Below are 224,494 nucleotides of genomic sequence, written 5' to 3' on the forward strand. Positions count from 1 at the left end.
TGGTGACGACACCCGCTCCTGGGGCCCGCCGTTCGTGGAGGATGGCACCGAGGGCGCCCGCTTCAGCGCCTATTTCCTCGGCTGCAATCGCAACAAGCGCTCCATCACCGTGGACATGGCCCAGCCCACCGGGGCCGATCTCATCCGCGCCCTGGCCCGCGACAGCGACGTGGTGCTGGAGAATTTCAAGGTGGGCGCCCTTGCCCGCTATGGGCTCGATTATGAGAGCCTGCGCGCCATCAACCCCCGGCTGGTCTATTGCTCCATCACCGGCTTCGGCCAGGATGGCCCGCTGGCGAAGCGGCCGGGCTATGATTTCGTGGTGCAGGGTATGAGCGGCCTCATGAGCATCACGGGCCAGCCGGAGGGCACGCCGGGGGCCGAGCCCATGAAGGTCGGCGTCGCCGTTTCCGATGTTTTCACTGGGCTTTACGCCACCATCTCCATTCTCGCGGCGCTGCGCCATCGCGATGCCACCGGCACCGGCCAGCATCTCGACTGCGCGCTGCTCGACACCCAGGTGGCAGTGCTCGCCAATCAGGCCATGAACTGGCTGGTGGGCGGCATGATCCCCAAGCCCATGGGCAATCTGCACCCCAATGTGGTGCCCTACCGCACCTTCCCCACCCGCGACGGCCACGCGATCATCGCCACCGGCAACGACCGCCAGTTCCGCGCCCTGTGCCGGCTTTTGAAGCTCGATGCCATGGCCGAGGATCCGCGCTATGGCGACAATGCCGCGCGCGTCGCCCGGCGCGACGAGGTGGAGGCGACCCTGGGGGCGGCCATCGCCCAATGGTCCACCGCCGATCTCATCCCCGCCATGGCGGAGGCCGGGGTGCCGGGCGGGCCCATCAACCGCATCGACCAGGTGTTCGCCGAGCCGCAGATCGCCGCCCGCGGCCTGGTGCAGCACATGACGCTGGAGGGCGGCACCACGGTTCCAGTGGTGGGCTTCCCGGTGAAGCTCTCCGCCACCCCCGCCCGCTATGACAGCGCGCCGCCGCAGCTGGGCGCGCAGACCGACGCGGTGCTGCACGAGCGGCTCGCCCTCGCGCCGGAGACCCTCGCCGATCTGCGCCGCGCCGGCGTCATCGGCTGAGGGCGACCGGCATCAGCGGGCGTCGGCAAGAACGAAGCCGGCGCCCTTCTCGGCGATCATGGCGGTGGGCGTGTTGGTGTTGCCGGAAGTGATGGTGGGCATCACCGACGCATCGATCACCCTGAGCCCGCCGATGCCGAACACCCGCAGCCGTTCATCCACCACCGCCTGCGGATCATCCGCCCGCCCCATCTTGGCGGTGCCGACCGGGTGGAAGATGGTGGTGCCGATGTCGCCCGCCGCCTTGGCGAGGGAGGCCGCATCATCCCCCACGCTCGGCCCCGGCAGATATTCCTGCGGCCGATAGGGCGCGAGGGCCTTCTGGCCCATGAGCCGCCGGGTGACGCGGATGGCATCCGCCGCCACCTGCCGGTCGGCCTCGGTGGTGAGATAATGGGGGGCGATCTGCGGCGGCGCGTCGAGATCCGCCGTGGTCACCCGCACCAGCCCACGGGAGGTGGGGCGCAGGTTGCAGGCCGCCACGGTGATGGCCGGGAAGCGGTGCAGCGGCTCGCCGAACTTGTCCAAGGACAAGGGCTGAACGTGGAACTGGATATTGGCCCGCTCCTGGCCCGGATCGGACCTCGTGAAGATGCCCAATTGGGAAGGCGCCATGGTCAGCGGTCCGCGCCGGCGCAGGGCATAGTCGATCCCCATCAGGGCCCGGCGCGGCAGCGAATAATAGGTCTCGTTGAGGGTGCGGATGCCATGCACCTTGTAGATGGCCCGCTGCTGCAGGTGATCCTGCAGGTTCCGCCCCACGCCGGGACGGTCGGCGACGACCTCCAGCCCCAGGGGCGCCAGCCATTCGCCGGGGCCGATGCCGGAACGGTGCAGCACCTGGATGGAGCCGATGGAGCCGGAGCACAGCAGCACCTCGCCGCGCGCCCGCGCCTCCATCAGCCGCCCGTTCTGGCGATAGCGCACCCCCACCGCCCGACCGGCCTCGACCAGCACACGATCGGCCACCACATCGGTTTCCAGCCGCAGGTTGGCGCGGCCGAGGGCCGGCTTCAGGAAGCCGCGGGCGGACGACCAGCGCCGGCCGCGCTTCTGGTTCACATGGAAATAGCCCACGCCCTCATTGTCGCCGGTGTTGAAATCCGGCACCCGGCGCACGCCCATCTCCTCCGCCGCGCGGCCCACCGCATCCAGCACGTCCCAGGAGAGGCGCGGCGCCTCGATGCGCCAGCCGCCGCCGGTGCCGTGCAGGGCGCTCGCCCCGAGGAAATGGTCCTCCAGCGCCTTGAAGGCGGGCAGCACATCATCCCAGCCCCAGCCGGTGAGGCCGAGCTGGCGCCAATGATCGTAATCGGCCGCCTGGCCCCGCATGGAGATCATGGCATTGATGGCGGACGAGCCGCCGATGACCTTGCCGCGCGGATAGTTCAGCGCCCGCCCGTTCAGCCCCGGCTCGGGATCGGTCTTGAACATCCAATCGGAGCGCGGATTGCCGATGGCGAACAGATAGCCCACCGGAATATGGAACCAGATCCAGTTGTCGCGCCCGCCGGCCTCCAGCAGCAGCACCCGTTTGGTGGGGTCCGCCGAGAGGCGGTTGGCGACGATGCAGCCGGCGGTGCCGGCGCCAACGACGATGTAATCATAATCGCCGTCGAGACGGCCCACGTCGTCGGTGCCCATGGCGCTCTCCCTGTTCCAGTGGCTCTTGGTGGCTTCTGGCTCTTGCGGTGATGGCACGCTGGATTTTCGCGCTCAAGGCCGATAGCGTCGCTTCACTTCCGCAAAAATGCAGAACAAAGCCATGGATTGGGATGATCTGCGCATCTTTCTGCAGCTTGCCCGCTCCGGCCGCATGACCAGCGCCGGCAAGGCCCTGGGGGTGGACGATTCCACCGTGGGCCGCCGCATCGCCCGGCTGGAAGCGGCGCTGGGCGCGCCTCTGGTGGAGCGGGCCGGCCGGCGCACCGTCATCACCGAGCAGGGCCAGAAGCTGGCGGAGGCGGTGGAGGAGATCGAATCCATCGTGCTGCGCAAGGTGGCCGGCCTTGGGGAAGACCAGATGGTGCTGGCCGGCCGGGTGCGGGTGGGGGCGCCGGAAGGGCTCGGCGTCGGCTATCTGGCGGCCCGGCTCGCCGCCCTCTCAGCCGAGCACCCGGGCCTGGAAACCGAGCTGGTGGCCCTGCCGCGCACCTATTCCCTGGCCAGCCGCGAGGTGGATCTCGCCATCACTTTGGAGCGGCCCGCCGCCGGGCGGGTGAGCGTGCGCAAGCTCACCGACTACAGCCTCGATCTTTATGGCACCCGCGCCTATTTCGACCGGCGCGGCGAACCGGCCAGCGTCGCCGCTCTGCCCGACCATGTGTTCGCCGGCTACATCCCCGAGCTGCTGTTCACCGCCGCCCTGGACTTCTCCCGGCTCGACGAGCGGGTGGAGCTTTCCCCCACCATCCGCAGCACCAGCGTCATCGCCCAGGTGGAGGCGGTGGCGAGCGGCGCGGCGCTGGGGGTGCTGCCCACCTTCCTCGCCGCCCGGAGGCCGGAACTGATCCGCCTCCTGCCCGACGCGGTGGGCCTCACCCGCAGCTATTGGCTCTCGGTCCATGACGACATGCGGCGGCTGCGCCGGGTGCAGGCGGTGCTCGCCGCCCTCACCAGCCGGGTGCGGGCCGACCGCGCCTTGTTCATGCGCAGATGAAGCGCGCCCGCGCCTCGCGGAAGCGGCGCGCCAGGACATCCCGCGCCACGGCGATGCGGCGCACCGCCTGCGTATCGGGATGGGCGAGGAGGTGATAGCTGCGGCGGAAGCGCACCTGCGGCAGGATCCGGGCCAGCCCGTCATGGGCGCCCACGGCGAAATCATGCAGCACGCCGATGCCGGTGCCGGCCTTCACCGCCTCCACCTGCCCCATCACGCTGGCGCAGCGGAAGCGCCGGCCGCCGTGGCGCTCCAGCACCTCAGCATAATCGAGGGCCGAGGCATAGGCGAGGTCCTCCACCCCGGTCACCACCGTGTGGTTGGCGAGATCCTCCACCGCCTGCGGCGTGCCCGCCGCTTCGAGATAGGCCTGCGCCGCATAGACGCCCAGGGTGTAATCGGTGAGGCGCGAGACCACCAGCCGGCCCTCCGCCGGCCGGTCCAGAACGATGGCGAGATCGGCCTCGCGACGGGACAAGGAGAAGGTCCGCGGCAGCGGCACCAGTTCCACGATCAGGTCGGGATAGGTGGCGGCGAGACGGCCCAATTCGGCCGCCAGGAAATAATTGCCAAGGCCGTCCGGCGCGCCGATGCGCACGGTGCCGGAGACCTCCGCCGCCTCCTCCCGCAGGCTCTCGGCCGCGCCCAGGATCTCCGCCTCGATGCGCTCCGCCGCCGGCAACAGCCGCTCGCCCGCCGCGGTCAGCACCGTGCCCGCCGGGCGGCGATCGAACAGGGGCGTCGCCAGCGCCGCCTCCAGCGCATCCAGCCGGCGCGCCACGGTGGCGTGGTTCAGCCCCAGCCGCCGCGCCGCCGCCAGCAACTGACCCTGCCGCGCCACCGCCAGGAAGACGCGCAAATGGTCCCAATCCATCATCACACTTCAAATTCCGCACAATGAGTTCTCGATCTTACTCATTGCTGTGCGCCTCTTGAAGCGGGAAGGAAGGAGCGTCGTCATTCCGGCGGGCCAGCCGCGCCCGCTGCCCGCGCAAGGACCTCAGCCATGGCCCAATCCATTCCCCATTACATCGCCGGCCGCCGCGTCGAGGGCACCAGCGGCCGCAGCGCCCCGGTGTTCAACCCGGCCACCGGCCTCCAGTCCGGCACCGTCGCTTTGGCAGCGCCGGAAGAGGTGCGCGCGGCGGTGGACGCCGCCAAGGCCGCCGCCCCCGGCTGGGCCGCCACCACGCCGCTGCGCCGTGCCCGCATCCTCAACGCCTTCCTGCGCATCATGGAAGAGCGGATCGACAGCCTCTCGGCCATCATCACCGCCGAACACGGCAAGGTGCTGTCCGACGCCAAGGGCGAAATCCAGCGCGGCATGGAGGTGGTGGAGTTCGCCACCGGTATTCCCCAGATGCTGAAGGGTGAGATCACCGAGGACGTGGGCACCAAGGTGGACAGCTACGGCGTGCGCCAGCCCCTGGGCATCGTCGCCGGCATCACCCCGTTCAACTTCCCCGCCATGGTGCCCATGTGGATGTTCCCGGTGGCGCTGGCCTGCGGCAATTGCTTCATCCTGAAGCCGTCCGAGCGCGATCCCTCCGCCGCTCTGGTGCTGGCCGAGTGGCTCAAGGAAGCCGGACTGCCCGACGGCGTGTTCAACGTGGTGAACGGCGACAAGGCCGCGGTGGACGCGCTGCTCAACGACCCGGACATCTCCGCCATCAGCTTCGTGGGCTCCACCCCCATCGCCAGATACATCTATGAGACCGCCGCCCGCACCGGCAAGCGCTGCCAGGCCCTGGGCGGTGCCAAGAACCACATGATCATCATGCCCGACGCCGACCTCGACCAGGCGGTGGATGCGCTGATGGGCGCCGCCTACGGCTCCGCCGGCGAGCGCTGCATGGCGGTGTCGGTGGCCGTGCCGGTGGGCGAGGAGACGGCCAACGCCCTGATGGCGAAGCTCGAACCCAAGGTGCGCGCGCTGAAGGTGGGCCCCGGCACCGATCCCGAGGCGGAGATGGGCCCCCTCGTCACCCGCCAGCACCTGGACAAGGTCTCCGGCTATGTGGATGCCGGCGTCGCCGAGGGCGCGACCCTGGTGGTGGACGGCCGCGGCCTGAAGCTGCAGGGCTATGAGGACGGCTATTTCATCGGCGGCACGCTGTTCGACAACGTGACGCCGGACATGCGCATCTACAAGGAAGAGATCTTCGGCCCGGTGCTGGCGGTGCTGCGCGCCGACAGCTTCGCCACCGCCGCCACCCTCATCAACGAGCACGAGTTCGGCAACGGCACCGCCATCTTCACCCGCGACGGCGACGCCGCCCGTGAGTTCGCACATGACATCAAGGTGGGCATGGTGGGCATCAACGTGCCGATCCCGGTGCCCATGGCGTTCCACTCCTTCGGCGGCTGGAAGGCCTCGCTGTTCGGCGACCACCACATGCACGGGCCGGAAGGCGTGCGCTTCTACACGCGGCTGAAGACCATCACCACCCGCTGGCCCACCGGCATCCGCGCCGGCGCCGAGTTCGTGATGCCCACCATGAAGTGACGCGGCGGGCCCCCGTCGCGGGGGCCCGTCCACCCCGGGTCAGAAGTTGGGATTGGCCGGCCGCTTCAGGCCCAGCAGATCACGCAGGGTGGCGCCCTCATAGGCGGTGCGGAACAGGCCGCGCTCCTGCAGGATCGGAATGACCAGATCGACGAAATCGTCGAACGCGCCGGGAAAGTAGGGCGGCATCACATTGAAGCCGTCTGCGGCGCCGGCCTCGAACCACTGCTGGAGCGTGTCGGCCACCTCTTCCGCCGCCCCGCACAGCACCCAGTGGCCACGGGCCGCCGCCACCAGATTGTAGAGATCCCGCAGGCTCATGCCGTCCCGCCGGGCCTTCGAGAGCAGCACCCCGGTGAACGACTTGTAGGTGTCGGCCTCCGGCAGATCGGGAATGGGACCGTCGAGCGCATAGGCGCTCATGTCGTGGCCGAAGCGCTCCGAGAGCATGCCGAGCGCATTGCTCGTATCGACGAACTGCATGAGATCGTTGAGCTTCTCCCGCGCCTCCTTGGCGGTGCGCCCCACCACCGGCATCACCCCCGGTAGAACGCACACCTCGTCGGGATGGCGGCCGAAGACCGGCAGGCGGGCCTTGAGGCTGTCGTAACCGGCCTTCGCCTCCGCCAGGTCCTGCACCACCGCGAATACGATGTCGGCGGTGCGGGCGGCGAGCATCTGCCCCGGCTCCGAACCGCCGGCCTGGGAGATGATGGGATGGCCCTGGGGCGAGCGCCCGATGTTGAGCGGCCCCTTCACCTTGAAGAAAGGGCCCTCGTGGTCGAGGGGGCGCACCTTGGCGGGATCGATATAGACGCCGCTCGCGCGGTCGGCGCAGATGGCGTCGTCGGCCCAGCAGTCCCACAGGCCCGTCACCACATCCACAAACTCACCCGCCCGCTCGTAGCGCCGGGCGTGGTCGGGATGCTGGGTGCCGAAATTGGCGGCGGCGGCCGGCGCCGAGGTGGTCACCGCGTTCCAGGCAGCCCGCCCGCCGCTGATGTGATCGAGCGAAGCGAACGCCCGGGCCACCGAAAAGGGATCCGCATAGGTGGTGGACACGGTGCCGCCGAGGCCGATGTGGCGGGTGGCGCCGGCGATGGCGGCGAGCAGGGTCATGGGCTCCAGCCGCGCCGTGTAGGAGGGGTGGCTGGCGGGATCGGCGTTCAGATTGTCGCCCATGAAGATGAGGTCGAACAGGCCGCGCTCGGCGGTGGCCGCGATCTGCCGCACCTTCTCGATGTCCTGGAAAGTATCCATGGCACCCGGCTGGCGCCAGCCCGCGATGTGGCTCCCCGTTCCCAGCAGGAACAGGCCGAAGTGCATCTGTCGTGACATGGTCGGGATCTCAGGTCCAGAAGATGAGGCGCCGCTCGCAGAAGCTCACGAGGCCGAAGAAGGCGAGGCTGAGGGCCGAGGCCACGAAGATGGCCGACCACACCCGCACGAAGTCCACTTGCAGAACCGCCTGGTAGATCACCCAGCCGATGCCGTCGTAGGCGCCCAGCATTTCGGTGACGATGGCGACGATGATGGCCCGCACGGTGGAGACCCGCATGCCGGCGGCGATCAGCGGCAGCGCTGTGGGCAGGCGCAGCCGCCACAGCACCGAGAGCCGGCCGGCGCCGAACGAGCGCATGAGATCGGCGGCGCGCCGGTCGACCCGGTCGAAGCCGGCCAGGGCGGAAAGGAACACGGTGAAGCTCACCGCCAGCGCCACCATCACCACCTTGGAGGCGATGCCGATGCCGAACCACAGCAGGATCAGCGGCGACCACGCCACCACCGGCACCGAATTGATGGCGGTCGCCACCGGCAGGATCGCCGCCCGGGCCCGGGGGACCAGGGTGATGAGCGCCGCCAGCGCGATGCCGATCAGCGAGCCCACCCCATAGCCGAGCAGGGACTCCGTCAAGGTGTAGCTGGCCGCCGGCGCCAGCACCGACCAGCTGTCGACAATATTGACCAGGATGGCGCTGACCGCCGGCAGGGTATAAGCGGGCAAGGCGAAGCCCCGCGCCACGCCTTCCCACACCGCCACCAGCAGCACCATGCCCAGCACGCCCCGCTGGACCGTACGCGAGCCGAGCACGCGCGGCAGGGCCGCGGCGAAATCCGCCGTCGCGCTCATTGTTCCGCTCCCCAGAAGACGAGCCACTTCTCGATCATGCTGACGGCGGCATAGAGGCCGGTGCCCAGCAGCGCGCAGACAGCGATGGCGGCCCAGATGGCGACCACGTTCTCGTTGTACATGCCCTGCAGCAGCAGCACGCCGAGCCCCACCGTATCGCCGAACCACTCACCCACCAGCGCACCCACCAGGGCCAGCGCCGAGGCGAGGCGCAGCGCGACGAAGATCTGCGGCAGCGCGCTGGGCAATTGCAGATGGGTCAGCAGCTTGAAGCGGCTGGCGCCGAACGAGCGCATCAGCGCCTCCTGGCGCGGATCGACCCCCTCGAGCCCCAGCAGGGTGTTCACGGTGACGGGAAAGAAGGTGAGATAGAAGGAGATGGCGGCCTTGGCCACCAGGGTGTTGCCGAACCACAGCACCACCAGCGCGCCGAAGGCGATGACCGGAATGGTCTGCGACACGATGAAGATGGGAAACACCAGTTCCCGCAGCGCCCGCGCCCGGAAGAACAGCACACCGATGCCGATGCCGAACACCGCCCCCGAGGCAAAGCCCAGCAGTGTTTCCGACAGGGTGCGCAGGAAGCCCTGCACATAGGGCGTTGGCGTCGCCAGGATGGCGCCGATGACCACGCTCGGCCGCGGCACGTAATAGGGCCGGACGCCAAACAGCACGATCAGCCCCTCGGCCACCGCCAGCACCACCGCCAGCCAGAACAGGCCACGGGCGAAGCGCCACAGCGGGGCGAGGAGGGCGAGGGACATCGTCTCCGGCCGTGAGGCCGGAGACGCAACGAGGGCGCCGCTCACGGGCGACGCTCCGCCAGCGGGATGGATTCCAGGAAGCTCACGTTGAAGGTGGCGGCCAGATCCACCGGCTTGGCGATCACCTTGGCGTCGAGGAACAGCTGCTCGGCGGTCTTCACGGCGCCCATGTCGATCCAGAACAGGCCGTTCTCCTTCACGGTGCCGGCCAGCATCAGCTTCTGGGCCTCGGCCAGCATGAATTCCTGGTGGGCCCGGTCGAGGGTGGGCGCGACCGCCATGATGGTGTCGACGGCGCCCTTGGGATCGGCGAAGGCATCCTGCCAGCCCTTGATGGAGGCCCGCAGGAACGCCTTCACCAGCTCCGGCTTCTCCTTGGCGGTGGTCTCCGACACGATCAGCGTGTCACGGGGGAAGGTAATGCCGAAGTCTTCGGCCACGAAGCTGCGCAGCGTCTCTTCGCCCATGCGGGTCTTGATGGTGTAATACTCGTTGTAGCGGGTGGCGGTGATGACATCCACCTGGCCATCCACGAACGGCGTCACGCTCACCTGCTGCGGCTGGATGTTGACCAGCGCCGGGTCCACGCCCGCCTTGGTCAGCATCGCCTTCAGCACGTGGTTGGCGCCGGTGAACCAGGTGGTGACCTTCTTGCCCTTGAAATCGTCGACGCTCTTGATGGGCCCATCGGCGCGGGTGACGAACACGAACGGTGTCATCTGGTGGGCGATGCCCACGCACACCACCGGCATGCCCTTGTCGCGGGCGGCGAACACGCTGTCGACGCCCCCCGACAGGCCGAACGTGTCGGCGCCGGTGGCCACCAGATTCTCGGTGAGAATGTTGGGACCGCCCGGGTTGATGGTGAGGTCGATGCCCTCGGCCTTGTAGTAGCCCTTGGCGACCGCCACGTAGAAGCCCGCGAACTGGGCTTGCGGCAGCCATTTCAGACGCAGGCTGGCCTTGGTGAGATCGGCAGCGGCGGCCGGTACGGCCGGCAGGGCCGCGGTGATGAACGCGGCGCCGGCCACCAGGGTGGCCAGCAGGCTTCGGCGGGTCGTCATGTCAGATCTCCGAGGATTGGAGGGCGCGAGAGTGGGGAGCGCCACATGGCCGGCGGCAATGCCGCGCCGGCTCACTGGCGAAAACTGGAATCGGTGCGATCGAGCTGGCGCAGCAGGCCCGGCCATTCCCGCTCGCCGGGAATGAGGATGTCGCCCTGCTGCTCCCAAAACTGGCGCGCGGCCTTCTCGCAGACCGCGTGCGGCGGCAGCATCAGCTCCACACCAGAAGCGCAGGCCGCCTGCATGGCCAGCTGGATGCGCGCGGCACGCTCGAAATAATAGAGCAGCATGAACGCCTCACCGACCGTGCGGCCAACGGTGAGGATGCCGTGGTGACGCATCAGCATCACCTTGTGGGTGCCGAGATCGGCCACCAGCCGCGCCTGCTCGTCGAGATCGATGGCCACCCCTTCATAGGCATGGAACCCCTGGCGCTGGTAGAAGCGCATGGCGAACTGGCTGAGCGGCAGCAGCCCCTCTTTCTGGCCGGAGATCGCGACGCTGGCATCGGAATGGGTATGCAGCACGCAGGCCGCATCGGACCCGGTCTTGTGCACGGCCGCGTGGATGACGAAGGCGGCGCGGTTCACCTCATAGGGCGAGTTGTCGAGCTTGCGGCCTTCGGTGTCGATCTTCACCAGGCTGGACGCGGTGATCTCTTCGAACAGCAGGCCGTAGGGGTTGATGAGGAACTCCCCCTCGCGCCCGGGCAGCCGCAGTGAGATGTGATTGTAGATGAGATCATCGAGGCCCAGCTTCGCCACCAGCCGGTAGCAGGCGGCGAGCTCCACCCGGGCCGCCCATTCCTGGGGATCGCACGGGCGGGGAACACGGGCGAGGGGAGCGCTCATCAGCGAGCCTCCGTTGTGGTGGCGCCGTCGGCGCCGGGGGCGAGGAACGACTTCATCGCCTCTTCCTCGATGGCTTCCAGGAGGGTGCGCTTGAGGCCGATGAACTCCGGCGAAATCACCACCTCGGCGGGACGCGGACGGGGCAGATCCACCTTCTGCTCCAGCTTCACGCGGCCGGGACGCGCGCTCATCACGATCACCCGATCCCCCAGGAACAGGGCTTCGTCCACATCGTGGGTGATGAACAATATGGTGCGCTTGTGGGTCTGCCACACATCGAGCAGCCACCGCTGCATCATGGTGCGCGTCAGGGCGTCGAGGGCGCCGAACGGCTCGTCGAGCAGCATCAGCTCGCGCTTGAACAGAAAGGTGCGCATCAGCGCCACCCGCTGGCGCATGCCGCCGGACAGCTGGCTCGGATACTGGTCGCCAAAGCCGGCGAGGCCGAATTCCGGCAGCATGGCGCGCGCCTGCTCCCGCGCCGCCTTGCGCGGCGCCCCCTCCACGTCCAGCGCGAGCACCGCATTGTCGATCACCGTGCGCCAGGGCAGCAGCAGATCGCGCTGGGGCATGAAGGAGACGCGGCCGAGCAGATCGGCGGCCATCACACTGGCGCCCTGGAAGCGCACCACGCCACCGGCGTCGGGCTCCTCGAGGCCCGAGACGATGTTGAACAAGGTGCTCTTGCCGCAGCCGCTGGGACCGACCACGGTGACGAACTCGCCGGGCTGGATGGTGGCGGTGAAATTCCCCAGGGCCTGCACGGCGCCAAACGTCTTGCTCAGCCCGCGCAGATCCAGCAGGGGCGGCACCGCGGCGGCCGGGCACTCCGGCGCCGCTGCGCCCGAGGCCGGTTCCGACGACCCTTTGTGATGTGTGGCCACGGGCAAAAGCACACCTTCCTTTATTGTATAATGCAGATGCCTCAGCGCATGCGCCGACGATCCATTTGTGGAGATTATCTAGCAATGCGCATGCCAATATCCGGAGATGGGGCGCAATCCGGGGGCAGCGCAACAGCACCATTGCATTTTGCCGCCAACGCCCTCTTATCCTAGGGACGACACGCATCGGCGGCGTGGATCAGCCCATGAAGCAAGGCGCGATCCCGCTCTTTATGTATACGTAAAGTGAGCTAAGAAACACATATGCAAGATGTTTGCGCACATGAGGCAGGCAGTTGCCCACCGAATGACCAGGAAACCCGTACCGGAACCCCCGGCGCCACCCTGGCGGATCGCATCCGCAAGGAGCTGGAGACGGCCATCTCAGCCGGACGCATCGAGCCCGGCAGCCGCCTGGACGAGCAGGAGATCGCCGACCGCTTCGGGGTCTCCCGCACGCCCGTGCGCGAGGCCTTTCGCCTGCTGGCGGCGAGCAATCTGGTGGAACTGCGCGGCCGCCAGGGCGCCATGGTCCGCAGCATCGGCGGCCATACGCTGGTGGAGATGTTCCAGGTAATGGCGGAGCTGGAAGGCCTGTGCGCGCGGCTTGCCGCCCGCCGCATCACCCCCGCGCAGATCGCCAGGATCGACGCCATTCACCTGCGCCTGGAAGGCCTTGCGACGCCGGATGAGGTCGACGCCTTCTATGACGTGAACCAGGAATTTCACGAGGCGATCTATGAAGCCTCCTGCAACGCCTTCCTGGCCGAGCAAACCCGCAGGCTGCGCAATCAGGTGGCCGCCTACCGGCGCCGCGTCACCCGCATGCCCACCCGCATCGCCGCCACCCTCAAGGAGCACGCCGCCGTCATCGAGGCCATCCGCGCTCACGACGCGGAGCGCGCCCACACCGCCATGCGCGACCACGTGAACCTGCTGGGCGACGACCTGCTGGACTTCCTCGCCGCCTATGGCTGATATTGGTATGCGTATTGCATGAGTTTGTATATCGGCAGCCCCTGCGGAGATACAAACTTGCAGCTCGATTTGACCAACAAGACCGCCCTCATCACCGGCGCCTCCAAGGGCATCGGCCTGGCCGTCGCCCAGACACTGGCCGCCGAGGGCTGCCACCTGCACCTGGCCGCCCGCAATGGCGAGGCGCTGGCGCAGGCCAAGGCGGACCTCGAGGCCACCTATGGCGTCACCGTGGCCATCTATCCGGTGGACCTGTCCAGCACCGCCGCCATGGAGAAGCTGGTGGACGATGTCGGCGCGGTGGACATCCTCGTCAACAATGCCGGCGACATCCCCGCCGGCGCCCTGGACGTGGTGGACGACGCCGCATGGCGGCGCGGCTTCGACCTCAAGGTGTTCGGCTACATCACCCTGTCGCGGGCCTATTATGCGCGCATGCGCGGCCGTGACGGCGTGATCATCAACGTCATCGGCAATTCCGGTGAGAATTGGGACGCCAGCTACATCGCCGGCTCCACCGGCAATGCCGCGCTCATGTCCTTCACCAAGGCGCTCGGTGGCGCCAGCCTCAACGACGGCGTGCGCGTGGTGGGCGTCAATCCGGGCCCGGTGGCCACCGACCGCATGCTGAAGATCATGAAGCGCAAGGCCATCGACATGCTCGGCGCCGAGGCGCGCTGGGAAGAGCTCTACGACAAATACCCCGGCAAGCGCCCCGCCACCGCCGAGGAAGTGGCGGACCTGGTGGCGTTCCTGGCCTCGCCCCGCGCCGGCTACATCACCGGCACCAATGTCACCATCGACGGTGGCATCTCGGCCCGCGGCTCGGTCATCTGAGCCGCGCCCCCACAGCCGCCCAATAATCCAGATCCTGCCCCGCCATCACGGCGGGGCGCCCAGGAACGCCCCGCATGTCCAACGCCCCTACATCCAGCGCGCGTCTGCGCAACCGCTATTTCGACGACCTGTTCTCCACCCCCGGGCTCATGTGGCTCGGCCAGAATACCAACCACATTCCCACCCACCCGGCGGTGGAAGAGGCGATGATCGCCTCGGTCCGCTCCCACGAGTTCAATGCCTATGCCCCGCCCCTGGGCTTCGAGGCCCTGCGCGCCGCCATCGTCGCGGACCTCGGCACACCCGGCGCCGAGGCCCTGTTGACCGAGGGTGGCGTTTCGGCGCTGGCCATGGTGTGCCGCGCCTTCTGCACGCCGGGCAGCACCTTCGTCACCACCGACCCGACCTGGAAATGGCCCTGCCTGTTCGCCCGCCAGCAGGGCGCCGAGGTCATCGAGATCCCCATCTACGACGCCGCCTGCGGCTATCGCCTCACCCCGGAGGCCCTGAAGGCGGCGGTGGATGACCGCACCGCCATCATCTATCTGGTGGCCCCCAACAATCCGCTGGGCATCCGCTACAGCCGCGCGGAGATCGAGGCGTTCGCCGCCATCGCCCGCGACTGCGGCGCCCTCTTGGTGCACGACTGCACCTATCGCGATTTCGCCGATGGTCATTACCCCGCGCTCCACGCCGCCCCGGCAGGCGCCCTGGTTTCGCTGAGCTTCTCCAAGTGGCTGGGCCTCGCCGGCCTGCGCATCGGCGCCCTGGTGGGCGCGCCCGAGTTGCTCGATCGCTGCACGGCGTGCACCACCGCCGTGCTCGGCGCCAGCGTCATCGCCCAGCGCGCGGCCATGGCCGGCCTTGCGGTGAAGCCCGAATGGATGCGCGAGGTCCGCCGCATCGACCGGGCCAACAAGGAGATGATCCGCGATGCCGCCCTCGCCATCGAGGGGCTGGACCTGCCGGTCTATCCCTCCCACGGCAACTTCCTGGTGATCGAGACGGTGGCCGCCGGCATCCGGCCCGAGGCGCTGGTGGAAGCCGCCCGGCGCGAGGGCATGATGATCCGCCAGGGCACCTATCACACCGCCCGCTTCGGCGATCGCTTCATCAAGGTGAGCACCTCGGTGCCCGGCCCCTGGGCCGAGAGGTTCGCCAGCCTGCTGCCGCGGCTGGTCGACAGCGCCCGCGCCCTCAACGACGTTCCCGCCCAGTTCTGACGAGGTCTGTCATGTCTCGTTCTGCCCTCACGACATCCCCCCTCACCGTCACCGCCAAGGACGGCGTGCGCCTGCATGTGGAAGAGGTGGGCACCGGCACCCCCATCCTGTTCGTGCACGAATTCGGCGGCAACCACATGAGCTGGGAACCGCAGATGCGGTTCTTCGCCCGCCGCCACCGCTGCATCACCTACGCCGCGCGCGGCTATGCGCCCTCGGACATTCCCACCGACATCGACAGCTATTCCCAGGCCATCGCCGCCGATGATGCGGTGGCGGTGCTCGACGGGCTCGGCATCGACACGGCACATATCGTCGGCCTGTCCATGGGCGGCTTCGCCACCGTGCATTTCGGCCTGCGCACCCCGGAACGCGCCCTGTCCCTCACCGTGGCCGGCGCCGGCTATGGGTGCGAGAAGGAATTCGAAGAGTATTTCCGCGGCGTCTCGCGGGATGTGGCCGATAATTTCGAGCGCCTCGGCGCCGAGGCCTTTTCCAAGATCTATGCCCTGGGCGCCAGCCGGGTGCAGTACCAGAACAAGGATCCGCGCGGCTGGCAGGACTTCGCCGCCCGGCTCGCCACCCATTCCGATATCGGCGCGGCCATGACCATGCGCGGGGTGCAGGCGCGCCGGCCCTCCTTCTGGGACCTGGAAGACGACCTCAAGGCCATGAGGGTGCCCACGCTGGTGATGGTGGGCGACGAGGACGACCATTGCCTGCAGCCGGGGATCTTCCTCAAGAAGACCATTCCCGCCTGTGGCCTGTCGGTGTTCCCCAAGACCGGGCACACGCTCAATCTCGAAGAGCCGTGTGCCTTCAACGCCCAGCTGGCGGAATTCATTGCCCAGGTGGAAGCCGGCCGCTGGCTGCCGCGCGATCCCCGGGCGCTGCCCGGCCAGATCATGCGGACCGCGTGAGATGCGCGCGGAGATGCGCGCGGAGATGCGCGCGGACTTGCCCGCCATCGATGCCGCCCGGCTGTGGCGCCGCACCCTGGCGCTGGCCGAGATCGGCGCCCTGCCGGCCGGCGGCGTCAACCGCCAGGCCTTGAGCGACGCGGACATCGCGGCCTGGCGGCAGATGCTGCAATGGGGCGCCGAGGCGGGGCTGGAGCCGGCCTGCGACCTCGCCGGCAATCTTTTCCTGACCCTGCCGGGGCGCGACCGGGCGGCGGCGCCGGTGCTGGCGGGCAGCCATCTCGACAGCCAGCCCACCGGCGGCAAGTTCGATGGCGCGGCCGGCGTGATGGCGGCGTTGGAGGCCGCCGCCACCCTGGCGGCGAGCCCCCTGCCCCGCGCGCGAGACCTGACGGTGGTGGCCTGGATGAACGAGGAGGGCTCCCGCTTCGCCCCCGGCATGATGGGCTCGGAAGCCTTTGCCGGCGTGCGGTCGCTGGCGACGATCCGCGCCGTGCGCGACGCCGCGGGCTGCAGCGTCGCCGATGCACTCGACCGGCTGCTGGCGACCTTTCCCGCGCTGCCGCGCCGGCCGCTGGGGCCACCCGCCGCCGCGTTCCTGGAACTGCATATCGAGCAGGGGCCGCTGCTGGAAGCGGCCGCGACGCAGATCGGCGTCGTCACCGGCATCCAGGGCAAATACACCTATGAGGTGGAGATCACCGGTGCCGAGGGCCATGCCGGCACCCTCGACATGGCGGAGCGGCGCGATGCCCTCGCCGCCTTCACCCGCATGGCGGCGCAGCTCTACGCGCAGGTGGGCGGCGCCGACGCCATCGTCAAATTCACCATCGGCCGGCTGCTGGTGGCCCCCAACGCCCCCTCGGTGGTGCCCGCGCGGGTGACCTTCCGCATCGACCTGCGCCACCCGGATGCCGCCACCCTGGCCCACCTCGGCGCCCGCTGCGAGGCGATCTGCACGGAGCAGGCCGCCCAGCAGCCCGCCCCCTGCGCCGTGGCGGTGACGCGCCTGGTGGACGCGCCGCCCAACGACTTCGATGTCGGCCTGCGGACGCGGATCGCCGCGGCGGCCGCCGGCCGCGGCCTGTCCTCCATGCCCATCCTCTCCGCCGCCGGCCACGATGCCCGCCACCTGGCCACAATGTGCCCGACGGCGATGATCTTCATTCCCTGCCGCGACGGCGTGAGCCACGCCGAGCACGAATACACCAGCCCCGAGCAGTTGGCCGACGGCACACAGGTACTCACCGACGTGCTCGCGCCCCTGCTCGCCACCACATCCCTGGAGGACCCCGCACCATGACATCTCCCGCTGCCGCGGCCTCCGCCCTTCCCGACATGGCCGACATGCCGGAGCAGCGCCCCGCCGCGCCCACCGGGCCAGCCCAGGCGCGGGCGCGCTTCTTCAACTCGGGCAACGCCTTCAACATCAAGCTGCCGCCGGTGCCTGGCGGGGTGTTCACCACACCGGCCGCGCAGGCCATGGCGGACGATGCCCCCACCGGGCTCATCACCTGCGATCAGTCGGCGGCCATGGGCCTTGCCTTTCCCGCCACCACGCCGCTGATGCTGGCCCGCTACGCCACCATCGCCCCCGGCGAGAGCCTGGACACGGATTTCATCGCCACCGGCTCCATCTGGTACGTGATCGCCGGCACCGGGACCGCCACCTGCCTCGGTGAGGACATCGCCTTCGGCACCGGCGACGTGCTGCTGCTGCCGGGCGCCCCGGCGCGCATCACCGCCCGCGAGCGGGTGGTGGCCTGGCTGGTGACCAACGAGCCGCAGCTCGCCTTCGACGGCGATTGCCCGCCCGACGACGCCCGCCGGCCCATCGCCCCGGTGCATTATCCGGCTGCGGAGATCGAGCGGCAGGTCGCCCTCATCTATGCCCATGTGCCCAACGAGCGCACCTCGGGCATCGCGCTGATCTTCTCCAACGACACCCAGTCGGCGGCGCGCAACATCATGCCCACCCTGACGCTGTCGCTGAACACCCTGCCCCCCGGCGCGCATCAGCGCAGCCACCGGCACAACTCCGCAGCGCTGACCCTGGTGGTGAACGGCACCGATTGCCACTCCATGGTGGACGAGCGGCCATGCGACTGGTCGCCCTGGGCCACTCTGGTGACCCCGCCGGCCGCGCCCCACTCCCATCACAATGGCGGCCCCACCCGGGCGCTGTTCCTCATCGTCCAGGACGGCGGGCTTTACTACCACGCCCGCACCATGGGCTTTTCCTTCCTGGAATGAGACTCAGACCCGGGTCCGGAAGGGCGTGAAATCGGTGTCGAGATCATAGACGTCGAGGCCTTCGGCCCGCTTCATGAAGCCGACGATCTGGTAGGTGAGCGGGGTCAAGAGCGCCTCCCAGCCCACTTTCACCAGGTAGTTTGTGACCATCACCGTCAGCACGAGGCCGGTGTCCCACACCCCGAGGAAGGCGAGCGGGTAGAAGATGAGGCTGTCCGCCGCCTGCCCCACCACCGTGGAGCCGATGGTGCGGGTCCACAGATGGCGCCCCTCGGTCCACACCTTCATGCGCGCCATGACGAAGGCATTGGCGAACTCGCCGGCCCAGAAGGCGAGGATGGAAGCGGCGAAGATGCGCGGCACCTGGCCGAGCACGCTGGCCAGCGCCCCCTGCCCGCCCCAGTCGGGCGCCGGTGGCACCGCCACCACGAACGCCGCCATGCCGGCCGCGAACACCGCCGCCACGAACCCCACCCACACCACGCGGCGGGCCCGGGCATAGCCATAGACCTCGGTCAGCACATCCCCCAGCACATAGGACAAAGGAAAGAACAGGATGCCGGCGCCGAAGGTCACCGCCCCGAACAGCGGCAGATCCACCACCGCCACCTTGGAGGCGCCGATGAGGTTGGAGCAGATGAGGATCACCGCAAAGGCGGCCATGCAGTAATCATAATAGTGCAGGCGCCTGCCCATCAGCGCTCCGGCCTCCACAGCGCGGATGCCGGGAGGCTCCTGGGGCGACAGACCGTGCAACACCGCTGGAATCTTCATGGGACGGGCTCCTCTTGGCGCGGGCTCCTCTTGGCGCGGGCTCCTCTTGGGGCGGGCCCCTCTTGGCGCCCAAGTTCAAGCAAGAGCCATGCCCCTCAGGCCCCGCGATGGACCGGCACATCGCCCGCCTCAGCCAGCTCTGCCGCCAGAGCCTCCTCCGCCAGCGCCGCCGTCGCGAAGGTCTCCCACACATAGCGATCACGCTGGATGCGCGTGCGCCGCTCCCGCTCCGGCGCGAAGGACGACAGCAGCAGCACCGGCCAGCCTTCCTCCGGCGGCGCATAAAGGGCGAGGAAGGCCGGCCCCTGTGAGCGGCCGGCGCAGGCGGCATCAGGACCCGCCTTGAAATTCAGCCGCCCCGGCTCCGGCTGGAGAATGAGCCGCGCCAGGGCCGCCTCCAGCGCCGCCCGTTCGTCCGCGCTCTCGACGATCCAACCCTTGAAGGCCCGCCCCACGGCGATGGAGACGGGCTCCGGCAGACGCCCCAGCACCACATCCGGCAGGCCGGGGCGAAAGCTCGCATAGGTGCGGGTGGGCAGCCACTCGAAGATGGGTCGGTTGAAATCAACAGGCATGGGCGACAGTCTCGGGCTGGGAGGAGCGGCGGGCGGCAAGGGGCCGCCGGCAGCATCCGATGCAAGCGCCGCGCCGGAGGGACGTCAGCAAATCTGCAACCTTGGGCCGGCACACTGACCGGCGATTTCACCGGAGGAACGCCCCATGGCCATGAGCGATCAGCAGAAGGCGGCTCGCGCCGCCCACGGCCTGCTGGCGGCTGCCGCTCCGGACGTGGCCGAGGCGGTCGCGGCCTGGCTCGCCCGGCTCGGCCATGAGCGGCGGCTGTCCCAGAAGACGCTGGAAGCCTATGCCCGTGATCTCTCGGTGGTGCTGCTGCGGCTCACCGCGCATCTGGGCGGCAAGCCGGACCTCGCGGCCCTGGCGGCACTGAAGCCCGCCGATGTGCGGGCGGTGCTGGCAGCGCGCCGGGCCGATGGGGTGGCGCCGCGCACTTTGGTGCGCCTGCTGGCCGCCGCCCGCTCCTTCGGCCGGCACCTGGAGCGCGAAGGCCAGGGCAAGGTGGGCGCGCTCACTGCCGTGCGGGCGCCCAAGGTGCCGAAAAGCCTGCCCAAGCCCGTCTCCGTGGACGCCGCCCGCGCCCTCGCCGATCCCGCGACCCGCGCCGGCGAGACCCGCGAGCCCTGGGTGCTGGCCCGCGATGCCGCGGTCATCGCCCTGCTCTATGGGGCGGGGCTGCGCATCTCCGAGGCCCTTGGCCTCACCGCCGGCATGGTGCCCCCGGGCTCCGACCAGCTCACCGTGACCGGCAAGGGCAACAAGACCCGCATGGTGCCGCTGATTCGCCCGGTGGCGCTGGCCATCGCCGAATATCGCAGCCTGTGCCCCTATGATCTCGCGTCGGACAAGCCGTTGTTCCGTGGCACCAAGGGCGGGCCGCTCTCGCCGCGCATCGTCCAATTGGCCGTCGCCCGCATGCGCGGCGCCCTCGGCCTGCCGGACACCGCGACACCCCACGCGCTGCGCCACTCCTTCGCCACCCACCTCCTGGCCCGCGGCGGCGACCTGCGCGCCATTCAGGAGCTGCTCGGCCACGCCTCCCTCTCCACCACCCAGATCTACACCCAGGTGGATGCCACGGCCCTGATGGCCGCCTACCGCGCCGCCCATCCCCGCGCCTGACGCCGAGCGCGCGGGACCAGGGCCGGGCGATGGCAACGACGCGCCCCGCGTGCTTCACTCCGCACCGAGGCGCCCCGTCCCCGTGAGGTCTCCGATGATCCCCGTCCGGCCCGTGATCGACCACATGTCCCTTGGCACCAACGATCTCGCGCGGGCGGTCGCCTTTTATGATGCGGTGCTGGCACCCCTGGGGCTGGTGCGAGTGGCGGATTATGCCGAGGTCGCCGGGCCTTCCGCCTGCTGGGGGCCGGTGGGCAGCCTGCCGGCGCCGGAAGGCATTCCAGGCACCGCCCCGTTCTGGGTGGAGCAGCGGCCCGGCCCCGTCCATTGCCCGCCGGGCTTTCACGTCTGCTTCCTGGCACCGGACCGGGCGGCGGTGCACGCCTTCCATGCCATCGGCCTCGCCCACGGCGGCACCGACAATGGCGGCCCGGGCCCCCGCCCCCATTACGGTGAAGGCTATTATGCCGCCTTCCTCATCGACCCCGACGGCTGGCGCATCGAAGCTGTGACCTACGCGCTATAGCAACCGAGCGTGGCGCCGCCTCCACGACCATGACGCGAACCGGCCGCGCGGGATTGCAACCTTTTGTTAGCCAGAATCACCGACAGTCCGCCCATCGATCGGCTTTGCCGAAAGACCCCTGACCTCCTCCAAGCCCCTCCGGACAGACCGTCCCGAGGGGTCTTTTTTTTGCGCCTGGACCAGCGGAAACACGAACGGGCCGGCGGAGATGCTCCCGCCGGCCCGTGTGCATGGGTGATGTGAAGGGGTCGCCGCAGCGACGGCCTCACATGTGGATAGCGCGCTTTTCCACCGCCATGGCCGCTTCCTTCACCGCTTCCGAGCGGGTGGGGTGGGCATGGCAGGTGCGGGCGAGATCCTCGGACGAGCCGCCGAACTCCATCAGCACCGCGCATTCGTGGATCATCTCGCCGGCCTCGGGGCCGATGATGTGGGCGCCGAGCACCTTGTCGGTGGCGGCATCCGCCAGGATCTTCACGAAGCCGTCGGTGGTGTTGTTCACCTTGGTGCGGCCGTTGGCGGTGAAGGGGAACTTGCCCACCTTGTAGGCCACGCCCGCCGCCTTCAGCTCGTCCTCGGTCTTGCCCACCGAAGCGACCTCCGGGAAGGTGTAGACCACGCCGGGGATGACGTCATAATTCACATGACCGGCCTTGCCGGCCAGCAGCTCGGCCAGGGCCACGCCCTCATCCTCGGCCTTGTGGGCCAGCATGGGGCCGACGATGGCGTCACCGATGGCATAGATGCCCGGCACGCTGGTGGCGAAATGACCGTCGGTGACCACGCGGCCGCGCGGATCCTTGGCCACACCCACCTCTTCGAGGCCGAGGCCGGTGGTGTAGGGCACGCGGCCGATGGCCACCAGCACCACATCCGCCTCCAGCACCTCGGCGGCGCCGCCGGAGGCCGGTTCCACCGACACCTTCAGGCTCTTGCCCTTGGTGTCGACGCCGGTGACCTTGGTGCCGAGCTTGAAGGCGAAGCCCTGCTTTTCCAGGATGCGCTGGAAGGAGCGGGCCACCTCGCTGTCCATGCCGGGCAGGATGCGGTCCAGGAATTCCACCACGGTGACCTGGGCGCCGAGGCGACGCCACACGGAGCCGAGCTCCAAGCCGATGACGCCGGCACCCACCACCACCAGCTTGCCCGGCACCTTGGGCAGGGCCAGCGCGCCGGTGGAGGAGACGATGCGCTCCTCGTCGATGGTCACACCCGGCAGCGGCGCCACGTCCGAGCCGGTGGCGATGACGATGGACTTGGTCTCCAGCGTCTCCACCTTGCCGTCGGCGTTGAGGGTGACTTCCACCTTGCCGGGAGCGAGGATCTTGCCGACGCCCATATAGACGTCGACCTTATTCTTCTTGAGCAGGAACTCGACGCCCTTCACGTTGCCGTCGACACCCTTGTCCTTGAACGCCAGCATGGCCTTCAGGTCGAGCTTGGGCGCGGGAACGCCGATGCCCATCTCGCCGAACTTGTGGCCGGCTTCCTCGAACAGCTCGGAGGCATACAGCAGCGCCTTGGAGGGGATGCAGCCCACGTTCAGGCAGGTGCCGCCATGGGTGCCGCGCTTCTCCACCACAGCCACCTTCAGGCCAAGCTGCGCCGCGCGGATGGCGCAGACATAACCGCCCGGGCCGGTGCCGATGATGGTGAGATCGTAGGACATGGGAATTCCCTTGAGATTGGAAGGCCGTGGCGCCGCTCAGGGCACCGTCGCGGCCTTCTGCAGAGCGATGCGGATGCCGAGGCCGATGAGCAGCGCGCCGGTGATGCGGTTGAAACCGCGCCCCAGACGCGCCAAGCCGTCGCGGACGGCCCGGCCGGTGAAGAACAAGGTCACGACCGCGAACCAGGACACCAGGAGAGCGGCCATGGAGAGGGCATAGAGGCCCTGAACGGCGAGCGGCGTGGCGGCGCTCACGAGGGTGCTGAACAGGGACAGGAAGAACAGCACCGCCTTCGGATTGAGCGCGTTGGTCAAAAAGCCGAGGGCGAAGCTGCGGCGGGCGGAGACCGGCGTGCGCGGCGCATCGAGCGGTTCCGCCTGCACCGCCGGCGCGCTCCAGGTCTTCAGCCCCACATAGACGAGATAGGCGCAGCCGGCCCACTTCAGCACGGTGAAGGCCAGAAGCGAGTGGGCCACAAGGAAACCGAGACCGGCCAGGGTGTAGCTGGCATGGAACAGCAGCGCCGTGCCCACCCCGAGGCTGGTGAACAGGCCGGCGCGGCGCCCGTGCACCACGCTCTGGCGCACCACCATGGCGAAATCCGGCCCCGGGGCCACGGCCGCCAGGCCGAACACCGCCATCAGCGTCAGATATTCGGACAGGTGGTTCACCATCCCGGCCCCCTCAAGGCACCCTGTCGCCCGGAGGCGCCGCGATGGGCGCCCCCGGGCGGCTCAGGTTCGCCGCAATCACAGGTCCAGCACGAGCCGCGCCGGATCCTCCAGGGTCTCCTTCACCCGCACCAGGAAGGTCACCGCCTCGCGGCCGTCGACGATCCGGTGATCGTAGGAGAGGGCGAGATACATCATCGGCTTGATGACGATCTGGCCCTTCACCACCACCGGGCGCTCCTCGATGCGGTGCATGCCGAGAATGCCCGACTGCGGCGCGTTGAGGATGGGGGTGGACATCAGCGAGCCATAGATGCCGCCGTTGGTGATGGTGAAGGTGCCGCCCTGCATGTCCTCGATGCCGAGCTTGCCGTCACGCGCCTTGCGGCCATAGCCGGCGATCTGCTTCTCGATGTCGGAGATGGAGAGCAGGTCCGCGTCGCGCACCACCGGAACCACGAGGCCCTTCTCGGTGCCGACGGCGATGCCGATGTTGTAGTAGTTCTTGTAGATGATGTCGGTGCCGTCGATCTCGGCGTTCACCGCCGGCAGGTCCTTCAGGGCCGCGATCACGGCCTTGGTGAAGAAGCCCATGAAGCCGAGCTTGGTGCCGTGCTTCTTCTCGAAGGCGTCCTTGTACTGGGCGCGCAGGCTCATCACGCCGGACATGTCCACGTCGTTGAACGTGGTGAGCATGGCGGCGGTGTTCTGGGCGTCCTTCAGGCGGCGGGCGATGGTCTGCCGCAGCTTGGTCATCTTCACCCGCTCCTCGCGGGCGGCATCCACCGGGGCCGAGGCGGCACGCGGGGCCGCCACCGGCGCGGCAGGCACGCCGGCAGCCACCGCCGCCAGCATGTCACCCTTGGTCACGCGGCCATCCTTGCCGGAGCCGGCGACCGCGGCCGGGTTGAGGCCGGTCTCGGCGGCGATGCGCGCCACCGCCGGGCCGTTGGAGCCGGCAGCCACGGCTGCGGCGGGCGCCGCTGCGGGAGCCGGGGCCGGAGCAGCGGCGGGGGCCGGGGCAGCGGCGGCGGGAGCCGCGGCGGCGGCGCCGGCACCCTCGCCGATGGAGCCGAGCAGCGCGCCCACCCCCACGGTGTCACCATCCTTGGCGATGATCTCGGCGAGCACGCCGGAGGTCGGCGCCGGCACCTCGACGGTGACCTTGTCGGTCTCCAGCTCCACCAGGGGCTCGTCCACCTTGACGGCGTCGCCGGGCTTCTTGAACCACTTGCCGATGGTCGCTTCCGTCACGGATTCGCCCAGGGTAGGTACGCGGATCTCGGTAGCCATGGGGGTCGTCTTCTTTCTTTAAAGTCGGATCATTGAAACGCGGGCGGGGCTCAGCCCAGGCATTCGTCGAGGAAGGCCTTGAGCTGGGCGAGGTGCTTGGACATGAGGCCGGTGGCGGTGGCGGCCGACGCCGGACGGCCGGCATAACGCGGCCGCTTGGCCACGCCGCCCACCTGCTCCAGCACCCATTCCAGGTACGGCTGCACGAAGGCCCAGGAACCCTGGTTCTTCGGCTCTTCCTGGCACCACACCACCTCGGCGTTCTTGAAGCGCGACAGCTCCTGCACCAGGGTCTTGAGCGGGAACGGATAGAGCTGCTCCACGCGCAGCAGGTAGACGTCGTTGACGCCCCGCTTCTCGCGCTCCTCCAGGAGGTCGTAATAGACCTTGCCGGCGGAGAGCACGACGCGGCGGATCTTCTCGTCCGGCACCAGGGTGACGCCGGCCACGTCCGGATGGGACTGGGCATCGTCCCACAGCACCCGGTGGAAGGTGCTGCCGGCCGCCATGTCCTCCAGGCGCGACACCGCCTTCTTGTGACGCAGCAGGGACTTGGGCGTCATCAGGATGAGCGGCTTGCGGAACTCGCGGTTCAGCTGCCGGCGCAGGATGTGGAAGTAATTGGCCGGGGTGGTGACATTGGCCACCTGCATGTTGTCCTCGGCGCACAGCTGGAGGTAGCGCTCCAGGCGGGCCGAGGAATGCTCGGGGCCCTGGCCCTCATAGCCGTGCGGCAGCAGGCACACGAGGCCGCTCATGCGCAGCCACTTGCGCTCGCCCGAGGAGATGAACTGGTCGAACACCACCTGGGCGCCGTTGGCGAAGTCGCCGAACTGCGCCTCCCACAGCACCAGCGTGTTGGGCTCGGACAGCGAGTAGCCATACTCGAAGCCCAGCACCGCCTCTTCCGAGAGCATCGAGTTGATGACCTCGTACTTGGCCTGGGTGTCGGTCAGGTGGTTGAACGGCTTGTAGCGCGCCTCGGTCTCCTGGTCGAGCAGCACCGAATGGCGCTGGGAGAAGGTGCCGCGCTCCACGTCCTGGCCGGAGAGGCGGACCGGGTGGCCCTCCTCCAGCAGCGAGCAGAACGCCAGCGCCTCGCCGGTCGCCCAATCGATGCCCTGCCCTTCGGCGATGGCCTTCTTGCGGTTGTCGAGGAAGCGCTGGATGGTGCGGTGGACCTTGAAGCCCTCCGGCACGGTGGTGATCTTCTCGCCGATGACCTTGAGCTGGTCCAGGGGCACGCCAGTGTTGCCACGGCGCGGATCATCATCGTCCCGCGCGGCCTTCAGGCCGGCCCAGCGGCCGTCCAGCCAGTCCGCCTTGTTGGGCTTGTAGGCCTGGCCGGCCTCATATTCGGCCTCCAGGCGCTCGCGCCAGGCGTTGCGCATGGTGTCCACCTCACCGGCAGTCACCACGCCCTCGGCCTCCAGCTTCTTGGTGTACAGCTCCAGCACCGTGGGGTGCTGGCGGATCACCTTGTACATCTTCGGCTGGGTGAAGGACGGCTCGTCGCCCTCGTTGTGGCCGAACCGGCGGTAGCAGAACATGTCGATGACCACCGGCTTGTGGAAGCGCTGGCGGAACTCGATGGCCACCTTGGCGCAGAACACCACGGATTCGGGGTCGTCGCCGTTGCAGTGCAGGATCGGCGCCTCGATCATCTTCGCCACATCCGACGGATAGGGCGAGGAGCGCGAATAGCGCGGATTGGTGGTGAAGCCGATCTGGTTGTTGATGATGAAATGCAGCGAGCCGCCGGTGCGGTGCCCCTTCAGGCCCGACAGACCAAGGCACTCGGCCACCACGCCCTGGCCAGCGAAGGCGGCATCGCCGTGCAGGATGAGCGGCAGCACCTTCACCCGCTCGGTGTCCTCGAACTGGTCCTGCTTGGCGCGCACCTTGCCGAGCACCACCGGATCCACGATCTCGAGATGCGAGGGGTTGGCGGTCAGCGACAGGTGGACCTTGTTGTTGTCGAACTCGCGGTCGGACGACGCACCCAGGTGGTACTTCACGTCACCCGAGCCTTCCACGTCGTCGGGGGCCCAGGAGCCGCCCTTGAACTCGTGGAACAGAGCCCGGTGCGGCTTGCCCATCACCTGGGTCAGCACGTTCAGACGGCCACGGTGGGCCATGCCGAACACGATCTCCTTGAGACCGAGATTGCCGCCGCGCTTGATGATCTGCTCCAGCGCCGGGATCAGGCTCTCGCCGCCGTCGAGGCCGAAGCGCTTGGTGCCGGTGTACTTCACATCGAGGAACTTCTCGAAGCCCTCGGCCTCCACCAGCTTGTTGAGGATGGCGCGCTTGCCCTCGCGGGTGAAGGTGACCTCCTTGTCCGGCCCCTCGATGCGCTCCTGGATCCAGGCCTTCTCCTCGGGCGAGGAGATGTGCATGAACTCGACGCCCACATCCGAGCAATAGGTGCGGCGCAGAATGGCCAGCATCTCGCGCACGGTGGCGAATTCCAGGCCCAGCACGTGGTCGATGAAGATCTTGCGGTCGAGATCGGCCTCATAGAAGCCGTAGGAGACCGGATCGAGCTCCGGCGCGTCCTTGGGCGGGGTCAAGCCCAGCGGATCGAGATTGGCATGCAGATGGCCGCGCATGCGATAGGCGCGGATCATCATGAGCGCCTTCACGGAATCGCGGCTGGCCTGCTGCACGTCGGCGGCGGGCAGCTCGACGCCGGCCTTCTGGGCCTTCGCCTTCACCTTGTCGGCGACAGCCTTCTCCACCTCGATCCACTGGCCATCCATGGCGGACACCAGCTCGCCATTGGCGTGCACCGGCCAGTTGGGCTTCTTCCAGGAGGCGCCGCGGGCGTTCTCCAGCACCTGGTTCGGATCATCCTTCAGGGCCGCGAAGAAGGCCTGCCACTCGGCATCCACCGAGCTCGGATCCTTCTCATAGCGGGCATAGAGATCCTCGATCCAGGCGGCATTGGCGCCATAGAGGAAGGAGGTGTTCAGGAAAAGGTCGTTCTGTTCCGCGCGCGACATGGGTGTCTTCCCGGATAACCTCGGGCCTCGCCCTCCTTGTGCGCCTTTCGCACAGAAAACCAAGCCCAAAGCCGTGTTGTCTGCCACAAACCGACGGAACGACCAAAGCCGAGCCGCCTTTTCACCCCAGCCCGGCTCGTGGCAGCCGTGGGCCGAGGCACTCGTGTGCCCTACATAGTCCCGTCAGGCCAACGGAAAAAGCCTGCCTGACGCGCGTCAATCGCATGGCCGCTCCGCCCTCGCCTGCGATCGCGGCGAAATCAGGACCGGCACCCACCTCGCTGCCACCGACCACGCGCCGTCCATCGAGGTCCAGCCTCAAGGTCCGCCCCCGCGCGCGGACCGAGACGGCCCCGCTGCGCCATTCGCGGGTCGGGCACGGCAGCGGCACATCGACCGCTCGGGGCCGGTGCGTCCAAAAGCTCTTGCCCGCTCTCCACAGCCGCCGCTGTGGCAGAACCCGGCGGCGCGGCGCCGCCGGGTTCGCTGGTGTCACGAAGGCGCGATCAGCCCTTCAGCACGTCCACCAGGGTCTTGCCGAGGCGCGCCGGCGAGGGCGACACGCGGATGCCCGCCGCCTCCATGGCCGCGATCTTGTCCTCGGCGCCGCCCTTGCCACCGGAGATGATGGCGCCAGCATGGCCCATGCGACGGCCGGGAGGGGCCGTGCGGCCGGCGATGAAGCCGACCATCGGCTTCTTGCGGCCCTTCTTCGCCTCGTCGGCGATGAACTGGGCAGCCTCTTCCTCGGCCGAGCCGCCGATTTCGCCGATCATGATGATCGACGTGGTCTTGGGATCGGCCAGGAACATCTCCAGGACGTCGATGAACTCGGTGCCCTTCACCGGGTCGCCGCCGATGCCCACCGCCGAGGTCTGGCCGAGGCCTTCCATGGTGGTCTGGAACACCGCTTCATAGGTCAGCGTGCCGGAGCGCGAGACCACGCCCACCGAGCCGGGCTTGAAGATGTTGGCCGGCATGATGCCGATCTTCGATTCGCCGGCGGTGACGATGCCCGGGCAGTTGGGGCCGATGAGGCGGCTCTTGGAGCCGGACAGCGCCCGCTTCACCTTCACCATGTCCATCACCGGAATACCCTCGGTGATGCAGACGATGAGGGGGATCTCGGCGTCGACCGCCTCCAGGATGGCGTCAGCGGCGCCGGGCGGCGGCACATAGATCACCGAGGCGTCGGCACCGGTCTTCTCCTTGGCTTCCAGCACGGTGTCGAACACCGGCAGGCCGAGGTGGGTGGAGCCCCCCTTGCCGGGCGAGGTGCCGCCGACCATCTTGGTGCCGTACATGATGGCCTGCTCGGCGTGGAACGTACCGTTCTTGCCGGTGAAGCCCTGGGTGATGACCTTGGTATTGGCGTCAATCAGCACGGACATCACGCAGCATCCTTCTTCACAGCGGCCACGATCTTCTGCGCGGCGTCGTCCAGGTCGTCGGCAGGGATCACGTTCAGGCCGCTCTCGCGGATGATCTTCTTGCCCTCTTCCACGTTGGTGCCTTCCAGGCGCACCACCAGCGGCACCTTGAGGCCCACCGCCTTCACCGCGGCCAGCACACCATTGGCGATCACGTCGCACTTCATGATGCCGCCGAAGATGTTCACCAGGATGCCCTTCACGTTCGGGTCCGCGGTGATGATCTTGAAGGCCGCCGTCACCTTCTCCTCGTTGGCGCCGCCGCCCACGTCCAGGAAGTTGGCGGGCTCTTCGCCATAGAGCTTGATGATGTCCAGGGTCGCCATGGCGAGGCCGGCGCCGTTCACCATGCAGCCGATGGTGCCGTCGAGGGCGATGTAGGCCAGGTCGTACTTGGAGGCCTCGATCTCCTTCTCGTCCTCTTCCGTCAGGTCGCGCAGCTCGGCGAGCTCGGGATGACGGAACATGGCGTTGGAGTCGAACGACACCTTGGCGTCGAGCACCTTCAGCTGGCCGTCCTTGGTGACGATCAGCGGGTTGATCTCGAGCATGGCCATGTCGGTTTCGGTGAAGGCGGTGTAGAGCACCTGCACCAGCTTGCCCGCCTGCTTGGCGAGATCCCCGGTGAGGCCGAGCGCCTGGGCCACCTTGCGGCCATGGAAGCCCTGCACGCCGGTGGCCGGATCCACCGAGAAGGTCAGGATCTTCTCAGGGCTCTTGTGAGCCACTTCCTCGATCTCCATGCCGCCCTCGGTGGAGACCACGAAAGCGACGCGGGAGGTGGCGCGGTCCACCAGCAGCGACAGGTAGAATTCCTTCTCGATGTCGGAGCCGTCCTCGATATAGAGGCGGTTCACCTGCTTGCCGGCGGGGCCGGTCTGCACGGTGACCAGCGTCTTGCCGAGCATCTGATCGACGAACTGCTTCACCTCGTCCACCGACTTGGCGAGGCGCACGCCGCCCTTCTCGCCGGCTTCCGGCTCCTTGAACTTGCCCTTGCCACGGCCACCGGCGTGGATCTGGGACTTGACGACCCAAAGCGGACCGCCCAGCTCCTTGGCCGCCGCTTCCGCGTCCTCGACCTTGAGCACGGGCACACCGCGCGACACCGGCGCGCCGAAGGTCTTCAGCAGCGCCTTGGCCTGGTACTCGTGAATATTCATCTCTTCGTCCCCTAAGGGTTGCGAAGTGCCCCTTCCCCCCTGAACCGGCTTCGACCGCTCCGAACCGAACCCGTGGCGGGAGCGGGCGCTGGCCGACCTCCGTGGCAGTGTGGGAGATGCCCCATCCGGGTGCGGCCCGGCCTGATGACACCCCCCGAGGAGGGGAACATTCGTCTCCTTCACCTCGCCGGCGCGACGACCGGCACGATGGCAGCCTTTCCGAGGAAACGCCGCCGTTCAGCGAGATCACTTCCCGAGATCGGGTGCGATCTTCACACAGGCCTCCACCAGCCCTTCGACCGATGCGACCGATTTTTCAAACATGGCGCGCTCCGCATGGTCGAGCTCCACCTCGACGATGCGTTCCACCCCCCGCGCCCCGATGATGACCGGGACCCCCACATAAATGTCTTTCAGGCCATATTCGCCCTCGAGATAGGCCGCCGCCGGCAGCAGCCGCTTCTTGTCCTTGAGATAGCTCTCGGCCATGGCGATGGCCGAGGCGGCCGGCGCGTAGAAGGCCGAGCCGGTCTTCAGCAGATCGACGATCTCGGCCCCGCCGTTGCGGGTGCGCTCGACGATCGCGGCAACGCGCTCGGCGCTGGTCCAGCCCATGCGGATGAGATCGGGAACCGGAATGCCGCCCACCGCCGAATAGCGCACCAGCGGCACCATGGTGTCGCCGTGGCCGCCCAGCACGAAGGCCGTGACATCCTCCACCGACACCGCGAACTCGTCGGCCAGGAAATAGCGGAAGCGGGCCGAATCCAGCACCCCGGCCATGCCCACCACCTTGGCCGGCGGCAGGCCGCTGGAGCGCTGCAGCGCCCACACCATGGCATCGAGCGGATTGGTGATGCAGATGACGAAGGCTTCCGGCGCGTACTTACGTATACCAGCACCCACCTGCTCCATCACCTTGAGGTTGATGGCGAGCAGGTCGTCCCGGCTCATGCCGGGCTTGCGCGGCACGCCGGCGGTGACGATCACCACATCGGCGCCGGCGATGGCGTCATAGGTATTGGTACCGGCGAAGGCGGCGTCGAAGCCTGCGACCGGGGCCAGTTCCGCCAGGTCGAGCGCCTTGCCCTGGGGCACGCCTTCGACCACGTCGAACAGGACCACGTCGCCCAAATCCTTCAGCCCGGCCAGAAGGGCGAGGGTTCCGCCGATCTGGCCGGCCCCGATCAGGGCAATCTTGTTGCGGGCCATGCCTGTTCCCCGGAAATGAGCCTGCCGTCGAGCAGGAGCCGAGCGGCGCTTGACTACTCCCATCCGGCAAGGGGTTCAAGCCGGCGCGCTTGCACAAATAGTGGGAGACCGGCGCTTTCGCCCGTTCCTTAGCCGGATCCTGCCCCCGGCGCGGCGCCGAAGACGGTGCGGAGACACCGGAATCGGCCCAGGCGGGCTATTTCCGGCGCTCGTTCATCGCCTCCAGAAGATCGATCTGCACCTCCTGAATCTGCGCCAGCCGTTCCCATTGCTGGCCGAGCAGGTGATCGAGCTTCTCATGCAGGTGGCGGATTTCCAGCTCCGCCTTCAGATTTACCTTGAAATCGTTTTCTGCCCGCAGCCGGTCCCGCACTTCCACCCGCTTCTGGCTCATCATGATCACCGGCGCCTGCACCGCCGCCAGGCAGGAGAGGGCCAGATTGAGCAGGATGAAGGGATAGGGATCGAACTGGGCCCGGCCCGCCGCGATGAGGTTGAACAGGATCCAGATGCCGAGCACGCCGGCGAAGATGCCGATGAAGCCCCAGCTGCCGCCGAACGTGGCGATGGCATCCGCCATGCGGTCGCCCAGGGTGCGCTGACGCTCGAAGCTCTTTTCCACGTCCTCCGCCAGGGTCTCGTTGGCGGCGAGACTTTCCACCACCTCACGCTCCAGATGGCTGAGCTCGCCACGCTCGCGCTCCAGCAGCCGGGCCACGAAGCCCGCCCGCAGCCGGCCGAGATCGGTCTTGCAGATGAAACCCTCGCTCGGCAGCTGCGGATGGCTCTCCGCGGCGAAGGCCGCCAGGGTGGGACGCAGCTCTGCCAGGGCCACGGTCTGGCCACGGGGGAACATCCGCCCGCACACCGCGCAGGCCACTTTCCGCCCACCATGCCCGGAACCCGCGCCGGTTGCGCTGCCGGCGACGCTCCCGGCGCCCGGCTTGCCCGCCTCTGATTCCCCGGAACCCTGAAGTCCCTGCGACCGGCCGGTCATCGGCTGCTCCTGTTGCCTTTCGGAGAGGGGCGACCCATGGGCCACCCATGCCGAACAACTGCGCGGAAGCGCCGCCGCAATCAAGGCCCCCAAGGGAAGGGGGCTCAAAGGAAGGGGCTCAAAGGAAGGGGCCCAAAGGAAGGGCCCTCAAGCGACCGCTCCGAGGGAAGGAGCGTAAGGGAGCAGCGCATCGGACACCTCCGGCACCGACCATGGGGGCGCCGACCATGGGGACGCCGACCATGGGGGCATCGGCGATGGGACACACGCCGCCACACGGCCACGGATCGAACGCACCAGAGGCAGCCCCCAAACGACCACAGCCGACGCGGTGCGGAAAATGCCACCACGTCGGCTGCTGTGCCGCTTCGGAAAATACCGTCCGCCCCCCGCTGCGTGGAACACGCAAGCGCCTCAAGCAAATCGGGGAACCCTGCACAATGCCATCTGAAATATGGAAAAGCGGAGGGCGGACGAGGGGCGGCAGCGCCGGAGCGCGGCCGCCGGGACGGCGTTCGCCCAGACCTAGCTGCCGGTGGTCAGCGAGGTCAGCGGCACGAACGCGGGCTTGGGGCCGGGCACCGGCTCACGGTTTGGATCGTGCTCCTTCAGCACCTTGAACACCCGTTCCGCCATGGGATTGGACTTGATGAAGTCCTGATAGGCCTGCGCCAGCATGGATTGCGCGGCGGTGAAGATCTCTTCGTCGCTCTGCCCCTCGAAATCCGCGGAGACCAGATACTGCCCCATCCGCCGCAGGATATGCAGGCGCAGAACCTGGAGCACCTCCGGCTGATAATCGACCTGCAGCGTGGAGAAAAACTCTTCCGCGCTGGAGAGTGACTTCAAGGTTTCGAGAACCGACATTTCAACCTCCACTCCACGTGTGTCCCATCCCCGTGCCCGGCGGCCCGCTCAGGCCGCCTCGTCGGCGGTGGCGTTGCGGCCGCGCTGCATTTCGCCCTGCAGGTGAGACAGGCGCGCCTCCAGAAATTCGATGCGGTCGAGCAGCGATACGATGGCTTCCCCCACCGGATCGGGCATCAGGTGATGCTCCAGATCGATCCGCCCATCGCCCAGCCGGCGGCGATCGGACAGGGGCTTCACCACCCGCCCGGGAATGCCCACCACCGTCATCGCCGGCGGCACATCGTCGATGACCACCGAATTGGCCCCCACCCGGCAGCCCGCGCCGATGGTGATGGGCCCGAGGATCTTCGCGCCGGCCCCCACCAGCACGCCATCGCGCAGGGTGGGATGGCGCTTGCCGGCGGTCCATGAGGTGCCGCCCAGGGTCACCCCGTGATACAGGGTCACGTCGTCGCCGATCTCGGCGGTTTCCCCCACCACCACGCCGGCGCCGTGATCGATGAAGAAGCGCCGGCCGATGGTGGCCCCGGGGTGGATGTCCACATTGGTCAGCAGCCGGCCGAGCCAGGACAGGAACCGGGCCGGGAACTTCACCCCACGGCGCCACAGCCGGCTCGCCAGCCGATGCCAGATCACCGCGTGGACGCCGGGATAGGTGAGGATGATCTCGAAGGTGTTGCGCGCGGCCGGATCCCGCGAGCGGACGCAGGCGACGTCCTCCCGGATCAGGCTCCACAGCGAAGGCCGGGTGGCGGGGGCCTCCGCGGGGCGCGCGGCCGCGGCCTCAGCTCTGCCCTTGGTGCCGGTGCGCAGGCGTCCCATGATCATCAGCAGGCTCCCATCACGCTCATATGCCGGCGACGCAGAGCGTCCTCAGCGAAGCTCTCGTCGTAGAACCGGCGCAGCGCGTCGGGCGGCACGTTCTGCTTGGTGCGGGTGGCGTAGTCCTTCACCCGCGCCAGGATCGCGCGGCCCCGCGCCTCGTCGACGCTGAGGCCCTGGTCGGACAACGCCTTGTTCACTGCGGCAAGGCCGGAATGCTTGCCCAGCACCAGCACGTGCTTGCGGCCCAGCAGGTCGGGATTGAGCGCCTCATAGGTGGCGCGGTCCTTGAGCAGGCCCGACACGTGGATGCCGGATTCGTGGGTGAACACGTCCTCGCCGACGATCGCCTTGGTGCGCGGCATCGGCCGGCCGGCCGCGTCCATCACCCGCTGCGCCAGAGGCCGCAGGGCCCGCAGGGCGATGCCGGTCTCGGCCCGAGCCGTCTGCATGAGGGCGATCGCCACCTCTTCCAGCGCTGCATTGCCGGCCCGCTCACCCAGCCCGGTGACGGTGACGCTGGCATGGCGCGCGCCGCCCATCACCGCCGCCAGGGTGTTGGCGGTGGCGAGGCCGAGGTCGTCATGGGCGTGGAACTCCACCTCCAGGTCGGTGGCATTGGCCACCCGGCGCACCAGGGCATAAGTGGAGAAGGGATCCAGAACCCCCAGCGTGTCGGCGAGGCGGATGCGGAAGGCGCCCACATCGCGGGCCGCTTCCGCCACCTGGCACAGGAAATCGGGATCGGCGCGCGAGGCGTCCTCGCACCCCACCGCGACGGTGAAGCCGATCTTGCGGGCCAGCGCCACCACGTGGCGCAGCGCCCCGAGCGCCCATTCGCGATCCTTGCCGAGCTTGCCCTGCAACTGCCGGTCGGACGTGGGAATGGACAGGTTCACGGCGGTGACCCCCGCCGCCACCGCGGCCAGAAGGTCCTCTTCGCTCATGCGGCACCAGGCGACCACCCGCATGGGCAGCTTCAGCGAGGCGATGGAGCGCAGCGTCTCGATCTCCTCATCGCCCATGGCCGGCGTGCCGGCTTCGATCTCGGGCACCCCCGCCGCCGCCAGAGCCTCGGCGATCTCGATCTTCTCCCGCCGGGTGAAGGCCACGCCGGGCGCCTGCTCGCCATCGCGCAGGGTGGTGTCGTTCAGGAACACGGTGCGGGCCGGCTTCGACCGTGCACCGGCGGCGCCACCCTCCGGTGCCGCGCGCCCGGAACGTCCCGAGACGGTCGATGGTGACTTCGCAAGCATGGGCCCCTTCCAATCTGCCAGCCCTGTGGCGATGAAAAGCACCGGCGACGATGCGTCGGTCGCGACAGCTTCAGACGAAAACCCTTGAGACAAAAACCTTTGCGACGGCTGCGCTCCCCCCACCCATGCGGCGACGGAACGCCGCGTGACGCCGGCAACCGGACAGGAGCGGGAACGGGAACGCGCCGGCCATCAGCACACACCGGCGCCGCGCGCAGCGTGATCCGCCCCCACCACGAAACGGGGCACGCCCGGCGCGGTGACGAAATCGATCCGCAGCCCCTCGACAGAGCGATGGCTGACGCCATCAAGAAGAAGCCGCACGCCGGACCGCTCGAGCACCACATCGCCGTGGCGGGCCACATCGAGATGGATCATGACCGTGAGCACCGCATCGTCATCCGCATGCGCCACCAGCCGCAGGCCGTGCGCCGCCGGCCCCGCCGCGCTCATCGCCGCCCGGACCGCCAGAGCCGCATCTGTCGAAAGCGAGACCATCACGCGATCACCCCGACACCTTCAGAGATCGCGCCGCTGCCGGCGCGTGAGGCCCCCACCGTGCGGATGGGCAACCCTTCGGCTTCTCTAAAAGCAAGCGGCGGGCCAAACAGACAACACATTGTTTTTATTCAAAAACACACCCCCTTCCGTGTCGCAAACGCGACAGGAGCAAGGGGCGGGCGGGGCTTTCGAGAGGTTCGCGACAGGGCCATTACGGCGTCGCCTCCGGAAAACTCCGCAGGCGGCGCGGCGCTGTTGCGCGTTTCAATACTGTATCCGAATAGATATAAGAAGTGACCCGACGTTGCGTCGGGGTCATTGGGGAGACCGGTTATGCAGATCAGCGCGCGCAATCAGCTGAAGGGCAAGATCGTGGAGGTCCATGAGGGCCCGATCTCTGGCACTGTCAGCATCGACATCGGCGGCGGGCACATCCTGTTTGCCCACATCACTGAACAGTCAGTGAAGGAAATGGGCCTCAAGGTCGGCGACGAGGTCACCGCCTTCATCAAGTCGTCCAACATCCTGGTCGGCAAATAAGCGTCGACAAGTGAGCGTCGACAAGTGAGCGATGGGTGGCCGGCGTCGGCTGGCCACCTGTCCCGGCCTCATCCGCGACGGGGCGCGAACCGCGCGATCACAGCGGATCGATGGTGACCTTCACATCCGCGGGCTTCGCCCAATAGGGCGCCGAGGTCACCAGAATGTGGGCGCCCGCGGCGGCATAGGCGGCTGCGTTGTGGACATTGACTCCGCCGGCCGCCGCCACCCGCGCCCCGCTGCCCACCTCCGCCACGAGCGCCACCACGGCGGCAATCTCATCGGGCGTCATCTTCTCGCACTGGAGCACATCGGGGTCCGCCGGCAGCACCGCGCTCACGGCATCAAGGCCCTTGACCTCCACCACCACCTTCTTCTCCGGCATGGCCTGCCGCAGCGCCGCGATCCGAGCCACCGGCTCGGCGAGGAAGGCGCGGTGCTCCGGAAACACCAGAAGCGTCTCGGAGAGCCCCAGCCGATGGGGGAATGCCCCGCCGGCGCGAATGGCGGCGATCATCTGCGCCTTGGCCCCCGGCAAGGTCTTGCGCGTGGTCACCACCGCCACCTGCGGGGCCACCGCCCGAGCCGCGGCGATCAGATCGGCCGTGGCAGTGGCGATGCCGGAGAGATATTCCACCAGGGTCTGCGACACCTTCCAGGCGGTGAACACGCCACCGGCCGCGCCTTCCGCAGAAAGGATGGCGCCCCCGGCGGCTACCCGCGCCCCCGACGGCGCAAGAACCGTGGCTTCAACCCCACACCGGCTGAACAGGGCCTGCGCCACCTCGGTGCCGCACACGGTGGCATCGGCCCGCATGGACATGTGCACGCGCGCCGGCGCGGCGGCGATGCCCAGGGCATCGGTGGTGAGATCGCCGTGGGGCACATCCTCGGCCAGCAGCGCATCGAGCATGGCCTCGGTCCACCATCTGTGCATCGCAATCCTCCGCCCGCAGGTGCCGCCGCTGATCATCGTGGAATACAGCTTCGCGACTATGGGGTGCGCGGACTGCGTCGTCCACCACGCGCGCCGCGGCCGATGCGCCCGCCGGGCCCACGCGAAAGGACGGCCCGGCTCAGGAGACGGTGCTGGCGCGCGGTGCGCCGGAGCGGGCGGCCCGCCGCAGCAGATCGAGGCATTCGCGGGTGGCCGCCAGATCCAGCGCGGAAAAACCATCCAGCGTTTCCGGCAGCGGGTCGGCCCCCAGCGCCAACAGGCGTTCCACCACCGGCGCCTTGCCGGCGGACGCCGCATACATCAGCGCCGTGGCGCCATTGTCGTTGCGATTGTCGATGTCGATGCCGGCGGCCGCCAGCCGATCCAGAATGCCGAGGTGGTTGCCCACGCAGGCCAGCCACAGCGCCGTGTTGCCATCGGTGTTGCGCGCATTGAGCCGGACGCCGGCGGCGATCAGCGCTTCGACGATGCCTTCCAACCCCTCGCGCGCCGCCTTCATCAGCGGCGTCATGCCATTGTCTACCGCCATATCGACGCCATCGGCGGCGAAGCCCTGCCCCACCAGCCAGGCGGCGAGGCTGGCCCCGGGCAGGGCGCTCGACACCTGCGCCTGCTCCCAGCTCGTCCACGCCTCATAGCCCCCATCGAGGCTATAGACCTCCTTGAAGCCGAAATCCGACAAGGTCTGCGCAAATTCACGGCTGGCGTGGCCGTGATAGCAATAGATGAGCACCGGCGTGGTCTTGGCAGTGCCACCGATGATCTCGGACAGGCCGGAGAAGGTGACGTGACGCGCCCGCTCCATGTGCGCCGCGCCGAAGGCGTCGGCGGCCCGCACATCAAGCAGCAGGGTGCCGGCATCCTTCACCAGCGCATCCGCCTCCTTCACGCCAATGCAACGAAAAGCCGTGCGCTCCCTCATCTCAGCCTCCTCACGCCGTCCGGTCCGGATAGGCCGGAGACGACACGATGCGGGCGTCGGTCATGGGACGTCCCACGGTGAAGTGATACATGGACTGGAAGACGCGCCCCTCCAGGCCCAGAAGGCGATGCAGATCGTCGTCGAAATAGCAGCCGATGCCGGTGCCGCCGAGGCCGGCCGCCGTCGCCTCCAGATAGAGGACCTGGCCGAGCAGGCCCGCCTCCCAGAACAGCTGGCGATAGCGCCACGCCCCCTCCTCCAGCGCCGTCCCGAAGGTGGCGATAAAGCCGAGGGAAAAGCAGCTGTCCCCGGCAATGGCCTGATGGCAGCTCAGGGTGCGGATGACGCCGCGGCTGTCGGTGCGGGCGAGGCGATAAAGCGGCAGATGGGCCGGGCAGCCCTCCGGCTTCGTCCACTCGAAATCATCGCGCAGCGCCGCCCGCAGCGGCGCCTCCATCTCCGGCGCACGCGGCAGCGCATAGACGCCGGTGTCCACCCCCTCCACCTTGTGCACGAACAGCACCGGATGGAGGGATGGCGGGACATCCCACACATCGAACGGCACGGCCTGCGGGCGCAGCAACAGGGCATCCAGCAGCGACCAGAAGGTCGCCTGGGGCATGTGATATTTGGCGTCGAAACGCTGAGCGCTGCGCCGGCCGCGAATGATCTCCACGACCCGCCCCCTTGCATCGGACCGGCGTGGCGGATAGGTCGGCAGCACCATCGGCGCGCGCGCGACCGACGCGCCCCGACGCACGGTGGCGCGCGCCACCTCGTCGATCACCGGCCAGCGATACATGGGGTGGCGATCGAGCACATTGGCCGCCCCCACCCAGCCTTCCGCCAGGAGCGTCGGCAGCGGGACCGTGACGCCTTCACCCGGCGCCACATCCACCGCCAGCAGCAGCTCGGGCTCCTCGCGCTCGGCGCCGGCGAAATCCGCCGCCCGGTCAAGACCCAACAGGGCTGCGAGCCCGGCGCTGTCGAGGTCCTCCACCAGCCGCACCCGCCAGCCGAGGGCGGCTGCCGCATAACGGAACGCGGCCAGCGCATGCCCGGTATCGAGCTGGCAATAGCGGAAGGCCCGCTCGCCATATTTCCACGCCTCGCGCCACTGGATGGAGCTGAGTCCGATCCACAGGCCGGCCGGCGCGTCCGCCCCTGCATCCGCGCTTAGACAGCGTAGCTCCAGCGCGTGGTCGCGGCTCACATAATGATGCAGGCCATTCGCCAGCGCGGGCACATTGGCCGCCAGCACATAGGCCTCGGTGGGGTGGAGATTGCCACTGGAGGGATTGCAGCGCACCGCCCAGCGGTCCGGCCCCAGCTCCTTCCAAGCGGACAGGCCCATGGAGAGTTCCAGCAGTGTCGCCACCGCGCCCAGAGTCAGCGGCGCCGGCGGCACGGCGCCCGGCGTCGCCAGGGCAGAGAAGGGCGTTTCGAGCCCGTCCGCCAGCAGCGGCAGCTCGGTCCGCATACAGCCGGCGAAGGTGCGGAACGGATCGGGCTGCATGTCCCAATCCAGGGTTTCCGGGCCCGCCGCATAGCGCTTCAGGCCGTGCTTGGTGCGCTCGTGATAGGCGATCGCCACATCCACCGGTGTCACGGCCGGGGCCGCCGCGACGTTCATCGCTGCGGGGTTCATGGCTGCGGGATCGCCGTCGGGTCGGGACAGGCCCCCTCTGCGGGACGCGAGCAGCCTTGCGGCAGCGCGCCGGCATTGTCCGCGGCCAGCAGCGACAGCACCGGCTCCCGATCGAAGCCCGCGCAGCGCGCGCCGTCCACTTCCACCAGCGGGCGGCGGATCAGGATGGGCTGCTCCACCATCAGCGCCAGCGCCGCGTCCGCTGTCATGGCGGCGGGATCCACCCCCCCGGATTTCACCGCCGGCGCCGCCGGATTGAACCAGCTCGCCACCGGCGTCGGACCGAAGAAGGAGGCCAGGCGCTCCACCGTCCACGGCTCCGCCAGGAGGCTCTTCACCTCCAGCGCGTGCCCGGCATTGGCGAGCATCAGCTTCTGCCGGGCGTTGGTGCCGCAGCCGGGCTTTTCATAAAAGATGACGCGCGCCACGCCGCACCTCTACTTCATCACCGAGAGCTGAACCAGCGGCGCGGCGCCGCCGCGGCCGAGCACCGTATCCACCTTCTTGCGCACCGCCTCCAGGGTCAGCGGCTTCACCACCGCGCCGGCGGCGCCGGCCTTCATGCCGCCCACGGCCACCGCCTCGTCCGCCTTCTCGCAGACGATGAGGATGCGCACATTGGGGAACTTCTCCTTCATCTCGGCGATGATCCCGTTGCCGCGGCTCTTGAGATAGCCCACCCCTAGCAGCACCACGTGCGGCATCAGCCAGCCGGTGCCCTTCTCATAGGCTTCCTCGGGGGTCGCCAGCTCATGGGTCTCGATCTCGTCATGCAGCATGAACTGCAGGGCAGCGCGGGTGATCTCGTCCTCGTCCACCACGAACACACGCCGCTGGTCGACCGCTTTGGAAGTCTCAACGCCGATCTGCATCTGGTCCCTCGCTTCAATCCCCCGGAAACCCTGCCGCGACCCGCAAGGCGCAGACGCCCGCCGCACGCGGCGTTCTCAGCAAAGCAAATTCCATTCCGCAGGCCACCGCGGGCGATCGACACGGTCGTGAGGCGCGCGTGATCAAGGTCGGGCGCCGCTGCGTTTGACGCGTGCGCCGGATGCCCCGCTCCGCCGCACGCAGCCGACCCCGTACAACATGTTTCGATTGCGACAGACAAAGTGCTGCATGTCGGGTTCGACACACCTTGCCAAAACGGCCCTTCACCTTCGGAATTTGACGTAAATCAAGACTTTCCGGCGCCCGCTGGCGACTGGCATGGGCCTTGCTGGTTGCTTTGCGCAACAGCGAGTGAGGGCTGAGTGCACGCCTAGGCCAAGTCCAGTGATGGATCCCTGCCAGCGATGCGCTCCTTCCCGTAACCCGCGGGGCGTTTCCGACGAAAATTTGCTTTGACTTGAGAAACGGCCTCGCGCCACGCGCGCGCTGGTCTCAAATAGGTTCGAAGGAGAGCAAGATGTCTTCTCTGCGACAGATCGCGTTTTACGGCAAGGGTGGTATCGGCAAGTCCACCACCTCCCAGAACACCCTGGCTGCGCTCGCGCAGATGGGTCACAAGATCCTCATCGTGGGTTGCGACCCGAAGGCGGACTCCACCCGCCTGATCCTGCACGCCAAGGCCCAGGACACCATCCTGTCGCTGGCGGCCAACGCCGGCTCGGTGGAAGACCTCGAGCTCGAAGACGTGATGAAGATCGGCTTCGAGGACATCAAGTGCGTTGAGTCCGGCGGTCCGGAGCCGGGCGTGGGCTGCGCCGGCCGCGGCGTGATCACCTCCATCAACTTCCTGGAGGAGAACGGCGCCTACGAGGACATCGACTACGTGTCCTACGACGTGCTGGGCGACGTGGTGTGCGGCGGTTTCGCCATGCCCATCCGTGAGAACAAGGCCCAGGAGATCTACATCGTCATGTCCGGCGAGATGATGGCCATGTATGCGGCCAACAACATCTCCAAGGGCATTCTGAAGTATGCGAACTCCGGCGGCGTGCGCCTGGGCGGGCTGGTGTGCAACGAGCGCCAGACCGACAAGGAGCTGGAGCTGGCGGAGAGCCTGGCGAAGAAGCTCGGCACCGAGCTGATCTACTTCGTGCCGCGCGACAACATCGTGCAGCACGCTGAGCTGCGCCGCATGACCGTGGTGGAGTATGCGCCCGACAGCGCCCAGGCCCAGCACTACCGGAACCTGGCGACCAAGGTGCATGCGAACAAGGGCAACGGCATCATCCCGACCCCGATCACCATGGACGAGCTGGAAGACCTGCTCATGGAGCACGGCATCATGAAGGCCGTGGACGAGAGCCAGGTCGGCAAGACCGCCGCCGAGCTCACCGCCTGATCGGCTGACCACTCGCGCTTCAGGCGGAAATATCAAAATTTCTGCCTGAAGCGATTTTTCCTCCGGCCCTTTCTTTCAAGTCCTGTCCTTTTTCAGACGGCCGGACACTCCTCATAGTCTTTGTCGAATTTTATCGACTTTTCCTAACCTTCCCCCATTCATCATCTGGCCTCTCGCCACCCGGCGAGAGGCCATTTTTCAAGCTGCCCGAGCGCCGCGCGTCACGGCGCTCGCAGCGATCCTGTCGGCATTCATCCATGGGCGACAGCCCCGTCGCACGACTGCGACGAACCTCTCGGGCGCCCATGCTGCCGGCGCTGCGATCGGGCGCGTGTCGTGGGTTGCTTCTGCGAATCTGTCGCGTTCCCGACATGGTTTGGCGCACCCGCGGCGCCACCGCCGGCGACGCCCGGCCACGGCGCCTCAGCGATCTTTATAAGTTATTGTAATCAAAATCTAATATGACACGCGACTGCATTGGTACGGTGCTTGCTAGTCCTGGCCCAGGAGCCAAAACAAGGGCTCGGAGCACTCTCATGCACATCGTCGTCTGCATCAAACAGGTCCCGGATTCGGCACAGATCCGCGTCCACCCCGTCACCAACACGATCATGCGGCAGGGCGTGCCGACGATCATCAATCCGTATGATCTGTTCGCCCTCGAAGAAGCCATGCGCCTGCGCGACAAGTTCGGCGGCGAAGTCACCGTGCTCACCATGGGCCCGCCCTCGGCCGAGGACAGCCTCCGCAAGGCCCTCACCTTCGGCGTCGACCGCGCGGTGCTGCTCACCGACCGTTTCTTCGCCGGTTCCGATACCCTGGCCACCTCCTTCGCGCTGGCCACCGCCATCAGCAAGATCGGCGAGACCTGGGGCAAGCCGGACATCGTCTTCACCGGCAAGCAGACCATCGACGGCGACACCGCCCAGGTCGGCCCCGGCATCGCCAAGCGGCTCGGCCTGATGCAGGTCACCTATGTGGCCAAGGTCGCCGAATATGACGGCGAGGAGCGGACCGTCACCCTGGAGCGCCGCGCCGAAGGCGGCACCCAGGTGCTGAAGAGCTCGCTGCCGTGCCTCATCGCCATGCTGGAAGGCACCAACGAGATCCGTCGCGGCACCATGGCCGACGCCCTGCGCGGCGCCCGCGCGGAGATCGTCAAGTGGAGCGCCAAGGACGCTGGCGTCGAGGACCTCACCAAGTGCGGGCTGAAGGGCTCACCCACCATCGTGAAGCGCGTGTTCGCGCCGAGCCCCCGGGCCGAGAAGGCGCAGATGATCGAGGTTCCGGAAGGCGCGTCCCTGGCCGACGCGCTGATCGACGACATCTTCAAGCGCCAGCCCAATCTCGAACCCGATCTCACCGCGCTGGCCCGCGGCTTCTGACCGGCGGACCCCAACGAGGACAAAGAAGAAGGCACTAGCCATGAGCGAGCCGAAAAAGACCCCCGCCGCCGGCGGCCGCGCCTCCACCAAGAAAGAGCTGCCGGAACACTTCAAGGCGTACAAGCACGTCTGGGTGTTCGTCGAACAGGAGCGCGGGCAGGTTCATCCCGTGTCGTGGGAGCTGCTCGGCGCCGGCCGCAAGCTCGCCGACAAGCTGGGCGTCGAGCTCGCCGCCGTGGTGCTGGGCGCCGAGGGCGAGACCGTGCGGCACGCCGTGGCCGAATCCTTCTGCTACGGCGCCGACCTCGCCTATGTGGTGGCCGACCCGGTGCTGACCGATTATCGCAACGAAGCCTACACGGCGGCGATGACCACCCTGGTCAACACCTACAAGCCGGAGATCCTGCTGCTGGGCGCCACCACCCTCGGCCGCGATCTCGCCGGCGCTGTCGCCACCACCCTGCTCACCGGCCTCACCGCCGATTCCACCGAGCTCGACGTGGACGCGGACGGTTCCCTGGCCGCCACCCGCCCCACCTTCGGCGGCTCGCTGTTGTGCACCATCTACACGCTGAACTACCGGCCGCAGATGGCCACCGTGCGGCCCCGCGTGATGTCCATGCCGGAGCGGGTGGAAAAGCCCGTGGGCAAGGTGATCGAGCATCCCCTCGGCGTGGTCGAGGCGGACATCGTCACCAAGGTTCTGAATTTCATTCCCGACCGGGACTCCTCCAAGTCCAACCTCGCCTATGCCGACGTGGTGGTGGCAGGCGGCATGGGTCTCGGCTCGCCGGAGAACTTCCAGCTGGTGCGCCAGCTGGCGCTCACCATCGGCGCCGAATACGGCTGCTCGCGGCCGCTGGTGCAGAAGGGCTGGGTCACCTCCGACCGCCAGATCGGCCAGACCGGCAAGACCATCCGCCCGCGGCTCTATATCGCCGCCGGCATCTCGGGCGCCATTCAGCACCGGGTGGGCGTTGAGGGCGCGGACCTCATCGTCGCCATCAACACCGACAAGAACGCGCCCATCTTCGATTTCGCCCATGTGGGCCTCATCACCGATGCGGTGCGCTTCCTGCCTGCGCTGACCGAGGCCTTCAAGAAGCGCCTCTCCGCCCATTCCACCGACAAGCTGGCCAGCTGAGGAGACGTGCCATGATCGACGAAAGGTTCGATGCCATCGTGGTGGGTGCCGGCATGGCCGGCAATGCCGCCGCCTACAGCCTGGCCACCAAGGGCCTGAAGGTGCTGCAGCTGGAGCGCGGCGAATATTCCGGCTCCAAGAATGTGCAGGGCGCCATTCTGTATGCCGACATGCTCGAGAAGATCATTCCGGACTTCCGTGAGGACGCCCCGCTCGAGCGCCACCTCATCGAGCAGCGCTTCTGGATGATGGGGGAGAGCTCCCACACCGGCCTGCACTACCGCTCCGACGACTTCAACGAGGAGAAGCCGAACCGCTACACCATCATCCGCGCCCAGTTCGACAAGTGGTTCAACAAGAAGGTCCAGGAGGCCGGCGCCCTGGTGGTGTGCGAGACCACGGTGACCGAGCTGGTTCAGGATGCCTATGGCAAGGTGATCGGCGTGAAGACCGATCGCGGCGGCGGCCAGATCCATGCCGACGTGGTGGTGCTCGCCGAAGGCGTCAGCGGCCTGCTCGGCACCCGGGCCGGCCTGCGCAAGATCCCCAAGCCCACCGACGTGGCGCTGGCGGTGAAGGAAATGCACTTCCTGCCGCAGGAGGTGATCGAAGAGCGCTTCAACCTCAAGGGCAACGAGGGCGCGGTGATCGAGGCCGCCGGCACCATCTCCGCGGGGATGACCGGCATGGGCTTCATCTACACCAACCGGGAGTGCATCTCGCTGGGCATCGGCTGCCTGGTGTCGGATTTCCAGAAGAGCGGGGAATCCCCCTACACCCTCCTGGAGAAGTTCAAGAAGCACCCCTCCGTCGCCCCCCTCATCGAGGGCTCGGAAGTGAAGGAATACGCCGCCCACCTCATCCCCGAGGGCGGCTACAAGGCCATTCCGCAGCTGTTCGGCGATGGCTGGGTGGTGGTGGGCGATGCCGCCCAGCTCAACAACGCCATCCACCGCGAGGGCTCCAACCTCGCCATGACCTCCGGCCGCATTGCCGCTGAGGCCATCTTCCAGGTCAAGTCCCGCAAGGAGCCGATGACCGCCAGCAACCTCGCGCTCTACAAAAAGATGCTCGAGGACAGCTTCGTCATGAAGGACCTCAAGAAGTACAAGGACATGCCGCAGCTGCTGCACGTCCAGTCTCAGAACTTCTTCCTCACCTATCCGCAGCTCGTCAACAAGGCGATGCAGAACTTCGTGCGCGTCGACGGCACGCCGAAGAAGGAGAAGGAGAAGCTCACCATGAAGTCGTTCACCTCGGCGCGGTCATGGGCGGGCCTGTTCGGCGACGCCTTCCGCCTCGCCCGGGCGTGGCGCTGAGCACCGAACTGTCACGACAACGCCGCGGCCGGATGAGAGCACGGACGCGGCTCACCGAGGGAGATGGACATGGCTACCGAGACCGCAGTCCGCGTCGAAGACAAACTCTTTCAGAACCGCTACCTGGTGGATGCCGGCCGCGCCCACATCAAGGTGCGTCCCCACAATGAGCCGACCCCGGCCCTCAAGGCCCTGCTCACCGCCTGCCCGGCGCGCTGCTACGAGCTGAACGACAAGGGCCAGGTGGAAATCACCGCCGACGGCTGCGTCGAGTGCGGCACCTGCCGGATCATCGGCGAGCCCTCCGGCGACATCGAGTGGAACTATCCGCGCGGCGGCTACGGCGTGCTATTCAAGTTCGGCTGACCCCGCGCCGGCGGGCGCAGGCCCGCCCCCGCGCCGGCCTTCTCCGGCGGTCCGCCGCCTCGGATCTCACGTTGGAATTGCCGATCTATCGACCCGGTGAGGCGCCGTTCTTTCAGCCTTAAGTCCGCGGTAGATCATATGCATTTGCGCTTGACCATTCGTCGCCGTCTTCAGCCGCATGGGGCCGCCGCCCCATGCGGCTGACTTGCCTCTGCGGCCCCGTGAGGCTGATGAGCGCCACCCGCCGGCCCGGCTTCGCTGCCAAGAGCCGGACCGCGCGCCCGGGCGCGGTTCAGCGGATCTCGCCGTTTCCGACGGCAAGGCGCGCACCGCCTTCGGGTGCACGGCCGCCCGCCCCTGTCCAGGCTGCTCAGCAAAAGCAAAAGGCGCGGCAGACTGGATCTGCCGCGCCGCATGCGCATCCTCGATCAGCCGCGCCCGCGCACCGCACCCGGCGCGCGGCTCACTCGATGCCTTCGCTGCGGGCGCGCCACATCATGGCGATGCGAAAGCGCTCGTTGATGGCGGCCGGGCTCGCGAGAATCTCCGCTTCTGCCTCCTTGAAGGCCTTCTCCACCAGATCGGCTTCCTCCTGGTTCAGCGTTACCCGCCCCGCCATGTGAGTGGCGTCCGGTGCCACGTCCCAGATCTTGCGGCGATTGGGGTGCAGCTTCACCTCCATGAGATCGAAGGCTTCGAGCTTGCCATCGAGCATAATGGCCAGGCCCACCACCTCGAGCTTGCGTCCGTCCGCCGTGGTCTTGATCAATGTGGTTGCCATGATGATCACCCGTCCTGAATGGCCAGCCAGCTGTATCCCCCCTGATCCCAGAGCTGAGCCAGCATCTGGTCACAGGCCCAGTCCGGATATTGCGCCTTCACGGCGTCGAAATCCGACCGGAAGCGTTCCGCGTCCTCGCCCTCGAGCAGCGCGCTCAGCTGCTCGGTCTTGAAGCGCAGCAGATAGCGCGCGCCATCGGTGGAGGCGTGGAGGGAATAGTCTTCGCCGTCGCAGAGCAGGTCCGCCGGCTCATCTTGCTGCGCGCCCATCGCTGGCTCCAAGCTGGCTTGCGCGATGCCACCGTCACGCGGCGGCTGCGGGAGTGTCCTCGGCCTGGCCCCATTCGGCCCACGAGCCGTCATAGACGGCCGCCGCGGGGCAGCCGATCAGATGAAGCCCGAGCGCCAGAACGCAGGAGATGGTGCCGCTGGCGCAGGTGACCACGATCGGCCGCTGAAGGTCGATGCCGGCCGCGGCGAACCGCGCGGCAATGGCCTCCTGAGGAATGAACGCACCGCTGTCCGGCACGATCAGGTCGCCCCAGGGCACGTTAATGGCGTTGGGAATGTGGCCATTCTTGCGCACCGGAAAGACATCCGGCTGGCTACCGTCGAACTTCGCCGGGCCGCGCGCGTCCAGCACCTGTTCGGCGCCGCTGGTGATATTGCCCCGCATCTGGTCCAGGGTGCGCACCAGGGCGGACGAGAAGGTGGCGGTGAAGGTCTTCGGTTCCGGCCGCACCGGCGACATTTCGGTGGCGCGCTTTTCCGCCACCCATTTGCCATAGCCGCCATCGAGCACGGCAACCGTATCGTAGCCGAAGACGCGGAACATCCACCACACGCGGGCCGCCGCCGAGCCGCCGCAATTGCGGTCATAGACCACCACCCGGTCGCCGTCGCCAATGCCGAGCAGGCCGACCTTCTTGGCGAAATCGGCGGCGGAGGGCAGCATGTGGGGCAGGCTGGTGGCCTTGTCGGCCACGTGGTCGATGTCGAAATGCACCGCGCCGGGCAGGTGGCGTCCGCGATACTGCGTGCGGCCGTCGAGATTGGTGCTCTCGTGATGCCAGGTGCAGTCGAGGATCTTGAGATCCGGGTCCGAAAGATGCTCGGCGAGCCACTCGGTGCTGACCAGGGGCCCGGGAAGTGGAGTGCTCATGAGGTCCCGTTCTCCTTCTCGACAAGCCGGCGCGACCATCTGAGCCGCCACCGGGCGTGATGACCTGACAGGCGCAAGGGGCCGGCGCGCCAGAGGCCGGCGCACACGGCCCCGGCCGGCGCCTCAGCGCACCTTCGGCAGTTCGAAACCGGGCCGCGGATGGCTGTCGTAATAGTCCTCGCGCTCCGGCCAGCCGCCTTCCGCGTTGAACTTGAACGACGCCACCTTCACCGGCGCGCCATTGGAGCACGACACTTCGGTGAACTTGATCTCGCGATCCCCCGGGCCAGCGGAGAAGTCCGCCACCACCGTGCCATCCGCCTTGCAGGCGCGGGCGAAGCCGGGCGTGCCCACATCCACCGCCGGCACCGCGGCGACCACGAAATTGGGCACCTCCGAACCGTCCTCAGAGGGAGTATTGAAGGCGGGCGTGGCGAAGGTGAAGGCCGCCAGCTTGCCGCTGCGATCCACCGCGGCATCCGCCGACAGGGGCCGCGCCACCGAATAGACGGTCAACGTGCCGCCAGCCAGGGCTTCCTTGATCTCATCGAGGGAGCATTTCGCGAAATCCGACGCGACGATCATTGGCAATCTCCAAAGGCAATCAAACGGTGCTGCCAGCGAATTCATCAAATTTCATGCCAATTCATCCCGTGGCGCAGACGAGGCAACGACCCGGAACCGCGCAGCCTTTGCGCGGGCAGGACTTTCCGTGTTCCCCGCCCCGCCCTGATAGACGACGCCGATTGGCTCGCCCGCCCCGCGCCGTGTCAGGAAGCCGCCGCGCGGCGCGACAATGCCGACGTCCGTGTCGCAGTTGGCCCCAGCCGGCGCGGCGCGGGCACCTCGCTGTTCTCTGGTCGCCGACCGTGAACCGCTGCCATGCCTCGCGTTTCGCCGCTGGCGGGGGCGGCGCGCGCGGGACGGCGGCGGTGAGCGCGAATCTTGCAAGAGCTCCAAAGACGCGCGTCTCGCGAACACGTCATGCGAAGGACAGTCCATGCTCGACACAGCGATCATCGGCGGCGGACTTTGCGGCCTCGCCCTGGCCCGGCAGCTCCACCGGCAGGATCGGGATTTCGCCCTCTACGAGGCGCGCCCCCGCCTCGGCGGCCGCATCCTCACCGCCGTCTCGGCGACCAGCGGCGAAGCCCTCGACCTCGGCCCCACCTGGTTCTGGCCCGACAGCCAGCCCCTCATCAGCGCCTTCCTGACCGACCTCGACATCCCCACCTTCCTGCAGCACGACGAAGACGCGGTGCTGCACCTTACGGAAGCCGACAAGAGCGCCCAGCCGGTGGCCACGCAGGGCGTGCACGGCGGCGCCCGGCGGGTGGAGGGCGGCCTGTCGCGGGTGATCGCCACCCTCGCCGCCGAGCTGCCGGAAGACAGCATTCATCGCGGCCACGTGCTGGTGGCGCTGGCGGACAAGGGCGATCACGTCACCCTCACCCTGCGTTCCGGCGACTGCCTGATGGAGGTGGATGCCCGCCAGGTGGTGCTGGCGCTGCCGCCGCGCCTGGTGGTGGAAACCGTCGCCTTCACCCCCGAGCTGGACGCCGCCACCCGCGAGGCCATGGCTGCCGCGCCCACCTGGATGGCGGCCCAGGCCAAGGTCGTGATCGCTTACACCGCGCCCCACTGGCGCCACGCCGGCCAATCGGGCAACGCCTTCGTCACCCACGAGCAGGCGGTGGTGGGCGAGATCTTCGATGCCTGCAACGCCAATGGCACCACGGCGGCGCTCGGCGGCTTCCTGGCCTTTCCGCCGGAGCTGCGGGAGAGCTTCGCGGTCGGCCTGCCCATGCTCATGAAGAGTCAGATGGTGCAGGTCTTCGGCACCGCCCTCGATGGCGAGGGCGAGCTGCATTACCAGGATTGGGCGTGCGAGCCCTTCACCTGCAGCGCCCGAGACCGCGCCGAACCGGCCGGCGAGCATGTGGCCTTCTCCAATCCCCTGCTGCGCCGGCCGCTGTGGGACGGGCGGCTCTATCTCGGTGGCTCGGAGACCGCCACCCAGGGCGCCGGCTATCTGGAAGGGGCGCTGGAGGCGGCGCGGCGGATCGACCGAGCCCTGACCCGCCAGCGGGTGGCCGATGCGCTGGACGACGGCCTGCCCACCATCGCCGGCACCGTCAACGCCATCAGCCTCGCCCGCTTTGCCGCCTGGGTCTCCGGCCAGAACGATGCCGCGTTCGACATGTATCGCAGCCGCCTCAACCGGGCGCTGGCGAGCCAGGAGCGCGAGCAGCTGACCCAGCGCGCCATGCTGGGCGCCATCGAGGATATCTATGAGCGGGCGGTGGATCTGCTCGACACCCTGCCCTTCGACATGCGCGAGGTGCCGGTGGAAAAGGGTCGCTCGGCCTTGATGACCCAGGTGCAGGCGCCGTTCCGCGACTTCATCCAGACCCTGCTCGACGACGTGGTCGCCTTCAACCGCACCTCGTGCGCCCTGTCCAACTTCCCCGGAGAGCACCATCTGTCGAAGGATTATGTGCAGACCATCCTGAGGGACGTCGCGGCGGCCTGGCGCGACTTCTCCCTGGCCGCCAATCGCCGGCTGCTGGCCAAGGCCGAGCAATCGGCCGCCCAACCCCATCTGGCTTGAAGGCCCAGCCCCATCGACCCGCAGAAGAGGACCACATGGAACCCAACGTCGCGCAAGACGAAGCCCCCGGCGAGATCATCGCCTACGCCATCTGCTCCATGAGCGACATTCCCAGCCAGCGGGCCCGTGGCTTCCAGCTGGTGCGGCTCGACGAGAACGGCGTGGAGCAGCCGTTCAACATCGTCGTGGTGCGCTGGGGCAAGCAGGTGTTCGGCTATGAGAACGTCTGCCCCCACAACCAGGTCAATCTGGATTGGGAGCGCCACCAGTTCATGGACCCCAACGGCATCCGCCTGATGTGCGGCAAGCACGGCGCCATCTTCGAGATCGGCACCGGCGCGTGCCTCGATGGGCCGTGCAAGGGCGAGGGCCTCACCCCCGTGCCGCTGGCGGTGCTCGACAATGAAATCTGCGTGGTGGGCATTCCCCTGGCGGAGGACGAGGAGGAGGAGATCACCTCCTGCTCCGACGAGGGCGGCGGCGTGTGAGCGCGCGCCCGCATCGCCAGTCCCGCTGTCACGCGTCCCCTGCAGCACCGGCCGCCCGGCCGGCTCCGAGGCCGGCCTGCAGCCGGCCTCGGGCGGGAGACACTGAAGGGACAGGATGGGAAAGGACGCGGCTCAGACCGGCCGGTTCGCGTTGCGGTTCTTCACCGGCTCCATCACCTCAAGGCCCTTTTCATAGGTGATGGGCTCATACTCCTCATGCCAGGCCGCAGCGGCATCCAGCACCACATCGGTCTTGGCGCCGGTATCGAGCTTCTTGATGTCGTTCTTGTCGATACTCAGAAGGTCGGTCATCTCCTTCCACACCGTGGACTCATCGCAGGGCAGCACATAGAAGGTCTTGCCGCCGTAGCTGACGCGATACTTCGCCAGAAGGTCGATGTTATTGCAGAACAGGAAATATTTCCCGTCGGGCGCAAGCGCGTCGCCCATCACCTCGACCACGTCCTTGAGGAAGGCGAAATTCTGCAGGTAGCCGGCCAGCACCGGGACAGCGGACTTGCCCGCCTCTCCGAAGGTGATCACCTGTTCCATGGTGTATTCCGGCGGCCGCTTCTCATCGGCGAGCTGGGTCTGGAACTTCAAGGCGATGTCCCCGCGGAAGTCGAACCGGCCAGCCTTCGTGGGCTGCTTCAACACCGCGTTGAGCAGCCGCCCTTCCTTGTCGAGGCGGCCCAGGGGAGTATCGTCGATCGCAGTCATGTGGTGTCTCCGAGTTTTCGCGCACAACGGCACCGGCGCATGTGGCTTCCGCCCCTCGGCGCGACGTGCGGCCCGCGCGAACGCAGGCGCGATCGTTATGCAAAGGCTTTGCCGAACCGCCCGACGCCACCGACGAACTCTGAGCAAACGCAATAAGGCATTGACCGAACGCGCCTTTCTTCTGATGGGCGCGGCCCACACGCGGCCCTCGCCATGACACCTCCCAGGCTGTCCGAAACCGGACAAGCGTCGCAAACACAACAGCCGCCCGGCGAAAAATTGATATAAATCAGTTCTTTGGATATTGGCACGCGACTTGCTGATTGAGGGCGGAGCGCTCCTCTTCAGCGAAGGTCGAAGCGATGATTAATCTGACCGACAGCGCCTTGAACGCCGTGCGCGAGGCGATCGTCAGCGCCCCGGAACCCATGGGCGGGCTGCGCATCATGGTCGAGGCCGGTGGCTGCGCCGGGTACAAATATCTCATGGGCCTCGTCAACGATGGCGAACCGGATGACACGGTCATCGAGCGCGAGGGCGTGAAGGTGTTCGTGGACATGAACAGCCATGAACTGCTGGCCGGCACCACCATCGATTTCGTTGTGGCGCTGGAGGGCTCCGGCTTCACCTTCGAGAATCCCAACGCCACCAGCAGCTGCTCCTGCGGCAAGTCGTTCGGCTGACGCCGCCGCACACGCCCTGCGCCCGGTCCACCCCGGGCGCCGAACCGACCCCCTTCACGAAAAGGACAGTGCGATGTTGGTCGAGACCGACGAACTGAAGACCGAGAACCGCGCCCCCGCGTCTGCCCGGCAGGCGGAACGCGAGGCGATCATCCGCGCCGTGATCGAGGAAGTCCGTCCCAATCTCAAGCGCGACGGCGGCGACTGCGAGTTGGTCGAGATCGACGGCAACAAGGTCATGGTGAAGATGACCGGCGCCTGTGTCTTCTGCAAGCTGGCCAGCGAGACCATCGAGGGCATCCAGTCCAAGATCGTCGAGCGGCTCGGCGAGCTGGTGCGGCTGATCCCGGTGGCGGGCAGCCTCAACAAGCCGCTGGTGAACCTGAAGGCCCCCGCCCCGGCGCAATGAGCGCCGGGCCCGCCGTCCCGGCCCGAACCCGAAGGGATTAGCCGTGTCGCCCGTCTATCTGGACAACAATGCGACGACCCGGACCGACCCGTCCGTGGTGGACGCCATGTTGCCGTTCTTCTCGGAGCATTTCGGCAACGCCTCGTCCACCCACGCTTTCGGCGAGACGGTCGGCGAGGCCGTGAAGGCCGCCCGCAAGCAATTGCAGGCCCTGTTGGGCACGGCCCATGATCACGAGATCATCTTCACCTCCGGCGGCACGGAATCCGACAATGCCGCCCTTCTCTCGGCCCTGGAGGTTCAGGACGGCCGGGACGAGGTGGTGACCACCCAGGTGGAGCACCAGGCTATCCTGGCGCCCCTGGCGCACCTAGAAAAGACGCGCGGCATCAAGGTCCATTACATCGGCGTCGACCGCAACGGGCGGCTGGATATGGACGCCTACGCGGCGGCGCTTGGCCCGCGCACGGCCCTCGCCACCGTCATGTGGGCGAACAATGAGACCGGCACCCTGTTCCCCGTGAACACCCTGGCGCAGATGGCCCACGCCGCCGGCGCGCTGTTCCACACGGACGCGGTGCAGGCGGTGGGCAAGCTGCCCATGGACCTCAAGTCCATGGACATCGACATGCTCTCCCTGTCGAGCCACAAGCTGCACGGCCCCAAGGGTGTCGGTGCGCTCTATGTGAAGAAGGGCGTGAAGTTCAAGCCGCTCATCCGGGGTGGCCACCAGGAGCGCGGGCGGCGCGGCGGCACCGAGAACGTGCCGGGCGTCATCGGCCTCGGCGCCGCGGCGGCCCTGGCCCTGGGCCATCTCGAGGACGAGGCGACGCGGGTGAAGGCCCTGCGCGATCGCCTGGAACAGGGCGTGCTGCAGCAGGTGCCCCATTGCCTGGCTAATGGCGACAGCGCCAACCGGCTGCCCAACACCGCCAACATCGCCTTCGAGTATCTCGATGGCGAAGCGGTGCTACTGCATCTCAACCGGGCCGGCATCGCCGCCTCCACGGGCTCCGCCTGCACCTCGGGCTCCACCGAGCCCTCCCATGTGCTCAAGGCCATGAACCTGCCCACCACCGCCCTGCACGGCGCGATCCGCTTCTCGCTCTCGCGCGAGAACACCGGCGCGGACGTGGACCGGGTGCTGGATGCGCTGCCCGACATCATCACCCGGCTGCGGGACCTCTCCCCGGCCTGGAAGAACCGGCCTCAGACAGCCCCGGCGGCCTCCGATGCCTGATCCTCATGCCGTCACCCGGCCGCGTCGTGGTGACCTCCGAATGACCGGACCGCGGGCGCAGCGCCCCGATCATGGTCGCAGCGGCGAGTTGAACGCGATCCAGGAGCTCAACGTATGAAAGTCATGATTCGCCGTTCCCCGGAGATGGGTCTGTCGATCTATGTCCCGAAGAAGGACCTCGAGGAGCCGATCGTCGAGACCGAACACGAAACCCTGTGGGGTGGCTGGATCAAGATCGCCAACGGCTGGGTGCTCGAGCTGCCGGAGATGGCTGCCGACACCAACCTGCCCATCACTGTGAACGCCCGCAAACGGGGCGAGGACGAGTAAGCGCCATGAACCTTCCCGTTCCCCCCGGGGATGTCCTGAAGCTGGCCGACGCCGAGGCGATCCTCGCCGACGTGGCGCGCGAGCTGCCCTCGGGCAACATCATCCCCTATCTCGGCTCCGCCATCAGCGACGGGGTCAACCCCGCCGTGCCCATGACCCCGGAGGCGCTGGCCGCCTTCTTCGCCACCAAGGTGGCGCTGCCCAAGCGGGCCAAGGGCAATCCCTGGTCGGCCGCCCAGCACATCGAGGGCAGCAAGCTGCGGGCCACGGTCACCCACCTGATGACCGAGGCCTTCAGCCCCGTGGTGGAGCCCACCGCGCTGCACACCCTTCTGGCCAGCCTGCCGCTGCCCGTCATCATCGACACCTGGTATGACGGCACCATGCGGCGGGCCCTCGAAGGGCGGGCCGACTGGGGCGAGGTGCAGGGCATCAGCCGCGCCGGCATTGGCGAGGACCGCTGGTATCGCTTCTATGACACCACCGGCGCCGAGACCAACCGCGACGCCGCCGAAGGCTGGACCACCATCCTCTACACACCCCACGGCAGCGTCAGCCCGGCGAAGAACTACCTCATCTCCGACGCGGATTATGTGGAGGTTCTGACGGAGATCGACATTCAGACGCCGATCCCCGACATCATCAAGCAGCGGCGCACGGAACGCTCGTTCCTGTTCCTCGGCTGTCGCTTTCACGACCAGATGCTGCGCAACTACGCGCGGCAGATCTCCAAGCGCTCCCGCACGCCCCATTATGCTTTGGTGGATCCCGACCAGCTCACCAAGAACGAATTGCGCTTCCTGCTGAGCCACGCCATCACCCCCATCGCCGTGCCGCTGGCGCGCGCCACTGAGATCATCACGGCCAACGCCAAGGCGTGACAGGCCCGATCGACGGACACGAGGAGCGGGGCCCACGCAACGGGCCCCGCTCCTCGCGTTTGTGGGTCACCGCGTTGGCAGACCAATGCATTCGATGAGATGTGTTCAAATTCCCCGGGTTGAGCGCGTCCCGCGATCCGTATTTTTCCGGAATAGATTTCCGGTTCGACTTTGAATAAATGGTGCGTTTGTCGCATGTGCTGTTGTCGTCCATCTGCGTGTAACGTTTCCAACATGTCGTGAGCGCCCCACCTCTGTTTGGGCCCATGTGCGGAACGTGACAGCCGCGATAAACTCCAACGTTTTGAAATTTCTAAAGAAAATTCTCGCGCGCAAGCTGGCACGCCTGTTGCTCCAAGCCTCTCAGGATTGAGTTTTTGGGATCCTGCTGAGAGCAAGGAGCAGAACCATGGACGCGACGACACAGCACGAGGGCGAGGCCATCGGCACGCCCGAGAAGCTCGCGGAAATCATGCAGGCGAAGGCCGAGCACCAGGGTTGCGGCACATCGGGCGGCTCGGGCAAGGCGAGCTGCGGCTCGTCTGCCGGCCAGGGCGACCTGCCCACTGAGATCTGGGAAAAGGTGAAGAACCATCCTTGCTACAGCGAGGAAGCCCACCACCATTATGCGCGCATGCATGTTGCCGTCGCCCCGGCGTGCAACATCCAGTGCAACTACTGCAATCGCAAGTATGACTGCGCCAACGAGAGCCGTCCCGGCGTGGTCTCCGAAAAGCTGACCCCCGAGCAGGCCGCCAAGAAGGTGCTGGCGGTGGCCTCCACCATCCCGCAGATGACCGTGCTCGGCATCGCCGGCCCGGGCGACCCGCTGGCCAACCCGGAAAAGACCTTCAAGACCTTCGAGCTGATCAACCGGACCGCGCCCGACATCAAGCTTTGCCTGTCCACCAACGGCCTGGCCCTGCCCGACCACGTGGACACCATCGCCGGCTTCAACGTCGACCACGTGACCATCACCATCAACATGGTGGATCCCGAAGTCGGCGCGAAGATCTATCCGTGGGTGTTCTGGAAGCACAAGCGCTACACCGGCTACGAGGCGGCCAAGATCCTCACCGATCGCCAGCTGCAGGGCCTGGAGATGCTCACCGAGCGTGGCATCCTCTGCAAGATCAACTCGGTGATGATCCCCGGCATCAACGACAACCACCTGGTTGAAGTGAACCGGGCGGTGAAGTCGCGCGGCGCATTCCTGCACAACATCATGCCCCTCATCTCCTCGCCCGAGCACGGCACCGTGTTCGGCCTCAACGGCCAGCGCGGCCCGACCGCCCAGGAGCTCAAGGCGCTCCAGGACCGGTGCGAGGGCGAGATGAACATGATGCGCCACTGCCGCCAGTGCCGCGCCGACGCCGTGGGCCTCCTGGGTGAGGACCGCTCGGCCGAGTTCACCACCGACAAGATCATGGCCATGGAGGTCAATTACGACCTCGAGAGCCGCCAGGCCTACCAGGCGCTGGTGGAGGAAGAGCGCGTCGCCAAGGTGGCCGCCAAGCAGGCGGAGCTGGAAAGCCTTGCCGGTGAGCAGAGCGACATCAAGCTGCTGGTCGCCGTCGCCACCAAGGGCTCGGGCCTGGTGAACGAGCACTTCGGCCACGCCAAGGAGTTCCAGGTGTGGGAACTCTCCACCGGCGGCGCCAAGTTCGTCGGCCATCGCCGGGTCGATCTCTACTGCCAGGGCGGCTATGGCGAGGAGGACTCGCTGGAGACCATCATCCGCGCCATCAACGATTGCCATGCGGTGTTCGTGGCGAAGATCGGCGGCTGCCCGAAGGCGGACCTCATCAAGGCCGGTATCGAGCCCGTGGACCAGTTCGCCCACGAATTCATCGAGAAGTCCGCCATCACCTGGTTCAAGGACTACCTGGCCAAGGTGAAGAGCGGCGAGATCGAGCACACCGTGCGCGGTGACGCCGAGATCCGCCAGGGCGCCCTCATCAGCGCCGCCTGACCGGTTCCGCACACCTTCCCGGGGACGGCGGCATGGCCCGCCGCCCCCCTTTCACACAGCGCAAGCCAAAGAGGACCCAGCCATGGCGCTGAAGATCGTCGCCTCGCAATGCACCAGTTGCTCCGCCTGCGAGCCCGAATGCCCGAACGTGGCCATTTTCGAGAAGAACGGCACCTTTGTCATCGACCCCAAGAAATGCACCGAGTGCATCGGCCATTTCGATGCGCCGCAGTGCGCTGCCGTCTGCCCGGTGGACGACACCTGCATCATCGACACCTCCTATCCCCGCTATCAGCCGCCCGCGTAGGACCTGCGACCATGAATTTCACCCTCACTCCGGCCGCCAAGAAGTTCATTCGCCTGATGATCATGGCCGATGGCGGCCCGGGGGCCGGCTTCCGCCTGGCGGTGTCGCCGGGCGGCTGCTCCGGCCTCAATGCGGACATCTCCGTGCTGCCGCAGCCCACGCCGGGTGATGCCGTGGTGGAGCGTGAAGGCATCAAATTCTTCCTGCCCGCGGAGAGCCGGCTTCTGCTGGAGGGCGTGACGGTGGACTTCACCGACACCGCCGCCAAGACCGGCCTGGTGTTCCACGATCCCAAGGCCACCGGTACCTGCTCGTCCCACGCCCATTGAGCGCGGGAGCGATGGCCAGCGGGGATGAGCACGGATGACGACGGCCCATCTGGACGACGATTCCGACACGCTCACCCCCGAGGCGCTGATGGCCAGCGCCGTGATGGGCGGCGGCCTGCCGGCCGACGCCCAGGATCACCTCTGGGAGGCCGGCCTCGCCTACCAGCAGGACGAGGTGGCGGAGCGCCATCTGCGGGCGGCGGAGGCCATCGCCCCCGGCCACGCGGCGGTGCTCATCGGCCTCTACCGGTTCTACTTCTACAAGGGCCGGCTGCGGGAATGCCTGGAGATCGCCCGGCAGTGTCTCGCCAAGGCCCAGCGGGAGACCAACCTGCCCGCCGACTGGCGGGAGGTGCGGCCGGGCGATGCGGAGTTCGACCGCTTCGACCGGCTGATGCCGCGCTTCTTCATGTTCACCCTCAAGGGCTACGCCTATCTCAACATGCGCCTGGGGGAACTGGAGGAAGGACGACAGGCGGCGGAAAAGCTGCTGCAGCTCGACCCCAGCGACAAGATCGGGGCGCGATTGCTGATCGATGTGTTGGACCGGGCGGAAGCCGCCCGAGCGGAGCAGGACGATGACTGACGACATCGACGAGGCGAAGGACTGGCGCGGCGAGGACATCGACTGCGCAAACTGCGCCCATGGCGACCTGCTCGCGCAGGGCCGATGCCGCCTGAAGCACGCCTGCGTGCATGACCGCTACGCCCGGCGCATCGACCGTTTCTTCAACTGGAACCCGGCGCTGGCCAACGGCTATGTCCGGCATCCCCATTTCGAGGTGCGCGCCATCGCCGCCAAGCACGCGGATGTGTTTGTGCTGCCGCCGCTACTGGACGACCCGGAAGAGACGGTGCGCTGGAACGCCGCCCGCCGGCTGCCGAAACGCCTGATCCTGCGGCTGCGCCAGGATCCGCACCGCGAGGTGCGCATCCGCATCGTCTCCCTGCTGGAGGATGCCGACCTCATCCCCATGCTCGCCGACGCCGATTACTACGTGCGTCTGGTGGTGGCCCGCCGGGTGGCTCCGCCGCTGCTGTCCCGCCTCGTCACCGACGAGGAAGCGGAGGTGCGCAAGGTTGTGGCCCAGCGCCTGCCGGCGGAATGGCTGCCGGCGATGATCAATGACCCAGTCGCCACCGTGCGGCTGGAGGTGGTGCAGCGGCTGCCCGTCGACCTGCTCTCCAGCCTGATCCGCGATCCCGACTGGCGGGTGCGCTACGAGGTGGCAGGGCGCATCGCCGTCGACCAGCTCGGCGCGCTCTTGGAAGATGCTGACGATTTCGTTCGAGAGATGGCGCGTTCCCGCCACGAGGGTGGGCCGCAGCTTTTGAAGGAGATGCCGCGATGAGCAATATTGTCCGCGACAGCGATGTGGTGGAAATCTCCGAGCCACCATACTTCTCCTTTGGCGAGAAGGTGAAGGCCAAGCGCGTCATCCGCAACGACGGCACATATGCCGGCAAGGAGATTGGTGAGGTCCTCGCCCGCAAGGGGGAGATCGGATACGTGGTCTCCATCGGCACCTTCCTGCAGCAATTCTATATCTACGGCGTCGAATTCACCGAGAGCGGCAATCGCGTCGGAATGAAGCGCAAGGAACTCGAGCCCGCCTCGCCGCGGGAAGAAGAAGACATCCCCCTGCCCGGAGTGCCCAGCGCATGATGTTCGAGCCACGGATGCCCAAATACGACTGGGGCATGAAGGTGAAGACTCTCATCGAACTCCACAACGACGGCTCCTATCCCGACGCGCCGGCCGAGGCGCTGCTGGTGGGCCTCGGCGCAGTGGGGGAGATCGTCCAGGTTGGTACCCATACCGAGAGCAATACGCCGATCTACCTGGTGGAGTTCAACGAACGCCTGGTGATCGGCTGCCTCGAAGAGGAGATCGAGCCGGCCTGAGCGGTGCGGCACGGCGACCGGTCACAGACGAAGAGACAGCCCCATGGCGCCGCCGGCCCACCCCAATGAATTCGACCGCAAACGGATCGAGCGGGCCATCCGCCAGCGCCGCCGCTACCGCTATGTGGAGCCGAAGGTGGTGGGCGCCGACCACGGATACCGCATCGAGAGCGCGTGCTGCTCGCGCAACGTGGATCCCGATGGCGGCGTCGTCGACATCGCTCTGGTTCTGCACGATGCCGACAGTGGGAATTGGCATCTTTTTCGCAAGAACCACGGCGCGGACACGTGGGAGCTGGACAGCATCCATCCCCGTCTCCCGCCCCTCCTGGATCTCCTCAACGAGGACCAGGACCGCAAATTCTGGCAGTAGCCGCCGGCGCTGCCACACCGGGCCACCAGCGGCCGACACCCGCGGCGGCCCGGCGATCCGTGTGCACTGGAGTTGAAGCCATGGCTGTGAGCGAAACCGAACTGTCGGAAATCGAGGAGGTGCTCGCGGCGCCGGATCTTGCCCCCGCAGCGGTCAGCGCGCTGCGCCAGCGCTTTCCCAAGCTGTCGTGGACCCAGTGCGATGCCTCCGACGTGGGCGAGACGCCGTTCCGGACCTTCCCGCTGTTCGACCTGCACCTGCTCGACACCGCTGACCACTGCGCGCAGATCACCGCCGATCCGACGCGTGCCACCGGCATCATTCTCGCCAAGCGGAGCTGAGTGTCATGATCGAGCCGGACCTTGTCGCAGACCCGACGGACGACCTGGACGACGGCGCGGAAGCGACGCTCATTCCCTTGTCCGACCCCGACATCACCGTAGGTGAGCTGGAGGCTGTCGCGGCCGCGCTGCAGGCGCCCCGGCTGTCCAGCGGCCCCACGGTCGAGACCTTCGAGGCCGCGTTCGCCGATTATCTCAGCCGCAAATATGCCATCGCCGTTCCCAGCGGCACCATGGGTCTGCTCATGACCCTGCAGGCCTATGGCATTGGGCCCGGGGACGAGGTGATCGCCTCCCCCTATTCCTTCCGCGAGACGGTGCATGCGATCAGCCTCGCCGGAGCCCGGCCGGTGTTCGCCGACATCGACTATTGGGCGGGCACGCTGGTGCCGGAGAAGGCCGAGGCGCGGATTACCGAGAAGACCCGTGCCATTGTCGCCGGCAACACCAACGGCCATCCGGCGGCCTGGACCGGCCTGCAGGAGGTGGCCACCCGCCACCGGCTGCACCTCATCGAGGATTCCACCGAGGCCATCGGCTCGCGCTACAAGGACGCGCTGGTCGGCACGTTCGGCGACACCGCGGTGTTCGACTTCTCCCAGCCCTCGCCCCTCACCTGCGGCGAGGGCGGCATGGTGGTGACCGACGACATCGACATCGCGGTGGCGTTGCGGCGCTATCGCAGCCATCGGCTCGACGAGCGCTCGTCGGTGGTGGTGAGCATGACCGCACCCTACCAGGCGGCCATGAGCGACGTGACCGCGGCCCTCGGCCTCGCCCAGCTCAACCGGCTGGAGGAGATCCTGGAGCGGCGCCGCTATGTGGAGCATCTCTATTACAAATACGTCCAGTCCTTCGAGGGCATCAAGGATCCGTTCATCGGCCCCGACGTCACCGAGGTGAACTGGTTCTTGTACGCCGTGCACCTCGGCACCCGCTTTTCCAAATCGAGCCGCGACGCCATCGTCGACGACCTCAAGGTGGAAAAGGTGGAATCCGCCGCCTACAGCACGCCGCTCCATCTTCAGCGTCATTATTTCGACCTCGGCTATCGCCGGGGCGATTATCTCGTCACGGAAAAGGTCGCGGATCGGGCCATCGCCCTGCCGTTCCACACCCACCTCACCGAAGACGAAATCGAGTTCATCGTCGCAACGATGAAGGATGCCTCCATCAACGTGGGGGCGGGCTCCGCCATCTACTAGGCATCCTCAACATCCAAGCAAAAATCTGGAAATGACAGGAGCATTTGATGTCCTCGGTGACGATTAAGATTCTCCCCGCCGGCAAGACCGTGGAGGCGACCGAAGGTTCGAACTTGTTCGAGGTACTCACGGCCCTCGAGCCCCGCCTCGCCGATCGGCAGAAGAGCGACAAGGACGGCAGCTTCGGCCACGTCTTCATTCAGGAAGGCCGCAAGGGCCTGTCCAAGACCTCCCGCGAGGAGAATGAAAAGCTCGACGCCATCGTCGGTGTCGGCTCCAAGTCCCGTCTGGCCGACATGGTCACGGTGCTCGGCACCGAAAATGTGACGGTGGAGCTGCTCGGGTTCGACTACGCCGGCCTGTGAGTCTCTTCCGGCCGGCGCGGCTCGCCTGCGCCGGCCTTCTTTTCAAGCCGGACACACCGCGCCGCACTTTTCGGCGCGTAGGGTGTTTTTATTTTTCATCAATGCATATAACTTGATTTTAATCAAATTTATTCTTGATCTTTGCGCCTCACATCCGGATAATTACGGATAGTCAAAGGGCGAATGGCATGAAGCGCACGCTCCCCTGTGCGCAATCCAGCCACCACCTCGCGACGCTGAAGCCGCTCCGCGCGCTGTGTTGTGGCGCAGGCGGCAGCGATGCCAGATACGTCTTGCGCAGGCATTGAGGATGTCTTGTGAAGGGATGGTCATCGGGAAGTCGATGCAGGCGCGGCGCGCGCTCCACGGACGGACAAAGAGCGTCAACCGCTATCCGAGCGTCAGGCTTGTCCAAATTGAAACATGCGCGCGGTTAGCGCGCTGATCCAGCAGCGGCGCCGACCAGCAGATCGCTCCGCAGATTGACGAGAACTTACGCGCAGCGGACACACGACCACGCGCGGAACCACTCACCGGAAGAGCCGCACCACATTTGGCCGGTGATACACATCAGGCAACTCACGCGCACCAGGAGATTTCAGATGGACGATCAGAAAATCCTCATCCACGCCCGCTTCTCTCCGAACGGCTCCGTCGTCGAGATCAGTGAACGCCCGACCAGCCTGACTGCTCAGGAATGGTTCGACTACCTCGCCAACCATGCCGGCACCACCTATCAGGCTCTCGCCGGTGGTCGTGGCATCTACCGCCTGGCGGCTGCGCAGCTCGCGGATTTCAAGGCCCCCTTCGACTCGAAGGCCGCGTGATCGCGCTTTTTCTGTCTAAGGCGTGATGGCGGTCGCGACAATTGGGGGGAATACGTAGGCCCTCCGTGCGCGGCCGCCACCGCATCGGGCGAGGCCCCAGCATCCACCGCGGCTCTGCGTCGGATGCAGCCCGGCCGACCTCACAGCGGCCCTGGGCCGCCCCTGTTCAAGCCCCCACATCCTCGCTAGCCTTTCGGCACGGAGGACGCACATGGAGGAGCAGAGCGAAGCGCGAAACGAAGCCCTGGATTGGCAAGGCCGGCCGCTGCGCTGCCAGGACTGCCCCCATGAAGACATTCACGCGGAAGGCCGGTGTGACCTGGGCGCGGTCTGCGTGGCCGATCGGCGCAGCCGGCGCATCGAGAACTTCTTTCGCCGCAACGAGGCTCTGGCGGAGCGTTACTTGCGGCATCCCTATTTCGAGGTCCGTGTTCTCGCCGCGCGCCATGCCAGCCTGTTCGCACTGCCGGCGTTGCTGAACGACCCCGAGCCCGACGTTCGCGCGGTCCTGGCGGAACGCCTCCCCCTCAGCCGGGTGCGGCCCCTGCGCCGCGACCCCGATCCGCAGGTCCGGGCCGTGCTGGCCCGTCGGCTGGAGGGCCCGGAGCTTACCACCCTGCTCCAGGATCCCGATTATGGGGTGCGCATGGTGGCTGCCCGTCGTGTCGCGCCCGATGCGCTCGTCCTTTTGGTGCATGATCGCGAGGTCGAGGTCCGGCGCATTGCGGCGCGCCACGCGCCAGACCACCTGCTGCTGCGCTTCGTCGGGGACGAAGATGCGCTGGTGCGGCTGGAGGTGGCCCGGCGTCTTGCCCCCAACCACCTGCACCTGCTGCACGACGACCGCGACATGCGGGTTCGCCACGCCGTCGCCGAACGCCTGCCCCTGTCCGAACTGGCGGCGCTTCGCGACGATCCCGTCGACGAGATCGCCGAACTGGTGCGGGCACGGCTCTCGGCATCGGCACGCGACGGACTGTAATTACGGCCCAAGGCCAGACCTCAAAGCGCCGCAAAAGATATTGCATCAATATAATAAAATCTTCGATCATAGAATACGATCATTATTGGCCCTCTTTCTGCATCCCCACAAGTGTCGAGTGGCGGAACGAGCGAACCTGCCCCTCTCAGAAGACGCTCGAGAAGTGAGGATGCCATGATCGAATTGAGCACAGGCGACAATCAGGTCTTTTCCGCTTATCGGGCCGATCCCGAAGGCGCCCCGCGCGGCGCGGTCGTCGTTCTCCAGGATGTCTTCGGCGTGACCGCGGATATCCGCAAGCTGGCCGATGGCTTCGCCGCCGCCGGCTATGTGGCGGTCGCCCCGGCCCTGTTCGACAAGGTGAAGGCGAGCACGGAGCTCGATTGTTCCGACGATGGCGAGAGCGCCGGTCGTGGCCTGGTGGCGGAAGTGGGCACGGAATGGCCGCTTTCCGCCATTCAGGCCACGGTGGATTCCGTGCAGGACGCGGGCAAGGTGGCGGTGGTCGGCTTTTCCTGGGGCGGCTACCTCGCCTATCACGCCGCCAACCGGGTGCGCGGCCTGGCCTGCGCCATCGGCTATTACGCGGGCGGCATTCTCGACGGCTCGCGGGAAAAGCGGCGGGTGCCCACCCTGCTCCATTTCGCGGAGCATGACGCCTATCTGCCCGAGGAGGACATCGTCCAGTTTCGCGCCGCCCGGCCGGATGTCTCGGCGTTCCTTTACCCTGGCGCGAGTCACGGCTTTTCCTGCGCGGCCAGCGCCACTTACGATGCCAGCGCGGCGCAGGCCGCGCAGGAGCGCACGCTGTTCTGGATCTCCCAGTACGTGGTCGGCCAAGGGCCCGTTCTGCTGAAGAATGCCGGCGCCTATGCCCAGGCGAAGACCGACAAGAAGGGCCGCAAGCAGGCCGACAGCGACATGGGTCCACCCGACGCTTGAGGCGTCATGGGTCCACCCGACGCCTGAGGCGCCATGCCGGCTGGGGCGCAGGCGCTGCCCCAGCTGGCGGTTGTAAGCGCACGTCGCCCTGCTATCCTGTCGGACACGCGACACCGAACACGGGTTTTGGGCGATTTTCTGCGGGCACAGGCCGGCATGACTGCCGGACAACTGCGGCTGCGGAGATCTTTTCCGGCCGCGTCGCGCCCCTCCCGGCAATGAGGTCCGCCATGAGTGTGATCACCCATGATTTCGGCGGCGACAAGCGACGCGCCACCCGCCGCTTTCGCACCCTGCTCAAGCTGGACGCGCTGCATGAGGCCAATATCGAGGCCAACCCCCTGCCCTATCTGGAACGGGCCAGCGAGCGGATCTTTCAACTGGAGCGCACCATCTTCGAGGCGCTCCTCGCCGCGCGACCACCGGACCCCGCACCGCCGCAGGACCCCCATGCGGCGTTCGTAACCATTGATGCGGCGGAATATGAAAGGCTGCGCGCCTGCGTGGCGCTGCTCGAGGCGGCCCATGCGGAGCTGGAAAACCCCGACGACGACGGCGAGTGACAGGCCCGGGGTCGCCCCGGGCCCGTCAGGGGCGGCCTTATGGGCGCGCCGTTATTGCACCGCCGGCGGCGTCCATTGATAGAGATCGCCCCATCCGCTGGCCGCATGCACCTCATGGGTGAAGCCCAGGCTGCCCAGGGCGTGCACCAGGCCCTGCTGCTCGCCAGCCTTGACGCTGGCCAAAACCGCCACCTTCTGCTGCTGCAACCCCGCCATGAGCTGGGCAAACAGATCGCCGCCGCGCACGTCCGGGGCCAGCGCCACATAGGACACATGGATCGCCGGATTGTTGCGCAGGCCCCACTCCAGATCATCGCGCCGGGCGAGCAGGGCCGCCACGATGCCCTTCTCGTCGTCCACCGCCACCGGCGTCAACCCGGAGGTGCAGCAGGCCATCAATTCCGACAGTATGCTCTCCTGCGCACGCTCATCCTCAAGGGCAAAAGGCACATCCGCCGAGATCTGCCGCAACAATCCCCACAGGCCCTGCACGTCGTCCATGCCGGCCATGCGCTGTGTCAATTCAGCCATCTGAATCTCCAGTAGATTATAATATTGTTCTATTATACTTGAATTTCTCTCCCTCAAAAATAGATGAAGAAAATATTCGCAAAATACGATCTCGCCGCACCCGCGGGGCGACCGGCCGCGCCGGAGGCCGGGGGCGCGCGTTTTGGCAAGAACCTTTTGGCAAGAACCTTGCTGGGACAACCAGACCCCGGGACCACGCCCCGGGCGCATGTTCGGAGATCACGCATGTCCATGACTGAGGGCTTTTTCGTCGATTGGGATGGCAACATCCGCAGCACCAACGACCCCGGTGGCGGCTACCTGTGCGAAACCGACAGGGTGGCCCGCTATGTGGCGGTGACCACCAAGACCGGGACGCTGGTGCACGAAGGCACCTTCTACAAGAGCTTGGGCGACGTGGAAAAAGCCGGCATCAAGGCGTCCCTGGTGCCGGGCTCCCATCCCTGGGGCACCAAGGAAGACGGCTTCTGAGGCGCGGTGCCCCGTGCGCTGCCGATGGCCCCGCTGCGCTGGCGTTCCCCCTGCCGCCGGCGCATGCTCAATGGCGGATGCGCCGGCCTCACAGCGGCCGCGCGTCCACCCCTGCTGAGAGGTGATCGATGCTCCCGACGACCATTCTCATCGACGAAGCGCCCCGTTGCGTGGTGCGGCCGAACGACATGAAGGCGCTCAACCGCTTTATCAAGAACGCAAAACCCTATCTCCTGGCGGACAATCCCGATGGCAAGATCACCCATCGGGGGGCGCTGGAGGACGAGGCTGCGCGATGGCAGGCGGGCTTTGCCCTGCACAAAGCCTGGGGTGGAGAGGACGAGGATTATTTCGGCGTCCCGCTTTAGCGCCCCGCCGGCGGGCTCAGCCCCCGGCGAACGCCGGTGTCACGGATGGGCGTGATGGCCCCGGGTATCATGCGGATTGTCGGCCGTGTTGCGCATCCAGTCGGCGAGCTTCGCCATGGCGCCGAACAGCTCGTCGCGGGCGGTGGCATCGGCGATGGTCTCATCAAGGGCCCCGCGCATGCATAGGAGCCAAGCGTCCCGCTCCGCGGCGCCGATGGGAATGCGCATGTGGCGTTGGCGCAGGCGCGGATGGCCTTTCTCCGGCGAATAGAGCTTCGGCCCGCCGGTCCATTCGGAGAGATAGCGCTTCAGCACCCGCTTGGTCTCGCCCAGATCCGGCGCATGCATGCCGCGTATGTCCTGCGCTTCCGGCAGACGGTCCATGCGCGCGTAGAAGGCTTCGACCAGGCGGTCGATGGCCACGTCACCGCCCATGCGCGCGTACATGGTCTGGGTCTCAACGACGTCGGACATGTCATCCCTCGACTTCACACGGTCCACACCCGCCCGCATGGCAGCCGCACCACCGGCGGGCGCCGGATCATTCGTCCATGTTCGGCAGCAAAATTACTTCCGCCGGGGCGCCGGCCCCCTGCTCCTCGACGAACTCCAGCCCGCTCACCAGCGACAGGCCGCCATCGGCCTCCATCAGCACCACGGCCTCGGGCGGCATCTTGCCCAGAGCGTCCAGCAGCTGCGCAACCGTCATCCGCCCCTCCTCGTTCCGCCGTCAGGCCTGCGCCACCGGCGCGCCCTGCGGATCGAAGCACAGCACCACCGGATCCTCGTCCACCATGGTCACCTCCGCACGGCGGAGCTGGCCATTGTCGTGGTAGCTGTAGCGGTGGGCCAGTTCGATCTCGCCATACACCATCTTGTCGAAGCCCGTGAGGCCGCCGGCCGCGTCAAAATAGGCGCGGATGAAGGTGTTGCGATGGTTCAGCTGCGCTTCGGGAATGTGTTCCACCAGCTTGAAGGGCATCTTCACGCCGGTATAGGTCACATAATAGGCGCACCGCTCCGCCTGCTCGGCCGCCGGCTGCGGCGCGCCGGTCTCCAGAGAATCCATGTGTGCTGCACTGCCTCCCAGCCAGACGGGGGCGGGAAACCACCCGTGGCGCCTCCCCCTCAATCGGGGGAGATCATGATTTCCATGGTGTCGTCGAGATCGTCGTAGGGGAAAGGGCGTGCCTCCTCCTCCACCAGCTCCACGCCGCACAGGCAGACATCGCCGCCCACCACCGCCAAAGCGATGGGCTCAAGGTGCTGGTCCTTGCACGGCCCCTCGGTGCACAGCCCGCTTTCGATGTCGAACAGGGCGCCGTGCCGGCCACACCGCAGCTGCGTGCCGTCCTTGTTGAAGAACTCGCCGCCGCCGATGTTCAGCCAGGTGCCCTGGTGGGGGCAGGCGTTCACGAAGCCCACGGCCTCTTTCGCTCCTGTGCGGATGACGACAATGCGGAACGGCCGCGCCTCGCCTTCGGCGCCGACCCGGGAAAGATTGAAGGCCTTCGCCTCACCCGGATCGATGTCGTCGATCTCGCAGATGGCGTAAACCTCGATCTCTTCGCCGGCCGCTCCTTCAGCCGCAGTCCCTTCAGCCGTCATGGCTCATCACCTTCCAAGCGGACGCGCAACGGCGGCACCGAGACGCCCCGGCGTTTGCGCCACAAGACCTGTCGCGATTGGCACATTCCTGTCGGATTTACTCCCGGCGGATGGCGCCAATACAGAATTGACCCGATATTTGCATGAACCATGCCGGGCTTCGGCCTTATCGATCGCGAGCAGGCAAGGACCGCGGCAGCAGCATGGCCAACATGAAATTCTACATGACCCCCGGATCGTGCTCGACAGCGATCCATATCGTGCTCGAAGAGCTTGAAGAGGTGTTCGAGGCGCACATCGTCAACCTCCCGGCGGGCGATCATTTCAAGGCCGATTATGTGGCCATCAACCCCAAGTCCACCATTCCCGCCCTGGTACGGCCCGATGGCAGCGTGCTCACCGACATGCTGGCCATCGCCTTCTGGCTGGCGCGCAGCCGCCCCCGCGCGGGGCTGTGGCCGGCGGAGCTGGAGGCGGAGACCCGCGCGCTGGAAACCATGGCCTATGTGGTGAATACCGTGCACGGCCAGGGCTTCGCCCGCATCTTCGCCACCCCCTCCTTCGCCGGCACTGCCAGCGACCAGGACAAGGTAAAGAGCCTCGGCCGGGACATCGTCACCCAGGGCTTCGGCATTCTCGACAAGGTGCTGGAGGGGCGCCCCTATATTGCCGACACCTTCTCCGTGGCCGACCCCATCCTGTTCTACGTGGAGTTCTGGGCCGACAAGACCCATGTGCCCCTGCCCCCCAATCTCGCCGCCCATTACCGGCGCATGCTGGAGCGCCACACGGTGCAGCAGGTGCTGCGGGAGGAAGGCTACAACGTGGCACTGCTGGGCGGCGCGGCGCGTGTCCTCAACTGAGCCCCGCGACCCCACGCGGGGTCACGCGGCCGCAATCGGGAAGCTGAACCATGCCTGAAATGCTGCTGGTGGACGAAGCCAATCGCGATGACCTGTCGCGCAAGGCCGGGCTGTTCCTCTACACGCAGACCCGCCTGTGGCTCGACAATGGCGAGGTGCACCGCGCCGACGGCCCCGCCCTTCTCTCCCCTGACGGGGTCGAGCGCTGGTATCTGCATGGCCAGGAAGTCACGCGCGCGGTGAAGGATTTCTTCGCGGCGCAAAGCTGGCCCCTCGGCACCGGCCTCGACACCTGCGAAAAGCGGGCGACCTTCGCCCAACACTTCGGCGCCTGAAACCGCGCACGGGCTGCGGGCGGCTCCTGCCGCTCCCACCCGGTCGGCCATCCGCGGAGCACGGCCCCCGCCCTCTCACCGACACGCACAGTCAATGCACCGACGACGCCACCCGACGGCACAGCAACCGCGCACGGAACCTGGGACACGGGACCCAGCCCCCCGATCGGGGGGCGGCCCCTCAGGTCACAGCAGGCCCAGCTCCAGCTGGACTTCTTCCGACATGCGGGACTTGTCCCATGGCGGATCGAACACGAGATTCATCTTCACCTCGCTAACCCCCGCCACCACGTCGACCGCCTGCTGCACCCAGCCCATCATGGTGCCGGCCACGGGGCAGCCGGGCGCGGTGAGCGTCATGTCGATCTCCACCACGCCGTCCGGCTTCAAGTCGATACGATAGACCAGCCCCAGGTCATAGATGTTCACCGGGATTTCGGGATCGTTCACCGTGCGCAAGGCCGCGACGATCCCTTCGAGCAGCGCCGCATCCTGCGGCGCGAATTCGGCATAGGAGGTCTCGGCCCCGTCCCGATAGAGCGAGGGCGCCGAAGGGGCGTCGAAGCCGTAATCCATGTTCTCCGTCATCTGCCAGTCGCCTCCAGCAACCTCACCGGCACGGGCCATCGGCACCGGGCCGAGCCGCCTCGCCTTCGGGGCGCGGCAACGCAGGCGCCAGTACCCCTCGGCTAAGGCCGTGCCGCGCCCGCCCTCGGCGACGCGCGGCAGATTGAAAATCCCGCCCCCGGATCTGATATGGGTCGCTCCCCCGCATTCGGCGAGGGTGCGATCGGGCCCGTCCTCCATGCTCCGGAAATGCCGGATCCGCCCCACCAGGCACCTCCGTCGGGGCCCTCCGCGCCGCGGCGCGAAGCCGCCGTTCGTCGCAACATAGGCGACATCGGGCCGGCCCATCCGCGACAACGCCGCAGCCTTGTCGCCACCATGAGAGGCCTGCAAAGCTGATGCCAAGACAACGTGCCAAGACAACGTGCCAAGACAACGTGCCAAGACAACGTGCCAAGACAACGTGCCGAGACAACGTGCCGAGACAACGTGCCGAGACAACGTGCCGAGACAAGATGCGAGAACAAGATGGCATCACGTCCGCGCCGACCAGGGGCGGACGCCAGCCCGGCGCTGCGCCGGCGCCTAAGCCTCCAGCCCTTCCGCAAGCGCCGCCACCACCGGCCAGCCGACTGCGCCGGTCGGGTCCAACACCTTGAGCGCGGCGAGCTTCTCGGCCGCCGCCTCGGGACGGCTCTGGCGCAGATGAATGAAGGCCAGGGCCTTGAGGGTGTAAAGGGCGAACCGGCCGGCGCCCTCGGGCAGGAGCGGTTCCGGCAGCCATTTGCGCCAGTCGGTGTCCCAGCCGGCCTGGGTTGCCGCCTCCTTCAGCCCCCCGTCGGCCGCCCGCTCCGCTTCCTCCAGATTCCCCTGGTAGGTGTGGATCTTGTAGAGGCAGAAATAGGTGGGCAGTTCATGGGGCGCGGCGGCCAGCGCCTGGCGGAACAATTGATCCGCCTGGGCCCGATCGCGCCGATAGGCGATGACGCCCTGCTGCAGCAGGGCGTTGATACCGGGCGGCAGGTCCCCGAAATTGATGACATCCGTATTGGGGAACAATTCGATCATGAACAACGGCCTGTTCTGAAAAGTGGCCGCGGCGTGGGATGTGGGAACCCGCCTCAGAAGATCGAGCGCAGCTCCTTCTCCGTCGCCTTGGCCTTGCGAAAGGAGAGCGCCCGGCTCACCGCCTTGGAGATGATAAGGGCGCGGGCATCGAGCCCCGTCCAATTGGCGTTACGCCCGCGCGGATCCAGCTCCAGCAGTTTCACGCCGGCGGGCACCTCGGTGCCGTCTCGCACCACGCCGCGCACCATGCCATCGAACGGGGCGCGCACCGGAATGCCCCCCAGATGACCCACCAGGAAGTCCTTGTAGACCCGGGTTCCGATCTCGATGGCGCTGTGCCAGCGCCCGGCCACCTCGGCATGAACGAAGCGCTCGGAGCGGCTACCGCCGAGCGGGCGGGCCACCCCGTCGGGGGCGTCGGTGGAGCCGTGCTGGATGATCTGGCCTTCCTTGCCCGGCCGCGTCTCAATGGCGACATCGCAATTGGCGCCACCGGTGAAGCCCGGCCCGAGCCCGATGGTGAGCCGCGCCAGCCGGCGCAGGTCGGGGGTGACCTGGTATTTGTTCATCCGCGCATCCACTAGAAGGTCGATGGAGCCGATGACCAGGAGATCCAGCAGGCCGAGATGGGTCACCATCACCCGGCCATCGCGCTGCGACAGGCCGCGGCGGATCTCCATGCCCGTATCCACCCGGGTGGCGGCGATGCCGTCCACATCCACGCCGTCGTCGAACAGCGCGTCGTGAAACGCCATCTTGCGGCGGATCACCGGCGGCATGGGGTCGTGAGAGAGGACAACGCCGTATCCAGACCGATACAGCTTAACCGCCACCGCCGAGGCGATCTCATTGGTCCCGAGGATTGTCGCGAACGCCGGAGACCGGCGGCGGTCCTCATGTCGTGTTTCGCTCATCATCCGTCTCTCATCGCAAAGCTCGAGACCGGCAAGCAAGACCTGGGCCGTTCTTCCCACCCGACATGACCGCTCGCCTGCCGCCCGGCTGGAACGGCCCCGGACGCGCCGCGACGTCGCCATGTCGCGAAGGCGACAGCAGGGATCGCGCGAAGGCGACAGTGGGGATCTCGCGAAGGCGACAGCGGATGCGGCAGAGCACCACTGGCCGTGCATTTTTCCTGTGCTGGCCAATGCTTGCCCGCTTCGCCCGCGGCTGGTGCCGAGTTTGCATGCAACAGCCGAGCAAAGGAGCACAGCCCATGGCCATGGACGGAGCCGAAATCGAGCGGTTGGTGAAGACCGCCCTGCCCGACGCCCACGTCGTCATCGTCGACCTCGCCGGCGACGGCGATCATTATGCCGCGCGCATCACCTCAGAGGCCTTCAAGGGCAAGAGCCGCGTGCAGCAGCACCAGCTGGTCTATGCCGCGCTCCAGGGCCAGATGGGCGGGGCGCTGCATGCCCTCGCCCTGGAGACCATCGTTCCCAAATGAGTCCCCCAGCTGCGCGCAAGGCGGGGCGACCCGACGGATCCCCCGGCGCGCGCAGCCCGCATTCCTCACTGCATTGCCTCACTCTGATTGCAGGATTTATCCCATGTCTGCCACATCCGATCGCATCCAGGAGATCATCGACAGCGCCGATGTCGTGCTGTTCATGAAGGGCGTGCCCCAGGCCCCCCAGTGCGGCTTCTCCGCCGCCGTGGTGCAGGTGCTGGGCCAGCTGGCGGTGCCGTTCCGCTCCGTCGACGTGCTGCAGGATTTCGAGGTGCGGGAAGGCATCAAGGCCTTCTCCAATTGGCCCACCATTCCACAGCTCTACATCAAGGGCGAGTTCGTCGGCGGCTGCGACATCGTCCGCGAGATGTTCCAGGCGGGCGAGCTGGCGGCGCTGCTGAGCGAAAAGGGCATCACCGCGCCCGCCGCCTGACCCCTGCCGTCCTTCCCTGCCGCACAGGAACGCACCCGAAGCACGGGGCGCGCGGCAAGCCGGCGCCCAGACCGGGCGCCGAGTGCACGCCGACAGGTCTGAACGTGGCCCGAAACGACAACGGCACCGTGGGCCAGATGGCTCACGGTGCCGTCACCTCTTCCCACTCCCGCCGTGCCGGAGATGCTCATCCACGGCAGCGGAAGCAAACCCTATCAGGGGCGCGCCCACATGAAAGCGCGCTCACGCGGCCCGGCGGAGATCAGGGCGCGGTGACTGCGGCACTGACCGCGCCGGCGGCCCATTCCTGGGGCGTGACGCCGGCGGCCTGGGCCTTCTTGTTGACGCCATCCACCACCGTGGGTGCCAGCGGAATGTCGAGGATCACCGCATCCTCGGTCTCCAGGCTGTACACCGTGCGCACCACGCGTCCGGCGAAGGTGCGCATGCGCTGCAGCTTCTGGGCGTCGGAGAGGGTGGCGTTCGCGGCCACCTCGGGGCAATAGGTGCTCACCAGATTGTCGATGATGAGGGCGCGGCTCATGCCGCCCGCCTGCAGCTTCTGCACGGCGGCATTGAGCACTTCCGGCTTGTCGAGCGGGTCGCCGGCGGCCAATAGAGCCTTCATCTCGCCGGCGGGCATGTGCCCCTCGGGCAGCCAGCCGCATGTGAACTTGGCCGGCGCGGCAAGGCCCAGCTGCGGCAGAGCGCACAGCGCAGCGGTGGTGACGGCAACAAAGAGAGACGCTTTTTTCATGTCGGATCCCGCACTTGAAAGCCCTGCGGCAAAGATCTCATGTGCTCTTGGCACGGGGCGCCGCAGAATGCAATGTCGCGAATGGCCTCGCCAAAGCCCTCGCGGCGCCGATGATCTGGGCGCCGTCAGCCTCGGCGCGCCGCGATATAGTCGATGAGGTCTTCCACTTCCGCCACCGCCCGTCGCTCGGGGTGGAAATAACGCGAATGCGCGATATAGGCCGCGTGGAAGACCGCCTCCAGATCCCGCGCCCGGCCGCGCCGTTCCAGCGTGATGCAGTCTTCGGTCAGGCCCCAGCCGGCGTAGAAGGGCAGCCCGAAGCAATGCACCCGCTTGCCGGCGAGCAACGCCTCGAATCCCAGTTGCGCGGTGACCACGAACACCTCGTCCACCTGATCGAGCAGGGCGTAGGCGTGAATGTCGTCCTCGATCACGAGAACCTTGTCGGCCAACCCCAGGGCCGCCAGTTGACCGGCATCGAGATGACTGACAGGCGCCCCCGCGGCCGGGCTCGACGGACGCTTCAGCAGAATGTCGCAATCGCCACAGGTGGCCACCACCTCCTGCAGCATGCGCGGGAAGGCGGTCGCATCGACGCCGCCGGCAGCCACCAATGGGTCGGACAGGGGCTGATCCACCACCAGCACCTTGCGCCGGCCCGCAGTGCCCACGGAGAGCGGGCGATCGGGTGCCACATTGTCCTGCGCCACCCGCAGACGCACCATCTGGTCGATGACCGCCCGCGCCCGCGCCCGCGCCTCGGCGGTGAGGTCCGGCCCGGCCGCCAGCCAGCGCTCTAGGCGCGTGGGCTGCCGGGCATCATAATAAGCGGTGCGCTCATCGAGCACGATGGACAGGCTAGGTGCCTCCTCCCCCTCCGGCGCGCCGATCAGGCCGGCGGCGAGGCTCGCCGTCGACCGGCCGAGGGCGCGGGCAGCCTCCGCCTGCGCCGCCACCTCCGGGCTCTCGGCAACGCCCCAGCGCAGGAACAGGTCCACGGAGGCGATGGGCTTGAGATGGGCGACGCCGCCCACGCTTTCGACACGGGTACGGGCATTAAGAAGGGGCAGAAGATGGGGCTGGCGCGCCTCCGCCAGCTCCGGCAGCGGCGGCACGCCGATCACGTCGAGCCGCTCACCGGCGAACAGGCGCTCCACGGCGGAAGCACGCGGCACCAGCATGTGCTCGTCGGCGGCCAGCTGCGCCAGATAGCGGCCGATGCGGGCCGAAGCCAGACCGTCGAAGGCGCCGGCGCCGAACATCTCCGCCGCCCATGCCATGCCGCTTTCGGGATATGTCCAGCCGCCCGCTAGCATGCGGTCCAGCAGCGGTTCCATCTCCGCCACGTTGCGCGCCGCGGGAATGCCCACCTTCTCCCAGAGCTGGTCGAACTCCACATATTTCATGGACAGCGCCGGCCGCCCGAGCAGCGCCGCCTCGAACAGCATGGTGCTGTTGACCGAGCTGACCACATCGGCGTGAAACAAGGCTTCCTCGGGGGTCACCAGATAGCAATGGGCGTCATCCACCGCCCCAAGGCCGGATTTGGTGAGAAGGTTGCGCGTCTCCGGCCCGAGAACATCGTCCTTCGAGGGAGGCAGTCGCACCAGAAGCTGCGCCCCGCGCGCTTCCAGATAAGTGAACAGATCCTCCACCGCCTGGCGCTGCGACTTGCGGGCCATGCGGGTGTCGAGCTGCGAATCCAGCGGCTGGGTGGCGAACAGCACCAGCTTGCGGTCGGGGTCCAGTCCATAGAGCCGGCAGAACTGCGCCCGCGTCAGCGCAGGCTGATAATCGGCATAGACATCGAACTTGGGCGCACCGACGACCTTGAAGCGATCCGCCGGATAGCCGCGTTCCAGAAAGATCTCGCGCTGCAGGGCGCCCCAGCCGAGGATCACATCGGCCATGGGAATGGAGGCTTTTGCCGTGGGGTCCCAGTAATATTTGCTGCGATCCACGAACACCGATTCATGGGGAATGAGGATTTTCGGAATTTCCAGCTCTTCGCAGACACTGGCGATGACATGGGTCACCGGTGTCCAGTCGAAAGTGAAGATGATGCCGCGAATATGGCGACGCATCTGCACCAGGCGTCGCACCACCAGGCGCCGGTAGCTGTCCGTATTTTCCTGCGCGAAGCGAAAGATGGCGCGGCGCGTGGTGTTATCCTCAATGCCGCTGAACATGTCGAACGGCACGAGCTCGTAGTCGTTGCTGGTGCCCAGCCGGGCGATCAGGGCATCGGTATGCTCGGTGATCCACGGCATGTAGAGGAAGACCGCCTTGCCCGTGGCGAAGTGGCGCTTGGTTTCCACCGACAGATGCGGCCGATACCAGCGGGGCACTTGAACCGCCACCTGCGTGCCCTCCCGAGCGGCCAGTTCGGCCTTGGTGGGTCCGCCCCCCAGGGCGCGCGGCAGCACCTTGCGCAGGGCCGAGGAGGTTTCGGAAACGAACTTCTTCAGAGCGCCCATCGCCCAATCCTCTCAACAGCCGGCATCCCGATGCGATCGCGTGGTCGCGGCTCGGTCCACTTGAGCACGAAAGGTTCACCTTTCCCTTCGCACAGGCACAACAGCCCACCCAGGGCGCAAGGCCGCCAACGCCGGTCGCCCCGCGACAGCCTTGGCATGCGCCCGAGGCGCGGTGCGGTTCTGAAAACGATGCGCCCCCTGCCCCATGCGTCGTCCGCCGGAGTTCGCGCGGGATCGCCTCGCGACGGACGCGGCTCTAGTGCCGCCTGTCGCCAGCACTGTCAATGCCGCCCCCACAACCCTGCCGCGCAGGCTGCAGGCATCGCCCGCACGGGCGGCTGGATGGCGGCACCCGGCTCCGGAACGGGGCACAGCATGGTGAGGACAGTCCGGCCTCAAAACGAAACCGCCCCGGGCCGGCTGGCGCGGGGCGGCATCAAACAGGAACAGGGCGCGGGCAACGCGACGGGGCGCCTCACCGCTCGGGCGCGAACACCGGCACCGGCGCGGCTCCCACCAGCTCGGCGGCGACGCGATCGCGCACCGGCTGGGCCGCCTCCACCACCGCATAAGCGGAGCGATCGGCGAGCAGGGCTTCCACCATGGAGAAATTCAGCTTGTGGCCACCGCGAAACGAGCGGTAGCGCGCCAGCAGCGGCAGGCCGGCCAGCGCCAGATCACCCACCGCATCAAGGGCCTTGTGGCGCACGAACTCGTCGGCGAAGCGCAGGCCATCGGCATTGAGGATGCCGCTGTCATCGAGGCAGACGGTGTTTTCCAGCGCCGCACCGCGGGCGTAGCCGGCGGCGCGCAGGCGCTCCACGTCCTTCAGGAAGCCGAAGGTGCGCGCGCTCGACAGCTCCCGGCGGAACACCGAGGGCGCCATGGTGGCCGCGAAGCGCTGACGACCGATGGCCTCGTGGGCGAACTCGATCTCGACTTCCAGGCGGAAGCCGGCGTCATAGGGCAGGAGCTCGCCGAAGGCCGCCCCGTTCTCCACCCGCACTGGCTTGAGAACCTTCAGATATTTCCGACGCCCACGCACCGTGGCGACGCCGGCGGCGTCGATGGCCTCCACGAAGGCGGCGGCGCTGCCGTCCAGGATCGGCACTTCCGGGCCGTCGATCTCCACCACGGCATTGTCGACACCGAGCCCGCTGAACGCCGCCAGCAGATGCTCCACGGTGGAGACGAGAGCGCCGGAGCGATCCCCCAGGACGGTGGCGAAATCAGTGGCCTGAACCGACTTGTGAGACACGACTGCCTTGCGCGGCGCGCTATCGGCGAAGGAGCGAATGAAGACAATACCCGTATCGGCAGTGGCCGGCTTCAGAGTAAGGGTCGCCTCGACCCCGGCGTGAACGCCGGCCCCCTTCAGGGCAATCTCGCGAGCCAGAGTGGTCTGCATAATCGGTGTCGTCCCATGCTCGGGGAGCACCGGCCATCAGATGGCCCCAGGCTCTCCCACAAAGCTCCACCTTGCCTTCCCACTTTCGCCCCGGTTGTCCAAAGAAACTGTCAACGCGGGGCATGTGGCCGGTGAAGATGGGCGCACCCTAGTCCTCTCGCGGCACTGCGCCAAATCACGCTTGCTTACCGCCTGTTACCAACTTCGCATCCCATTTTTTCGTTGTTTAACAAATGCTTAAGGCCAACCTTTCGGGTTGGCCTTAAGCCTGTTGTTACAGCCGTTTCGGCGGGATCAGGACCGAATCAGTTGGCCTGACGACGCAGGAAGGCGGGGATTTCGAGCTGGTCGTCCTCCTCGCCACGCTGCGGTGCGGGACGAGAGGGCACTTCCATCACCGGACGGGTCTGCGGCCGCTTGGCGAACTCCGACACGGCCTCGCCGGGATGGCCCTGCATGGCGCGGGGATCCTGAGCCCGAGGGTCCTGAGCGCGGGGCTCGAGCGGACGGCGCTCGGGGGCCCGCATGCTCGGCTGCTCACGGCGCGGCGCCTCGGCCGGCTCCTCCTCGCGGCGTCCCACGTGAGCGAGACGCTGCAGCAGGGTCATGCGCTTCTTGTCGGGCTGGGCCTGCTCCACCGGCGGCTCACCGCGCTGAGCGCGGATCTGGTTCTGCGCCGGCAGCGGCAGCTCATCCACCCGCGGCATGCGCGGCGCGCGGGGGCGCTGACTCTGCGGCGGGATATAGGGGGCGAACTCATCTTCCTCGTGCACCGGGGCGGGGGCCGGGGCCGGCTCCGGCTCGGAGAAGAAGGACGGCTTCGGCGCGGCGGCGCGGATGGTCACGTTGTCGATGGCCACCGGCTCCTCCTCGTGCATCATGGGCTGGCCCATGCTGGCGGGGGTGCCGAAATCTTCCATGCCGATGAGATCTTCGGTGGAGATGGCGGCCACCGCGTCGCGGATCTGCGCCTCGCGGCCAGCTTCCACGGCGGCGCGGCCGGCGTTGGACATCTTGCGGCCCTGCACCTCGGCCGGCGGCTGGATCTGATCCGGGATGGAGAGCGGATCGATGCCGGTGGCCACGACGGACACGCGGATGATGCCGTCCAGCATCTCGTCGAAGGTGGCGCCCAGGATGATGTTGGCGTCGGGGTCCACTTCCTCGCGGATGCGGGTCGCCGCCTCGTCCACCTCGAACAAGGTCATGTCCTTGCCGCCGGTGATGGAGATCAGCAGGCCGCGGGCCCCCTGCATGGAGGTCTCGTCGAGCAGCGGATTGGCGATGGCGGCTTCGGCGGCCTGCAGGGCGCGCTTGTCGCCGGAGGCTTCGCCGGTGCCCATCATCGCCTTGCCCATGTCGCGCATCACGGCGCGCACGTCGGCGAAGTCGAGGTTGATGAGGCCTTCCTTCACCATCAGGTCGGTGATGCAGGCCACGCCCGAATAGAGCACCTGGTCCGCCATGGCGAAGGCATCGGCGAAGGTGGTCTTCTCATTGGCCACCCGGAACAGGTTCTGGTTCGGGATGACGATGAGGGTGTCGACGCTCTTCTGCAGCTCGGTGATGCCGTGCTCGGCCACCCGCATGCGGCGCAGGCCTTCAAAGTGGAAGGGCTTGGTGACCACACCCACGGTGAGGATGCCGAGCTCACGGGCGGCGCGGGCCACCACGGCGGCGGCGCCGGTGCCGGTGCCACCACCCATGCCGGCGGTGATGAACACCATGTGCGAGCCGGACAGGTGGTCGCGGATCTCGTCGATGACCTCTTCGGCGGCGGCGCGGCCGACTTCCGGCTGCGAGCCGGCGCCGAGGCCTTCCGTCACGGCCACACCCATCTGCACCACGCGCTCGGCCTTGGTGAGGGTGAGGGCCTGGGCATCGGTGTTCGCGACCACGAACTCGACGCCGCTGAGGCCAGAGGAAATCATGTTGTTGACGGCGTTGCCCCCGGCCCCGCCCACACCGAACACCGTGATCCGCGGACGGAGCTCACGAATGTCGGGCATCTGAAGGTTGATCGTCATATTTTCGCTCCGTCGAACCCGCTCGGCTCAGTCCGCCTCTGAATGAATCCGGTCGACCACTTTGTTACGGCTGATTTGGTTAACCATGTCTAAAAGCTGTCCTTCAGCCAGCGTCCCACGCGGCCGAAATATCCCTGGGGCTCAGCCCCGACCGCCTGCCGCCGGCGCGGCTCAAAGTGTTCCAGGCCAGCAACTTGCGGGTAGACGAGCAGGCCCGCGGTGACCGCGAACGCCGCGCCGCGCGCCGCTTCCGGCAAACGAGAAACTCCTAACGGACGACCGATGCGCACCTGCGGCCCGATCGCCCGCGCCACCAGGTCCGCCAGCCCCTGCAACTGAGCGGCGCCGCCGGTGAGAACCACCCGCCGGCCGGCGTCCCCGGCATGGCCGGAGGCCTTCAGGCGCTCTCGAATCAGCTCCACGATCTCCTCCGCCCGCGGACGGACGATGGTGACGAGGCGGGACTTGGGGACCATCTGCGGCTGGTCGCGCGAATCACCCGAGAGGGGCGGCACGGTGAGCATGTCGTGCTCGTCGGCCGAGACCGCCACCACCGCGCCGTGGAGCGCCTTCATGCGCTCGGCATCGGCGAGGCGGGCGGGCAGGCCACGGGCCACGTCGTTGGTGATGTGCTGGCCACCGAGCGCCACCCCGTCCACATAGACGCAGTGGCCGCCGGTGACGATGGAGAAGGTGGTGGTGCCGGCGCCCATGTCGATGAGGGTGACGCCCAGCTCCATCTCGTCATCGGTGAGGGAGGAGAGGGCCGCCGCATAGGGCGCCGCCACCATGGCCTCGATGGAGAGGTGGCAGCGCTCCACGCACAGCACCAGGTTCTTGAGGGCGGTGAGATCGGCGGTGATGACGTGCATGTCGGCGCCAAGTTCCTGGCCCAGCATGCCGCACGGCTCGCCGATGCCCGCGCGCCCGTCGAGGGAATAGCCCACCGGCAGCGCGTGCATCACGGCCCGGCCATCGCCCACCGCATAGGTGGAGGCGGCCTCGAGCACCCGGCGGATGTCGAACTCCTCCACCGACGGCGCGGTGAGCCGCACCGCCGCTTCATAATGCTGGGAGGCGAGCCGCCCGCCGGAGACGCCGACCACCACGGAGGCGATCTGCACGCCGGAGGCACGCTCCGCCATGTCCACGGCCTGGCGAATGGCGAGCTCCGCCTTCGCCATGTCCACCACCGTGCCCCCCTTGATGCCATAGGCACGGGTATGGCCGATGCCCAGGACGTCGATGGAATGGGTGCGTCGGCGCAGCACGTCGGAGCCACCGCGCGGCTTCAGCTTGGCGATGGCGCACACCACCTTGCTGGTCCCGATGTCCAGCACGCCGACGATGCCGCTCTTCTTGCCGGGCAAGGGGCGCATCTTGGGAGCAAAACCCTGGGCGAGCCGGGACCTCATGCGGGGCCTCCTTTCTTGGCTTTGGACTTGGCCTTCAACGCCTCGTCGCGGGCCGCGGCGGCGGCGTCGGAGAGGCGCACCACCACCCGGTCGGGCAGCCGCAGGTCGACGATGGTGATGTCACGGGAAAGCAGCTTCTTATCGCGGTCGAGGCTGGCCAGTTCCTCCAGCGCGCCGTCCATGCCCTTCTCGGGCAGGCGCACGTCGATGCCGTTGCGCATCTTCAGGGTCCAGCGGCGGTCCGCCACCAGAATGGCGGCCCGCACCTGCTCCTTCACCGCCGGCAGCCGCGCCAGCGAATCGACGATCTCGCCCACCCGCTTCTCGGCCCCCTCGCCCACCACGATGGGCAGGTCCACATAGCGCGGGTCGTCCGAATAAGGGGCAATGGGAATGCCGTCGCGAGCGATCACCTTGATCTCGCCATTGGCCTGCCACAGCGCGAAGGCCTGGCGCTCGTTGATGGAAATGTCGATGCGGTCGGGGAACTGCTTGCGCACGCTCGCCGCCTGGATCCAGGGCATGGCCTCCAGCCTGGCGCGCATGTCGTCGGCATTGACGAACAGGATGGAGGTGGACGCCTTGATGCCGGCCCCCTGCAGGATCTCCGCCGGCGTCATGTGGTTGTAGCCGGAGAGATTGACCTCGCGGATCTTGAATCCCGCGAGGTTGGCCGCCGCATCGGCAATGTCCATGCCGATGCCCTTGGCCTCCTCCACGTGCTCGCCGCGCACGATGCCATAGGCCGAGAAGCCGCCGATCACCGCCACCGTCAGCAGGCTGGCGCCGCGCCGACCGAGCCGGGACCCCGCCAGCCGCACGTGCAGGCGCCGCAGCAGAAGGGCGAACCGGCTGGCCGGACGCGGATCGGCCGGCAGCCTTTTGTGCCGGCCGGGCGGAACGGGCGCCCCGCGCGGCGTCTGCCGCGAGGCCCTTACCGTTCCAGCGACGCGTCCTCCACCATCCATGTCACTAGCTCACCGAATGAGATGCCCGCGTGGGCTGCCATGTCGGGCACCAGAGACGTTTCGGTCATGCCGGGTTGGGTGTTCACTTCCAGGCAGACGAGACCAGAGGCATTCCCCTTGGACACGTCGTATCGGAAGTCCGCTCGGGACACCCCCCGGCAGCCGAGAGCTCGGTGCGCCGTTAGGCTTAACATCTGCACCTGCTCGTAAACTTCAGGTAAAATCCGCGCCGGAAGGATGTGTCTGGAGCCGCCAGGTGCGTATTTGCTCTCGTAGTCGTAAAACGGCTGGGTGGCCTCCACCTCGATTACAGCCAGGGGTTGGTCGCCCATCACCCCGCAGGTGAGCTCCATGCCGGGGATGAATTCCTCGGCCAGAAGGGTCTCGCCGAAGGCCCAATCTTCCCTGTGGAGTTCCTGGGGCGGGTGGGCCTGGCCCTCGCGCACGATGAACACACCGATGCTGGAGCCACCCACCACGTGCTTCAGAACATAGGGTGGCTTCATCACATGGCCCTGCGCCGCCTCGGCGCGACTCACGGTGCGCCCCGCCGCCACCGGCACACCGGCGGCCGCCAGCATGATGCGGGCCTGCCCCTTGTCCATGGCCAGCGCCGAGGCGAGCACGCCCGAATGGCTGTAGGGAATGCGCAGGATCTCCAGGATGCCCTGGATAGTGCCATCCTCGCCCGGATGGCCATGCAGCACGTTCAGCGCCACGTCAGGCGCCAGGCGCGCCAGCACCTCCGCCACATCCCGCTGGACATCGACACGGGTGACCCGATAGCCGCCCCCCTCCAGCGCCGCGGCGCAGGCGGCGCCGGAGCGCAGCGAGACCTCCCGCTCGGACGACCAGCCGCCCATGAGCACCGCCACGTGTTTGGTCATTGTCTTGGTCCTGGATCTGTCAAAGTTGTGGACACCCACCATGGGGCGCGCGCCTTGCGCTTTTGCTAATCGGCGGCCGGCAAGGCCAGAGGAAGGCCGATTCGCTTGATCTCCCATTGGAGATCCACCCCCGAATGCTCCCGCACCCGGCGCCGCACCTCTTCGCCCAGGGCCTCGATCTCGGCCGCTGTGGCTCCGCCCAGATTGACCAGGAAATTGGTGTGCAGCTCCGACACCTGGGCGCGGCCAAGGGTGAGGCCGCGACAGCCGGCAGCGTCCACCAGCTTCCAGGCGCTGGTGCCGGGCGGGTTCTTGAAAGTGGAACCGCCGGTGCGGCTCTTGATGGGCTGGGTGGCTTCCCGGCTTTCGGTGATCTTGGCCATCTGCGCGGCGATCTCGCCCGCATCCCCCGGCCGGCCCTCGAAGGTGGCGCGGGTGAAGATGAGATCATCCGGCGCCCCGCAATGCCGATAGGTAAAGTCCATGTCGGTGGCGGAGAGCGTCACCCGGGCGCCGGTCCGCGTCACCGCCTCGGCGCCCACGAACACGTCCTTCACCTCGCCCCCGTAGGCGCCGCCGTTCATGCGCAGGGCGCCGCCGATGGCGCCGGGAATGCCGCGCAGGAAGGCAAAGCCCTCGAGCCCCGCCTCTGCCGCCGCCCGCGCCACCTTCACGTCGGGCACGCCGGCCCCCGCGCTGATGCGCGTGCCGTCCACCGCGATGTCGGTGAAGCCCTTGGCGAGCCGCACCACCACGCCGGGCACGCCGCCATCGCGCACGATGAGGTTGGAGCCGAGGCCGATGACCGTCACCGGCACCTCCGCCGGCAGCACCGCCAGAAGGGCGGCCAGATCGTCCGCATCGGCCGGCAGGAACAGCAGCTGGGCCGGCCCGCCCACCCGGAACCAGGTGAGCTCCGCCAGCGGGGCGTTGGCGATGAGCCGGCCGCGCAGGTTCGGGACCCGGGCGCGCAGCTCGGGCACCAGATCGGCGAACGGCGCCGATGCGGCGTCCGGGTTCACCGGATGTTCCCCCACGCTCATGCGGCCAGCTCCCATGGTTTTCCGTCCGGGTTCGGCCTGCCTGTCCCACATGGGACGGCCCAGGGCAAGGCCGGCAGCCGCATGGGAGATGCGCCGGGGAACACGGTGCCGTCACCACAGGTGAGGCAAAGGGCGGGTCGTGGCATAATGCACCGGCCCCCTCGCCAGGAACTGCCCCCATGCGCGACCTCCCCCCCGACGGCGCCGGCCCGTCCGCCCCCACCAAGCTCACCACCAGCAAGACCCGCTGGGCGCAGGAGCGGCGCTTCCTGACCGGCCAGCCGGGCCGGCCCGCGGCGCAGCGCCTGCCCCCCGGCCAGCATCTGGTGACCGATTGGCCGGTGCTTGATCTCGGCATCCAGCCCGAAATTCCGCTGGAGGCGTTCCGGCTGGACATCACCGGCGCGGTGGAGCGCCCGCAGTCCTGGGACTGGTCCGGCTTCACCGGCCTGCCGCAGACCCGCCTCGTCAGCGACATCCATTGCGTGACCACCTGGTCGCGCTACGACAATGCCTGGGAGGGGGTCACCACCCGCGACCTTCTGGATCTGGTGGGCCCCACCGCCGAGGCCCGGGCGGTGATGCTGCGCAGCCATGACGGCTACACCACCAACCTGCCCCTGGAGGATTTCGCCGATCCGCAGGCACTGGTGGCCCATTCCTGGCAAGGCGCGCCGCTCTCCCGCGCCCATGGCGGGCCGGTGCGGCTGATCGTGCCCCACCTCTATTTCTGGAAGAGCGCCAAGTGGCTGCGCAAGATCGAGGTGATCCCCGCCGACAAGCCCGGCTTCTGGGAGCGGCGCGGCTATCACATGCGCGGCGATCCGTGGGCCGAGGAGCGCTATGCCGAAGACTGACCGCCCCTAGCCGGCCTTGCCGCCGGTGAGCAAAGTGATGGCCTGGCCGGCGGCACGCTCGCCCGACTGCCACGCCCCGGCCACCGTGCCCCACAGGCGCTCGTGGGCATGCTCACCAGCAAACAGCAGGCGGCTGGCGACCACATCGAGAAACACCCGCCGCAGGTTGCCGGCCCCCGGCATGGCGCAGGACATGGCGCCGAGGGCCAGCGGCTCCTTGGTCCAGCGGGTGTGATGCACCCGGCCGATGCGCTTGGCCGCCTCGGCCCCGAACTCGCGGGTGATCGCCTCCTCCAGGAAGGCGCGCACCCCACCAGGGGTCGCATCCGCCAGAGTGGCCGCCAGGTCACCGCCCACGTCGAGGCTGTGGAGCCGGGTGCCGGCGAGCCGCGCCTGCAGCATGTAGCCACGCCCCGCCTCGGTGCGGAAATACACCAGCTCGTCAGGCCGCAGGCCGCCGGGATTGCCCGGCCACTCGAAGCCGATATGGTCATAGGCGCCCAGCGGAATCCGCTCCACGGCGGTGCGATAGCGGGCCGGCAGATTGGGCAGAATGCGCAGCCGGCCATTCGCCAGCAGGGTGGGCGGCACGGCCACGATCACCATCCGCGCCTGCAGGGTGCCGCGATTGGTCTGCACGCTCACCCCGCGTCGGGCGTTGAGATCGACGCTGCGGGCGGCGGTGTCGAGCTGCACCGTCAGCGGCGTTGCCAGGCTCGCGATCAGCGCCCCCAGCCCCTGCCGGCAGACATCCGCCAGTTCCCGCTCCTCGGCGTGGGATACGTCGACGGTGGAGACATCGGCGAGATCGCGGCCGCGCAGGTAGGGCCCGGTGACGAAATCGGCGGATGCGGACCACGGGCCCAGATCCGGTAGCACCCGGGCCGCGGGCAGATCACGACCGGCATCGCCGGCGGCGACGATGGCCCGCTCGGCCCGGCGTACGGCGCCCACGAACCCCTCATATTCGGAATCCGTCGCTTCCTTGCCGCCCAGGTAGAGCCGGCCGGCCTCCGGCGCGCGCGCCACGTCGAAGCCGGCGACCCGCCCCAGGGTGGAGATCTCGGTGGCGGCGGGGAAATGAATGCGATTGGCCCCCAGGTCGAACGGCAGGCCGAAGATGGCGTTATCGGTGAAGGCGCGCCCGCCGACCCGGCGCCCCGCCTCGATCAGCGCATAGGTGATGCCGGCCGCCGCCAGCTTGCGCGCCGCGGCGATGCCCGCCGCGCCGGCGCCGATGATAATCACGTCGGGCTGGCTGCTCTGCCCGAGCGCGGCGGCCCCCGCCAGCGGCGCCGTCGCCAGCGCCAGGCCGCCGGCCAGAAAACGGCGACGATCCAGAATATGGCGGCGATCCGGAGATCGGGAGACGGCGCGGAGCGGGTTCACAGTCACGATGGGGCCCCTGGAGCCGGATCCGCCTCGCGGCAAGAGCGGTGCAAGCGTTTCAAGACCGGCCCGGCAACGCAGGGCGCCGCCGGCTGGCCGGCACTCTAGCATGGCCGCCCGCAGCGGAGGAACGGCCGCAGGATGATCCCCTCAGCTCTGCCGTTCCGCAACGAAATGCGCCGCCGCCGCCAGGGTCGCCCCGCGGGCGCCGAACGGCGCCAGCGCCGCCTCGGCGGTGGCCACCAGCCCGTTGAGGCGGTCCCGCGCCGCCGGCAGGCCGAGGCGCGACACCAAGGTGCCCTTGCCGGCGGCAATGTCCTTGTGCACCTTCTTGCCCATGGCTGCGGCATCGCCCTCCACGTCGAGAATGTCATCGGCGATCTGGAAGGCAGCCCCGAGCGCGCGCCCATAGGCCGTCAGCGCCGCCCGCTCCTCTGGGGAAGCCCCCGCCAGCAGACCGCCCGCCTCAGCCGAGAACAGCAGCAGCGCCCCGGTCTTCATGCTCTGCAGCCGCAGGATCTCCGCCTCCGAAAGAGCCAGGGGGGTACCGTCATCGAACCGTCCCTCGGCGGTGAGATCGAGGACCTGCCCGCCCACCATGCCGCCCAGCCCGCCCGCCCGGGCCAGAGCGCGCACCAAGGCGACCCGCACCGTTGGATCGGGATGGGCATCAGCCCCGGCCAGCAGGTCGAACGCCAGCGTCAGCAGGCCATCCCCCGCGAGAATGGCGGTGGCGACATCGAAGGCCTTGTGCACGGTCGGCCGGCCACGCCGCAGGTCGTCGTCGTCCATGGCTGGCAGATCATCATGGACCAAAGAATAGCAATGCAGGCACTCCACCGCCGCCGCAGTGGTCACCGCCGCTTCGGTGGGCAGGCCGAACAGCGCCGCGCTCTCGATCACGAGGAAGGGGCGCAGCCGCTTGCCGCCCGCGAGCGCTCCATGGCGCATGGCAGCCAGCAAACGGTCGGGACGCGCGATCTCCCCTTCCGCCGGCGTTGCGGCAAGGGCAAGGGCGAGGCGCGCCTCGGTGGCGGCGGCGGCGGCATCGAGGCGGATCGCGAGCGGCTGGGTCACGGGCGGCCTTCACACGGAATGGGACGGTGGATGGAACGCCGAGCGCCGGCGCCCCGTTGACGCAAGGCTTCCGGTGCCCCAACCAGGAGGCCAGGTCAAGGCGCGGCGCGTCAGGGCCGCTGTCGTCCTCGCGCTCCCGGACCCAAGGGTGACCGATGATCCGCTTTCTCATCCAGCTCGCCTGTGTGGCCATCGCGGTGCCCCTGGTGCTGGCGGTGCTCTACAATGTGGGCCATCCCGCCTCGACCCTGATGCTGGCCCGCATGCTGACCGGCGAGCGGGTGGAGCGGATCTGGACCCCGCTGGCCGACTTCTCCCCGGCCCTGGTGCGCACGGTGGTCGCCTCGGAGGATGCCCGCTTCTGCGTCCACCACGGCGTCGACGTGGAGGAAATGCGCAAGGTGGTGGAGAAGGCCGACGATCTCGAGGACCTGCGCGGCACCTCCACCATCACCATGCAGGTGGTGAAGAACCTGTTCCTGTGGCAGCGGCCGGAAGTGCCACGCAAGATCATCGAGCTGCCCCTGGCGGTGTGGCTCGACGCGGTGATGAGCAAGCGGCGGATCCTCGAAATCTACCTCAACATCGCTGAATGGGGCCCGGACGGCACCTTCGGAGCCGAGGCGGCGGCGCAGCAGCAGTTCGGCATTGCCGCCGCGCGCATCAGCGCCGACCAGGCCGCCCGGCTGGCGGTGATGCTGCCCAACCCACAGCGCCGCAGTGCCGGCAACCCGGGCCCCGGCCTGCGCCGGCTGGCCGACCGGCTGGAGGCTCGGGTCCCCCGCGAGGGCCCCGAGCTCATCGCCTGCCTGTGACCGCCCGAACGGCCGAACCCCGCGCCTTTGCCTTGATTGTGCCGGCCATCCGCGCCACATGGGCAGCAGGAGACCTTTGCCCCATGACCGAAGCCGTCAGGCCGCCCGCCCCTTCGTCCCCCTCGGCGTCCACCCGCGCCCCTATGAGCCCGCTGCTGAAAATCGGCCTGGAGATCGGGCCCCTGGTTCTCTTCTTCGCCGCCAATGCCTATGGCGGCATCTACGCCGCCACCGGGGTGTTCATGGTGGCGACCCTGGCCTCCCTCGGGCTGATGTGGGTGCTGGCGCGCCGCATCGCGGTGATGCCGCTGGTCTCGGCGTTGGTGGTGATGGTGTTCGGCGGCCTGACTCTGTGGCTGCAGGACGACCATTTCATCAAGATGAAGCCGACCCTGGTGAATGGGGTGTTCGCGGTGCTGCTGTTCGGAGGGCTGGTGTTCAAGAAGCCCCTGCTGCCCTACGTCTTCGACGGCATGGTTCAGCTCACGGATGCGGGCTGGCGGGCGCTGACCCTTCGCTGGGGGTTGTTCTTCCTGGTGATGGCGGTGCTGAACGAGGTGGTGTGGCGCTCCTTCTCAACCGACACCTGGGTCGCCTTCAAGACCTTCGGCTATCTGCCCATGACCTTTGCCTTCGCCTTGGCCCAGGCGCCCCTGATGGCCCGGCACGACCTCAAGGCCAACACGGACGGCGCCGATGGGGCCGCGTGATCCACGCGGCCCGTTGACGCCGCCCACGCGCAGCCCCATAAGCCAAGCGGAGGGCGCCGCATGCTGACGAAAAAAGGAAAATACGGGCTGAAGGCCGCTGTGCATCTGGCGCGGCTGCCGACGGGCGGCTCCACGCAGGTGGCCGACATCGCCGAGGCCAACAACATCCCGAAGAAGTTTCTCGACGTGATCCTCGGCGAGCTGCGCAATGCCGGCTTTCTCGCCAGCAAGAAGGGCAAGCTCGGCGGCTACCGTCTGGCCAAGCCGGCGGAGGATATCCTCGTCGGCGACATGATCCGCGCCCTGGACGGGCCGCTCGCCCCCTTTCCCTGCGCCAGCCGCAATGCCTACGAGCCCTGCGAGGACTGCGACATTTCCACCTGCGAGGTGCGATTGCTGATGGTGCGGGTGCGCGATGCCATCGGCACGGTGCTCGACACCACCACCCTCGCCCAGATGCGCGACATGTCGCAGGAACAGCTGGCCTCCTTCGTCGACTACATCTGACCGGCAGCGCCGCCCCCTCGCACTTCCAGCATGCCCACACGACCACGCCAAAGGTGCGCCCGCCGCCTTCACTGCTGCGCGGCGAGGAACTTGCGGAAGCGGGCCAGCGCCACCGAGAAGAACAGCATGCCCACCACGAACGTGGCGAGGAACCGCGGCCAGACCGTCTCCATGCCGGCACCGCGATAGAGGATCGCCTGGGCGAACGCCACGAACTGGGTGGAGGGCGACACCTGCATGGTGGCCTGCAGCCATTGCGGCATGCTCTCCAGCGGGGTGAAGCCGCCGGACAGCATGTTCATGGGCAGCACGGTGAGAAAGAACAGCAGGCCGAACTGCGGCATGGACCCCGACAGCGTGCCGAGGAAGATCCCCAGCGCGGCCGTGAAGAACAGATAGAGCGCGGTTCCCACCAGGAACAGCGGCACCGAGCCGGCGATCTCCATGCCCATCACCATCTTCAGCACGACGATGATGCTGAAGGCGGTGCCCACCAGGATCACGAGGCCGTTGGCGAGGATCTTGGCCAGCATGATCTCGGAAGGGCGCACCGGCAGCACCAGCAGATGCTCCAGCGTGCCATGCTCGCGCTCACGGATGAGCGCCGCCCCGGCCAGCAGCACCGACAGCATGGTGATGTTGGTGATCAGCCCCATGGTGCCGGTGAACCAGGAGGATTCCAGCCCCTGGTTGAAGGCGATGCGGATCTTGAGCTCCACCGGCGTGGCCGTCTCCCGCGCGGTGCGCGAGACGTATTCGTTCACCTGCTGCTGGAAGATGGCCGAGATGTCGGTGGCCCCGAGGCCGGCCTGCATGAGGGCGGTGGCGTCGATCAGCAATTGCACCGAAGGCGCGCGGCCGGCCAGCACGTCCTGCTGAAAATTGGGCGGCACGTTCAGCACGAAGGTGTAGCGCGCCGCGTCCATCTCCTTGTCCACCTCATCGGGCTTCAACGCCACCGGCGGCTGGAAGCGCGGCGGCAGGAAGCCGTCGAGAATGGCGTGGGACAAAGGCGAGTTGTCCTCGTCCACCACCCCCACCGTGGCCCGGTTGAGATCGTGCTTCATGCCGTTGGCCTGGATGTAGATGGCCGCAGTGAAGGCATAGAGCACCAGCACCAGCAGCGCCCGGTCCCGCCACAGGCTGATGAGCTCCTTCTTGAACAGGTTCACCACATTGGTGATGCGTGCGGCGAGGCGCTGCCCCAGGGAGCGCCGCGGCCGCGATGGCGCCGCCATCCCACGCGCGCCGGGGCCTTCTTGCTTCACGTCCGTCGGGGCCATGTCAGCGCTCCTGCTTGCGCAAGATGAGATGGGCCAACAGCAGCAACGCCGGCCAGAAGGCGGCGGTGGCCAGGATGAACGGCAGCAGCTCGCTGAAATCGAGGCCTTTGGTGAAGGCCCCGACGCTGATGCGCATGAAATAAGTGGTGGGAAAGAAGGTGCCCACCACCCAGGCCCCGCCTTCCAGGGTCGCCACCGGCTGCAGCAGGCCGGAGAATTGGGTGGCCGGCATCATCGTACCGATCGCCGTACCGAACAGGGCCGCCACCTGGGTGTTGGTGAGGGTGGAGGAGACGAGCCCGATGGCGGTGGTGGCCAGCACATAGACCACCGCGCCGAGCAGCAGGCCGAGGAACGAGCCCTTGAGGGGCACCCCGAACAGCAGCAGCGCCAGCGCCACCATGACGAAGAAATTGAACACCGCCACCGCCACATAAGGCGCCTGCTTGCCGAGCAGAAATTCAAGCTTGGTCACCGGTGTCACATAAAGGTTGGTGATGGAGCCCAGCTCCTTCTCCGTCACCACCCCGAGCGCTGTCAGGATGGCGGGAATGAAGATCAGCATGAGCGCGATGACCGCCGGCACCATGGCATCAATGGAGCGGAACGACTGATTGTAGCGGTAGCGCATCTCCAGGCTGGCGGCGCTCGACAGGCTGCCGCCAGCCGCCTCGGCCATCTGCTGCAAAAACAGGAGATGCACCTGCTGCACATAGCCCTTGATGGTCTCGGCACGGAACGGCATGGCGCCGTCGATGGTCACCAGCACCTCGGTGGGCCGGCCGGAGCGCAGATCGGCGCCGAACTTGGGCGGCAGCTCGATGGCGAAGGCGATGTCGTTGGCTTTCAGTCGCCGGTCCAGATCCTCAGGACTGGTGATGGGGGCCTCGACCACGAAATAGGTGGAGTGGGCGAAGCCGTCGATATAGGCGCGGCTTTCCGCGGTCTGGTCGCGATCGAGCACGGCAAAGCGCAGCTTGTCCACGTCGAGCGTGATGCCGTAGCCGAAGATGATCATCAAGATGGCGGTGCCCACCAGCGCGAAGGCGAGCCGCACCGGATCACGCCGCAGCTCCAGGGCCTCGCGCCATGCATAGGCGCCGAGCCGCGCCCAGGAGAAGCCACTCGGGCGGGCATGCCCTGCCTGCGGCGGCGGCAGGCGGGCGTCGTTCGCCGCCTCGCGGCCTCCCATCTCCATGTAAGCGATGAAGGCTTCCTCAAGGGACGCCGACTGCTTGGCCGCCTTCAGCGCGTCGGGGGCCCCGGTGGCGATCACCCGGCCCGCATGCATGAAGGAGATGCGGTCACACCGCTCCGCCTCGCCCATGAAATGGGTGGAGACGAAGATCGTCACCCCTTCCTGCCGCGACAGACGCTGCAGGTGGTCCCAAAAATTGTCGCGCGCCACCGGGTCGACGCCCGATGTGGGCTCGTCGAGGATCAGCAGCTCGGGATCATGCAGGATCGCCACCGCCAGGGACAGGCGCTGGCGCACCCCCAGCGGCAAGCCCTCCGACAGATCATCGAGATGATCGGCCAGATCGAAATCGGCCACCAGCTTGGCGATGCGGGCGCCGGCCGCCGGCTCGAGCAGTGAAAACAGGCGAGCGTGCAGCTCCAGATTCTGCCGGACGGTCAGCTCGCCATAGAGAGAAAAGGCCTGGGACATGTAGCCCACGCGCCGGCGGCTCTCGATGTCGGACGGGTCGACCGGCACCCCGAACAGCAGCGCTTCGCCCTCGCTGGCCGGCAAGAGGCCGGTGAGCATCTTCATGGTGGTGGACTTGCCGCAGCCGTTGGAGCCGAGAAAGCCGAAGATCTCGCCCCGGCGGATCTTGAAGCTCACATGGTCCACCGCCACGAAATCCCCGAACCGCCGGGTGAGGCCCCGGGATTCGATGGCGATGGGCGCATCGTCCGCCAGCGGCGCCACCGGGCCGGAGCCCTCGCCATCGCCCCGCCGGTCCTCTGGCAGCAGCGAGATGAAGGCCCGTTCCAGGCTGGGCTGGCCGGTGGCGGTCAGCAGCGCCGCCGGCGTATTGTCGGCCAGTAGGCGGCCGGCATCCACCATCACCACGCGCTCGAAGCGGGCCGCCTCCTCCATGTCGGAGGTGGCCACCAGAAGTGTCAGCTGGGGCCGGTCGGCCCGAATGCTGTCGACGAAATCCCAGAACTGGCGCCGCGACAGCGGATCGACGCCGGTGGTGGGCTCGTCGAGGATCAGCAGATCCGGATCGTGCACCAGCGCGCAGCACAGGCCGAGCTTCTGCTTCATGCCGCCCGACAGCTTGCGCATGAGCCGGCTGGCGAATGGGGTGAGGCCCGTCGCCTCCAGCAGCGGCGCCACCCGCGCGCCCTTGGCGTCGGCATTCTCACCAAACAGGCGGGCGAAGAAGGCGATGTTCTCCGCCACCGTCAGGTTAGGATAGAGGTTGCGGCCCAGGCCCTGAGGCATGAAGGCCACCCGCGGCTGCACCAGATCACGGGCCCGGCGCTGGGCGAGATCCGCCCCCAGCACCTCAACCTGCCCCTGCTGGATGCGCTTGGCGCCCGAGATCAGGCCAAGCAAGGTGGATTTGCCCACCCCGTCGGGCCCCACGAGAGCCACGGCGGCGCCTTCGGCGATCTCCAGATCAATGCCGTCCACGGCCAGGGTCTTGCCGTAGCGATGGTGCACCCCGGCCAGCCGAACGGCGGCGGGGCGCAGCCCGGATGCCGGGCTCACTTGTCGGCCTTCCCGTCGGCCTTCCCGTCCGCAGCGCCGTTCGCCGGCGGCACGACGATGGCCTTGCCGCCCTCATCCGGCACCGCTCCCGCGCCTTCGGCCTGCTGCACCAGATCGGAGTCCAGCCACGCCGGCCACGGAGCGTTGGCGTCGATCCGCACATAGCCGACACCAGTCACGCCGGTCTTCACCTGGTCGAGATACTTCTCCACCAGCACCTGCGGCACCCGCAGCTTGGCGCGGAACATCATGCGGTCGCGCTCGCTCTGGGTCTCCACCTGCTTCGGCGTGAACTGGGCGCGGGCGGACACGAATGAGACGTTGGCCGGCACCGCCCGATCGGGCAGCGGCTCCAGCAGCAGCCGCGCCTGCGACCCGAGCGCCAGGTGGCCGGCCGCGGACGCGGGCAGGAAGATGGTCATGTAGACGTTCGAGAGGTCGAGCAACGTCAGCACCTTGCCGCCCGCGGCCAGCACCTCGCCCGGCTCGGCCAGACGATAGATGACGCGGCCCGTCTTGGGCGCCACCAGCGTGCCGTCCTCCACCAGCCGCGTCAGCCGCTCCACCTCCGCCTGAGCCGCGCGGATGGCCGAATCACTGGCCGCGAGGCTGCTTTCCGCCGCCGCCAACGCCGCCTCGGCGGTGAGCTTCGTCGTGCGGTATTGATCCACCTTCTGAACGGTGGTGAAGCCGCTGGCCACCAGGGTGGTCTGCCGCTCCAGCTCCTTGGTGGCGAGATCGAGCTCGCTCTTGCGCTGCTCGACGATATGGGCCGCCTCGTCGCGCGACTTGATGGCCTGCGTCTCGCGCGCCTGGGCGGTGCGCAACGCGGCGGCGGTGTCGGCCACATCCATGTGGGCCACCACCTGGCCTTCGCGGACGAAGTCGCCCTCCTCCACCAGAACATCGATGATCCGACCGGCGGCCTTGGTCGCCACGTCCACTTCGGTGGCCTCGATCCGGCCATTGCCCGAGGCAAAGCCCGCTGGCAGGGTGCGGGCGCGGGATGCGAGGTAATAGGCGCCAGCGCCACCGATGGCGACCACGATCAGAAGGGCGGAAACGATGAAAACAGTCCGCTTCATCGGCGGGGGACCTCCAAAAGACCAGCGACAACCCTGTGCACGGCAGGGTGCGATCGAAGTTCGCCCCCCGAGCTCCGATCGCATTTTGATGCGCCCCCTTCATCCCACACTCTAGGGAGGTGCCGCAATGCGGCATGCGCGAACTTCAGCCGGAACCCCGTCGCTCCACGAAGACAGCCCCACCGCAAGGGCGCGGCGCCACAACGGGGCCCGTGCGCGGACACAGCTGTTCTTGGGGCCGTGCATCCGAACCCGGCCTTGCCACCTGCGGCCGCCCCACCGACCGGCGCGCAACGGGTTAGACGCGGCCCTTTCGACGGATCGTCCCGCCACGCGGACAGCACCGGCCGTGGCTTCGGCAGGCCCGGCCGCGCGGCCGCCGGACCCGCACCGCGGCCACGGGCTGCAACGCCAAAGAGGAAGATGCGCAGTTCGGGGATAGCCCATCAAGAGCGCTTGCCCGAACGGCTCCGGTCCGCTAGAAGCCCCGAACCACGATCGCGCGTCGCCCCGGCGACGTCCCTCTGCGGAGAGGTGGCAGAGTGGTCGAATGCACCGCACTCGAAATGCGGCATGGGCGCAAGTCCATCGGGGGTTCGAATCCCCCCCTCTCCGCCACTTCAGACCGTCTCTGGGTATGCCGACTTCCCGCGAGAGGCCGAAGTAAGGGCGCGCAGCAGTTCGGCCTGCGATGTTATGACGCGAACATGGCGTTCTCCGACTTCGACGCGCGGGGCAAAAGCGCGCAGATGATCCCGCCGGTGGCCGCCGCCCTCCTGTCTGAGCCGACGCCGAGCGGTGGTGGCGAACTTTGGTAAAACAGCCGGCGTCAGCGCCATGCTGCCGGAGCTTTCGAGCGAGGCTTGTGCTCGCTCGAAATCGACTTGCGCTTGGTCGCGTAGCGCCCGGAGGGCGACGACGCGCTCCTTCAACGCCGGATGTTCAGGTCGATCGCCCGCTTCTATGGCCTCGTAGAGGCGTTTCAGGCCACGCTCGGCCTCCGCCGCCCGCTGGTCGCTCGACTTCGTGTCGGGCCAGTTCACCGATGACTTCCGCATCCTCACCGACGTCGACGACGGCGCCCGGGAATGCCTCACCCGGGTGTGCCCATTGGGGCTGGTGGTGGTGAGGGTCTCTTTGACGAAGCTTCCGTCGGTGTCGTAGGCCTTCACGCGGATCGAGGTGGTGCCGTCGGCATTGGCCGTGGTGGTGCTCTGGACGAGATAGCCGTCGGCGTCGGCGGTCAGCACCACGTCGGCGGCGGTGCCGGTGGTGCCGTTGGCGCGGGTGAAGGTGGTGGAGCCGAGCACCTGCGTGCCGTCGGGCAGCACCGCCATGGTGTTGTCGGGCTCAAGGTCGATGGCGGTGATGCCGAGCGCGGCCAGAGTCTTCAGCGTGGTGGTGCCGTCGGCGTTGGTGACGAGCACCTTGAAGCTCGACCATTGGGCGTCGCCGGCATCGAGCGCGCCGTTCCCATTGGTGTCGAACACATTGGCGAGGGCTTCCATGTCGCTGTCGGCGGTGGGATCCCACAGCGTGAACTGGTAGGCCTCGGGCGCATCGACATCGCCGGTGCCGGTGCGGTCATAGACCAGCACGCCATCTCCGGCGGCCGCCCAGGAGGTGCGGTGCGCGGTGCCATCGCCATTCACGTCGCGCCAGACGGTGGATGTGTCGCGCTGGGTGATGCTGATGCCATCGCCATTCAAATCGAGCACGATAGGGAACTGGAAGGTGAAGCCGACCGAGACGCCCTGGCTGTAGAAATTGACCCCCAACCCGCCGAAGTCAGCGCCGGATTCGAAGCTGTCGTTATTCAGATACGCCGCATAGGACGGCTCCACCCCATAGCTCGACGCATAGGAGTAGCCATAGTTCCAGTCGACGTTGCTCAGGTCATCGGCATAGATGTAACTTAATGTATCCGCCAGAGAAAACGAGCTCGAATAAAAATATAGGGACTCTGGGATGGAATTATCTCTATAATTCCAGGAGCTCGAAGCGCTCAAAGAATAGTAATCTTGAGCAGTGCCGGTTGGGTACCATTCAATCAAGCGCTCGCTTGAGCCGCTAGCAGCCCCCCAGACGGTCTCGTTCGACCAGAAGGCTCCATCGCTCCAGACAGAGCCAGACGACGGCATATTTTTAATATCAAGATCTGGTTTATACACTGCACTTGTATTATAAATATCTTTAGATCCAGTTTCATTAAATAAATTCATGAAAAGCTTTACATTATAGGCCCCGTGCAACTCAACCGCATAAGGAACCATGCTAATTCCGTCAATCCATGCGCCAGTTTCAACAATTGCGCCATATCCAGAGGCCAACACATTATCAATCGCAAAGGATATCTGCTCCAACGTCATATTTTTGTAAAATTTATTCTTAGTTAAATCATCATCTATTTCATATGCATGCATTGCTCCAAAAGACCAATCCATAGTTAATGCAGCGTAAGCGGCGCCACCAAAGGCAGTGACCGGTATATTAAGTCGCATATATTCATCGTAATGATATGAGTTTATCTGATTTTCACTTGGAATTCCGCCGTCATTGTAAATTATTGTATAAAAATCGTTCTCAGCGAGACCAATCATTAAATCTAATCTAATATAATTGTATTTCGATCTTCCAATTGAATTAATGACATTATTATTTGCAGTTACTACAAATATTCAGACGTTATTTATTACTCTCAATGCGTTTGCCGCATAACCCCTATCGTCCACCTGAGATCCATAATAGCTATTTATATAACCTAACGCATTTTCATAATCCCCATTTTTATAGGCGTCTCTAGCCCCCTCAACGAGGGCGCCGAGTTGCATTATTTTAGTTTGACTATATTTTGGCATTTCTGGACCTATTGTATATTATGGCATGAAATCGTTTAGCCGCGAAGCGGGGTGCAGAATGAGCGCAAGAGAGTCAGCAATTTATCATGCAGTTCAAGCGACTCTTCGAAATACGCATATCCGTAGCTATATGATACACGCATTCCCTCCGTGACATTAATCTTCGCGTGGCAGTACGGATTTTTTGACCATTTTTCTTCTGGACCTACCTTGCATGAAATCAATACAGGGCCTTCATCTTCATGGCAAATTTGAATGACGTCAAATGCGATCGCATCTCCATCATATCTTTTGCATCCGTTCCTAAGCGTTGTGAATTTATTTCTATCAAGAATATTTGATTGGTTTACACTACCCCCTCCCGCATTCGACTGACCTTGTCTTCTCATCGAAGAATTGGCTCTGTCAAATAAGTAGTTTATCATTTTCTTAGAATTAATATAATTATCCCCAAACTCAACCAAAATAGACAATTCTTTTCCCCATCCAACTCCGGTGCCCCACCTTTTCGCTTCAGAGGGGTCGGTTGTTGCCGGGTCCAAATTTGGTAGAATCAAGCTAAATCCGAGCGCTCCGTATTTTTTATCCTGATTATAACGTTGTATCCAGATACGATACTCCTTATCAGGAAGATGACAAAATATATTTCCGAAATATACGTCTGTATAATGGTCCGCGCTCGATGATTTAAGCGCATTTTGCGTTTCCAGTAGTTGACCTATCCATTGGATTTTATCCCTTTCTAGTACGCTCGTTTTGGCGTCATTCATGAATAAATATACGATGGCCGCCATCGCTGAGGCCACGAAAAGCGAAACTAAAAGGGGCGCCGCAAGAAATCTCCAACGGATCGGTCGTTTAATGCTCATTCCGGACCTCACCTCTCGCTGCCTGCATCGTGCCGATATTTCAGGATGGGCGACAGCAGGTACTCGATCAGCCGCCGCTGGCCCGTCTTGATCTCCGCAGTCACGGCCATGCCCGGCTCGATGGGGCGAAAGCCCTGTTCGGTCTCGATGCCCGTCTCGGTGACGGAAATGTGCGCCACATAGGCTGGCTGCTGCGCCTGCCGCTCCGCCTCGTCATCGGTCCCTCCCGCCCGCGGCGCGCCCTCGCTGCCAGTTCCCTCATATAACAGCTCATGTGCCGCCAACCACCGCACGTCGGTCAGTGGTTGTCGCCGGTCTTGCGAGGCACCGCGACAGGTGGTGAGCACGCAAACCGGAAGCGGGTATACGCTCGCATTACGGGGGCGTCGGCTCTGCAGGCAGATCCGCCCTCTCGAGATCGAGAGATGCCGCACGCCATCTCAAATAACGCCCCCCGGCTGGGCGCAGGACGGCAGATGACGCGGCGGCTTGGTGGAACGCAGGCTTTGGACTTCGGCGGCCCCCAGGCCCTCGTCAAGCTATTGGCCGCGTCAAGATATTGCCCACAACGATCTCGCTTCTTTGACACGCCAGTTCGCGAACGCCCGTATCGGGCCCTCGCTCAAACGGATCGGCGCCGGCAGGATGAGGCAGAAGGTCTTTGAGATCGGCATGCCGTCGGGCCAGGGCGCGACCAGGCGGCCTGCCGCCAACTCGGTTTCGATCTCGCGGCGCGGCACCGGCGCGAGGCCCGATATGACCAAGCGCTTCGCGTGCGTTGACGGCAGCGAGAGGCGACACCATGAGGCGGTTCAGGTCTTCTGCAAGGCTATGGCGTCGCTGTCGTTCTCTGTCTTGTCGCCTTCGGCCTGCAGACGTTCCCGCGACCCCACCCCTCAGGCCGAGACGTGAGAAGCCGCAGCATGAGCGCGCCACCGTGTTGCTTTCGGCCGCGGGCATGAGAGGTCAGCTGGCGTCCGAGCGCCGATGACGGGCTTCCCCTGTTGGAGCAGGTGGCGGCACGGGCATCGGGAATTGCAACGCCCCCCACCTTCGCGTCATTGTTCCGGCCTGAACATCGCATGCATGGACACCCATGGCCGACGCCTATGCCCATTCCCTTGCCGACGCGCCCCTGGATCAATGGGAAACACTGGCCGATCACGGCGCCTCTGTCGGGGCGCTCGCGGCGGCGTTCGCCGCGGACCTCGGATGGGCCGAGGTGCTGCGTCTTGCCGGGCAGTTGCACGACATCGGCAAGCTCTCGCCGGAATTCCAGGCCTACATCACCCACCAACGGCCATCCGGCGGCGACCACTCCTCCGCCGGTGGACGGATCGCGCTGGACCGGTATGGCCCGCAGCTCGGCAAGATCCTGGCCATTATCATCGCCGCGCACCATGCGGGCCTCGCCGATGACGCGGACCTGGCGCGGCGCATGGAGGCGGCCAGGCAACGCATTCCGGGTGGCTGGCAGGAGCACACGGGCCCGCTGGCGGAGCGCGCGCAGCTGGCTCCGGATCAACCACCGCCGACCGGCGGCCCGAAGGGCTTCGCCGTAAGCTTTCTGGTGCGCATGCTGTTCTCCTGCCTTGTGGATGCGGACTTCATCGCCACCGAGCGCTTCTATGCCCGCGCCACCGGCACGCCGGTGGCGCGCGGCGGTCACCGGGCGCTGTCCGACCTGCGCGATCGCCTCCGCACCTTCATGGCCGAGACACGCGCTGGGGCGGCCCCCACGCCGCTCAATGCATTGCGCGCAGACATTCTCGCCCACGCCCTGGACAAAGCGGCGCTCTCGCCGGGACTTTTCAGCCTCACCGTGCCCACCGGCGGCGGCAAAACCCTCGCCTCCCTGTCCTTCGCCCTCGAACATGCGGTGCGACACGGCCTCAAACGCATCATCTATGTCATTCCCTACACCTCCATCGTCGAACAGACCGCAGACGTCTTTCAGAAGGCCCTCGGCTCCACAGATGACATTCTGGAGCACCATGCCAGCTTCGATTGGGAGAAGGCGCGCGGCGCGCGCAAGGCCGATGACGAGGCGCCGGACGCGCTCGCCAAGCTGCGGCGGGCGGCGGAGAACTGGGATGTTCCCATTGTCGTCACCACCGCGGTGCAGTTCTTCGAGAGCCTGTTCGCCAACCGGACCTCGCGGTGCCGCAAGCTGCACAATATCGCCCGCAGCGTCGTGGTTCTCGATGAGGTGCAGACCCTGCCCTTGCCCCTGTTGCTGCCGAGCCTTGGCGCCATCGAGCAGCTGGCGCGGAACTACCGCACCAGCCTGGTGCTCTGCACCGCCACCCAGCCGGCATTTCGCAGGATCGACGCCGCCTTGCGCGATGCCAGAGGGAACCCGATGGGCCTCGACCTGCCGGCGGAGCGTGAGCTCGCCCCCGATCCGGCCGGGCTCTATGTGAAGCTGAAGCGTGTCGACGTGGAGCGGATGAGCGGGCCGGTGCCCGATGACACCATCGCCGCCCGCTTCACCGAGCAGCCGCAGATGCTGTGCATCGTGAACACCCGTCGACATGCCCGCCAGCTGTTCGACGCGATCGCCCATCTGCCCGGCGCCACGCACCTGTCCACCCAGATGTGCGCCCGCCACCGGCGGATGGTGCTGGCGGATCTGCGGGAGAAGCTCCGGGCGGGAGCGCCGGTCCGGCTGGTGGCGACATCGCTGATCGAAGCCGGTGTGGACATCAGCTTTCCCGAGGTCTGGCGCGCGGCGGCCGGCCTCGACGCCATCGCCCAGGCTGCCGGGCGGGCCAACCGTGAGGGCGAACTGAAGGACGCGGCGGGCCGGCCGAGGCTTGGCCGCGTGGTGGTTTTCGCGCCGGCGCAGGGGCATCTCCAGCACGACATCAAGGGGCGCTGGGACGCCGCGCAGCCGGTGCTGGACAAGCATGCGGATGTGCTGGGCCTGGAGGCGGTGCGCCACTATTTCTCCGAGCTCTACTGGCGCAAGGGCGATGCCTCCAAGGCATTCGATACGGCGCGGGTGGGGAGCTATCCGGGCATTCTTCCGGCCATCGAAGAATCCGCAGCCGACCTGTCGTTCCCGTTCAAATCCATCGCCGAGGCCTTCCGCATGATCGAGGACCTCATGGAACCGGTCATCGTGCCGTGGCGCGCCGGCCCCGAGGACGATGAGGCCGAGACCCTCCTGGCCCGCATCGCCGTGCAGGAACGACCCTGTACGGCAGACCTGCGGCGGCTGCAGCAATATGTGGTGCCGATCCCCAAGCCGGCGCGCGACGCGTGGCTGGCGCGCGGCGTCCTGGCTCCCGTCCATCCCGCCCTTGGCGAGGCCATGCTGCGGTTTCCCGATCTGTCGCATTACCGGGCGCAGACCGGGATCGATCTGGAGGACGTCACCTATCGGGACCCGGCGGATAATGTGCTTTAGGGCGCCGCGCTGACACGCCCGCCTCTCCTGCTCGTTCGACCGCGCGCAATGCAGCACCGTGGCCACTCAGGACCCGGTTGATTGTTGCCCCCGAATGTTCTCGCATAGGCTGAATGGGAGGGGCGATTCGTATGTCTTACGGGGTGAGGCTGCATGTCTGGGGCGAGCGCGCCTGCTTCACTCGCCCGGAGATGAAGGTCGAGCGCGTCTCCTATGAAGTGATGACGCCATCCGCCGCACGCGGAATTCTTGAGGCGATCCACTGGAAACCGGCGATCCGTTGGGTGGTCGATGCCATCCATGTGCTGAAACCCATCCGCTTCCACTCATTCCGGCGCAATGAGGTCGGCGCCAAGGCCAGCGCGGCGACCGCCAGCCGCGCCATGCGGGCCGGCAGCACTGCCGGGCTCGGGCTCGTGGTGGAAGACAACCGGCAGCAGCGCGCCACCTTGTTTCTGAATGACGTCGCCTATGTCATCGAGGCGCATTTCGAGATGACCGCCAAGGCGGGGGAACAGGACAACGAGGCCAAGCACCTGAGCATGTTCAACCGCCGTGCGGCGGCCGGACAATGCTTCCACCGGCCCTGCCTCGGCACCCGCGAATGCGTCGCCGACTTCGCCCTCATCCCCCCGGGCGCGCCGCTGCCCGCGAGCACCCTGCCGGACGACCAGCGCCAGCGCGATCTCGGCTGGATGCTCCATGACATCGACTTCGCCGACAACGCGACATCCCACTTCTTCCACGCCCGGCTGAACGGCGGCGTCCTCGACGTGAACAGCTGCCTCGCCGAGGGCACCGTGTCATGACCCTTCTGCAGTCGCTCGATCACTATTACGACCGGATGGCTGAGCGGGGAGAGGCGGAAGCGCCTGGCTTCTCACGCGAGAAGATCAGCTTCGCCATCGAGATCACGCCGGACGGCGCGCCGATCAGCATCATCGACCTGCGGGTGGCAAGCGGAAAGCGTCTGGTGCCGCAATTGCTCGCGGTGCCCGTCGCCGTTAAACGCGCGTCCGGTATCCTGCCCAATCTGTTGTGGGACAAAAGTTCTTACGTGCTCGGCCGCACCGCGGGCGACGACAGACGCACGGTACAGCAGCACGAGGCCTTCAAGACGACCCATCTCGATCTGCTCGCGTCGAGCGAAGACCCGGGCCTTCTTGCGTTGCGCCGCTTTCTCAAAGGCTGGGTGCCGGACCGCTTCGACACACCGCCCTTCACGCCCGAGATGCTGGATACCAACATCGTCTTCCGTCTTGAGGGAGAGAACAACTTCATCCATCAACGCCCGGCGGCGCGCGCGCTGATCTCGACACGGGCGAGCAGCGAAGGCCGGCGCGTCCCGTGCCTCGTGACCGGGAAGCCGTCCATCGCGGAGCGGCTGCACCCGACCATCAAAGGCGTCAACGGCGCCCAGTCCTCCGGGGCCTCGCTGGTGTCGTTCAACCTCGACGCCTTTGCCTCCTACGGCAAGGAACAGGGCGATAACGCGCCCACCTCGTCAGACGCAGCCTTCCGCTATGGCGCCGCCCTGAACGGCATGCTGGAGCGCACCAGCCACAACCGCCTGGCACGGGGCATCGGTGATGCCACGGTGGTGTTCTGGGCCGACACGTCTCAGACGGTCGACGAGGCACAGGCGCGGGCGGCTGAGGATTTCTTCGCCGCCCTTGCCGAACCGCCTGAAGACGCCGATGAAGCGAAAAAGGTGCGCGAAACCCTTGAGCATGTCCTGGACGGCCGTCCGGTCGAGGCGCTTGATGCGCAGCTTCGCCCGGGCACGCGCTTCCACGTGCTGGGCCTCGCGCCCAATGCGGCGCGCCTGTCGGTGCGCTATTGGCTGTCCGACGATTTCGGCGCCTTCGTCAAACGCCTGGCCGATCACTACCGCGACCTGGCCATCCTCCCCCATCCCTGGGGCGAGCGCCCGCCGTCCGTTTCCTGGCTGCTGCTGAAGACGACGGCGGCGCAGGAGAAGTACGAGAACATCCCCCCCTTGCTGGCGGGGGAGGTGACGCGGGCGGTGCTGGAAGGCACCCGCTATCCGCGATCCCTGCTCGCCACCGCCATCATGCGGCTGCGCGCCGGAGACGATCCCTTGACCGGCTGGCATGCGGCCGTGATCAAGGCCGTGCTCGCCCGCGACGCCCGCCTGAAGACCCTCGATCGGCCAGCGTCCGATACGTCCCAACACGCCAAGGAGGAGCTGCCGGTGAGTCTCCAGAAGGATAGTCCAGACCCGGCCTATCAGCTCGGGCGCCTGTTCGCGGCCTATGAGACGGCCCAGCGCATGGCTCTCGGCAAGGTCAACGCCACCATTCGCGATCGCTATTTCGGCGCCGCTTCGGCGACGCCGGCCAGCGTCTTCCCGCTCTTGATGCGCGGCGCGCAGAACCATCTGGGCAAGCTGCGCAAGGGCGGCAAGGGCGGCTGGCTGGAACGGGAGATCGAGGAGATCGCCGACCACCTCGGCGACCACATGCCCCGCACGCTGCCGCTCGAGGCGCAGGGGCGCTTCGTGCTCGGCTACTACCATCAGCGCAAGGGCCAATTCGCCGACCATGCCGCTGCGGCGGAAATCGCAGACACGGATGCAGAGGATGCCGGACATGACGAGTGAAACCAGCGGCCTCACGCGCCGGCATGAGTTCGTGCTCTTCTTCGACGTGATCAACGGCAACCCGAACGGCGACCCGGATGCCGGCAACATGCCGCGGCTCGATCCCGAGACCAACCTGGGGCTGGTCTCCGACGTGGCGTTGAAGCGCAAGATCCGCAATTACGTCGCTCTGGCACGGCCCGACGCGCCCGGCCACGAGATCTATATGCGCGATGGCGCGACCCTCAACACCGAGCACAAGCGCGCCTGGGCGGCCGTGATGCCGGAGGTGACCAAGGCCGAGGAGCTCAAGAAGGGCCCCAAGGACGACGACAAGGCCCGCGCGCTCACCCAGTGGATGTGCGCGAACTTCTGGGATATCCGCACCTTCGGCGCGGTGATGACCACCGGCGTGAACGCCGGACAGGTGCGCGGCCCGGTGCAGATCGGCTTCGCGCGCTCCATCGAGCCCATCCTGCCCCTTGAGATCTCCATCACCCGTCTTGCCGCGACCACCGAGGCCGATGCGGATGCGAAGGGCGGGCGCACCATGGGACGCAAGCATATCGTGCCCTATGGTCTCTACCGGGCCCATGGCTATGTCTCGGCGCCGCTCGCCTCCCATCCGGTCAAGGGCACGGGCTTTTCCGACGCGGATCTCGATCTTCTGTTCGAGGCCCTCTCCAACATGTTCGAGCACGACCGCTCCGCCGCGCGGGGCGAAATGACGACGCGCAAGCTCGTCATTTTCCGCCACGCCTCACAGCTCGGCAACGCACAGGCGAGCCAGCTGTTCGAGCGCGTGAAGGTCTGCCGCATGTTCAAGGGCGAGTGCTACCCGCCGGGCGACGAGCGGCTGGACAATGCCCCGCCCCCGCGCAGCTTCACCGACTATGCCATCACCGTCGAACGCGACGGCCTGCCGGACGGCATCGAGATCATCGAGCGGTAGGCACACCCGATGCCCTCCGTCATCGACCGCGAGACCGAGGACGGGCTGATCCCACTGTCGGCGCTGCAGCACTATCTGTTCTGCCCGCGCCAATGCGCGCTCATTCATGTGGAGCAGCTCTGGGCGGAGGATGTGGCGACGGCGGAAGGGCGGATCCTGCACGAGAAAGCCGATTCCGGGCGGGACGAAAGTCGTCCGGGGGTGCGGATCGCCCGCGCGGTCGCGTTGCGATCCCTCGCCCTCGGCGTGGCCGGCAAGGCCGATGTGGTGGAGTTCCACGGCGGCGCGGGGGCTCCAGACGCCCGCCCGTTTCCGGTGGAATACAAGCGCGGCAAGCCCAAGGCCCATCAGGCCGACGAGGTGCAGCTGTGCGCCCAGGCGATCTGCCTGGAAGAGGCCTTCGGCGTCGCCGTCCCCGAGGGGGCCTTGTTCTATGGCGAGACCCGGCGCCGCCAGATCGTGGCCTTCGACCCCGCCTTGCGCGCGCTGACCGCCCGGACGGCGGCGGCAGCCCGCGCCATGATCCTGGCGCAGATCACGCCGCCGCCGGTTCTCATGGCGAGTTGCCGGCGCTGCTCGCTGGAGGCGCTGTGTCAGCCGGCGCGGCTGGAGCATCCCCCCTCCATCGCGCTCTGGCTTGCCGCGCAGCTGAAGACGTGAGGCCCCCATGCGGCGGATGCTCAACACCCTCTATGTGACCAGCGAAGATGCCTGGCTGCGCAAGGACGGCGCCAATCTCGTCGTCGAGGTGAACGGCGTGGAACGTGGTCGGGCGCCGCTGCACATGCTGGACGGGCTGGTGGGCTTCGGACGCCCGGGGGCCTCGCCGGCCTTGCTGGCGGCCTGTGCCGAAGCCGGCATCGCGGTGTCGCTTCTTGATCCCAACGGCCGCTTTCTCGCCCGCGTGGAGGGCCCGCGCAGTGGAAACGTGCTGCTGCGGCGCGCCCAGTTCCGCGTGGCCGATGCACCGGCGCAAGCGGTGCCCATCGTGCGCGGGATGGTGGCGGCAAAGGTCGCCAACCAGCGGACGGTGATCCGCCGCGCATTGCGCGACCATGGCGACACCATGCCGCCCGCCGATCGGGCGGCGCTGGAGGCGGCGGAGCGCCGGCTCACCGATGTGGCGCGCCGCGCCCTCGTCGCGCCGGAGGTGGCCCTGCTGCGCGGCCTGGAGGGCGAGGCGGCGCAGGTCTATTTTGGCGGTTTCAACCACCTTCTGCGCGGCGATGATCCGGCCTTCGTCTTCGGCGGCCGGTCGCGCCGGCCACCGCTCGACAGGATCAACGCCCTGCTGTCGTTTCTCTATGCCTTGCTCGGCCACGATTGCCGTTCGGCCCTCGAAGCCCATGGCCTCGATCCCCAGGTCGGTTTTCTGCACGCCGATCGCCCGGGCCGGGCGGGCCTCGCCCTTGATCTGATGGAGGAGCTGCGCCCCGTGCTGGCGGACCGGCTGGTGCTCAGCCTCGTCAACCGCCGCCAGCTCGCGCCCGGCGATTTCAAGATCGAGGATGCCGGCGGCGTGCGGCTGAGCGACGACGCGCGCAAGCGGGTCCTTGTGGCCTGGCAGGACCGCAAGCGTGAGGAGCTGACCCATCCCTTTCTCGGCGAGAAGATGCCCCTCGGCCTTCTCGCCCATGCCCAGGCGCAGTTGCTGGCGCGCCATCTGCGCGGCGACCTTGACGGCTATCCGGGCTTCATCTGGAAATGACCCATGCTGATGCTTGTGGCCTATGATGTGAGCACCGAGACCGCCGCGGGCCGCCGCCGGCTCCGCCGCGTGGCGCGGGCGTGCCTCGATTACGGACAGCGGGTGCAGAACTCAGTGTTTGAATGCGAGGTCGACCCGTCCCAATGGGTCACGCTCAAGGCGCGGCTGATTGCCGAGATCGACGCCACGACGGACAGCCTGCGCTTCTACCGGCTGGGCGCGGAAGGCCGGCGCAGGGTGGAGCATGTGGGCGCCAAGCCGGTTCAGGATCTCGACGGCCCGCTGGTATTCTGAACCCGCGCGAACCCCAAGCGCACATGCAAGGCCCGGCCGGTTCGCGCAGCCGCTAAGGCACAGGAAACACATGTCTTCCCCCCACCAGGCGCCCCCACCGCGCCACCTCCGCCCCACCCCACCATCCGGTTCGCGCATGGAACCCGATTTTCCCCGTGGCCACCGGATGTTAGAGTCCGCCCGGTCGCTCCCCATGCGGGAGCGTGGATCGAAACTATGAGCCAGTCATGGAACCCCGTGCGCGCCTGGGTCGCTCCCCATGCGGGAGCGTGGATCGAAACATGGGGAACGGCAGTGCGAGCATCGCCTGATTCTGTCGCTCCCCATGCGGGAGCGTGGATCGAAACCGTGTGGCGACGGGGACAAAGCCTTTCGCCGGGGTCGCTCCCCATGCGGGAGCGTGGATCGAAACTTTTCCAGCATCGCCAACAAGGTGCGGATGCTGGGTCGCTCCCCATGCGGGAGCGTGGATCGAAACACCGACAAGCGCGCCCCGCCGGAGCTGGAGGCGGGGTCGCTCCCCATGCGGGAGCGTGGATCGAAACATCGTCCGTGGCGGTGAGCACCAGACCATCCACATGTCGCTCCCCATGCGGGAGCGTGGATCGAAACCTGCATCGGTGGTGAGCTGATGGTCACGACTTGGTCGCTCCCCATGCGGGAGCGTGGATCGAAACATGCCGCTCTTGCAGGCGATCAACGACAACGCTGGTCGCTCCCCATGCGGGAGCGTGGATCGAAACTCCATGTCGAAGTACAATACCTTGCCTGGCTTAAGGTCGCTCCCCATGCGGGAGCGTGGATCGAAACCTCGCGCCAAGGTCGAATACCAGATTGAAGAGGGCGTCGCTCCCCATGCGGGAGCGTGGATCGAAACTCATGATGCGATCATCCTACCTCACCTCCCTGAGTCGCTCCCCATGCGGGAGCGTGGATCGAAACCTGGTGCTTGATGGTCTGCATCACCGCCTCGGCGAGTCGCTCCCCATGCGGGAGCGTGGATCGAAACAGGTCTCGGCGCTGGCGGGCTGGCCGGTGGCGCGTCGCTCCCCATGCGGGAGCGTGGATCGAAACCATCATCACATTGCAGGCAACCGTTGCGAACTTGTCGCTCCCCATGCGGGAGCGTGGATCGAAACGCTACGACAGTTGAGGGGTGGGTTGCCGGCGGGTCGGTCGCTCCCCATGCGGGAGCGTGGATCGAAACAATCCGGGCGGCGACACGGCGGGGCATGTCTACAGTCGCTCCCCATGCGGGAGCGTGGATCGAAACGCGGGAACAGCGTCGCATGGGTCGTCTCACTCGAGTCGCTCCCCATGCGGGAGCGTGGATCGAAACATGTATTCGCGCGTCAGCAACGTGCGGGTGTACGTCGCTCCCCATGCGGGAGCGTGGATCGAAACGCGAAAGCGGCTATACCGCCGGCGCCATCGTCACGTCGCTCCCCATGCGGGAGCGTGGATCGAAACTGGTCACCGCCCCGGACATGGGCGATGCGGCCGAGTCGCTCCCCATGCGGGAGCGTGGATCGAAACTCGCCGGCCTTGCGCCCCAGGTCGATGGGCGGAAGTCGCTCCCCATGCGGGAGCGTGGATCGAAACCCGCATCTGATGACCGCGGTCATGGCGATCATCGCGTCGCTCCCCATGCGGGAGCGTGGATCGAAACATCTGGCGGACAGCGGGCGACAGCGACGTCCGGCCGTCGTCGCTCCCCATGCGGGAGCGTGGATCGAAACCACTACGCCCCGGGCGAGTACGGTTCGGGCGGCAGTCGCTCCCCATGCGGGAGCGTGGATCGAAACACTTCCACTGCTGCCAGCCTTACGTTGACGTTCAGGTCGCTCCCCATGCGGGAGCGTGGATCGAAACAGCGACCAAATTTGCGAAGTCGCGCAAGGACCGGGGTCGCTCCCCATGCGGGAGCGTGGATCGAAACAATATGTCGTTTGTAGACAGTGACGACCTCTCAGGGTCGCTCCCCATGCGGGAGCGTGGATCGAAACAGGAGCAGCGCGGCGATGCTCATGGTGCCGCCCACGTCGCTCCCCATGCGGGAGCGTGGATCGAAACCCGTGGCGGCACTCAACTCTCGTTGTCCGCGCGGCGTCGCTCCCCATGCGGGAGCGTGGATCGAAACGCTGACCCTCTTGCTCCCCTGGCCGGGGGGGGGCGCAGGTCGCTCCCCATGCGGGAGCGTGGATCGAAACACCGTGTCCATGGCCCGGGCGGTTTCCACCTCGCGTCGCTCCCCATGCGGGAGCGTGGATCGAAACCGCAACACGGGCGTGGCCAAACCCGCCGGTTTTGCGTCGCTCCCCATGCGGGAGCGTGGATCGAAACGCTTCCTCCCGTCGCGCCCGCTGCGAGCAATGACCGTCGCTCCCCATGCGGGAGCGTGGATCGAAACAGGCCATCGGGGTAGCGCTCTAACCCATCCATCACGTCGCTCCCCATGCGGGAGCGTGGATCGAAACCCGATCGCAGCAAGCCCCCGCAGAGGATGGGTGAGTCGCTCCCCATGCGGGAGCGTGGATCGAAACCACGACACATAGGGCGCCCCGCCGGCGGAGACAGAGGTCGCTCCCCATGCGGGAGCGTGGATCGAAACTTGAATGTCGGCACGGCGGCGAGCATTACAGGCGGTCGCTCCCCATGCGGGAGCGTGGATCGAAACACGATATGGCCACCAACGCCGACTACGGGGCCAAGGTCGCTCCCCATGCGGGAGCGTGGATCGAAACAACACGGTCGCCGTTGCCCCACAAATGCAGCCGGAGTCGCTCCCCATGCGGGAGCGTGGATCGAAACTGCAATGCGTGGATTGTGATTTGTGGTCCGATTTGTCGCTCCCCATGCGGGAGCGTGGATCGAAACATCATCCGTGGCGGTGAGCACCAAACCATCCACATGTCGCTCCCCATGCGGGAGCGTGGATCGAAACGCCCTTGAGGCCGCGCAGGCGCACCCGCTGCTGTGTGGTCGCTCCCCATGCGGGAGCGTGGATCGAAACGTGCCGCGCACCTTCGAGGCGCTGGTGCGCTGATGTCGCTCCCCATGCGGGAGCGTGGATCGAAACTCTTCAGGCGTAGACGACTGGTCTGCCGTTGGATGTCGCTCCCCATGCGGGAGCGTGGATCGAAACAAGTTGGGCCTCGCGAGAAAGCACCGCATTGAAGATGTCGCTCCCCATGCGGGAGCGTGGATCGAAACATGCGGGCCGATCTCGACAAGGCCGCAAAGGCCCTGTCGCTCCCCATGCGGGAGCGTGGATCGAAACAATCTGCGTGTGCGCATGGCCACCGCAGCCGTCGTCGCTCCCCATGCGGGAGCGTGGATCGAAACCGGCATATCCGGCATCGAGCAGCGCCGCGGCCACATGGTCGCTCCCCATGCGGGAGCGTGGATCGAAACGGGAGGCCGTTCATGGTCGTGTTTTCTGACGTCCGTCGCTCCCTACACGGGAGCGTGGATTGAAACGTCTCCGTCTGCGCCGTGATCCGCGACCCGGCGGTTCGACGGTGGGATGCCATCGGCCGGGCCCATGATGCGGGGCTTTGCTGTATAGCAGGCGCGAAACGGCGGAGCAGAGGGCTGGAGATGGGTCTGAGGTTGACGGGGACGCTGCGGCGTGCCCTTGCCGGCGCGGCGCATGTTCTGGTGGTGGCGTGCGGCCTCTATCTCGGCCTCGCCATCCATTATTGGATTCCCTGGCCCTCCGCCGCGCGGCAGATCGGCAGCATCGCCTTCCCCGTGCTCATCTGGGCGCTGTGGTTCGTGCCCGGCCGCTGGCGGCGCCGGCGCCGCGTCGTCGCCGGCGCGGGCGTCGTCCTGCTGTTCGCGGCCTTCGTGACAAAGGAACCCGCGCCGCAGGACTGGATCGCGCTCCAGGCCCACAATCCTACCGCGCAGATCGATGGGGACATGGTCACCATCCATCATTTCCGCGATGCGCTCCACCGGCCGGGCGCCGCCGCCGTGCCGCGCTGGACCACCGCCACCTTCGACCTGAGGCACCTCACCAGCGCCGACCTCATCATTCAGCCGTTCGGCCAGATGAAGGCGCTGGCCCATGTGATGCTGTCGTTCAATTTCACCGACGGCCGGCACGTGGTGGTGTCCATCGAGGCCCGGCAGGCCAAGGGCGGCAGCTTCGATGCCCTCGCCGGCTTCTTCCGGCGCGACCCCATCTATCCCGAGATCGGCACCGAGCGCGACCTCATCTGGGCCCGTCTCGCCCGCACGCCGCCGGACGAAGTGCAGATCTATCCCGTGCATGCGGACCCCGCCGCCGTGCGGCTCTATTTCGAGCGGCTGCTCGCCTTCATCAACCGTATCGACGCGCGGCCGATCTTCTATTCCACCCTGCGCGAGAGCTGCATGACCACGCTCATGAATCTCGCCCCCGAAAGCTTCGCCGCGGTGCCCTGGCACGATGTGCGCCGCTGGATCCCCGGCTACGCGCTCAGCCTGTTCCAGCAGATCGGCCTCGTAGACAACGGCCTCGATCCGGAGGAAATGGCCCGCCGCCATGGCGTGCGTGAGGGCATCCGTTCGCCGGAAGCCTTCCCATCGGATGCCGCCTGGAGCGCCTATCTGCGCGCCGAAATCCGCATGGGCAGCCTAGTGCCGCGTCCGTGAGCGTGCGTGCCCCCGGCGGCGGGCTACGGCGCGGCGCCGGGCACCGGGCGGCGGGGTGAAACCTGGGTCGCCAGCCACTCGCGGAAGGCCTGGGCCGCCGCCCGCTGCTGGCGGCCTTCCGGCTGCACCACATAATAGCTGTTGTCTGTGGTCATCGGCCGGTCGAAGACAATGCGCAGCGCGCCCTCGGCCAGTTCCTGCTCGATCAGGTAATCGGGCAGCAGGGCGAAGCCCAATCCCGCCAGAGCGGCGGCGATGATCATGCCGAACTGGTCGAAGCGGTTGCCGGCGTAGGCGCCCAGGCCTTCGCCCGCATGGGCCTGGAACCACTCGGTCCACAGCTTCGGGCGGGTGTCGAGATGCAGCAGCGGCCCGCGCCGCAGGTCGCCCGGCTGGGCGATGTCCGTCGCGGCCAGCAGGGCCGGGCTCGCCACCGGAACGATCACCTCGCTGCACAGATAGCTGCAGCTGGCACGCGCCCACACCGGCTGGCCATAATGAATGGCCAGGTCGAAATCCTCCGCAGCGAGATCGAACGGCGCCCCGCGCGAGGCGATGTTGAGCACCGTGCCCGGATGCCGGCGCAGAAAATCGGGCAGGCGTCGCGCCAGCCAGCGGCTGCCGAAAGTGGGCAGGGTGGCGATGGAGAGCACCGTCTTGCCATCCGAGGCCGCCAGGGCCCGCAGCACCACCTCTTCGGTCTGTCCCAGCAGGCGCGAGACCTCCGGCAACAGGCTGCGGCCGGCGTCGGACAGCACCACACGCTGGCGCACCCGCTCGAACAGGGCCACGCCCAATTGCGCCTCCAGGGCGCGGATCTGCCGGCTGACGGCGCTCTGGGTGAGCTGCAGCTCGGCCGCCGCGCGGGTGAAGTTGCCGTGGCGCGCGGCACACTCGAAGGCCTGCAGCACGGCCAGATCGGGAACCAGTCGGCGGCTCAGCTTCATTCCCCACTCACATCAACTCAGTCGAAATATGCGCAATCCCTCGGCGGCGCCTTCCCTTATCATGAAGGCTGAGAATGATCGATCGCGCCAGCGCCGCCGGTCCGGCGCCGGGCGCCTGACCATGGAGACGCGAAGTGTCGAATGCCGTCGATGTGACGTTGGAAACGGCCACCCTGCTCGACAGCCTCGGTGTCGCGCGCGCGGCCTGGACCGGCGGCGACAGGCCCTCCTTCAGCCCGGTGAGCGGCGCGGAGATCGCCCGCTTGCCGACGGTCTCACCGGCGCAGGTGGATGCCGCCATCCGGGGCGCCCATGAGGCGTTCAAGGCGTGGCGTCTGGTGCCCGCGCCCAAGCGTGGGGAGCTGGTGCGGCTGCTGGGGGAGGAACTGCGCGCCGCCAAGGCGGAGCTCGGCCGGCTCGTGTCCATCGAGGCCGGCAAGATCGCCTCCGAGGGCCTCGGCGAAGTGCAGGAGATGATCGACATCTGCGATTTCGCGGTGGGTCTCTCGCGCCAGCTCTACGGTCTCACCATCGCCACCGAGCGCCCCGGCCACCGGATGATGGAGACCTGGCACCCGCTGGGGGTGGTGGGCATCATCTCCGCCTTCAACTTCCCCGTCGCCGTGTGGTCGTGGAATGCGGCCCTTGCCCTGGTGTGCGGCAATGCGGTGGTGTGGAAGCCCTCGGAGAAGACCCCGCTGACGGCGCTGGCCACCCAGGCCATTCTGGAGCGGGCGCTGGCCCGCTTCGGTGCGGCGCCGAAACATCTCAGCCAGGTGCTGGTGGGCGACCGCACCGTCGGCGAGGCGCTGGTGGACCATCCGCAGGTGGCGCTGGTCTCCGCCACCGGCTCCACCCGCATGGGCCGGGAGGTGGGGCCGCGGCTCGCCCGGCGCTTCGCCCGTTCCATCCTGGAGCTGGGCGGCAACAATGCGGGCATCGTCTGCCCCTCCGCCAATCTCGATCTCGCGTTGCGCGCCATCGCCTTCGGCGCCATGGGCACCGCCGGCCAGCGCTGCACCACCCTGCGGCGCCTGTTCGTGCACCGAAGTGTCTATGACCAGCTGGTGCCGCGCCTGAAGGCGGCCTACGCCAGCGTGTCGGTGGGCAACCCGCTGGAGACCTCCGCCCTGGTGGGCCCACTGGTGGACCAGGCGGCATTCGATGCCATGCAGCGCGCCCTCGAGGCCGCCCGGGCCGAGGGCGGCCAGGTGACCGGCGGCACGCGGGTGCCGGAGGCCGGCGCGGAGCGCGCCTATTATGTCCGGCCCGCGCTGGTGGAGATGCCGCGCCAATGCGGCCCGGTGCTGGAAGAAACCTTCGCGCCCATCCTCTACGTGATGGCCTATGAGGATTTCGACGCCGCGCTGGAGGTCCATAACGCGGTGGCAGCGGGCCTGTCGTCCTCCATCTTCACCCTCGACCTGCAGGAGGCCGAGCGCTTCCTCGCCTCGGATGGCTCCGATTGCGGCATCGCCAATGTCAATATCGGCACCTCCGGAGCCGAGATCGGTGGCGCGTTCGGTGGCGAAAAGGAAACCGGTGGCGGCCGCGAATCCGGCTCCGATGCCTGGAAGGCTTATATGCGCCGTGCCACCAACACGGTAAACTTCTCCCAGGCCCTGCCCCTGGCCCAGGGGGTGTCGTTCGACATCGCCTGACACCTCATCGTCTGACATCCTGGACGGGGGTGCAGGCACCCGCGCCCCTGCTGCGGCCCATCGGCGAGGTGGGCACCGGCGGGGGAGCCTACTGGCCGACGGGGGCGCGCTCCAGGGCCGCGCTGAGGATGCGCTGGGCGGCCTCGTCCCCATCATCGGCGAACTGCAACAGGCCGGCCTCGCGGGCGGTCTTAACCGTCAGTTTGCCGCTGAGGATCGCCGCAAGCACGGCTTCGTCGGACAGCACCACCGCTTCGCCGGCACCCGCCGGCGGCGTATGAACCTCGACGCGGGCCCCCTCGGGGCCGACCGTATATTGCGCCCACAGGCGCGAGCGCACGAACACGAAGGCAAAGCGCCAGCCGTGCGCCGCGGCAAAGCGGGGGGCCACCCGCGTCAGCCGCTCCTGCAGTTCCTGCAGCTCGCGCACCGCGCGGCGATACTCCTGCCCGGGAAAGCCCGGCAGGCCTGCCGGCGCCGGCGGCAACATCCCGTCATTCTGGGCCCGGTTCAGCGCAACGGCGACGCCCAGCGAGCGCGGATGCACCGCATCGAAGGTGTCGCTCGAGAGGCCGGGGTGATAGCCGCAGGCGCGCGCGGCACCGGCACCGGCGGCAAGCAGCGCCACGCACAGCATCACCAGGACGGATGGTGTCTTCATCTCGGCCTCACGAAACGGCGGGATGGGGCCCCCGCGCCCCATCCCTTCGAGTTCAGTTCTGCGTGGCGACGGGCGTCACGATGTTGAACCAGAACTCGAACTTGTCGAGCATGGCGAGCAGCTCGCCGAGCTTGTTGGCATCGCCCTGCACCACCACGCTGCCCGCCGACACCTCCTTCTCGAAGGTGGTCTGGCCGAGCAGGATGTCGTCCAGCTTCGCCCGCGACAGCGCGATGGTGGCATCGGCGTCGGGCACCTGGTAGCCGGCGATGTGGTTGAGGGCGGAGTTCTCCAGCTCCAGCACGTATTGCTGGTTGGTGTCGGTGAAGTTCCAGTTGATCTTCATCACCTTGCCGGCCGCCTTGTCGCCGTTGAGACGCATGGCGGCATAGTCGAACAGGAGATCGAGGGTCATGGAACGGATGGTGTCCGGGCTGGCGGTGGAGGGCGCGCCCAGCTTGGCGACCCCTTCGCGCAGCTCCTTGGCGCCGCTCAGGTAGAAATTGCGCCAGGGGCCGCTCTCGGCCTGGTAGCCCATCTGCTCCAGAGCCGCGGCCTGCAGCGCGCGGGCGGCCTTGTTGCCGGGATCTGCATAGACCACATGGTTCACCACCTGGGCGACCCAGCGATAATCGCCCGCGTCATAGGACGCCTTGGCCTTCTTCAGGATGGCATCGGCACCACCCATGAATTCCACGTATTTCCCGGCGGCGATCCGCTCGGGATACTGGTGCAGGGTGGCGGGATTGCCGTTGAACCAGCCCAGATACCGCACATATGTCGATTTGACGTCGTGATTGACGGTACCGTAATAGCCGCGGGCCGACCAATCCTTCTGCAGCCCCTCCGGCAGGTTCAGCATCTCCGCGATCTCGATCATGTGGTAGCCATGATTGGCGAGCCGCAGGGGCTGATCATTGATGTAGCGGTAGAGATCGCGCTGGTTCTTCAGGTGCTGCACGATCTTCTTGTTCCCGGTCAACGACCAATGGTGCGGCGCGAACAGCACCTCCACATCCCCACCCCAATTGTAGAGCGCCTCGTTGAGGTATTTCGACCAGGCCAGCGGGTTGCGGATCTTGGCGCCACGCAGGGAATAGGTGTTGTGCAGCGTATGGGTCGCATCCTCCGCCGTGCACAGGGCCTTCAGCGATGGGATGTAGAAGAACATTTCCGCCGGCGCCTCGGAATCCGGCGCCATCCAGAACTCAATGGTCAGGCCGGCGATCTGCCGCTTCTCGCCATTCTGCTTGATGGTGTCGGTGGGCGGAATGAGGGTGACGGTGCCGAACGAGGTGGTGGGGCCGAGGCCAGCGCCCACCTGCCCGGTCGGGCTCGGCGGCAGAAGGTTGCCATACATATAGGAGGCACGCCGGCTCATGGCGTTGCCGGCCATCACATTCTCGGAGACCGCCGCGTCCAGGAAGCCCTCCGGCGCATAGATCTTCACCTTGCCGGACTTCACGTCGTCTTCCGAGACGACACCCCGCACGCCGCCGTAATGGTCCACATGGCTGTGGGAATAGATCACCGCCACCACCGGCTTCTTCGGCCGGTGGGCATAATAGAGCTCAAGGGCATATTTCGCCGTCTCTTCCGAGATCAGCGGGTCGACGACGATGATGCCGTTGCTGCCCTCGATGAAGGTGATGTTGGACAGGTCTGCCGCCCGCACCTGATAGATCTTGTCGGTGACCTTGAAGAGGCCGCCCAGCATGATCAGCTGGGACTGCCGCCACAGGCTGGGATTCACCGTCTCCGGAGCGGGCTTGCCCTCGCCGATGAAGGCGGTGAACTGGGACAGGTCATAGACTGGCTGACCCTTGCCGTTCTTGATCACGCCATTGTCGGGCAGCGGCGCGATGAAGCCGGCCTTGGCCTCCTCGAATTCCTGCGTGTTGGCGAAGGGAAGCTCGGTCAGCAGCTTGGCGTTGGCCGCCTTGGTGGTGGCGCTGGCCGGCTGGCTCCCCGCCTGCTGCGCCGCCGCGGGCACGGTGGCGGTGGCCAGGACCAAAGCGACGCCTGCGGCGCAGCTCACGCCTGCCCGGCGCTTCAAGGGGCTCGTCGAGAGTGTCCGTGTCATGGCACCCGCCTTCCCTTCCGAACTGAATCGCCTGCCGGATCCTGCCACCCTCTGCAGCGGTCCGAGGCGCCCGGGCCCCCTCCGAGGCCGCGAACGGCATCTGTGACGCTGTGTCAATCATACGCCGGCACGAGACCTCGCCCATAGCGATCAATCCCGCGCACGACATCAACCCCAGGACGCAGCGCACCATCGGCGGGCCGACAGGCCCGCTCTCGTGCATCCACGAGGCCATAATTGAGCCGAGATCCGCAGGGGCAGCTTGGCATTTCACGTCAGTCGGGCGACCGGACGCACCGACGCGGCGCGCGATGACGGCGCGCAATGGCCGGGACGCCGCGAAGCGGGGCGGCGAGCGAGCCAGCCGTGCACGCGCCTCGGGCGGGCGTCAGCGTGACAGCCTGCCCTCAGGCCTGCACCCGCGCGCACCCGGGTTCGGCGGCGTCCGGACGGCTCAGAGGGAAGGCGGCGTCCACTGCGCCAGCAGGTCCTCCGGCACGATGGTCGCGCCCATGGGGCGGCCGGGCACCTGTGATGGCGTGGCGGAGAAGCGCGGGGCCGGCGCGGCCTGCCAGAGGCCATCGCGATCGATGAAGCTGCCACGCGCGCGCAGGTGCGGATGAGAGGGGGCCTCGTCGAGGGCCAGCACCGGGGCGACGCAGGCATCGCTGCCCTCGAACAGCGCCGCCCATGCCTCCCGCGGGCGGCTCGCAAAGACCTCGGCCATGCGCGCGCGCATGGCCGGCCAACGGCCCCGGTCCCACTGCTGGTCGAACAGCGGCTCCTCAAGCCCAGCCCGGCGCCGCAGCTCCGCGTAGAATTGCGGCTCGAGAGCGCCGACGGCGATGAACTTGCCGTCGGCGCAGCGATAGGTGCCGTAGAAGGGCGCTCCACCGTCCAGCGAGTTGGTGCCCGGCTCGCCCCATTTGCCCAGCGCCGCCTGAGCGTGGAACAGGGACAGCAACGACACCACGCCGTCGCACATGGCGGCATCCACCACCTGGCCCCGGCCGGTGTCGCGGGCGTGCACCAGCCCGGCCAGAACCCCCATCAGCAGGAACATGGTGCCGCCGCCATAGTCGCCCACCAGGTTCAGGGGCTGGGTCGGCCGCCCCTCGGCGCCGCGAATGGCATCGAGGGCGCCGGTGATGGCGATGTAGTCGATGTCGTGGCCGGCGCTGGCGGCGAGCGGCCCCTCCTGGCCCCAGCCGGTCATGCGGCCGTAGATCAGCCGCGGATTGTCGGCGAGGGCAATCTGTGGGCCGAGCCCCAGCCGCTCCATCACCCCTGGGCGAAAGCCCTCCAGCACCACGTCGGCGGCCGCCATCAGCGTTCGCGCGTTCGCGCAATGCGCGGCCGCCTTCAGATCGAGCGCGATCCAGCGGCGGCCGCGGCTGACGATCTGGCGCGGATCGGTGGGGATGGCGCCGGGACGGGCGATGCACACCACGTCCGCGCCCATGTCGGCCAGCAGCATGCCGGCCAGGGGCACCGGGCCGATGCCGGCGAATTCGATCACCTTCAGGCCGGCCAGAGGGCCGGCAGCGGGTTCGGACACCATGGGAACTCCCGGTTCGGCCGGCGGTACGCCGCGCGCTCACGCCTTGGCGGGCAGGGTCTGGAACGTGCCGAGGGCGGTCGCCAGAAGGGAGCCCTCGGCATCGCGGCATTCGGATTCGATGGTGAGGGTGCGCCGCCCGCCGCGCACCCGGCTTTCCGCCACCACCCGGCCGGACCGCACCGCCCGGATGTAGTTGATGGTCATGGACAGGGTCACCACCGTGCCGCGCGCGCTGCCTTCGGCGCCGAGGCCGGCGGCGATGCCGCTGGCGGTATCCATCAGGCTGAACAGGATGCCGCCATGGGCAATGCCCAGCCGGTTCAGGTGCATCTCGTCCAGGGTCAGGGTCAGCTTGGCATAGTTCGGCTGCCGCTCCACCTGGGTGATGCCGAGCAGGCGCGGAAACGCCCCCTCCATGGGGATTCCATCCGGGATTCCATCGGGCATCCCATCGGGCATCCCATCAGTGGCGCCATCCGGCGCGTCCGCGGCCATCAGTGGGTGGCCGCGTAGTGCTTGATCATGCTCTTGGCGATGATCAGCTGCTGAATCTGGCTGGTGCCTTCATAGATGCGCAGCAGGCGGATATCGCGATAGAGGCGCTCCACCGGATATTCGGCCATGTAGCCCGAGCCGCCGTGGATCTGCACCGCCCGGTCGGCCACCCGGCCGGCCATCTCGGTGGCATAGTATTTGGAGCAGGAGGCGAGCATGGGGGCGGCGCCCTCGCGCTCATAGGTGTCGGCGGCGGTCAGCATCAGGGCCTTGGCCGCGGCGTGTTCGGTCTGGCTGTCGGCCAGCATGGCCTGGATCAGCTGGAATTCGGCGATGGGCTGGCCGAACTGCCTGCGCTGCATCGCATAGCCCAGCGCCTCGTCGATCATCCGCTGGGCCGAGCCGATGGCCATGGCCGACACGTGCACCCGGCCGCGATCCAGCACCTTCATGGCGGTCTTGAAGCCCTTCCCCTCGAAGGCGGGCCCGCCGATGATGCAGCTTTCGGGAACCCGGCAGTCCTCCAGGATCACGTCGCAGGTGCGGGTGCCCTTCTGTCCCATCTTCTTGTCCACCTTGCCGAGGCGGATGCCGGGAGTGTCGGCAGGAATGAAGAAGGCGGTGATGCCGGCGGCGCCCTTCTCGGCCGGATTGGTGCGCGCCATCAGCGTGAACACCGAGGCCCGGGTGGCATTGGTAATGAACCGCTTGGTGCCGTTGATGACGAAATGGTCGCCATCGCGCCGGGCGCTGGTGCGGATGCTCTGCGCGTCCGAGCCCACATCCGGCTCGGTCAGGGCGAAGGAGGCGATCATCTCGCCGCTGGCGAGGCGCGGCAGATACTGCGCCTTCTGTTCCGCGGTACCGTCCATGACCAGGCCCTGGGCGCCGATGCCCACATTGGTGCCGATCAGCGAGCGGAACGACAGGGAGGCCTGGCACAGCTCCATGATCACCCGCGCCTCCTGGGTGATGGACAGGCCCAAGCCGCCGAACTCCTCGGGAATGGAGAGGCCGAACAGGCCAAGGTCCCGCATCTCCCGCACGATCTCCGCCGGGATCTCGTCTTCCTGCTCCACGCGCCCCTCATTGGGCATGAGGCGTTCGCGGGTGAAGCGGCGGACAGTCTCCAGCAGCTGTTCGAAAGTCTCGGTATCCACGGCCATGGGGGCCTCCCTGAAGTCTTTGTCGTTCTTGTGTGATGACTGGCGATCAGAGGGTGCGGGCGATGATTTCCCGCATGATCTCGTTGCTGCCGCCATAGATCCGCAGCACCCGGGCATCGGTCCAGGCGCGGCCGATCTCGTATTCGGTGGTGTAGCCATAGCCGCCATGCAGCTGCAGGAACTCGTCCAGCAATTGGCCGAGCAGCTCGGAGCCGGTGAGCTTCACCATGGCCGCCATCTCCGGGCTCAGCTTGCGCTCCATGTGCAGGGCCAGGCAGTGATCCACGAACACCCGCAGCATGGTGCCCCGCGCCTTGGCGTCGGCGAGCTTGAAGCGGGTGTTCTGGAAATCGAACACCGACTGGCCGAAGGCCTTGCGCTCGCGCGTGTAGTCGATGGTCGCCTGCAGCATGGCCTCGATCATGGCGGCCGAGCGCACGCCGATCACCAGCCGCTCCTGGGCCAGCTCGTGCATCAGATAGGAGAAGCCCCGCCCCTCCTCGCCGAGCCGGTTGGACACCGGAACCCGCACCTCCTCGAAGAACAGTTCCACCGTGTCCTGCGCATGCTGGCCCACCTTCTCGATGGAGCGGCCCTTGGCGAAGCCGGGGGTGTCCTCGTCCACCAGGATCAGCGAGACGCCCTTGGCGCCGGCGGCGGGATCGGTCTTCGCCACCACGATCACCACCCCGGCATTGGCGCCGTTGGTGATGAAGGTCTTCTGCCCGTTGATCACATAATGGTCGCCGTCGCGCCGCGCCGTGGTGCGCACGGATTTCAGGTCGCTGCCGGTGCCCGGCTCGGTCATGGCGATGGCGCCGATGATCTCGCCGGCCGCCATCTTGGGCAGGTAATGCTGCTTCTGCGCCTCGCTGCCGTAGCGCAGGATGTAGGGCGCGACGATGTCGGAATGCAGCGAGAAGCCGAGGCCGGAGGCGTTGGCCCGCGCCAGCTCCTCGATGACCACGGCGGAATGGCCAAAATCGCCGCCGCCGCCGCCATACTCCTCCGGCACGTTGCACAAAAGGAAGCCGAGCCGGCCGGCGTCGCGCCACACCTCCTTGGGCGTGATGTGGGCCTTTTCCCATACGTCATAATGGGGCCGGACCTTCTCCTCGATCCAGCGGCGCACCTGGGTGCGCAGGTGTTCGTGATCCTCGCGGAAGACGGTACGCATGGTGTTCGTTCCCCGTTCCATCAGGCCGCGTCGTCGTAGAAGCCGCGACCGCGGTCGGCGAGGTCGCGCAGATAGGCCGGCGGCCGGAACCGCTCGCCATAGGTGTCGGCCAGCGCATCGCACTCGGCCACGAAGCGGGCGACGCCGATGGTGTCCATATAGGAGCACACACCGCCAGTGTGCTTGGCGAAGCTCCAGCCCAGCACCGAGCCGATGTCCGCATGGCGCGGATCGGCGATCACCCCCTCGCCGAAGCAGCGCGCTGCCTCCACCGCCTGCACGTGGAGCAGCCGGGTGCGCACCGCCTCCGGCGTCGGCTGCTCGGCCGCCACCGGGTAGAGGGTCGCCAGCTCCGGCCACAGGGCCTTGGAGCCATCGGCGGCATAATCATAGAAGCCCTTGCCGTTCTTCATGCCATAGCGGCCGAGACCGGCCAGGTGCTCGACCACCTCGAACTCCACCCCCGGCACCCAGGCATCGCCCTTGTCCCGTCCCTCCTGGACGCGGACCTTGTGCATGGTGTCGATGCCGATGCCGTCACCGAGAGTGAGCGGGCCCATGGGCATGCCGGCCTGGCGGCCGACATTCTCGATCAGCGCCGGGGACACCCCTTCGCGCAGCAGAGCGATGCCCTCGTTGAGATAGGTGGAGACACAGCGGCTGGTGAAGAAGCCCGGCCCGTCATTGACCACGATGGGCGTGCGCCCCAGCACCTTGGAGAGGTCCAGCGCCTCCGCCACGGTGGCGTCGGAGGTCTGCGCGCCGCGGATGATCTCCAAGAGCGCCATGCGCGGCACCGGCGAGAAGAAGTGCAGGCCAATGAAACGGTCGGGCCGGTCGGTGGAATGGGCGAGCTGGGTGATGGGCAGCTTGGAGGTGTTGGAGCCGAACAGCACGTCGCTGCCCGTCACCGCCAGCGTCTTGCGGATCACGTCATCCTTGATGGCGCGATCCTCGAACACCGCCTCGATGATGGCCTGGCAGCCGGCAAGGTCCCCATAATCGGCGGTGGGGTGGATGCGCTCGAGCACCGCCGCGCGGGTCTGCGGCGAGGTGATGCCCTTGGCCACCAGACGTTCGAGGCTGGCGGCGAGCTTGGCTAGCGCGGCCTGCGCCGCCTCCAGGGACTGGTCGAGCAGCACCACCTCGAGGCCGCCTTCCGCGGCCACCTGCGCCACGCCCACGCCCATGGTGCCGGCGCCCAGAATGCCGATCTTGGAGAAGCGGCTGGCCGGCGCCGACGGACGCCCCTTCAGCTTGCGGGCGTCGTTCATGGAGAAGAAGAAAGTGCGGATGGTGTTCTGCGCCACGTCGCCCCGCACCAGCTCCACGAGATAGCGAAACTCGATGGCGAGCCCCACGTCGATGGGCACCCGCAGGCCTTCGTAGACGCAGGAGAGGATGGCCCGCGGCGCCGGGAAATTCCCCTTGGTCTCCGCATGCACCTTGGAATCGAGGGCCATGAACCAGCGGTTCATCTCCACGCCGGAGATGTCGCCGCCCGGGGGCACGAAGCCGGGCTGGTCCCACGGCTGCGCCGCCTTGGGGTGGGCGAGGATCCAGGCCCGCGCCGCCGGCAGCAGATCCTCGGCGGCCACCAGGTCGTCGATGAAGCCGAGCGCCTTGCCGCGTGCAGCGGACACGCGGCTGCCGTCCAGCATCAGCGGCAGGGCCGCCTTGATGCCGATGAGGCGCGGCAGGCGCTGGCTGCCACCGGCCCCGGGCAGCAGCCCCAGCCCCGCCTCGGGCAGGCCGAACACCGCGTCGGGCCGATCGACCGCGATGCGATGGTGACAGGCAAGGCAGATCTCCAGGCCGCCGCCCAGGGCGGTGCCGTTCATCGCCGCCACCACCGGCTTGCCGGCGGTCTCCATGCGCCGCAGGAAATCGCGCAGCGCGCTCATCTTGCCCATGATCTCGGCCGCCGGCTTGCCGCGGAAGCTCTGCAGCAGGGTGAGGTCGGCCCCGGCGATGAACTCCTTCTTGGCGGAGGTGATGATCACCCCCTTGACCGCCGGATCGTTCAGCGCCGCCTCGGTGACGGCGATGAACTTCAGGCGGGCATCCATGGACAGGACATTCACCGGACGACCCGGAAGATCCCAGGTGACGGTGGCGATGCCGTCGGCGTCCAGGGCGTACTCGATCATGTGCTTCCTCCGTCAGCGGCCCCTCGCCCCGCGCGGACGGGACCGGCCCTCATCTTTGCGGCGATAATTTCATAATCAATACCGCTTAGCAAAACATAATTTTGCGTGGCGATGCGCACGCAGCCGCCCGCGCTGACGTCGCGTCGATATTAAATTTTTCATTTATTTCAAATGACTATTCCGCGTTCCTGGCGATTTCCGGCGCACCGGGCGCGCTCAAGCGGCGGCATAGACGTCACGCAATCGACGATTTTCGCGAAAATTGCGCTCCAAATGTTTCGCTCAGCGGAATATAAGCATCGGGAGCTGGCTGCGGGCCGGCCAGGGAGGTTGAAGAATGAGCGATGTCTATGTCTACGACGCGGTCCGCACGCCGCGCGGCAAGCTGCGCGGCGGCGCGCTCCAGCAGGTCACGCCGATTCGCCTGGCGGCCTCGGTGCTCACCGCCCTGCGCGCGCGCAACGGCTATGCGGCCGATGCCATCGACGACGTGGTGTTCGGCTGCGTGGTGCCGGTGGGCGAACAGGGCGGCGACATCACCCGCGCCGCGGTGCTCGCCGCCGGCTATGACCAGTCGGTCCCCGGGGTCCAGATCAACCGGTTCTGCGGCTCGGGGCTCGATGCGGTGAACATGGCCGCCGGCCAGGTGGCCTCGGGCCAGTGCGGCCTCGCCATCGGCGGCGGCGTGGAAAGCATGACCCGCGTGCCCATGGGCTCCGATGCCGGCGCCTGGACCTCCGATCCGCGCGAGACCTTCGCCAGCCATTATGTGCCCCAGGGCATCGGCGCCGACGTCATCGCCACCCTGCGCGGCTACGACCGCGTCGCCGTGGACGGCTTCGCCGTGGAGAGTCAGCGCCGCACCGCCGTCGCCCAGGACGAGGGGCGCTTCGCCCGCTCCCTGGTGCCGGTGCGGGACATGCACGGCGCCATCCTCCTGGAGCGCGACGAGCATCCCCGCCGGGGCGCCACCCTGCAATCCCTCGCCAAGCTGGAACCCGCCTTCGCCGGCCCCGGCAAGGCGGCGGGCTTCGACGAGCGCATCATCATGCGCTACCCCGGCATCGAGAAGATCAATCACGTGCACACCGCCGCCAATTCCAGCGGCATCGTCGACGGCGCGGCCGCGGTGCTGGTGGGCAGCGCCGCGGCGGGCGACGCCCTGGGCCTGAAGCCGCGCGCCCGGGTTCGCGGCTGGGCCACCGTGGGCTCGGAGCCCGCCATCATGCTCACCGGTCCGGTGGAAGCCTCCAACCGCGCCCTGAAGCGGGCCGGCATGGCGGCCCGCGACATCGACCTGTTCGAGGTCAACGAGGCGTTCGCCTCGGTGGTGATGTTCGTCGCCGAGGAACTGGGCGTGGGCCTCGACCGGGTGAACGTGAATGGCGGCGCCATCGCCCTCGGCCATCCGCTCGGCGCCACCGGCGCCATGATGCTCGGCACCGTGCTGGATGAGCTGGAGCGCACCGGCGGCAGCACCGGGCTCATCACCCTGTGCGTGGCCGGCGGCATGGGCACGGCCGCCATCATCGAGCGCGTCTGAGAGCGCGGCGCCCGCCCGCGGGTGGGCGCCGCTCCTATATGAAGCCCGCCGCCGGCATCCCGGCGGCGGGCTTTTTCGTCGGGCCCCGCGCGGCCACTCAGCCGCGCGCCGCTTCCGGCGTGACCAAGGGCAGGCCGGTCAGCGCGCGGCGCTTCAGCCAGGCGCTGGGCCGGTAACGCGGGTCGCCATAGAAATCCTGCATGCCCTCGAGGATGCGCAGCACCTGCGCCGGGCCGATCGCCTCGCCCAGGCTCAGCGGCCCCTTGGGATAGCCCAGCCCGATGCGCACGAACGTGTCGATGTCGCCCGGCTCGGCGATCCGCTGCTGGGCGATCTCGCAGGAGATGTTGACGATGGTGGCGACGATGCGCTGCGCCACAAAGCCGACGCTGTCATTGATCACCGAAACCGGCCGGCCGCCGCGGGCCAGCGCCGCATGCAGCGCGTCCCGGTGGGCGGCGGCGGTGTTCACCGTCAGCATCAAGGTGATGCGGCCCTCGAAATAGAGCGGATCCACCGCCGCCGTCCGGGTGGGATCGAGCCCCTGGGCGCGCGCCGCCGAGGTGGCGTCCTGGCCCACCGGCGTCACCAGCGCCAGCGCCTCCGGGCCGGGCCGCTCCCCCTCGTCCAGGGGCACGCCGGCGGCCTTCAGATAGGCCACCACGGGCGCCGCCAGGGCGGCCTCGGCCCGCGACACCCACACCGGGCGCAGGGCGACATCGGGCGCCGCCGGCTCGGCCGGCACCACCTGCCTGCCATCGGGATAGGCATAGAAGCCCTCGCCCACCTTGCGGCCATACAGGCCGGCGGCGATGCGCCGGGGCGGCAGCGGGCTGGGGCGCAGCCGCGGGTCCTGATAGAATTGATTGTAGATGAGCTCGGTCACGGCGAACGACACGTCGAGCCCGGTCAGGTCGAACAGCTCGAACGTGCCCATGCGGAATGACACCGCATCGCGCATGATACGATCCACGGTCAGCGGATCGCTCACGCCCTCCTGCACCACCCGCAGGCCTTCGGTGTAGAGGCCACGGCCGGCGTGGTTGATGAGGAAGCCGGGGCTGTCGATGCAGCGCACCGCCTGGTGGCCGCAGCGGACGGACACCGCGAACAGCGCCGCCATCACCGCCTCCTCGGTGCGCTCGCCGGCGATGATCTCCACCACCTTCTGCAGCGGCACCGGATTGAAGAAATGGAAGCCGGCCACCCGCCCGGGGCGCGCGCAGCCGGCGGCCACCGCCGTCACCGACAGGGAGGAGGTGTTGGTGGCGAGAATGGCATCGGCCGCGACGATACCCTCAAGCTCGCGGAACAGGGCGATCTTCACATCGAGCCGCTCGGCCACCGCCTCGATCACCAGATCCGCGTCCCCCATGTCGGCGAGGCTCTCGGCGATAACAATGCGGTCGGTGGCGGCCTGGGCGCTCTCGGCGCTCAAGGTGCCTTTGGCGGCGGCGCGCTTCAGCATGTCTGCGATGAAGGCGAGGGCGTTGTCGGCCGCCGCCCGGTTGCCGTCGAACATGCGCACCCGATAGCCGGCCTGCGCCATCACCTGGACGATGCCCCGCCCCATGGTGCCGGTGCCCACCACGCCGATGGTGGTCAATTCCCTGGTCATTGCGTTTCTCCCTGTCACGCTGCCGCGACGTCCGCGGCCGCGCGCGCGGCCGCTTCCGTGGCGCCCGGCAGGCGCGTCGCATCGAGCACGGCGAGCGCCCGGCCCGCCTCTCCCAGCAATTGGTCATAGATGTCCGCCAGCGGCGCGACCCTGTCGGCGAACACCGCCGCCTGGCCCATGGCCAGCATGCCCTTCTCCACGTCGCCGCTGGCATAGGCCTCGAACTGCACCTTGCCTTCCACATGGGCGCGGTAGGCCTCGAAATCGGCGATGCCCGCCGCCTCCATCTCCGCCACCTGCCGCGCAGTGCCGTTGTCCATCACCCGATAGGTGTTGCGCAGGATCGACAGCACCAGCCGCGAGGCGCGCTCATCGGCCGCGATGATCCGCTGCTTGTAGGGATCCTTGGCCCAGATCTCCTGCGCCACCAGGGTGCGGGTGCCCAGCACCACCCCCGCCGCGCCCATGGCGAGGCAGGCGGTGATCTGGCTGCCGGTGCCAATGCCACCGCCGATCACCACCGGCACATCGAGCCGGGCGGCCGCCAGCGGCGCCTGCACCATGGTGCCGATGAAATCCATGCCCGGATGGCCACCGCACTCCATGCCGACAATGGCGATGGCATCGGCTCCGTCCTTCACCGCCCGCGCGGCATGGCGCAGGATCGAGACCTTGTGCATCACCTTCGCCCCCGCCTCCTTCAAAGGGGGCAGGAAGGCGGACGGGGTGTTGCCGGCCGTCTCCACGGCGCGGATGCCCTCCTCCAGCAGCACTGCCACATGGCCATGCAGCATGGCGTTGGCCTCGGGCCGGTTGGAAATGTAGAGATTGACGCCGATGGGGTGGCCCTCCGCCAGGGCCTTGCATTTCTGCAGCTCCGCCCGGAACGCGCCGAGGTCGGGAAAGCTGCGGGCCGTCAGGAAGCCGAGGCCGCCGGCGCGGCCCGCGGCAGCGACATAATCCGCCGTCGACAGCCACATCAGCCCGCCGCACAGGATGGGATGGCGGATGCCGAACAGTCGGGTGATGCCGGTGGCGAACACGGGGGTCTGGTGGAGAGGGGTCATGGCTGCACCGCCTTGAAGGTCGCGCCGCGGCGCGGATGTCGGGAAAGGATCGCCGGGGGCGGGCCCGGGCTCAGCGCGCCTGAAAGCGCGGCGCCCGCTTGGCCATGAAGGCCGCGCGGCCCTCGGCGAAATCCTCGGAGGCGAACAGCACCGCCTGGGCGTCCACCTCGGCGGCCAGCATCGCGTCGAGGCTCGCCGGCATGCGCGCCACCATCGCCTTGGTCAGACCGAGCGACAGGGGCGCGAGGGTGCTCATGCCGGCGGCCAGGGCCTGCGCGGTTTCCAGCGCCGCGCCGGGCGCGGTGAGCACATCCACCAGGCCGAGCTTCTCGGCAGCGGCGCCGTCGAACTCCTGGCCGGCCATCATCAGATATTTGGCGCGTCCGGCCCCCAACCGCTGCACCAGGGTGTAGGCGGCGCCGAGATCGGGCATCAGGCCGATCTTGGCGAAATTGCAGGCGAAGCGGGCATCGCGGGCGGCCACGATGATGTCACAGGCGGCGGCCAGCGCGGTGCCGGCGCCGGCGGACCAGCCTTCCACCGCCGCGATCACCGGCTTCTCGCAGCTCCACAGCAGGCGGATGACGCGGTGGATGCGCTGCAGGCGCTTTCGGCCGGAAATCGGCGTGACCTGCTCCATGGTGGAGATGTCGCCCCCCGAGCAGAAGCACCCGGCGGCCCCGGTCAGCACGATGACCCGGCAATCCGGGTCCTCCAGCAGGTCCACCAGGCGATCGTGCAGCGCCTCGCGCAGCGTCAGCGACAGGGCGTTGCGGCGGCGGGGGTAGTCGAGAACCAGCGTGCCCACGCCGTCGACCACTTTCTTGTGAACCGTGCCCTGGCCTTCGGGCGCTGCAGTGGCGTTCATCCCGCTCATTCCTCCACACTGTTCCGCTAAGCGGAACTATATTTTATGGGGAGGGATGATAGGGTAATGATAGGGCGGCTGTACAGACAGCAACCGTAAAAGTGATGCATTAATTTCGCTTAGCGGTACACACCCAGCGCGAAAGCGGCTGAGACAAGCCGGTTCATCGCCCCATCATGGGCGAGATGGTGCGCGCCAGATGCACCAGCCGCGGGCCGAAATCCTCCACCATCCGCTTGGGATCGAGGGCGAAGGAGGGGCCGCCGCAATTCATGGCCATCACCGTGGTGCCGTCGGCGGAGATGAGCGGGGCGCCCACCGCGCGCACCTCGCGCTTCCATTCATTATCCACGTAGCAGAAGCCCCGCTCGTGGATCTCGGCGATGGAATCGAGCACCCGCGCCTTCAGGTCCGGCCAGTCCGCGCCATGGCGGCGGGCCAGCTGCTCGAACATCTCCTCGCGCACCGCATCGGACACCCCGGCCAGATAGGCCCGGCCGATGGCGCTGATGCCGATGCCGACCCGCGAGCCGATGTCCAGCCACAAGGTGGTCAGCGCGCTGGAGGAGCATGCATCCACATAGATGAGGCTGAGCCGGTCGCGGCAGGCCAGCGCCACCGAGGCATTGGCGTGGCTGGCCAGCTGCTGCATGTATTCGTGGGCGATCTGGCGCACGCGCATGTTGGCCAGCACCGGATAGCCCAGCGACAGGATGGACGCGGCCGGCTCGTACTTCCCCAAGCGCTTGATGAAATTGAGATAACCAAGCTCGGTCAGGGTGTAGGTGAGGCGCGAGACGGTGGCCTTCGGCAGGTTGGTGAGCTCCGACAGCTCGGTATTGCCCAGCGGCCCCTGCCCCGGTTTGAACGCGCGCAGAATCTCCAGTCCACGGGCGAGCGCCCAGATGAACTTGCGGTCATTGGCGTGCTTGGCGCTGATGTCGGCATCGTCGAAGATCAGCGGCACCGCAGAGCGCGAGCCCCGGGCCGCGCCCCCCGTCGTGCGCTCCGTCGTGCGCCCTTCCTGGGCGGGGCGGGCGACGGTGGTGCCCTTGGTTTTCTGCCTCGGCATTCTGTCCACTCGTTAGGGATGCCCACCCGGCGCCAACCGGCGCTGAGCCGGGACAGACATCGCGACCACGGCATCTTTTAACATATAGCTTCGCCCAGCGGAATTTAGCAGCGCTTTTCCGCACAGCGAATGCCGGCCGTGGCGTAAGATGCGGAAATGCGGGGCCACGCGCCCTATTTTGATCCGCTAGTCGACTTTCTTATTCCGTAAAGCGGAATTCATTTGCCGCAACCATGCGTTCTGCTACAAAAGACGAAACACGCCGCGGTGCCGGACCACCCCTTCGACCGCCCGCCGGACCAAAGAAGGAGAGGAAGCAGCCCATGACCACCACCACCGCGCCACTGGACCTGCCCCGGCGCGTCAGTGACCTGCCGCTGCGCTGGAGCGCCGAGACCCCCGACGCCATCGCCTATGACACCCGCAGCGGCCGCTTCACCTGGGGCGAGGTCGGTGCCGCCATCACCCGCACCGCCGCGCGCCTCACCGCGCTCGGGGTGCGGCCGGGCGACCGGGTGATGGTGATCTCGGAGAACGGCATCGGCACGGTGGTCCTGTTCTTCGCCATCACCCATCTCGACGCCTGGGCCTCCATCGTGAATGCCCGCATGTCCGAGCGCGAGATCGCCACCATGCGCGACTTCGCCGGCGTGCGCACGGTGATCTATGCGGTGGACGATTCACCGGCGGCGGCCAGGCACGCGGCAGCCCTCGCCGAGCTGCAGAGCATCGAGGATCCACTGTTCGGCCGCGCCCTCGCCACCCCGGCGGATGCCGCGAGCGTCGCCGAGCCGGTGCAGGCGAGCAACGACCAGATCGCCGTGCTCACCTTCACGTCCGGCACCACCGGCGCCCCCAAGGCGGTGATGCTGTCGCACCGGGCCGTGTCCTACACCGCCTACAGCCAATGCCTGTCGCGGCACCTGACACCCGCCGACGGCATCTATATCGTCTCGCCCCTCAGCCACTCCATAGGCCTGTCCAGCAACCTGCTGGCGGCCGCCATGGCGGGAGCGAAGGCCATTCTCGCCACGGGGTTCGATCCCGCCCACATGACGCGATCCATCCTCGATGGCGACACCACCTTCCTGGTGGCCGTGCCGCAGCTGTTCTCCCGCCTGCTGGATTATGCGGAAGCGCAGCAGATCGACCTGCGCCAAGGCCACGTCCGCGCCCTGGCCTGCGGCGGCGCCGCCCTCGACCCGACCCTGAAGCAGCGCATCCAGGCGGCCTTCGGCGTCGCCATCGGCAATGGCTATGGCGCCACCGAGATGGTGCCCGTGTGCCGCGTGCCCGATGGGGTGGATGTGGAAGCCAATGTGGTGGGAGTCGCCCAGCCGGGGGTCGAGATCCGCCTGGTGGGGAATGACGGCACCGATGCCGCCGATGGCGAGACCGGCGAAATCTGGGTGCGCGGCCCCTCGCTGATGTCCGGCTATTACCGCAACCCCCAGGCGACCGCGGAGGTGATGCGGCCAGGCGGCTGGCTCGCCACCGGCGACCTCGGCCAGCGCGATGCCGACGGCCATTATCGCATCGTCGGCCGCCTCAAGGAGCTGATCATCCGCTCCGGCTTCAACGTCTATCCCATCGAGGTGGAATCGGTGCTGGGCAGCCACCCGGCGGTGGGCCAGTCGGCGGTGGTGGGCCGCGATGTGCCCGGCAATGAGGAAGTGGTGGCCTTCGTCCAGCTGCTGCCGGGCCGGCAGGCCACCGCCGAGGAGCTGACCACCTACCTGCGCGACCAGCTGGCGCCCTACAAGATCCCGGTGGAGATCCGCATCGGCGAGCTGCCCATCGGCCCTACCGGCAAGATCATGAAGAGCGCGCTGAAGCGGGACGCGCAGAACACCCCCCTCGCCTCCTGATCCGCAAGCGGGGCACCCGGCCCGTGCCGGATGCCCCGCCCGGCCCTAAAGGTCCAGCAGCACCCGCCCCACCGCCTGGCGATCGGTGACGAGCCGCATGGCGTCGCGGAACTCGGCCAGCGGACGGCGGGCGTGCAGCACCGGCGCGATCCGTCCTTCGTGCCACCACGCCAGCAACTGCGCCATGCCCTGTCCATAGCGGGCGGCGAAGCGCGCGCGCTCATCCACCACGCCCCAGCCCACATACTGGCCAAGGTTAAAACCCGCCACGGCGATGTTCTTCAACAGGATCAAGTTGGTGGCAACGGTGGCGATGTCGCCGCCGACGAACCCCACCACCAGCAGCCGGCCATCCTCGTCCAGGCATCGCAGCGAACGCTCGAAGACCGAGCCGCCCACCGTGTCGAGGATCACATCCACCCCGCGCCCACCGGTCGCCTCCCGCGCCACCGTCTGGAAGTCGGCGGTGGTGCTGTCGATGACGTGGTCGACCCCGCGCCGGGCGAGAAAACGGCGCTTCTCCTCCCCACGCACCACCGCGAACACCTCGCAGCCATGGGCCTGGGCGATATCGACGGCGCCCAGCCCCACGGCACCGGCGGCGCCGTGGATCAACACCCGGTCGCCGGCCTTGATCTTCGCCCGCCACAACAGCGCGCCATAGGCCGTCATATAGGAGATGGGCAGGGCGATGGCGGCATCCAGCGGCAGCCCGTCCGGCACCTTGAAGACATGGCGGCGATGGATGACCGCCTGTTCCGCATAGGCACCGAAATCCGCCACCGCGCAGACCCGGTCGCCGGGGACGAGGCCGCTCACCTGCGGCCCCACCTCCAGCACCACGCCGGTGACCTCGGTGCCCGGGGAAAAGGGCAGTGGCGGCTTGCGCTGGTATTTGCCGGCCACCACCAGGGTGGTGGCCCAGCTGACCCCGGCGTGGCGCACCTCGATCCGCACGTCCTCGGGGTGCCGCAGCGGCGGCACCGGTACCCGCGTCAGCTCCAGCTCATCGAAGGGGCGCCAGCTTTCGCAGACGACCGCGCGCATGGTTGCGTTCATGATCATCCCCTCAGATCGCGCGGGCCTGGTCCTGCCAGAAGCGGTCGCGGATCTTCCGCTTCAGCACCTTGCCCACCGGGCTCTTGGGCAATTCCTCCCAGAACTCGTAATGCTTGGGCGTCATCACCCCGCTGAGACGCTCGCGGCTCCAGGCCCGCAGCGCTTCGGCATCCAGCGCCTGGCCGGGCGCCAGTTGCACCACGGCGGTGAGCGCCTCGCCCCACTTCTCGTCGGGAATGCCGATCACCGCGCAATCCTGGATCGCCGGGTGGGCGAGCAGCACCTTCTCCACCTCGCCGGGGAAGACGTTGAAGCCGCCGGTGATCACCAGGTCGCGCTTGCGGTCCACCAGGTAATAATAGCCGTCGCCATCGCGATAACCGAGATCGCCGGTATGGTGCCAGCCATAGGCGAACACCTCGCGGGTGGCCTCCTCCTGGTCCACATAGCCCGCCATCACCTGGTTCGAGCGGACCACGATCTCCCCCACCTCGCCATCGCCCAGCAGCTGGCCATCGGCGTTCATGATGCCGAGCACGGAGAAGGGCCCGGGCCGGCCGGCGCTGCGCAGGCGATGGGCCAGCTCGGGCTCCGCCACCGCCTGCGCATATTCGCCCGGCGACATCCAGGTGATGGTGGTGGCCACCTCCGTCTGCGCATAGAATTGCGCGAAGCAGGGGCCGAAGATGTCGATGGCGCGGCGGATCTTCTCCGGCGCCATGGGCGCCGCGGCGAACATGAAATAGCGCAGCGAAGAATAATCGAAGTCGCGCACCTGCGGGTGGTCCAGCAGCATGTAGATGGCGGTGGGCGGCAGCATGGCGGCCGAGATCCGCTCCGCCGCGATGACCTGCATGATCCGCAGGGGATCGTTCTTCGCCATCATGCGCACGGTGCCGCCCAAAGCGAAGACCGGCGGCGCCAGCGCCCCGCCCGCATGGGTCATGGGGGCGACCAGCAGAAACCGGGGCGGCGCCTCGAAACTCCACAGCGCGAGATAGGCCGCCACGTTCATCTCATAGGACAGGTGATTGTGGCGCACCCCCTTCGGCGTGCCCGTGGTGCCGCCGGTGCAGGAGATGCGGAACAGATCGGCGCTGTCCACCCGCCCCGCCGGATAGGCCACCGGCGTGGCGTCGAACGCCTCCAGCCGCGCGCGCAGCCCCGGCCCCTCGGCGCCCGCCGCATCGATGCAAATGGCGTGGGTGATGGAGGGCACCGCTGCCCGATAGGCCGCCACATCGGCCTCGAAGCTGGAATGGTAAAGCAGCGCCTTGGGACGCCCCACCTCGAGATGGTGGATATTGTCGGCCACGGTGTTGCGGACATTGAGCGGCACCCAGCCCGCCTCCGCCCGCAGAATACCGAGCGCCGCCACATAGCCGAACGCATCGTTGGGTGAGATGAAGGCCACGGCGTCGCCGGGCTCCACCCCCAGGCTCCGCAGCAGCCGGGCCACCTGATGGGTGAGCGCCGCCGCCTCCCGATAGGAGATCTCCGTCGCATCGTCGCTCAGGCACGCCCGCTCGGGCGAGAGCATGAGCCCCCGGTCAAAAAAGTCGATAACCCGCATGACGCTTCCTCGCTGTACCGCTTAGCGGAATCTTTTGCTCAGCCAAGCTCGCAACCGGGACGCCGGGAACACCGGAAACATTCACAAAGCGTTGCGCACTCGGCACGGCTTATTGTGTCGTTCTTCTGAAAAACACGCGAAAAATTCAGGGCCAACACCTCCCGCGACGGGGCGCTCTGGTTTGACAGCCTCGAGATTTTGCGATTATGTGATACCACTCTGCGAAACAAAAATCTCACAATAAATGGCGACCGTATCCGCAGGCGGCGCACCCCCCGGGAGGACATTCATGACGACGGCTCCAGGAGTATCGACCCGCCAAGCCCTGCCCGGGGCGCTGGTCGCGGCCGGCCTGCTGATCAGTTCGGCGGTCGCCGCCGGCGAGCTGAGCTACGGCAGCATCAGCCCGCCCACCCACGCCCTCATCACCGAGGGCTTCCAGCCCTATGCCGACAAGGTAAAGCAGGAGACCGGCGGCAAGGTGAGCTTCCAGCTGTTCAGCGGCGGCTCGGTGGTCAGCGCCAAGACGGTCCTGTCCAGCATCGGCGACGGGCTGGTCTCGTCGGGCTATGTGGTGGACGCCTACATTCCCCAGGTGCTGCCCAACTCGAACCTGTCGTCAGACCTCGGCGTCTATAACAACGACGCCCTGAGCGCGACCGCCGCCGCCACCGAATATCAACTCCTCAACTGCCCCGGCTGCCTGAAGGACATGGACAAGGCCGGCGCCGTCACCTTGGGGGTCCATTCGCTCGCGCCCTATGTGCTCATGTGCAAGACCGAGGTGAAGAACCTCGCCGACCTCAAGGGCAAGAAGGTGAAAACCGCGGGCCTGTGGGGCCGGCTCACCGCCGAGTTCGGCATGACCCCGGTGAACCTGCCCGTCACCGACATCTATGAGGCGCTGGAGCGCGGCACCCTCGACTGCGTGCTCGGCCCCGAGGGCTGGCTCAAGTCCTACAACATCTGGGATTCCGTGCGCTTCGTCATCGAGGAGCCCCTCGGCACCTGGGCCGGCGGTCACGGCATGGCCGTGAACAAGGCCGCCTGGACCGCCCTCACCCCCGACCAGCGCGCCGTGATGCTGGCCAACGCGCCGGCCCTGCTCACCGGCATGACCCTCGCCTATGACCATGAGGCGGCCATCGCCCGCGCCGAAGCCAAGAAGCGCGACATCACCTATGTCCCGACCCTTCCCGGCCTCGATGCCGCGTTCCAGCAGGCCCGCGAAGGCGTTCGCGCCGAAGCGGTGAAGAAGGCCGCCTCCCGCGGCGTCCAGGATCCCGAGGCGGCGGCCAGGACCTACCGCGCGCTGCTCGGCAAATGGGAGAAGATCGTGGCCGACGCCAAGGGCGATCGCACCAAGATCGAAGCCGCCATGAAGGCGGAGATCTACGACAAGCTGCCCAACTGAGCCCGGTCGCCCCATCCTTTGCGGCCCGGGTCGCGCGCCCGGGGCGTGGAGGATGGCGCTTGCCTGCGGAGCCCCCCATGTCTGTGTTCCGAATGTCGAGGCGCCTGGTGGAACAGGCGGCCAAGGCCAGCTATTTCGTCGCCGCGCTGTTCATTCTTGCCATGATGCTCCAGGTGGGCGCCGACGCGGCGGCCCGGACCCTGTTCGGCGCGCCCCTCACCGGCACGCTGGAGATCGTCTCCAACTGGTACATGGTCGGCATCACCTTCCTGCCCCTCGCCCTCATCCAGTTCCGCCACGAGCATCTCATCGTCGAGCTGTTCACCCAGAATATGAGCGCCCGCCGCATCGCCGCCCTCGATGCGCTGATGCAGCTTATTTCGGCCGCCCTGCTGCTGGTGTGGACCGCCTCGGCGGTGGAGATGGCCATGGCCAAGACGGCCATTTCCGAATCCCTCGACGCGGTCTTCTTCGAGGTGCCCATCTGGCCCACCCGCTGGATCTTCGCCTTTGGCATCGGCCTGTGCGGCCTCGCCTTCGCCCTGTCGGCCATCGAAACCATCTGGTTCGGCCTCACCCGCCGCAGCCTGGCGCCCAGCCCTGCGGGCACGCCGCAACAAAATCCGCACCACCGCGAACAGGATCAGGAACGCCCGTGATGACTTCCGGCATGGTCACCATCATCGTCTTCCTGCTGCTGTTCGCGCTGCTGGGCCTGCGCGCGCCCATCGCCATCGCGCTGTCCCTGGTCTCCATCCTCGGCATCGCCATGCTGCGCGGCACCGGCACCGCCTGGTCGGCCATGGCCGCCATCCCGTACGACTTCGCCGCCCACTGGTCGTTGTCGGCGATCCCGCTGTTTCTGCTGATGGGCGCCATCGCCTATCATGGCGGGCTCACCACCACCCTGTTCGCGGCCGCCCGCGTCTGGCTCAGCTGGATGCCCGGCGGCCTGGCGGTGGCGGCCAACGCGGCCAGCACCATGTTTTCCGCCGCCTCGGGCTCCAGCATGGCCACCGCCGCCGCCATGACCCGCCTGGCGGTGCCGGAAATGCTCAAGCGCGGTTATGACCCGGGCCTGTCCACCGGCGTCATCGCCGCGTCCGGCACCATCGGCGCCATGATCCCGCCCTCCATCGCCTTCGTGATCTACGGCTGGTACACGGAAACCCCGGTGGGCAAGCTGCTGATCGCCGGCATTCTCCCGGGCCTGCTGACCGCGGCCTGCTACATGGGCCTCATCATCGTCCGCGTGAAGCTCAACCCGGCGCTCGCACCAGCGGTGACCGAGCGCTATGGCTGGGGCGAGCGGTTCCGCATGCTGGCGGGCATCTGGCCGGTGCCGCTGCTGATTTTCTCGGTGATCGGCTCGATCTACACGGGGTTTGCCACCGCCACCGAATCCGCCGCCCTCGGCGCCATCGCCACCTTCGTGCTGTGCCTGATCCGCCGCTCGCTGGACTGGACCGCCTTCAAGGCGGCGCTGGCGGATAGCCTGCGGGCCTCCGCCACCATCTTCTTCATCGCCCTCGGCGCCGCCCTGTTCACCCGCTTCCTCGCCCTCGGCGGGGTGCCGATGCACATGGCCGAGGTGGTCAACGCCTTTGATCCCAATCCGCTCACCATCATCCTGGTGATGATCGTGCTCTACCTCGTCATCGGCATGTTCCTCGATCCCATCGGCATCATGCTCATCACGCTGCCGGTGCTGCTGCCGGCGTTCAAGGCGGTGGGCCTCGATCTGGTGTGGATGGGCGTGCTGGTGGTGAAGATGATCGAGATCGGCCTGCTCACCCCGCCGGTGGGGCTGAACATCTATGTGGTGAAATCGGTGATCGGCGATCAGGTACCCCTCGGCACCATCTTCAGGGGGGCGGCGTGGTTCCTGCTGGCCGAGGTGTTCATCGTCGCGCTGCTGATCGCCTTTCCCTCCATCAGCCTGTTCCTGCCGAGCCTGATGTGAGAGGTGGGCTAGAGCGTCCTGCTATAGGCCATAGGCAAAAGAATTATTCGATCTGTGGCAGGGACTGCCATAATCTATACTTTCTAATGCTCGAAATGCGCCCGCAAACATGAAGAATAAGAGAGCCCCCGCTGCGCTGCCGGGGCTCCCGCTCCTGGGTTGAGGAAGAGACGATGCAGACCATCGGCAGTGACCAGTATCAGGACATCCGCGACGCGGTGCGCGCCCTGTGCGCGGACTTTCCGGCGGAATACCACCGCAAGGTGGACGAGGCCCGCGGCTATCCCGAAGCCTTCGTCGATGCCCTGACCAAGGCCGGCTGGATGGCGGCACTGATCCCGGAGGCCTACGGCGGCTCGGGCCTCGGCCTCACGGAAGCCTCGGTGATCATGGAGGAGATCAACCGGGCGGGCGGCAATTCCGGCGCCTGCCACGGCCAGATGTACAACATGAACACCCTGGTGCGGCACGGCTCGGAGGCGCAGCGGCAGAAGTATCTGCCGAAGATCGCCGCCGGCGAGCTGCGTCTGCAGTCCATGGGCGTCACCGAGCCCACCACCGGCACCGACACCACTAAGATCAAGACCACCGCCGTGCGCAAGGGCGACCGCTACGTCATCAATGGGCAGAAGGTGTGGATCTCCCGCGTCCAGCACTCCGACCTGATGATCCTGCTCGCCCGCACCACGCCGCTGGCCGAGGTGAGGAAGAAGTCGGAAGGCCTCTCCATCTTCATCGTGGACATCAAGGAGGCCATGGGCGCCGGCATGGCGGTGCGGCCCATCCTCAACATGGTGAACCACGAGACCAACGAACTGTTCTTCGACAATCTTGAAATTCCTGCCGAAAACCTCATCGGCGAGGAAGGCCAGGGCTTCAAATACATCCTCACCGGGCTCAATGCCGAGCGCACGCTGATCGCGGCGGAATGCATCGGCGATGGCTATTGGTTCATCGACAAGGTGTCGGCCTATGCCAAGGAGCGCACCGTGTTCGGCCGTCCCATCGGCCAGAACCAGGGGGTGCAGTTCCCCATCGCCGAGGCCTTCATCGAGGTGGAGGCGGCCAACCTCATGCGCTTCGAGGCCTGCCGGCGCTATGATGCCCACCAGCCCTGCGGCACCCAGGCCAACATGGCGAAATACCTTGCCGCCAAGGCGTCCTGGGAGGCAGCCAACGCCTGCATCCAGTTCCACGGCGGCTTCGGCTTCGCCTGCGAGTATGACGTGGAGCGCAAGTTCCGCGAAACCCGCCTGTATCAGGTGGCCCCCATCTCCACCAACCTCATCCTGAGCTATGTGGCCGAGCACGTGCTCGGCCTGCCGAGGTCGTTCTGATGACGGCGCCCGCCCGCCTGCCGCTGGACGGCATCACGGTGGTGGCCATCGAGCAGGCGGTGGCCGCGCCCTTCGCCTCCGCCCGCCTCGCCGATGCCGGCGCCCGCGTCATCAAGATCGAGCGGGCGGAAGGGGATTTCGCCCGGGGCTATGACGATGTGGCCAAGGGCCAGGCGAGCTATTTCGTGTGGCTCAACCGCGGCAAGGAATCGGTGGTGGTGGATCTCACCACGCCCGATGGCAAGGCCGAGGTGGAACGCCTCCTCGCGCAGGCCGACGTGATGATCCAGAACCTGAAGCCGGGCGCCCTGGAGCGGCTGGGCCTCGGCCGGGAGCATCTGCGCACGGCCTTTCCCCGCCTCGTCATGTGCTCCATCTCCGGCTATGGCGACAAAGGTCCGCTCGCGGAGCGCAAGGCCTATGACCTTCTGGTGCAGGCCGAATCCGGCCTTGCCTCCATCACCGGCGGGCCGGAGAGCGCCTCGCGCGTGGGCATCTCCATCGTCGACATCGCCACCGGCGCCACCGCCTATGCCGCCATTCTCGAAGCGCTGATCGCCCGCGCGACCAGCGGCGAAGGGGCGGACATCCGCATTTCCATGTTCGACGTGATGGCCGATTGGCTCACCGTGCCCCTGCTGCACGCCGAGGCCGGCAAGAGCCCGGCGCGGGCCGGCCTCGCCCACCCCTCCATCGCCCCCTATGGGGTGTTCCAAACGGCGGACGGCGTGGAGATTCTCATCTCCATCCAGTCCGAGCGGGAATGGAAGACATTCGCCGAGAGGGTGCTCGCCGATGCCGCCCTCGCCGAGGATCCGCGCTTCTGCTCCAACGTGGCGCGGGTGGCCAACCGCACCGCCACCGACGCGGTGGTGGGCGCGGCCTTCGCCAGCCGCACGGCCGAAGACATGATCGCCCTGCTGCAGCGGGCGGATGTGGCCTTCGCGGCGGTGAACGACATGGCCGCCTTGTCGCGGCACCCGCACCTGCGGCGGATCACCGTGGAGACCCCGGCCGGCCCGGTCTCCTTCCCGGCGCCCGCCCCCATCGTCCAGGGGGCGCCGCGCGTCTATGGTCCGGTGCCGGCCATCGGCGCCCACGGGCCGCTGCCCGCCGCCGCGACAGGGAGCCCCACGCCATGACGCCCGCCAACGCCCCACTCGACATCGCCCCACTCGACATCGCCCACTTGCAATCCTGGATCGGTCGCACCGACACCGCCACCGAGGTGGCCACCGCCGATCTGGTGCGCCGTTTCCACGCCACCTTCGATGTGGAGCCTGGCGCGCCACAGCCCGGCGAGGCGGCGCCGCCCCTGCTGCATTGGTGCCTCACCCAGCCGGCCGCCCCCACCGGGCAGCTCGGCCCCGACGGGCACCCCATGCGCGGCGGCTTTCTGCCGCCGGTGCCCCTGCCCCGGCGCATGTGGGCCGGCGGCGACCTGCGCTTCGACGGCGCGATCGCGGTGGGCGACACCGTGCAGCGGCTGTCGCGGGTGGACGACGTGACGGTGAAGACAGGGCGCACCGGCACCTTGTGCTTCGTCACCGTGGCCCATGAGATCACCAGCGGCAGCCGCCTCGTCGTGCGGGAGCGGCAGGACATCGTCTATCGCGGCCTCGATCCGGCCCCCGGGACGGCGACGACACCCGAGACGGCTTCCGCCCCCAAACCGGCGCCGGTGGCCGCGCCCGCCGGCGCCCACCAGCGCGTGGTGGACCCGAGCCCGCCGCTGCTGTTCCGCTATTCGGCGCTCACCTTCAACGGCCACCGCATTCACTATGACCGCTCCTATGTCACGCAGGTGGAAGGCTATCCTGGCCTGATCGTGCACGGCCCGCTGCAGGCCACGCTGCTGCTGCGCTTCGCCAGCGAGATCCATGGCGCCGCGCCGGCCCGCTTCAGTTTCCGCGCCCTCTCGCCGCTGTTCGATACGGCGCCGGTGCAGTTGCACGCCGATGCCGACGGCACCAGCCTCAAGCTGTGGACCGCCCGGCCCGGCGGTCCGCTGGCCATGACGGCGGAGGCGCAGTGGTGATGTCCGTCGCCGATGCCGTGAGCTTCCTGTTCGTGCCGGCCCACCGGCCCGACCGCTTCGCCAAGGCGGCGGCGGCCGGTCCGGATGCCATCATCCTCGATCTTGAAGACGCCGTGCCCGAGGTGGCCAAGGCCGCGGCCCGCGCAGCACTCGAAACCGGCTTCAGCACCGGGCCGGTGCTGGTGCGCATCAATGCCGCCGGAACCCCCTGGCATGGGGACGACCTCGACGCCGTGCGGGCACTGCGCCCCACAGCGCTGATGCTGCCCAAGGCCGAGCAGGTGGACACCCTGGACACGGTCGCCGCGCAGGCGCCGGGCCTCCCCATCGTGGCGCTCATCGAGAGCGCCGCCGGCCTGGCCTCCGCCCGTGCCCTCGCCGCCCATCCGGCGGTGGCGCGCCTCGCCTTCGGTTCGGTGGATTTCTGCGCCGATCTCGGCTGCGCCCATATCCGCGAGGCCCTTGCCAGCGCCCGCGCCGAGCTGGTGCTGGCCGCCCGCCTGGCGGGCCGGCCCGGCCCCATCGACGGCGTCACCACCGCCATCGCCAATGCCGCGCAGGTGACCGACGATGCGCGCCACGCGCGCGCCCTGGGCTTCACCGGCAAGCTCGCCATCCATCCCCAGCAGATCGCACCACTCAATGCCGGCTTCCGGCCCACGGATGACGAGATCGCCTGGGCCCGCAAAGTGCTGGCTTCCGGCGACGGCGCCGCGGCGGTCGACGGCGCCATGGTGGACGCGCCGGTGCGCGCCCGCGCCCGCACCGTCCTCGCCCGGGCCGGGAGCCCGGTCGGCGCCCCATCACGTTCCGCCTAGCGGTTTTTATGACCCAGAAAGACGCAGCATCCCTTCCCTCCCCGGCGCGATTGTGCACCATAAGGCTGCATCGCTCCCACGCGCAGGATTCGAGGGTGGACCTTCGTCAGCTCCGCTATTTCATCGCCATCATCGAACGCGGCTCCTTTTCCAAGGCGGCGGCGGCGCTGAACGTGGCGCAGCCCGCCCTCAGCCTGCACGTGCGGAACATGGAGGCGGAGCTCAATGCACAGCTGCTGTTCCGCAGCGCGAAAGGCGTGGTGGCCACCGAGGCGGGCGAAACCCTGCTGCGGCATGCCCGGCTCATCATCGACCAGCTGGCCACCGCCGAAACGGAGATCCGCCGGCACGACGAGGCGCCCGCGGGCGAGGTGCGCCTCGGCCTGCCGGGCACCATCAGCGAAATCCTCTCCGTGCCGCTCATCATGGCGGCCCGGGCGCGCTATCCGGCCATCAAGCTGCGCATCGCCGAGGCCATGAGCGGCTTCGTGCTGCAGTGGCTGCGCGAAGGCCATGTGGACCTCGCCCTTCTCTATGGCGCGGCGCCGGATGCGACGCTGGTCTCCCAGCACATGCTGAGCGAAACCCTCTACCTGCTCAGCCCGTCGCACCCGCCGGAGGGGCTCCGCCTGCCCGGCGGCGCCACGCTGGCCTACCGGCAGGTGGCCGCGCTGCCCCTCATTCTGCCCAGCCTGAGCCACGGGCTGCGGGCGCAGCTGGAGCACGAGGCGGCCGCCATCGGCGTCACCCTGAACACCATTCTCGAGGTGGATTCCTACAACAATATCAAGCGCCTGGTGGAAAATGGCGTGGGCTGCTCCATTCTGCCCTACACCGCCATAGCCCGCGAGGTGGATGAGGGGCGCCTGCGCTTCCGGGCCATCGGCAAGCCCGTCCTGAAGCGCACCGTGCACCTCGCCCGCGCCGCCACCCGCCCCATGACCAACGCCGTCGCCGCCATCGAGGCGCTGAGCCGCGAGACCCTGCTGGCCCTGGCTCTGGACGGCCGCTGGAGCGGCGCGGAGCCGGCTGCATGAGCGGCGCATGAGCCCCGCCCTGCCGGCCCGCCCGCCGGGGTGATCCCGCAATCCCCTCCCCGCCCGAGGGTGGGAGGGTTCGCCGCCACGGCCTTTTCCGCGCCCCGCGCGGGCGAGGCCCCAACGCCACAGGCGCGACGGCTGCCGCCAGTCGCGCAGGATGAGAGCCATGACACACACACCAACCGACGCGGCCGGGCCGCAGGCGACCTACGAGGCCTTTCTGCGATCCGGCCGCTTCATGATCCAGCGGTCCCGGTCCACCGGCGAATACGTCTTCTATCCCAAGGTGGTGGCGCCCTCGGGCGCGACCGATCTGGAGTGGCAGGCCCCCTCCGGCCTCGGCAGCGTCTATGCGCTGACCGTCAACCGCGACAAGGCCGGCAGCTACAACATTGCCCTGGTGGAGCTCGATGAGGGGGTGCGGATGATCAGCACCATCATCGGCGTGGAGAGCGTGCCGGTGGGCACCCGCGTCAAGGCCGAGATCGAGGGCACGGGCGATGCCGCCCGTGTGGTGTTCCGCCCGCTCGCGGGCGCTGAGGAGGCACGCTGATGAGCCGCGATTACCGAGGCAAGGCCGCCATCGTCGGCATGGCCACCGCCGGCGTGGGCGAAGCGCCCGGCTTCAGCGCCATCGAGCTTCTGGGCCTCGCCGCGGTGGCGGCGCTGCGCGATGCGGGCCTGTCCACCCGCGATGTGGATGCGGTGTTCGCCGCCACCTCCAGCCACGCCTTCCCCACCATGAGCGTGGTGGAGCACCTGGGCCTCAAGCCCCGCTTCTTCGGCGGCACCAACGTGGGCGGCGCCAGCTTCGAGTTCCACCTGCTGCAGGCCACCATGGCGCTGGAAGCCGGGCTGTGTGACGTGGCGCTGATCTGCTACGGCTCCAACCAGCGCACCGCCGGCGGCAAGCTCGCCTCCATGAGCGAGGCGCAGTGGCACGAGGTGCCCTACCGCACCCGCCATCCCATCACCGCTTATGCCCTCGCCACCAGCCGGCACATGGCGCAATACGGCACCACCCGGGAAAACCTCGCCGACGTGGCGGTGGCCGCCCGCGCCTGGGCCAATCTGAACCCCGATGCCTTCGCCCGCGGCCCGCTGACCCGCGAGGACGTGCTGGCCAAGCGGATGATCTCCGATCCCCTGACCACCGGCGACTGCTGCCTGGTCACCGACGGCGCCGCCGCCTGCGTGCTGGTGCGCGCCGAACGCGCCAAGGATCTGCATGATCGCCCGGTGTATTTCCTCGGTGCCGGCGGGGCCAACTGGCATCGCTCCATTCAGGCCATGCCCGATCTCACCGTCACCCCGGCGGCGGAATCCGGCCCGCGGGCGCTGGAGATGGCCAAGGTGGCGCGGGCCGATCTCGATCTGGTGATGGTCTATGACGCCTTCACCATCAACACCATCCTGTTCCTGGAGGACCTCGGCTTCTGCCCGAAGGGCGAAGGCGGGCGGTTCGTGTCCGACGGCAACATCCTGCCGGGCGGCCGGCTGGCGGTGAACACCAATGGCGGCGGCCTGTCCTGCGTGCATCCGGGCATGTACGGCATGTTCCTGATCGCCGAGGCGGTGGCGCAGATCCGCGGCGAGGCCGGCGAGCGGCAGATCCAGGACTGCAACCTCGCCCTGTGCCACGGCAACGGCGTCACCCTGTCCGCCCAGTGCACCGCCATCCTCGGCTCGGAAGCCGCCCTGTAGCGCGCATCCCGCACCCGCGCCCCCATGGCACCCCGACGGTGACGGCGCGGGTGCCGTGGACCCTCCCCCACAAGAGGCGTGAAAGCCCATGACGGAAACGACCCTCACCCTTGCCCGCTTCGTCGCCGACCTCGCCGCCGCCGACCTGCCGCCGGCAGTTCCGGCCCGCGCCCGCGACCTCACCATCGATCTCGTCGGCAGCATCATCCGCGCCGGGCGCGAGGCGGATTCCAGCCCATCCCTGTTCGCCATGCTGCGGCGCCTGGGCCTTGATACCCCCGGTGATGCCACGGTGTTCGGCGCCGATCGCGGCTATACGCCGGCGGTGGCGGCGCTGCTGAACGGCGCGCTCGGCCACTCCCTCGACTTCGACGACACCCATGCGGACAGCTCCCTGCACCCGAGCGCGCCCGTGGTGCCGGCGGCGCTGGCGGCGGCGCAGATGACCGGAGCCTCCGGCCGCGACCTGCTCACCGCCATCGTCGCCGGCTATGAAGTGTGCTGCCGGCTGGGCAATGCCCTCGATCCCACGCGCCATTACGCCCGCGGATTCCACCCCACCGCCACGGCGGGCACGTTCGGTGCGGCGGCCGCCGCCGGCAAGCTGCTCGGCCTCGATGCGGCGGGCATTGCCTGCGCCTTTGGCGTGGCGGGCTCGCAGGCCGCCGGCTCCCTGCAATTCCTGGTCAACGGCGCCTGGAACAAGCGCTGGCAGGTGGGCGCTGCCGCCATGAACGGTCTGATAGCGGCCACCCTGGCTGCCGAGGGCTTCCGTGGCGCCAGCGCCGCCATCGAGGGCCCCCACGGCTTCCTCCACGCCTATACCGACGACCCCCGGCCGGAACTGGCGGTGGCCGATCTCGGCCGCGTGTGGGAAACCATGAAGATCGGCGTCAAGCCCTATCCCGCCTGCCGCTACACCCATGCCGCCGTCGACGGCCTGCTCGCCCTGCGGCGGGAGGCGGGCCTTTCGCCCGACGACATCCTGGCGGTGCGCATCGGCCTGCACCGCAATGGCGTGACGCTCACCGGCGCGCCGCTGGAGGAGAAGCAGCACCCGCGCAACATCGTCGACGGCCAGTTCTCCATGCCGTTCGCCGCCGCCGTCGCGCTCCATCGCGGGCGGTTCGGCTGGGACGACTATGCCCTTATCGGCGATGCCGCCATCGAGGCCACCGCGGCGCGGGTGGAGGTGCACCGCGACGCCCGCCTGGAGGGGCTGCGTCACCCCTTCGGCGCCCATATCAGCCTGCGCACCACCAAGGGCGACATGGAGCGCCACATGGCCGATCCCTCCGGCGAGCCGGAGACCTTCCCCAGCGACGAGGTCATCGCCGACAAGTTCATGACCCTGGCGTCGCCGGTTCTGGAGAATGCGGCCGCGTCCCTGCTGGACCGGCTCGGCCGCCTGGAAGAGGTGGCCGACATGCGCCGGCTCGCCGGCTGAGCCGCCACCGATGCGGCATCGAAGGACCTGAGAGACAACGGCTCCCCCTGCCCCTGGGGCCGCCACGCATCGCCGGCGCTGGACCCCGCACAATAGTGGTGGTGCCCGCCGGCGATTTCAATTATGGGCGGCAATCCGGCGGCATTTCGCGGCGTCGGATCCGGGGACTCCATCATGGTCTGGGCGCTGGCGATTGCCGAACGCAGTGTATTGGCTTTCGGTCTTATCCTCTTCATCGTGCAAAATGTGGCCCATGCGGCGGGCTTCTGGCTGGGCCAGCGCCATCGCGCCGAGCAGGTCAGCCACGAGGCCGTCGGCGTAGTGGTCGGCGGCATGCTCGGGCTATTGGCCTTCGTGCTGGCGCTCACCCTCTCCTTCGCCAACGGGCGCTTCAACGATCATCGGCAAGGCAGCCTCGCCGAGGCAAATGCCATGTCCACCACCTGGCTGCGGGCCAAGGCCATCGGCACGCCGGAAGCCGAGGCCATCGCCACGCTGGTGGAGGACTATGCGCGGGTCCGCGCCGATTTCGTCGCCGCCGGCCGCGACCAGGCCACCATCGACACCATCAACCAGCGCACCACCGCATTGCAGAACCAGATCTGGGCACAGGTGTCCCTCATCGTGCGCGCCCAGGCCAATCCGGTCACCACCTCACTGATGACCGCGGCCGGCGACATGTTCGATGCCACCACCAAAGAGCGCTTCGCATTCAGCGTCACCCTGCCGCCGCAGCTGTTCTGGCTGCTCATCGGCATGACGTTGCTGAGCATGGCCTGCCTCGGCTACCAGTTCGGCCTCAAGAACCGGGCGTCCCACATTCTCATCCTGCTGCTGACCCTGATGTGGACCTGGGTCATCGTCGAGATCCTCGATCTCGCCTCGGCGCGCGTGGGCGCCATCCGCACCGGCACCGCCGTGTACGAATGGACCATCGAGGGCTTCGAGCCGACGCCCGTTCCCCCGGCGCCCGCGCGCTGAACGCCGACACGTGCGGCCGCGGTATTGCGGCGATGGCACCGGCGGCGCGGGTTGAGACGCCGGCAGCAGGCTGTTATCCCTCGCCCGGAACCGGGCCCGCCGCGGCACATGCCATGGCGGGCGACCGGTGCATTGGCGCGCGGGCGGCGTGATCGCGGGTGTTCTCGACAATGACGGCAATGCGGGATCACGGCGGCGATCTTGACCGCGCCCTGGCGCTCCATGGGGCCGGCGACTGGCTGGACCTGTCCACCGGCATCAACCCGGTGGCCTATCCGCTGCCGCCCCTGCCCGCCTCGGCCTGGACCGCCCTGCCGGCGCAGGAGGCCCGCAAGGCGCTCGAGGCCACCGCCCAGGCGGCCTTTGGCGCCGCCGCACCGGTGCTCGCCGTGGCCGGTGCCCAGGCCGCCATCCAACTGATGCCGCAGCTTGTCCCACCCGGGCGCGCCCGGGTGCTGGGCCCCACCTACAACGAGCACGCCGCCGCCCTCGCGGCCATGGGCTGGACGGTGGACACGGTGGCGACCGCGGAGGCGCTCGCCGGCGCCGATCTGGCGGTCATCGTCAATCCCAACAATCCCGACGGCCGCCGCATGATGCCCGAGGCGCTGATGGGGCTGGCGCCCCAGGTGGGGCTGCTGGTGGTGGACGAGAGCTTTGCCGATCCCGAACCGGATCTGTCGATCCTGCCCCATCTGGGGCCGGCGCCGGCCAACATCCTCGTGCTGCGCTCGTTCGGCAAGTTCTTTGGCCTTGCCGGAGTGCGCCTGGGCTTCGCGGTGGGCGCGCCCCATCTGGTGGAGCGCCTGCGGCGCCTTGCCGGCCCCTGGCCGGTGAGCGGCCCGGCCCTGGTCATCGGCCAGGCGGCGCTGGCCGATCGGCGCTGGCAGCAGGACACCCGGAGCCGACTGGCGGCGGATGCCCGCCGGCTCGATGGGCTGGCCGCCGCCGCCGGCTGGCGCCTCATCGGCGGCACGGCTCTGTTTCGCACCTACGACACCGGCGATGCCGCCGCCGCGCAGGCACGCCTGGCGCAGGGCCGGGTGTGGTCGCGCATCTTCCCGTGGTCGCGGGGCTGGCTCCGGCTCGGCCTAGCCGGCAGCGCCGGGCAGTGGCGACAATTGGAACGCGCCTTCGCCCCCATCGGCCGGCGCGCGGGCGAGTGACAGCAGGCCCGGCACGTCCAGATGCCGCTCCAGATGCTCCGCCAGGGCATCGAGCGTCGCTTCGAGGGTGGCCTCATAGCCGAGATCGGACACCCCTCCGAGGCCGCTGAGGAATGCGGCGCGAAAAGCGTCGTCGCGAAACATGCCGTGCAGATAGCTGCCGGCCACCCGCTGATCGGCGCTGATCGCGCCTTCCGAAATGCCCGCCACATGGGCGAAGGGCCGGGCCCGGTCAGGCCCATCGGTGCGGCCCATGTGGATCTCATACCCCGCGAACGGCAGGCCGGTGGGCCCATGCACCGCCTCCACCTCGGCCAGGCGCTTGTCGGTGCTCATCACCGTATCCACGTCCAGCAGGCCGAGGCCGGGGTCGATTCCCGGCGGCCCTTCCACCCCCTCGGGGTCGGCAACGGTGCGGCCGAGCATCTGGTAGCCGCCGCAGATGCCGAGCACCCGGCCGCCCCGGCGCCAATGGGCCATCAGGTCCACATCCCAGCCCTGGGCGCGCAGGAAAGCGAGATCGCCGCGCGTGGATTTGGTGCCCGGCACGATCACCAGATCGGCGTCGCCGGGGAGCGCCGCGCCGGCGCCCAAGAGGGTCAGCCGCACGCCGGGTTCCTGCGCCAACGGGTCGAGATCATCGAAATTGGCGATGCGCGACAGGGCGAGGCACACCACGTGCAGCCCCGCGGCGCGGCGGGGCGCGGCGAGATCCTGGGCATCCTCGGCGGGCAGCTTCCAGGCGTCCGGAAACCAGGGGCACACGCCGAAGCCGCGCCAGCCGGTGCGCGCGGCGATCATGGCATAGCCGGCGTCGAACAGGCGGGGATCGCCGCGGAACTTGTTGATGAGGAACCCCGCCACCAGGGCCCCATCCTGCGGCGCCATCACCACCTGGGTGCCGACGATCTGGGCGATCACCCCGCCACGGTCGATGTCGCCGGCCAGCACCACCGGCACCTGCGCCGCCTGGGCGAAGCCCATGTTGGCGATGTCGCCCGGGCGCAGATTGACCTCCGCCGGGCTGCCCGCGCCCTCGACGATCACCAGGTCATGGGCCGCGCCGAGGCGATGGAAGCTCTCCAGAACCGGCGCCAGCAGGCTGGCCTTCAGCTTGAAATAGTCGCGCGCCCCGGCGGTGGCCAGGCGCCGGCCCTGCACGATGACCTGCGCGCCCACCTCGCTCTGCGGCTTGAGCAGCACCGGGTTCATGTCGCTGTGGGGGGCGAGGCCGCAGGCGCGCGCCTGCAGCGCCTGGGCGCGGCCGATCTCGCCCCCGTCGGCGGTCACCGCGGCATTATTGGACATGTTCTGCGGCTTGAACGGCGCCACCGAGAGGCCCCGCCGCCGCGCCGCCCGGCACAGCCCGGCCACCAGCAGGGACTTGCCCACATTGGAGCCGGTGCCCTGGATCATCAGCGCGCGTGCCATGGCGCCGCCTCAGGCCGGATGAAACAAAGCGGCGAGCAGATAGCCCTTCGGCAGCGGCAGGCCGGTCGCCCCCGCCTCGCCCTGCGCCAGCAGATCGGGCAGCAGATGGGTGTGCGGCCCCTCCGGTGAACGACCATCCGGCGGCGGGATCACCGCATCGATCTCGGCCCGCAGGCAGGGTGTCTCCACCACGCGCACCGGGCTGTGTTCCACCACCGCCGCGCCGATGCGCGCCAGGTCCTGCGGCCAGGGCGTGCCGCAGTGCGCCGCAATGCGCGGCGCCAGCGCCGGCGCGCAGCGGATGGAAAAGCGCACGCCCCGGCGCCCCAGCCCCACATCGAACAGCAGGCCATCGGCATCGCGCGCCAGCAGCGCCTGCGGATCGGTGCCGAGGGCCGTCAGGGTGGTGGGGCCGGCGGCATCGGCGCGGCCGGTGGGCACCGCCAGCGCGATCAGTGGCGCGCGCCCTTCGCGCGCGATCTCGAAGGCGGTGAGGAAGGCCGGCGCCTCCACCCGCAGGGCCGCCCGGCGGGTGCGCACGGTGAGGGTGTCCGCCTCGCGCACCCGCTCGAAGGGTTCATCGGGCTCCCGCAGCACCTCGGCGACGGCGCCGGGCACGCCCACCACGAAGGTGCCCGCGGCGGTCGCGAAGCGCGTCTCGATGGCATCCAGCAGGCTGGCGCCGCGCCACGGCAGCCGGCGCATCTGCAGGCCGAGCGTGCGGGCGCGGGCCGGCAGCGCCGCCCAGATCCGCTGGCGCTCGGCCTCGTCGGCGCCGCCCCATGCGGCGATCTCCGCACCAGTCCGCGCGCAGCCGGTGCAATAGCCGGTGGCCGGATCAATGCCGCAGGCGCCGATGCACGGGCTCGCCGGGCGGGGCTTTTCCACATTGATGGTCATCAGAACTCCACCCCCGGCTGCGCCATCACCCCGTCGCGGAACGGATGCTTCACCAGCGTCATCTCCGTCACCAGATCGGCCGCCGCGATCACCTCCGGCGGCGCATTGCGGCCGGTCAGGCAGACATGGGTCATGGCCGGCTTCTGCGTCGTCAGGAAGTCCACCACGCTCGCCACGTCGAGATAGCCATAGCGCAGGGCGATGTTGATCTCGTCCAGAAGCACGAAGCGGATCTGCGGATCAAGGATCTGCGCCTGCGCCAACTGCCAGCCGCGCTGCGCCGCCGCCACGTCGCGGTCGCGGTCCTGGGTCTCCCAGGTGAAGCCCTCGCCGCTGACGAAGAACCGGCATTCCCGGGCGAACCGCTCGCGCAGCAGGGTCTTTTCGCCGGTCTCCCGATCCCCCTTGATGAACTGCACCACCGCGCACGGCATGCCATGGGCGATCGCCCGCAGGATCATGCCGAAGCCCGAGGACGACTTGCCCTTGCCGGCGCCGGTGTGGACGATGATGAGGCCCTTCTTCCGGGTCTTCGACTTCATCATCTCGTCCCGCGCCGCCTTGACGACCTTCATCTTGGCATTGTGGCGGGCGGTCAGCTCATCCATGGGGCAGATCCTTCTTGCTTGACAGAGTCGGCCGTTCGGGCACATTTCCCGCGAAGCTGGTGTCTGTGTAAACAGATGAAAAGGGAATGCGCCAGGCTCTTCGGCGCGTGAGCATGCTGCCCACGCGCCTGCCCAAGCGCAGCCGCCCCCGCGACCGTGACCGGAGAGGTCGCCCAACGCCACTGGTTCGCGCCGGGAAGGCAGGGTGACCGCCAGAGCCGCCCGCGCCGACCGCCCCCGGGCGGATCGTGTGGTGCGTCCTCTGACTTCCGCAAGCCGGGAGACCTGCCAGCCCGACAGACGGAACCGGACGGGGTGCGCCGGTGTCGGGAGGGCTTAAGGTCAAGCCACCCGCCATGCGCCCCCCGAACCATCAGGATGGGACGCAGGCGCACCATGGCCACTCTCGAAAAGCTGCCCGTGACGGTGATCACGGGCTTTCTGGGCGCGGGCAAGACCACCGTCATCAGCCACCTCATGCGCAACGCCGCCGGCAAGCGGCTGGCGGTGGTGGTGAACGAGTTCGGCGACGTGGGCGTCGATGGCGAGATCCTCAAGGGCTGCGCCCTGCCGGACTGCCCGGAGCAGAACATCATCGAGCTGGCCAACGGCTGCATCTGCTGCACCGTCGCCGATGAGTTCATCCCCACCATCGAGGCGCTGATGGCGCTCGATCCGCGGCCGGACCACATCCTCATCGAAACCTCCGGCCTCGCCCTGCCCAAGCCGCTGGTGAAGGCCTTCGACTGGCCGGACATCCGCTCGCGCATCACCGTCGACGGGGTGATCGCCCTCGCCGATGCGGAGGCGGTGGCCGCCGGCCGCTTCGCCCCGGACGTCGCCGCCGTGGACCGCCAGCGCGAGGCCGATGCCAGCATCGACCATGAGACGCCCTTGAGCGAGGTGTTCGAGGACCAGATCGCCTGCGCCGACATCGTGCTGCTGACCAAGGCGGACCTCGCCGGCGCCGCCGGCGTCGCTCAGGCAAAGGCGGTGATCCAGGCCGAGGCGCCGCGCCCGCTGCCCATCGTCGAGGTGGTCGACGGGGTGGTGGATCCGCGCATCATCCTCGGCCTCGGCGCCGCCGCCGAGGATGACCTCGCCGCCCGCCCCAGCCACCATGACGGTGCCGGCGACCACCACCACGACGATTTCGACAGCGTGGTTATCGAGGTGCCGGAGCTGGCCGATCCGGCCGAGCTCGCCGCCCGCATCGTCACCCTGGCCGATACCCAGAACATCCTGCGGGTAAAAGGCTATGCGGCGGTGGCCGGCAAGCCCATGCGGCTGCTGGTGCAGGCGGTGGGCGCCCGGGTGCGCCATCAATACGACCGGCCGTGGGGGCCGCAGGAGGCCCGCCACGGCCGCCTGGTGGTGATCGCCGAGCACGACGACATCGATCCCAAGGCCATTGCCGCCGTGCTCGCGCCACAGGTGGAAGCGGCCGAATAGGCATGCACATCGTCTTCCGCGAGAGCCACGGACTGGAGGAGACCGACACGCCGACCGACCTGGGGCAGAGCCCGGCGGATCTGGTGGTGCTGTCGTTCTCCGATTCCGATCTCGGCGCCTTCGCCGCCGGCTGGCGGCGCGGTGGCGGCGCGGGCGGGGCCATGCCCAGCCTGCGGCTGGCCAATATCGGCGCGCTGCGCCATCCCCTGTCGGTGGATACCTATATCGAGCGCACCCTCGGCGCCGCCAGAGGCATCCTGATCCGCCTCATCGGCGGCGCCTCCTACTGGCCCTACGGCCTCGGCCAGATCGAGGCGCTGGCCCGCGCCAAGGGCATCGCCCTGGCGGTGCTGCCGGCGGACGGGCGCCCGGATCCGCGGCTCGATGCCGCCTCCACCCTGCCCCACTCCACCCTGCGACGGCTGGCCGAGCTGTGCGATGCCGGCGGCGCGGTCGCCGCCCAGGCCGCCCTGGCGCAATTGGCTTTGGCGGCGGGCCTTTACGCCGCCCCGGTGCCGGGCGCGAAGGCCGTGCCCACCGTCGGCCTGTGGACCCCGGAGACGGGGGTGACCGATCCCGTCCGGCCGCCCGCTGCCGCCCCGGGCGACGCCCTGCCGCTGGTGCTGGTGGTGTTCTACCGGGCCTATCTGGTGGCCGCCGATCTCGCCCCCATCGAGGCCCTGTTCGCGGCGCTGCGGGCGCGCGGCTTCCGGGTGCTGGGGTTGTTCGCGCCGTCGCTGAAGGCGCCCGACGCCGCCGATGTCCTGACCGCCCGGGTGGCCGCCCTCAAGCCCGTCGCCATCGTCAACGCCACCGCCTTCTCGGGGCGCGGCCAAAGCCAGCGACAGGACGAGGGGCAGGACGAGGGACAGGGGTCCGCCTCGCCGCTGGACGCCGCCGGGGTCCCGGTCTTCCAGGTGGCCCTCGCCACATCGAGCCGGGCCGCCTGGGCGCCGGCCGCGCGCGGGCTGTCGCCGGCCGATCTCGCCATGCACGTGGTGCTGCCGGAGGTGGATGGCCGCCTGTTCGCCGGCGTCGTCTCCTTCAAGGCCGAGGCGGAACGCGACCCCGCTCTGGAATTCTCGCGCACCATCCACGCCCCCGCCCTGGACCGCATCGCCGCCGTCGCCGACCGGGTGCGGCGCTGGCATGAACTGGCCGCCACGCCGGCGCCGCATCGGCGGCTGGCGCTGGTGCTGTCCACCTATCCCGGGCGCGACTGGGACCTCGCCCACGCGGTGGGGCTCGATGCCCTCGCCTCCGCCGAGGCAATCCTCGCGGATCTCGCCGCCGCGGGCTACGACACCGCCAGCGGCGCACCGCTCGCCACCGTTCTGGGCCGCGCGCGCATCATGTGGCCCATGGCCGCCTATCGCGCCGCCCTCGCCCGGCTTCCCGAGGCCCTGCGGGCCGATCTCGACTCAAGTTGGGGCCCGCCCGAGCACGACCCGGACGCCAGCGCGGACGGCTTCGCCTTCGCCGCCGTGGCGCGCGGGCGGATGCTGGTGGCCCTGCAGCCGGAACGGGGCCTCCCGGCGCAGCGCGATGGCGAGTATCACGACCTGTCGCGCACCCCGCGCCACGCCTATGTGGCCTTCTATCTGTGGCTGCGGGCCACGGTGGACGGGCTGGTGCACGTGGGCGCCCATGGCACGCTGGAATGGCTGCCGGGCAAGGCGGTGGGCCTGTCGGACACGTGCTGGCCGGAGGCCCTGGTGGGCGACCTGCCGGTGGTCTATCCGTTCATCGTCAACGATCCGGGCGAGGCGGCCCAGGCCAAGCGCCGCATCGGCGCCATCACCCTCGGCCACGTGCCGCCGCCGCTGTGCCCCTCCGGCACCCCCACCCGCCTCGCCCGGCTGGAGGCGCTGCTGGATGAATTCTCCAATGCCGACGGGCTCGATCCCAAGCGGCGCGGACGGCTGATCGAGGCCATCCGCGACGAGGCCCAGGCGCAGGGCATCGAGGGCGATCTGGGCCTCGATGCCGGCATCAGCCCCCATGAGGCGGTGACGCGGATCGACCGGTTCGTCTGCGACGTCAAGGACAGCCAGTTCGGCGATGGCCTGCATGTGTGGGGCCGCGCGCCGACCGGCGACGACCCGCTCGGCCTTGGGGCCTCGGCCGCCGCCGAGAAACAGGCGCTGCTCGACGCCCTCGACGGCCGGCGGATCGAGCCGGGGCCGGCCGGCTCGCCCTATCGCGGCCGGCGCGACGTGCTGCCCACCGGGCGCAACCTCTACACCACCGATCCGCGCGCGGTGCCGACGCGGGCGGCCTATGCCCAGGGGGTGCGGCTGGCCGAAGAGCTGGTGCGCCGCCATCTGCAGGACGAAGGCGACTGGCCGCGCACCCTCATGGTGGATCTGTGGGGCTCCGCCACCATGCGCACCGCCGGCGAGGATTTCGCCATGGCCCTGGCGCTGATGGGCGTGCGCCCCCTGTGGGACAACGGATCGGAGCGGGTGAGCGGCATCGAGGTGCTGGCTCCGGCCGAGCTGGCGCGCCCGCGCATCGACGTCACCCTGCGCATCTCCGGCCTGTTCCGCGATGTCTTCCCGAGCCTTTCGGCCCTGTTCCAGCAGGCGGTGCGGGCGCTGGCGGCGCGCGACGACGAGGCCGGCTGGAACCCCTATGCGGGCGATGCCGCGGCCCGGGTCTACGGCCCGGCGCCGGGGGCCTTCGGGCTGGGGTTGGGCGAGAGCCTCACCGACTATTCCGAAGCCGGCCGCCGCGCCGCCGCCGAGGCGTGGCTCGCCGCCAGCGCCTATGCCCACGATGGCGACGGCGCCCGGAAGGACGATGCCGGCCTGCGCGCCCGGGTGGCCGGCGCCGATGCCTTCGTGCACCCGCAGGACCTGCCGGAGAGCGACCTGCTGCTGGCGCAGGATTACGCCAGCCACGAGGCCGGCTTTGCCGCCGCCCGCGACATCGCCGGTGGCCACGCCGCAGTCTATCATCTCGACAACACCCGCCCCGAACAGCCCCGCGCCCGCCCCCTGCAGGAGGAGATCGCGCGGGTGGTGCGCGCCCGCGCCGCCCATCCCCAATGGATCGCGGGCATGCGGCGCCACGGCTTCCGCGGCGCCGCCGAGATCGCCGCCACCCTGGAGAACATGGCGGCGTTCGCCCATCTCGCCCATTGCGTGCCCTCCCACCTGTTCGACCTCTATTGGGATGCGACCCTCGGCGACAGCGAAGTGCAGCGCTTCCTGGAGGAGGAGAACCCGCAGGCGCTGGCGGCCATGCGCGCCCGCTTCGCCGCGCTCGATGCCGCCGGCCTGTGGTCGTCGCGCCGCAATTCCATCCGCGCCGCGCTGGAGGCGCAGCCATGAGCGCGCCCATAAACGCCCCCGCCGTGAAAGGCTGGTGCCCCGGCGCGCACCGGCCCATGATGTCAGCCGAAGGGCTGGTGGTGCGCATTCGCCCGCCCCGGGGCGAGCTGACGGCGCACCAGGCATCCGGCCTCGCCGCGCTGGCCACCGCCTATGGCCATGGCACGGTGGAGCTGACCAATCGCGCCAACCTGCAGATCAGGGGCGTCGCCGAGGCGCATCACGCACCGCTGATCGAGGGGCTGGATGGGCTGGAGCTGCTGGATGCCGATGCGGACGCCGAGCGCCATCGCAACATCGTCATCGACCCGTTCCGGCCGCTGGGCGACGACCGGCAGACGGTGTGCGCGGAACACCTCGCCGCGCAGCTGCGGGCACAGGCCGCCGGCGATGCCGACCTCGCCCGCCTGCCCTCCAAGTTCGGCTTCGTCATCGACGCCGGCCCCCGGCGGCAACTGGCCGAGGTGAGCGGCGATATCCGCATCGAGGCGGCCGCCGGCGCGCTCCTGGTGCGCGCCGACGCCATGGCCACCGGCCGCATCGCCCGCGATGGAGAAGACGCGGTGCGGCTGGCGCTGGAGCTGGCCCGCTGGTTCGTCGCCTCGGGCGGCGTCGGCGCCGATGGCCGCGGCCGCATGCGCGCCCATCTGGCCGCTGGCGCCCAGCCTCCAGACGCCTGCTGTGGCGCGGCCCAACCCAATCCGGCGGCACCACGGCCCCAGCCGGGCCCGAGGGACGGCGGGCTGAACGTGGCCGTCGCCTTCGGCCAGCTCGACGCCGCCGATCTCGCCCGCCTCGCCGCCACCGGCGCGCCGGTGCTGCGCATCACGCCCTACCGCATGATCCATCTGCCCGGTGTCAGCACCTGCGCGCTCGCTGGCGGCTCCCTGATCCTCGCCGGCGACGACCCGCTGCTGCGGGTGGTGGCCTGCACCGGCGCGCCCGGCTGCCCCCAGGCCAGCGTCACCACCCGCGACCTCGCCCGGGCGATCGCACCGCTCCTGATGCCGGGCCTGCCGGCGGGCGCCACCGCCCATGTCTCCGGCTGCGCCAAGGGCTGCGCCCTGCCCGCCCCGGCGGCGCTGACGCTGGTTGGCCGCGACGGCCGTTTCGACCTCATCTCCCACGGCCCCCCCTGGAGCGAGCCCGCCCGTCGCGGCCTCACCCCCGGCGCGGTGCTCTCGATCCTCGGCGGTTGACCGATGCCCTATCAGTATGAAACCGATGGCGCAGCCATCTACGCCCAATCCTTCGCCACCATCCGCGCCGAAGCGGACCTCGCCCGGTTCGCCGCCGATGAGGAGCAGGTGGCGGTGCGCATGATCCACGCCGCCGGCATGGTCGGCCTGGAGGCCCATATCCGCGTCTCTCCGGGCATGGTGGCGGCGGCGCGGCGCGCCCTGGAGGCCGGAGCCCCCATCCTGTGCGACGCCCGCATGGTCGGCGAGGGCATCACCCGCAAGCGCCTGCCCGCCGACAATCCCGTGCTCTGCACGTTGCATGACCCGCAGGTGGCCGCCTTGGCGGCGCAGCTCGGCACCACCCGGTCGGCGGCGGCGCTGGAATTGTGGCGGCCGCACCTGGCTGGCGCGGTGGTGGCCATCGGCAATGCCCCCACCGCCCTGTTCCACCTGCTGGAGATGCTGGAGGCCGCCGATTGCCCACGGCCCGCCGCCATCATCGGCTGCCCGGTGGGCTTTGTCGGCGCGCAGGAATCCAAGGCGGCGCTATGGCAGGCCCAGCCCGCCCCCTGCCTGATCGTCGAAGGCCGGCTGGGGGGCAGCGCCATCACCGTCGCCGCCGTCAACGCCATCGCGAGCCGCGCCGAATGACCCCGGGCACCATCTATGGCGTGGGCCTCGGCCCCGGCGATCCCGATCTGATGAGCGTGCGCGCCGACCGGCTGGTGCGCGGCGCCGCCCACATCGCCTATTTCCGCAAGGCCGGCCGGGCCGGCCGCGCCCGCACCATTGTCGACGGGCTGCTGCGCGCCGATGTCCGCGAGCATCCCCTGGACTATCCGGTCACCACCGAGATTCCGTTCGCCGACCCGCGCTACAACGCGCTGCTGGCCGATTTCTACGCCGGCGCCAGCGCCCATCTGCGCGACCTCGCGCAAGCGGGCGACGACGTGGTGGTGCTGTGTGAGGGCGACCCCTTCTTCTACGGCTCCTTCATGCATCTGCACGTGCGGCTGAAAGGCGAGGTGCCGGTGTGCGTGGTGCCCGCCATCACCGGCATGTCGGCCGCCTGGACCGCCACAGGAACACCGGTGACCTGGGGCGACGACGTGCTGACCGTGCTGGCGGCCACCCTGCCCGAGGCGGAGCTGGCCCAGCGCATGGCCGAGGCCGATGCCCTGGTGGTGATGAAGATCGGCCGCAATCTCGCCCGGGTCCGGCGCGCCCTCGCCGCCGCCGGCAAGGCCGACCGCGCCTTCCTCGTGGAATACGCCAGCATGGCCGAAGAGAGGGTCACTCCGCTGGCCGAGGTGGAAGCGGATGCCGCGCCCTATTTCTCCATCGCCATCGTCCACGGACAGGGACGCCGCCCATGACCGCGACACCCCAGCATGCCCCGCCGCAGGCCGCCGGCGGATGGGTGGTCATCGCCGGCCTCGGACCCGGCGACGAAGCCCTCGTCACCCCCGAGGTGGCCGCTGCCATCGCCGACGCGACGGATGTAGTAGGATACCTTCCCTATGTGCGCCGGGTCGCCGACCGCCCCGGTCTGCGACGTCATGAGAGCGACAACCGGGTCGAAATCGAGCGCGCCCGACACGCCCTGTCCCTCGCCGCCGAGGGCGGCCGCGTCGTGGTGGTCTCGTCCGGGGATCCCGGCGTCTTCGCCATGGCCTCGGCGGTGTTCGAGGCGGTGGAGCACGGCTTGCCCGCATGGCGCACCCTCGACATCCGGGTGCTCCCCGGCGTCACCGCCATGCTGGCCGCCGCCGCCCGGGTGGGCGCCCCGCTGGGGCACGATTTCTGCGCCATCAACCTGTCGGACAACCTGAAACCGTGGAGCCTGGTGGAGCGGAGGCTGCGGCTGGCGGTCGAGGCCGACTTCGCCATGGCCCTCTACAATCCGCGCTCCAAGGCCCGCCCGGACGGCTTCGGCCAGGCCCTGGCACTGCTCCGGACCCTGTGCGAACCCGCACGCCTGCTGGTTTTCGCCCGGGCGGTCAGCACGCCCGAGGAAGCCATCCAGATCGTGCCGCTGGAGCAGGCGGAGCCGGAGATGGCCGACATGCGGACAGTGGTTCTGGTGGGCGCCGCCACCACCCGCCTCATCCCCCGCGACCCGCGCCCGTTCGTCTACACGCCAAGATCGGTGTCGGCATGAGCCAGCCACTCCAGCACCGCCGCGACGCTCTCCAGCTCCAGTCGATCGAGCCGCGGCGCCCGGTCGATCATGATCACCGGCAGGCCGAGAGTGCGGGCGGCGACGATCTTCGCGTAAGCTCCTGTGCCTCCGGAGTTTTTCGAAACCACCAGCGCAATGGCATGCTCCTGCAGCAGGCGGCGGTCGGCCTCGACGCTGAAGGGACCGCGATCGATCACCGCATGGTGCTGCGGAAGGGGCAGCGGCGCCTTGGCCGGCTCGACCAGCCGCAACAGGTAGAAGTGCTGGGGATGGGGCAGGAAATCCGCCAGATGCATGCGGCCCACCGCCAGCATGACCCGCGTCGCCGGCCGGTCCAGCGCCGCCACCGCGCCGGCCATGTCGGGCACATGGATCCAATGATCCCCTGGAACCTCCTGCCAGGGCGACCGGGTGAGGGCCGCCAGGGGCAGCCCCAGGTGGGTACAGGCCGCCAGCGCATGGGCGCTCATCTGCACCGCGAAGGGGTGAGTGGCATCCACCACGTGGGTGATCCGGTTCTCCCGCAGATAGGCCTCCAGCCCCGCCACCCCGCCGAAGCCCCCGACCCGTTGCGGCAGCGGCTGCGCGGGCAGGCGCTCCACCCGCCCGGCGAACGACACGGTGCCGGCGATTCCCGCCGCCGAGACGGCGCGGGCGAGCGCCGCCGCTTCGGTGGTGCCGGCCAGGATCAACAGGTTGGGGCGAGATTTCGAGGCGCCCATGGGTGAAGCTCCGTGGCTGACCATCATCGGGGTCGGCGAAGATGGACTGGAAGGCCTCGCGCCGGCAAGCCGTGCGGTGTTGGAACGCGCGCAGGTGATCATGGGCCCGCCACGGCACCTGGCGCTGGTGCCAGACCTCGGGCAGGAACGGCTTCCCTGGCCGGTGCCCTTCGCCGCCGGGCTGCCGCTGCTGCAGGCGCAGCGCGGGCGGCGGGTCGTGGTGCTGGCCTCCGGCGATCCGTTCTGGTTCGGCGCCGGCAGCGTCATCGCCCGCGTGCTGCATGCGGATGAATGGCGGGCGCTGCCAGGCCCGTCCACCTTTGCCCTGGCGGCGGCGCGGCGCGGCTGGCCGCTGGAGCAGACCGCCTGCCTCGGACTGCACGCGGCGCCCCTGACCCGGCTGCGCCCGCATCTTGCTCCGGGCCGGCGCGCCATTGTGCTGCTGCGCGACGGCGCGGCAGTGGCGGCGCTCGGCAGCTATCTCACCGACCTCGGCTTCGGCGCCAGCCGGCTGTGGATCATGGAAGCCCTGGGTGGGCCCCGCGAGCAAATCACCGAGGCCCTGGCCGAGGCCCTGCCGGCCGCCCCCTTCGCCCATCCCCTCTGCGTCGCGCTGGAGATCGCCGGCACCGGGGCGGTGGTACCCCTGGCTTCCGGCATCGACGACGATTTCTTTGATCATGACGGGCAGATCAGCAAGCGGCCGGTACGGGCCCTGGCGCTGTCGGCCCTGGCCCCCCGCCCCGGCGAGCGGCTGTGGGACATTGGCGGGGGCTCCGGCTCCATCGCCATCGAATGGCTGCTGCGCGACCCGGCGATGCAGGCCGTCAGCATCGAACCGGTGGCCGCCCGCGCCGCCCGCATCCGCGCCAACGCCGCGCAACTGGGCGTCGATCGGCTGCAGGTGGTGGAGGGAGCGGCCCCGGTGGCGCTGCAGGGCCTGCCGCCGCCCCATGCGGTGTTCATCGGCGGCGGCCTCTCGGCCGACCTGCTGACGACCCTGGCCGATCTCCTGCCGCCCGCCACGCGCCTGGTGGCCCATGCCGTCACCTTGGAATCCGAGGCGGTGCTGACGGCCGCGCAGGCGCGCTGGGGGGGCGAGCTGCTGCGCATCGAGCTGGCGCAGGCGACACCGCTGGGCAGCCGCCGGGGCTGGAAGTCCGCTTTCCCCATCGTGCAATGGCGCGCCACCCGATGAGGGCGCCGCAGCGAACCCCGGCGGACGCCGCCGGGAAGGACCAGCCATGACCGTGCATTTCATTGGCGCCGGCCCCGGCGCACCGGATCTTCTGACCCTGCGCGGCCGCGACCTCATCGCCGCCTGCCCGGTGTGCCTCTATGCGGGCTCCCTGGTGCCCGAGGCGGTGCTCGCCCATTGCCCGCCGGGCGCGCGGATCGTCAACACCGCGCCGCTCAGCCTCGACGACATCATGGCCGAGATCGGCCGGGCCCATGGCGCCGGCCAGGACGTGGCGCGCCTGCATTCGGGCGATCTGTCGGTGTGGTCGGCCATGGGCGAACAGCTGCGCCGGCTGGAGGCGCTGGGCATCGCCTATACGGTGACGCCCGGGGTGCCGTCGTTCGCCGCGGCGGCCGCAGCGCTTGGCGCCGAGCTGACCCTGCCGGGCCTCGCCCAATCGGTGGTGCTGACCCGCACCCCCGGCCGGGCCTCGGCCATGCCGGAGGCGGAGGCGCTCTCCGCCTTCGCCGCCACCGGCGCCACCCTCGCCATTCATTTGTCGATCCAGAACCTGCCCCGTGTGGTGACCGATCTCACCCCCCATTACGGGGCCGATTGCCCGGCGGCGGTGGTCTACCGGGCAAGCTGGCCCGACCAGAAGATCGTCCGGGCGCGCCTCGACACCATTGCAGAGGCGGTGGGATCGAGCATGGCGCGCACCGCGCTGATCCTGGTGGGCCGCACCCTCGGCGCCGCCGGCTTCGCCGAAAGCCGGCTCTACGCCCCGGACTATGATCGACGCTACCGGCCGCAATCCAGCGACAGCGCCTGGGCAAGTTGGAGGCCGGATGATGAATGAACGCCCCCCGCTGCCGCCGGGCCTTCTCATTTCCGCGCCGGCCTCGGGCACCGGCAAGACCACCGTCATGCTCGGCCTGCTGCGGGCCCTGCGCGACGCGGGGCATGTGGTGCAGCCCTTCAAGTCCGGCCCCGACTACATCGATCCGGCGTTTCACCGCGCCGCCGCCGGCCGGCCGTCGTTCAACCTCGACACCTGGGCCATGGACGCCGGCCTGTTCGACGCCATCGCCGCGCGCGCCATCGGCGCCGATCTGTGCCTCGCGGAAGGCTCCATGGGCCTTTACGATGCGGTGGCCACGCGCGGGGCCCTGGGGTTCGGCGCCAGCGCCGAAACCGCGCAAGCCCTGGGTTGGCCAGTGGTGCTGGTGCTCGACGTGGCCGGCCAGGCGCAGTCGGCGGCGGCCACCGCGCTGGGGTTTGCCGCTTACGCGCCGACTTTGCCGTTTGCCGGCGTCATCGTGAACCGGGTCGCCAGCCCCCGGCATGAACGCCTGGTGCTGCGCGGCATGGAACGGGCCGGGCTGCCGGTGCTCGGGGTGCTGCCCCGGCGCGGCGACCTGGTGCTCCCCGAACGCCATCTCGGCCTGATCCAGGCGGCCGAACATCCCGACCTGGACGCCGCCATCACCGACTATGCCGCCTTCCTGCGCGCCCATGTGGACCTTCCCGCCCTGGTCGCGGCGGCCAGGGGAGGTGAACACCGGGGAGAACAAGAGCGCAGCGTCCTGTCGGGTGGGGCGCAAACGGCAGGCGGCCCCCTCCCGCTTCCCCCGGCCCAACGCATCGCCCTCGCACAAGACCCGGCCTTCTCCTTCACCTATCCCCATCTGCTTGAGGGCTGGCGGGCCGCCGGCGCGGACATCCTGCCGTTCTCGCCGCTCGCCGACGAGCCGCCCGACCCGACGGCGGATCTGGTCTGGCTGCCGGGGGGCTATCCCGAGCTTCATGCCGGCGCCATCGCCGGGGCGCAGCGGTTCATGGCCGGGCTCCGGCGCCATGCCGAGAGCCGCCCGGTGCACGGCGAATGCGGCGGCTACATGGTGCTCGGCACCACGCTGGTGGACGCGCAGGGCAACGCCCACCCCATGGCCGGACTGCTGGGCCTGGTGACCAGCTACCAGACCCGCCGCCTGCATCTCGGCTACCGCCGGGCGGAGCTGAGCGCGCCCATGCCCGGGTACGCCGCCGGCGCCACCCTGCGGGGCCACGAATTCCATTATTCCACCATCCTGGACCAGCCCGATGCCCCCCTCGCCCGCGTGGCAGACGCCGATGGCGCGCCGGTGGCCGAGACCGGCTCGCGCCGGGGACAGGTGACGGGAACCTTCTTCCATCTGATCGCACAGGAGCGCCCGTGAGCGGCTTCGTCAGCTTCGTCGGCTCCGGTCCCGGGGACCCGGAGCTTCTCACCCTCAAGGCGGCCGATCGCCTGCGGCAGGCCGATGCCGTACTGTTCGATGACCTCGCCGCCGGCCCCATCCTGGGCCTCGCCCGCCCCGGCGCCGATCTGGTGGGGGTGGGCAAGCGCGCCGGGCGTGCCTCGCCGCGGCAGGACCACGTGAGCCGGCTGCTGGTCGACTATGCCCGCGCCGGCGGCCGCGTGGTGCGCCTCAAATCCGGCGACGGCGGACTGTTCGGTCGGCTGGAGGAAGAGTTGCTGGCGGTGCGCGCTGCGGCCATTGCCTATGAGATCATCCCCGGCGTGCCCTCTCCCTGCGCGGCGGCGGCCGCCTGCGGCATCCCCCTCACCCGTCGGCTCACCGCGCGACGGGTGCAGTTCGTGACCGCTCACGACACCGAGGGACGGCTGCCAAGCGACCTCGATCTCCCGGCGCTGGCCGATCCCAAGGCCTGCACCGTGGTGTTCATGGGCCAGCGCACCTTTCCCGCCCTGGCCGCGGCGCTGCTGGCGCACGGCCTGCCGCCGGATACGCCGGCGCTGCTGGCCGAGGCGGTGGGCACGCCCGAGCAGGCTTTGGCGCGGCTCACCGTGGCGACCCTCGCCGAACGGCTGGCGACGGCGGTGAGCGCCAAGCCGGCGTTGATCATCTATGGCCCGTTGGCGGAAACGGGGGTGGGCTTTGATTGACCTGTGGCTGATCGGCATCGGCACCGGCAACCCGGCCCATGTCACCCTGGAGGCGCAGCAGGCGCTGCGCGCCGCCGCCCTGGTGCTGGTGCCGCGCAAGGGGCCGGACAAGGCCGATCTCGAGACCCTGCGGCACGCCATTCTGAAGGCCAGCGGAAGCACAGCGCCGGTGGCGACCTTCGACATGCCGGTGCGTGACGAGAGCCTGCCCTATCTGGAGCGGGTGCGCCGCTGGCATGACGAGATCGCGACCCTGTGGGCCGACACCATCGCCACCGCGCAGCCGCGCGGGCCCGTGGCCCTGTTGGTGTGGGGCGATCCCGGCCTCTACGACAGCACCCTGCGCATCGCCGCGCGGCTCAGCCCGCCCCCGCGCCTGCGGGTGGTGCCGGGCATTTCCGCCCTCCAGGCCCTCACCGCCGCCCACGCCATTCCCTTCAACACCGTGAACGGCGCGGTGAACGTGACCACCGGCCGCCGTCTGCGCGACTTCGGCTGGCCCGGCGAGGCCGATACGGCGGTGGTGATGCTGGATGGGGCCTGCAGCTTCAGCGCCCTCGATCCCGACGGAGTGGAGATCTGGTGGGGAGCGTTCCTGGGCATGCCGGAACAGGTGCTCGACAAGGGACCGCTGGCTGAGGCCGGCCCCCGCATCATTGCCACCCGCGCCGCCGCCCGAGAACAACACGGCTGGATCATGGACACCTATCTGCTGCGACGGGTGCGGCGGAGCGGGTGAGAAACACGGTGCCGGCTGTGCCTTGACACCACCCAGCCGGGCCAATACCACAGACATCGTGGTGTCCTCGAAAGTGTTTTCTCCCGCTCGGGAAGGACGTGCTGGCGAGGATGAAAAGGGAATTCGGTGCGCCGTTCGCGGCAACTCCGGAGCTGCCCCCGCAACTGTAATTGGCGAGCCCTCACCCCGCGTGTGCCACTGGCGCCTCCAGGCGTCGGGAAGGTCGGGTGGAGGCGGTGACCCAAGAGCCAGGAGACCTGCCACAAACCGCGCGCTCCGGCGCGCGGTCGTTCGTCGGACGCCGGGGTGAGCGTCGTGCGCGAGCGCGCCGGGCTTTTCCTCACGGGCCGGCGTGCGCGCCTCAGATTCCCCGCGTCTCCTGCTCAATCCGGGCCGTTTCGGCTCGTCGGGGAGACATCGCCTTGAACACTTTCACCCGCGCCTGCACCCGCGCCTGGAGTTGCGCCGCAGCCTTGCTGGCCGGCGCCGCCGGCCTCACCGCGCTGGCGCAGCCCGCCCAAGCCCATTTCCAGCTCATCTACACCCCCGAGACGAACCTGGAGAAGCCGCAGGAGGTGCCCTTCCTGCTGGTGTTCTGGCATCCCTTTTCCAACGGTCCGGCCATGGACATGGGCACGCCGGAGCAGTTCTTCGTCAGCCGCAAGGGCAAGACCACGGACCTGCGCGGCACGCTCAAGCCCATCACCTTCAAGGCCGCGCAGAACAGTTCCGCAGGGTTTGAAACCAAGGTGCGAGTGAACGGGCTCGGCGATCACATCTTCGCCCTGGTGCCGGCCCCCTATTACGAAGCCAGCGAAGACAAATACATTCAGCAGATCACCAAGACCTATGTGAACCAGGGCGGCGTGCCGAGCGGATGGGACGAGCCGCTCGGCCTCGCCACCGAGATCGTGCCCCTCAACAAGCCCAATGCCGTCATCGCCGGCTCCACCTTCTCCGGACAGGTGCTGAGCGAAGGCAAGCCGGTGCCGGGCGCGGAGATCGAGGTGGAATACATCGCCGCCACGCCGGATCTCGCCACGCGCGCCTCCGGCCCCGCCAGCGTCGCGCCACCGCCGGGGGGCGCCGTGGTGGTGAAGGCCGATGACAACGGCGTGTTCACCTTCGGCATTCCCCGCGCCGGCACCTGGGGTTTTGCCGCGCTGGGTTCAGGGCCTGCCAGGACGGTGCAGGGCAAGCCCCTCTCCCAGGACGCGGTGCTGTGGATCCAGGCCAACCCGCTCCAGTGACGGCTGCGAGGCTCCCATGCACATTGTCGATGGTGCCCTCTCTCCCCCGGTGCTGATCGGCGGCGCGGCGCTTGCCGTCGCCGGCATCGGCATCGGTCTGCGGCGGATGCCGATGGAGAAGATCCCGGCGGCCGGCGTCCTCAGCGCCACCTTTTTCGTCGCCTCGCTGGTGCACGTGCCGGTGGGCCCGTCCAGCGTCCACCTCATTCTCAACGGTCTGGCCGGGCTGGTGCTCGGCTGGGCCGCCTTTCCGGCGCTGTTCGTCGCGCTGCTGCTGCAGGCGGTGTTCTTCGGCTTCGGCGGGCTGACGGTGCTGGGCGTGAACACGGTGGACATCGCCCTGCCGGCAGTGGCCGTGGGCATGCTGTGCCGCGCCGGCATCGTGCGCTCCTCACCGCGCGGCGCGGCCATCTGGGGCGCGCTGGGCGGCGGGCTCGCCATCGCCCTCACCAGCGTCTGCGTCGCGCTGGCGCTGGCGCTGTCGGGCGAGGCGTTCATTCCCGCGGCCAAGCTGGTGCTGGTGGCGCACATCCCGGTGATGCTCATCGAAGCCGCCATCACGGGCGCTGCGGTCTATCTGGCACAGCGCGTCAAGCCAGAGCTGTTCACCGCCTTCGGCGCCTCCACGGAGCACGGGTGACCCCATGCGCAGAATTGTCACGACACTGCTGCTCACCGCCGCGCTCGCCGCCGGCCCAGCGCTGCCCGCCGCCGCCCACAAGGTGGTGGCCGGGGCCTACGCCGCCGGCGACCAGATTGAAGGCGAAGTCGGTTTTTCCGATGGCTCCATGGCCAACAATGCCCTGGTGGAGGTGCTGGCGGAGGACGGCAGCAAGATCGGCGAGACCCACACCAATCCCGAAGGGGTGTTCACCTTCACGCCCACCCGCAGCGTGGCCCACATCTTCCGCGTGGATCTCGGCGGCGGCCATGTGGCCGAAGTCCGCCTGGATGTGGCCGATCTGCCGGCCGCGCTGCGGGCGCCTGCTGCCGCGAGCGCGCCAACGGGTCCGGCCACAACTCCGGCGGCACCGTCGGCCGCCGTGGCGGATCGCCCTCCGACGCCCGCGCAACAGGCCGCTTTCGCCAGCGCCCTGCGCGACGAGCTGAGGCCGCTCCGGCGGGAAATCATCGCGCTCAAGGAGAAGAACGACTTGCAATCGGTGCTCGGCGGCATCGGCTACATCGTGGGCCTGTTCGGCCTGTGGTTCTTCCTGGCGGCGCGGCGTCAGATGCGCAAGGCCGGCGGCCACTGATGGGCGATCTGGCCCCGGCCGCCGGCCTCCTCGACACGCCGGCCCGCCGCTCCGGCTGGATCCCCCGCCTCGATCCGCGGGTCCGCCTCGTCACCGCCGGAGCGTTCGCGGTGCTGGTGGTCGCCTGTTCGGCGTTCGGCCCCCTGCTCGCGGCGCTGGCCGGCGCCGGGGCCATGATGGTGGCGGCGCATCTGCCCATCGGCCGGACCCTGCGGCGGGTCGCCACCATGGATTCCTTCATCGTCTTCATGCTGGCGACGCTGCCCTTCACCACCCCCGGCGCGCCGCTCTTCACCCTGTTCGGCCTGCCGGCGAGCCAGGAGGGGGTTGTTCACGCCGCCACCATCGCGCTCAAGGCCAATGCGGTCATGCTGATGGCCATGGCCTTGCTGTCCACCCTCGCTCCCGACACCCTGGCGCGCGCGCTCGCCCGGCTGGGCGCGCCGGAACGCCTCGTGCACCTCATCCTGTTCAAGATCCGCTATGTCGACATGCTGCATCAGGAATATCATCGCCTGCGCACCGCCATGCGGGCACGCGGCTTCAAACCCGCCAACACGCGCCACACCTATGTCAGCTTTGGCTACCTCATCGGCATGATGCTGATCCGCGCCCTGGAGCGGTCGGAACGCATTCTCAAGGCCATGAAGTGCCGCGGCTTCACCGGCCGGCTGTTCATCGAGGACGACAGCCGCCTGGGTGCCCACGACATCGCCTTCTGCATCCTGGCCGGAGCCCTCGCCACCGGCCTTGTCACCTGGGAGGTGATGATCCGTGTCGCCGCTTCTTGAGGCCCAGGATATCGTCTTCGCCTATCCCGGACGCCCGCGCGTGCTCGACGGCGCCAGCCTCACCCTGTCGGCGGGGGAACGGGTCTGCCTGGTCGGGCCCAATGGCGCGGGCAAAAGCACGCTGCTGCATATCCTGGTGGGCCTGCTCTCCCCTTCAGCCGGCACCGTCCGCGCCTTTGGCACCTTCTGCCGCGCGGAAGCAGATTTCATCGGCGTGCGGCAGCGGGCCGGGTTGGTGTTTCAGGACCCCGACGACCAGCTGTTCTGCCCGACCGTGGCCGACGACGTGGCCTTCGGCCCCCTCAACCAGGGCAAGAGCCGCGCCGAGGTCCGGGCCATTGTCGACGCGACCCTCGCCCAGCTCGATCTCCAGCACCTGCGGGACCGCATCACCCATAAATTGTCAGGCGGGGAAAAGCGGCTGGTGACCTTGGCGGCGGTGCTCGCCATGCAGCCGGAGGTGCTGCTCCTGGACGAGCCCACCAACGCACTGGATGAGCAGGTGTATGCGCGGCTGGTGGAGATCCTGCGCGGCCTGCCGCAGGCGATGGTGATCGTCTCCCATGATCCAGCCTTCCGCACGGCCCTCGCCACCCGCACCGTGCGCCTCCAGGCCGGCCGGACCGCCGACCTCGCCGCCACCGATGACGTCACGCCCGCGGCCCGCCAACGTCCGGCGCCGCGGTAGCTCCTGCCCGCGCACCGGAGGTCGCTTCCTTTTTCCCTCGCGAATCAGCAGATTGTGTCAAGGGAGCTCAGGGGGCGAGAATCATGGCGGCGATGGCGGCGGCGCGGCGCGCACTGCTGGTTTCAGTTTCGACACTTGCGACAGGGGTGGCGCTGCCGGCAATAGCTGCCGACCTGCCGCCGGCAATGGCGGTGAAAGCCCCCGGCCCCGCAGGCAGCTGGACCGGGTTCTATCTCGGCACCTATGTGGGCGCCGGCCTGGTGGACAGCCAGTGGGGACCGGGCACCGGGCCGCTCGCGGCCACCGCGCCCCAGTCCTTCCCCAGCTCCGGCTCGGCCGCAGGGGCGCTGATCGGCTCGACCATCGGCTACAATTACCAGATGGGCTCCTACGTGCTCGGCCTCGAGGGCGACCTCGGCACGGGCTTCCTCTACGGGCAGGCCCGTTGCGCCGGCAGCTGGCAATCCATCTGCACCACCGACACCGATCTGCTCGCCACCCTGGCGGGCCGGATCGGCTACGCCTTCGACAATGTGCTGGTCTATGGCAAGGCCGGCGCCGCCTTCATCAACAACAGCTACACCGTGAGCGGCACGGCTTATGCGGGCCAGTTCACCGGGTCGCAGTTTCAGGCCGGCTGGACGGTGGGCGGCGGTGTCGAGGTGGCGCTGACGCCGCAGATGTCGGCCAAGGCGGAATATGCCTATCTCGATTTCGGCAGCTCCGATGTCGACCTGTCCAACGGACGTGTCGCCAGCACCATTCCGATGTCCGGCTCGGCGCAGATGGTCAAGCTCGGCCTCAACTGGCGGCCCTGGGGGGCGCCGTTGCCCGGGTCCGGCGCGGCGCTGCCGGTGCCGGGGCGCAACTGGGCCGGCTTCTATCTCGGCGGCCACGCCGGCGGCGCCTGGGGACGCGACGACTGGACCACGGCCAACGGTTTCCTGGCGCAGGATTCCGTGGGCGGGGCCTTTCCGGGCGGCGCCAATCCCATGGGGCTGCTCGGCGGCGTGCAGGCGGGGTTCAATGTGCAGTCGGGCCCCTGGGTGGCGGGCCTGGAAGCTTCCATCAGCGCGGCGGACCTCAGCGGCTATGCCAAGTGCGCCGCCGGCAACACCGGCACGCCCACCAGCTATGCCTGCCACAACGCGATTTCCTCGCTCGGCTCCCTCTCCGGCCGGCTGGGCCAGAGCTGGGGCGACCTGCTGCTCTACGGCAAGGTCGGCGCCGCATGGGTCAACAGCTCCGGCGAGGTGTTCCCCACCGACAGCGTCCGCCATTACACCCAGAGCGGCACCCGCTGGGGCTGGATGCTGGGATCGGGCATCGAATATGCCCTGAGCCAGAATGTCTCGACCTTCATCGAGTACAATTTCTATGACTTCGGCACGCAGGACGTGACCTATTCCGGCTGGGGCCGCAGTGCCACGGCGAGCTTCCGGCAGCGGCTGGAGGCGGTGCGCGCCGGCCTCAACTACCGCTTCGCCTGGGGCGAAGCCGATGCGCCGATGGCCCACAAGGCGCCGGAGCTGCCCATGGGCTGGACCGCCGAGATCGGCGGCCGCTACTTCCTCAGCACCGGCCGCATGCAGAAGGACCTGATGGCGCCGGTGCCGCCGGCACGCCTCAACTCCCGACTGATCTATGCCAACACCACCGGCCAGTCGGCCGAGACATTCTTCCGCTTCGAGAACAAGGACGGCCTGTTCCTGAAGGGCTTCGCCGGTCTCGGCGGGCTCTCCGGCGGCGGGCTCAACGACGAGGACTTCCCGGCGGCGGTGGTCTATTCCAACACCATCACCGATCTGCACGACGGCCAGCTGGCCTATGGCGCCATCGATGTGGGCTATGACTTCCTGCGCCAGGGCGGCAACACCCTGGGCGCCTTCATCGGCTATCGCGGCTTCTATCAGAGCGTGAACGGCTTCGGCTGTCGGCAGCTCGCCGGCGACACCACCTGCGATCGCGCCCAAGCGGCGGCCTATCCGGCCCTGCTCAATTCCCTCGGCCTCAGCGAAACCGAGTCCTGGCAGGCGCTGGCCATCGGCCTCAACACCCGGGTGCATCTGTCCGATCGGGTGCGGCTGGAGGTGGATGCCGCCTACCTGCCCTATGCCACGCGGGCCAGCACCGACAATCACTGGTTCCGGTCCGACATCAACCCGCAGGTGGAGCAGGGCCGCGGCTGGGGCACTCAGCTGGAGGCCATTCTCTCCTACGCGGTCACCGACCGGCTGAACGTGGGACTGGGCGGGCGCTACTGGTACTTTGCCACCGACACCGCCTCCACCCAGTTCCCGGCTCCCATCCCACGCTCGCCGCAGGCCTTCTTCTCCGAGCGCTATGGCGCCTTCGTGCAGGCCTCCTACCTGTTCGGCGACCTGCCGCCGAAGGCCGACGGCAGCCTTATCACCAAGGCGCCGGAGCAGCCGGTGAACTGGACCGGCTTTTATGTCGGCGGCACCTTGGGCGGCGGCAAGGGGCACTCCACTTATGCCTCGCCCTTCGCGGCACCGGTGTCCGGCGATGCGGCAGATCTCGGCGGCGCCATGGCCGGCGGGCAGATCGGCGGGGACTGGCAGTTCGGCGCGCTGGTGGTCGGCGCAGAAGCCTCCGCTGCCTGGGCCAACATCATCGGCGCCAACACCTGCTTCTCCACCGCGCCCGCCGGCGCCGATTCCGGCTTCAACTGCGGCAGTGGCGTGGGCGCCCTCGGCACGGTGACGGCGCGCCTCGGCTATGCCTTCGACAAGACCCTGCTTTATGCCCGTGGCGGCTTCGCCTGGGATCGGCAGACCGACGGCTTCAACAATTTCAACTTCACCGGCCAGCTCATGGGCCACGACAGCACCAACACCGGCTGGACCGCCGGCGCCGGCGTCGAATATGCGCTGCTGCCCAATCTCTCGGTGGGGCTGGAATACAAGCACTTCGACTTCGGCGGCTCGTCGGCCTTCTTCACCACGGCCCCGGCGTCGCTGGTGGGGGTGAACCTCGCGCCTGACGGCCTCCGGCTCGACATGGTCGCCATGACCCTCAACTATCGCTTCGGAAGCTTCGGCGCCGGCCAATAACGCATATGGCGGCCCTAGAGGCCGCCATGGCAGAAGTCAGGGCCGGCCCCGGACTGCTCCGGGGCCGGCGCTACTCACCGCGCGCTGGCGGCGGTGTGGATGATCGAACCCACATGCTCGCCACGCAGGGCGGCGGTGAGGCGGCCGGGAACCCGGCCGTTCACCACCTGCACCCGTTCGATGTGGCGGGCGGAGGCCATCACGTCCAGCAGCACCCGATCGAACGGCAGGCTGCCGGTGGACTTGGCGAGCTCCGCCGCGGTGGTCTCGGCAATGAGCTTCGCCTTGTCGCCCTCCGGGCCATTGGGATCGGTGGTGTAGACGCCGTCCACATCCTCGACGATGGTGAGCCCGGCCGCGCCCAGCGCATCCGCCAGCAGGAAGGCGCCGGCGTCGGCCCGGTGCAGCGGCAGGCGCGAGTTCGGGAATTCGTGGTGATGGTAGGGCGGGAACGCGCTGCCCACCACGGCACGGGCCGCTGCCAGATGGATGGCGAGCTGGCTGGCGATGGTGGGATGCTCCACATAGGACACCCCTTCCGGGGCCAGCAGCGAGGCCAGGATATGGCCGTTCTGCCCGGCCTCGCTCGCCGCCAACGGCGACAGCGAGCCCACCGGAAGCCCCAGATCGAGGCCCACGGTGTAGAGGTGCCGGGCGCGGATGCCGGCGCCGGTGAGGATCAGCAGCCGGTGCTCCGGCAGCAGCTTGCGCAGCTCATCGACGATGGGAAGAATGCCCTCCGGCCCGCGATCCATGATGGAGCGCCCGCCGATCTTCACCACCTGCAGCCAGGGCAGCAGGCGGATCGGCCGCACCCCGGCCACCGGGCGGGTGAGCTGGCCATCGAGAAGGGTCTGGCTCGCGAGCGGCGAGGCCACGTGCTTGATGCTGTTGTTGACGTCAGCCATGGCGATCTTCCCTCAGCTCGCAGTGATGATGGTGCCGACATGCTCGCCGGCAAGCGCCCGGGTCAGGTTGCCCGGCACAAGGCCGTTCACCACCTGCACCTCACGCACGTACCGCGCGGCCTTCAGCAGATCGAGCATCGGGAACTCGAGAATGGAGTCGTGCAGGCCGCGGGCCTTCATCTCGTCCACGGAGATCTTTGGAATGAAGGTGGCATCCTTGGACGTCTTCGGATTGGCCGTGTAGAGGCCGTTCTCGTCCTTCACGTAGATCATCGCCTTGCAGCCGAACTGCTCGGCCAGCAGGAAGCAGCCGGCGTCGGTCCGGTAGGGCGGGATGACACCTTCCGGAGAAGTCCGGGTCCACAGGGCGTAGGGCGGCATGCCGCTGAACACCACCGCGTTCACCTCCTGCAGGGCCAAGGCGATGGTGGACATGGCGGCGCTGCTGCCCGAGGAGATGCCGTACTTGGCCAGGAGCTGGCCCAGCATCTCGGCATTCTGATTGGCCACCGAGGCGCCGAGCTGCGCCAGGACGCCAGCCGGCAGATTGAGCTCGGCAGCGATGGAATACAGATGGCGCGCGCGGGTGCCCGCACCCGTGCCGATCAGCATCTTGTGGGTCTTGCGGGCGGAGACGATCTCCTCCACCAGCGGGTACACCGCGGCCCGCCCCCGATCGATGACACTCTGGCCGCCGATCTTGATCACCGTCGCCTCGGGCAGGATCCGGTATTCGGCAGCGCTCTCCGCCGCGGCCTGCAGTTCCGGGTCGCTCAGCGAGCGCTGCATGAGGAGTGTATCCAGCTCCTTCATCGTATTCGCCATGAATTTTCCCTTCGGGTTCTGCGCATTGATTATTTATTGGATGCGCTCAATACATCCAGAGCAAATACTATTCAATATGCTGAAATTACGTGCCATTCCCGCCGCAGGGAAGGAACGACACAAAACGCATAGCCGGACGGGAAGCGTGCGTAGCGCGCCGCGGAACCCGCCCTGATCCCGGACGTGACCAGGGCCGCAGGTTGCCGATCGACCGGTCCGGAGACGTCGGAAGCTGCTCAAAAACTGATCATGATCAGCGGTCAATCGCTCAAATTGTATAGTTGATTACTCTAGTCGCTTGTCAACGGGCTGCCGGCTGTCGTTTACTCTTCGCATCAAGCCGCCAGTCAGCGCGGGCACACGGTTCCGGGGGACCACACCATGAGCAAGTCGATGTTCACGCGGCGCACCGCCGCCGGCCTCCTCGCCGCCGCCTGCGGCGGGTTGCTGGGCGTTGGCCCGGCACTGGCGCAGGGCTACCCCGACAAGGAAGTGCGGCTGGTGGTGCCGTTCTCCGCCGGCGGCTCAACCGACCAGTTGGCCCGCATCCTGGCCGAGAAGCTCTCCGACAAGCTCGGCAAGCGCGTGCTGGTGGACAACGTGCCCGGCGCCGGCGGCAATATCGGCATGGGCATGGTCGCGCGCGCCGCACCGGACGGCTACACCCTGATCCTGGTGAGCTCCAGCTTCGTGGTGAATCCCAGCCTCTATGCCAAGACGCCCTATGATCCGAAGGCGGACTTCGCGCCCATCTCCTATATCGCCAGCGCGCCCTCCTTCCTAATCGCCAATCCCAAGCTGGGGGTGAAGACCTTCCCCGAGTTCCTGGCCAAGGCGAAGGCCGAGCCGGGAATGTTCTATGCCTCCCCTGGCATCGGCACGGCCCAGCACCTGGCGGGTGAGCTCCTGAAGAAGCAGGCGCAGATCGACATCGAACATGCCCCCTTCAATGGCGCCGGGCCCGGGGTGACCGCGGTTCTGAGCAACGAGGCGCCCATCGGCTTCGCCTCGGTGCCGTCCGCCATCCAGCATGTGCAGTCCGGTGCCCTGGTCGCCCTCGGGGTCACCACACTGGAACCCTCCGCCTCCGCCCCCGACGTGCCGCCGCTCGATAAGGTGGGCCTGCCGGGCTATGAGGTAGACCACCTTCAGGGCCTGCTGGCCCCCGCCGGCACGCCGCCGGAGGTGATCGCCAAGCTCTCGACCGCCGTGCAGGAGATCATGGCCGACCCGCAGATGAAGGAGCGCCTGGTGAAGCTCGGCTTCGTGCCGGTGGGCTCCACGCCTGCCGCCTTCGCCACCACCATCGACACTCAGGTGGCCAAGTGGAAAGGCGTGATCAGCAGCGCCGGCATCACCGCCAAGTGAAGCTCATCAGTGGCCTGTGCGCGGCCCGGCCCGAAGGACAGCCATGATCCGACTGCGCTCCGATACCCTTTGCGGCCTGCTGTTCCTCGCCATCGCCCTCGGCTTCGGCTGGGCGGCGGCGGGCTATGATCTCGGCACCGCGCGCCGCATGGGACCGGGCTATTTCCCGCTGCTGGCAGCGGCCATCCTCGGGCTGTTCGGCCTCGTCATCCTCGGGCGGGACCTCCTGGCCGCCGCCCGCGGCGCCGCCAGCACAAGCCCGGATGAGCCGGTGCCCTGGCGGCGCGGCCTGCTGATCATCGGCGCCATCGTGTTCTTCGCCGCCACCGCCGCCGGCCTCGGCCTGGTGCCGGCGCTGGCCGTCTCAGTGCTGCTGGCCTCCCGCGCGGGCGCCAACAGCTGGCGCCAGAGCCTGGTGCAGGCGGTGGTGCTCACCCTCATGTGCACCGTGATCTTCCAGATGGGCCTGGGCCTCAAGCTGCCCCTCATCGGGCCGTGGCTCGCCCTGTAGGCGACCGGGACGACTTGAACTTTTCCCCCGCGGCTCATGCTCGCGCCGGGGATGCTCTGCGGGACACTGAGGAATGGATCTGTTCCAAGCGCTGTTGACGGGCGCGGCTACGGCCTTCGCCCCCATCAACATCCTCTATTGCTTCATCGGCGTGCTGCTGGGCACCATCGTCGGCGTGCTGCCCGGGGTCGGCCCCACCGCCACCGTCGCCCTGCTGCTGCCCGCCACCTTCTCGCTCGATCCCGCCTCAGGCATCATCATGCTGGCAGGCATTTATTATGGCGCTCAGTATGGCGGCTCCACCACCGCCATCCTGCTCAACCTGCCGGGCGAAAGCTCCTCGGCGGTCACCGCCATCGACGGCTATCGCATGGCGCAGCAGGGCCGCGCCGGCACCGCCCTGGCCACTGCCGCCCTCGGCTCCTTCTTCGCCGGCACCGTCGCCACCATGATCCTGGCGGTGGCCGCCCCGGCGCTCTCGCAGGTGGCGCTGCAGTTCCGTTCCGTGGAATATTTCTCCCTCATCCTGCTGGGGCTGGTGACCTCCGTGCTCCTTGCCCACGGCTCCATCCTGAAGGCGCTGGCGATGATCGCGCTGGGCGTGCTGCTCAGCCTGGTGGGGCAGGATGTGGCCACCGGCACCCCGCGCTTCACCTTCGATCTGTTTCAGCTCTACAATGGCATTGATTTCGTTGCCGTTTCGGTCGGCGTCTACGGCATCTCGGAAATCCTGCGCAACCTGGAGAATACGGGAACCCGCAGCACAATGGTGCATGCCCTGAGCCGACTGTGGCTGACACGCAAGGAGTTCCGGGAGATCGCGGCGCCAGTGGTGCGCGGCACCGCCTTGGGCTCGTTCTTCGGCATCCTGCCGGGGGGCGGCCACGTGCTCTCCTCCTTCGCCTCCTATTCGCTGGAAAAGGCCATCGCCCGCGAGCCCTCCCGCTTCGGGCGCGGCGCCATCGAGGGGGTGGCGGGACCGGAGTCCGCCAACAACGCCGCCGCCCAGACCAGCTTCATTCCGCTATTGACCCTCGGCCTGCCGGCGCATCCCGTCATGGCGCTGATGATCGGCGCCTTCATCATGCAGGGCATCGTTCCGGGCCCGCAGGTGATCAGCTCTGAACCACAATTGTTCTGGGGCCTCATCGTCTCCATGTGGATCGGCAATCTGCTGCTGGTGATCCTCAACCTGCCGCTGATCGGCATCTGGGTGAAGCTGCTCAGCATCCGCTATGACGCGCTGTTCCCGGCCATCGTCGCCTTCTCATGCATCGGTGCGTATTCGGTGATGTCGAGCGGGTTCGGCGTGCTGCTGCTCGCCCTGTTCGGAGTGCTCGGCTATGTGCTGGTGCGGTTCGGCTGCGAGCTGGCGCCGTTCATCCTGGGCTTCGTGCTGGGCCCGCTGCTGGAAGAACATTTCCGCCGCGCCATGATGTTCTCGCGCGGCGACCCCACCGTGTTCCTGCAATCGCCGATCAGCGTGGGCTTCATCCTGCTGTCGCTGCTCGCCCTCGGGGCCATGATGATGCCCGGCTTCCGGCGCCGGCGGGCGGAGATCTTCACCAGCTCCGACGATTGAGCGCCGATCTCAGCCGGCGGGACTGTCCACCGCATAGGCGATCTGCACCTCGCGGGTGAAGATCGCCGTCCCGCTGGCGAGCGGCACGCGATCGGCGTCGCTGAGCACATAGTCGCGCACCAGCACCGGCGTATCGGCGGTGATGGCCAGGCGCGACGCGGTCTCCGCCGAGGCCGCATCAGCCCGGATCACCCCCTCGATATGGGCCACCGGCCGGCCGAGCTCCGCCAGAATGGTGAACATGGGCAGGCGCGACAGGGCATCGATGCTAAGGCGCTGGCCCAGCGCCAGCGGCAGGAAACGGATTTCCTGAACCGTCGGCACCGCATCAAGGATCCGCACCCGCTCCAGGCGAAAGACCTCTTCGCCCAATGCCAGCCGGAGCTGGTGCGCCGTTTCCGGCGACGGCGCCACCCGCGCGAAGGACAAGAGGCGGAACTCGATCTGCGAGCCGCGCGCCACCACCTCCTCATCGAACGAGCGCACCAGGCTGGTGTGCTGGGTCACGCGCACCTCGCGGCGGGCCACGAACGTGCCCTTGCCGGCGATGCGGGTGATCCGCCCCGCCGCCACCAGCGACGACAGCCCGTGCACCACCGTGTTGCGGGTCACATTGAAGCGCCGCGCCAGCTCGGTTTCCGAAGGCAGGCGGTCGCCCGGCCCGTAGGCCCCCGCCTCGATCTCGGCCAGAAGATAGCGCCGCACCTGCAGATAGGCAGGCTCCTTCCTCTCGAGCATCATCGGGGCCACTCAGTTGATTACGCAATCCACTGGCGAACCATAACCAGGTGCCACCGGAGCCGTCAAAGCGCCGCGATCCGCGCGGGTCCCCGCCGCCCTAGAACCGCCAGGCGAACGCGACGGTGGGCCCATGCATGGTCGTGTCATAGCGGAACGTCCCGGCACGCAACCCCGGCCCCTCGTAATTCTCGTAGAGATACCGATAGCCCAGGGCTGTGGAGAAGCTGTCGGTCCACAGATAGCCGACACCGAGATAGCCGGTGCTCGACAAGGTGGAGCCCACGCCAAAGCCGCCAATGTCGGCGATGGCATTGACGAACCATTTGTCGGACACCGTCCAATGGGCGAAGACCCCACGGTGGGATCGATCCACGATTGCCGTGCCGACGCGGACAGGTTGGCCGCGGTACCATAGACATTGAGCCCCACCGTGGCCTTCAGGTTCACGTATCGCGCCCCCGCCGTGAACGCCACGTCGAGATCCGAACGCCCGGTGGGCAGCTTGTAGCCGACCGCGCCGGTGGCGATGGTCTCCGTCAAGGCGACGTCCAGGCCGGCGCCATAGGTCGGCAGCCCCTGCGAGTCCGACAGCTTGGCGTAGACCAGATCGGCCAGCACGATCCATCTGTCGTTCTCGATGAAGACCGACCCCATGAGCGCCCCGTCGAGGTGGCGCAGCACCTCGGAGAAGGGCACGTCGACCGATGCCGAAGGCATGTTGCCGACGCCCACGTCGCCATTGAGCGCCGTGGCCCAGCCATAGACGGTCAGCTGAACCCTCCAATCGGAGGCTACCGGCGCGGGGGGCGCCACCGCCGGCGCGGCCGCCATATCCGCAGCACAGGCTGCCCCCGACGCGACGCCCGCCAGGGCGACAAGGCCCCATCTCAGCCACCGCGCAGCCGCGGGGCAGCGCACCACCCCCATCGTCTTGTTCATGCCTTGCCCCCGATGCAGCACGGATCCGTGCCCTGGTCAGACCTGCCGTCGCCCCGCATGGCGCCCGCCGGCACCACGCCTCATTGCATCTGGCAGACAGCACTACCATACGCCATTGGCGGCAGCCACACGCCACGCATACATCCGCGACGCCGGTCCCAAAAATGACCGTCCCGACACGGCGGGCAGGCTATTCCGGGTGTCAGATCGGAAACTCGTCATTTCACGTCGCCGCCCGGGTGCTCCGCAGCACGGCCGCGCGGCGCTCCGGGTCGGCTTTGCGACATCCCGCCCCCCGATGGCGGCATTTGAAGTGGTCCACAACTTGCGTCGTGCCCGCAACCGGATGTTTCGGGAAAGGCAAGCACCATGGCATTCACCTTCATCTGCCCCACTGATGCCGTGAGCGAAGGCGGCATGGGCTTCTTCCAGGCGGGTCGCAAGAGCGTGATGCTGGTATGGCCCCAAGGCGGGGAACTGAAAGCCTATCGTGGCCGCTGTCCGCATGCGGACGTACCGCTCAACGAGGCCACCTTCAACGGCACCGTCGTCACCTGCCCCCATCACCAGTGGGGCTTCGATGCCGTCGGTGGGAAATGCGTCACCCACCTGGTGCGCAATGCCCTGCACCCCTATCCGCTACGGATCGAGGGGAATGAGATCCAGGTGGATGTGGGGCCGGTGAAGCCCCCGCGCACCCCAGCCGCCACCGAGGCCTGAGCGGCCGGGGCCGCCGGCCATGGCGCTCGAGCCCGGTCTTCACACGAAGCGCGATCCCCTTTGGCGGGCGTCTCGCTAGCGCCCGGGCGCGGCGTCGCCGGGTTCGGTCCAGCGCCGGGTTCCCGGCAGGTGGATGTCGAACAGGTCGAGCGCCCGCGCCACCGTCTGGTCGATCACCTCGTCAAGGGATTGGGGGCGGTGGTAGAAGGCCGGCACTGGCGGCATGATCACGGCGCCGTTGCGGGTGGCCTGGGCCATGAGCTCGATATGGCCGGCATGCAGCGGCGTCTCGCGCAGCAACAGCACCACGCGCCGGCGCTCCTTCAGGCACACGTCGGCGGCGCGCACCGCCAGCTCGTCATTGTAGCTGTGCGCGATGCCGCTGAGGGTCTTGATGGAACAAGGCGCCACCAACATGCCCGCGGTGACGAACGAGCCCGACGACAGCGAAGCGCCGATGTCGCGCGGATTGTGAACGCAATGGGCCAGAGCGCGCACCTGCTCGGCGCTGTAATCGGTCTCCGCCGTCAACGTGCGCAGCCCCGCCGCTGTGAGAATGAGGTGGGTTTCCACCGTTCCCAGGGCCGCCAGAAGCTCCAGGGCCCGGATCCCGTAGATGGTGCCGGAGGCCCCGGTGATGGCGATGATGAGACGCTGCATCCTGGATCGTGGCTCCCGTTCCGCTCACCGCCCCACGGCCCGCCGGGCAACGAGGGCAAGGGCATCCATTTCCGCTTCCGCGAGGGTGCGCCCGGCAGCAGCCGCCACCACCTCCGCCATGCCAGCCCGGGCCAGCGCCTCCGCGGTGCCGGTGGCGCACGGGGCGCCGGCCAACAGCCGATCGGCGCAGGCCCCCAGGCGATCGAGCTCGATGAGCTCCGCCTCGATCTCCAGCGCCTTCACCTGCTCACGCAGCCGCTCGGTCCAGGCATCGGGCGCGGGTGCCGGCCCGGACTTCAGCCGCCGCCGCACGGTGCGCAGTCCCCCCACGATCTCCCGGTGCCACGGCGCCACCTCCCCCTGCAGATGCTTCACCCCCGCCGGATCGAGCAGGTGGCCGCGCCGCACCCCCAGAAAGGCCGCGCACAGCAGCAGGTTCACATCCACCCCGGCCCGATCCTGCAACAGCAGGCAGGCCTCGGCCACGCCAGCCTCGCCATAGAGAGCGAGCGCGAACGGGCGCAGGGTGGTGGCCGCCGCATCACCGGTCATGAGGGCAACGCGAGATCGGACCAGATGGCCTCGGTGAGGTGCGTGAAGGTGGGGTCGGAGCGCAGCGCCTTCATGTGGCGTGGCCGCGGCAAGTCCACCGCATAGTCGGCCACGATCCGTGCCGGCCGGGCGCTGAACACCACCACCCGGTCGGCCAGGGCCACCGCCTCCTCGATGTCATGGGTAACGAAGATGATGGAGCGTCGCTCCGTCTCCCAAACCCGCAGCAGTTCCAGGCCCATGGCGATCTTGGTCTGGTAATCGAGCGCACCGAACGGCTCGTCCATCAGCATCAGGTCCGGCTCATAGGCCAACAGCCGACCAAGCGACACCCGCTGGCGCATGCCGCCCGAGAGCTGCCGCGGCCAGGCATTCTCGAACCCATCGAGCCGCAGCAGGCGGATCAGCTCGGCAACACGGGCCGGCTGCTTCTGCCGCGGCGTGCCACCCAGCTCGCAACCGACCTTGATGTTGTCCGCCACCGTCCGCCAGGGCAGCAGCGCATCCTTCTGAAACATGAAGCCCACATGGGGCGGCGGGGTCGTGACGCGCGTCCCGTTCACCCGCACCTCACCCCCCGCCGGTTTCAGCAGGCCGCAGATGGCACGCAGGATGGTGGACTTACCCGAGCCGCTGGGGCCCACCACCGCCACGAACTCCCCCTCTCCCACCTGCAGCGAGACGCCGGAGATCACCTCCAGCGGCGGCGCATCGGGGCGCGGAAAGGCGATGCGCAGGTTCGCGAGTTCGGCCCGCGGCGGAGCCGAGATGGTATCCGTCAGCGCCATGTCACCACCTTCCTTTCCACATAGCCGATCAGCTGATTGGCCAGCATGGCCAACACCATCAGCACGATCAATCCGGAGAACACGCCGGTGGTGTCGAGCTGGCCACCGGAGCTTTCCACGTACCAGCCCAGCCCGCGGTTGGAACCGATGAGTTCGCCCACCACCGCGCCGATCAGCGCCAGGCCGACGCCGATGCGGAAGGAGGCCAAGATCCATGGCACCACCGCCGGCAGCAGCACCCGCCACACCACATAGAAGCGGCCCGCGCGCATGGTGCGCATCAGGTCCAGATGGTCGGGATCGATGGTCCGGATGCCTTCCATCACGTTCAGGATAAAGATGAAGACCACCATGGTGAAAGCCATCATCACCTTGGAGAACAGGCCGATGCCGAACCACAGGATGAACAGCGGCGCCAGGGCGACGCGCGGCAGGCCATAAAGTCCCATCATCACCGGATCGACCGTGCGCGCCACCTTGGGCGCCCGCGCCAGGGCGATGCCGATGGGAATGCCCACGAGGGCGGCGAGCAGCAGGCCGGCGCCGGCCTCCTGCAGGGTGGTGAGAGTGTGCACCCACAGGTCGCCGCTGGCGGCGAGTTCCCACAGCCGGACGGCGATGAGGGTGGGCCGGCTGCTCCAGAAGGGATTGAACAGAGTGCGCGCCCCAAGCTCCCACAACAGCAGCAAGGCGGCGATGAAGCCAAGCTGGGCGAGGGCGGTCGGGCTGATCGAGACCAGACGCCGGCGGGCGCTCGCCACATAACCCGGTGAGGTCGATGCGGTATCGGTCATGGCCGGCTCACTTCGCCGCGCCGATCATGATGTCGGCATAGCCCACGGGCTTCAGCTTCGGGTCTGCGGCCGCCATCATCTCCATCAGCGTCTTGAAGCTCTCCGGCGTCATCACGCCGGTGCCGGAGAGATAGCCGGCAGCCACATCGTTGGTGATGCTGTCGATGAGCACGGGATCGGTGATCTTGGGGAACATGGAGACCACCGCCGCCCGCAGCACCGCCTTGTCGGCCTTGATCATCTCCAGAGCCTTCACCACCGCACGCTGGAGCTTCGCCGCCTCGGCCGGGTGCGCCTTCAGCCAGGTGTCGGTGACAACCAGATCCTGGGCCGGATACGGCAGCTTGCGGAAATCCTCGACAATCTTGTAGGCGCCCGGCTCGGCGAGGGTGATCTGGATATCGGGCGTGGTGAACATGCCGGCGTCGATGACCCCTGCCTGCAGCGCCGCCCGCTGCGGCCCGGCGCGGCCCACGGCGATCAGTTGCACGTCCTTGTCCGGATCGAGCCCGGCCGCCTTGAGCGCATACCGCAGCGTGGTGTCGGTGAGGCTGCCGGCGGAGGTGATGCCGATCTTCTTGCCCTTGAGGTCAGCCAGAGAAGTGGCCGGCGCGTCCGCTCGGGAGAGCAGCGCATAGCTGTGGGTGTCGGCCAGGGCCACCAGAACCTTGCCGCCCAGCCCCTTCTCCTCCAGATGCACCGCATGATCACCGGCGCAGATGCAGGCATCGATACTGCCCGAGGCCAGCGCCTGGGCCGCCGGGGCGCCCCCCTTGAAATCGAGCCGCTCGTATTTCAGGCCCTCGGCCGCGAACAACCCCTTCTGATCGGCGACAACGATGGGCAGGGAACCGGCCGAGGTCTGCGCCGCGCCGAGGGTGATGGTGGTCTGCGCCTGCGCAAGCCCCACGGGAGAAAGGCCGCCGACCAGCACCAGCACGGGCAACGCTCGGCGCAGCGCGTGCCAGGACGGCGATAGAGGAAAGCCAGGCAAGGAACGATGGAAGTTCATGGGTTCGCCCTCTTTCGATCTGATGGGGGATGTCTTCGAGGCGGGGTTTGACGGGGGCCGAAGAGACGGCACCGGCCGGCGCGGGAGTCAGCTCCCCGGGGCCTTCGCGGCGAAGGCCGATCCCCGCAGGCACATGCGGCCACGCGGGTCCTGCCACAGCCGTTCAGTGGCATGCAGATGCCCCAGGGCCCGCGCCACCACCGGAAAGTCATAGGAGGAGAAAGCCTCGGCGATGTCCGTGTAATAGCGCGGCGCGCTGCCAATCATCTCGGCGATGGATTCAGCAAGCCGCTCCACCTCCGCCGCATCAGCAACGCTGCCGGCGGCATCCGCCTTGCCGGCCACATAATCGGCCACCTTGGCGGTGTCGGCATAGGCATAGGCGATACGCTCATAGCGTTCCTTGGGAATACCCTCGGAGATGGTGGCATCGATGCCCACCTTGGCGGTGGTGGGCACCACACCGGGCGGGGTCGGCGGCAGGCTGGGATCCAGCGGCTTGCCGCGGGCGCCGGGGATGATGACGATGTCCTTGTCACCCTGGACACGGGTGGCGATGGCCCATTCCACGTCGGTGGGATTGAACACATCGATATCGTCGTCGACCACCACCACGTGCTTGAGATCCATCACCGAGAGGGCCGCGAGCAGGGCATTCTTGCCTTCGCCCGCCTGCTTCTTGATGGAGACCACCGCATGCCAGAAGGCACAGCCGCCGAGGGTGACGTTGATGTCCTTCACCTGGACGCCGGCGGTCTTCAGCGCCTGGCGAATGGCGGCATAGCGGGTGGGCGCCGCCAGCCAGGTGTTCTCCCACGGCATGTGCAGCGCGTAATACACAGCGTCCTTGCGCATGGAGATGGACGTGATGCGGACGATGGGGTTCCAATGGAGCCCGCCCATCAGCCGAGTGAACTCGCCGAACCGCCCTTCAGGATAGACCCAGCCGGTCGGCAGGATCTCGCCTTCGAGCACGATCTCGGCATCGGCGATATAGGGCACGTCGATGGTGCGGCAGGGAGCCAGTTCCACCGGCCCGCCCCGCAGCCCGCCCGAGATGGCCATCTCGTCAACACCGAGCGGTGCGCGGAAGCCCGAGCCCATGATTTCATAGGGATGGGTGCCGATGGAGATGGAAATGGGGCACGGCCGACCCGCCTCATAGGCCCGCTGCGCGAACAGGCGCATGTTGTTGGGCGTGACGATGTCGATGCCCGTGAGGTTCCGTTCCTTGACGATGAAACGGTAGATCCCGGCATTGAGCCCGTATTCGGGATCGCGGGCAATCACCACGCCGGCGGTGATCATCGGCCCGCCGTCGTAGATGGAGCTCATGGGGATGGGGAGCTTGTAGAGGTCCACCTCCGCTCCCTCCATCACCAGCTCCTGGGTGGGCGAGGTGGCGACGCGGGCGGGCGCGATCGGCTGGTCGATGGCCGCTTTCAGCTTGGCCTCGATCTGCGGATAGGCTGTGCAGCCCAGCGACATGATGGCCCGGTGCTGGGTGCGGATGATGCCCGAGACCACCGGCACGTCGTAGCCGATGACGTTGTGGAAGAAGAGCGCCTTGTCGGACTGGTCCACCAGGGTGGCGATGTGGCGGATGTCGATGGGCTGCCTCAGGTCGATCAGCTCACCCGCATCCCGCAGGCGGTCGAGGAAGCCGCGAAACGTTTCCTTGTCGTGCATCTACGCGCTCCGCTTGTGCCACGTGAGGTGGCCGCTTCGTTCAGCAGACCGGGCGGCACGCCACCACCCGGCATTTCATCAGTGTGCGGATGATCTAGTTCTACAGGCCCGCACCACGGCGCGGCGTGCCGCGCACTCGGGTCACCAATCAGGGGTGCTGATCTGTCTTTCTGGAATAGAGGGCCGAGCGGAACCAAAGTTCGCGCCTCGAATACAGGACAGTTTACATAGCTTGCTATGCAAGTCTAGAGACGCGCCACGCTGAAATTTTGAGCAGTCACGGCCGTGCTGATGGGCTGCCGCGCCAGGGATCCTGCTCCAGCCGCCGGGCCATGGTCGACAGGATGCCGCGCAGCACCTCACTCGTGTCATGATCCAGATCGGCCAGGGCGAGGCGGTTGATGTCCATCACGTTCTGCACGGCGGCCTGCGTCAGGGCCGCACCGCGCGCGGTGAGATGGATGGTGGCCTGCCGTCCATCGGCCACGCTGGGCCGGCGGGTGATCAGCCCGTCGCGCTCCATGCGTTTCAACGTGTTGGCCATAGTGGCCTGCTCGATGCGCACGGCCTCGCACAGGTCGCGCTGGCTGAGCCCATCCCGCGCCAGCAGCTCCAGCGCCACCGGATACTGGCCCGGCGCCATGCCGTCGGAACCATTGCGCGCCTTGAGGGACTGCGCCATGAGCCGGGCCACCAGACTGATGAGATAGCCCAGCGTCATGCCCTGCAGGGGATCAGCCTCGATCTCTTCGGCTTCCGCCCTGTCGCAGGGCGCGCTCACATGATTCACAATGCCCGCCCCTATGCCGTCCGGCAACCACCGTGACGCGCGCATCGCCCTGAGGCAAGAGGACCGCAGCCCCCTAACGGATCGGCGGAGGGGGCCGGCGCCGGCGGCTGGCCGCCGCGACGCGGAGGCCGCGCGCCGTACGTGGGGGAATTTCCATCATCTTGCGCAGCAGATGCACCAGGCGGGCGCGTTCACTGCGCGTCAGCGCGGTCAGGGTCTCCTCGGTGATCTCTTCCGCCACCGCCTGCGCCGCCTGGATCGCCCGCACCCCCTCCTCGGTCAGCGCCAACCACTGGCGGCGCCGGTCGTTGGGATCGTCGGTATGGGTGATGAAGCCTCGGGCGCGCATGCGCTCCACCACCCCGTTCACGGTCGCGGAATCGAGAGTCAGCAGCCGCACCAGGTCGCTCTGTGAGCAACGGCCCACCTCATGGAGCTTGGCGAGGGTGGCGAACTGGGTCTGCGTCAACCCCTCCACCATGTGGGCGGTGAAAATGGCGGTGTGATACTGGACCGCAAGACGCAGAACGAAGCCGATCTGATCGTCGAGATGATAAGGCCCCTCCTCATCAGCAACCACGGGAGAGGGAGGCAAGGCCGGCACTGTCATCGAGCACAACTCTTTGGAAGGGACCGCGGCGAAGGCCACAACAGGCCAAAAAGCCAAGGCCCGAGGTTGTCAGGTCGGGGGCGTCAGATCCTGAGAGGGCCACGTCCCGTGGCAGCCCGGCGCTGAGGCAGCCAGATGCGGACGGTGCCAAATTCCGATGCTACCGGGTTCTGAGGCTGCCAGATTCTGAAGTGTCATGTGGCGGATTCGGATTAGACGTGAGTGGGAATGTTATCAGGTTCACCTGCGCGGTACTGGTGCAAAGTGCGCAAATGCGCGGTGGCCGCGAACAGCCGGGCATCTGCGCCATGGGCCGCGATTGCCTGAATGCTGGCGCCGGGCATGCCCGATGCGGGCCAGACCAGTGCCGGGGCGCCGATGATGTTGGCGAAGCAGGTTCCTGCAAGCAGCACCGACAATACGGAGAGGCGCCGCACCTCCAGCTCCAGGTGCGTCGCTCCCCGGGCCGGCACCGGCACCAGCAGCGTGGGGGTCAGCAGCAGATCCACGCGGGCAAGGAGCCCGCCGTAGGTCGCACGCGCCGCATCGGCTGTGGCCCGCGCTGCCTCCACGTCCGCGACTTTCGGATCAAAACGCAGGGCCTCACGGGCGGCTTCTCCGAGCTGCGCCAGGGCGGGGCGCGGCAGGCGATCGTAGAGCGGGTGCGCCTCGGCCAGCACCAGAATGCCGAAGGCCCGCACCAGCGGCCCCGCAGCTGGCGGCGTCCAGGGCTCCACCACGTGCCCGGCCGCGACGAGAGCGCCCGCCAGCTGCTGCAGCGGCGCCAGGCATCGCGGGTCCGCATAAGACGGGAGGCCGGTGGCGACGGCGATCCGCAGGCGGCCCATCGGCGCGGATGCGGCAACCGCCGCGTCATCCAGCAGCACGGCGGCGGCGCTGCGCAACTGGTCGAAGTCGCGCCCCATCAGCCCGACATGGTCGAGACGCGACGCCAGCGGCTCCACACCGTCCATCGGCACCCGGTCGAAACTGGGCTTGAAGCCCAGCAGGCCGGTACAGGCGGCCGGAACGCGCACGCTGCCGCCGGTGTCGGTGCCAAGGGCGAGATCGGCGAACCCGGCCGCCACCGCCGCCGCGGCACCGCCCGACGAGCCGCCAACCATCCGCCCCGGCCAGACCGGGTTGGTCACCTCCGGCGTGGTCATGCCGAAGCCGCCGGCGTCGGTGCGCGTCATGCCGACGAAGCCGGCGCCGGCGGTCAGCAGCCGGCGGACGGCGGAGGCGGTGACGCCGCCCCGCCGGTCCGCATAAAGCGGATGGCCGGCGGTGAACGGCTCCCCGCACACCGCAATATTGTCCTTCACGCACAGCCGCACCCCGGCCAGCGGGCCCGAGCCCCCAGCTGGAGCCGGCTTCAGGGACAGCATGGCCCCGTAGGGATCAAGCGCAGATGTCATCTCAGACGCCATGGCGAACATCCCGGCCGCGCACCATCCGCGCGGTGCGCCAAAGCAAAGGGGCGCGTGGCGGCCGCACGGCCACCACGCGCCAGGACAGGGACGGCGTAACGGGGATCAACGATCGCGGGAGCGATCCATCAGGGCCTTATCCTGACCGCCGTCCACCTCGATCATGGTGCCGTTGGCGAAGAAGGCACGCGGCGACGCGAGCATCACCACCAGATCCGCCACCTCCTCGGTCTCGGCGATGCGGCCGAGGGGGATGGAGGACGGCGCCAGCTTGTCGGCATCCTCCAGCGAGATGTTCATGTCACGGGACATGGCCTTCACGAGCCCCGCCCAACGCTCGGTGCGCACCGGGCCCGGGTTCACCGCGGCGAGGCTGATGCCGTACTTGCCATACTGGCCGGCCAGCGACTTGGTGAGGTTCTGGCCCGCGGCATTGGCGGCGCCGGGGGCGATCTCCCAATAGGAGGGCTTCACACCGTCGTTGCCGATGAGGTTCACCACCCGGCCGCCGCCCTGCTTCACCATGATCGGCAGCGCATAGCGCAGGCAGCGCACATAGCCCATGAACTTGAGCTGCAGGGCCTGCGCCCACTGCTCCTCGGTCAGGGTCTCGATGACGCCGCCCGGTGCGGAGCCGGCGTTGTTGACCATGATGTCGACGCGGCCGAGCGCCTCATGACCCTTGGTGACGAACGCCTTGGCGTCCTCGTCCTTGGTCAGGTCGGCGGGAATGGCCACCACCTTGCGGCCGGTGGCATCGGCGATTTCCTTGGCGGTGGCTTCAAGCACATCCACGCGACGGCCACAGATGGCCACGTCGACCCCCTCGCGGGCGAGGCCGAAGGCGATCGCTTTGCCGATGCCTTCGCTGCCGCCGGTCACCAGGGCCGTCTTTCCTTCAAGCTGCAGGTCCATCTCGTCTCGTCTCCGGTTCGGTTAGGCGCGGTTGGTGAACAGGTCGGCATGGGCCGCGCGCAGGTCCGCTTTGAGGACCTTGCCCATGCGATTCCGGGGGATGTGGGAAACGGGAAGAATGCGCTTCGGCACCTTGTAGGCGGCGAGGGTGTGGCGCAGCGCGGCGATCAGGGCCGGTTCGTCCACCGGCGCGCCCTCCACCACCGCGACGACGCCTTCGCCGAAGTCGGGATGGGCGACGCCGAACACGGCGGATTCCCCGCCCGCCAGCAGCGCATCAAGCGCATCCTCGACTTCCTTGGGATAGACATTGAGACCGCCGGTGATGACGAGATCCTTGGAGCGGCCCAGAAGCCGCACGCAGCCGGTGGCGTCGATCTCGGCGATATCGCCGGTGATGAACCAGCCATCGGCCGTGAAGGCCTCGGCATTGGCATCCGGCCGGTTCCAATAGGCGGAGAAGACATTGTGGCCGCGGGTTTCGAGCCCACCCACGGCATCGTGGCCGGCGACGCGGCCATCCGCCTGGCGCACGCGGATCTCCACCCCAGGCAGGGCCCAGCCCACGAAGCCGGTGCGGCCTTCCGTGCCGGCGGGAATGGCGGTGACGATGGCGGTCTCAGTGGCGCCATAGCGCTCGACGATGTGCACCCCGGTCTCGGCGGCGAAACGCTCGGCGATCTCCAGCGACAGGGGCGCCGAACCGCTCACCGCGAGGCGCAGGCTGCGCGCCGCCGCCTTCAGCCCCGGCTCCTTCAGCAGGCGCCCATAATGGGTGGGCACCCCCATGAACACCGTGGCCTCAGGCAGAGCGGCGAGCGCGGACGCCGCCTCGAACCGATCGAGGAACAGGATGGAGCCGCCGGCCACCAGCAGGCTGTTCACCGCCGTGAGCAGGCCGTGGGCGTGATACATGGGCAGCACGTGCAGCAGCCGGTCGGCCGGCATCAGCGCCCACACCCTGGCCAGCGCTCGAGCGCTTTCGGCCAGGTTGCCATGGGTGATGCAGGCGCCCTTGGGCTTGCCCGTGGTGCCCGAGGTATAGAGCAGTGCAGCAGCGTCATCAGCCGAGACAGGCGCCACCGCCGCGAGCGGCGCAGCTGCGGCGATGGCGGCCCCGAGGGTGCCGGACAGGTCCGGCCCCAGGGTCTCGATCCGCACGCCGGGCAGCACCGACGCGACATGGGCTGCGGCCTTGGGGGCGCACACCATGAGCCGCGGCGCGGCGTCGCCCACCAGACCGGCCACCTCGGCGTCCGTGTAAGCCGTGTTCAGCGGGTGCAGCACGGCACCGATCTGCAGGCAGCCGTGGGCCAGCAGCAGCACCTCCTCGCCCTTCTCCAGCTGGAACGACACCCGGTCGCCCCGGCCGACACCCAGGCGCAGCAGCGCTTCTGCGGTCTGGCCGACGCGGGCACGCATCTCGGCGGAGCTGCGCTCGGGGCCGGCCTCGAAGCGATAGGCGCGACTTGCCGGATCGCGCCCCTCATAGAGCGCGTGGAGCAGGTTTGCGGTCATGTCATGACCCCCTGAAGACCGGCGCGCGCTTCTCGGCGAACGCGGCGCGCCCTTCGCGATAATCGACGCTGGCATCGGCACGGGCGCCCGCCGCCACGGCGGCCTCCCGGCTCGTGGCAGGATCCCCGGCCAGGGCCCGCAGGGCCTCCTTGGCGGCGCGGATGGTCAAGGGCGCGTTGGAGGCGATCCGCGTGCACAGGGCGCGGGCGTCCGCCTCCGCCGTCTCCGTCGGCACCAGCTGATGCACGGCGCCGCTGCCAAGGGCGGCGGCCGCCGGCACCGGATTGGCGGTGAACAGGAGCGCAGCGGTGGCGGCAGGACCGAACACCCGGCGAAATCGCTCGATACCTCGCATGTCGTAACCGAGCCCGAGCCGGGCCGCCGGGACGCAGAACACCGTTTCTGCCGTGGCGAGGCGCAGATCGCAGCTCGCCGCCAGCGAGGCGCCGGCGCCGTAGCACGGACCCTCCAGCAGGCACAGCACCGGCTGGGGAATGGCCTCTACCTTGCGGCAGGTCTCCTCCACCAGGTCATCGTAGCTCGCCGCATTGCCGGCGCCGGAACGGGCGCTGGCGAAATCGGAGATGTCAGCGCCGGCGGAGAAGAAACCCGGCGCGCTCGTCAGCAGCACCACCCGCACGGCCGGATCCGCCCCCACCTGATCGGCAAAGGCCGCGATCTCCGCCCACATGGTGGCGGAGATGGCGTTGCGCCGCTTCGGATTGCTCAGCCGCAGCACCGCCAGGTGCTGCTCTGGCTCCCGGGCAATGGCGACGTGGGGGGTGACGTGCGGGCTCATGCGCAGGCCTGCGCCAAGCGGCGATGGGACATCCAGGTGCCCCCTTCGCTGGCCGCGAACAGCTCCGCCAGCGCCGCATTCACCGCCGCCGGCTCCTCGCTGGTGATGGTGTGTCCGGCGCGCGGCACCACCAGCAGGCCGGCGGTGGGCACGGTGCGCTTCAGGAACAGGCTGCCGTCAAGGCAGGGAAAGTCTTCGTCGCCCACCACCACCAGCAATGGCGGCTGAAAGGCTTCGAGCTCCGCCTTGAGATCCCAAAGCGTGGGCCGCTTCAGCTGCAGGTTGAGCATGGTGAGAGCCGAGCCAACCCCGGAATGCTCGGCCAGCATGGCTTCGAACTCGGCGAAGCCGCGCGGATCCTTGGCCTCGAAGGTGAGCCGCATGGGAGCGCGGGCGTATTTGGCCGCCGCGACCGCAATCGGCTCGTTCTGGAACATGGCGGCGATGTCTTCGCACGCCTTCACCGAGGCATCCCGCTCCGCCGGGGACGAGCCCCAGCCGCAACCCAGCGCCGCCACCGACAGGCAGCGATCCGGGTGATGCAACCCCACATGCAGGGCGCTGTAGGCCCCCATGGAGTGGCCCACCACATGGGCCTTCTCGATGCCGAGACCATCCATCACCGCCAGGATGTCGCGGCGGGCGATGTCCTGCCCGTAGGCATCGGGATCGGTCGGCACATCGGACGGCAGATAGCCCCGCGCCGCAAAGCTCACGCAGCGGTGGGAACGGGAAAAGAAGCGCATCTGCGGTTCCCAGGACCGATGATCCCCGGCGAATTCATGCACGAACACGATAGGCGTGCCCGCCCCCGCCTCTTCCACATGGAGCGCAATGCCATCCGAGGTGCGAACACTCATTCCCGCCTCCTTCATTCCGGCATCGACGCTAGATATTTTATCACTTGCGTACAAGTGATTTTTGAGCGCGCCGAAAACCTTCGCGAGGCCCCGCCCAAACAGCAGGCAGCGCGAACTCCGCGATTTCCGCGGCGCACCGGAAAGTCGCTATTATCTTATTATATATACGTGAAATATTGGCGCATCGCACAATCGGCGGAAGCACTTGCGAAATGGGCAGACGCACGAAGTTCGGGCATATCTATGCATTCATTTTCGGCATCTTTTGCGATTGAAGGCGAAGCATCATTTTGCTAGCGTGCAAGTCATTACGCCGAAGATTGGCGTGCCATGATGGGCCGCCGCCCCGCCCCGGCGGACACCCCCGGTGACCGCATGCGGTCACGTTGGGCGCCCTCGCAGGTTCGTGCCGGGAGAAGTTGCGTGAAGCTTCCGCCGCTCCAATACGTCCGCGCCTCGAGCGTCAGCGAAGCCGTCGACCTGCTGGTTCAAGGCGCGGGCGACGCGCGCATCCTCGCCGGCGGACAGAGCCTCATTCCGGTGCTGGCGTTCCGCCTCGCCGCCCCCGCTGTGCTGGTGGATATCGGCGGCATCGCGGACCTGAAGCGCATCGACATCACCGACGAGACGGTGACGCTCGGGGCGCTGGTGCGCTGGGCGGATATCGAGCGCAGCACCGCCCTCAAGGCCCATATGCCGCTGCTGCCGGCGGTGATGGCCCATGTGGCCCACTACCAGATCCGCAATCGCGGCACCGTAGGGGGCAGCCTCGCCCATTGCGATCCGGCCGCCGAGATGCCGGGCCTCGCGGTCACGTGCGACGGCACCATCATCCTCGAAGGCGCCTCGGGCCGTCGGGAGGCGCCCGCAGTTGATGTGCTCACCGGGGCCCTCGCCGCCGAGATCGCAGAGGATGAGATGATCGTCGCCCTGCGCTTTCCCCGCTGGCGGCCCGGCCACTGCTGGGGCTTCGCCGAATTCGCCCGCCGCCAGGGCGATTTCGCCATGGCCGGCATCATCGCCCATTTCGACCGGGATGCGGATGGCGCCGCCCGGGACGTGCACATCGGCGTCATCGGCGCCACCGATCGGCCGACCCGCCTTCCCCGTGCGGAAGCCGCGCTCGAAGGGCGGGTCCCGGACGCCGCGGCCATCGGCAAGGCCTGCCGCGCAGTCGAGGACGAGGTGGAACCGCCCGAGGACATTCACGCCAGCGCTGCCTATCGCCGCGCCCTCGCCGGGGTGATGGCAAACCAGGCACTGCGCCAGGCCGCCGGCCTGCCCGCCACGGCCAACGGACAGTGACCATGGACGAGATCGACATCACCCTCACCGTCAATGGCACGGCGCACATCCTTTCGGTGTCGCCCCGCACCACGCTCGCGGACGCGCTGCGCCAAGGCCTGGGGCTCACCGGCACGCATGTGGGCTGCGAGCACGGCGTATGCGGCGCCTGCACCGTGATTGTCGACGGTGCCGCCATGCGTTCCTGCCTGATGCTGGCGGCCCAGGCGGAGGGCCACGCCATCACCACCGTGGAAGGGCTCGGCAGGCCCGAGGCCCTCGGCCCGCTCCAGGCGGCGTTCCGCAAGCATCATGCCCTGCAGTGCGGCTTCTGCACCCCGGGCTTTCTCACCACCCTCCACGCCCTTCTGACCGAGGAACCGGACGCCGACGCCGAGCGCATCCGCGAGGTGGTCTCCGGCAATCTGTGCCGCTGCACCGGCTATGTGGCCATTATCGAGGCCGCCCTCGAAGCCCGCGCGGCCTATGGCCACCAGGAGGCTGAGGCATGCTGACCGGCATCACCTTCCCCACCGATGCCGCGACGCCGGTCACCGGCACCCCGGTGGAGCGCCTGGAAGATGCGCGGCTGCTGACCGGCACCGGCTGCTTCGTGGACGATCTCACCCGGCCCGACCTTTTGCACGCCGTGGTGCTGCGCTCGTCCATGGCCCACGGCCGCATCATCGCCATCGATGCCTCTGCCGCCCTGGAGCTGGACGGCGTGGTGGCCGTCTTCTCCGCCGCCGATGTCGCCTCGGACGGCGCCGTGCCGCTCATTCCCATCCGCCTGGCCCCGTTCCCGGAATCCCAGGCGTTCCGTCAGCCGGTGATCGCCGTCGACACGGTGCGTTATGTGGGCGAGCCGGTGGCGCTGGTGGTGGCCACCTCCCGCGCCATCGCTGAGGACGCCCTGGAGCTGATCGAGCTCGACATCGACACCCTCGAGGCCGTGGCCAGCACGGGTGCGGCCCTGGCGGCGGAGAGCGACGGGGTGCTGTTCCCCGAGACGGGCAGCAATCTGGTGCTGCGCTATACGGCGCAGATGGGCGATGCCGACACCGTCTTCGCCAACGCCCCCTATGTGCGCACCGAGCGCTTCTCCACTCAGCGCCACAGCGCAGTGCCCATGGAGACCCGCGGCCTTCTGGCCGAATGGGACGCGGAGCATGGCCACCTGTTCTTGAGCGGCGCGGCCAAGGTGCCCTATTTCAACCGGCGCGCTCTGGCCGAGGCCCTCGGCCTCGGTCTGGATGAGATCGACCTTCTGGAACAGGACGTGGGCGGCGGCTTCGGCGTGCGCGGCGAATACTATCCGGAAGACTTCCTCATCTGCTTCGCGGCCCGCCGGCTCGGCCGTCCGGTGAAGTGGATCGAGGATCGCCGCGAGCACTTCATGGCCACCAACCATTCGCGGGAGATCACCTGCGAATTGTCCATCGCCTGCGCGCGCGACGGCACCATCCTGGCGCTCGCCGGCCGGCTCGACGCCGACATGGGGGCCTATATCCGCACCAACGGCGGGGTGGTGCCGGCCAAGGCCGGCCAGTTCCTGCCGGGCCCCTACCGCATCCGCGACATCCATGTGGACGTGAGCCTCGTCGTCACCAACAAGACCCCGGTGGGCACGTATCGCGGCCCTGGGCGGTTCGAAGCCAACTTCTTCCGCGAGCGGCTCATCGACATGGCGGCCGCCGATCTCGGCCTCGACCCGAATGTGATGCGCGCGCACAACCTCATCACCGCTGCCGACATGCCGTGGGATGCCGGCAAGCTGGTGCCCTATGAGGCGGAAACCTCTTTTGATACCGGCGATTACCCGGTCACCCTCGCCCGTTGCCTGGAAGAGATCGGCTGGGAGAAGAACAAGCATCTGCAGGGCGCCTTTATCGATGGCCACTACCATGGCATCGGTGTCGCCTGCTTCGTGGAGAGTGGCGGCGCCGGCCCGCGGGAGAATGCGCGCATCACCCTCGAAACCGACGGCACCCTCACGGTGGCGGTGGGCTCGTCCTCGGTGGGCCAGGGCATCGAGACCGCCCATGCCCAGATCGCCGCCGACGCCCTCGGCCTGCCCCTCGGCAAGGTGCGGGTACTGCATGGCTCCACCACCCTCTTGCACGAAGGCTTCGGCACCTATCATTCGCGAGCCGTGATCATGGGCGGCTCGGCCATCCTCGATGCCGCCACCAACCTCAAGGAGCATCTGGTGGCGGCCGCCGCCAAGCGCCTCGGCCTGCCCAATACCCGGCTGGTGGTGGAGAACGGCGGGGTGGGCAGCGGCGACCTCTTCATCTCCCTGGCCGACCTCGCCACGGACGGACCGTTCAGCGCCGATGGCACCTTCGCCAACACCACCCGCACCTACAGCTATGGTGCCCATGCCTGCCATGTGGCCGTGAACCCGCAGACGGGGGCGGTGAAGATCCTCGATTTCGTGGCGGTGGAGGATGTGGGCCGCGCCATCAATCCGCTCATCGTCCATGGCCAGGCCATCGGCGCCATCGTGCAGGGCCTCGGCGGGGTGTTCCTCGACCATCTCGTCTATGACTCCGAGGGCCAGCTGCTGAACGCCTCCCTCGCCGATTATCTGCTGCCCACCGCCACCGATTTTCCCAACGTGCGCGCGGTGACGCTGGAGCTCCACCCTTCGCCCACCAATCCCCTCGGCGCGAAGGGCGCGGGCGAAGGCGGCATCGTCGCCGTCGCGGGCGCGACCGCCAATGCCGTGGCGGCCGCGCTCGCGCCCCTCGGTGTCACCATCACCGATCTGCCCCTCACGCCGCCACGCCTGTGGCAGCTCATCTCAGACGCCCGCGCCGCGGCCGAACCGGAACACTGACGCGCCATGCCCATCGACGTCCATGCCCATTACGTGCCGCCGCAGCTGCTGAGCGCCATCGCCGATCGTGGCGCACAGATCGGCGTGACACTGCTGCCCTCCCCCGATGGCAAGCCCCCGGCGCTGGCCTTCGACTATGGCTTCAAGGTGCGCCCCATGTTCCCCAAGCTGGTGGAGGACGTGACGGTGCGCCGCGCCAGCCTCGACCGCCAGGGGCTCGATCGCCAATTGGTGGCCACCTGGCCGGACATCTACGGCTATGGCCTTGGCGCCGGCCCCTGCACCGCCTGGCACCAGATGCTCAACGACACGCTGGCGGACTGGTGCGACACCCATGCCGACCGCTTCTCCTTCGTCGCCTCGGTGCCGCTGGTGTCGGCCGCCGATGCCGCCGCCGAGCTGGAGCGGGTGGAACGGCTGGGCGCGGTGGCGGTGATGGTGCCGGCCAATGTAGAAGGCACCAATCTCGGCGATCTCAACCTCGATGCCTTCTGGGCTGCGGCCGAGCGCCTGAAGCTGCCGGTGGTGCTGCATCCGGTGCTCACCGGCCCGGCCCCGCGCGCCGCCAGATATGCGCTGACCCAGGTGGTACAATACACGTTCGACACCACGCTGGGCCTCGGCTCGCTGCTCGCCACCGGCGTGCTCGACCGGTTCCCCGGCCTGAAGCTGGTGATCTCCCATGGCGGCGGCGCCTTCCCCTATCTCATCGGCCGGTTCGACGTCATGTACGGCCGCGTCGACCATGCGGCGCAGGGGGTGACCGCCCGCGAGGCGCCCTCCGCCTATGCGCCGCGCCTCGCCTACGACACCATCGTGCATGCGCCGAAAACGCTGCGCTTCCTGGCCGAGACCATGGGCCTCGACGCGCTGGTACTGGGCACCGACGAATCCTTCCCGCCGGCGGATCTCGACCCGCTCGGCCACCTGAAAGAGGCCGGCTTCTCCGCCGCCGAGATCGAAGCGATCAGCGAGGCCACGCCCCGCAAGATTTTCACGCGCATCAAATAATAAAACGACCTTCCAGATAAACCATAAGGGGATCAGCTGATGAAACGACTTCTGCTCACCACGGCCCTCCTCCTCGGTACACTCGCAGGCGCCCATGCCCAGGATGAAAAGGTCGTCCGCGTCGGCACCACCAACCTCACCTCCGACATCGGCCTCTACCTTGCGGACAAGAAGGGGTATTTCAAGGATGAAGGTCTGAAAGTCGAACTGATCCGGTTCGACTCCGGCGCCAAGATGATCGCGCCGCTCGGTTCCGGCGAACTCGATGCCGGGGCGGGTGCCGCCTCCGCCGGCCTTTACAATGCGGTCAATCGCGGCCTCAAGCTGAAGATCATCGCCGACAAGGGCACCAATCTGAAGGACTACAGCTACAAGTCCCTCACCGTGCGCAAGGATCTCATCGACAGCGGCGCGTTCAAGTCGCTGGCTGATCTCAAGGGCAAGAAGGTAGCGGTGGTGGCCAAGGGGGCCGCCGACGAATCCGTGATCCACCAGGCGTTGTTGAAGGCGGGCCTGCAGGATTCCGATATCGAACTCGTCTATCTGCCGTTCCCCCAGCACATCACCGCTTTCACCAACAAGGCCATCGACGCCGCCATCTCCTCCGAGCCCGGCACCACCACCATGGTGCGCAACGGCGTCGCGGTGCGCTTCACCGGCCTCGACAGCTTCTATCCCGTGCAGCAGACCGCCATGCTGCTGGGCAACGGCCGGTTCCTCGCCGACAAGGAAACCACCGAGAAGTTCATTCGCGCCTATCTGCGCGGCGTGCGTGACTATGTGGCGACCCTCAAGGACGGCAAGATCGCCGGTCCCGGCGCCAAGGAGATGATCGCCGACATCAGCGCCATGACCGGCATCAAGAACCAGGAGCTGATCGCCGCCGCCGTGCCTGTGTTCATCAACCCCAACGGCACGGTGGACATGGCCAGCCTCAAGGCCGACCTCGAATACTTCAAGTCAAAGGGCCTGGTGACTTCCGACGTGACGGTCGAAGACGTGGTGGACCCGACGTTCGTCGAGGCTGCCGTGGCCAAGCTCGGCACCGCGCCACTCCCGAAATGAGCCCACGGATCACGTGAGCCCACCGGCCGGAACGCCGCGCGTGGTTCCGGCCGACATGCGAGGGGCGGAGCCGCCGGCTCCGCCACCCTTTCCTCGGATCAGGGTAGGTCATGATGGAACCCGTGTCGCCATCGGGGTCGGCGCCAACGTCGAAGGTGAGCCTCCAGAGTGTCAGCAAGCGCCATGGTCGCCACCTGGCGCTCGATGCGGTCTCTCTGGAGATCCCCGTGGGCAGCTTCTGCGTCATCGTCGGCCCGTCCGGCTGTGGCAAGACCACGCTGCTGCGCATCCTCGCCGGCCTCGATACCCCTTCGGAGGGGCGGATCGAGATTGCCGATCCGTCCCCCGGGCAGCCCTCCAACTCCATGGTGTTTCAGGGCGACTCCCTGTTTCCCTGGATGACGGTGTGGGAAAATGCCGCCTATGGCCTGCGCATGCGCGGCGTTGCCGAAGACGAGGTCACCGCCGTGGTGACGCGCTTCCTGGAAAAGACCGGGCTGATGGCGGCGCGCGATCGCTATCCCCACCAGCTCTCCGGCGGCATGCGCCAGCGCGCCTCCATCGCCCGGGCCTTCGCCAACGATCCCGACATCCTGTTGATGGACGAGCCGTTCTCGGCCCTCGACGAGCAGAACAAGACCCTGCTCCAGCAGGAGCTGCTGCGGATCTGGGAAGAAACCCGCAAGACCGTGGTGTTCATCACCCACTCGGTGGACGAGGCGGTGACCCTCGGCGACCAGATCGTGGTGATGACCGCCGGTCCCGGCCGCATCAAGGCAGTGGTGGACGTGGGCTTCCCGCGCCCCCGCAGCGTCTTGGAACTGCGGCATGATCCCGCCTATGGCGAGCTCGTCTACGCGATCTGGGGCCAGTTGCGCGAGGAAGTGGACCGGGCGCGTGCCGGCAAGGGGAACTGAGCGATGACCACCATCATCACACCCGCCAAGAACATCACCCAGCCCATCTGGTGGACCGCCTTCACCTCGGACCGGGCCATTTCCATCGTCTCCCCCATCGCCCTGCTGACGGTGTGGGAGGTCTGCGCGCGCCTGGGCTTCCTGGACGAGCGCTTCTTTCCCGCCCCGCTGCACATCGTCGCCCACATGCTCGACATGGCCGGCAGCGGCGGGCTCTGGGACAATGTGGGCGCCAGCCTCTATCGCCTGGGGGTGGGCCTCCTGGTGGGTGGCATTCCCGCCATCGCCATCGGCCTCGCCATGGGCCTTTATCATCCGGTGCGGGCGGCCCTCGATCCCCTGATCTCCGCCACCTACCCGATCCCGAAAAGCTCGCTGCTGCCGCTGATCCTGCTCATCTTCGGCATCGGCGAGGGCTCCAAGATCGCCATGGTGGCCATCGGCGTGTTCTATCCGGTGGTCATCAACACCGCGGTGGGCGTGCGCCAGTTGCCGCCCATCTATCTGGACGTCGGCCGGAACTTCAAGGCGAGCAGCTGGAACACCTTCCGCACCATCGCCCTGCCCGGCGCCATGCCGCTCATCATGACCGGCATCAAGCTCGGCGCCGGCATGGGCCTGGTGCTGATCGCCATCGCCGAGATGGTGGGGGCGAAAAGCGGCCTCGGCTACATGATCTGGAACGCCTGGGAGCTGTTCGACGTCACCACCATGTATGTGGGCCTGTTCGTCATCGCCCTCATCGGCTTCATCATGAACAGCGCCCTCGACGCCATCGAGCGCCGGCTCATTCCCTGGAAAAACGCCTGATCCGGCGATCTCAAAGAGGAGCAATCCCATGGCTCTGGAAATGACCGGCGAATGCGATCTCGCCGCCTCCCGCGAGACGGTCTATGCCGCCCTTAACGACGAGAACGTGCTCAAGCAGTGCATCCCCGGCTGCGAGGAGATCGAGCGCCTGGGCCCGGACGAACTGCGTGCGGTCGTGGTGGCCAAGGTCGGGCCGGTGAAGGCCAAGTTCAAGGGCAAGGTCACCTTGTCCGATCGCGAGCCGCCGAGCCGCTACCGCATCACCGGCGAGGGGGATGGCGGCATCTCCGGCTTCGCCAAGGGTGGCGCCCTCGTCACGCTCACCGAGCTGCCCGAGGGCGGCACCCGCCTCGTCTATGAGGTGGAAGCGCAGATCGGCGGCAAGTTGGCCCAACTCGGCCAGCGGCTCATCGCCGGCACCGCCAAGAAGAATGCCGACGCCTTCTTCGAGAACCTCGTGAAGCTGCTTGCCCCCTCCGAGGACGCCGCCTGACCCAAGCGTCCTCGACCGCAGGGGCGGCACCGCCCTGCCGCCCCTGCACCCCTCTTCGTACTTAGCGCGGCTGAAAGCCGGTGATGGTGCCGAGGAGCACATCCGCCCCCACGGCCACATCCTCGATGGTCACATGCTCGGCCGGATGATGGCTCACCCCGCCGCGGCAGCGCACGAAGATCATGGCCATGTCGGCAAGGTCGATCATGGCCATGCCGTCGTGCCCCGCCCCGCTCGGCAGTTCCAGCACCCGATGGCCCGCCGCGGTGAGCGCCGCGCCGATCTGCGCCCTGAGCCAGGGTGCGCACAGCGCGGTGCCATTCTCATGGGTCTTGATGATGCGGGCCTTGAGGCCGCGCCGCGCGGCGATCTCGTCGATGGCGTCCACCACGTCGGAAACCGTCTCCCGCCGCTGGCCGTCGTCTGCCGCCCGCAGATCGATGGAGATGACGGCGCGGCCCGGAATGACATTGGCGGCGCCGGGCGTGGCGGCGATCTGGCCCACCGTGCCCACCACACCGATGCCCGCCTGGGCCAGGGCCTCCACCGCCAGCACGCATTCGGACGCCCCCGCGAGGGCATCCTGGCGCAGACCCATGGGGACCGTGCCCGCATGCCCGGCCATGCCGTCCAGTTCCACCCGGAAGCGATTGGCACCGCTGATGGCGGTGACCACCCCCACCGGCAGGTCCTCCTTCTCCAGCACCGGCCCCTGCTCGATGTGCAGTTCCAGATAGGCCAGCACATCCTCCCGCCGCCGCGCCGCCCGGCGGATGCGATCGGGATCGAGCCCGAAGGCGATCATAGCCTCGCGCAGGGTGATTCCGTCGGCATCCTTCGCCTCCAGCGCGCCCTCGTCGAAGGTGCCGGCCAAAGCCCGGCTACCCAGCAAGGTCGAGGAGAAGCGCACGCCCTCCTCGTCGCTGAAGCCCACCACCTCCACCGCATGGGGCAGGCGCACCCCGGCGGCGGAGAGCGCTGCCACCGCCTCGATAGCTGTGATGACGCCGAGGGGTCCATCCCATTTGCCGGCATTGCGCACGGTGTCGTAATGGGAGCCCACCAGCAGTGCCGGGGCGCTCGGGGCCTCGCCTTCGTAGCGGCCCACCACATTGCCGATCTCATCCAGACGCGCCGCCATGCCGGCCTCGCGCATCCAGGTGAGGATGAGGTCCGCCGCCCGGCGATGCTCGGGCGAGAAGACGACCCGCGTCACCTCCCCGTCCCGTTCGGTGATGGCCGCCAGTTCCTCGATCCGGCGGACGATGCGCGCCGCCATTTCGGCGGGCCGCGCCAACAGTGCGCGGGACATGGTGATGGCTCCTCCCCTGTCCATGGCGTCCTCTCCTTTGGTTGGGGCCGGCTAATGCTGGCTGCCCACGAACTGCGCCAGTTCCGGCGTGCCGGGATTGGCGAACAGCGCCTTGGGCGGGCCTTCCTCATGCACCCGGCCCTGGTGCATGAAGACGAGCTTGGTGCCCACATCGCGGGCGAACCGCATCTCATGGGTCACGAGGATCAGCGTCATGCCCTCGCTGGCGAGCTGCTCCACCACCTTCAGCACCTCGTTGACCAGTTCCGGATCGAGGGCGGAGGTGATCTCGTCGCACAACAGCACCGTGGGCCGCATGGCCAGCGAGCGGGCGATGGCGACGCGCTGCTGCTGGCCGCCGGAGAGCTGGCTCGGGTAGGCATCGAACTTGCCGGCGAGCCCCACCTTTTCCAGGAGTGCCTCAGCCATAGCGCGGGCCTCACCCTTCTGCTCCTTGGCCACCACGGTGGGGGCAAGCATCACGTTCTCGCCGGCGGTAAGGTGGGGAAACAGGTTGAACTGCTGGAACACCATGCCCACATGGCGGCGCAGGGTGCGCAGATCGGTCTCGCCGTCGCCCACATTCATGCCGTCCACAGTGATGGCGCCGGCCTGGTAGGTCTCCAGGCCGTTGATGCAGCGTAGCAATGTGCTCTTGCCGGAGCCGGAGCGTCCGATGATGGCGGTGACATCGCCCCGGCCGATCTCCAGCGACACCCCCTTGAGGACCTCTTGCGCGCCGTAGCTCTTGCGCACGTCCTTGATGCTAACGAGCGACATTGAGGCGACCCTCCAGACGTTTGGAATACCAGGACAACGGGAAGCACAAAGCGAAGTAGATGAGCGCCACCAGCGCATAGACCAGGAACGGCCGGAAGGTGACGTTGTTGAGCATGGTGCCGGCCTTGGTCAGCTCCACGAAACCGATGATGGAGGCGAGCGCGGTGCCCTTCACCACCTGCACCGAGAAGCCGACGGTGGGCGCCACCGCGATCCTCAGGGCCTGGGGCAGGATGACGTAGCGCATCTGCTCCCAATAGGAGAACGCCAGGCTCTCGGACGCTTCCCACTGGCCCTTGGGGATGGATTCCACGCAGCCGCGCCAGATCTCGGCGAGGAAGGCGGAGGTCCAGAAGGTCAGCGCCAACCAGGCGGCGATCCAGGGGCTGACCTCGATGCCGAACAAAGCGACACCGAAGAAGAACAGGAACAGCTGCATGAGAAGCGGCGTGCCCTGGAACAGCTCGATATAGCCGATGGAGGCGATCCTGAGCGCCCGGTTGTGCGACACCCGGGCGAGCAGCAGCGCCAGCCCGACGATGCCGCCGGAGACGAATGCGATCAAGGAGAGCAGGATGGTCCAGCGGGTCGCCAGCAGCAGGTTCTGCAGGATGATCCAGAAGCTGAAATCGCTCATGGCCGTCATCCTTTCGGAAAGATCGCCCGGCCGATGCCGCGCAGAAGCGCGCGCAGGCCGATGGCGAGCATGAGATAAAGGACCGCCGCGACAATATAGACTTCAAAGGCGCGGAAGTTGCGGGACTGGATGTAATTGGCCGCGTAAGTGAGATCCTCGGCCGAGATCTGGGACACCACCGCCGAACCCAGCATCACGATGATGATCTGCGAGGAGAGCGCCGGATAGACCTTCATGAAGGCCTGTTTGAGCACGATGTAGCGGAAGACTTCCCACCGGCTCATGGCGAGCGAGACACCCGCCTCCAGATGGCCTTTGGGCACCGCCTGGATGCCAGCCCGGATGATCTCGGTGGAATAGGCCCCGAGATTGATCACCATGGCGATGAACGCTGCCACGTCTTCCGACAGCTTCACCCCGAGCGCCGGAAGCCCGAAGAAGATGAAGAACAGCTGCACGATGAAGGGTGTGTTGCGGATCACTTCCACATAGGCCCGCGTCAGCGCGCCGGCCCATTTCGGCCCGAAGGTGCGGGCCCAGGCCCCCGCCGTGCCCAGGCCGATGCCCGCCACGGTGGAGGTGAGGGTGAGGACGATGGTGAACACCAGTCCCCGGGCGAACACGTCCCAATACGGGAGCAGGTCGCCAAAGTTCAGTTGCTGGATCATGGTGCTGCCCCGAATGTCGGCAGCGCTCAGAAGTTGGCCGGCAGGGGCGCCTTCAGCCAGGTTTCGGAAAATTTGGCCAGAGTGCCGTCTTCCTTGGCCTTGGTGATGATCGCGTTCACCTTGGCGAGCAGCGCCGGCTCATCCTTGTTCAGGCCCACGTAGCAGGGGCTGTCCTTGATGACGAACTTGAGCTCCGGCTTGCGGTTCGGGCTCTTCTCCGCCACCGTCGCCGCCACCGTGTTGCCGGTGGCGATGAGGTCCACCTGGCCGGAGACGAAGGCGGACACGGTCGCGTTATTGTCCTCGAAGCGCTTCACGGTGGCGTCGGCCGGGGCGAGCTTGGACAGCTCCTGCTCCTCGATGGCGCCGCGGGTGGCGCCCACAGTCTTGCCGGAAAGGCTCGCCGCATCGCTCACCTTGTCACCGGCGATGCCGTAGACGCCGGAGAAGAACGGGGCATAGGGAATGGAGAAATCGATGACCTTCTCCCGCTCCGCATTCTTGCCGAGGCTGGAGATCACCAGATCCACCTTGTGGGTCTGCAGATAGGCGATGCGGTTGGCGCTGGTGACGGGCACCAGTTGCACCTTCACGCCCAGCTGCTTGCCGATGTAATTGGCCATGTCGATGTCATAGCCGCGCGGCTGGAGGTCCGGCCCCACCGAGCCGAACGGGGCGAAATCCTGCGGCACGGCGATGCGGATCAGCTTGGCCTTCTCGATGTCGGCCAAAGCATCGGCAGCGGCGGCCGAGACGAACAGGGCGCCAGCGACGGCGACAGCCGCGCAGGTGGCCGCGGCACGGGTGACGAAATTCATGGAAGGCAACCCCTCATAGATCCGAAGACAGGTGGAAGGTCGGCCTTTTCGGGTGCGGCGCCTTGGGATCGCCGCCCTGGATTTTTCCCGGCCGTTGAAGCCACTGTCGCGCCGGGCTATGAATATGTCCAATATATGATTGAACTAGATTGATATGCCATGGATATGGATCTGAAGCAGCTGCGCTACTTCCTCGCCGTAGCGGAGGAGCTCTCCTTCACCCGCGCCGCGCAGCGGCTCAACATGTCCCAGCCGCCCCTGTCCCAGGCCATTGCCCAATTGGAGAGCGGGCTTAAGACGCGGCTGTTCACCCGTACCAGCCGGCGGGTGGAGCTGACCGCCGCCGGCCAGGAGCTGGAGGCGCAGGCGCGCGCCCTGATCGCCCAGGCGGAGCGGGCGCAGCAGCAGGTGATGTCGGTGGGCGCGGGGCGCTCGGGCAAGATCGAGATCGGCGCCACCGGCACCATCCTGCGCGGCGGGCTCGCCACCTGGCTCGCCGATTACCGCCGCCATGCCCCCCAGGTGCGCACGGTGATCTATGAGCAGGCGCCGGCGCTGCAGGTGAAGGACGTACTGGACCACCGCACCGACATCAGCTTCAACCGCACCGACATCTCCCTCGACCGCTCGGTGGCGCGCCACCCAGAACTGGGCTGCACCCTGGCCTGGCGGGAAACCCTTTCGGTGATCCTGCCGCTGAGCCATCCGCTCACGGCGCGGCCGGTGGTGGCGCTCATCGATCTGGCCGACGACGAGCATGTGATGCTGCACCCGGAATCCTCCGAGTTCGCCCGCTACATTCAGCGCTGCTGCGTGGAAGCCGGTTTCCTGCCGCGGGTGTCACAGCAGGTGGTGGATTCCCAATCCATCCCCAGCCTCATCGCCGCCGGCTTCGGGGTGGCGCTGGTGCCCACCTCCACCGCCCGCTTCACCAGCGACGAGGTGGTGTTTCGCCCGGTGACACCCACCATGGTGGCCGATGTCTACATGATCTACCGCCTGCGCGAGCAAGCCCCCGCCGTGCACGAATTCCTGCGCTGGCTGAGCACCCGGCCGGACGGAAGCGCCACCGATCAGGCCCCCTCGAAGGCGATGGCGTCACGCAGATCGAAGCTGCACAACTCGTAGCCGCGACGGAAATCCACCATGTGCCGGCGCATCCACAGTTCCGCCTGGTCGCGGTCGTGGTGCTTGAGCGCGTCGATGATGTGCCGGTGGGCATCGGCCAGCCGGCGCGGGCCGGTGACGCAGTTCAGCGGATGGGCGAACAGCTTCTCCAGCGCCGGATAGAACAGCTGCGAGATGGGCTCGCGGGCCAGCAGCAGCGCCTTGTTGCCGGCGATCTCCGCCACCAGGGTGTGGAACGCCACATCGAGGGCGATGATGGAGCGGCCCGCCGCCAGCTCCTCTTCCATCTGCCGCAGGTTGTCTTCCAGCGCCGCGATCTGGTCGTCATCGATGCGGCTCGCCGCCCGCGCCGCCGCGCTCGGCTCCAGCGACATGGAGACCTCCCACAGCTCCTCGAAGGTGACCCGCTGCATGATGAGGGCGCGGGAGGCGCGCGGGGCGAGCTCGGTGTAATGGGGCTCCTTCACCACCAGCCGGCGGCCGGCCTCGCGGCCCACCAGCCCGCTCTCCTCCAGCAGGCGCAGGCCCTCGCGCACCGTGTGGCGGGCGAGGCCGAACTGCTCGGCCAGCTCGGTCTCGGTGGGCAGCTGATCCCCGGCGCCGATGCGCCCGCTCATGATCTGCTTCTCGATGGCGTCGCAGACGATGCGATAGGCGGGAACCGCCTCAATGCGTTGGAACATGTCGCCGCCTCGTTGGGTGTTGCCGGTCCGTAGCATTCCGATGCACATTGCGCAAATGTTCGCTTGTCCAACAAACGAACATCGAATAGGAATGCGAGGCAAGCGGAACACACCGCACCGATCCGCCCGCCAGAGGCCGGCGGCAAACGGGCCCCAGCCGCGCCCGAGGGAGGACACGCCATGACCGGCCCGATTGACCTGCGACGCTCCCGCTGCGCCCCGCGCGCGGACACGCCGGCCAACGGCGCAGTTGCACCCGATCCCCGCCGGATCTGAACCGCGATCATGCGCCCCGGCGCCGGACCAGTGCGGGCCGGCGCGCCATCGACCATCACCAGGAAATTCTCATGACCCGTGACGTCGTCATCGTCGGCGCCGCCCGCACCGCCATCGGCGGGTTCGGCGGCAGCCTCAAGGATGTGCCCCTGTCCACCCTCGCCACCACGGTGGTGAAGGCGGCGCTCGATCGCAGCGCGGTGGAGCCGGACGCCGTGGGCCATGTGGCCATGGGCAACGTCATTCCCACCGAGCCGAAGGATGCCTATCTCAGCCGCGTCGCCGCCCTGAAGGCGGGCCTGCCCAAGGAGGTGCCCGCTTTCAACGTGAACCGGCTGTGCGGCTCGGGCCTGCAGGCCATCGTCTCGGCGGCGCAGACCATCCTGCTCGGCGATTGCGACATCGCCATCGGCGCCGGCGCGGAATCCATGAGCCGCGGCCCCTATCTCGCTCCCGGCATGCGCTGGGGCCAGCGCATGGGCGATGGCCGCATGGTGGATTACATGGTGGCCGCCCTGCACGATCCGTTCGACGACATCCACATGGGCGTCACCGCGGAAAACGTCGCCGCCCGCCATCAGGTGAGCCGCGACGATCAGGATGCGCTGGCTGCCGAAAGCCATCGCCGCGCGGCGGCCGCCGTGGCGGAAGGCCGCTTCCGCAGCCAGATCGTTCCGGTGGAGATCAAGACCCGCAAGGGCAAGGTGATCTTCGACACCGACGAGCACGTGCGCCCCGACACCACCGTCGAGGTGCTGGCGAAGATGAAGCCGGTGTTCAAGCCCGATGGCAGCGTCACCGCCGGCAACGCCTCCGGCATCAACGATGCGGCCGCCGCCGTGGTGCTGGCCGATGCCGCCACCGCCGAACGCAAGGGGCTGAAGCCGCTGGCCCGCCTCGTCGGCTATGCCCATGCGGGCGTCGAGCCGGATCACATGGGCATCGGCCCGGTGCCGGCCACGCGCAAGGTGCTGGCGCGCACCGGCCTCACCGTGGCCGATCTCGACGTGATCGAATCCAACGAGGCGTTCGCCGCCCAGGCCTGCGCGGTCTCCCGCGAGCTCGGGTTCGATCCCGCCAGGGTGAACCCCAACGGCTCGGGCATCTCGCTGGGCCATCCGGTGGGGGCCACCGGCGCCATCATCACCATCAAGGCCATCGCCGAATTGCACCGCACCGGCGGGCGCTATGCCCTCGTCACCATGTGCATCGGCGGCGGCCAGGGCATCGCCGCCATCTTCGAGCGCCTCGGCGCCTGAGCACGGCCGGGTGCGGACGCGCCAACGTTCCGCACCCGGACCACACGAACACAAAAGACAAACAACGGGGGGATGCATGCGCGCCTTGATGCAGCAGCGCGAGCTGAACGTCTCGGACATCATCCGGTTCGCGTCGCGCTATCACACCGCCGCCCGGGTCACCACGCGGCGGGCCGAGGGCAGCACGGTCGCGTTCAGCTATCCGCAGATCGAGGCCCGCGCCGCCCGCCTCACCAAGGCGCTGCGCCGGCGCGGCATCGCGCCCGGCACACGGCTCGGCACCCTCGCCTGGAACGATCACCGGCACCTTGAGATCTATTACGGCCTCGCCGGCCTCGGCGCCATCTGCCACACCATCAACCCGCGCCTGTTCCCGGCCCAGATCGCCTACATCATCACTGACGCGGCCGATGCCATGCTGTTCGTGGATCCGCTGGAGATGGCGGTGGCGGAGGCCATCGGCCCTGCGCTGAAGGCGGCCGGGGTGAAGACCCTGGTGGTGCTCGGCGAGGATGCCGATGTGCCCAACACCCCGCTCAAGGCCGAGCTGGAGGTGATCTCCTATGAGAGCCTGATTGGCGCCGAAACGCCCGATCTCGATTGGCCCCGTTTCGATGAAAACGAGGCGGTGAGCCTGTGCTACACCTCCGGCACCACCGGCCAGCCCAAGGGGGTGCTCTACTCCCACCGGGCCATCGTGCTGCACAGCTATTCCACCAATCTGCCGGACTTCTTCGGCCTGCGCTCGGTGGATGTGGCGATGCCGGTGGTGCCCATGTTCCACGTCAACGGCTGGGGCGTGCCCTATAGCGCGCCGCTGGTGGGGGCGAGCCTGGTGCTGCCCGGCCCGCGACCCCAGGCAGCGGCCCTGTGCGATCTCATCACCAACCATGCCGTCACCTGGTCGGCGGCGGTGCCCACCGTGTGGCTCGGGGTGCTGGAGCATCTGCGCGCCACCCGCCCGACCCTCGCGGCACCATTGCGCATCGTGGTGGGCGGCGCCGCCTGCCCGGCGCATCTGGCCGCCGCCTTTCACGACGAATTCGGCATCACCGTCAACCACGCCTGGGGCATGACGGAAACCACCCCCTGCGGCCTCTACAACCAGCGCAAGGTGGAGAATAAAAACCTGCCGCAGGCGGAATGGCTGGCCCTGCAGCGCCGCCAGGGCCGCCCCACCTTCGGCGTCGAAACCCGGGTGATGGGCGCGGAAGGCACGGATGTGCCGGCCGATGGCGCGAGCCCCGGGGAACTGCTCATCCGCGGCCCCTGGATCGCCTCGGGCTATTTCAAGGGCAACGCCACCGATGCCGCCTTCACCGCCGACGGCTGGTTCCGCACCGGCGACATGGTGACGGAGGATGCCTCGGGCTATGTGGAGATCGTCGACCGCGCCAAGGATCTCATCAAATCCGGCGGCGAATGGATCAGCTCCATCACCCTGGAAAACATTGCCTGCGGCCATCCCGACGTGCAGGAGGCGGTGGTCATCGCCGCCCAGCACCGCAAATGGGACGAGCGCCCGCTGCTGCTGGTGGTGCCGAGGCCGGGCCATGCCATCGACAAGGCGGCGCTGCTCGACTGGTACCTCGGCAAGGTCGCCAAATGGTGGATCCCCGATGACGTGGTGGTGGTAGACGCCTTGCCCCACACCGCTACCGGAAAGCTGCAGAAGACGGAAGTCCGCAAGCAATTCGCCGATTACATCCTGAAGCGGGACGACGCCGCGCAGTAATCGCGCGCATTCATTTCATCATGTTTGCGCCAAGAGGCGCCAGAAGGTCCAGGGGGAGCTCGTGCCACTCGAAACACGCATCGAGAACGGGATCGGGGTTGTCGTCTTCTCAAACCCGCCGCTCAATCCCATTTCCGCCACCGCCGGCATTCCCCAGGCGCTGCGGGAGGCGGTCACCGCCCTCGACGCCCATCCCGATGTCACCGCTTTGGTCCTAGCCTCAGAGGGGCGGATGTTCAGCGCCGGCGCCGACATTGCCGAGTTCAATGGCGACGCCGCCACCATCGCCGGTCCCATCCGCGGCCTCTGCGCCACCCTCGACGGCCTCGCCAAGCCGGTGGTGACGGCCATCCAAGGTGGCGCCCTCGGCGGCGGGCTGGAGCTGGCCCTTTCCACCGATTATCGCCTCGCGACGCCCGACGCCCGGCTCGGCCTGCCGGAGGTCACGCTGGGCCTCATTCCCGGCGCCGGCGGCACCCAGCGCCTGCCCTGCCGCATCGGCGTTGCCCCGGCGGTAAAGCTCATCACCACCGGAACGACGGTGAGCGCCACCACCGCCCAGGCCATGGGGCTGGTGGATGAGGTGGTGACGGGCGACGTGCGCACCGCCGCCATCGCCTTCGCCCGCACCCTTTCCGGCCGGCGCCGCAGCCGCGACACCGCCCCCGCCACCGACGGCGCCGCGGAGGCTCTGGCCACCGCCCGCGCCCAGGCCGCGCCAGGGGCGCCGGGGGATGCGGCGCGGGCCACCGTGGAGGCCATCGAGACCGGCATGCGGGACGGCTTCGATGCCGGGCTTGCCGCCGAATATGGGCTGTTCGACCAGTTGCTGGTGAGCGAGCCCGCGCGCGGCCTGCGGCACCAGTTCCTGGCCGAGCGGGCGGTGGCCCGGGTGCCGGGGCTCGAAGCCCTGGAGAAGCCCCAGCCGGTGCGCGCCGTCGCCCTCATCGGCTCCGGCACCATGGGCACCGGCATTGCCCTGGCGGTGGCGCAGGCGGGCCTGCTGGTGACCGTCATCGACACCACCGAGGCCGCGCTCGCCCGCTCCCGGGCCACCGTCGCCTCCACCATCGCCCGGGCGGTGGAGCGCGGCCGCCTCACCGCCGAGGCCGGCGCCGCCCAGGAAGGCCGCATCCGCTTCTCCACAGACATGGCGGACGTGCGCGGCGCCGATCTGGTGATCGAGGCGGTGTTCGAGGACATGGGGGTGAAGAAAACCGTGTTCGAGGCCCTCGACCGGCTGGCCGATCCCGGCGCTATTCTCGCCTCCAACACCTCGACCCTGGACGTCGACCAGATCGCCGCCTTCACGCGCCGCCCTGAGGACGTGATCGGCACCCATTTCTTCAGCCCAGCCAATATCATGCGCCTTTTGGAAGTGGTGCGGGGCGCGCAAACGTCGCCCGCCACCCTGGCCCGCGCGATGGGCTTCGCCAGGCAGATCCGCAAGGTGGGCGTGGTCTCCGGCGTGTGCGATGGCTTCATCGGCAATCGCATGTTCGAGGAATATCTGCGCCAGGCCTATGTCCTCCTGGAGGAAGGAGCCCTGCCGCAGCAGGTGGATGCCGCCATGGAGGCGTTCGGCATGGCCATGGGGCCGCTGCGCACCATGGACCTCGCCGGCCAGGACATCGGCTGGAGCATCCGCAAGCGCCGCGCCGTGGAGCAGCCCGACCGCCCCTATTCCCGCATCCCCGATCTCATCTGCGAAATGGGCCGCTTCGGCCAGAAGACCGGCGCCGGATATTATCTCTACGGCAAGGGCGGCAAGGCCGAGGTGGATCCGGCCATCGACACCCTGGTGGTGGAGGAATCCAAGCGCCTCGGCCTCACCCGCCGCGCCATCAGCGATGAAGAAATCGTCGAGCGCTGCGTGTTCGCTTTGGTGAACGAGGGCGCGCGCATTCTGGATGACAAGATCGCCTATCGCCCCCTCGACATCGATACGGTGTGGGTGTGCGGCTATGGCTTCCCGCGCTTCCGCGGCGGTCCGATGTTCTACGCGGACCGGGTGGGCCTGCCCCGGGTTCTGGAGCGCATCTCTGCCTTCGCCGGCGGCTATCAGGGCTGGGCCTGGGAGACGGCGCCGCTGCTGCGCCGCGTTGCGGCCACCGGCCTGTCCTCTCTCAATGGAGACGCTGCGTGACCACGCCCGGCACTTTGCATCGCCTGTTCGATCTCACCGGCCGCGTCGCCCTCATCACCGGCGGCTCGCGCGGCATCGGCCTTCAGATGGCGGAAGCCCTGGGCGAGTACGGTGCCCATGTGGTGCTTTCCGCCCGCAAGGTGGACGAACTCGCCGCCGCCAAGGCCCATCTGGAGCATCAGGGCATCGCCTGCACCACGGTGACGAGCGATCTCGCCGATCCCGGAGCCATCGTCCCCCTGGTGGAGGCCACGGGGGCGGTCGCCGGGCGCATCGACATCCTCGTCAACAATGCGGGCGCCACCTGGGGCGCCCCAGCCGAGGCCTATCCGCCCCAGGGCTGGGCCAAAGTGATGGACCTCAACCTCAACCGGCTGTTCGATCTCACCCGCGAGGTGGCGGCGCGGGCCATGCTGCCCAAGAGCTACGGGCGCATCGTCAACATCGCCTCCATCGCCGGCCTCACCGGCAATCTGCCCGGCATGGAAGGCACCGCCGCCTACAATGCCTCCAAGGGCGGCGTCATCGCCTTGACCCGCGCCCTGGCCGCGGAATGGGGGCGGCGCGGGCTCACGGTGAATGCCCTGGCGCCCGGCTATTTCCCCTCCAAGATGACCGCCGGCACCCTCGATGCCCACGGCGAAGCCCTCACCGCCATGACCCCGCGCGGCCGCCTCGGCGGCGCCGACGACCTGAAAGGCGCGGTGCTGCTGCTGGCTTCCGACGCCGGCGCCCACATCACCGGCCAGACCCTGGCGGTGGACGGCGGCATGACGGCGCTGTGAGCGCCCGGCCGCATCCCGCCCCGAACCCCGAGGAGCCCTCATGACCGATGCGCTGATCCGCCGATCGGACCTCGACTTCCTGCTGCTGGACTGGCTCGGCGTGGAGCGTCTCGCCGCGCTTGCGCCCTTCGCCGAGCTGAACCGCGAGACCCTCACCGCCCTTCTGGACCTGAGCGACAGCCTCGCCGCCCGCCACTTCCTCAGCCACTACAAGGCGGGCGACCAGAACGAGCCGCGGCTCGATGGCGAAAGCGTGCGCATCCTGCCGGCCATCCACACCGCCCTCAAGGCCTATGCGGAGGCGGGCCTGTTCGGCCAGAGCTTTGCCGCTGAGCACGGCGGCCTGCAACTGCCGCTGACGGTGGCCGCGGCCTCCTTCGCCCATTTCCTCAGCGCCAATATCGCCACCGCCGCCTATCCCATGCTCACGGTGGCCAATGCCCGGCTGCTCACCCGCTTCGGCAGCCCCGAGCTGATCGCGGCGCTGGCCCTGCCGCAGATCGAGGGGCGCTTCTTCGGCACCATGTGCCTGTCAGAGCCGCAGGCGGGATCGTCGCTGGCCGACATCACCACCCGCGCGGTGGCCGATGGCGCCGACGGCCTCGGCGCCCGCTATCGGCTCGCCGGCAACAAGATGTGGATCTCCGGCGGCGATCAGGATGCCTCGGACAACATCTGCCACCTGGTGCTGGCCAAGATCCCCGGGCCCGACGGCAAGCTCGTGCCCGGCACCGCCGGCATCTCCCTGTTCGCGGTGCCCAAAGTGCTGGTGGCGCCGGGGGAGTTCGCCGGCAGCCGCAATGATGTGACGGTGGCGGGCCTCAACCACAAGATGGGCTATCGCGGCACCGCCAACTGCCTCCTCAACTTCGGCGAGGGCCGCCACCGGCCGGGCGATGCCGCCGGGGCGGTGGGCTATCTGGTGGGTGCGCCCGGCCAGGGCCTCGCCATCATGTTCATGATGATGAACGAGGCGCGGCTGCAGGTGGGGCTCGGCGCCGCCGCCCTCGCCTATCGCAGCCATCGCCTGTCGGTGACCTATGCCACCGAGCGCGCCCAGGGCCGCCCGCGCGGCGCCGCGGCGGACACCCGTCCGGTGCCCATCGCCCGCCACGCCGACGTGAAGCGGCTGCTGCTGGCGCAGAAAAGCTATGCCGAGGGCGCCCTGGCGCTGGTGCTGTTCTGCTTCCATCTGGCCGACCGCGCCGAAGTGGGACAGGACCAGGCGGCGCAAGCGCTGCTTGATCTCCTGACCCCCATCGCCAAGACCTGGAGCTCGGAATGGGGGCTGGTGGCCAGCGACATCGCCATCCAGATCCATGGCGGCTATGGCTACACGCGCGATTTCGACGTGGAGCAGCTCTACCGCGACAATCGCCTGAACCCCATCCACGAAGGCACCACCGGCATCCAGGCGCTGGATTTCGTCGGCCGCAAGCTGGTGCGCGACAAGGGCGTCGCGTTCGCCGCTTTGCTGCAGCAGATCGACGCGACCCAGGCCCGCGCTGCCGCCTCCCCCACACTGGTGGAGGCCGGCCGCATGCTGGGCATGGCCCGTGCCGCCGTGGCGGAGCTGGTGGAGAGCGTAGTGGCGGACCCGGCGGCCACCGCCGCCCTCGACAACGCCACCGCCCTCCTCTCCGCCTGCGGCCATCTGGTGGTGGGCTGGATGACCCTCGACCAAGCCCTCACGGCGCAAGAGCGGGCGGACCAGCTGCCGCCGGAACTGGTGGCCGGAAAGGTCGCCGCCGCCCGCTATTTCAGCGCCCACGAGCTGCCCAAGATCCCCGGCTGGCTGGCCCCATTGCGGTCCGCGCCGCAGCTGTTTTCCGAACTGTCGGCGGAGATGTTCTGACCGCCGACACACCCCGGGCACCCATCAAAAAGTGAATGACAACAGTCATCAAGGGAGGAAGCCATGTTGCCGGGTCATCGTGTGAGGAAAGCTCTCAGGCGCGCGCTGGTGTCGCTCGCCCTCGCCAGCAGCGCCCTGAGCGGGCCGGCCTTTGCGCAGGTCGCGAAGGATGCGGTGCGCATCGGCGTGTTGAACGACCAGTCCGGTCCCTATGCGGACCCGCAGGGCCCCGGTTCGGTGGCCTCGGCGCGGCTCGCCATCCGGGATTTCGGCGGCAAAGTGCTGGGCAAGCCGGTGGAGCTGCTGGTGGGCGACCACCAGAACAAGGCGGACATCGGCGCCAGCATCGCCCGCCGCTGGATCGACGTGGACGGAGTCGGAGCCATCGTCGATTTCGGCAATTCCGCCGTCTCCCTGGCGGTGCAGGACCTCGCCAAGAACAAGGCGGTCATCATCAACGTCAGCTCGGTGACCGACCGGCTGTTCGGCGATGCCTGCTCCCCCACCGCCTTCGTGTGGAATTATGATTCCTCCACCATCGCCAACGCCATCGGCCGGGCGGCGGTGAAGGCGGGCGGCGACACCTGGTTCCTGATCGTCGCCGATTATTCCTTCGGCCAGTCGCTACAGCAGCAGATCGAGCGGGTGGTGGTGCCGGCCGGCGGCAAGATCGTCGGCGTGGCGCGCCATCCGGTGGCGACCACCGATTTCTCCGCCTACCTGCTCCAGGCCCAGGCCTCCGGCGCCAAGGTGGTGGCCGCCCTCAATGCCGGCGACAACACCATCAACACCATCAAGCAGGCCGGCGAGTTCGGCCTGGTGGAGGGCGGGCAGAAGATCGCCGGCACCGCCTTTTACATCACCAATGTCCACGCCCTCGGCCTGAAGACCGCGCAGGGGCTGCAGTTCGTGGTGCCCTTCTATTGGGACCAGGACGACGCCTCCCGCGCATTCACCCGCCGGTGGCGCGCCGAGCGCGGCACGGATGCCGCCCCCTCCCATCTCCAGGCCGGGGTCTACAGCGCGGTTCTCGCCTATCTGCGGGCGGTGGAAGCAGCCGGCACCGACGATCCGGTGAAGGTCTCGGAAAAGCTGCGCGAACTGCCGGTGAACGACTTCTATGCCCAGGGTGCCAAGGTGCGTGCCGATGGGCGGCTCATGAAGGGCATGACCCTTTATGAGGTGAAGACGCCGGCCGAATCCAAGGGGCCGTGGGATTATCTGAAGCCGGTGCGCGCCATGCCCGCGGAAGAGATCATCCGCCCCCTGGCTGAAAGCAACTGCCCCTACGCGAAGGCGAACTGATGTGCCGTGGGGCGGACTGCACCAGATCTTCCGCTGCGGAATACAGATCCCGCCCCACGCACGCCAGCCTTGAGCACAGCGGGCAGCAGGCCCGGCCAGGGTCCCTGCCAAGGACGCAGCCCGGCCCGCCGCAATGACAGTGTCCACCGGCACTCCCCCCGCGACATCGCGTCCACTCGGAAAAATCCTGACGGGCCATCTGTTTGCGCGGGCCATGCCGGCGCGAGGGCGCGCCGGCGCAGGGGAGCCTAGACGCAGCCGGCAAAAGCGCTAAGTTCTCGCGCCCAAGGATCGCCCCACCCGGGGACGAGGCCGGTGCCCATGCTCCGCGCAGGACCCCACCGGCCAGTGCTCGAACTGCAATGCTGAAGGACGCCGAGATCGTGCCCGATAGCCCAATCAACCCGCCGCAACTGTCGCTGGCCAAAGACAAGATCAAGGTGCTGCTGCTCGAAGGCGTGAACGACAGCGCCGTGCAGCTCATGCAGGATGCCGGCTACACCAATATCACGCGCCTCGCCAAGGCGCTGGACGGTGATGCGCTGAAGGAGGCCATCAAGGGGGTGCACATCCTCGGCATCCGCTCGCGCACCCACATCACCGCCGAGGTGCTGGAAGCCGCCGACCGGCTCATCGCCATCGGCTGCTTCAGCGTCGGCACCAACCAGGTGGACCTCGACGCCTGCCGTGCCCAGGGCATCCCGGTGTTCAACGCCCCCTTCTCCAACACCCGCAGCGTGGCGGAGCTGGTGATCGGCGAGATCGTGATGCTGCTGCGCCGCATTCCCGCCCGCTCGCATGCCGCCCACGAGGGCCGCTGGGACAAGTCGGCCACCCACAGCCACGAGGTGCGCGGCAAGACCCTCGGCATCGTCGGCTATGGCAACATCGGCTCGCAGCTGTCCAACCTCGCCGAGGCGATGGGCATGCGGGTGATCTTCTATGATCTGATCGACAAGCTGCGCCAGGGCAATGCCGAGCCCACCGCCAGCCTTGAAGAGCTGCTGGGCCAGGCGGATGTGGTCACGCTGCACGTGCCGGAAACCGCCGCCACCCACGGCATGATCGGCCGGCGCGAGCTGGCCCTGATGAAGCCGGGCTCCTACTTCATCAACAACAGCCGCGGCACCGTGGTGGATCTGGAAGCGCTCGCCGATGCCCTGCGCTCGGGTCACATCCTCGGCGCCGCCGTGGACGTGTTCCCGGTGGAGCCCGGCTCCAATGGCGAGCGCTTCACCTCGCCCCTGCAGGGGATCGACAATGTCATCCTCAGCCCCCATGTGGGTGGCTCCACGCTGGAGGCGCAGGAGCGCATCGGCGCCGAGGTGGCGCGCAAGCTGGTGGATTACAGCGATACCGGCTCCACGGTCGGCACGGTGAATTTCCCGCAGGTGCAGCTGCCGGCCCGCCCGCTGGGCACCCGCTTCATCCAGGTGCAGCGCAACCTGCCGGGCATGCTCGGCCGGCTGAACGAGGTGCTGGCGCGCCACTCCGTCAACATCGCTGCGCAGTATTACGAGACCGACGCAGACATCGGCTATGTGGTGCTGGACGCCGATGCCTCCGCCGCCGACAGCCAGGCGGTGCTGGAAGACATCCGGGCGCTGGAAGGCACCATCCGCGCCCGCCTGCTCTACGAATACAAGGCCTGATCCCATCAGCCCCGGTCTTCGACCGGCGCCACGCGGGTCCGCTCAAGCGCCGCGCGGGCTTGACCAACGGTCCATGAGAAAAGCTCATGAACCTTTGGTATGAGCCGCGTTCCGGCTCACCCGTTCAAAGAGAAAGGCGCCGGTGGCCCAGCCATCGGCGCCTTTCTCTTTGCGGGCGCCACCCGTCAGCGCCAGCCGAGGGCTGGCGCGACATGGGTCAAGATCGCCTCGATGACGTGGGCGTTGTAGTCGACGCCCAGCTGGTTGGGCACCGTGAGCAGCAGGGTATCGGCCTCGGCGATGGCCTCGTCCTTGGCCAGTTGCTCCACCAGCTTGTCGGGCTCCCCCGCATAGCTGCGGCCGAAGATGGCGCGGGTCTTCTCGTCGATGAAGCCGATCTGGTCCTGGTCCTGGCCCGAGCCGCCGAAATAGGCCCGGTCGCGGTCATCCACCAGGGCGAAGATAGAGCGGCTCACCGAGGCCCGCGGGGCGCGGGCATGGCCCGCCTCTTTCCACGCCTCGCGATAGGCGCGGATCTGTGCCGCCTGCTGCACATCGAACGGGCGGCCATCCTCGTCGTCCTTCAGGGTGGAGCTCTGCAGATACATGCCGCGCTTGGCGGCCCAGATGGCCGTCGCGTTGGAACTCGCCCCCCACCAGATGCGCTCGCGCAGCCCCTCGGAATGGGGCTCGAGGCGCAGCAGGCCGGGCGGGTTGGGGAACATGGGCCGGGGGTTCGGCTGGGCGAATCCTTCCCCGCGCAGCACGTCCAGGAACACTTCGGCATGGCGGCGGGCCATGGCGGAAGCGTCCTCGCCCTCCGGCGGGCGGTAGCCGAAATAGCGCCAGCCGTCGATCACCTGTTCCGGCGAGCCGCGGCTGATGCCGAGCTGCAGCCGGCCGCCGGCGATGAGGTCGGCGGCGCCCGCATCCTCCGCCATATAGAGCGGGTTCTCATAGCGCATGTCGATGACGGCGGTGCCGATCTCGATGCGCTGCGTGCGCGCCCCCACCGCTGCCAGCAGCGGAAACGGCGACGACAATTGCCTAGCGAAGTGATGGACGCGGAAGTAAGCGCCGTCGGCGCCCAGCTCTTCCGCCGCCACCGCCAGCTCGATGGACTGCAAAAGCGCGTCCGACGCGCTGCGGGTCTCGGATTGGGGCGAGGGGGTCCAATGCCCGAAGGAGAGAAAGCCGATCTTCTTCACGATGCTGCCGTATCAGGGAAAACAGGTGCGCACAGTACGCCGCCGGCGCCTTATGCGCACCTCCTGCCCGATCACAACGACGCGGGCTCGCCGCGTCAATGCACCAGCAGTTCCGGCCCCATCACCGCATAGGGCAGCCAGGTGGAGAGGACCGGCACATAGGTGACGAGGATCAGGAACAGGAACAGCACCACCACGAACGGTGCCGCCGCCTTGACCACCTGCACCAGGCTCATGCCGGTGATGCCCGAGGTGACGAACAGGTTCAGGCCGATGGGCGGCGTGATCATGCCGATCTCCATGTTCACCACCATGATGATGCCGAGGTGGATGGGATCCACCCCGAGCTGCATGGCGATGGGGAACACCACCGGCGCCACGATCAGCAGCAGGCCCGAGGGCTCCATGAACTGCCCGCCGATGAGCAGCAGCACGTTCACCGCGATCAGGAAGGTGAACCAGTTGAAGCCCATGTTCAGCATCAGATCGGTGATGGCCTGGGGGATCCGCTCCGAGGTGAGCACATGGGCAAACAAGAGCGCGTTGACGATGATGAACATGAGCATGATCGTCGTGCGGGCGGCATCCACCGTGACCTGGCGCGTCTCCTCGTTAAAGAAGGCCCGCAAGGCGTTGCGGCCGCTCAGCGCTAGGTTGCGTCCCCACACCGGGAGGCTCGCCGCCAGATAGAGCGGGATCTGGCCGACGCTGGCGCGCTCGCCGCGCCACAGGATGTAGCTGCCACCCAGAAGCGCGCCGATGGCGAGCCCGGACAGGGCGCGCGTCTGGATGTTCAGAAGCGCGCTCTCCACCTTGTCTGTGGCGAAGAAGGTCAGGATCATCCAAACGCAGAAGAAGGCGGCGCCATAGACCGTGGCGGAAAAGCCCACCCGCGCCCGCCGGCTGTCCCGCTCCAGCACCCAGGGCACTCCCTTCATGGGCCCCATGTCGCGGTAGATGAACAAGGCCACGAAGAAGGCATAGACCGCAGCCACCGCCGCCGCCTCAGTGGGCGTGAAGACGCCGCCATAGATGCCACCGAGGATGATGACGATGAGGAACAGGCCCCAACCGGCCTCCTTGCCACCCTTGAGGATCTCGCCGAAGCCGCGCCATGGTTCAGCCGGCAGCCCCTTCCAGCGGGCGAACACATAGATGGCCGCCATCAGCATGAAGCCCGCCACCAGGCCCGGGATCACCCCCGCCAGGAACATGCGCCCCACCGAGACATCGGTGGCCGCCGAATAGACCACCATGACGATGGAGGGCGGAATGAGGATGCCGAGGGTGCCAGCATTACAGATGATACCGGCGGCGAAATCCCGCGAATAGCCCACCTGCCGCATGCCGGCGATGGCGATGGTGCCGATGGCCACCACTGTTGCCGGCGAGGAGCCGGACAGCGCGGCGAACAGCATGCAGGAGAGCACCGAGGCCATGGCCAGCCCGCCGCGGAAGTGGCCCACCGTGGCAATGGCGAAATGGATGAGCCGCCGTGCCACGCCGCCGGTCGACATGAAAGCCGAGGCGAGCACGAAGAAGGGGATGGCCAGCAGCGTATAGTTCTGCGAGGCCGTGAACAGCTGCAGGGCGATGGACGACATGGAATCGGTGGAGAAGAAGGCGATCGTCAGAATGGACGACAGGCCCAGCGACACCGCCACCGGCGCACCCAGGAACAGCAGGCCGAACAGGAGGCCGAAGAGAACGACGAGTTCCATCCCGGTCAATCCTTCAACACGTCTTTGTTCTTGGCGACGAGGTCTTCGGCTTCATGGCTGGCGATCACCAGCTCCCGCTCGCCGCGCCAGATCTGAACGAAGGCCTGCAGGCCGCGATAGGCGAGCAGCGCCAGCCCCACCGGCAGGATGAGATAGGCGATCCAGCGCTGCACCCGCTCCTGAACCCCGAATGCCTCCTGGATGAACAGCGGATAGCGCAGGTCATCGAGGCCGATGCCGACCTTGTAGAAGCGGGTCCAATACGCCACCGCGCCGCCCTTGGTGTGGGCGCCCAGATAGGTGAGCCAGTCGGCCGACAGCAGGATCACCGCATAGAGCACGACACTGAGCGCACCGAACAGGGCCGCGAGGCGGAACAGCCGGCGCGGCAGCGCGCGGATCGCCGCATCCACCCCCAGGTGCAACCCCTGCTTGATGCCGTATCCCATGCCGAACAGGATCATCCAGGCGAACAGGATGCGGGTGAGCTCCAGGGCCCCGCCCCATCCGGACGAGAAGCCGTAGCGGGCGATGACCTGGATGAAGGAAATGAGGGTGATGGCCGCCAGCAGCAGCGCCAGGATATTCTCTTCAAGCCGTGTCACGGCCTTGGGAAAACGGCGCTCCGCGAGGAACAGCAGCACAATGAGACCAAGGATTGCGAAATAGGGCCAGGAGGCTGCCATGGTGTTCCCCGAGGCCGCCACGTTGCGGCGGCGATGCGGTCAGGACTGTGGGCTCCAGTGACGACACCGGCGAAGCGGCGGGGGCCAAATGCCCCCCGCCCGGTCCTCAGCCGCCGTTGGCTGCCACCGCGGCCTTGATGTTGTCCTGGCCGATGTCCTTCTCGAACCGGCTCCACACGGGTTTCATGATGTCCACCCAGGCCTTGCGCTGCTCAGGCGTGAGCACCCGCACCACCGAACCGGCCTTGATGATGTTCTCGCGGTTCTTGTTCTCCACGGCGGCCACTTCGGCATTGGCGCCGGTGGTCACCTCGTCGACGATCTTCAGGAACTGGTCGCGCACGTCCGGCTTCAGGCCGTCCAGCCATTCGGTGGACGTGACCAGCAGATAAGCGAGAACCTGATGGTTGGTCTCGGTGATGCCGTCCTGCACCTCGAAGAACTTCTGGGTGTAGATGTTCGACCAGGTGTTTTCCTGGCCATCCACCACACCGGTCTGCAGGGCGCCATAGACTTCCTTGAAGGCGAGCTTCTGCGCCGAGGCGCCCAGGGCCTTGATCATGGCTTCCGCGACATCCGAGGTCTGGATGCGGAACTTGAGGCCCTTGGCGTCGGTGGGCAGAATCAGCGGCTTGTTGGCGGAGAACTGCTTGAGGCCGGAAATCCAGTAGCCGAGCCCCATGTAGCCCTTGTCCTTCATCACCGTCAGCAGGTTCTTGCCGGTGGGGCTGGCCGTGAATCGGCCCACCGCATCCAGGTCCTGGAACAGGAAGGGCAGATCGAACAGGCGATACTTGAGGGTGTAGGCCTCGAACTTGGACAGCGAGGGCGCAGCCAGCTGCACGTCACCCAGAAGCAGGGCTTCCAGCACCTTGTCATCGTCGAACAAAGTGGAGTTGGGGAAGACCTCCATGCAGGCCTTGCCGTTCATCTCCTTGTTCACCCGGTCGGCCAAAAGCCGCGCCGCATCCCCCTTGGGATGGCCCGCATTGGCAACCACATGGCTGAATTTGATGACCACCTCTCCCGGGTCGCAGCCTGCGGCCTGAACCGCCGGAGCGGCAGCGGAGAGGGCAAGCGCGGACACCACTGCCAGAAGCAGCTTCTTCATCTCGGCGTTCCTCCACTCGGGGCATCTTCGGCCCCGCTTATTGGCTTTCGCGCCAGGCCCGTTGGCGCGGGCATGGCAATCGGCAAGACGGAACCCCGGACCCCGCGGGTGACCGGCATTGAAGCCGGCCCTCCCCACGGCCGATGGCGTGCGCCAAACCCGGCGTCCCGTACCGCTGCGTCACACGGTACAGCAAAACGCCGCGCTTCAACATGCGTTATCGTGTAGGGCGGGATCAAGCACGACGAACGGACCACGGGTCGTTTCGTCTCCGACCCCCTTTCGTCTCCGCTCCCTAGCGGGCAGCGGCGCGCGGTCGCTCAGCCGGCGAAATCGATCAGCACGGTCTTGTGCCGCATATTGGCCTCCACCGCCTGGCGGCCGAGATCCTTGCCGATGCCGGAGCTCTTGTAGCCGCCCGTAGGCAGGATGAAGTCCCCGGTGCGGTTGTAGCGGTTGATCCACACGGTGCCGGCCTGGAGGGTGCGCATGGCCCTGAGCCCACGGGCGAAATCGCCAGTGTAAACGCCGGCCGCCAGCCCGTAGTCCGGATGGTCGGCGAGGGCAAACCCCTCCTCTTCCTCGTCAAACAGCTGGAAGGTGATGACGGGGCCGAACACTTCCTCCCGCACCACCGGCATCTGCTCGTTCACCTGGGTCATGATGGTGGGCTGGTAGAAGGCGCCGGTGAATTCGGCGAAACGCGCCCCGCCCACCAGGGCTTCCGCCCCGGCGGCGCGGCTGCGCGCCAGGATGCCGTCGATGCGGTCCGCCTGGGCCGGCGAGATGATGGGCGAGAAAGTCGATGCCGCGAGCCAGGTGAGACCCGGCTCTACGGCGGCAAAGTGCGCCTTCAGCTTCTCCAGCAACGCCTCCCCCACCGCCCGCTGGACGATGACGCGGGAGCCGGCGACGCAGGCCTGGCCCGCATTGCCCAGGATGGACTGGCAGATATGGCCGGCCACCTGGTCGAGATCCGGCGCATCGGCAAACACCAGCTGCGGGCTCTTGCCGCCCAGTTCCAGGGTCACCGGCTTCATGCCCGACTGGGCCGCCGCCGTCATCACCGCGGCACCGGTGCGGGTGGAGCCGGTGAAGGAGAGCTTGCCGATGCCCGGATGCCGCGACAGCGCCTCTCCCGTCACCGCGCCGGTGCCCTGCACCACGTTGAAGATACCCGCCGGCATCCCCGCCTCGATGGCGAGTTCGGCGAGGCGCACGGTGGAAAAGGGCGTGAGCTCGGAAGGCTTCAGCACGATGGCATTGCCCGCTGCCAGCGCCGGCCCGAGCTTCCATGAGGCCATGATGAGCGGGAAGTTCCACGGGGTGATGGCCCCCACCACCCCATAGGGCTCGGAAATGATGAGGCCGAGATTGTCGGCCTTGGTGGCGGCCACGTCGCCGCCGAGCTTGTCGGCATATTCGGCGCAGAAGCGGATGCATTCAGCGCTGAACACCACATCGCCGCCGGCCTGGGCGATGGGGCGGGTGGAGCCGAACGCCTCCAGCGGCGCCAGGGTCTCGCTGCGCGCCTCCATGAGATCCGCCCAGCGCCGCAGGATGCGCGCCC

Annotated in this window: 212 protein-coding genes, 1 tRNA gene, 1 CRISPR repeat array and 2 riboswitches (2 of these 216 running past the window's edge); of the genes, 111 read left to right on the forward strand and 102 right to left on the reverse strand. The window is 68.1% G+C overall.

The window, feature by feature from the left end:
• A protein-coding gene (locus ACU4E7_RS03845; protein ID WP_447020697.1) for a CaiB/BaiF CoA transferase family protein crosses the window boundary here: on the forward strand, positions 1–1,102 show its 3' portion. 158 nt of this gene lie to the left of the window's left edge; the window shows 1,102 of its 1,260 coding nt (coding positions 159–1,260); the start codon falls outside the window, past its left edge; the stop codon is at positions 1,100–1,102.
• 12 nt (positions 1,103–1,114) lie between these two features.
• Here ACU4E7_RS03845 and ACU4E7_RS03850 read toward each other — a convergent pair whose 3' ends face one another.
• Entirely contained in the window at positions 1,115–2,746 is a 1,632-nt protein-coding gene (locus ACU4E7_RS03850; RefSeq protein ID WP_447020698.1) for a GMC family oxidoreductase, read from the reverse strand.
• A 121-nt stretch (positions 2,747–2,867) separates the two neighbouring features.
• On the opposite strand from ACU4E7_RS03850, the gene ACU4E7_RS03855 reads away from it, so the two are divergent.
• A complete protein-coding gene (locus ACU4E7_RS03855; RefSeq protein WP_447020699.1) occupies positions 2,868–3,761 on the forward strand; it encodes a LysR family transcriptional regulator in 894 nt (297 codons plus the stop codon).
• Here ACU4E7_RS03855 and ACU4E7_RS03860 read toward each other — a convergent pair.
• A complete protein-coding gene (locus ACU4E7_RS03860; protein ID WP_447021582.1) occupies positions 3,748–4,635 on the reverse strand; it encodes a LysR family transcriptional regulator in 888 nt (295 codons plus the stop codon). The two genes, ACU4E7_RS03855 and ACU4E7_RS03860, sit on opposite strands and share 14 nt — an antisense overlap.
• 132 nt (positions 4,636–4,767) lie before the next feature.
• Between ACU4E7_RS03860 and ACU4E7_RS03865 the strand changes: the two genes are divergently transcribed.
• A complete protein-coding gene (locus ACU4E7_RS03865) occupies positions 4,768–6,267 on the forward strand; it encodes a CoA-acylating methylmalonate-semialdehyde dehydrogenase (protein WP_447020700.1) in 1,500 nt (499 codons plus the stop codon).
• A 39-nt stretch (positions 6,268–6,306) separates the two neighbouring features.
• Here the strand turns inward: ACU4E7_RS03865 and ACU4E7_RS03870 are convergent, their stop codons facing one another.
• The 6 genes from ACU4E7_RS03870 to ACU4E7_RS03895 form a co-directional block, all read right to left on the reverse strand.
• Complete coding sequence (locus ACU4E7_RS03870) at positions 6,307–7,605, reverse strand: LLM class flavin-dependent oxidoreductase (protein ID WP_447020701.1); 1,299 nt, start codon at positions 7,603–7,605, stop codon at positions 6,307–6,309.
• A gap of 10 nt (positions 7,606–7,615) precedes the next feature.
• Positions 7,616–8,398, reverse strand: a complete 783-nt coding sequence (locus ACU4E7_RS03875; protein WP_447020702.1) for an ABC transporter permease — start codon at positions 8,396–8,398, stop codon at positions 7,616–7,618.
• The gene (locus ACU4E7_RS03880; protein WP_238120352.1) at positions 8,395–9,162 is read right to left on the reverse strand and encodes an ABC transporter permease; all 768 of its coding nucleotides are present in this window, start codon (positions 9,160–9,162) and stop codon (positions 8,395–8,397) included. Before ACU4E7_RS03880 ends, ACU4E7_RS03875 begins: the two co-directional genes overlap by 4 nt.
• Positions 9,163–9,203: 41 nt before the next feature.
• Entirely contained in the window at positions 9,204–10,226 is a 1,023-nt protein-coding gene (locus ACU4E7_RS03885; RefSeq protein ID WP_447020703.1) for an ABC transporter substrate-binding protein, read from the reverse strand.
• 71 nt (positions 10,227–10,297) lie between these two features.
• Positions 10,298–11,077, reverse strand: a complete 780-nt coding sequence (locus tag ACU4E7_RS03890; RefSeq protein WP_447020704.1) for a class II aldolase/adducin family protein — start codon at positions 11,075–11,077, stop codon at positions 10,298–10,300.
• A complete protein-coding gene (locus ACU4E7_RS03895) occupies positions 11,077–11,961 on the reverse strand; it encodes an ABC transporter ATP-binding protein (protein ID WP_447020705.1) in 885 nt (294 codons plus the stop codon). The genes ACU4E7_RS03890 and ACU4E7_RS03895 overlap by 1 nt, the downstream gene beginning before the upstream one ends.
• Positions 11,962–12,225: 264 nt before the next feature.
• Here ACU4E7_RS03895 and ACU4E7_RS03900 point away from each other — a divergent pair, with 264 nt between their 5' ends.
• The 6 genes from ACU4E7_RS03900 to ACU4E7_RS03925 all read left to right on the forward strand — a co-directional run bounded on the left by ACU4E7_RS03900 (position 12,226) and on the right by ACU4E7_RS03925 (position 18,172).
• The gene (locus tag ACU4E7_RS03900) at positions 12,226–12,939 is read left to right on the forward strand and encodes a GntR family transcriptional regulator (protein WP_447020706.1); all 714 of its coding nucleotides are present in this window, start codon (positions 12,226–12,228) and stop codon (positions 12,937–12,939) included.
• A 57-nt stretch (positions 12,940–12,996) separates the two neighbouring features.
• Positions 12,997–13,776 (forward strand): SDR family oxidoreductase, encoded by a 780-nt coding sequence (locus ACU4E7_RS03905; RefSeq protein WP_238120344.1) that lies wholly within the window; start codon positions 12,997–12,999, stop codon positions 13,774–13,776.
• A 74-nt stretch (positions 13,777–13,850) separates the two neighbouring features.
• Positions 13,851–14,999 carry a pyridoxal phosphate-dependent aminotransferase gene (locus ACU4E7_RS03910; RefSeq protein WP_447020707.1) on the forward strand — a complete coding sequence of 383 codons (1,149 nt, stop codon included), beginning with the start codon at positions 13,851–13,853 and terminating at the stop codon, positions 14,997–14,999.
• 11 nt (positions 15,000–15,010) lie between these two features.
• Complete coding sequence (locus tag ACU4E7_RS03915; protein ID WP_447020708.1) at positions 15,011–15,919, forward strand: alpha/beta fold hydrolase; 909 nt, start codon at positions 15,011–15,013, stop codon at positions 15,917–15,919.
• Positions 15,920–15,944: 25 nt separating this feature from the next.
• A complete protein-coding gene (locus ACU4E7_RS03920; RefSeq protein ID WP_447020709.1) occupies positions 15,945–17,222 on the forward strand; it encodes a hydantoinase/carbamoylase family amidase in 1,278 nt (425 codons plus the stop codon).
• The gene (locus ACU4E7_RS03925) at positions 17,219–18,172 is read left to right on the forward strand and encodes a cupin domain-containing protein (RefSeq protein ID WP_447020710.1); all 954 of its coding nucleotides are present in this window, start codon (positions 17,219–17,221) and stop codon (positions 18,170–18,172) included. The genes ACU4E7_RS03920 and ACU4E7_RS03925 overlap by 4 nt, the downstream gene beginning before the upstream one ends.
• Before the next feature lie 3 nt (positions 18,173–18,175).
• Here ACU4E7_RS03925 and ACU4E7_RS03930 read toward each other — a convergent pair whose 3' ends face one another.
• On the reverse strand, positions 18,176–18,946 hold the full coding sequence (locus ACU4E7_RS03930) for a queuosine precursor transporter (RefSeq protein WP_238120339.1): 771 nt from the start codon (positions 18,944–18,946) through the stop codon (positions 18,176–18,178).
• Positions 18,947–19,041: 95 nt separating this feature from the next.
• Positions 19,042–19,521, reverse strand: a complete 480-nt coding sequence (locus tag ACU4E7_RS03935; protein WP_238120338.1) for a hypothetical protein — start codon at positions 19,519–19,521, stop codon at positions 19,042–19,044.
• A gap of 145 nt (positions 19,522–19,666) precedes the next feature.
• Here ACU4E7_RS03935 and ACU4E7_RS03940 point away from each other — a divergent pair, with 145 nt between their 5' ends.
• Positions 19,667–20,644, forward strand: a complete 978-nt coding sequence (locus tag ACU4E7_RS03940) for a tyrosine recombinase XerC (protein WP_447020711.1) — start codon at positions 19,667–19,669, stop codon at positions 20,642–20,644.
• Between the two features lie 94 nt (positions 20,645–20,738).
• Positions 20,739–21,170 (forward strand): VOC family protein, encoded by a 432-nt coding sequence (locus ACU4E7_RS03945; protein WP_447020712.1) that lies wholly within the window; start codon positions 20,739–20,741, stop codon positions 21,168–21,170.
• 265 nt (positions 21,171–21,435) lie between these two features.
• Here the strand turns inward: ACU4E7_RS03945 and lpdA are convergent, their stop codons facing one another.
• The 12 genes from lpdA to ACU4E7_RS04005 all read right to left on the reverse strand — a co-directional run bounded on the left by lpdA (position 21,436) and on the right by ACU4E7_RS04005 (position 36,057).
• On the reverse strand, positions 21,436–22,839 hold the full coding sequence (gene lpdA / locus ACU4E7_RS03950; RefSeq protein WP_447020713.1) for a dihydrolipoyl dehydrogenase: 1,404 nt from the start codon (positions 22,837–22,839) through the stop codon (positions 21,436–21,438).
• Between the two features lie 36 nt (positions 22,840–22,875).
• On the reverse strand, positions 22,876–23,511 hold the full coding sequence (locus ACU4E7_RS03955; protein ID WP_238120882.1) for a LysE family translocator: 636 nt from the start codon (positions 23,509–23,511) through the stop codon (positions 22,876–22,878).
• Between the two features lie 78 nt (positions 23,512–23,589).
• Positions 23,590–24,804, reverse strand: a complete 1,215-nt coding sequence (gene odhB / locus ACU4E7_RS03960) for a 2-oxoglutarate dehydrogenase complex dihydrolipoyllysine-residue succinyltransferase (protein ID WP_238120332.1) — start codon at positions 24,802–24,804, stop codon at positions 23,590–23,592.
• A 50-nt stretch (positions 24,805–24,854) separates the two neighbouring features.
• Positions 24,855–27,809 (reverse strand): 2-oxoglutarate dehydrogenase E1 component, encoded by a 2,955-nt coding sequence (locus tag ACU4E7_RS03965; RefSeq protein ID WP_238120331.1) that lies wholly within the window; start codon positions 27,807–27,809, stop codon positions 24,855–24,857.
• A gap of 506 nt (positions 27,810–28,315) precedes the next feature.
• Positions 28,316–29,200 (reverse strand): succinate--CoA ligase subunit alpha, encoded by an 885-nt coding sequence (gene sucD / locus ACU4E7_RS03970; RefSeq protein WP_238120329.1) that lies wholly within the window; start codon positions 29,198–29,200, stop codon positions 28,316–28,318.
• Positions 29,200–30,402 carry an ADP-forming succinate--CoA ligase subunit beta gene (sucC, locus tag ACU4E7_RS03975; protein ID WP_447020714.1) on the reverse strand — a complete coding sequence of 401 codons (1,203 nt, stop codon included), beginning with the start codon at positions 30,400–30,402 and terminating at the stop codon, positions 29,200–29,202. The genes sucD and sucC overlap by 1 nt, the downstream gene beginning before the upstream one ends.
• Positions 30,403–30,648: 246 nt before the next feature.
• Entirely contained in the window at positions 30,649–31,614 is a 966-nt protein-coding gene (gene mdh / locus ACU4E7_RS03980) for a malate dehydrogenase (RefSeq protein WP_447020715.1), read from the reverse strand.
• Positions 31,615–31,810: 196 nt separating this feature from the next.
• Positions 31,811–32,470 (reverse strand): DUF1003 domain-containing protein, encoded by a 660-nt coding sequence (locus ACU4E7_RS03985; protein WP_238120325.1) that lies wholly within the window; start codon positions 32,468–32,470, stop codon positions 31,811–31,813.
• Between the two features lie 666 nt (positions 32,471–33,136).
• Positions 33,137–33,478: a nitrogenase stabilizing/protective protein NifW gene (gene nifW, locus ACU4E7_RS03990; protein WP_238120324.1), complete on the reverse strand. Its 342-nt coding sequence runs from the start codon at positions 33,476–33,478 to the stop codon at positions 33,137–33,139.
• A gap of 48 nt (positions 33,479–33,526) precedes the next feature.
• Positions 33,527–34,309: a serine O-acetyltransferase gene (gene cysE / locus ACU4E7_RS03995; RefSeq protein ID WP_238120323.1), complete on the reverse strand. Its 783-nt coding sequence runs from the start codon at positions 34,307–34,309 to the stop codon at positions 33,527–33,529.
• The gene (gene nifV, locus ACU4E7_RS04000; protein ID WP_447020716.1) at positions 34,309–35,559 is read right to left on the reverse strand and encodes a homocitrate synthase; all 1,251 of its coding nucleotides are present in this window, start codon (positions 35,557–35,559) and stop codon (positions 34,309–34,311) included. The genes cysE and nifV overlap by 1 nt, the downstream gene beginning before the upstream one ends.
• 192 nt (positions 35,560–35,751) lie before the next feature.
• Complete coding sequence (locus ACU4E7_RS04005) at positions 35,752–36,057, reverse strand: iron-sulfur cluster assembly accessory protein (RefSeq protein WP_238120321.1); 306 nt, start codon at positions 36,055–36,057, stop codon at positions 35,752–35,754.
• Positions 36,058–36,393: 336 nt separating this feature from the next.
• Between ACU4E7_RS04005 and ACU4E7_RS04010 the strand changes: the two genes are divergently transcribed.
• A complete protein-coding gene (locus ACU4E7_RS04010) occupies positions 36,394–36,600 on the forward strand; it encodes a TOBE domain-containing protein (protein ID WP_238120320.1) in 207 nt (68 codons plus the stop codon).
• A gap of 97 nt (positions 36,601–36,697) precedes the next feature.
• Here ACU4E7_RS04010 and modD read toward each other — a convergent pair whose 3' ends face one another.
• The 5 genes from modD to ACU4E7_RS04035 all read right to left on the reverse strand — a co-directional run bounded on the left by modD (position 36,698) and on the right by ACU4E7_RS04035 (position 41,000).
• Positions 36,698–37,537 (reverse strand): ModD protein, encoded by an 840-nt coding sequence (gene modD, locus ACU4E7_RS04015; protein ID WP_447020717.1) that lies wholly within the window; start codon positions 37,535–37,537, stop codon positions 36,698–36,700.
• Positions 37,538–37,676: 139 nt separating this feature from the next.
• Positions 37,677–38,480, reverse strand: a complete 804-nt coding sequence (locus ACU4E7_RS04020; protein WP_447020718.1) for an ankyrin repeat domain-containing protein — start codon at positions 38,478–38,480, stop codon at positions 37,677–37,679.
• Between the two features lie 10 nt (positions 38,481–38,490).
• Positions 38,491–40,128, reverse strand: coding sequence for a SagB/ThcOx family dehydrogenase (locus tag ACU4E7_RS04025; protein ID WP_447020719.1), 1,638 nt, complete (start codon positions 40,126–40,128; stop codon positions 38,491–38,493).
• Entirely contained in the window at positions 40,125–40,556 is a 432-nt protein-coding gene (locus ACU4E7_RS04030) for an ArsC/Spx/MgsR family protein (RefSeq protein WP_447020720.1), read from the reverse strand. Before ACU4E7_RS04030 ends, ACU4E7_RS04025 begins: the two co-directional genes overlap by 4 nt.
• A gap of 9 nt (positions 40,557–40,565) precedes the next feature.
• Entirely contained in the window at positions 40,566–41,000 is a 435-nt protein-coding gene (locus ACU4E7_RS04035; protein ID WP_238120314.1) for a response regulator, read from the reverse strand.
• Between the two features lie 536 nt (positions 41,001–41,536).
• Between ACU4E7_RS04035 and nifH the strand changes: the two genes are divergently transcribed.
• The 5 genes from nifH (at position 41,537) to ACU4E7_RS04060 (ending at position 46,632) form a co-directional block, all read left to right on the forward strand.
• Positions 41,537–42,418, forward strand: a complete 882-nt coding sequence (gene nifH, locus ACU4E7_RS04040; protein ID WP_447020721.1) for a nitrogenase iron protein — start codon at positions 41,537–41,539, stop codon at positions 42,416–42,418.
• 536 nt (positions 42,419–42,954) lie between these two features.
• On the forward strand, positions 42,955–43,803 hold the full coding sequence (locus ACU4E7_RS04045; RefSeq protein WP_238123442.1) for an electron transfer flavoprotein subunit beta/FixA family protein: 849 nt from the start codon (positions 42,955–42,957) through the stop codon (positions 43,801–43,803).
• 40 nt (positions 43,804–43,843) lie between these two features.
• The gene (locus ACU4E7_RS04050; protein ID WP_238123440.1) at positions 43,844–44,947 is read left to right on the forward strand and encodes an electron transfer flavoprotein subunit alpha/FixB family protein; all 1,104 of its coding nucleotides are present in this window, start codon (positions 43,844–43,846) and stop codon (positions 44,945–44,947) included.
• An 11-nt stretch (positions 44,948–44,958) separates the two neighbouring features.
• A complete protein-coding gene (locus ACU4E7_RS04055; RefSeq protein WP_238123438.1) occupies positions 44,959–46,266 on the forward strand; it encodes an FAD-dependent oxidoreductase in 1,308 nt (435 codons plus the stop codon).
• Between the two features lie 69 nt (positions 46,267–46,335).
• Complete coding sequence (locus ACU4E7_RS04060) at positions 46,336–46,632, forward strand: ferredoxin family protein (protein ID WP_238123436.1); 297 nt, start codon at positions 46,336–46,338, stop codon at positions 46,630–46,632.
• Positions 46,633–47,095: 463 nt separating this feature from the next.
• Here ACU4E7_RS04060 and ACU4E7_RS04065 read toward each other — a convergent pair whose 3' ends face one another.
• The 4 genes from ACU4E7_RS04065 to ACU4E7_RS04080 form a co-directional block, all read right to left on the reverse strand.
• Positions 47,096–47,413, reverse strand: coding sequence for a hypothetical protein (locus tag ACU4E7_RS04065; protein ID WP_238123435.1), 318 nt, complete (start codon positions 47,411–47,413; stop codon positions 47,096–47,098).
• A 5-nt stretch (positions 47,414–47,418) separates the two neighbouring features.
• A complete protein-coding gene (locus tag ACU4E7_RS04070) occupies positions 47,419–47,682 on the reverse strand; it encodes a hypothetical protein (RefSeq protein WP_447020722.1) in 264 nt (87 codons plus the stop codon).
• Between the two features lie 34 nt (positions 47,683–47,716).
• Positions 47,717–48,574: a sulfurtransferase gene (locus tag ACU4E7_RS04075; RefSeq protein WP_238123431.1), complete on the reverse strand. Its 858-nt coding sequence runs from the start codon at positions 48,572–48,574 to the stop codon at positions 47,717–47,719.
• A 123-nt stretch (positions 48,575–48,697) separates the two neighbouring features.
• Positions 48,698–49,159 carry a hypothetical protein gene (locus tag ACU4E7_RS04080; RefSeq protein WP_447020723.1) on the reverse strand — a complete coding sequence of 154 codons (462 nt, stop codon included), beginning with the start codon at positions 49,157–49,159 and terminating at the stop codon, positions 48,698–48,700.
• A gap of 415 nt (positions 49,160–49,574) precedes the next feature.
• On the opposite strand from ACU4E7_RS04080, the gene ACU4E7_RS04085 reads away from it, so the two are divergent.
• On the forward strand, positions 49,575–51,185 hold the full coding sequence (locus ACU4E7_RS04085; RefSeq protein ID WP_447020724.1) for a flavin monoamine oxidase family protein: 1,611 nt from the start codon (positions 49,575–49,577) through the stop codon (positions 51,183–51,185).
• 35 nt (positions 51,186–51,220) lie between these two features.
• Complete coding sequence (locus tag ACU4E7_RS04090) at positions 51,221–51,673, forward strand: Rieske (2Fe-2S) protein (RefSeq protein ID WP_447020725.1); 453 nt, start codon at positions 51,221–51,223, stop codon at positions 51,671–51,673.
• A gap of 132 nt (positions 51,674–51,805) precedes the next feature.
• Here ACU4E7_RS04090 and ACU4E7_RS04095 read toward each other — a convergent pair whose 3' ends face one another.
• Positions 51,806–52,393: a hypothetical protein gene (locus ACU4E7_RS04095; RefSeq protein ID WP_238123424.1), complete on the reverse strand. Its 588-nt coding sequence runs from the start codon at positions 52,391–52,393 to the stop codon at positions 51,806–51,808.
• 362 nt (positions 52,394–52,755) lie between these two features.
• Here ACU4E7_RS04095 and ACU4E7_RS04100 point away from each other — a divergent pair, with 362 nt between their 5' ends.
• The 20 genes from ACU4E7_RS04100 (at position 52,756) to ACU4E7_RS04195 (ending at position 66,047) form a co-directional block, all read left to right on the forward strand.
• The gene (locus ACU4E7_RS04100) at positions 52,756–53,076 is read left to right on the forward strand and encodes a HesB/IscA family protein (RefSeq protein WP_238123422.1); all 321 of its coding nucleotides are present in this window, start codon (positions 52,756–52,758) and stop codon (positions 53,074–53,076) included.
• 73 nt (positions 53,077–53,149) lie between these two features.
• Positions 53,150–53,485: a NifU family protein gene (locus ACU4E7_RS04105; protein ID WP_238123421.1), complete on the forward strand. Its 336-nt coding sequence runs from the start codon at positions 53,150–53,152 to the stop codon at positions 53,483–53,485.
• A 43-nt stretch (positions 53,486–53,528) separates the two neighbouring features.
• On the forward strand, positions 53,529–54,725 hold the full coding sequence (gene nifS, locus ACU4E7_RS04110) for a cysteine desulfurase NifS (protein ID WP_447020726.1): 1,197 nt from the start codon (positions 53,529–53,531) through the stop codon (positions 54,723–54,725).
• A 114-nt stretch (positions 54,726–54,839) separates the two neighbouring features.
• The gene (gene nifT / locus ACU4E7_RS04115; RefSeq protein WP_238123417.1) at positions 54,840–55,055 is read left to right on the forward strand and encodes a putative nitrogen fixation protein NifT; all 216 of its coding nucleotides are present in this window, start codon (positions 54,840–54,842) and stop codon (positions 55,053–55,055) included.
• A gap of 5 nt (positions 55,056–55,060) precedes the next feature.
• Entirely contained in the window at positions 55,061–55,936 is an 876-nt protein-coding gene (locus ACU4E7_RS04120) for an SIR2 family NAD-dependent protein deacylase (RefSeq protein WP_447020727.1), read from the forward strand.
• Between the two features lie 409 nt (positions 55,937–56,345).
• Positions 56,346–57,908, forward strand: coding sequence for a nitrogenase cofactor biosynthesis protein NifB (gene nifB / locus ACU4E7_RS04125; RefSeq protein ID WP_238123415.1), 1,563 nt, complete (start codon positions 56,346–56,348; stop codon positions 57,906–57,908).
• A gap of 82 nt (positions 57,909–57,990) precedes the next feature.
• Complete coding sequence (locus ACU4E7_RS04130) at positions 57,991–58,215, forward strand: 4Fe-4S binding protein (RefSeq protein ID WP_238123414.1); 225 nt, start codon at positions 57,991–57,993, stop codon at positions 58,213–58,215.
• Positions 58,216–58,226: 11 nt separating this feature from the next.
• Positions 58,227–58,544, forward strand: coding sequence for a HesB/IscA family protein (locus ACU4E7_RS04135; RefSeq protein WP_447020728.1), 318 nt, complete (start codon positions 58,227–58,229; stop codon positions 58,542–58,544).
• 34 nt (positions 58,545–58,578) lie between these two features.
• A complete protein-coding gene (locus ACU4E7_RS04140; protein WP_238123412.1) occupies positions 58,579–59,130 on the forward strand; it encodes a hypothetical protein in 552 nt (183 codons plus the stop codon).
• Entirely contained in the window at positions 59,123–59,896 is a 774-nt protein-coding gene (locus ACU4E7_RS04145) for a 4Fe4S-binding leucine-rich repeat protein (protein ID WP_238123411.1), read from the forward strand. Before ACU4E7_RS04140 ends, ACU4E7_RS04145 begins: the two co-directional genes overlap by 8 nt.
• The gene (locus ACU4E7_RS04150) at positions 59,893–60,210 is read left to right on the forward strand and encodes a nitrogen fixation protein NifZ (protein ID WP_238123410.1); all 318 of its coding nucleotides are present in this window, start codon (positions 59,893–59,895) and stop codon (positions 60,208–60,210) included. Before ACU4E7_RS04145 ends, ACU4E7_RS04150 begins: the two co-directional genes overlap by 4 nt.
• A complete protein-coding gene (locus ACU4E7_RS04155; RefSeq protein ID WP_238123456.1) occupies positions 60,210–60,449 on the forward strand; it encodes a nitrogen fixation protein NifZ in 240 nt (79 codons plus the stop codon). The genes ACU4E7_RS04150 and ACU4E7_RS04155 overlap by 1 nt, the downstream gene beginning before the upstream one ends.
• Positions 60,450–60,492: 43 nt before the next feature.
• A complete protein-coding gene (locus ACU4E7_RS04160) occupies positions 60,493–60,822 on the forward strand; it encodes a DUF3024 domain-containing protein (protein ID WP_238123409.1) in 330 nt (109 codons plus the stop codon).
• 80 nt (positions 60,823–60,902) lie between these two features.
• On the forward strand, positions 60,903–61,163 hold the full coding sequence (locus ACU4E7_RS04165; RefSeq protein ID WP_238123408.1) for a DUF6129 family protein: 261 nt from the start codon (positions 60,903–60,905) through the stop codon (positions 61,161–61,163).
• A 5-nt stretch (positions 61,164–61,168) separates the two neighbouring features.
• The gene (locus ACU4E7_RS04170) at positions 61,169–62,368 is read left to right on the forward strand and encodes a DegT/DnrJ/EryC1/StrS family aminotransferase (protein WP_447020729.1); all 1,200 of its coding nucleotides are present in this window, start codon (positions 61,169–61,171) and stop codon (positions 62,366–62,368) included.
• Between the two features lie 47 nt (positions 62,369–62,415).
• On the forward strand, positions 62,416–62,733 hold the full coding sequence (locus ACU4E7_RS04175) for a ferredoxin (RefSeq protein WP_447020730.1): 318 nt from the start codon (positions 62,416–62,418) through the stop codon (positions 62,731–62,733).
• 602 nt (positions 62,734–63,335) lie between these two features.
• Entirely contained in the window at positions 63,336–63,560 is a 225-nt protein-coding gene (locus ACU4E7_RS04180) for a hypothetical protein (protein ID WP_238123404.1), read from the forward strand.
• 211 nt (positions 63,561–63,771) lie between these two features.
• Positions 63,772–64,542: a 4Fe4S-binding leucine-rich repeat protein gene (locus tag ACU4E7_RS04185; RefSeq protein ID WP_447020731.1), complete on the forward strand. Its 771-nt coding sequence runs from the start codon at positions 63,772–63,774 to the stop codon at positions 64,540–64,542.
• Positions 64,543–64,716: 174 nt separating this feature from the next.
• Entirely contained in the window at positions 64,717–65,484 is a 768-nt protein-coding gene (locus ACU4E7_RS04190) for a dienelactone hydrolase family protein (RefSeq protein ID WP_447020732.1), read from the forward strand.
• A gap of 230 nt (positions 65,485–65,714) precedes the next feature.
• Positions 65,715–66,047, forward strand: a complete 333-nt coding sequence (locus ACU4E7_RS04195; protein WP_447020733.1) for a hypothetical protein — start codon at positions 65,715–65,717, stop codon at positions 66,045–66,047.
• A 51-nt stretch (positions 66,048–66,098) separates the two neighbouring features.
• Here the strand turns inward: ACU4E7_RS04195 and ACU4E7_RS04200 are convergent, their stop codons facing one another.
• Positions 66,099–66,578 (reverse strand): hypothetical protein, encoded by a 480-nt coding sequence (locus ACU4E7_RS04200; protein ID WP_447020734.1) that lies wholly within the window; start codon positions 66,576–66,578, stop codon positions 66,099–66,101.
• A 231-nt stretch (positions 66,579–66,809) separates the two neighbouring features.
• Here ACU4E7_RS04200 and ACU4E7_RS04205 point away from each other — a divergent pair, with 231 nt between their 5' ends.
• Positions 66,810–67,049 carry a hypothetical protein gene (locus ACU4E7_RS04205; RefSeq protein ID WP_238123455.1) on the forward strand — a complete coding sequence of 80 codons (240 nt, stop codon included), beginning with the start codon at positions 66,810–66,812 and terminating at the stop codon, positions 67,047–67,049.
• A 128-nt stretch (positions 67,050–67,177) separates the two neighbouring features.
• Complete coding sequence (locus ACU4E7_RS04210) at positions 67,178–67,417, forward strand: hypothetical protein (protein ID WP_238123397.1); 240 nt, start codon at positions 67,178–67,180, stop codon at positions 67,415–67,417.
• A gap of 39 nt (positions 67,418–67,456) precedes the next feature.
• On the opposite strand, the gene ACU4E7_RS04215 is transcribed toward ACU4E7_RS04210, so the two are convergent.
• The 4 genes from ACU4E7_RS04215 to ACU4E7_RS04230 all read right to left on the reverse strand — a co-directional run bounded on the left by ACU4E7_RS04215 (position 67,457) and on the right by ACU4E7_RS04230 (position 69,025).
• Complete coding sequence (locus ACU4E7_RS04215) at positions 67,457–67,891, reverse strand: group II truncated hemoglobin (RefSeq protein ID WP_238123395.1); 435 nt, start codon at positions 67,889–67,891, stop codon at positions 67,457–67,459.
• Between the two features lie 67 nt (positions 67,892–67,958).
• The gene (locus tag ACU4E7_RS04220; RefSeq protein ID WP_238123394.1) at positions 67,959–68,126 is read right to left on the reverse strand and encodes a hypothetical protein; all 168 of its coding nucleotides are present in this window, start codon (positions 68,124–68,126) and stop codon (positions 67,959–67,961) included.
• Between the two features lie 21 nt (positions 68,127–68,147).
• Positions 68,148–68,486, reverse strand: coding sequence for a DUF6156 family protein (locus tag ACU4E7_RS04225; RefSeq protein ID WP_447020735.1), 339 nt, complete (start codon positions 68,484–68,486; stop codon positions 68,148–68,150).
• 59 nt (positions 68,487–68,545) lie between these two features.
• Positions 68,546–69,025: a Rieske (2Fe-2S) protein gene (locus ACU4E7_RS04230; RefSeq protein ID WP_447020736.1), complete on the reverse strand. Its 480-nt coding sequence runs from the start codon at positions 69,023–69,025 to the stop codon at positions 68,546–68,548.
• Positions 69,026–69,237: 212 nt separating this feature from the next.
• Between ACU4E7_RS04230 and ACU4E7_RS04235 the strand changes: the two genes are divergently transcribed.
• On the forward strand, positions 69,238–69,888 hold the full coding sequence (locus ACU4E7_RS04235) for a glutathione S-transferase family protein (RefSeq protein WP_238123454.1): 651 nt from the start codon (positions 69,238–69,240) through the stop codon (positions 69,886–69,888).
• A 50-nt stretch (positions 69,889–69,938) separates the two neighbouring features.
• A complete protein-coding gene (locus ACU4E7_RS04240) occupies positions 69,939–70,223 on the forward strand; it encodes an aldehyde dehydrogenase (protein ID WP_238123391.1) in 285 nt (94 codons plus the stop codon).
• A gap of 186 nt (positions 70,224–70,409) precedes the next feature.
• Here the strand turns inward: ACU4E7_RS04240 and ACU4E7_RS04245 are convergent, their stop codons facing one another.
• From ACU4E7_RS04245 to ACU4E7_RS04255, 3 genes are all read right to left on the reverse strand, one after another.
• On the reverse strand, positions 70,410–70,811 hold the full coding sequence (locus ACU4E7_RS04245) for a DUF59 domain-containing protein (protein WP_447020737.1): 402 nt from the start codon (positions 70,809–70,811) through the stop codon (positions 70,410–70,412).
• 564 nt (positions 70,812–71,375) lie between these two features.
• Positions 71,376–71,858, reverse strand: coding sequence for a putative porin (locus ACU4E7_RS04250; protein WP_238123389.1), 483 nt, complete (start codon positions 71,856–71,858; stop codon positions 71,376–71,378).
• Between the two features lie 53 nt (positions 71,859–71,911).
• Positions 71,912–72,775: a xanthine dehydrogenase gene (locus ACU4E7_RS04255; protein WP_447020738.1), complete on the reverse strand. Its 864-nt coding sequence runs from the start codon at positions 72,773–72,775 to the stop codon at positions 71,912–71,914.
• A gap of 299 nt (positions 72,776–73,074) precedes the next feature.
• Between ACU4E7_RS04255 and ACU4E7_RS04260 the strand changes: the two genes are divergently transcribed.
• Positions 73,075–73,308: a BolA/IbaG family iron-sulfur metabolism protein gene (locus tag ACU4E7_RS04260; RefSeq protein ID WP_238123388.1), complete on the forward strand. Its 234-nt coding sequence runs from the start codon at positions 73,075–73,077 to the stop codon at positions 73,306–73,308.
• 103 nt (positions 73,309–73,411) lie between these two features.
• Complete coding sequence (gene grxD / locus ACU4E7_RS04265; RefSeq protein WP_238123387.1) at positions 73,412–73,744, forward strand: Grx4 family monothiol glutaredoxin; 333 nt, start codon at positions 73,412–73,414, stop codon at positions 73,742–73,744.
• A gap of 262 nt (positions 73,745–74,006) precedes the next feature.
• Here the strand turns inward: grxD and ACU4E7_RS04270 are convergent, their stop codons facing one another.
• The 8 genes from ACU4E7_RS04270 to murB all read right to left on the reverse strand — a co-directional run bounded on the left by ACU4E7_RS04270 (position 74,007) and on the right by murB (position 84,726).
• Positions 74,007–74,501, reverse strand: a complete 495-nt coding sequence (locus tag ACU4E7_RS04270) for a hypothetical protein (RefSeq protein WP_447020739.1) — start codon at positions 74,499–74,501, stop codon at positions 74,007–74,009.
• 125 nt (positions 74,502–74,626) lie between these two features.
• Positions 74,627–76,978 (reverse strand): capsular polysaccharide export protein, LipB/KpsS family, encoded by a 2,352-nt coding sequence (locus tag ACU4E7_RS04275; protein ID WP_447020740.1) that lies wholly within the window; start codon positions 76,976–76,978, stop codon positions 74,627–74,629.
• A gap of 475 nt (positions 76,979–77,453) precedes the next feature.
• Positions 77,454–78,386 carry a UDP-3-O-acyl-N-acetylglucosamine deacetylase gene (gene lpxC, locus ACU4E7_RS04280; protein WP_447020741.1) on the reverse strand — a complete coding sequence of 311 codons (933 nt, stop codon included), beginning with the start codon at positions 78,384–78,386 and terminating at the stop codon, positions 77,454–77,456.
• A gap of 305 nt (positions 78,387–78,691) precedes the next feature.
• A complete protein-coding gene (gene ftsZ / locus ACU4E7_RS04285) occupies positions 78,692–80,413 on the reverse strand; it encodes a cell division protein FtsZ (protein WP_238123383.1) in 1,722 nt (573 codons plus the stop codon).
• 89 nt (positions 80,414–80,502) lie between these two features.
• Positions 80,503–81,828, reverse strand: a complete 1,326-nt coding sequence (gene ftsA / locus ACU4E7_RS04290) for a cell division protein FtsA (RefSeq protein ID WP_447020742.1) — start codon at positions 81,826–81,828, stop codon at positions 80,503–80,505.
• The gene (locus ACU4E7_RS04295; RefSeq protein WP_447020743.1) at positions 81,825–82,796 is read right to left on the reverse strand and encodes a cell division protein FtsQ/DivIB; all 972 of its coding nucleotides are present in this window, start codon (positions 82,794–82,796) and stop codon (positions 81,825–81,827) included. The genes ftsA and ACU4E7_RS04295 overlap by 4 nt, the downstream gene beginning before the upstream one ends.
• Positions 82,763–83,683 (reverse strand): D-alanine--D-alanine ligase, encoded by a 921-nt coding sequence (locus ACU4E7_RS04300; RefSeq protein WP_447020744.1) that lies wholly within the window; start codon positions 83,681–83,683, stop codon positions 82,763–82,765. The genes ACU4E7_RS04295 and ACU4E7_RS04300 overlap by 34 nt, the downstream gene beginning before the upstream one ends.
• Before the next feature lie 65 nt (positions 83,684–83,748).
• A complete protein-coding gene (gene murB / locus ACU4E7_RS04305; protein ID WP_447020745.1) occupies positions 83,749–84,726 on the reverse strand; it encodes a UDP-N-acetylmuramate dehydrogenase in 978 nt (325 codons plus the stop codon).
• A gap of 179 nt (positions 84,727–84,905) precedes the next feature.
• On the opposite strand from murB, the gene ACU4E7_RS04310 reads away from it, so the two are divergent.
• Complete coding sequence (locus tag ACU4E7_RS04310) at positions 84,906–85,583, forward strand: sulfite oxidase-like oxidoreductase (RefSeq protein WP_447020746.1); 678 nt, start codon at positions 84,906–84,908, stop codon at positions 85,581–85,583.
• 6 nt (positions 85,584–85,589) lie between these two features.
• Here the strand turns inward: ACU4E7_RS04310 and ACU4E7_RS04315 are convergent, their stop codons facing one another.
• Together ACU4E7_RS04315 and ACU4E7_RS04320 are read right to left on the reverse strand one after the other, a co-directional pair.
• Positions 85,590–86,978 carry a flavin monoamine oxidase family protein gene (locus tag ACU4E7_RS04315; protein ID WP_238123377.1) on the reverse strand — a complete coding sequence of 463 codons (1,389 nt, stop codon included), beginning with the start codon at positions 86,976–86,978 and terminating at the stop codon, positions 85,590–85,592.
• 144 nt (positions 86,979–87,122) lie between these two features.
• Complete coding sequence (locus ACU4E7_RS04320) at positions 87,123–88,049, reverse strand: polyprenyl synthetase family protein (RefSeq protein WP_447020747.1); 927 nt, start codon at positions 88,047–88,049, stop codon at positions 87,123–87,125.
• Positions 88,050–88,204: 155 nt separating this feature from the next.
• On the opposite strand from ACU4E7_RS04320, the gene ACU4E7_RS04325 reads away from it, so the two are divergent.
• The 3 genes from ACU4E7_RS04325 to ACU4E7_RS04335 all read left to right on the forward strand — a co-directional run bounded on the left by ACU4E7_RS04325 (position 88,205) and on the right by ACU4E7_RS04335 (position 90,081).
• On the forward strand, positions 88,205–88,864 hold the full coding sequence (locus ACU4E7_RS04325; RefSeq protein WP_238123375.1) for a transglycosylase domain-containing protein: 660 nt from the start codon (positions 88,205–88,207) through the stop codon (positions 88,862–88,864).
• 83 nt (positions 88,865–88,947) lie between these two features.
• Positions 88,948–89,574, forward strand: a complete 627-nt coding sequence (locus ACU4E7_RS04330; protein ID WP_238123374.1) for a septation protein A — start codon at positions 88,948–88,950, stop codon at positions 89,572–89,574.
• Positions 89,575–89,634: 60 nt separating this feature from the next.
• Positions 89,635–90,081 carry an RrF2 family transcriptional regulator gene (locus ACU4E7_RS04335; RefSeq protein WP_238123373.1) on the forward strand — a complete coding sequence of 149 codons (447 nt, stop codon included), beginning with the start codon at positions 89,635–89,637 and terminating at the stop codon, positions 90,079–90,081.
• Positions 90,082–90,149: 68 nt separating this feature from the next.
• On the opposite strand, the gene ACU4E7_RS04340 is transcribed toward ACU4E7_RS04335, so the two are convergent.
• Genes ACU4E7_RS04340 through ACU4E7_RS04350 form a run of 3 tightly spaced genes read right to left on the reverse strand, consistent with a single transcriptional unit; the run spans position 90,150 to position 95,174 of the window.
• Entirely contained in the window at positions 90,150–91,364 is a 1,215-nt protein-coding gene (locus ACU4E7_RS04340) for an ABC transporter permease (protein ID WP_447020748.1), read from the reverse strand.
• A gap of 1 nt (position 91,365) precedes the next feature.
• Positions 91,366–94,089 carry a ribosome-associated ATPase/putative transporter RbbA gene (gene rbbA / locus ACU4E7_RS04345; RefSeq protein ID WP_447020749.1) on the reverse strand — a complete coding sequence of 908 codons (2,724 nt, stop codon included), beginning with the start codon at positions 94,087–94,089 and terminating at the stop codon, positions 91,366–91,368.
• The gene (locus ACU4E7_RS04350) at positions 94,086–95,174 is read right to left on the reverse strand and encodes an HlyD family secretion protein (RefSeq protein ID WP_238123370.1); all 1,089 of its coding nucleotides are present in this window, start codon (positions 95,172–95,174) and stop codon (positions 94,086–94,088) included. The genes rbbA and ACU4E7_RS04350 overlap by 4 nt, the downstream gene beginning before the upstream one ends.
• Positions 95,175–95,702: 528 nt before the next feature.
• Between ACU4E7_RS04350 and ACU4E7_RS04355 the strand changes: the two genes are divergently transcribed.
• A tRNA-Ser gene (locus ACU4E7_RS04355) sits at positions 95,703–95,792 on the forward strand.
• A gap of 2 nt (positions 95,793–95,794) precedes the next feature.
• Here ACU4E7_RS04355 and ACU4E7_RS04360 read toward each other — a convergent pair.
• The 3 genes from ACU4E7_RS04360 to ACU4E7_RS04370 all read right to left on the reverse strand — a co-directional run bounded on the left by ACU4E7_RS04360 (position 95,795) and on the right by ACU4E7_RS04370 (position 99,185).
• A complete protein-coding gene (locus ACU4E7_RS04360) occupies positions 95,795–97,774 on the reverse strand; it encodes a hypothetical protein (RefSeq protein WP_447020750.1) in 1,980 nt (659 codons plus the stop codon).
• Between the two features lie 293 nt (positions 97,775–98,067).
• A complete protein-coding gene (locus ACU4E7_RS04365) occupies positions 98,068–98,901 on the reverse strand; it encodes a hypothetical protein (RefSeq protein WP_447020751.1) in 834 nt (277 codons plus the stop codon).
• A gap of 8 nt (positions 98,902–98,909) precedes the next feature.
• Entirely contained in the window at positions 98,910–99,185 is a 276-nt protein-coding gene (locus ACU4E7_RS04370) for a hypothetical protein (RefSeq protein ID WP_447020752.1), read from the reverse strand.
• Positions 99,186–99,997: 812 nt separating this feature from the next.
• Here ACU4E7_RS04370 and ACU4E7_RS04375 point away from each other — a divergent pair.
• The 8 genes from ACU4E7_RS04375 (at position 99,998) to ACU4E7_RS04410 (ending at position 112,510) form a co-directional block, all read left to right on the forward strand.
• Entirely contained in the window at positions 99,998–102,313 is a 2,316-nt protein-coding gene (locus ACU4E7_RS04375; protein WP_447020753.1) for a CRISPR-associated endonuclease Cas3'', read from the forward strand.
• 131 nt (positions 102,314–102,444) lie between these two features.
• Positions 102,445–103,122 carry a type I-C CRISPR-associated protein Cas5c gene (gene cas5c, locus ACU4E7_RS04380; RefSeq protein WP_447020754.1) on the forward strand — a complete coding sequence of 226 codons (678 nt, stop codon included), beginning with the start codon at positions 102,445–102,447 and terminating at the stop codon, positions 103,120–103,122.
• Positions 103,119–104,936 carry a type I-C CRISPR-associated protein Cas8c/Csd1 gene (gene cas8c, locus ACU4E7_RS04385; protein WP_447020755.1) on the forward strand — a complete coding sequence of 606 codons (1,818 nt, stop codon included), beginning with the start codon at positions 103,119–103,121 and terminating at the stop codon, positions 104,934–104,936. Before cas5c ends, cas8c begins: the two co-directional genes overlap by 4 nt.
• Complete coding sequence (gene cas7c / locus ACU4E7_RS04390) at positions 104,926–105,867, forward strand: type I-C CRISPR-associated protein Cas7/Csd2 (RefSeq protein WP_447020756.1); 942 nt, start codon at positions 104,926–104,928, stop codon at positions 105,865–105,867. Before cas8c ends, cas7c begins: the two co-directional genes overlap by 11 nt.
• Before the next feature lie 9 nt (positions 105,868–105,876).
• Positions 105,877–106,527, forward strand: coding sequence for a CRISPR-associated protein Cas4 (cas4, locus tag ACU4E7_RS04395; RefSeq protein ID WP_447020757.1), 651 nt, complete (start codon positions 105,877–105,879; stop codon positions 106,525–106,527).
• A gap of 7 nt (positions 106,528–106,534) precedes the next feature.
• Positions 106,535–107,575, forward strand: a complete 1,041-nt coding sequence (gene cas1c, locus ACU4E7_RS04400; protein WP_447020758.1) for a type I-C CRISPR-associated endonuclease Cas1c — start codon at positions 106,535–106,537, stop codon at positions 107,573–107,575.
• 3 nt (positions 107,576–107,578) lie between these two features.
• Positions 107,579–107,869: a CRISPR-associated endonuclease Cas2 gene (gene cas2 / locus ACU4E7_RS04405; RefSeq protein WP_447020759.1), complete on the forward strand. Its 291-nt coding sequence runs from the start codon at positions 107,579–107,581 to the stop codon at positions 107,867–107,869.
• 183 nt (positions 107,870–108,052) lie between these two features.
• Positions 108,053–111,349: direct repeats of the CRISPR family, unit length 32 nt; unit sequence GTCGCTCCCCATGCGGGAGCGTGGATCGAAAC.
• Positions 111,350–111,469: 120 nt separating this feature from the next.
• On the forward strand, positions 111,470–112,510 hold the full coding sequence (locus ACU4E7_RS04410) for an Lnb N-terminal periplasmic domain-containing protein (protein ID WP_238123309.1): 1,041 nt from the start codon (positions 111,470–111,472) through the stop codon (positions 112,508–112,510).
• Positions 112,511–112,533: 23 nt separating this feature from the next.
• Here the strand turns inward: ACU4E7_RS04410 and ACU4E7_RS04415 are convergent, their stop codons facing one another.
• A complete protein-coding gene (locus ACU4E7_RS04415) occupies positions 112,534–113,457 on the reverse strand; it encodes a LysR family transcriptional regulator (protein WP_447020760.1) in 924 nt (307 codons plus the stop codon).
• A 134-nt stretch (positions 113,458–113,591) separates the two neighbouring features.
• Between ACU4E7_RS04415 and amaB the strand changes: the two genes are divergently transcribed.
• Positions 113,592–115,118, forward strand: a complete 1,527-nt coding sequence (gene amaB / locus ACU4E7_RS04420; protein WP_447020761.1) for an L-piperidine-6-carboxylate dehydrogenase — start codon at positions 113,592–113,594, stop codon at positions 115,116–115,118.
• Between the two features lie 88 nt (positions 115,119–115,206).
• Here the strand turns inward: amaB and ACU4E7_RS04425 are convergent, their stop codons facing one another.
• The 7 genes from ACU4E7_RS04425 to ACU4E7_RS04455 all read right to left on the reverse strand — a co-directional run bounded on the left by ACU4E7_RS04425 (position 115,207) and on the right by ACU4E7_RS04455 (position 124,411).
• Positions 115,207–115,779 carry a hypothetical protein gene (locus ACU4E7_RS04425; protein WP_447020762.1) on the reverse strand — a complete coding sequence of 191 codons (573 nt, stop codon included), beginning with the start codon at positions 115,777–115,779 and terminating at the stop codon, positions 115,207–115,209.
• A 52-nt stretch (positions 115,780–115,831) separates the two neighbouring features.
• Positions 115,832–117,862 carry an alkyl/aryl-sulfatase gene (locus tag ACU4E7_RS04430; protein WP_447020763.1) on the reverse strand — a complete coding sequence of 677 codons (2,031 nt, stop codon included), beginning with the start codon at positions 117,860–117,862 and terminating at the stop codon, positions 115,832–115,834.
• 454 nt (positions 117,863–118,316) lie between these two features.
• The gene (locus ACU4E7_RS04435; protein WP_447020764.1) at positions 118,317–119,423 is read right to left on the reverse strand and encodes a CaiB/BaiF CoA transferase family protein; all 1,107 of its coding nucleotides are present in this window, start codon (positions 119,421–119,423) and stop codon (positions 118,317–118,319) included.
• A gap of 36 nt (positions 119,424–119,459) precedes the next feature.
• A complete protein-coding gene (locus ACU4E7_RS04440; RefSeq protein ID WP_447020765.1) occupies positions 119,460–119,870 on the reverse strand; it encodes a PaaI family thioesterase in 411 nt (136 codons plus the stop codon).
• A gap of 47 nt (positions 119,871–119,917) precedes the next feature.
• Complete coding sequence (locus ACU4E7_RS04445; protein ID WP_447020766.1) at positions 119,918–121,084, reverse strand: acyl-CoA dehydrogenase family protein; 1,167 nt, start codon at positions 121,082–121,084, stop codon at positions 119,918–119,920.
• A 46-nt stretch (positions 121,085–121,130) separates the two neighbouring features.
• On the reverse strand, positions 121,131–122,261 hold the full coding sequence (locus ACU4E7_RS04450; protein WP_447020767.1) for an acyl-CoA dehydrogenase family protein: 1,131 nt from the start codon (positions 122,259–122,261) through the stop codon (positions 121,131–121,133).
• A gap of 20 nt (positions 122,262–122,281) precedes the next feature.
• On the reverse strand, positions 122,282–124,411 hold the full coding sequence (locus ACU4E7_RS04455; protein WP_447020768.1) for a 3-hydroxyacyl-CoA dehydrogenase NAD-binding domain-containing protein: 2,130 nt from the start codon (positions 124,409–124,411) through the stop codon (positions 122,282–122,284).
• Between the two features lie 337 nt (positions 124,412–124,748).
• Between ACU4E7_RS04455 and ACU4E7_RS04460 the strand changes: the two genes are divergently transcribed.
• Positions 124,749–125,954, forward strand: a complete 1,206-nt coding sequence (locus tag ACU4E7_RS04460) for an acetyl-CoA C-acetyltransferase (protein ID WP_447020769.1) — start codon at positions 124,749–124,751, stop codon at positions 125,952–125,954.
• Between the two features lie 97 nt (positions 125,955–126,051).
• Here ACU4E7_RS04460 and ACU4E7_RS04465 read toward each other — a convergent pair whose 3' ends face one another.
• The 4 genes from ACU4E7_RS04465 to ACU4E7_RS04480 form a co-directional block, all read right to left on the reverse strand.
• Positions 126,052–127,572: a 3-hydroxyacyl-CoA dehydrogenase gene (locus tag ACU4E7_RS04465; RefSeq protein WP_447020770.1), complete on the reverse strand. Its 1,521-nt coding sequence runs from the start codon at positions 127,570–127,572 to the stop codon at positions 126,052–126,054.
• Between the two features lie 14 nt (positions 127,573–127,586).
• Positions 127,587–128,639 (reverse strand): NAD(P)H-dependent flavin oxidoreductase, encoded by a 1,053-nt coding sequence (locus tag ACU4E7_RS04470; protein WP_238123297.1) that lies wholly within the window; start codon positions 128,637–128,639, stop codon positions 127,587–127,589.
• 70 nt (positions 128,640–128,709) lie between these two features.
• Positions 128,710–129,507 (reverse strand): enoyl-CoA hydratase/isomerase family protein, encoded by a 798-nt coding sequence (locus ACU4E7_RS04475; RefSeq protein WP_447020771.1) that lies wholly within the window; start codon positions 129,505–129,507, stop codon positions 128,710–128,712.
• Positions 129,508–129,670: 163 nt separating this feature from the next.
• Positions 129,671–130,579: an IclR family transcriptional regulator gene (locus ACU4E7_RS04480; protein WP_447020772.1), complete on the reverse strand. Its 909-nt coding sequence runs from the start codon at positions 130,577–130,579 to the stop codon at positions 129,671–129,673.
• Between the two features lie 323 nt (positions 130,580–130,902).
• Between ACU4E7_RS04480 and ACU4E7_RS04485 the strand changes: the two genes are divergently transcribed.
• Complete coding sequence (locus ACU4E7_RS04485; RefSeq protein ID WP_447020773.1) at positions 130,903–132,447, forward strand: class I adenylate-forming enzyme family protein; 1,545 nt, start codon at positions 130,903–130,905, stop codon at positions 132,445–132,447.
• Positions 132,448–132,492: 45 nt separating this feature from the next.
• Here the strand turns inward: ACU4E7_RS04485 and ACU4E7_RS04490 are convergent, their stop codons facing one another.
• Positions 132,493–133,506: an NADPH:quinone oxidoreductase family protein gene (locus tag ACU4E7_RS04490; RefSeq protein ID WP_447020774.1), complete on the reverse strand. Its 1,014-nt coding sequence runs from the start codon at positions 133,504–133,506 to the stop codon at positions 132,493–132,495.
• A 10-nt stretch (positions 133,507–133,516) separates the two neighbouring features.
• On the reverse strand, positions 133,517–135,079 hold the full coding sequence (locus ACU4E7_RS04495; RefSeq protein ID WP_447020775.1) for an AMP-binding protein: 1,563 nt from the start codon (positions 135,077–135,079) through the stop codon (positions 133,517–133,519).
• A 289-nt stretch (positions 135,080–135,368) separates the two neighbouring features.
• Here ACU4E7_RS04495 and ACU4E7_RS04500 point away from each other — a divergent pair, with 289 nt between their 5' ends.
• The 13 genes from ACU4E7_RS04500 (at position 135,369) to cobD (ending at position 148,987) form a co-directional block, all read left to right on the forward strand.
• Entirely contained in the window at positions 135,369–136,493 is a 1,125-nt protein-coding gene (locus ACU4E7_RS04500; protein WP_447020776.1) for a C4-dicarboxylate TRAP transporter substrate-binding protein, read from the forward strand.
• Positions 136,494–136,570: 77 nt separating this feature from the next.
• On the forward strand, positions 136,571–137,152 hold the full coding sequence (locus tag ACU4E7_RS04505; protein WP_238123290.1) for a TRAP transporter small permease: 582 nt from the start codon (positions 136,571–136,573) through the stop codon (positions 137,150–137,152).
• Entirely contained in the window at positions 137,152–138,456 is a 1,305-nt protein-coding gene (locus tag ACU4E7_RS04510) for a TRAP transporter large permease (protein ID WP_447020777.1), read from the forward strand. The genes ACU4E7_RS04505 and ACU4E7_RS04510 overlap by 1 nt, the downstream gene beginning before the upstream one ends.
• Before the next feature lie 173 nt (positions 138,457–138,629).
• Positions 138,630–139,793: an acyl-CoA dehydrogenase family protein gene (locus ACU4E7_RS04515; RefSeq protein WP_447020778.1), complete on the forward strand. Its 1,164-nt coding sequence runs from the start codon at positions 138,630–138,632 to the stop codon at positions 139,791–139,793.
• A complete protein-coding gene (locus ACU4E7_RS04520) occupies positions 139,793–140,935 on the forward strand; it encodes a CaiB/BaiF CoA transferase family protein (protein ID WP_447020779.1) in 1,143 nt (380 codons plus the stop codon). The genes ACU4E7_RS04515 and ACU4E7_RS04520 overlap by 1 nt, the downstream gene beginning before the upstream one ends.
• Positions 140,932–141,831 carry an FAS1-like dehydratase domain-containing protein gene (locus tag ACU4E7_RS04525; protein WP_447020780.1) on the forward strand — a complete coding sequence of 300 codons (900 nt, stop codon included), beginning with the start codon at positions 140,932–140,934 and terminating at the stop codon, positions 141,829–141,831. Before ACU4E7_RS04520 ends, ACU4E7_RS04525 begins: the two co-directional genes overlap by 4 nt.
• Positions 141,828–142,649, forward strand: coding sequence for an HpcH/HpaI aldolase/citrate lyase family protein (locus ACU4E7_RS04530; RefSeq protein ID WP_447020781.1), 822 nt, complete (start codon positions 141,828–141,830; stop codon positions 142,647–142,649). Before ACU4E7_RS04525 ends, ACU4E7_RS04530 begins: the two co-directional genes overlap by 4 nt.
• A 95-nt stretch (positions 142,650–142,744) precedes the next feature.
• Positions 142,745–143,686, forward strand: coding sequence for a LysR family transcriptional regulator (locus ACU4E7_RS04535; protein WP_447020782.1), 942 nt, complete (start codon positions 142,745–142,747; stop codon positions 143,684–143,686).
• Between the two features lie 169 nt (positions 143,687–143,855).
• Positions 143,856–144,242 (forward strand): Zn-ribbon domain-containing OB-fold protein, encoded by a 387-nt coding sequence (locus tag ACU4E7_RS04540; protein ID WP_238123284.1) that lies wholly within the window; start codon positions 143,856–143,858, stop codon positions 144,240–144,242.
• On the forward strand, positions 144,242–145,393 hold the full coding sequence (locus tag ACU4E7_RS04545) for a thiolase (protein ID WP_447020783.1): 1,152 nt from the start codon (positions 144,242–144,244) through the stop codon (positions 145,391–145,393). The genes ACU4E7_RS04540 and ACU4E7_RS04545 overlap by 1 nt, the downstream gene beginning before the upstream one ends.
• Positions 145,394–145,481: 88 nt before the next feature.
• Complete coding sequence (locus ACU4E7_RS04550) at positions 145,482–146,840, forward strand: MmgE/PrpD family protein (RefSeq protein ID WP_447020784.1); 1,359 nt, start codon at positions 145,482–145,484, stop codon at positions 146,838–146,840.
• Between the two features lie 174 nt (positions 146,841–147,014).
• On the forward strand, positions 147,015–147,821 hold the full coding sequence (locus tag ACU4E7_RS04555; RefSeq protein ID WP_447020785.1) for a bestrophin-like domain: 807 nt from the start codon (positions 147,015–147,017) through the stop codon (positions 147,819–147,821).
• 179 nt (positions 147,822–148,000) lie between these two features.
• Complete coding sequence (gene cobD / locus ACU4E7_RS04560; RefSeq protein ID WP_447020786.1) at positions 148,001–148,987, forward strand: threonine-phosphate decarboxylase CobD; 987 nt, start codon at positions 148,001–148,003, stop codon at positions 148,985–148,987.
• On the opposite strand, the gene ACU4E7_RS04565 is transcribed toward cobD, so the two are convergent.
• The 3 genes from ACU4E7_RS04565 to cobO are packed head-to-tail and all read right to left on the reverse strand — an operon-like array spanning position 148,913 to position 151,926.
• Positions 148,913–150,418 carry a cobyric acid synthase gene (locus ACU4E7_RS04565; protein WP_447020787.1) on the reverse strand — a complete coding sequence of 502 codons (1,506 nt, stop codon included), beginning with the start codon at positions 150,416–150,418 and terminating at the stop codon, positions 148,913–148,915. The two genes, cobD and ACU4E7_RS04565, sit on opposite strands and share 75 nt — an antisense overlap.
• A gap of 9 nt (positions 150,419–150,427) precedes the next feature.
• Positions 150,428–151,318 carry a DUF1289 domain-containing protein gene (locus ACU4E7_RS04570; RefSeq protein ID WP_447020788.1) on the reverse strand — a complete coding sequence of 297 codons (891 nt, stop codon included), beginning with the start codon at positions 151,316–151,318 and terminating at the stop codon, positions 150,428–150,430.
• Positions 151,318–151,926 (reverse strand): cob(I)yrinic acid a,c-diamide adenosyltransferase, encoded by a 609-nt coding sequence (gene cobO / locus ACU4E7_RS04575; protein ID WP_447020789.1) that lies wholly within the window; start codon positions 151,924–151,926, stop codon positions 151,318–151,320. The genes ACU4E7_RS04570 and cobO overlap by 1 nt, the downstream gene beginning before the upstream one ends.
• Positions 151,927–151,966: 40 nt before the next feature.
• Positions 151,967–152,233, forward strand: a riboswitch (cobalamin riboswitch).
• An 89-nt stretch (positions 152,234–152,322) separates the two neighbouring features.
• Here cobO and cobW point away from each other — a divergent pair.
• The 6 genes from cobW to cobJ are packed head-to-tail and all read left to right on the forward strand — an operon-like array spanning position 152,323 to position 160,055.
• Positions 152,323–153,378 (forward strand): cobalamin biosynthesis protein CobW, encoded by a 1,056-nt coding sequence (cobW, locus tag ACU4E7_RS04580; RefSeq protein WP_447020790.1) that lies wholly within the window; start codon positions 152,323–152,325, stop codon positions 153,376–153,378.
• A 2-nt stretch (positions 153,379–153,380) separates the two neighbouring features.
• Positions 153,381–156,713, forward strand: coding sequence for a cobaltochelatase subunit CobN (gene cobN / locus ACU4E7_RS04585; RefSeq protein ID WP_447020791.1), 3,333 nt, complete (start codon positions 153,381–153,383; stop codon positions 156,711–156,713).
• Complete coding sequence (cobG, locus tag ACU4E7_RS04590; RefSeq protein WP_447020792.1) at positions 156,710–157,912, forward strand: precorrin-3B synthase; 1,203 nt, start codon at positions 156,710–156,712, stop codon at positions 157,910–157,912. The genes cobN and cobG overlap by 4 nt, the downstream gene beginning before the upstream one ends.
• A 3-nt stretch (positions 157,913–157,915) precedes the next feature.
• Entirely contained in the window at positions 157,916–158,545 is a 630-nt protein-coding gene (locus ACU4E7_RS04595) for a precorrin-8X methylmutase (RefSeq protein ID WP_447020793.1), read from the forward strand.
• Positions 158,542–159,270, forward strand: a complete 729-nt coding sequence (locus tag ACU4E7_RS04600) for a precorrin-2 C(20)-methyltransferase (RefSeq protein ID WP_238123273.1) — start codon at positions 158,542–158,544, stop codon at positions 159,268–159,270. The genes ACU4E7_RS04595 and ACU4E7_RS04600 overlap by 4 nt, the downstream gene beginning before the upstream one ends.
• Entirely contained in the window at positions 159,267–160,055 is a 789-nt protein-coding gene (cobJ, locus tag ACU4E7_RS04605) for a precorrin-3B C(17)-methyltransferase (RefSeq protein WP_447020794.1), read from the forward strand. Before ACU4E7_RS04600 ends, cobJ begins: the two co-directional genes overlap by 4 nt.
• On the opposite strand, the gene ACU4E7_RS04610 is transcribed toward cobJ, so the two are convergent.
• Positions 160,028–160,798 carry a cobalt-precorrin-6A reductase gene (locus ACU4E7_RS04610; RefSeq protein WP_447020795.1) on the reverse strand — a complete coding sequence of 257 codons (771 nt, stop codon included), beginning with the start codon at positions 160,796–160,798 and terminating at the stop codon, positions 160,028–160,030. The two genes, cobJ and ACU4E7_RS04610, sit on opposite strands and share 28 nt — an antisense overlap.
• On the opposite strand from ACU4E7_RS04610, the gene cbiE reads away from it, so the two are divergent.
• The 11 genes from cbiE (at position 160,797) to ACU4E7_RS04665 (ending at position 172,726) form a co-directional block, all read left to right on the forward strand.
• Positions 160,797–161,996 carry a precorrin-6y C5,15-methyltransferase (decarboxylating) subunit CbiE gene (gene cbiE / locus ACU4E7_RS04615; RefSeq protein ID WP_447020796.1) on the forward strand — a complete coding sequence of 400 codons (1,200 nt, stop codon included), beginning with the start codon at positions 160,797–160,799 and terminating at the stop codon, positions 161,994–161,996. The genes ACU4E7_RS04610 and cbiE overlap by 2 nt on opposite strands.
• Positions 161,997–162,042: 46 nt before the next feature.
• Positions 162,043–162,837, forward strand: coding sequence for a precorrin-4 C(11)-methyltransferase (cobM, locus tag ACU4E7_RS04620; RefSeq protein ID WP_447020797.1), 795 nt, complete (start codon positions 162,043–162,045; stop codon positions 162,835–162,837).
• Positions 162,838–162,847: 10 nt separating this feature from the next.
• On the forward strand, positions 162,848–164,197 hold the full coding sequence (locus ACU4E7_RS04625) for a cobyrinate a,c-diamide synthase (protein WP_447021583.1): 1,350 nt from the start codon (positions 162,848–162,850) through the stop codon (positions 164,195–164,197).
• Positions 164,194–164,928 carry a uroporphyrinogen-III C-methyltransferase gene (cobA, locus tag ACU4E7_RS04630; RefSeq protein WP_447020798.1) on the forward strand — a complete coding sequence of 245 codons (735 nt, stop codon included), beginning with the start codon at positions 164,194–164,196 and terminating at the stop codon, positions 164,926–164,928. Before ACU4E7_RS04625 ends, cobA begins: the two co-directional genes overlap by 4 nt.
• On the forward strand, positions 164,921–165,667 hold the full coding sequence (cobF, locus tag ACU4E7_RS04635) for a precorrin-6A synthase (deacetylating) (protein WP_447020799.1): 747 nt from the start codon (positions 164,921–164,923) through the stop codon (positions 165,665–165,667). Before cobA ends, cobF begins: the two co-directional genes overlap by 8 nt.
• A 56-nt stretch (positions 165,668–165,723) precedes the next feature.
• Positions 165,724–165,933, forward strand: a riboswitch (cobalamin riboswitch).
• 156 nt (positions 165,934–166,089) lie between these two features.
• Positions 166,090–166,917, forward strand: coding sequence for a DUF4198 domain-containing protein (locus ACU4E7_RS04640; RefSeq protein ID WP_447020800.1), 828 nt, complete (start codon positions 166,090–166,092; stop codon positions 166,915–166,917).
• Positions 166,918–166,933: 16 nt separating this feature from the next.
• Positions 166,934–167,557 (forward strand): cobalt transporter CbiM, encoded by a 624-nt coding sequence (cbiM, locus tag ACU4E7_RS04645; protein ID WP_447020801.1) that lies wholly within the window; start codon positions 166,934–166,936, stop codon positions 167,555–167,557.
• Between the two features lie 4 nt (positions 167,558–167,561).
• Positions 167,562–168,173 carry a cobalt ABC transporter permease gene (locus tag ACU4E7_RS04650; protein WP_447020802.1) on the forward strand — a complete coding sequence of 204 codons (612 nt, stop codon included), beginning with the start codon at positions 167,562–167,564 and terminating at the stop codon, positions 168,171–168,173.
• Positions 168,173–168,964, forward strand: coding sequence for a cobalt ECF transporter T component CbiQ (cbiQ, locus tag ACU4E7_RS04655; protein ID WP_447020803.1), 792 nt, complete (start codon positions 168,173–168,175; stop codon positions 168,962–168,964). Before ACU4E7_RS04650 ends, cbiQ begins: the two co-directional genes overlap by 1 nt.
• On the forward strand, positions 168,948–169,652 hold the full coding sequence (locus tag ACU4E7_RS04660; RefSeq protein WP_447020804.1) for an energy-coupling factor ABC transporter ATP-binding protein: 705 nt from the start codon (positions 168,948–168,950) through the stop codon (positions 169,650–169,652). The genes cbiQ and ACU4E7_RS04660 overlap by 17 nt, the downstream gene beginning before the upstream one ends.
• Before the next feature lie 83 nt (positions 169,653–169,735).
• The gene (locus ACU4E7_RS04665) at positions 169,736–172,726 is read left to right on the forward strand and encodes an outer membrane protein (RefSeq protein WP_447020805.1); all 2,991 of its coding nucleotides are present in this window, start codon (positions 169,736–169,738) and stop codon (positions 172,724–172,726) included.
• A gap of 74 nt (positions 172,727–172,800) precedes the next feature.
• On the opposite strand, the gene ACU4E7_RS04670 is transcribed toward ACU4E7_RS04665, so the two are convergent.
• Entirely contained in the window at positions 172,801–173,634 is an 834-nt protein-coding gene (locus ACU4E7_RS04670; RefSeq protein WP_238123260.1) for an amino acid kinase family protein, read from the reverse strand.
• 12 nt (positions 173,635–173,646) lie between these two features.
• A complete protein-coding gene (locus tag ACU4E7_RS04675; protein WP_238123259.1) occupies positions 173,647–174,459 on the reverse strand; it encodes an amino acid kinase family protein in 813 nt (270 codons plus the stop codon).
• A 381-nt stretch (positions 174,460–174,840) separates the two neighbouring features.
• On the opposite strand from ACU4E7_RS04675, the gene ACU4E7_RS04680 reads away from it, so the two are divergent.
• The 3 genes from ACU4E7_RS04680 (at position 174,841) to ACU4E7_RS04690 (ending at position 177,920) form a co-directional block, all read left to right on the forward strand.
• On the forward strand, positions 174,841–175,827 hold the full coding sequence (locus tag ACU4E7_RS04680) for a tripartite tricarboxylate transporter substrate binding protein (RefSeq protein WP_447020806.1): 987 nt from the start codon (positions 174,841–174,843) through the stop codon (positions 175,825–175,827).
• Between the two features lie 43 nt (positions 175,828–175,870).
• Positions 175,871–176,338 (forward strand): tripartite tricarboxylate transporter TctB family protein, encoded by a 468-nt coding sequence (locus tag ACU4E7_RS04685; RefSeq protein ID WP_447020807.1) that lies wholly within the window; start codon positions 175,871–175,873, stop codon positions 176,336–176,338.
• Between the two features lie 73 nt (positions 176,339–176,411).
• Positions 176,412–177,920 (forward strand): tripartite tricarboxylate transporter permease, encoded by a 1,509-nt coding sequence (locus tag ACU4E7_RS04690; RefSeq protein WP_447020808.1) that lies wholly within the window; start codon positions 176,412–176,414, stop codon positions 177,918–177,920.
• Between the two features lie 9 nt (positions 177,921–177,929).
• Here the strand turns inward: ACU4E7_RS04690 and ACU4E7_RS04695 are convergent, their stop codons facing one another.
• Together ACU4E7_RS04695 and ACU4E7_RS04700 are read right to left on the reverse strand one after the other, a co-directional pair.
• Positions 177,930–178,661, reverse strand: coding sequence for a GntR family transcriptional regulator (locus tag ACU4E7_RS04695; protein ID WP_238123255.1), 732 nt, complete (start codon positions 178,659–178,661; stop codon positions 177,930–177,932).
• A 97-nt stretch (positions 178,662–178,758) separates the two neighbouring features.
• Positions 178,759–179,034, reverse strand: a complete 276-nt coding sequence (locus ACU4E7_RS04700) for a hypothetical protein (RefSeq protein ID WP_447020809.1) — start codon at positions 179,032–179,034, stop codon at positions 178,759–178,761.
• Positions 179,035–179,969: 935 nt separating this feature from the next.
• On the opposite strand from ACU4E7_RS04700, the gene ACU4E7_RS04705 reads away from it, so the two are divergent.
• Positions 179,970–180,320, forward strand: a complete 351-nt coding sequence (locus ACU4E7_RS04705) for a Rieske 2Fe-2S domain-containing protein (protein WP_447020810.1) — start codon at positions 179,970–179,972, stop codon at positions 180,318–180,320.
• Positions 180,321–180,395: 75 nt separating this feature from the next.
• Here the strand turns inward: ACU4E7_RS04705 and ACU4E7_RS04710 are convergent, their stop codons facing one another.
• The 13 genes from ACU4E7_RS04710 to ACU4E7_RS04770 form a co-directional block, all read right to left on the reverse strand.
• Positions 180,396–180,980: a UbiX family flavin prenyltransferase gene (locus tag ACU4E7_RS04710; protein ID WP_238123252.1), complete on the reverse strand. Its 585-nt coding sequence runs from the start codon at positions 180,978–180,980 to the stop codon at positions 180,396–180,398.
• A gap of 24 nt (positions 180,981–181,004) precedes the next feature.
• The gene (locus ACU4E7_RS04715) at positions 181,005–181,532 is read right to left on the reverse strand and encodes a TIGR02444 family protein (RefSeq protein ID WP_447020811.1); all 528 of its coding nucleotides are present in this window, start codon (positions 181,530–181,532) and stop codon (positions 181,005–181,007) included.
• Complete coding sequence (locus tag ACU4E7_RS04720; protein WP_238123250.1) at positions 181,529–182,320, reverse strand: ABC transporter ATP-binding protein; 792 nt, start codon at positions 182,318–182,320, stop codon at positions 181,529–181,531. The genes ACU4E7_RS04715 and ACU4E7_RS04720 overlap by 4 nt, the downstream gene beginning before the upstream one ends.
• Positions 182,311–183,114, reverse strand: a complete 804-nt coding sequence (locus ACU4E7_RS04725) for an ABC transporter permease (RefSeq protein ID WP_238123249.1) — start codon at positions 183,112–183,114, stop codon at positions 182,311–182,313. The genes ACU4E7_RS04720 and ACU4E7_RS04725 overlap by 10 nt, the downstream gene beginning before the upstream one ends.
• Positions 183,115–183,121: 7 nt before the next feature.
• Complete coding sequence (locus ACU4E7_RS04730; RefSeq protein ID WP_447020812.1) at positions 183,122–184,126, reverse strand: ABC transporter substrate-binding protein; 1,005 nt, start codon at positions 184,124–184,126, stop codon at positions 183,122–183,124.
• Between the two features lie 87 nt (positions 184,127–184,213).
• Positions 184,214–185,815, reverse strand: a complete 1,602-nt coding sequence (locus ACU4E7_RS04735; protein WP_238123247.1) for a UbiD family decarboxylase — start codon at positions 185,813–185,815, stop codon at positions 184,214–184,216.
• Between the two features lie 277 nt (positions 185,816–186,092).
• Positions 186,093–186,596 (reverse strand): MarR family winged helix-turn-helix transcriptional regulator, encoded by a 504-nt coding sequence (locus tag ACU4E7_RS04740; protein WP_238123246.1) that lies wholly within the window; start codon positions 186,594–186,596, stop codon positions 186,093–186,095.
• Between the two features lie 82 nt (positions 186,597–186,678).
• A complete protein-coding gene (locus ACU4E7_RS04745) occupies positions 186,679–187,215 on the reverse strand; it encodes a MarR family winged helix-turn-helix transcriptional regulator (protein ID WP_447020813.1) in 537 nt (178 codons plus the stop codon).
• A gap of 212 nt (positions 187,216–187,427) precedes the next feature.
• Positions 187,428–188,645, reverse strand: a complete 1,218-nt coding sequence (locus ACU4E7_RS04750) for an amidase family protein (RefSeq protein WP_447020814.1) — start codon at positions 188,643–188,645, stop codon at positions 187,428–187,430.
• A gap of 105 nt (positions 188,646–188,750) precedes the next feature.
• Complete coding sequence (locus ACU4E7_RS04755) at positions 188,751–189,560, reverse strand: SDR family NAD(P)-dependent oxidoreductase (protein WP_238123243.1); 810 nt, start codon at positions 189,558–189,560, stop codon at positions 188,751–188,753.
• 21 nt (positions 189,561–189,581) lie between these two features.
• Complete coding sequence (locus tag ACU4E7_RS04760) at positions 189,582–191,078, reverse strand: AMP-binding protein (protein WP_447020815.1); 1,497 nt, start codon at positions 191,076–191,078, stop codon at positions 189,582–189,584.
• Between the two features lies 1 nt (position 191,079).
• Positions 191,080–191,877, reverse strand: a complete 798-nt coding sequence (locus ACU4E7_RS04765; protein ID WP_447020816.1) for an enoyl-CoA hydratase/isomerase family protein — start codon at positions 191,875–191,877, stop codon at positions 191,080–191,082.
• Complete coding sequence (locus ACU4E7_RS04770) at positions 191,874–192,737, reverse strand: alpha/beta fold hydrolase (protein WP_447020817.1); 864 nt, start codon at positions 192,735–192,737, stop codon at positions 191,874–191,876. Before ACU4E7_RS04770 ends, ACU4E7_RS04765 begins: the two co-directional genes overlap by 4 nt.
• 423 nt (positions 192,738–193,160) lie before the next feature.
• Between ACU4E7_RS04770 and ACU4E7_RS04775 the strand changes: the two genes are divergently transcribed.
• The 8 genes from ACU4E7_RS04775 (at position 193,161) to ACU4E7_RS04810 (ending at position 201,159) form a co-directional block, all read left to right on the forward strand.
• On the forward strand, positions 193,161–194,042 hold the full coding sequence (locus tag ACU4E7_RS04775) for an FAD binding domain-containing protein (RefSeq protein WP_447020818.1): 882 nt from the start codon (positions 193,161–193,163) through the stop codon (positions 194,040–194,042).
• Between the two features lie 2 nt (positions 194,043–194,044).
• Positions 194,045–194,536 carry a (2Fe-2S)-binding protein gene (locus ACU4E7_RS04780; RefSeq protein WP_447020819.1) on the forward strand — a complete coding sequence of 164 codons (492 nt, stop codon included), beginning with the start codon at positions 194,045–194,047 and terminating at the stop codon, positions 194,534–194,536.
• A complete protein-coding gene (locus tag ACU4E7_RS04785; protein WP_447020820.1) occupies positions 194,530–196,863 on the forward strand; it encodes a xanthine dehydrogenase family protein molybdopterin-binding subunit in 2,334 nt (777 codons plus the stop codon). The genes ACU4E7_RS04780 and ACU4E7_RS04785 overlap by 7 nt, the downstream gene beginning before the upstream one ends.
• A gap of 6 nt (positions 196,864–196,869) precedes the next feature.
• Positions 196,870–197,874, forward strand: a complete 1,005-nt coding sequence (locus ACU4E7_RS04790; protein ID WP_447020821.1) for an amidohydrolase family protein — start codon at positions 196,870–196,872, stop codon at positions 197,872–197,874.
• Between the two features lie 39 nt (positions 197,875–197,913).
• The gene (locus ACU4E7_RS04795; protein ID WP_447020822.1) at positions 197,914–198,939 is read left to right on the forward strand and encodes an ABC transporter substrate-binding protein; all 1,026 of its coding nucleotides are present in this window, start codon (positions 197,914–197,916) and stop codon (positions 198,937–198,939) included.
• Between the two features lie 110 nt (positions 198,940–199,049).
• Complete coding sequence (locus ACU4E7_RS04800; RefSeq protein ID WP_447020823.1) at positions 199,050–199,856, forward strand: ABC transporter ATP-binding protein; 807 nt, start codon at positions 199,050–199,052, stop codon at positions 199,854–199,856.
• Positions 199,857–199,859: 3 nt separating this feature from the next.
• Positions 199,860–200,666 carry an ABC transporter permease gene (locus ACU4E7_RS04805; RefSeq protein WP_238123233.1) on the forward strand — a complete coding sequence of 269 codons (807 nt, stop codon included), beginning with the start codon at positions 199,860–199,862 and terminating at the stop codon, positions 200,664–200,666.
• Positions 200,667–200,694: 28 nt separating this feature from the next.
• Positions 200,695–201,159, forward strand: a complete 465-nt coding sequence (locus ACU4E7_RS04810; RefSeq protein WP_238123232.1) for an SRPBCC family protein — start codon at positions 200,695–200,697, stop codon at positions 201,157–201,159.
• Positions 201,160–201,220: 61 nt separating this feature from the next.
• On the opposite strand, the gene ACU4E7_RS04815 is transcribed toward ACU4E7_RS04810, so the two are convergent.
• From ACU4E7_RS04815 to ACU4E7_RS04835, 5 genes are read right to left on the reverse strand one after another with little or no spacing between them, the layout of a single operon-like run.
• Complete coding sequence (locus ACU4E7_RS04815; RefSeq protein ID WP_447020824.1) at positions 201,221–202,495, reverse strand: allantoate amidohydrolase; 1,275 nt, start codon at positions 202,493–202,495, stop codon at positions 201,221–201,223.
• A gap of 27 nt (positions 202,496–202,522) precedes the next feature.
• A complete protein-coding gene (locus ACU4E7_RS04820) occupies positions 202,523–203,251 on the reverse strand; it encodes an amino acid ABC transporter ATP-binding protein (protein ID WP_447020825.1) in 729 nt (242 codons plus the stop codon).
• The gene (locus ACU4E7_RS04825) at positions 203,238–203,888 is read right to left on the reverse strand and encodes an amino acid ABC transporter permease (RefSeq protein WP_447020826.1); all 651 of its coding nucleotides are present in this window, start codon (positions 203,886–203,888) and stop codon (positions 203,238–203,240) included. Before ACU4E7_RS04825 ends, ACU4E7_RS04820 begins: the two co-directional genes overlap by 14 nt.
• Positions 203,889–203,893: 5 nt before the next feature.
• Positions 203,894–204,556: an amino acid ABC transporter permease gene (locus tag ACU4E7_RS04830; RefSeq protein WP_238123228.1), complete on the reverse strand. Its 663-nt coding sequence runs from the start codon at positions 204,554–204,556 to the stop codon at positions 203,894–203,896.
• Positions 204,557–204,582: 26 nt separating this feature from the next.
• Entirely contained in the window at positions 204,583–205,374 is a 792-nt protein-coding gene (locus tag ACU4E7_RS04835) for a transporter substrate-binding domain-containing protein (RefSeq protein WP_447020827.1), read from the reverse strand.
• Between the two features lie 159 nt (positions 205,375–205,533).
• Between ACU4E7_RS04835 and ACU4E7_RS04840 the strand changes: the two genes are divergently transcribed.
• Entirely contained in the window at positions 205,534–206,502 is a 969-nt protein-coding gene (locus tag ACU4E7_RS04840) for a LysR substrate-binding domain-containing protein (RefSeq protein WP_447020828.1), read from the forward strand.
• Here ACU4E7_RS04840 and ACU4E7_RS04845 read toward each other — a convergent pair.
• Positions 206,448–207,185 carry a FadR/GntR family transcriptional regulator gene (locus tag ACU4E7_RS04845; RefSeq protein WP_447020829.1) on the reverse strand — a complete coding sequence of 246 codons (738 nt, stop codon included), beginning with the start codon at positions 207,183–207,185 and terminating at the stop codon, positions 206,448–206,450. The two genes, ACU4E7_RS04840 and ACU4E7_RS04845, sit on opposite strands and share 55 nt — an antisense overlap.
• 347 nt (positions 207,186–207,532) lie before the next feature.
• On the opposite strand from ACU4E7_RS04845, the gene ACU4E7_RS04850 reads away from it, so the two are divergent.
• The 7 genes from ACU4E7_RS04850 (at position 207,533) to serA (ending at position 218,198) form a co-directional block, all read left to right on the forward strand.
• Entirely contained in the window at positions 207,533–208,720 is a 1,188-nt protein-coding gene (locus ACU4E7_RS04850; RefSeq protein WP_447020830.1) for an acetyl-CoA C-acyltransferase family protein, read from the forward strand.
• Between the two features lie 76 nt (positions 208,721–208,796).
• A complete protein-coding gene (locus ACU4E7_RS04855) occupies positions 208,797–210,455 on the forward strand; it encodes a long-chain fatty acid--CoA ligase (protein ID WP_447020831.1) in 1,659 nt (552 codons plus the stop codon).
• A 61-nt stretch (positions 210,456–210,516) separates the two neighbouring features.
• Entirely contained in the window at positions 210,517–212,601 is a 2,085-nt protein-coding gene (locus ACU4E7_RS04860; protein ID WP_447020832.1) for a 3-hydroxyacyl-CoA dehydrogenase NAD-binding domain-containing protein, read from the forward strand.
• Complete coding sequence (locus ACU4E7_RS04865) at positions 212,598–213,386, forward strand: SDR family oxidoreductase (protein WP_238123221.1); 789 nt, start codon at positions 212,598–212,600, stop codon at positions 213,384–213,386. The genes ACU4E7_RS04860 and ACU4E7_RS04865 overlap by 4 nt, the downstream gene beginning before the upstream one ends.
• A gap of 40 nt (positions 213,387–213,426) precedes the next feature.
• Complete coding sequence (locus ACU4E7_RS04870) at positions 213,427–215,241, forward strand: acyl-CoA dehydrogenase (protein ID WP_447020833.1); 1,815 nt, start codon at positions 213,427–213,429, stop codon at positions 215,239–215,241.
• Between the two features lie 108 nt (positions 215,242–215,349).
• Complete coding sequence (locus ACU4E7_RS04875) at positions 215,350–216,546, forward strand: ABC transporter substrate-binding protein (RefSeq protein ID WP_238123219.1); 1,197 nt, start codon at positions 215,350–215,352, stop codon at positions 216,544–216,546.
• Between the two features lie 362 nt (positions 216,547–216,908).
• Entirely contained in the window at positions 216,909–218,198 is a 1,290-nt protein-coding gene (gene serA, locus ACU4E7_RS04880) for a phosphoglycerate dehydrogenase (protein WP_238123218.1), read from the forward strand.
• 185 nt (positions 218,199–218,383) lie between these two features.
• On the opposite strand, the gene ACU4E7_RS04885 is transcribed toward serA, so the two are convergent.
• The 5 genes from ACU4E7_RS04885 to ACU4E7_RS04905 all read right to left on the reverse strand — a co-directional run.
• A complete protein-coding gene (locus ACU4E7_RS04885) occupies positions 218,384–219,406 on the reverse strand; it encodes an LLM class flavin-dependent oxidoreductase (RefSeq protein ID WP_447020834.1) in 1,023 nt (340 codons plus the stop codon).
• Positions 219,407–219,501: 95 nt separating this feature from the next.
• A complete protein-coding gene (locus ACU4E7_RS04890; RefSeq protein WP_447020835.1) occupies positions 219,502–221,127 on the reverse strand; it encodes a TRAP transporter large permease in 1,626 nt (541 codons plus the stop codon).
• 5 nt (positions 221,128–221,132) lie between these two features.
• Positions 221,133–221,813, reverse strand: a complete 681-nt coding sequence (locus tag ACU4E7_RS04895) for a TRAP transporter small permease (RefSeq protein WP_447020836.1) — start codon at positions 221,811–221,813, stop codon at positions 221,133–221,135.
• A gap of 106 nt (positions 221,814–221,919) precedes the next feature.
• Positions 221,920–222,924 carry a DctP family TRAP transporter solute-binding subunit gene (locus ACU4E7_RS04900; protein ID WP_447020837.1) on the reverse strand — a complete coding sequence of 335 codons (1,005 nt, stop codon included), beginning with the start codon at positions 222,922–222,924 and terminating at the stop codon, positions 221,920–221,922.
• Between the two features lie 320 nt (positions 222,925–223,244).
• Positions 223,245–224,494 carry the 3' portion of an aldehyde dehydrogenase family protein gene (locus tag ACU4E7_RS04905; RefSeq protein ID WP_447020838.1) on the reverse strand. The gene runs 226 nt beyond the window's last position, so the window shows 1,250 of its 1,476 coding nt (coding positions 227–1,476); its start codon lies off the right edge, out of view; its stop codon occupies positions 223,245–223,247.

It is taken from the genome of Xanthobacter sp. ZOL 2024, assembly GCF_052932325.1.

What these genes read in the sequence shown, in the direction of transcription:
- ACU4E7_RS03850 (WP_447020698.1), bottom strand. Translation starts at nt 2,746, where the DNA reads ATGGGCACCGACGACGTGGGCCGTCTCGACGGCGATTATGATTACATC.
- ACU4E7_RS03855 (WP_447020699.1), top strand. Translation starts at nt 2,868, where the DNA reads ATGGATTGGGATGATCTGCGCATCTTTCTGCAGCTTGCCCGCTCCGGC.
- ACU4E7_RS03860 (WP_447021582.1), bottom strand. Translation starts at nt 4,635, where the DNA reads ATGGATTGGGACCATTTGCGCGTCTTCCTGGCGGTGGCGCGGCAGGGT.
- ACU4E7_RS03865 (WP_447020700.1), top strand. Translation starts at nt 4,768, where the DNA reads ATGGCCCAATCCATTCCCCATTACATCGCCGGCCGCCGCGTCGAGGGC.
- ACU4E7_RS03870 (WP_447020701.1), bottom strand. Translation starts at nt 7,605, where the DNA reads ATGTCACGACAGATGCACTTCGGCCTGTTCCTGCTGGGAACGGGGAGC.
- ACU4E7_RS03875 (WP_447020702.1), bottom strand. Translation starts at nt 8,398, where the DNA reads ATGAGCGCGACGGCGGATTTCGCCGCGGCCCTGCCGCGCGTGCTCGGC.
- ACU4E7_RS03880 (WP_238120352.1), bottom strand. Translation starts at nt 9,162, where the DNA reads ATGTCCCTCGCCCTCCTCGCCCCGCTGTGGCGCTTCGCCCGTGGCCTG.
- ACU4E7_RS03885 (WP_447020703.1), bottom strand. Translation starts at nt 10,226, where the DNA reads ATGACGACCCGCCGAAGCCTGCTGGCCACCCTGGTGGCCGGCGCCGCG.
- ACU4E7_RS03890 (WP_447020704.1), bottom strand. Translation starts at nt 11,077, where the DNA reads ATGAGCGCTCCCCTCGCCCGTGTTCCCCGCCCGTGCGATCCCCAGGAA.
- ACU4E7_RS03900 (WP_447020706.1), top strand. Translation starts at nt 12,226, where the DNA reads ATGCAAGATGTTTGCGCACATGAGGCAGGCAGTTGCCCACCGAATGAC.
- ACU4E7_RS03910 (WP_447020707.1), top strand. Translation starts at nt 13,851, where the DNA reads ATGTCCAACGCCCCTACATCCAGCGCGCGTCTGCGCAACCGCTATTTC.
- ACU4E7_RS03915 (WP_447020708.1), top strand. Translation starts at nt 15,011, where the DNA reads ATGTCTCGTTCTGCCCTCACGACATCCCCCCTCACCGTCACCGCCAAG.
- ACU4E7_RS03920 (WP_447020709.1), top strand. Translation starts at nt 15,945, where the DNA reads ATGCGCGCGGACTTGCCCGCCATCGATGCCGCCCGGCTGTGGCGCCGC.
- ACU4E7_RS03925 (WP_447020710.1), top strand. Translation starts at nt 17,219, where the DNA reads ATGACATCTCCCGCTGCCGCGGCCTCCGCCCTTCCCGACATGGCCGAC.
- ACU4E7_RS03930 (WP_238120339.1), bottom strand. Translation starts at nt 18,946, where the DNA reads ATGAAGATTCCAGCGGTGTTGCACGGTCTGTCGCCCCAGGAGCCTCCC.
- ACU4E7_RS03935 (WP_238120338.1), bottom strand. Translation starts at nt 19,521, where the DNA reads ATGCCTGTTGATTTCAACCGACCCATCTTCGAGTGGCTGCCCACCCGC.
- ACU4E7_RS03940 (WP_447020711.1), top strand. Translation starts at nt 19,667, where the DNA reads ATGGCCATGAGCGATCAGCAGAAGGCGGCTCGCGCCGCCCACGGCCTG.
- ACU4E7_RS03945 (WP_447020712.1), top strand. Translation starts at nt 20,739, where the DNA reads ATGATCCCCGTCCGGCCCGTGATCGACCACATGTCCCTTGGCACCAAC.
- lpdA (WP_447020713.1), bottom strand. Translation starts at nt 22,839, where the DNA reads ATGTCCTACGATCTCACCATCATCGGCACCGGCCCGGGCGGTTATGTC.
- odhB (WP_238120332.1), bottom strand. Translation starts at nt 24,804, where the DNA reads ATGGCTACCGAGATCCGCGTACCTACCCTGGGCGAATCCGTGACGGAA.
- ACU4E7_RS03965 (WP_238120331.1), bottom strand. Translation starts at nt 27,809, where the DNA reads ATGTCGCGCGCGGAACAGAACGACCTTTTCCTGAACACCTCCTTCCTC.
- sucD (WP_238120329.1), bottom strand. Translation starts at nt 29,200, where the DNA reads ATGTCCGTGCTGATTGACGCCAATACCAAGGTCATCACCCAGGGCTTC.
- sucC (WP_447020714.1), bottom strand. Translation starts at nt 30,402, where the DNA reads ATGAATATTCACGAGTACCAGGCCAAGGCGCTGCTGAAGACCTTCGGC.
- mdh (WP_447020715.1), bottom strand. Translation starts at nt 31,614, where the DNA reads ATGGCCCGCAACAAGATTGCCCTGATCGGGGCCGGCCAGATCGGCGGA.
- ACU4E7_RS03985 (WP_238120325.1), bottom strand. Translation starts at nt 32,470, where the DNA reads ATGTTCCCCCGTGGCCAGACCGTGGCCCTGGCAGAGCTGCGTCCCACC.
- nifW (WP_238120324.1), bottom strand. Translation starts at nt 33,478, where the DNA reads ATGTCGGTTCTCGAAACCTTGAAGTCACTCTCCAGCGCGGAAGAGTTT.
- cysE (WP_238120323.1), bottom strand. Translation starts at nt 34,309, where the DNA reads ATGATCATGGGACGCCTGCGCACCGGCACCAAGGGCAGAGCTGAGGCC.
- nifV (WP_447020716.1), bottom strand. Translation starts at nt 35,559, where the DNA reads ATGCTTGCGAAGTCACCATCGACCGTCTCGGGACGTTCCGGGCGCGCG.
- ACU4E7_RS04005 (WP_238120321.1), bottom strand. Translation starts at nt 36,057, where the DNA reads ATGGTCTCGCTTTCGACAGATGCGGCTCTGGCGGTCCGGGCGGCGATG.
- ACU4E7_RS04010 (WP_238120320.1), top strand. Translation starts at nt 36,394, where the DNA reads ATGCAGATCAGCGCGCGCAATCAGCTGAAGGGCAAGATCGTGGAGGTC.
- modD (WP_447020717.1), bottom strand. Translation starts at nt 37,537, where the DNA reads ATGCACAGATGGTGGACCGAGGCCATGCTCGATGCGCTGCTGGCCGAG.
- ACU4E7_RS04020 (WP_447020718.1), bottom strand. Translation starts at nt 38,480, where the DNA reads ATGAGGGAGCGCACGGCTTTTCGTTGCATTGGCGTGAAGGAGGCGGAT.
- ACU4E7_RS04025 (WP_447020719.1), bottom strand. Translation starts at nt 40,128, where the DNA reads ATGAACCCCGCAGCGATGAACGTCGCGGCGGCCCCGGCCGTGACACCG.
- ACU4E7_RS04035 (WP_238120314.1), bottom strand. Translation starts at nt 41,000, where the DNA reads ATGCAGATCGGCGTTGAGACTTCCAAAGCGGTCGACCAGCGGCGTGTG.
- nifH (WP_447020721.1), top strand. Translation starts at nt 41,537, where the DNA reads ATGTCTTCTCTGCGACAGATCGCGTTTTACGGCAAGGGTGGTATCGGC.
- ACU4E7_RS04045 (WP_238123442.1), top strand. Translation starts at nt 42,955, where the DNA reads ATGCACATCGTCGTCTGCATCAAACAGGTCCCGGATTCGGCACAGATC.
- ACU4E7_RS04050 (WP_238123440.1), top strand. Translation starts at nt 43,844, where the DNA reads ATGAGCGAGCCGAAAAAGACCCCCGCCGCCGGCGGCCGCGCCTCCACC.
- ACU4E7_RS04055 (WP_238123438.1), top strand. Translation starts at nt 44,959, where the DNA reads ATGATCGACGAAAGGTTCGATGCCATCGTGGTGGGTGCCGGCATGGCC.
- ACU4E7_RS04060 (WP_238123436.1), top strand. Translation starts at nt 46,336, where the DNA reads ATGGCTACCGAGACCGCAGTCCGCGTCGAAGACAAACTCTTTCAGAAC.
- ACU4E7_RS04065 (WP_238123435.1), bottom strand. Translation starts at nt 47,413, where the DNA reads ATGGCAACCACATTGATCAAGACCACGGCGGACGGACGCAAGCTCGAG.
- ACU4E7_RS04070 (WP_447020722.1), bottom strand. Translation starts at nt 47,682, where the DNA reads ATGGGCGCGCAGCAAGATGAGCCGGCGGACCTGCTCTGCGACGGCGAA.
- ACU4E7_RS04075 (WP_238123431.1), bottom strand. Translation starts at nt 48,574, where the DNA reads ATGAGCACTCCACTTCCCGGGCCCCTGGTCAGCACCGAGTGGCTCGCC.
- ACU4E7_RS04080 (WP_447020723.1), bottom strand. Translation starts at nt 49,159, where the DNA reads ATGATCGTCGCGTCGGATTTCGCGAAATGCTCCCTCGATGAGATCAAG.
- ACU4E7_RS04085 (WP_447020724.1), top strand. Translation starts at nt 49,575, where the DNA reads ATGCTCGACACAGCGATCATCGGCGGCGGACTTTGCGGCCTCGCCCTG.
- ACU4E7_RS04090 (WP_447020725.1), top strand. Translation starts at nt 51,221, where the DNA reads ATGGAACCCAACGTCGCGCAAGACGAAGCCCCCGGCGAGATCATCGCC.
- ACU4E7_RS04095 (WP_238123424.1), bottom strand. Translation starts at nt 52,393, where the DNA reads ATGACTGCGATCGACGATACTCCCCTGGGCCGCCTCGACAAGGAAGGG.
- ACU4E7_RS04100 (WP_238123422.1), top strand. Translation starts at nt 52,756, where the DNA reads ATGATTAATCTGACCGACAGCGCCTTGAACGCCGTGCGCGAGGCGATC.
- ACU4E7_RS04105 (WP_238123421.1), top strand. Translation starts at nt 53,150, where the DNA reads ATGTTGGTCGAGACCGACGAACTGAAGACCGAGAACCGCGCCCCCGCG.
- nifT (WP_238123417.1), top strand. Translation starts at nt 54,840, where the DNA reads ATGAAAGTCATGATTCGCCGTTCCCCGGAGATGGGTCTGTCGATCTAT.
- ACU4E7_RS04120 (WP_447020727.1), top strand. Translation starts at nt 55,061, where the DNA reads ATGAACCTTCCCGTTCCCCCCGGGGATGTCCTGAAGCTGGCCGACGCC.
- nifB (WP_238123415.1), top strand. Translation starts at nt 56,346, where the DNA reads ATGGACGCGACGACACAGCACGAGGGCGAGGCCATCGGCACGCCCGAG.
- ACU4E7_RS04130 (WP_238123414.1), top strand. Translation starts at nt 57,991, where the DNA reads ATGGCGCTGAAGATCGTCGCCTCGCAATGCACCAGTTGCTCCGCCTGC.
- ACU4E7_RS04135 (WP_447020728.1), top strand. Translation starts at nt 58,227, where the DNA reads ATGAATTTCACCCTCACTCCGGCCGCCAAGAAGTTCATTCGCCTGATG.
- ACU4E7_RS04140 (WP_238123412.1), top strand. Translation starts at nt 58,579, where the DNA reads ATGACGACGGCCCATCTGGACGACGATTCCGACACGCTCACCCCCGAG.
- ACU4E7_RS04145 (WP_238123411.1), top strand. Translation starts at nt 59,123, where the DNA reads ATGACTGACGACATCGACGAGGCGAAGGACTGGCGCGGCGAGGACATC.
- ACU4E7_RS04150 (WP_238123410.1), top strand. Translation starts at nt 59,893, where the DNA reads ATGAGCAATATTGTCCGCGACAGCGATGTGGTGGAAATCTCCGAGCCA.
- ACU4E7_RS04155 (WP_238123456.1), top strand. Translation starts at nt 60,210, where the DNA reads ATGTTCGAGCCACGGATGCCCAAATACGACTGGGGCATGAAGGTGAAG.
- ACU4E7_RS04160 (WP_238123409.1), top strand. Translation starts at nt 60,493, where the DNA reads ATGGCGCCGCCGGCCCACCCCAATGAATTCGACCGCAAACGGATCGAG.
- ACU4E7_RS04165 (WP_238123408.1), top strand. Translation starts at nt 60,903, where the DNA reads ATGGCTGTGAGCGAAACCGAACTGTCGGAAATCGAGGAGGTGCTCGCG.
- ACU4E7_RS04170 (WP_447020729.1), top strand. Translation starts at nt 61,169, where the DNA reads ATGATCGAGCCGGACCTTGTCGCAGACCCGACGGACGACCTGGACGAC.
- ACU4E7_RS04175 (WP_447020730.1), top strand. Translation starts at nt 62,416, where the DNA reads ATGTCCTCGGTGACGATTAAGATTCTCCCCGCCGGCAAGACCGTGGAG.
- ACU4E7_RS04180 (WP_238123404.1), top strand. Translation starts at nt 63,336, where the DNA reads ATGGACGATCAGAAAATCCTCATCCACGCCCGCTTCTCTCCGAACGGC.
- ACU4E7_RS04185 (WP_447020731.1), top strand. Translation starts at nt 63,772, where the DNA reads ATGGAGGAGCAGAGCGAAGCGCGAAACGAAGCCCTGGATTGGCAAGGC.
- ACU4E7_RS04190 (WP_447020732.1), top strand. Translation starts at nt 64,717, where the DNA reads ATGATCGAATTGAGCACAGGCGACAATCAGGTCTTTTCCGCTTATCGG.
- ACU4E7_RS04195 (WP_447020733.1), top strand. Translation starts at nt 65,715, where the DNA reads ATGAGTGTGATCACCCATGATTTCGGCGGCGACAAGCGACGCGCCACC.
- ACU4E7_RS04200 (WP_447020734.1), bottom strand. Translation starts at nt 66,578, where the DNA reads ATGGCTGAATTGACACAGCGCATGGCCGGCATGGACGACGTGCAGGGC.
- ACU4E7_RS04205 (WP_238123455.1), top strand. Translation starts at nt 66,810, where the DNA reads ATGACTGAGGGCTTTTTCGTCGATTGGGATGGCAACATCCGCAGCACC.
- ACU4E7_RS04210 (WP_238123397.1), top strand. Translation starts at nt 67,178, where the DNA reads ATGCTCCCGACGACCATTCTCATCGACGAAGCGCCCCGTTGCGTGGTG.
- ACU4E7_RS04215 (WP_238123395.1), bottom strand. Translation starts at nt 67,891, where the DNA reads ATGTCCGACGTCGTTGAGACCCAGACCATGTACGCGCGCATGGGCGGT.
- ACU4E7_RS04220 (WP_238123394.1), bottom strand. Translation starts at nt 68,126, where the DNA reads ATGACGGTTGCGCAGCTGCTGGACGCTCTGGGCAAGATGCCGCCCGAG.
- ACU4E7_RS04225 (WP_447020735.1), bottom strand. Translation starts at nt 68,486, where the DNA reads ATGGATTCTCTGGAGACCGGCGCGCCGCAGCCGGCGGCCGAGCAGGCG.
- ACU4E7_RS04230 (WP_447020736.1), bottom strand. Translation starts at nt 69,025, where the DNA reads ATGACGGCTGAAGGGACTGCGGCTGAAGGAGCGGCCGGCGAAGAGATC.
- ACU4E7_RS04235 (WP_238123454.1), top strand. Translation starts at nt 69,238, where the DNA reads ATGAAATTCTACATGACCCCCGGATCGTGCTCGACAGCGATCCATATC.
- ACU4E7_RS04240 (WP_238123391.1), top strand. Translation starts at nt 69,939, where the DNA reads ATGCCTGAAATGCTGCTGGTGGACGAAGCCAATCGCGATGACCTGTCG.
- ACU4E7_RS04245 (WP_447020737.1), bottom strand. Translation starts at nt 70,811, where the DNA reads ATGACGGAGAACATGGATTACGGCTTCGACGCCCCTTCGGCGCCCTCG.
- ACU4E7_RS04250 (WP_238123389.1), bottom strand. Translation starts at nt 71,858, where the DNA reads ATGATCGAATTGTTCCCCAATACGGATGTCATCAATTTCGGGGACCTG.
- ACU4E7_RS04255 (WP_447020738.1), bottom strand. Translation starts at nt 72,775, where the DNA reads ATGATGAGCGAAACACGACATGAGGACCGCCGCCGGTCTCCGGCGTTC.
- ACU4E7_RS04260 (WP_238123388.1), top strand. Translation starts at nt 73,075, where the DNA reads ATGGCCATGGACGGAGCCGAAATCGAGCGGTTGGTGAAGACCGCCCTG.
- grxD (WP_238123387.1), top strand. Translation starts at nt 73,412, where the DNA reads ATGTCTGCCACATCCGATCGCATCCAGGAGATCATCGACAGCGCCGAT.
- ACU4E7_RS04270 (WP_447020739.1), bottom strand. Translation starts at nt 74,501, where the DNA reads ATGAAAAAAGCGTCTCTCTTTGTTGCCGTCACCACCGCTGCGCTGTGC.
- ACU4E7_RS04275 (WP_447020740.1), bottom strand. Translation starts at nt 76,978, where the DNA reads ATGGGCGCTCTGAAGAAGTTCGTTTCCGAAACCTCCTCGGCCCTGCGC.
- lpxC (WP_447020741.1), bottom strand. Translation starts at nt 78,386, where the DNA reads ATGCAGACCACTCTGGCTCGCGAGATTGCCCTGAAGGGGGCCGGCGTT.
- ftsZ (WP_238123383.1), bottom strand. Translation starts at nt 80,413, where the DNA reads ATGACGATCAACCTTCAGATGCCCGACATTCGTGAGCTCCGTCCGCGG.
- ftsA (WP_447020742.1), bottom strand. Translation starts at nt 81,828, where the DNA reads ATGAGGTCCCGGCTCGCCCAGGGTTTTGCTCCCAAGATGCGCCCCTTG.
- ACU4E7_RS04295 (WP_447020743.1), bottom strand. Translation starts at nt 82,796, where the DNA reads ATGGATGGTGGAGGACGCGTCGCTGGAACGGTAAGGGCCTCGCGGCAG.
- ACU4E7_RS04300 (WP_447020744.1), bottom strand. Translation starts at nt 83,683, where the DNA reads ATGACCAAACACGTGGCGGTGCTCATGGGCGGCTGGTCGTCCGAGCGG.
- murB (WP_447020745.1), bottom strand. Translation starts at nt 84,726, where the DNA reads ATGAGCGTGGGGGAACATCCGGTGAACCCGGACGCCGCATCGGCGCCG.
- ACU4E7_RS04310 (WP_447020746.1), top strand. Translation starts at nt 84,906, where the DNA reads ATGCGCGACCTCCCCCCCGACGGCGCCGGCCCGTCCGCCCCCACCAAG.
- ACU4E7_RS04325 (WP_238123375.1), top strand. Translation starts at nt 88,205, where the DNA reads ATGATCCGCTTTCTCATCCAGCTCGCCTGTGTGGCCATCGCGGTGCCC.
- ACU4E7_RS04330 (WP_238123374.1), top strand. Translation starts at nt 88,948, where the DNA reads ATGACCGAAGCCGTCAGGCCGCCCGCCCCTTCGTCCCCCTCGGCGTCC.
- ACU4E7_RS04335 (WP_238123373.1), top strand. Translation starts at nt 89,635, where the DNA reads ATGCTGACGAAAAAAGGAAAATACGGGCTGAAGGCCGCTGTGCATCTG.
- ACU4E7_RS04340 (WP_447020748.1), bottom strand. Translation starts at nt 91,364, where the DNA reads ATGGCCCCGACGGACGTGAAGCAAGAAGGCCCCGGCGCGCGTGGGATG.
- ACU4E7_RS04350 (WP_238123370.1), bottom strand. Translation starts at nt 95,174, where the DNA reads ATGAAGCGGACTGTTTTCATCGTTTCCGCCCTTCTGATCGTGGTCGCC.
- ACU4E7_RS04360 (WP_447020750.1), bottom strand. Translation starts at nt 97,774, where the DNA reads ATGATTGGTCTCGCTGAGAACGATTTTTATACAATAATTTACAATGAC.
- ACU4E7_RS04365 (WP_447020751.1), bottom strand. Translation starts at nt 98,901, where the DNA reads ATGAGCATTAAACGACCGATCCGTTGGAGATTTCTTGCGGCGCCCCTT.
- ACU4E7_RS04375 (WP_447020753.1), top strand. Translation starts at nt 99,998, where the DNA reads ATGGCCGACGCCTATGCCCATTCCCTTGCCGACGCGCCCCTGGATCAA.
- cas5c (WP_447020754.1), top strand. Translation starts at nt 102,445, where the DNA reads ATGTCTTACGGGGTGAGGCTGCATGTCTGGGGCGAGCGCGCCTGCTTC.
- cas8c (WP_447020755.1), top strand. Translation starts at nt 103,119, where the DNA reads ATGACCCTTCTGCAGTCGCTCGATCACTATTACGACCGGATGGCTGAG.
- cas7c (WP_447020756.1), top strand. Translation starts at nt 104,926, where the DNA reads ATGACGAGTGAAACCAGCGGCCTCACGCGCCGGCATGAGTTCGTGCTC.
- cas4 (WP_447020757.1), top strand. Translation starts at nt 105,877, where the DNA reads ATGCCCTCCGTCATCGACCGCGAGACCGAGGACGGGCTGATCCCACTG.
- cas1c (WP_447020758.1), top strand. Translation starts at nt 106,535, where the DNA reads ATGCGGCGGATGCTCAACACCCTCTATGTGACCAGCGAAGATGCCTGG.
- cas2 (WP_447020759.1), top strand. Translation starts at nt 107,579, where the DNA reads ATGCTGATGCTTGTGGCCTATGATGTGAGCACCGAGACCGCCGCGGGC.
- ACU4E7_RS04410 (WP_238123309.1), top strand. Translation starts at nt 111,470, where the DNA reads ATGGGTCTGAGGTTGACGGGGACGCTGCGGCGTGCCCTTGCCGGCGCG.
- ACU4E7_RS04415 (WP_447020760.1), bottom strand. Translation starts at nt 113,457, where the DNA reads ATGAAGCTGAGCCGCCGACTGGTTCCCGATCTGGCCGTGCTGCAGGCC.
- ACU4E7_RS04425 (WP_447020762.1), bottom strand. Translation starts at nt 115,779, where the DNA reads ATGAAGACACCATCCGTCCTGGTGATGCTGTGCGTGGCGCTGCTTGCC.
- ACU4E7_RS04430 (WP_447020763.1), bottom strand. Translation starts at nt 117,862, where the DNA reads ATGACACGGACACTCTCGACGAGCCCCTTGAAGCGCCGGGCAGGCGTG.
- ACU4E7_RS04435 (WP_447020764.1), bottom strand. Translation starts at nt 119,423, where the DNA reads ATGGTGTCCGAACCCGCTGCCGGCCCTCTGGCCGGCCTGAAGGTGATC.
- ACU4E7_RS04440 (WP_447020765.1), bottom strand. Translation starts at nt 119,870, where the DNA reads ATGCCCGATGGAATCCCGGATGGAATCCCCATGGAGGGGGCGTTTCCG.
- ACU4E7_RS04445 (WP_447020766.1), bottom strand. Translation starts at nt 121,084, where the DNA reads ATGGCCGTGGATACCGAGACTTTCGAACAGCTGCTGGAGACTGTCCGC.
- ACU4E7_RS04450 (WP_447020767.1), bottom strand. Translation starts at nt 122,261, where the DNA reads ATGCGTACCGTCTTCCGCGAGGATCACGAACACCTGCGCACCCAGGTG.
- ACU4E7_RS04455 (WP_447020768.1), bottom strand. Translation starts at nt 124,411, where the DNA reads ATGATCGAGTACGCCCTGGACGCCGACGGCATCGCCACCGTCACCTGG.
- ACU4E7_RS04460 (WP_447020769.1), top strand. Translation starts at nt 124,749, where the DNA reads ATGAGCGATGTCTATGTCTACGACGCGGTCCGCACGCCGCGCGGCAAG.
- ACU4E7_RS04465 (WP_447020770.1), bottom strand. Translation starts at nt 127,572, where the DNA reads ATGACCAGGGAATTGACCACCATCGGCGTGGTGGGCACCGGCACCATG.
- ACU4E7_RS04470 (WP_238123297.1), bottom strand. Translation starts at nt 128,639, where the DNA reads ATGACCCCTCTCCACCAGACCCCCGTGTTCGCCACCGGCATCACCCGA.
- ACU4E7_RS04475 (WP_447020771.1), bottom strand. Translation starts at nt 129,507, where the DNA reads ATGAACGCCACTGCAGCGCCCGAAGGCCAGGGCACGGTTCACAAGAAA.
- ACU4E7_RS04480 (WP_447020772.1), bottom strand. Translation starts at nt 130,579, where the DNA reads ATGCCGAGGCAGAAAACCAAGGGCACCACCGTCGCCCGCCCCGCCCAG.
- ACU4E7_RS04485 (WP_447020773.1), top strand. Translation starts at nt 130,903, where the DNA reads ATGACCACCACCACCGCGCCACTGGACCTGCCCCGGCGCGTCAGTGAC.
- ACU4E7_RS04490 (WP_447020774.1), bottom strand. Translation starts at nt 133,506, where the DNA reads ATGAACGCAACCATGCGCGCGGTCGTCTGCGAAAGCTGGCGCCCCTTC.
- ACU4E7_RS04495 (WP_447020775.1), bottom strand. Translation starts at nt 135,079, where the DNA reads ATGCGGGTTATCGACTTTTTTGACCGGGGGCTCATGCTCTCGCCCGAG.
- ACU4E7_RS04500 (WP_447020776.1), top strand. Translation starts at nt 135,369, where the DNA reads ATGACGACGGCTCCAGGAGTATCGACCCGCCAAGCCCTGCCCGGGGCG.
- ACU4E7_RS04505 (WP_238123290.1), top strand. Translation starts at nt 136,571, where the DNA reads ATGTCTGTGTTCCGAATGTCGAGGCGCCTGGTGGAACAGGCGGCCAAG.
- ACU4E7_RS04510 (WP_447020777.1), top strand. Translation starts at nt 137,152, where the DNA reads ATGACTTCCGGCATGGTCACCATCATCGTCTTCCTGCTGCTGTTCGCG.
- ACU4E7_RS04515 (WP_447020778.1), top strand. Translation starts at nt 138,630, where the DNA reads ATGCAGACCATCGGCAGTGACCAGTATCAGGACATCCGCGACGCGGTG.
- ACU4E7_RS04520 (WP_447020779.1), top strand. Translation starts at nt 139,793, where the DNA reads ATGACGGCGCCCGCCCGCCTGCCGCTGGACGGCATCACGGTGGTGGCC.
- ACU4E7_RS04525 (WP_447020780.1), top strand. Translation starts at nt 140,932, where the DNA reads ATGACGCCCGCCAACGCCCCACTCGACATCGCCCCACTCGACATCGCC.
- ACU4E7_RS04540 (WP_238123284.1), top strand. Translation starts at nt 143,856, where the DNA reads ATGACACACACACCAACCGACGCGGCCGGGCCGCAGGCGACCTACGAG.
- ACU4E7_RS04545 (WP_447020783.1), top strand. Translation starts at nt 144,242, where the DNA reads ATGAGCCGCGATTACCGAGGCAAGGCCGCCATCGTCGGCATGGCCACC.
- ACU4E7_RS04550 (WP_447020784.1), top strand. Translation starts at nt 145,482, where the DNA reads ATGACGGAAACGACCCTCACCCTTGCCCGCTTCGTCGCCGACCTCGCC.
- ACU4E7_RS04555 (WP_447020785.1), top strand. Translation starts at nt 147,015, where the DNA reads ATGGTCTGGGCGCTGGCGATTGCCGAACGCAGTGTATTGGCTTTCGGT.
- cobD (WP_447020786.1), top strand. Translation starts at nt 148,001, where the DNA reads ATGCGGGATCACGGCGGCGATCTTGACCGCGCCCTGGCGCTCCATGGG.
- ACU4E7_RS04565 (WP_447020787.1), bottom strand. Translation starts at nt 150,418, where the DNA reads ATGGCACGCGCGCTGATGATCCAGGGCACCGGCTCCAATGTGGGCAAG.
- ACU4E7_RS04570 (WP_447020788.1), bottom strand. Translation starts at nt 151,318, where the DNA reads ATGACCATCAATGTGGAAAAGCCCCGCCCGGCGAGCCCGTGCATCGGC.
- cobO (WP_447020789.1), bottom strand. Translation starts at nt 151,926, where the DNA reads ATGGATGAGCTGACCGCCCGCCACAATGCCAAGATGAAGGTCGTCAAG.
- cobW (WP_447020790.1), top strand. Translation starts at nt 152,323, where the DNA reads ATGGCCACTCTCGAAAAGCTGCCCGTGACGGTGATCACGGGCTTTCTG.
- cobN (WP_447020791.1), top strand. Translation starts at nt 153,381, where the DNA reads ATGCACATCGTCTTCCGCGAGAGCCACGGACTGGAGGAGACCGACACG.
- cobG (WP_447020792.1), top strand. Translation starts at nt 156,710, where the DNA reads ATGAGCGCGCCCATAAACGCCCCCGCCGTGAAAGGCTGGTGCCCCGGC.
- ACU4E7_RS04595 (WP_447020793.1), top strand. Translation starts at nt 157,916, where the DNA reads ATGCCCTATCAGTATGAAACCGATGGCGCAGCCATCTACGCCCAATCC.
- ACU4E7_RS04600 (WP_238123273.1), top strand. Translation starts at nt 158,542, where the DNA reads ATGACCCCGGGCACCATCTATGGCGTGGGCCTCGGCCCCGGCGATCCC.
- cobJ (WP_447020794.1), top strand. Translation starts at nt 159,267, where the DNA reads ATGACCGCGACACCCCAGCATGCCCCGCCGCAGGCCGCCGGCGGATGG.
- cbiE (WP_447020796.1), top strand. Translation starts at nt 160,797, where the DNA reads ATGGGTGAAGCTCCGTGGCTGACCATCATCGGGGTCGGCGAAGATGGA.
- ACU4E7_RS04610 (WP_447020795.1), bottom strand. Translation starts at nt 160,798, where the DNA reads ATGGGCGCCTCGAAATCTCGCCCCAACCTGTTGATCCTGGCCGGCACC.
- cobM (WP_447020797.1), top strand. Translation starts at nt 162,043, where the DNA reads ATGACCGTGCATTTCATTGGCGCCGGCCCCGGCGCACCGGATCTTCTG.
- cbiM (WP_447020801.1), top strand. Translation starts at nt 166,934, where the DNA reads ATGCACATTGTCGATGGTGCCCTCTCTCCCCCGGTGCTGATCGGCGGC.
- ACU4E7_RS04650 (WP_447020802.1), top strand. Translation starts at nt 167,562, where the DNA reads ATGCGCAGAATTGTCACGACACTGCTGCTCACCGCCGCGCTCGCCGCC.
- cbiQ (WP_447020803.1), top strand. Translation starts at nt 168,173, where the DNA reads ATGGGCGATCTGGCCCCGGCCGCCGGCCTCCTCGACACGCCGGCCCGC.
- ACU4E7_RS04665 (WP_447020805.1), top strand. Translation starts at nt 169,736, where the DNA reads ATGGCGGCGATGGCGGCGGCGCGGCGCGCACTGCTGGTTTCAGTTTCG.
- ACU4E7_RS04670 (WP_238123260.1), bottom strand. Translation starts at nt 173,634, where the DNA reads ATGGCTGACGTCAACAACAGCATCAAGCACGTGGCCTCGCCGCTCGCG.
- ACU4E7_RS04675 (WP_238123259.1), bottom strand. Translation starts at nt 174,459, where the DNA reads ATGGCGAATACGATGAAGGAGCTGGATACACTCCTCATGCAGCGCTCG.
- ACU4E7_RS04680 (WP_447020806.1), top strand. Translation starts at nt 174,841, where the DNA reads ATGAGCAAGTCGATGTTCACGCGGCGCACCGCCGCCGGCCTCCTCGCC.
- ACU4E7_RS04685 (WP_447020807.1), top strand. Translation starts at nt 175,871, where the DNA reads ATGATCCGACTGCGCTCCGATACCCTTTGCGGCCTGCTGTTCCTCGCC.
- ACU4E7_RS04690 (WP_447020808.1), top strand. Translation starts at nt 176,412, where the DNA reads ATGGATCTGTTCCAAGCGCTGTTGACGGGCGCGGCTACGGCCTTCGCC.
- ACU4E7_RS04695 (WP_238123255.1), bottom strand. Translation starts at nt 178,661, where the DNA reads ATGATGCTCGAGAGGAAGGAGCCTGCCTATCTGCAGGTGCGGCGCTAT.
- ACU4E7_RS04705 (WP_447020810.1), top strand. Translation starts at nt 179,970, where the DNA reads ATGGCATTCACCTTCATCTGCCCCACTGATGCCGTGAGCGAAGGCGGC.
- ACU4E7_RS04710 (WP_238123252.1), bottom strand. Translation starts at nt 180,980, where the DNA reads ATGCAGCGTCTCATCATCGCCATCACCGGGGCCTCCGGCACCATCTAC.
- ACU4E7_RS04715 (WP_447020811.1), bottom strand. Translation starts at nt 181,532, where the DNA reads ATGACCGGTGATGCGGCGGCCACCACCCTGCGCCCGTTCGCGCTCGCT.
- ACU4E7_RS04720 (WP_238123250.1), bottom strand. Translation starts at nt 182,320, where the DNA reads ATGGCGCTGACGGATACCATCTCGGCTCCGCCGCGGGCCGAACTCGCG.
- ACU4E7_RS04725 (WP_238123249.1), bottom strand. Translation starts at nt 183,114, where the DNA reads ATGACCGATACCGCATCGACCTCACCGGGTTATGTGGCGAGCGCCCGC.
- ACU4E7_RS04730 (WP_447020812.1), bottom strand. Translation starts at nt 184,126, where the DNA reads ATGAACTTCCATCGTTCCTTGCCTGGCTTTCCTCTATCGCCGTCCTGG.
- ACU4E7_RS04735 (WP_238123247.1), bottom strand. Translation starts at nt 185,815, where the DNA reads ATGCACGACAAGGAAACGTTTCGCGGCTTCCTCGACCGCCTGCGGGAT.
- ACU4E7_RS04745 (WP_447020813.1), bottom strand. Translation starts at nt 187,215, where the DNA reads ATGACAGTGCCGGCCTTGCCTCCCTCTCCCGTGGTTGCTGATGAGGAG.
- ACU4E7_RS04750 (WP_447020814.1), bottom strand. Translation starts at nt 188,645, where the DNA reads ATGGCGTCTGAGATGACATCTGCGCTTGATCCCTACGGGGCCATGCTG.
- ACU4E7_RS04755 (WP_238123243.1), bottom strand. Translation starts at nt 189,560, where the DNA reads ATGGACCTGCAGCTTGAAGGAAAGACGGCCCTGGTGACCGGCGGCAGC.
- ACU4E7_RS04760 (WP_447020815.1), bottom strand. Translation starts at nt 191,078, where the DNA reads ATGACCGCAAACCTGCTCCACGCGCTCTATGAGGGGCGCGATCCGGCA.
- ACU4E7_RS04765 (WP_447020816.1), bottom strand. Translation starts at nt 191,877, where the DNA reads ATGAGCCCGCACGTCACCCCCCACGTCGCCATTGCCCGGGAGCCAGAG.
- ACU4E7_RS04770 (WP_447020817.1), bottom strand. Translation starts at nt 192,737, where the DNA reads ATGAGTGTTCGCACCTCGGATGGCATTGCGCTCCATGTGGAAGAGGCG.
- ACU4E7_RS04780 (WP_447020819.1), top strand. Translation starts at nt 194,045, where the DNA reads ATGGACGAGATCGACATCACCCTCACCGTCAATGGCACGGCGCACATC.
- ACU4E7_RS04785 (WP_447020820.1), top strand. Translation starts at nt 194,530, where the DNA reads ATGCTGACCGGCATCACCTTCCCCACCGATGCCGCGACGCCGGTCACC.
- ACU4E7_RS04790 (WP_447020821.1), top strand. Translation starts at nt 196,870, where the DNA reads ATGCCCATCGACGTCCATGCCCATTACGTGCCGCCGCAGCTGCTGAGC.
- ACU4E7_RS04795 (WP_447020822.1), top strand. Translation starts at nt 197,914, where the DNA reads ATGAAACGACTTCTGCTCACCACGGCCCTCCTCCTCGGTACACTCGCA.
- ACU4E7_RS04800 (WP_447020823.1), top strand. Translation starts at nt 199,050, where the DNA reads ATGATGGAACCCGTGTCGCCATCGGGGTCGGCGCCAACGTCGAAGGTG.
- ACU4E7_RS04805 (WP_238123233.1), top strand. Translation starts at nt 199,860, where the DNA reads ATGACCACCATCATCACACCCGCCAAGAACATCACCCAGCCCATCTGG.
- ACU4E7_RS04810 (WP_238123232.1), top strand. Translation starts at nt 200,695, where the DNA reads ATGGCTCTGGAAATGACCGGCGAATGCGATCTCGCCGCCTCCCGCGAG.
- ACU4E7_RS04815 (WP_447020824.1), bottom strand. Translation starts at nt 202,495, where the DNA reads ATGGACAGGGGAGGAGCCATCACCATGTCCCGCGCACTGTTGGCGCGG.
- ACU4E7_RS04820 (WP_447020825.1), bottom strand. Translation starts at nt 203,251, where the DNA reads ATGTCGCTCGTTAGCATCAAGGACGTGCGCAAGAGCTACGGCGCGCAA.
- ACU4E7_RS04825 (WP_447020826.1), bottom strand. Translation starts at nt 203,888, where the DNA reads ATGAGCGATTTCAGCTTCTGGATCATCCTGCAGAACCTGCTGCTGGCG.
- ACU4E7_RS04830 (WP_238123228.1), bottom strand. Translation starts at nt 204,556, where the DNA reads ATGATCCAGCAACTGAACTTTGGCGACCTGCTCCCGTATTGGGACGTG.
- ACU4E7_RS04835 (WP_447020827.1), bottom strand. Translation starts at nt 205,374, where the DNA reads ATGAATTTCGTCACCCGTGCCGCGGCCACCTGCGCGGCTGTCGCCGTC.
- ACU4E7_RS04840 (WP_447020828.1), top strand. Translation starts at nt 205,534, where the DNA reads ATGGATATGGATCTGAAGCAGCTGCGCTACTTCCTCGCCGTAGCGGAG.
- ACU4E7_RS04845 (WP_447020829.1), bottom strand. Translation starts at nt 207,185, where the DNA reads ATGTTCCAACGCATTGAGGCGGTTCCCGCCTATCGCATCGTCTGCGAC.
- ACU4E7_RS04850 (WP_447020830.1), top strand. Translation starts at nt 207,533, where the DNA reads ATGACCCGTGACGTCGTCATCGTCGGCGCCGCCCGCACCGCCATCGGC.
- ACU4E7_RS04855 (WP_447020831.1), top strand. Translation starts at nt 208,797, where the DNA reads ATGCGCGCCTTGATGCAGCAGCGCGAGCTGAACGTCTCGGACATCATC.
- ACU4E7_RS04870 (WP_447020833.1), top strand. Translation starts at nt 213,427, where the DNA reads ATGACCGATGCGCTGATCCGCCGATCGGACCTCGACTTCCTGCTGCTG.
- serA (WP_238123218.1), top strand. Translation starts at nt 216,909, where the DNA reads ATGCTGAAGGACGCCGAGATCGTGCCCGATAGCCCAATCAACCCGCCG.
- ACU4E7_RS04890 (WP_447020835.1), bottom strand. Translation starts at nt 221,127, where the DNA reads ATGGAACTCGTCGTTCTCTTCGGCCTCCTGTTCGGCCTGCTGTTCCTG.
- ACU4E7_RS04895 (WP_447020836.1), bottom strand. Translation starts at nt 221,813, where the DNA reads ATGGCAGCCTCCTGGCCCTATTTCGCAATCCTTGGTCTCATTGTGCTG.
- ACU4E7_RS04900 (WP_447020837.1), bottom strand. Translation starts at nt 222,924, where the DNA reads ATGAAGAAGCTGCTTCTGGCAGTGGTGTCCGCGCTTGCCCTCTCCGCT.